The organism is Mycobacterium sp. NPDC050441 (assembly GCF_040655355.1).
Classification (GTDB): Bacteria; Actinomycetota; Actinomycetes; order Mycobacteriales; family Mycobacteriaceae; genus Mycobacterium.
Window position 1 is genome coordinate 168483 of the sequence record NZ_JBFAJS010000001.1, and the last position, 228238, is coordinate 396720.

The 228238-nt window shown below is 66.1% G+C and carries 218 protein-coding genes, 2 pseudogenes and 2 riboswitches (2 of these 222 only partly in view); of the genes and pseudogenes, 105 read left to right on the plus strand and 115 right to left on the minus strand.

The genetic code is table 11. The features are described from left to right. The 10 genes from thiC to AB0I14_RS00935 form a co-directional block, all read left to right on the plus strand. Window positions 1-1074, plus strand: partial view of a phosphomethylpyrimidine synthase ThiC gene (gene thiC, locus AB0I14_RS00890; protein ID WP_358014513.1) — the 3' portion only. It extends 558 nt beyond the left edge of the window; 1074 of the gene's 1632 nt are visible here — the last part of the coding sequence; its start codon lies off the left edge, out of view; the stop codon is at window positions 1072-1074. A 7-nt stretch (window positions 1075-1081) separates the two neighbouring features. After that, window positions 1082-1927 carry a bifunctional hydroxymethylpyrimidine kinase/phosphomethylpyrimidine kinase gene (gene thiD, locus AB0I14_RS00895; protein WP_358014516.1) on the plus strand — a complete coding sequence of 282 codons (846 nt, stop codon included), beginning with the start codon at window positions 1082-1084 and terminating at the stop codon, window positions 1925-1927. Next, window positions 1924-2562 carry an alpha/beta family hydrolase gene (locus AB0I14_RS00900; protein ID WP_358014519.1) on the plus strand — a complete coding sequence of 213 codons (639 nt, stop codon included), beginning with the start codon at window positions 1924-1926 and terminating at the stop codon, window positions 2560-2562. Before thiD ends, AB0I14_RS00900 begins: the two co-directional genes overlap by 4 nt. Next, window positions 2559-3113 (plus strand): septum formation family protein, encoded by a 555-nt coding sequence (locus tag AB0I14_RS00905; protein ID WP_358014522.1) that lies wholly within the window; start codon window positions 2559-2561, stop codon window positions 3111-3113. Before AB0I14_RS00900 ends, AB0I14_RS00905 begins: the two co-directional genes overlap by 4 nt. A gap of 46 nt (window positions 3114-3159) precedes the next feature. Continuing rightward, a complete protein-coding gene (locus AB0I14_RS00910) occupies window positions 3160-4539 on the plus strand; it encodes a cytochrome P450 (protein ID WP_358014525.1) in 1380 nt (459 codons plus the stop codon). Beyond that, window positions 4536-4805, plus strand: coding sequence for a DUF3303 family protein (locus AB0I14_RS00915; RefSeq protein ID WP_358014528.1), 270 nt, complete (start codon window positions 4536-4538; stop codon window positions 4803-4805). The genes AB0I14_RS00910 and AB0I14_RS00915 overlap by 4 nt, the downstream gene beginning before the upstream one ends. A 112-nt stretch (window positions 4806-4917) precedes the next feature. After that, on the plus strand, window positions 4918-5841 hold the full coding sequence (locus tag AB0I14_RS00920; protein ID WP_358014531.1) for a DUF5996 family protein: 924 nt from the start codon (window positions 4918-4920) through the stop codon (window positions 5839-5841). Between the two features lie 29 nt (window positions 5842-5870). Next, window positions 5871-6167: a hypothetical protein gene (locus AB0I14_RS00925; RefSeq protein WP_358014534.1), complete on the plus strand. Its 297-nt coding sequence runs from the start codon at window positions 5871-5873 to the stop codon at window positions 6165-6167. A gap of 58 nt (window positions 6168-6225) precedes the next feature. Then, window positions 6226-7707: an NAD(P)/FAD-dependent oxidoreductase gene (locus AB0I14_RS00930; RefSeq protein ID WP_358014536.1), complete on the plus strand. Its 1482-nt coding sequence runs from the start codon at window positions 6226-6228 to the stop codon at window positions 7705-7707. A gap of 16 nt (window positions 7708-7723) precedes the next feature. Further along, on the plus strand, window positions 7724-7993 hold the full coding sequence (locus AB0I14_RS00935) for a hypothetical protein (RefSeq protein ID WP_358014538.1): 270 nt from the start codon (window positions 7724-7726) through the stop codon (window positions 7991-7993). On the opposite strand, the gene AB0I14_RS00940 is transcribed toward AB0I14_RS00935, so the two are convergent. After that, complete coding sequence (locus tag AB0I14_RS00940) at window positions 7960-9207, minus strand: helix-turn-helix domain-containing protein (protein WP_358014541.1); 1248 nt, start codon at window positions 9205-9207, stop codon at window positions 7960-7962. The genes AB0I14_RS00935 and AB0I14_RS00940 overlap by 34 nt on opposite strands. Before the next feature lie 96 nt (window positions 9208-9303). On the opposite strand from AB0I14_RS00940, the gene AB0I14_RS00945 reads away from it, so the two are divergent. The 3 genes from AB0I14_RS00945 to AB0I14_RS00955 are packed head-to-tail and all read left to right on the plus strand — an operon-like array spanning window position 9304 to window position 11632. Further along, entirely contained in the window at window positions 9304-9528 is a 225-nt protein-coding gene (locus AB0I14_RS00945) for a hypothetical protein (RefSeq protein ID WP_358014544.1), read from the plus strand. A 10-nt stretch (window positions 9529-9538) separates the two neighbouring features. Continuing rightward, on the plus strand, window positions 9539-9865 hold the full coding sequence (locus AB0I14_RS00950) for a hypothetical protein (RefSeq protein ID WP_358014547.1): 327 nt from the start codon (window positions 9539-9541) through the stop codon (window positions 9863-9865). A gap of 30 nt (window positions 9866-9895) precedes the next feature. Beyond that, a complete protein-coding gene (locus AB0I14_RS00955; protein ID WP_358014550.1) occupies window positions 9896-11632 on the plus strand; it encodes a DUF222 domain-containing protein in 1737 nt (578 codons plus the stop codon). Window positions 11633-11769: 137 nt separating this feature from the next. Here the strand turns inward: AB0I14_RS00955 and AB0I14_RS00960 are convergent, their stop codons facing one another. From AB0I14_RS00960 to AB0I14_RS00975, 4 genes are all read right to left on the minus strand, one after another. After that, window positions 11770-12384 (minus strand): twin-arginine translocation pathway signal, encoded by a 615-nt coding sequence (locus tag AB0I14_RS00960; protein ID WP_358014553.1) that lies wholly within the window; start codon window positions 12382-12384, stop codon window positions 11770-11772. After that, window positions 12381-13127 carry a hypothetical protein gene (locus AB0I14_RS00965; protein WP_358014555.1) on the minus strand — a complete coding sequence of 249 codons (747 nt, stop codon included), beginning with the start codon at window positions 13125-13127 and terminating at the stop codon, window positions 12381-12383. The genes AB0I14_RS00960 and AB0I14_RS00965 overlap by 4 nt, the downstream gene beginning before the upstream one ends. A 159-nt stretch (window positions 13128-13286) precedes the next feature. Next, window positions 13287-13652, minus strand: coding sequence for a hypothetical protein (locus AB0I14_RS00970; protein WP_358016665.1), 366 nt, complete (start codon window positions 13650-13652; stop codon window positions 13287-13289). 82 nt (window positions 13653-13734) lie between these two features. Then, window positions 13735-14067 carry a hypothetical protein gene (locus AB0I14_RS00975; RefSeq protein WP_358016668.1) on the minus strand — a complete coding sequence of 111 codons (333 nt, stop codon included), beginning with the start codon at window positions 14065-14067 and terminating at the stop codon, window positions 13735-13737. Between the two features lie 190 nt (window positions 14068-14257). Between AB0I14_RS00975 and AB0I14_RS00980 the strand changes: the two genes are divergently transcribed. After that, entirely contained in the window at window positions 14258-14770 is a 513-nt protein-coding gene (locus AB0I14_RS00980) for a hypothetical protein (protein ID WP_358014558.1), read from the plus strand. A 76-nt stretch (window positions 14771-14846) separates the two neighbouring features. Here AB0I14_RS00980 and AB0I14_RS00985 read toward each other — a convergent pair whose 3' ends face one another. The 8 genes from AB0I14_RS00985 to AB0I14_RS01020 are packed head-to-tail and all read right to left on the minus strand — an operon-like array spanning window position 14847 to window position 24119. Beyond that, a complete protein-coding gene (locus tag AB0I14_RS00985; protein WP_358014561.1) occupies window positions 14847-16430 on the minus strand; it encodes an MlaD family protein in 1584 nt (527 codons plus the stop codon). Continuing rightward, a complete protein-coding gene (locus AB0I14_RS00990) occupies window positions 16430-17731 on the minus strand; it encodes an MCE family protein (protein WP_358014564.1) in 1302 nt (433 codons plus the stop codon). Before AB0I14_RS00990 ends, AB0I14_RS00985 begins: the two co-directional genes overlap by 1 nt. Continuing rightward, on the minus strand, window positions 17728-19185 hold the full coding sequence (locus AB0I14_RS00995; RefSeq protein WP_358014566.1) for an MCE family protein: 1458 nt from the start codon (window positions 19183-19185) through the stop codon (window positions 17728-17730). The genes AB0I14_RS00990 and AB0I14_RS00995 overlap by 4 nt, the downstream gene beginning before the upstream one ends. Further along, entirely contained in the window at window positions 19182-20264 is a 1083-nt protein-coding gene (locus AB0I14_RS01000; RefSeq protein ID WP_358014569.1) for an MCE family protein, read from the minus strand. The genes AB0I14_RS00995 and AB0I14_RS01000 overlap by 4 nt, the downstream gene beginning before the upstream one ends. After that, window positions 20264-21295 (minus strand): MCE family protein, encoded by a 1032-nt coding sequence (locus AB0I14_RS01005; RefSeq protein WP_358014571.1) that lies wholly within the window; start codon window positions 21293-21295, stop codon window positions 20264-20266. The genes AB0I14_RS01000 and AB0I14_RS01005 overlap by 1 nt, the downstream gene beginning before the upstream one ends. Then, on the minus strand, window positions 21292-22479 hold the full coding sequence (locus AB0I14_RS01010) for an MCE family protein (RefSeq protein ID WP_358014573.1): 1188 nt from the start codon (window positions 22477-22479) through the stop codon (window positions 21292-21294). The genes AB0I14_RS01005 and AB0I14_RS01010 overlap by 4 nt, the downstream gene beginning before the upstream one ends. A gap of 12 nt (window positions 22480-22491) precedes the next feature. Next, a complete protein-coding gene (locus AB0I14_RS01015; protein WP_358014575.1) occupies window positions 22492-23352 on the minus strand; it encodes an ABC transporter permease in 861 nt (286 codons plus the stop codon). After that, complete coding sequence (locus AB0I14_RS01020; RefSeq protein WP_055110583.1) at window positions 23349-24119, minus strand: ABC transporter permease; 771 nt, start codon at window positions 24117-24119, stop codon at window positions 23349-23351. The genes AB0I14_RS01015 and AB0I14_RS01020 overlap by 4 nt, the downstream gene beginning before the upstream one ends. A gap of 235 nt (window positions 24120-24354) precedes the next feature. Between AB0I14_RS01020 and AB0I14_RS01025 the strand changes: the two genes are divergently transcribed. Next, window positions 24355-25233, plus strand: a complete 879-nt coding sequence (locus tag AB0I14_RS01025; protein WP_358014578.1) for an alpha/beta fold hydrolase — start codon at window positions 24355-24357, stop codon at window positions 25231-25233. On the opposite strand, the gene AB0I14_RS01030 is transcribed toward AB0I14_RS01025, so the two are convergent. Then, window positions 25230-25871: a TetR/AcrR family transcriptional regulator gene (locus AB0I14_RS01030; RefSeq protein WP_358014581.1), complete on the minus strand. Its 642-nt coding sequence runs from the start codon at window positions 25869-25871 to the stop codon at window positions 25230-25232. The two genes, AB0I14_RS01025 and AB0I14_RS01030, sit on opposite strands and share 4 nt — an antisense overlap. A 202-nt stretch (window positions 25872-26073) precedes the next feature. On the opposite strand from AB0I14_RS01030, the gene AB0I14_RS01035 reads away from it, so the two are divergent. Then, window positions 26074-26895 (plus strand): IclR family transcriptional regulator, encoded by an 822-nt coding sequence (locus AB0I14_RS01035; RefSeq protein ID WP_358014584.1) that lies wholly within the window; start codon window positions 26074-26076, stop codon window positions 26893-26895. A gap of 4 nt (window positions 26896-26899) precedes the next feature. Here AB0I14_RS01035 and AB0I14_RS01040 read toward each other — a convergent pair whose 3' ends face one another. From AB0I14_RS01040 to AB0I14_RS01065, 6 genes and pseudogenes are all read right to left on the minus strand, one after another. Then, entirely contained in the window at window positions 26900-27742 is an 843-nt protein-coding gene (locus AB0I14_RS01040) for an SDR family oxidoreductase (RefSeq protein ID WP_358016671.1), read from the minus strand. A gap of 2 nt (window positions 27743-27744) precedes the next feature. Beyond that, window positions 27745-28521 (minus strand): hypothetical protein, encoded by a 777-nt coding sequence (locus tag AB0I14_RS01045; RefSeq protein ID WP_358014587.1) that lies wholly within the window; start codon window positions 28519-28521, stop codon window positions 27745-27747. 9 nt (window positions 28522-28530) lie between these two features. After that, window positions 28531-29025 (minus strand): nuclear transport factor 2 family protein, encoded by a 495-nt coding sequence (locus AB0I14_RS01050; RefSeq protein WP_358014590.1) that lies wholly within the window; start codon window positions 29023-29025, stop codon window positions 28531-28533. A gap of 124 nt (window positions 29026-29149) precedes the next feature. Then, window positions 29150-29272: pseudogene (locus AB0I14_RS01055) on the minus strand (short-chain dehydrogenase); the annotation flags it as partial. 56 nt (window positions 29273-29328) lie between these two features. Next, the gene (locus AB0I14_RS01060; protein WP_358014593.1) at window positions 29329-30132 is read right to left on the minus strand and encodes a mycofactocin-coupled SDR family oxidoreductase; all 804 of its coding nucleotides are present in this window, start codon (window positions 30130-30132) and stop codon (window positions 29329-29331) included. Further along, complete coding sequence (locus AB0I14_RS01065) at window positions 30132-31745, minus strand: NAD(P)/FAD-dependent oxidoreductase (protein WP_358014596.1); 1614 nt, start codon at window positions 31743-31745, stop codon at window positions 30132-30134. Before AB0I14_RS01065 ends, AB0I14_RS01060 begins: the two co-directional genes overlap by 1 nt. A 132-nt stretch (window positions 31746-31877) precedes the next feature. Here AB0I14_RS01065 and AB0I14_RS01070 point away from each other — a divergent pair, with 132 nt between their 5' ends. The 4 genes from AB0I14_RS01070 to AB0I14_RS01085 all read left to right on the plus strand — a co-directional run bounded on the left by AB0I14_RS01070 (window position 31878) and on the right by AB0I14_RS01085 (window position 36608). Then, entirely contained in the window at window positions 31878-32942 is a 1065-nt protein-coding gene (locus AB0I14_RS01070) for a ferredoxin--NADP reductase (protein ID WP_358014599.1), read from the plus strand. Between the two features lie 101 nt (window positions 32943-33043). Continuing rightward, window positions 33044-34225 (plus strand): acyl-CoA dehydrogenase family protein, encoded by a 1182-nt coding sequence (locus tag AB0I14_RS01075; RefSeq protein ID WP_358014602.1) that lies wholly within the window; start codon window positions 33044-33046, stop codon window positions 34223-34225. A gap of 11 nt (window positions 34226-34236) precedes the next feature. Next, window positions 34237-35145 carry a biphenyl-2,3-diol 1,2-dioxygenase gene (gene bphC, locus AB0I14_RS01080; RefSeq protein WP_358014604.1) on the plus strand — a complete coding sequence of 303 codons (909 nt, stop codon included), beginning with the start codon at window positions 34237-34239 and terminating at the stop codon, window positions 35143-35145. Continuing rightward, window positions 35142-36608, plus strand: coding sequence for an FAD-dependent oxidoreductase (locus tag AB0I14_RS01085; RefSeq protein ID WP_358014607.1), 1467 nt, complete (start codon window positions 35142-35144; stop codon window positions 36606-36608). Before bphC ends, AB0I14_RS01085 begins: the two co-directional genes overlap by 4 nt. 92 nt (window positions 36609-36700) lie before the next feature. On the opposite strand, the gene AB0I14_RS01090 is transcribed toward AB0I14_RS01085, so the two are convergent. The 5 genes from AB0I14_RS01090 to AB0I14_RS01110 are packed head-to-tail and all read right to left on the minus strand — an operon-like array spanning window position 36701 to window position 41376. Next, the gene (locus AB0I14_RS01090; RefSeq protein ID WP_358014609.1) at window positions 36701-37084 is read right to left on the minus strand and encodes a nuclear transport factor 2 family protein; all 384 of its coding nucleotides are present in this window, start codon (window positions 37082-37084) and stop codon (window positions 36701-36703) included. Continuing rightward, window positions 37084-38100, minus strand: a complete 1017-nt coding sequence (locus AB0I14_RS01095) for a zinc-binding dehydrogenase (protein WP_358014612.1) — start codon at window positions 38098-38100, stop codon at window positions 37084-37086. Before AB0I14_RS01095 ends, AB0I14_RS01090 begins: the two co-directional genes overlap by 1 nt. Window positions 38101-38135: 35 nt before the next feature. Then, a complete protein-coding gene (locus AB0I14_RS01100) occupies window positions 38136-38885 on the minus strand; it encodes an SDR family oxidoreductase (RefSeq protein ID WP_358014615.1) in 750 nt (249 codons plus the stop codon). Beyond that, entirely contained in the window at window positions 38882-40126 is a 1245-nt protein-coding gene (locus tag AB0I14_RS01105; RefSeq protein ID WP_358014617.1) for an alkyl sulfatase dimerization domain-containing protein, read from the minus strand. Before AB0I14_RS01105 ends, AB0I14_RS01100 begins: the two co-directional genes overlap by 4 nt. Beyond that, window positions 40123-41376: a sulfotransferase gene (locus AB0I14_RS01110; protein WP_358014619.1), complete on the minus strand. Its 1254-nt coding sequence runs from the start codon at window positions 41374-41376 to the stop codon at window positions 40123-40125. The genes AB0I14_RS01105 and AB0I14_RS01110 overlap by 4 nt, the downstream gene beginning before the upstream one ends. Before the next feature lie 58 nt (window positions 41377-41434). Here AB0I14_RS01110 and AB0I14_RS01115 point away from each other — a divergent pair, with 58 nt between their 5' ends. The 3 genes from AB0I14_RS01115 to AB0I14_RS01125 all read left to right on the plus strand — a co-directional run bounded on the left by AB0I14_RS01115 (window position 41435) and on the right by AB0I14_RS01125 (window position 44331). Continuing rightward, the gene (locus tag AB0I14_RS01115; RefSeq protein ID WP_358014621.1) at window positions 41435-42379 is read left to right on the plus strand and encodes a helix-turn-helix domain-containing protein; all 945 of its coding nucleotides are present in this window, start codon (window positions 41435-41437) and stop codon (window positions 42377-42379) included. A 168-nt stretch (window positions 42380-42547) separates the two neighbouring features. Next, entirely contained in the window at window positions 42548-43411 is an 864-nt protein-coding gene (locus AB0I14_RS01120; protein ID WP_358014623.1) for an IclR family transcriptional regulator, read from the plus strand. Continuing rightward, complete coding sequence (locus tag AB0I14_RS01125; RefSeq protein ID WP_358014625.1) at window positions 43408-44331, plus strand: alpha/beta hydrolase; 924 nt, start codon at window positions 43408-43410, stop codon at window positions 44329-44331. The genes AB0I14_RS01120 and AB0I14_RS01125 overlap by 4 nt, the downstream gene beginning before the upstream one ends. On the opposite strand, the gene AB0I14_RS01130 is transcribed toward AB0I14_RS01125, so the two are convergent. Then, on the minus strand, window positions 44308-45513 hold the full coding sequence (locus AB0I14_RS01130; protein WP_358014627.1) for an NADH:flavin oxidoreductase: 1206 nt from the start codon (window positions 45511-45513) through the stop codon (window positions 44308-44310). The two genes, AB0I14_RS01125 and AB0I14_RS01130, sit on opposite strands and share 24 nt — an antisense overlap. Window positions 45514-45613: 100 nt before the next feature. Between AB0I14_RS01130 and AB0I14_RS01135 the strand changes: the two are divergent. Both AB0I14_RS01135 and AB0I14_RS01140 read left to right on the plus strand, forming a co-directional pair. After that, window positions 45614-45937, plus strand: a pseudogene (locus AB0I14_RS01135) (Dabb family protein); the annotation flags it as partial. A 330-nt stretch (window positions 45938-46267) separates the two neighbouring features. Then, the gene (locus tag AB0I14_RS01140) at window positions 46268-46600 is read left to right on the plus strand and encodes a Dabb family protein (protein ID WP_358016674.1); all 333 of its coding nucleotides are present in this window, start codon (window positions 46268-46270) and stop codon (window positions 46598-46600) included. 9 nt (window positions 46601-46609) lie between these two features. Here AB0I14_RS01140 and AB0I14_RS01145 read toward each other — a convergent pair whose 3' ends face one another. Then, window positions 46610-47497, minus strand: coding sequence for an SDR family NAD(P)-dependent oxidoreductase (locus AB0I14_RS01145; protein WP_358014630.1), 888 nt, complete (start codon window positions 47495-47497; stop codon window positions 46610-46612). Next, window positions 47494-49419, minus strand: a complete 1926-nt coding sequence (locus AB0I14_RS01150; protein ID WP_358014634.1) for an NAD(P)/FAD-dependent oxidoreductase — start codon at window positions 49417-49419, stop codon at window positions 47494-47496. The genes AB0I14_RS01145 and AB0I14_RS01150 overlap by 4 nt, the downstream gene beginning before the upstream one ends. Before the next feature lie 103 nt (window positions 49420-49522). Here AB0I14_RS01150 and AB0I14_RS01155 point away from each other — a divergent pair, with 103 nt between their 5' ends. From AB0I14_RS01155 to AB0I14_RS01190, 8 genes are all read left to right on the plus strand, one after another. Next, a complete protein-coding gene (locus tag AB0I14_RS01155; protein ID WP_358014637.1) occupies window positions 49523-51109 on the plus strand; it encodes an acyl-CoA synthetase in 1587 nt (528 codons plus the stop codon). A gap of 12 nt (window positions 51110-51121) precedes the next feature. Next, window positions 51122-52240 (plus strand): zinc-binding dehydrogenase, encoded by a 1119-nt coding sequence (locus AB0I14_RS01160; protein ID WP_358014640.1) that lies wholly within the window; start codon window positions 51122-51124, stop codon window positions 52238-52240. 12 nt (window positions 52241-52252) lie between these two features. Continuing rightward, window positions 52253-53683: an aldehyde dehydrogenase family protein gene (locus tag AB0I14_RS01165; protein WP_358014643.1), complete on the plus strand. Its 1431-nt coding sequence runs from the start codon at window positions 52253-52255 to the stop codon at window positions 53681-53683. Then, window positions 53680-54456, plus strand: a complete 777-nt coding sequence (locus AB0I14_RS01170) for a crotonase/enoyl-CoA hydratase family protein (RefSeq protein WP_358014646.1) — start codon at window positions 53680-53682, stop codon at window positions 54454-54456. The genes AB0I14_RS01165 and AB0I14_RS01170 overlap by 4 nt, the downstream gene beginning before the upstream one ends. Beyond that, window positions 54453-55571 (plus strand): acyl-CoA dehydrogenase family protein, encoded by a 1119-nt coding sequence (locus AB0I14_RS01175; RefSeq protein WP_358014648.1) that lies wholly within the window; start codon window positions 54453-54455, stop codon window positions 55569-55571. The genes AB0I14_RS01170 and AB0I14_RS01175 overlap by 4 nt, the downstream gene beginning before the upstream one ends. Beyond that, window positions 55568-56602, plus strand: a complete 1035-nt coding sequence (locus AB0I14_RS01180) for an acyl-CoA dehydrogenase (RefSeq protein WP_358014651.1) — start codon at window positions 55568-55570, stop codon at window positions 56600-56602. Before AB0I14_RS01175 ends, AB0I14_RS01180 begins: the two co-directional genes overlap by 4 nt. A gap of 147 nt (window positions 56603-56749) precedes the next feature. After that, on the plus strand, window positions 56750-56884 hold the full coding sequence (locus AB0I14_RS01185; protein WP_358014653.1) for a hypothetical protein: 135 nt from the start codon (window positions 56750-56752) through the stop codon (window positions 56882-56884). Further along, window positions 56877-57698, plus strand: a complete 822-nt coding sequence (locus AB0I14_RS01190) for an SDR family NAD(P)-dependent oxidoreductase (protein ID WP_358014656.1) — start codon at window positions 56877-56879, stop codon at window positions 57696-57698. The genes AB0I14_RS01185 and AB0I14_RS01190 overlap by 8 nt, the downstream gene beginning before the upstream one ends. 116 nt (window positions 57699-57814) lie before the next feature. Here the strand turns inward: AB0I14_RS01190 and AB0I14_RS01195 are convergent, their stop codons facing one another. The 4 genes from AB0I14_RS01195 to AB0I14_RS01210 form a co-directional block, all read right to left on the minus strand. Further along, complete coding sequence (locus AB0I14_RS01195; RefSeq protein ID WP_358014658.1) at window positions 57815-58960, minus strand: sulfotransferase; 1146 nt, start codon at window positions 58958-58960, stop codon at window positions 57815-57817. Beyond that, window positions 58957-59739, minus strand: coding sequence for an SDR family oxidoreductase (locus AB0I14_RS01200; protein ID WP_358014661.1), 783 nt, complete (start codon window positions 59737-59739; stop codon window positions 58957-58959). The genes AB0I14_RS01195 and AB0I14_RS01200 overlap by 4 nt, the downstream gene beginning before the upstream one ends. 2 nt (window positions 59740-59741) lie before the next feature. Then, a complete protein-coding gene (locus AB0I14_RS01205) occupies window positions 59742-60869 on the minus strand; it encodes a hypothetical protein (protein WP_358014664.1) in 1128 nt (375 codons plus the stop codon). A 190-nt stretch (window positions 60870-61059) separates the two neighbouring features. After that, window positions 61060-61563 carry an SRPBCC domain-containing protein gene (locus AB0I14_RS01210; RefSeq protein ID WP_358014668.1) on the minus strand — a complete coding sequence of 168 codons (504 nt, stop codon included), beginning with the start codon at window positions 61561-61563 and terminating at the stop codon, window positions 61060-61062. Between the two features lie 293 nt (window positions 61564-61856). On the opposite strand from AB0I14_RS01210, the gene AB0I14_RS01215 reads away from it, so the two are divergent. The 3 genes from AB0I14_RS01215 to AB0I14_RS01225 are packed head-to-tail and all read left to right on the plus strand — an operon-like array spanning window position 61857 to window position 64142. Further along, window positions 61857-62342, plus strand: a complete 486-nt coding sequence (locus tag AB0I14_RS01215) for a polyketide cyclase (protein WP_358014671.1) — start codon at window positions 61857-61859, stop codon at window positions 62340-62342. Then, a complete protein-coding gene (locus AB0I14_RS01220; RefSeq protein WP_358014674.1) occupies window positions 62339-63202 on the plus strand; it encodes an SDR family NAD(P)-dependent oxidoreductase in 864 nt (287 codons plus the stop codon). Before AB0I14_RS01215 ends, AB0I14_RS01220 begins: the two co-directional genes overlap by 4 nt. A 1-nt stretch (window position 63203) precedes the next feature. Continuing rightward, on the plus strand, window positions 63204-64142 hold the full coding sequence (locus AB0I14_RS01225) for an alpha/beta hydrolase (protein WP_358014677.1): 939 nt from the start codon (window positions 63204-63206) through the stop codon (window positions 64140-64142). Between the two features lie 6 nt (window positions 64143-64148). Here the strand turns inward: AB0I14_RS01225 and AB0I14_RS01230 are convergent, their stop codons facing one another. After that, window positions 64149-65039 (minus strand): LLM class flavin-dependent oxidoreductase, encoded by an 891-nt coding sequence (locus AB0I14_RS01230; protein ID WP_358014680.1) that lies wholly within the window; start codon window positions 65037-65039, stop codon window positions 64149-64151. Between the two features lie 168 nt (window positions 65040-65207). Here AB0I14_RS01230 and AB0I14_RS01235 point away from each other — a divergent pair, with 168 nt between their 5' ends. The 4 genes from AB0I14_RS01235 (at window position 65208) to AB0I14_RS01250 (ending at window position 68278) form a co-directional block, all read left to right on the plus strand. Further along, window positions 65208-65828 (plus strand): TetR/AcrR family transcriptional regulator C-terminal ligand-binding domain-containing protein, encoded by a 621-nt coding sequence (locus AB0I14_RS01235; protein WP_358014683.1) that lies wholly within the window; start codon window positions 65208-65210, stop codon window positions 65826-65828. Between the two features lie 115 nt (window positions 65829-65943). Then, entirely contained in the window at window positions 65944-67020 is a 1077-nt protein-coding gene (locus tag AB0I14_RS01240) for a hypothetical protein (protein WP_358014686.1), read from the plus strand. A gap of 18 nt (window positions 67021-67038) precedes the next feature. Next, window positions 67039-67821, plus strand: a complete 783-nt coding sequence (locus tag AB0I14_RS01245) for an SDR family oxidoreductase (protein WP_358014690.1) — start codon at window positions 67039-67041, stop codon at window positions 67819-67821. A 28-nt stretch (window positions 67822-67849) separates the two neighbouring features. Continuing rightward, window positions 67850-68278, plus strand: a complete 429-nt coding sequence (locus AB0I14_RS01250; RefSeq protein WP_358016677.1) for a nuclear transport factor 2 family protein — start codon at window positions 67850-67852, stop codon at window positions 68276-68278. A 25-nt stretch (window positions 68279-68303) separates the two neighbouring features. Here the strand turns inward: AB0I14_RS01250 and AB0I14_RS01255 are convergent, their stop codons facing one another. Next, window positions 68304-68918 (minus strand): helix-turn-helix domain-containing protein, encoded by a 615-nt coding sequence (locus tag AB0I14_RS01255; protein WP_358014692.1) that lies wholly within the window; start codon window positions 68916-68918, stop codon window positions 68304-68306. Between the two features lie 199 nt (window positions 68919-69117). Between AB0I14_RS01255 and AB0I14_RS01260 the strand changes: the two genes are divergently transcribed. Together AB0I14_RS01260 and AB0I14_RS01265 are read left to right on the plus strand one after the other, a co-directional pair. Beyond that, window positions 69118-70047: a hypothetical protein gene (locus AB0I14_RS01260; RefSeq protein WP_358014694.1), complete on the plus strand. Its 930-nt coding sequence runs from the start codon at window positions 69118-69120 to the stop codon at window positions 70045-70047. A gap of 218 nt (window positions 70048-70265) precedes the next feature. Continuing rightward, entirely contained in the window at window positions 70266-70832 is a 567-nt protein-coding gene (locus tag AB0I14_RS01265; protein ID WP_358014696.1) for a TetR family transcriptional regulator, read from the plus strand. 17 nt (window positions 70833-70849) lie between these two features. Here the strand turns inward: AB0I14_RS01265 and AB0I14_RS01270 are convergent, their stop codons facing one another. After that, complete coding sequence (locus tag AB0I14_RS01270) at window positions 70850-71128, minus strand: ferredoxin (RefSeq protein ID WP_358014699.1); 279 nt, start codon at window positions 71126-71128, stop codon at window positions 70850-70852. Window positions 71129-71130: 2 nt separating this feature from the next. Next, entirely contained in the window at window positions 71131-72276 is a 1146-nt protein-coding gene (locus AB0I14_RS01275; RefSeq protein WP_358014702.1) for a Rieske 2Fe-2S domain-containing protein, read from the minus strand. Between the two features lie 144 nt (window positions 72277-72420). Between AB0I14_RS01275 and AB0I14_RS01280 the strand changes: the two genes are divergently transcribed. Further along, the gene (locus tag AB0I14_RS01280; protein WP_358014705.1) at window positions 72421-74124 is read left to right on the plus strand and encodes a 3-ketosteroid-delta-1-dehydrogenase; all 1704 of its coding nucleotides are present in this window, start codon (window positions 72421-72423) and stop codon (window positions 74122-74124) included. 33 nt (window positions 74125-74157) lie between these two features. On the opposite strand, the gene AB0I14_RS01285 is transcribed toward AB0I14_RS01280, so the two are convergent. Next, window positions 74158-74823, minus strand: a complete 666-nt coding sequence (locus AB0I14_RS01285) for a PadR family transcriptional regulator (protein ID WP_358014708.1) — start codon at window positions 74821-74823, stop codon at window positions 74158-74160. Window positions 74824-75008: 185 nt separating this feature from the next. Between AB0I14_RS01285 and AB0I14_RS01290 the strand changes: the two genes are divergently transcribed. The 3 genes from AB0I14_RS01290 (at window position 75009) to AB0I14_RS01300 (ending at window position 77374) form a co-directional block, all read left to right on the plus strand. Then, the gene (locus AB0I14_RS01290) at window positions 75009-75485 is read left to right on the plus strand and encodes a flavin reductase family protein (RefSeq protein WP_358014711.1); all 477 of its coding nucleotides are present in this window, start codon (window positions 75009-75011) and stop codon (window positions 75483-75485) included. 4 nt (window positions 75486-75489) lie between these two features. After that, on the plus strand, window positions 75490-76092 hold the full coding sequence (locus tag AB0I14_RS01295; RefSeq protein WP_358014713.1) for a PaaI family thioesterase: 603 nt from the start codon (window positions 75490-75492) through the stop codon (window positions 76090-76092). Window positions 76093-76207: 115 nt separating this feature from the next. After that, window positions 76208-77374 carry an APC family permease gene (locus AB0I14_RS01300; RefSeq protein ID WP_358016680.1) on the plus strand — a complete coding sequence of 389 codons (1167 nt, stop codon included), beginning with the start codon at window positions 76208-76210 and terminating at the stop codon, window positions 77372-77374. Here AB0I14_RS01300 and AB0I14_RS01305 read toward each other — a convergent pair. Beyond that, window positions 77350-78021, minus strand: a complete 672-nt coding sequence (locus AB0I14_RS01305; protein WP_358014716.1) for a hypothetical protein — start codon at window positions 78019-78021, stop codon at window positions 77350-77352. The genes AB0I14_RS01300 and AB0I14_RS01305 overlap by 25 nt on opposite strands. A gap of 39 nt (window positions 78022-78060) precedes the next feature. After that, a complete protein-coding gene (locus tag AB0I14_RS01310) occupies window positions 78061-78534 on the minus strand; it encodes a nuclear transport factor 2 family protein (RefSeq protein WP_358014719.1) in 474 nt (157 codons plus the stop codon). 107 nt (window positions 78535-78641) lie between these two features. Here AB0I14_RS01310 and AB0I14_RS01315 point away from each other — a divergent pair, with 107 nt between their 5' ends. Beyond that, window positions 78642-79244 (plus strand): TetR family transcriptional regulator, encoded by a 603-nt coding sequence (locus AB0I14_RS01315; protein WP_358014722.1) that lies wholly within the window; start codon window positions 78642-78644, stop codon window positions 79242-79244. Between the two features lie 28 nt (window positions 79245-79272). Here AB0I14_RS01315 and sulP read toward each other — a convergent pair whose 3' ends face one another. Then, entirely contained in the window at window positions 79273-80967 is a 1695-nt protein-coding gene (gene sulP, locus AB0I14_RS01320; RefSeq protein WP_358014725.1) for a sulfate permease, read from the minus strand. 63 nt (window positions 80968-81030) lie between these two features. Here sulP and AB0I14_RS01325 point away from each other — a divergent pair, with 63 nt between their 5' ends. Then, entirely contained in the window at window positions 81031-82305 is a 1275-nt protein-coding gene (locus AB0I14_RS01325) for a solute carrier family 23 protein (RefSeq protein ID WP_358014727.1), read from the plus strand. Here the strand turns inward: AB0I14_RS01325 and AB0I14_RS01330 are convergent. From AB0I14_RS01330 to AB0I14_RS01350, 5 genes are all read right to left on the minus strand, one after another. Next, window positions 82286-83302: an NAD(P)/FAD-dependent oxidoreductase gene (locus tag AB0I14_RS01330; RefSeq protein WP_358014730.1), complete on the minus strand. Its 1017-nt coding sequence runs from the start codon at window positions 83300-83302 to the stop codon at window positions 82286-82288. The two genes, AB0I14_RS01325 and AB0I14_RS01330, sit on opposite strands and share 20 nt — an antisense overlap. Beyond that, entirely contained in the window at window positions 83299-83808 is a 510-nt protein-coding gene (locus AB0I14_RS01335) for an isoprenylcysteine carboxylmethyltransferase family protein (protein ID WP_358014733.1), read from the minus strand. Before AB0I14_RS01335 ends, AB0I14_RS01330 begins: the two co-directional genes overlap by 4 nt. Continuing rightward, entirely contained in the window at window positions 83808-84875 is a 1068-nt protein-coding gene (locus AB0I14_RS01340) for a 3-oxoacyl-[acyl-carrier-protein] synthase III C-terminal domain-containing protein (protein WP_358014736.1), read from the minus strand. Before AB0I14_RS01340 ends, AB0I14_RS01335 begins: the two co-directional genes overlap by 1 nt. 78 nt (window positions 84876-84953) lie before the next feature. Next, the gene (locus AB0I14_RS01345; RefSeq protein ID WP_358014739.1) at window positions 84954-86390 is read right to left on the minus strand and encodes a M28 family metallopeptidase; all 1437 of its coding nucleotides are present in this window, start codon (window positions 86388-86390) and stop codon (window positions 84954-84956) included. Beyond that, window positions 86387-87892 (minus strand): M28 family metallopeptidase, encoded by a 1506-nt coding sequence (locus tag AB0I14_RS01350; protein WP_358014742.1) that lies wholly within the window; start codon window positions 87890-87892, stop codon window positions 86387-86389. The genes AB0I14_RS01345 and AB0I14_RS01350 overlap by 4 nt, the downstream gene beginning before the upstream one ends. A 337-nt stretch (window positions 87893-88229) precedes the next feature. On the opposite strand from AB0I14_RS01350, the gene AB0I14_RS01355 reads away from it, so the two are divergent. Further along, window positions 88230-88934, plus strand: a complete 705-nt coding sequence (locus tag AB0I14_RS01355) for a slipin family protein (RefSeq protein ID WP_358014745.1) — start codon at window positions 88230-88232, stop codon at window positions 88932-88934. A 7-nt stretch (window positions 88935-88941) separates the two neighbouring features. Here the strand turns inward: AB0I14_RS01355 and AB0I14_RS01360 are convergent, their stop codons facing one another. From AB0I14_RS01360 to thiO, 8 genes are all read right to left on the minus strand, one after another. Further along, on the minus strand, window positions 88942-89700 hold the full coding sequence (locus tag AB0I14_RS01360) for an ABC transporter permease subunit (protein ID WP_358014748.1): 759 nt from the start codon (window positions 89698-89700) through the stop codon (window positions 88942-88944). Further along, window positions 89697-90608 (minus strand): ABC transporter ATP-binding protein, encoded by a 912-nt coding sequence (locus AB0I14_RS01365; protein WP_358014751.1) that lies wholly within the window; start codon window positions 90606-90608, stop codon window positions 89697-89699. Before AB0I14_RS01365 ends, AB0I14_RS01360 begins: the two co-directional genes overlap by 4 nt. Before the next feature lie 47 nt (window positions 90609-90655). Further along, window positions 90656-90946: a WXG100 family type VII secretion target gene (locus AB0I14_RS01370; protein ID WP_358014754.1), complete on the minus strand. Its 291-nt coding sequence runs from the start codon at window positions 90944-90946 to the stop codon at window positions 90656-90658. A 16-nt stretch (window positions 90947-90962) separates the two neighbouring features. Beyond that, window positions 90963-91262, minus strand: coding sequence for a WXG100 family type VII secretion target (locus tag AB0I14_RS01375; RefSeq protein WP_358014757.1), 300 nt, complete (start codon window positions 91260-91262; stop codon window positions 90963-90965). A gap of 87 nt (window positions 91263-91349) precedes the next feature. Then, window positions 91350-92120 carry an SGNH/GDSL hydrolase family protein gene (locus AB0I14_RS01380; RefSeq protein WP_358014760.1) on the minus strand — a complete coding sequence of 257 codons (771 nt, stop codon included), beginning with the start codon at window positions 92118-92120 and terminating at the stop codon, window positions 91350-91352. A 102-nt stretch (window positions 92121-92222) separates the two neighbouring features. Continuing rightward, window positions 92223-92981, minus strand: a complete 759-nt coding sequence (locus tag AB0I14_RS01385) for a thiazole synthase (protein WP_358014763.1) — start codon at window positions 92979-92981, stop codon at window positions 92223-92225. Then, window positions 92974-93174 (minus strand): sulfur carrier protein ThiS, encoded by a 201-nt coding sequence (gene thiS / locus AB0I14_RS01390; RefSeq protein WP_358014766.1) that lies wholly within the window; start codon window positions 93172-93174, stop codon window positions 92974-92976. The genes AB0I14_RS01385 and thiS overlap by 8 nt, the downstream gene beginning before the upstream one ends. Then, window positions 93171-94175, minus strand: a complete 1005-nt coding sequence (gene thiO / locus AB0I14_RS01395) for a glycine oxidase ThiO (RefSeq protein ID WP_358014769.1) — start codon at window positions 94173-94175, stop codon at window positions 93171-93173. The genes thiS and thiO overlap by 4 nt, the downstream gene beginning before the upstream one ends. Further along, window positions 94165-94280, minus strand: a riboswitch (TPP riboswitch). Its footprint overlaps the gene before it by 11 nt. A gap of 35 nt (window positions 94281-94315) precedes the next feature. Between thiO and thiE the strand changes: the two genes are divergently transcribed. Further along, window positions 94316-94987, plus strand: a complete 672-nt coding sequence (gene thiE, locus AB0I14_RS01400; protein ID WP_358014772.1) for a thiamine phosphate synthase — start codon at window positions 94316-94318, stop codon at window positions 94985-94987. On the opposite strand, the gene AB0I14_RS01405 is transcribed toward thiE, so the two are convergent. Further along, window positions 94971-95477: an NUDIX hydrolase gene (locus tag AB0I14_RS01405; RefSeq protein WP_358014775.1), complete on the minus strand. Its 507-nt coding sequence runs from the start codon at window positions 95475-95477 to the stop codon at window positions 94971-94973. The genes thiE and AB0I14_RS01405 overlap by 17 nt on opposite strands. 134 nt (window positions 95478-95611) lie before the next feature. Here AB0I14_RS01405 and glnX point away from each other — a divergent pair, with 134 nt between their 5' ends. The 5 genes from glnX to AB0I14_RS01430 all read left to right on the plus strand — a co-directional run bounded on the left by glnX (window position 95612) and on the right by AB0I14_RS01430 (window position 102949). Then, a complete protein-coding gene (gene glnX / locus AB0I14_RS01410; protein WP_358014778.1) occupies window positions 95612-96931 on the plus strand; it encodes a protein kinase G-activating protein GlnX in 1320 nt (439 codons plus the stop codon). Further along, a complete protein-coding gene (locus tag AB0I14_RS01415; RefSeq protein WP_358014781.1) occupies window positions 96931-97932 on the plus strand; it encodes a glutamate ABC transporter substrate-binding protein in 1002 nt (333 codons plus the stop codon). Before glnX ends, AB0I14_RS01415 begins: the two co-directional genes overlap by 1 nt. Beyond that, window positions 97932-100220: a serine/threonine-protein kinase PknG gene (locus tag AB0I14_RS01420; protein WP_358014784.1), complete on the plus strand. Its 2289-nt coding sequence runs from the start codon at window positions 97932-97934 to the stop codon at window positions 100218-100220. Before AB0I14_RS01415 ends, AB0I14_RS01420 begins: the two co-directional genes overlap by 1 nt. 1141 nt (window positions 100221-101361) lie before the next feature. After that, entirely contained in the window at window positions 101362-101685 is a 324-nt protein-coding gene (locus AB0I14_RS01425; protein WP_358014787.1) for a hypothetical protein, read from the plus strand. Between the two features lie 433 nt (window positions 101686-102118). After that, window positions 102119-102949, plus strand: coding sequence for an alpha/beta hydrolase (locus tag AB0I14_RS01430; protein WP_358014790.1), 831 nt, complete (start codon window positions 102119-102121; stop codon window positions 102947-102949). Between the two features lie 8 nt (window positions 102950-102957). On the opposite strand, the gene AB0I14_RS01435 is transcribed toward AB0I14_RS01430, so the two are convergent. The 4 genes from AB0I14_RS01435 to AB0I14_RS01450 are packed head-to-tail and all read right to left on the minus strand — an operon-like array spanning window position 102958 to window position 109089. Continuing rightward, the gene (locus AB0I14_RS01435; protein ID WP_358014793.1) at window positions 102958-104088 is read right to left on the minus strand and encodes an acetate kinase; all 1131 of its coding nucleotides are present in this window, start codon (window positions 104086-104088) and stop codon (window positions 102958-102960) included. Next, window positions 104085-106163 (minus strand): phosphate acetyltransferase, encoded by a 2079-nt coding sequence (gene pta, locus AB0I14_RS01440; protein ID WP_358014796.1) that lies wholly within the window; start codon window positions 106161-106163, stop codon window positions 104085-104087. Before pta ends, AB0I14_RS01435 begins: the two co-directional genes overlap by 4 nt. Window positions 106164-106182: 19 nt before the next feature. Beyond that, window positions 106183-107502, minus strand: coding sequence for an aspartate aminotransferase family protein (locus tag AB0I14_RS01445; RefSeq protein ID WP_358014799.1), 1320 nt, complete (start codon window positions 107500-107502; stop codon window positions 106183-106185). A gap of 30 nt (window positions 107503-107532) precedes the next feature. After that, complete coding sequence (locus tag AB0I14_RS01450; protein WP_358014802.1) at window positions 107533-109089, minus strand: APC family permease; 1557 nt, start codon at window positions 109087-109089, stop codon at window positions 107533-107535. Window positions 109090-109302: 213 nt separating this feature from the next. Between AB0I14_RS01450 and AB0I14_RS01455 the strand changes: the two genes are divergently transcribed. Further along, window positions 109303-110064: a GntR family transcriptional regulator gene (locus AB0I14_RS01455; RefSeq protein WP_358014805.1), complete on the plus strand. Its 762-nt coding sequence runs from the start codon at window positions 109303-109305 to the stop codon at window positions 110062-110064. A gap of 2 nt (window positions 110065-110066) precedes the next feature. On the opposite strand, the gene AB0I14_RS01460 is transcribed toward AB0I14_RS01455, so the two are convergent. After that, window positions 110067-111029, minus strand: coding sequence for an endonuclease/exonuclease/phosphatase family protein (locus AB0I14_RS01460; RefSeq protein WP_358014808.1), 963 nt, complete (start codon window positions 111027-111029; stop codon window positions 110067-110069). 1 nt (window position 111030) lies between these two features. Then, a complete protein-coding gene (gene fgd, locus AB0I14_RS01465) occupies window positions 111031-112041 on the minus strand; it encodes a glucose-6-phosphate dehydrogenase (coenzyme-F420) (protein WP_358014811.1) in 1011 nt (336 codons plus the stop codon). 34 nt (window positions 112042-112075) lie between these two features. Here fgd and AB0I14_RS01470 point away from each other — a divergent pair, with 34 nt between their 5' ends. Beyond that, the gene (locus AB0I14_RS01470; protein ID WP_358014814.1) at window positions 112076-112816 is read left to right on the plus strand and encodes an MBL fold metallo-hydrolase; all 741 of its coding nucleotides are present in this window, start codon (window positions 112076-112078) and stop codon (window positions 112814-112816) included. Here the strand turns inward: AB0I14_RS01470 and AB0I14_RS01475 are convergent. The 4 genes from AB0I14_RS01475 to AB0I14_RS01490 form a co-directional block, all read right to left on the minus strand. Then, the gene (locus AB0I14_RS01475) at window positions 112813-113094 is read right to left on the minus strand and encodes a hypothetical protein (RefSeq protein ID WP_358014816.1); all 282 of its coding nucleotides are present in this window, start codon (window positions 113092-113094) and stop codon (window positions 112813-112815) included. The two genes, AB0I14_RS01470 and AB0I14_RS01475, sit on opposite strands and share 4 nt — an antisense overlap. A gap of 65 nt (window positions 113095-113159) precedes the next feature. Then, complete coding sequence (locus AB0I14_RS01480) at window positions 113160-114257, minus strand: LLM class flavin-dependent oxidoreductase (protein WP_358014819.1); 1098 nt, start codon at window positions 114255-114257, stop codon at window positions 113160-113162. Beyond that, window positions 114254-114745, minus strand: coding sequence for a GNAT family N-acetyltransferase (locus tag AB0I14_RS01485; RefSeq protein ID WP_358014823.1), 492 nt, complete (start codon window positions 114743-114745; stop codon window positions 114254-114256). The genes AB0I14_RS01480 and AB0I14_RS01485 overlap by 4 nt, the downstream gene beginning before the upstream one ends. A gap of 105 nt (window positions 114746-114850) precedes the next feature. Continuing rightward, window positions 114851-115930 (minus strand): class I SAM-dependent methyltransferase, encoded by a 1080-nt coding sequence (locus AB0I14_RS01490; protein ID WP_358014826.1) that lies wholly within the window; start codon window positions 115928-115930, stop codon window positions 114851-114853. Between the two features lie 73 nt (window positions 115931-116003). On the opposite strand from AB0I14_RS01490, the gene AB0I14_RS01495 reads away from it, so the two are divergent. After that, window positions 116004-116855, plus strand: coding sequence for an SDR family oxidoreductase (locus AB0I14_RS01495; protein ID WP_358014829.1), 852 nt, complete (start codon window positions 116004-116006; stop codon window positions 116853-116855). On the opposite strand, the gene AB0I14_RS01500 is transcribed toward AB0I14_RS01495, so the two are convergent. From AB0I14_RS01500 to AB0I14_RS01525, 6 genes are read right to left on the minus strand one after another with little or no spacing between them, the layout of a single operon-like run. Next, complete coding sequence (locus AB0I14_RS01500) at window positions 116852-117271, minus strand: hypothetical protein (protein ID WP_358014832.1); 420 nt, start codon at window positions 117269-117271, stop codon at window positions 116852-116854. The genes AB0I14_RS01495 and AB0I14_RS01500 overlap by 4 nt on opposite strands. A gap of 13 nt (window positions 117272-117284) precedes the next feature. Next, a complete protein-coding gene (locus AB0I14_RS01505) occupies window positions 117285-118508 on the minus strand; it encodes an O-succinylhomoserine sulfhydrylase (RefSeq protein WP_358014835.1) in 1224 nt (407 codons plus the stop codon). A gap of 21 nt (window positions 118509-118529) precedes the next feature. After that, a complete protein-coding gene (locus tag AB0I14_RS01510; protein WP_358016683.1) occupies window positions 118530-118943 on the minus strand; it encodes a rhodanese-like domain-containing protein in 414 nt (137 codons plus the stop codon). After that, window positions 118940-119404 carry a lumazine-binding protein gene (locus AB0I14_RS01515; protein WP_358014837.1) on the minus strand — a complete coding sequence of 155 codons (465 nt, stop codon included), beginning with the start codon at window positions 119402-119404 and terminating at the stop codon, window positions 118940-118942. Before AB0I14_RS01515 ends, AB0I14_RS01510 begins: the two co-directional genes overlap by 4 nt. Before the next feature lie 5 nt (window positions 119405-119409). Then, on the minus strand, window positions 119410-120684 hold the full coding sequence (gene purT, locus AB0I14_RS01520) for a formate-dependent phosphoribosylglycinamide formyltransferase (RefSeq protein ID WP_358014840.1): 1275 nt from the start codon (window positions 120682-120684) through the stop codon (window positions 119410-119412). 24 nt (window positions 120685-120708) lie between these two features. Further along, window positions 120709-121011 carry a UBP-type zinc finger domain-containing protein gene (locus tag AB0I14_RS01525; protein WP_358014843.1) on the minus strand — a complete coding sequence of 101 codons (303 nt, stop codon included), beginning with the start codon at window positions 121009-121011 and terminating at the stop codon, window positions 120709-120711. 43 nt (window positions 121012-121054) lie between these two features. Here AB0I14_RS01525 and AB0I14_RS01530 point away from each other — a divergent pair, with 43 nt between their 5' ends. The 5 genes from AB0I14_RS01530 to AB0I14_RS01550 are packed head-to-tail and all read left to right on the plus strand — an operon-like array spanning window position 121055 to window position 126875. Continuing rightward, a complete protein-coding gene (locus AB0I14_RS01530; protein ID WP_358014846.1) occupies window positions 121055-122644 on the plus strand; it encodes a Na+/H+ antiporter in 1590 nt (529 codons plus the stop codon). Then, window positions 122637-124643 (plus strand): MMPL family transporter, encoded by a 2007-nt coding sequence (locus AB0I14_RS01535; protein ID WP_358014849.1) that lies wholly within the window; start codon window positions 122637-122639, stop codon window positions 124641-124643. Before AB0I14_RS01530 ends, AB0I14_RS01535 begins: the two co-directional genes overlap by 8 nt. Before the next feature lie 10 nt (window positions 124644-124653). Beyond that, complete coding sequence (locus AB0I14_RS01540) at window positions 124654-125460, plus strand: alpha/beta fold hydrolase (RefSeq protein ID WP_358014852.1); 807 nt, start codon at window positions 124654-124656, stop codon at window positions 125458-125460. Window positions 125461-125469: 9 nt separating this feature from the next. Further along, complete coding sequence (locus AB0I14_RS01545; protein WP_358014855.1) at window positions 125470-126675, plus strand: cytochrome P450; 1206 nt, start codon at window positions 125470-125472, stop codon at window positions 126673-126675. A 5-nt stretch (window positions 126676-126680) separates the two neighbouring features. Next, window positions 126681-126875 (plus strand): ferredoxin, encoded by a 195-nt coding sequence (locus AB0I14_RS01550; RefSeq protein ID WP_358014858.1) that lies wholly within the window; start codon window positions 126681-126683, stop codon window positions 126873-126875. Between the two features lie 11 nt (window positions 126876-126886). Here AB0I14_RS01550 and AB0I14_RS01555 read toward each other — a convergent pair whose 3' ends face one another. From AB0I14_RS01555 to AB0I14_RS01570, 4 genes are all read right to left on the minus strand, one after another. Next, on the minus strand, window positions 126887-128386 hold the full coding sequence (locus tag AB0I14_RS01555; RefSeq protein WP_358014861.1) for an HNH endonuclease signature motif containing protein: 1500 nt from the start codon (window positions 128384-128386) through the stop codon (window positions 126887-126889). A gap of 52 nt (window positions 128387-128438) precedes the next feature. Next, window positions 128439-129095 carry a hypothetical protein gene (locus AB0I14_RS01560; protein ID WP_358016685.1) on the minus strand — a complete coding sequence of 219 codons (657 nt, stop codon included), beginning with the start codon at window positions 129093-129095 and terminating at the stop codon, window positions 128439-128441. Between the two features lie 96 nt (window positions 129096-129191). Continuing rightward, a complete protein-coding gene (locus tag AB0I14_RS01565; RefSeq protein ID WP_358014864.1) occupies window positions 129192-129818 on the minus strand; it encodes a PaaI family thioesterase in 627 nt (208 codons plus the stop codon). After that, window positions 129815-131110: an adenylosuccinate synthase gene (locus tag AB0I14_RS01570; RefSeq protein ID WP_358014867.1), complete on the minus strand. Its 1296-nt coding sequence runs from the start codon at window positions 131108-131110 to the stop codon at window positions 129815-129817. The genes AB0I14_RS01565 and AB0I14_RS01570 overlap by 4 nt, the downstream gene beginning before the upstream one ends. A gap of 106 nt (window positions 131111-131216) precedes the next feature. Between AB0I14_RS01570 and AB0I14_RS01575 the strand changes: the two genes are divergently transcribed. The 3 genes from AB0I14_RS01575 (at window position 131217) to AB0I14_RS01585 (ending at window position 133569) form a co-directional block, all read left to right on the plus strand. Beyond that, entirely contained in the window at window positions 131217-131798 is a 582-nt protein-coding gene (locus AB0I14_RS01575; RefSeq protein WP_358014870.1) for a hypothetical protein, read from the plus strand. Window positions 131799-131827: 29 nt separating this feature from the next. Beyond that, window positions 131828-132607, plus strand: coding sequence for a site-2 protease family protein (locus tag AB0I14_RS01580; RefSeq protein ID WP_358014872.1), 780 nt, complete (start codon window positions 131828-131830; stop codon window positions 132605-132607). 65 nt (window positions 132608-132672) lie between these two features. Beyond that, complete coding sequence (locus AB0I14_RS01585; RefSeq protein WP_358016688.1) at window positions 132673-133569, plus strand: cation diffusion facilitator family transporter; 897 nt, start codon at window positions 132673-132675, stop codon at window positions 133567-133569. On the opposite strand, the gene AB0I14_RS01590 is transcribed toward AB0I14_RS01585, so the two are convergent. Continuing rightward, the gene (locus tag AB0I14_RS01590; protein ID WP_358014875.1) at window positions 133566-133982 is read right to left on the minus strand and encodes a DUF3151 domain-containing protein; all 417 of its coding nucleotides are present in this window, start codon (window positions 133980-133982) and stop codon (window positions 133566-133568) included. The genes AB0I14_RS01585 and AB0I14_RS01590 overlap by 4 nt on opposite strands. Window positions 133983-134046: 64 nt before the next feature. On the opposite strand from AB0I14_RS01590, the gene AB0I14_RS01595 reads away from it, so the two are divergent. Further along, on the plus strand, window positions 134047-134847 hold the full coding sequence (locus tag AB0I14_RS01595; protein ID WP_358014877.1) for a DUF4878 domain-containing protein: 801 nt from the start codon (window positions 134047-134049) through the stop codon (window positions 134845-134847). A 9-nt stretch (window positions 134848-134856) separates the two neighbouring features. Then, window positions 134857-135444: a CHAP domain-containing protein gene (locus AB0I14_RS01600; protein ID WP_358014880.1), complete on the plus strand. Its 588-nt coding sequence runs from the start codon at window positions 134857-134859 to the stop codon at window positions 135442-135444. On the opposite strand, the gene fbaA is transcribed toward AB0I14_RS01600, so the two are convergent. Then, on the minus strand, window positions 135441-136478 hold the full coding sequence (gene fbaA / locus AB0I14_RS01605; RefSeq protein ID WP_358014883.1) for a class II fructose-bisphosphate aldolase: 1038 nt from the start codon (window positions 136476-136478) through the stop codon (window positions 135441-135443). The genes AB0I14_RS01600 and fbaA overlap by 4 nt on opposite strands. Window positions 136479-136597: 119 nt before the next feature. Here fbaA and AB0I14_RS01610 point away from each other — a divergent pair, with 119 nt between their 5' ends. Beyond that, window positions 136598-137257, plus strand: a complete 660-nt coding sequence (locus AB0I14_RS01610; RefSeq protein WP_358016691.1) for a VTT domain-containing protein — start codon at window positions 136598-136600, stop codon at window positions 137255-137257. Here the strand turns inward: AB0I14_RS01610 and AB0I14_RS01615 are convergent. The 6 genes from AB0I14_RS01615 to AB0I14_RS01640 form a co-directional block, all read right to left on the minus strand. Then, window positions 137254-138153 carry an LLM class F420-dependent oxidoreductase gene (locus tag AB0I14_RS01615; protein WP_358014886.1) on the minus strand — a complete coding sequence of 300 codons (900 nt, stop codon included), beginning with the start codon at window positions 138151-138153 and terminating at the stop codon, window positions 137254-137256. The two genes, AB0I14_RS01610 and AB0I14_RS01615, sit on opposite strands and share 4 nt — an antisense overlap. After that, window positions 138150-139316 (minus strand): XdhC/CoxI family protein, encoded by a 1167-nt coding sequence (locus AB0I14_RS01620; RefSeq protein WP_358014889.1) that lies wholly within the window; start codon window positions 139314-139316, stop codon window positions 138150-138152. The genes AB0I14_RS01615 and AB0I14_RS01620 overlap by 4 nt, the downstream gene beginning before the upstream one ends. A gap of 75 nt (window positions 139317-139391) precedes the next feature. Then, window positions 139392-140075, minus strand: coding sequence for a FadR/GntR family transcriptional regulator (locus tag AB0I14_RS01625; protein WP_358014892.1), 684 nt, complete (start codon window positions 140073-140075; stop codon window positions 139392-139394). Between the two features lie 92 nt (window positions 140076-140167). Next, complete coding sequence (locus AB0I14_RS01630; RefSeq protein WP_358014895.1) at window positions 140168-141268, minus strand: glycoside hydrolase family 76 protein; 1101 nt, start codon at window positions 141266-141268, stop codon at window positions 140168-140170. A 70-nt stretch (window positions 141269-141338) separates the two neighbouring features. Continuing rightward, the gene (locus AB0I14_RS01635) at window positions 141339-141692 is read right to left on the minus strand and encodes an amidohydrolase family protein (protein ID WP_358014898.1); all 354 of its coding nucleotides are present in this window, start codon (window positions 141690-141692) and stop codon (window positions 141339-141341) included. An 83-nt stretch (window positions 141693-141775) separates the two neighbouring features. Continuing rightward, entirely contained in the window at window positions 141776-142234 is a 459-nt protein-coding gene (locus tag AB0I14_RS01640) for a DoxX family protein (RefSeq protein WP_358014901.1), read from the minus strand. A gap of 335 nt (window positions 142235-142569) precedes the next feature. Here AB0I14_RS01640 and cynR point away from each other — a divergent pair, with 335 nt between their 5' ends. The 3 genes from cynR (at window position 142570) to cynS (ending at window position 144684) form a co-directional block, all read left to right on the plus strand. After that, window positions 142570-143469, plus strand: a complete 900-nt coding sequence (gene cynR / locus AB0I14_RS01645) for a transcriptional regulator CynR (RefSeq protein WP_358014904.1) — start codon at window positions 142570-142572, stop codon at window positions 143467-143469. Between the two features lie 116 nt (window positions 143470-143585). Then, the gene (locus AB0I14_RS01650; protein WP_358014907.1) at window positions 143586-144161 is read left to right on the plus strand and encodes a carbonic anhydrase; all 576 of its coding nucleotides are present in this window, start codon (window positions 143586-143588) and stop codon (window positions 144159-144161) included. Window positions 144162-144213: 52 nt separating this feature from the next. After that, window positions 144214-144684 carry a cyanase gene (gene cynS, locus AB0I14_RS01655; RefSeq protein WP_358014910.1) on the plus strand — a complete coding sequence of 157 codons (471 nt, stop codon included), beginning with the start codon at window positions 144214-144216 and terminating at the stop codon, window positions 144682-144684. Between the two features lies 1 nt (window position 144685). On the opposite strand, the gene AB0I14_RS01660 is transcribed toward cynS, so the two are convergent. Genes AB0I14_RS01660 through AB0I14_RS01680 form a run of 5 tightly spaced genes read right to left on the minus strand, consistent with a single transcriptional unit; the run spans window position 144686 to window position 148623 of the window. Continuing rightward, window positions 144686-145339: an RNA methyltransferase gene (locus AB0I14_RS01660; protein ID WP_358014912.1), complete on the minus strand. Its 654-nt coding sequence runs from the start codon at window positions 145337-145339 to the stop codon at window positions 144686-144688. Beyond that, window positions 145332-146222: a hypothetical protein gene (locus tag AB0I14_RS01665; RefSeq protein WP_358016694.1), complete on the minus strand. Its 891-nt coding sequence runs from the start codon at window positions 146220-146222 to the stop codon at window positions 145332-145334. The genes AB0I14_RS01660 and AB0I14_RS01665 overlap by 8 nt, the downstream gene beginning before the upstream one ends. An 18-nt stretch (window positions 146223-146240) precedes the next feature. Continuing rightward, window positions 146241-147017, minus strand: coding sequence for an SDR family oxidoreductase (locus tag AB0I14_RS01670; protein WP_358014915.1), 777 nt, complete (start codon window positions 147015-147017; stop codon window positions 146241-146243). Between the two features lie 35 nt (window positions 147018-147052). Next, window positions 147053-147919 carry a trehalose monomycolate transport factor TtfA gene (gene ttfA / locus AB0I14_RS01675; protein WP_358014918.1) on the minus strand — a complete coding sequence of 289 codons (867 nt, stop codon included), beginning with the start codon at window positions 147917-147919 and terminating at the stop codon, window positions 147053-147055. A gap of 59 nt (window positions 147920-147978) precedes the next feature. Then, the gene (locus AB0I14_RS01680; protein WP_358014921.1) at window positions 147979-148623 is read right to left on the minus strand and encodes a TetR/AcrR family transcriptional regulator; all 645 of its coding nucleotides are present in this window, start codon (window positions 148621-148623) and stop codon (window positions 147979-147981) included. A gap of 70 nt (window positions 148624-148693) precedes the next feature. On the opposite strand from AB0I14_RS01680, the gene AB0I14_RS01685 reads away from it, so the two are divergent. Together AB0I14_RS01685 and AB0I14_RS01690 are read left to right on the plus strand one after the other, a co-directional pair. Further along, the gene (locus AB0I14_RS01685; protein ID WP_358014924.1) at window positions 148694-149719 is read left to right on the plus strand and encodes a Rieske 2Fe-2S domain-containing protein; all 1026 of its coding nucleotides are present in this window, start codon (window positions 148694-148696) and stop codon (window positions 149717-149719) included. A 6-nt stretch (window positions 149720-149725) separates the two neighbouring features. Further along, window positions 149726-150814 (plus strand): dihydrodipicolinate reductase, encoded by a 1089-nt coding sequence (locus tag AB0I14_RS01690; RefSeq protein ID WP_358014927.1) that lies wholly within the window; start codon window positions 149726-149728, stop codon window positions 150812-150814. Window positions 150815-150865: 51 nt separating this feature from the next. Here the strand turns inward: AB0I14_RS01690 and AB0I14_RS01695 are convergent, their stop codons facing one another. Both AB0I14_RS01695 and clpB read right to left on the minus strand, forming a co-directional pair. Continuing rightward, window positions 150866-151504, minus strand: coding sequence for an HD domain-containing protein (locus AB0I14_RS01695; protein ID WP_358014930.1), 639 nt, complete (start codon window positions 151502-151504; stop codon window positions 150866-150868). Window positions 151505-151667: 163 nt separating this feature from the next. Then, window positions 151668-154214, minus strand: a complete 2547-nt coding sequence (clpB, locus tag AB0I14_RS01700; RefSeq protein WP_358014933.1) for an ATP-dependent chaperone ClpB — start codon at window positions 154212-154214, stop codon at window positions 151668-151670. Between the two features lie 109 nt (window positions 154215-154323). Between clpB and AB0I14_RS01705 the strand changes: the two genes are divergently transcribed. From AB0I14_RS01705 to AB0I14_RS01715, 3 genes are all read left to right on the plus strand, one after another. Beyond that, on the plus strand, window positions 154324-155496 hold the full coding sequence (locus tag AB0I14_RS01705; RefSeq protein WP_358014935.1) for a macrolide family glycosyltransferase: 1173 nt from the start codon (window positions 154324-154326) through the stop codon (window positions 155494-155496). Window positions 155497-155563: 67 nt separating this feature from the next. Continuing rightward, window positions 155564-156232, plus strand: coding sequence for a GAP family protein (locus AB0I14_RS01710; protein WP_358014938.1), 669 nt, complete (start codon window positions 155564-155566; stop codon window positions 156230-156232). A 38-nt stretch (window positions 156233-156270) separates the two neighbouring features. Further along, window positions 156271-156894 carry a hypothetical protein gene (locus tag AB0I14_RS01715; RefSeq protein ID WP_358014941.1) on the plus strand — a complete coding sequence of 208 codons (624 nt, stop codon included), beginning with the start codon at window positions 156271-156273 and terminating at the stop codon, window positions 156892-156894. Between the two features lie 4 nt (window positions 156895-156898). On the opposite strand, the gene AB0I14_RS01720 is transcribed toward AB0I14_RS01715, so the two are convergent. Further along, a complete protein-coding gene (locus tag AB0I14_RS01720; RefSeq protein WP_358014944.1) occupies window positions 156899-157528 on the minus strand; it encodes a TetR family transcriptional regulator in 630 nt (209 codons plus the stop codon). A gap of 100 nt (window positions 157529-157628) precedes the next feature. Here AB0I14_RS01720 and AB0I14_RS01725 point away from each other — a divergent pair, with 100 nt between their 5' ends. Genes AB0I14_RS01725 through AB0I14_RS01735 form a run of 3 tightly spaced genes read left to right on the plus strand, consistent with a single transcriptional unit; the run spans window position 157629 to window position 160734 of the window. Then, entirely contained in the window at window positions 157629-158660 is a 1032-nt protein-coding gene (locus tag AB0I14_RS01725) for an ABC transporter permease (protein WP_358014947.1), read from the plus strand. Beyond that, window positions 158647-159813, plus strand: a complete 1167-nt coding sequence (locus AB0I14_RS01730; RefSeq protein WP_358014950.1) for an FAD-binding oxidoreductase — start codon at window positions 158647-158649, stop codon at window positions 159811-159813. The genes AB0I14_RS01725 and AB0I14_RS01730 overlap by 14 nt, the downstream gene beginning before the upstream one ends. Window positions 159814-159831: 18 nt before the next feature. After that, a complete protein-coding gene (locus AB0I14_RS01735; RefSeq protein ID WP_358014953.1) occupies window positions 159832-160734 on the plus strand; it encodes an aldose 1-epimerase in 903 nt (300 codons plus the stop codon). Here the strand turns inward: AB0I14_RS01735 and AB0I14_RS01740 are convergent. From AB0I14_RS01740 to AB0I14_RS01780, 9 genes are all read right to left on the minus strand, one after another. After that, the gene (locus tag AB0I14_RS01740; RefSeq protein WP_358014957.1) at window positions 160731-161108 is read right to left on the minus strand and encodes a helix-turn-helix transcriptional regulator; all 378 of its coding nucleotides are present in this window, start codon (window positions 161106-161108) and stop codon (window positions 160731-160733) included. The genes AB0I14_RS01735 and AB0I14_RS01740 overlap by 4 nt on opposite strands. Then, window positions 161105-162271 (minus strand): molecular chaperone DnaJ, encoded by a 1167-nt coding sequence (gene dnaJ, locus AB0I14_RS01745; protein WP_358014960.1) that lies wholly within the window; start codon window positions 162269-162271, stop codon window positions 161105-161107. Before dnaJ ends, AB0I14_RS01740 begins: the two co-directional genes overlap by 4 nt. A gap of 37 nt (window positions 162272-162308) precedes the next feature. Then, the gene (gene grpE, locus AB0I14_RS01750; RefSeq protein ID WP_358014963.1) at window positions 162309-162935 is read right to left on the minus strand and encodes a nucleotide exchange factor GrpE; all 627 of its coding nucleotides are present in this window, start codon (window positions 162933-162935) and stop codon (window positions 162309-162311) included. Further along, window positions 162932-164791 (minus strand): molecular chaperone DnaK, encoded by a 1860-nt coding sequence (dnaK, locus tag AB0I14_RS01755; RefSeq protein ID WP_358014966.1) that lies wholly within the window; start codon window positions 164789-164791, stop codon window positions 162932-162934. Before dnaK ends, grpE begins: the two co-directional genes overlap by 4 nt. Window positions 164792-164962: 171 nt before the next feature. Further along, window positions 164963-166465: a PucR family transcriptional regulator gene (locus AB0I14_RS01760; protein ID WP_358014969.1), complete on the minus strand. Its 1503-nt coding sequence runs from the start codon at window positions 166463-166465 to the stop codon at window positions 164963-164965. Window positions 166466-166505: 40 nt separating this feature from the next. Then, window positions 166506-167891: a cytosine permease gene (locus AB0I14_RS01765; RefSeq protein ID WP_358014972.1), complete on the minus strand. Its 1386-nt coding sequence runs from the start codon at window positions 167889-167891 to the stop codon at window positions 166506-166508. A gap of 93 nt (window positions 167892-167984) precedes the next feature. After that, window positions 167985-168377, minus strand: a complete 393-nt coding sequence (locus AB0I14_RS01770; RefSeq protein ID WP_358014975.1) for a gluconate 2-dehydrogenase subunit 3 family protein — start codon at window positions 168375-168377, stop codon at window positions 167985-167987. 7 nt (window positions 168378-168384) lie between these two features. Then, a complete protein-coding gene (locus AB0I14_RS01775; protein WP_358014978.1) occupies window positions 168385-170010 on the minus strand; it encodes a GMC family oxidoreductase in 1626 nt (541 codons plus the stop codon). A gap of 112 nt (window positions 170011-170122) precedes the next feature. Next, complete coding sequence (locus tag AB0I14_RS01780; protein WP_358014981.1) at window positions 170123-171634, minus strand: PucR family transcriptional regulator ligand-binding domain-containing protein; 1512 nt, start codon at window positions 171632-171634, stop codon at window positions 170123-170125. A gap of 184 nt (window positions 171635-171818) precedes the next feature. Here AB0I14_RS01780 and AB0I14_RS01785 point away from each other — a divergent pair, with 184 nt between their 5' ends. The 3 genes from AB0I14_RS01785 to AB0I14_RS01795 are packed head-to-tail and all read left to right on the plus strand — an operon-like array spanning window position 171819 to window position 174370. Beyond that, window positions 171819-172736 carry an NAD-dependent epimerase/dehydratase family protein gene (locus AB0I14_RS01785; RefSeq protein ID WP_358014984.1) on the plus strand — a complete coding sequence of 306 codons (918 nt, stop codon included), beginning with the start codon at window positions 171819-171821 and terminating at the stop codon, window positions 172734-172736. Between the two features lie 26 nt (window positions 172737-172762). Continuing rightward, window positions 172763-173563: an SDR family NAD(P)-dependent oxidoreductase gene (locus AB0I14_RS01790; protein WP_358014987.1), complete on the plus strand. Its 801-nt coding sequence runs from the start codon at window positions 172763-172765 to the stop codon at window positions 173561-173563. An 18-nt stretch (window positions 173564-173581) separates the two neighbouring features. Continuing rightward, window positions 173582-174370, plus strand: coding sequence for a creatininase (locus AB0I14_RS01795; RefSeq protein WP_358014990.1), 789 nt, complete (start codon window positions 173582-173584; stop codon window positions 174368-174370). Between the two features lie 27 nt (window positions 174371-174397). Here the strand turns inward: AB0I14_RS01795 and lpdA are convergent, their stop codons facing one another. The 8 genes from lpdA to speB all read right to left on the minus strand — a co-directional run bounded on the left by lpdA (window position 174398) and on the right by speB (window position 185055). Then, on the minus strand, window positions 174398-175768 hold the full coding sequence (lpdA, locus tag AB0I14_RS01800) for a dihydrolipoyl dehydrogenase (RefSeq protein ID WP_358014993.1): 1371 nt from the start codon (window positions 175766-175768) through the stop codon (window positions 174398-174400). Continuing rightward, window positions 175765-176706 carry a lipoyl synthase gene (lipA, locus tag AB0I14_RS01805; RefSeq protein ID WP_358014995.1) on the minus strand — a complete coding sequence of 314 codons (942 nt, stop codon included), beginning with the start codon at window positions 176704-176706 and terminating at the stop codon, window positions 175765-175767. The genes lpdA and lipA overlap by 4 nt, the downstream gene beginning before the upstream one ends. A gap of 4 nt (window positions 176707-176710) precedes the next feature. Continuing rightward, window positions 176711-178096 (minus strand): L-serine ammonia-lyase, encoded by a 1386-nt coding sequence (locus tag AB0I14_RS01810; protein WP_358014998.1) that lies wholly within the window; start codon window positions 178094-178096, stop codon window positions 176711-176713. Window positions 178097-178098: 2 nt separating this feature from the next. Then, window positions 178099-179367 (minus strand): serine hydroxymethyltransferase, encoded by a 1269-nt coding sequence (glyA, locus tag AB0I14_RS01815; protein ID WP_358015001.1) that lies wholly within the window; start codon window positions 179365-179367, stop codon window positions 178099-178101. A gap of 2 nt (window positions 179368-179369) precedes the next feature. Beyond that, window positions 179370-179768, minus strand: a complete 399-nt coding sequence (gcvH, locus tag AB0I14_RS01820) for a glycine cleavage system protein GcvH (protein ID WP_358015003.1) — start codon at window positions 179766-179768, stop codon at window positions 179370-179372. An 11-nt stretch (window positions 179769-179779) separates the two neighbouring features. Further along, a complete protein-coding gene (gene gcvT / locus AB0I14_RS01825; RefSeq protein ID WP_358015006.1) occupies window positions 179780-180892 on the minus strand; it encodes a glycine cleavage system aminomethyltransferase GcvT in 1113 nt (370 codons plus the stop codon). Beyond that, window positions 180889-183777, minus strand: a complete 2889-nt coding sequence (gene gcvP / locus AB0I14_RS01830; protein ID WP_358015009.1) for an aminomethyl-transferring glycine dehydrogenase — start codon at window positions 183775-183777, stop codon at window positions 180889-180891. Before gcvP ends, gcvT begins: the two co-directional genes overlap by 4 nt. A gap of 151 nt (window positions 183778-183928) precedes the next feature. Further along, a riboswitch (glycine riboswitch) is annotated at window positions 183929-184018 on the minus strand. 35 nt (window positions 184019-184053) lie between these two features. Next, a complete protein-coding gene (speB, locus tag AB0I14_RS01835) occupies window positions 184054-185055 on the minus strand; it encodes an agmatinase (protein ID WP_358015012.1) in 1002 nt (333 codons plus the stop codon). Window positions 185056-185323: 268 nt separating this feature from the next. On the opposite strand from speB, the gene AB0I14_RS01840 reads away from it, so the two are divergent. Beyond that, window positions 185324-186154, plus strand: a complete 831-nt coding sequence (locus tag AB0I14_RS01840; RefSeq protein ID WP_358015015.1) for an Abi-alpha family protein — start codon at window positions 185324-185326, stop codon at window positions 186152-186154. Window positions 186155-186291: 137 nt separating this feature from the next. Beyond that, the gene (locus AB0I14_RS01845) at window positions 186292-187614 is read left to right on the plus strand and encodes a DUF445 domain-containing protein (RefSeq protein ID WP_358015018.1); all 1323 of its coding nucleotides are present in this window, start codon (window positions 186292-186294) and stop codon (window positions 187612-187614) included. An 11-nt stretch (window positions 187615-187625) separates the two neighbouring features. Here AB0I14_RS01845 and AB0I14_RS01850 read toward each other — a convergent pair whose 3' ends face one another. Next, window positions 187626-188648, minus strand: a complete 1023-nt coding sequence (locus tag AB0I14_RS01850; protein ID WP_358015021.1) for a LacI family DNA-binding transcriptional regulator — start codon at window positions 188646-188648, stop codon at window positions 187626-187628. A gap of 157 nt (window positions 188649-188805) precedes the next feature. Here AB0I14_RS01850 and AB0I14_RS01855 point away from each other — a divergent pair, with 157 nt between their 5' ends. From AB0I14_RS01855 to AB0I14_RS01870, 4 genes are read left to right on the plus strand one after another with little or no spacing between them, the layout of a single operon-like run. Next, window positions 188806-190131 (plus strand): aryl-sulfate sulfotransferase, encoded by a 1326-nt coding sequence (locus AB0I14_RS01855; RefSeq protein ID WP_358015024.1) that lies wholly within the window; start codon window positions 188806-188808, stop codon window positions 190129-190131. Then, window positions 190128-190967, plus strand: coding sequence for an ABC transporter permease (locus AB0I14_RS01860; RefSeq protein ID WP_358015027.1), 840 nt, complete (start codon window positions 190128-190130; stop codon window positions 190965-190967). Before AB0I14_RS01855 ends, AB0I14_RS01860 begins: the two co-directional genes overlap by 4 nt. Window position 190968: 1 nt before the next feature. Next, window positions 190969-191727 (plus strand): ABC transporter ATP-binding protein, encoded by a 759-nt coding sequence (locus AB0I14_RS01865; protein ID WP_358015030.1) that lies wholly within the window; start codon window positions 190969-190971, stop codon window positions 191725-191727. A gap of 28 nt (window positions 191728-191755) precedes the next feature. Continuing rightward, window positions 191756-192727 carry an ABC transporter substrate-binding protein gene (locus AB0I14_RS01870; RefSeq protein ID WP_358015033.1) on the plus strand — a complete coding sequence of 324 codons (972 nt, stop codon included), beginning with the start codon at window positions 191756-191758 and terminating at the stop codon, window positions 192725-192727. A 3-nt stretch (window positions 192728-192730) separates the two neighbouring features. On the opposite strand, the gene AB0I14_RS01875 is transcribed toward AB0I14_RS01870, so the two are convergent. Further along, window positions 192731-193510 carry a hypothetical protein gene (locus AB0I14_RS01875; RefSeq protein WP_358015036.1) on the minus strand — a complete coding sequence of 260 codons (780 nt, stop codon included), beginning with the start codon at window positions 193508-193510 and terminating at the stop codon, window positions 192731-192733. 122 nt (window positions 193511-193632) lie between these two features. Between AB0I14_RS01875 and AB0I14_RS01880 the strand changes: the two genes are divergently transcribed. The 3 genes from AB0I14_RS01880 (at window position 193633) to AB0I14_RS01890 (ending at window position 196312) form a co-directional block, all read left to right on the plus strand. Then, the gene (locus tag AB0I14_RS01880) at window positions 193633-194559 is read left to right on the plus strand and encodes an alpha/beta hydrolase (protein WP_358015039.1); all 927 of its coding nucleotides are present in this window, start codon (window positions 193633-193635) and stop codon (window positions 194557-194559) included. Window positions 194560-194652: 93 nt separating this feature from the next. Further along, window positions 194653-195501, plus strand: coding sequence for an SDR family NAD(P)-dependent oxidoreductase (locus tag AB0I14_RS01885; protein WP_358015042.1), 849 nt, complete (start codon window positions 194653-194655; stop codon window positions 195499-195501). A 22-nt stretch (window positions 195502-195523) separates the two neighbouring features. Continuing rightward, window positions 195524-196312: an SDR family NAD(P)-dependent oxidoreductase gene (locus AB0I14_RS01890; protein WP_358015044.1), complete on the plus strand. Its 789-nt coding sequence runs from the start codon at window positions 195524-195526 to the stop codon at window positions 196310-196312. A 25-nt stretch (window positions 196313-196337) separates the two neighbouring features. Here AB0I14_RS01890 and AB0I14_RS01895 read toward each other — a convergent pair whose 3' ends face one another. Then, window positions 196338-197663 (minus strand): helix-turn-helix domain-containing protein, encoded by a 1326-nt coding sequence (locus AB0I14_RS01895; RefSeq protein WP_358015047.1) that lies wholly within the window; start codon window positions 197661-197663, stop codon window positions 196338-196340. Window positions 197664-197778: 115 nt separating this feature from the next. Here AB0I14_RS01895 and AB0I14_RS01900 point away from each other — a divergent pair, with 115 nt between their 5' ends. The 10 genes from AB0I14_RS01900 to AB0I14_RS01945 all read left to right on the plus strand — a co-directional run bounded on the left by AB0I14_RS01900 (window position 197779) and on the right by AB0I14_RS01945 (window position 215069). After that, the gene (locus AB0I14_RS01900; protein WP_358015049.1) at window positions 197779-199263 is read left to right on the plus strand and encodes a wax ester/triacylglycerol synthase family O-acyltransferase; all 1485 of its coding nucleotides are present in this window, start codon (window positions 197779-197781) and stop codon (window positions 199261-199263) included. Continuing rightward, window positions 199260-200876, plus strand: a complete 1617-nt coding sequence (locus AB0I14_RS01905) for a long-chain fatty acid--CoA ligase (RefSeq protein ID WP_358015052.1) — start codon at window positions 199260-199262, stop codon at window positions 200874-200876. The genes AB0I14_RS01900 and AB0I14_RS01905 overlap by 4 nt, the downstream gene beginning before the upstream one ends. Window positions 200877-200890: 14 nt before the next feature. Beyond that, on the plus strand, window positions 200891-201487 hold the full coding sequence (locus AB0I14_RS01910) for a hypothetical protein (protein WP_358015055.1): 597 nt from the start codon (window positions 200891-200893) through the stop codon (window positions 201485-201487). Between the two features lie 67 nt (window positions 201488-201554). After that, on the plus strand, window positions 201555-202274 hold the full coding sequence (locus tag AB0I14_RS01915; protein ID WP_358016697.1) for an MBL fold metallo-hydrolase: 720 nt from the start codon (window positions 201555-201557) through the stop codon (window positions 202272-202274). A gap of 37 nt (window positions 202275-202311) precedes the next feature. Then, complete coding sequence (locus tag AB0I14_RS01920; protein WP_358015058.1) at window positions 202312-202860, plus strand: hypothetical protein; 549 nt, start codon at window positions 202312-202314, stop codon at window positions 202858-202860. A gap of 10 nt (window positions 202861-202870) precedes the next feature. After that, on the plus strand, window positions 202871-203494 hold the full coding sequence (locus AB0I14_RS01925) for a TIGR03085 family metal-binding protein (RefSeq protein ID WP_358015061.1): 624 nt from the start codon (window positions 202871-202873) through the stop codon (window positions 203492-203494). 123 nt (window positions 203495-203617) lie between these two features. Beyond that, the gene (locus AB0I14_RS01930) at window positions 203618-213118 is read left to right on the plus strand and encodes a BTAD domain-containing putative transcriptional regulator (protein ID WP_358016700.1); all 9501 of its coding nucleotides are present in this window, start codon (window positions 203618-203620) and stop codon (window positions 213116-213118) included. A gap of 22 nt (window positions 213119-213140) precedes the next feature. After that, window positions 213141-214070: an LLM class F420-dependent oxidoreductase gene (locus AB0I14_RS01935; protein ID WP_358015064.1), complete on the plus strand. Its 930-nt coding sequence runs from the start codon at window positions 213141-213143 to the stop codon at window positions 214068-214070. A gap of 39 nt (window positions 214071-214109) precedes the next feature. Next, window positions 214110-214586, plus strand: coding sequence for a hypothetical protein (locus AB0I14_RS01940; protein ID WP_358015066.1), 477 nt, complete (start codon window positions 214110-214112; stop codon window positions 214584-214586). A gap of 21 nt (window positions 214587-214607) precedes the next feature. Next, window positions 214608-215069 (plus strand): hypothetical protein, encoded by a 462-nt coding sequence (locus AB0I14_RS01945; RefSeq protein ID WP_358015069.1) that lies wholly within the window; start codon window positions 214608-214610, stop codon window positions 215067-215069. Window positions 215070-215533: 464 nt separating this feature from the next. On the opposite strand, the gene AB0I14_RS01950 is transcribed toward AB0I14_RS01945, so the two are convergent. The 5 genes from AB0I14_RS01950 to AB0I14_RS01970 form a co-directional block, all read right to left on the minus strand. Continuing rightward, on the minus strand, window positions 215534-217429 hold the full coding sequence (locus AB0I14_RS01950) for an Hsp70 family protein (protein ID WP_358015072.1): 1896 nt from the start codon (window positions 217427-217429) through the stop codon (window positions 215534-215536). A gap of 53 nt (window positions 217430-217482) precedes the next feature. Continuing rightward, window positions 217483-218976, minus strand: a complete 1494-nt coding sequence (locus AB0I14_RS01955; RefSeq protein WP_358015075.1) for a dynamin-like GTPase family protein — start codon at window positions 218974-218976, stop codon at window positions 217483-217485. A 42-nt stretch (window positions 218977-219018) separates the two neighbouring features. Then, window positions 219019-220899, minus strand: a complete 1881-nt coding sequence (gene iniA / locus AB0I14_RS01960; protein ID WP_358015078.1) for an isoniazid-induced dynamin-like GTPase IniA — start codon at window positions 220897-220899, stop codon at window positions 219019-219021. Window positions 220900-220991: 92 nt separating this feature from the next. Further along, window positions 220992-222101, minus strand: coding sequence for an IniB N-terminal domain-containing protein (locus AB0I14_RS01965; RefSeq protein ID WP_358015080.1), 1110 nt, complete (start codon window positions 222099-222101; stop codon window positions 220992-220994). Window positions 222102-222383: 282 nt separating this feature from the next. Continuing rightward, window positions 222384-222932 carry an Rv0340 family IniB-related protein gene (locus tag AB0I14_RS01970; RefSeq protein ID WP_358015083.1) on the minus strand — a complete coding sequence of 183 codons (549 nt, stop codon included), beginning with the start codon at window positions 222930-222932 and terminating at the stop codon, window positions 222384-222386. 196 nt (window positions 222933-223128) lie between these two features. On the opposite strand from AB0I14_RS01970, the gene AB0I14_RS01975 reads away from it, so the two are divergent. The 3 genes from AB0I14_RS01975 to AB0I14_RS01985 all read left to right on the plus strand — a co-directional run. Beyond that, the gene (locus tag AB0I14_RS01975) at window positions 223129-224916 is read left to right on the plus strand and encodes an Hsp70 family protein (protein ID WP_358015086.1); all 1788 of its coding nucleotides are present in this window, start codon (window positions 223129-223131) and stop codon (window positions 224914-224916) included. A gap of 9 nt (window positions 224917-224925) precedes the next feature. After that, window positions 224926-227415 carry an isoniazid response ATPase/transcriptional regulator IniR gene (gene iniR / locus AB0I14_RS01980; RefSeq protein ID WP_358015089.1) on the plus strand — a complete coding sequence of 830 codons (2490 nt, stop codon included), beginning with the start codon at window positions 224926-224928 and terminating at the stop codon, window positions 227413-227415. 148 nt (window positions 227416-227563) lie between these two features. Beyond that, window positions 227564-228238, plus strand: the beginning of a protein-coding gene (locus AB0I14_RS01985) for a heterodisulfide reductase-related iron-sulfur binding cluster (RefSeq protein ID WP_358015092.1). It continues 2340 nt past the right edge of the window; only the first 675 of its 3015 coding nucleotides appear in the window; it begins with the start codon at window positions 227564-227566; its stop codon lies off the right edge, out of view.

Below are 228238 nucleotides of genomic sequence, written 5' to 3' on the forward strand. Positions count from 1 at the left end.
GAGTGGATCCTGCGCAACTCCCCGGTTCCGGTCGGCACCGTCCCGATCTACCAGGCACTGGAGAAGGTCAACGGCGATCCCACCAAGCTGACCTGGGAGATGTACCGCGACACCGTGATTGAGCAGTGTGAACAGGGTGTCGACTATATGACGGTGCACGCCGGGGTGAAGCTGGCTTACATCCCGCTGACGGTCAACCGGGTCACCGGCATCGTGTCCCGGGGTGGGTCGATCATGGCGGCGTGGTGCCTGGCGCATCACACCGAGTCGTTCCTCTACACCCACTTCGAAGAACTGTGCGAGATCCTGGCCCGCTACGACGTGACGTTCTCGCTGGGCGACGGGTTGCGGCCCGGGTCCATCGCCGACGCCAACGACGAGGCCCAGTTCGCCGAGCTGCGCACCCTGGGTGAGCTCACCAAGATCGCCAAATCCCATGGGGTGCAGGTGATGATCGAGGGACCGGGCCATGTCCCGATGCACAAGATCGTCGAGAACGTGCGTCTGGAGGAGGAATGGTGCGAGGAGGCGCCGTTCTACACTCTCGGCCCGCTGGCCACCGATATCGCCCCGGCGTATGACCACATTACTTCGGCGATCGGCGCGGCCATCATCGCCCAGGCCGGCACCGCGATGCTGTGTTACGTCACCCCCAAGGAACACCTGGGTCTGCCGGACCGTAAGGACGTCAAGGACGGCGTGATCGCCTACAAGATCGCCGCGCACGCCGGCGATCTGGCCAAGGGGCACCCCCGGGCACAGCAGCGCGACGACGCACTCTCCAAGGCGCGGTTCGAGTTCCGTTGGCACGATCAGTTCGCGTTGTCACTGGATCCCGACACCGCCCGCGAGTTCCACGACGAGACGCTGCCCGCCGAACCGGCCAAGACCGCGCACTTCTGCTCGATGTGTGGCCCCAAGTTCTGCTCGATGCGCATCTCGCAGGACATCCGGGACGCCTATCCGGACGGCACGGCACCCGAGTCCGCGGACGAGATTGCGCGGGGAATGGCCGAGAAATCCCAGGAGTTCGCCGACCACGGAAACCGTGTTTACCTACCCTTGACCACGTGAGGCCGAAGTGAACTTCTTGCCATTGGTGCCCGCGGGTGACACCCCGCTTCGGGTGATGACCATCGCCGGGTCCGATTCCGGCGGTGGCGCCGGAATCCAGGCGGACATGCGAACCTTCGCCATGCTCGGCCTGCACGGCTGCGTCGCGGTCACCGCGGTTACGGTGCAGAATTCGGTCGGCGTCAAGGGTTTTCACGAGATCCCGCTCGACGTCGTCGCGGGTCAGATCTCGGCGGTCACCTCCGATATCGGGATCCAGGCCGCCAAGACCGGCATGTTGGCCTCCTCGGAGATCATCACCACGATCGCCGAGACCTGGCGCATGGAGGGACTCGGGGGGCCTTCGGCCCCTGTCCCGCTGGTCGTCGATCCGGTGTGCGCCTCGATGCACGGCGATCCGCTGCTGCACCACAGCGCCCTGGACGCGCTGCGCACCGAGTTGTTCCCGCTGGCCACGCTGGTCACCCCGAACCTCGACGAGGTCCGGTTGCTGGTCGACATCGAGGTCGTCGACGAGGCCTCGCAACGGGACGCGGCGCGCGCGCTGCACGCGCTGGGGCCGCAGTGGGCGCTGGTCAAGGGTGGGCACCTGCGTTCGTCGCCGGACAGCCCGGACCTGCTGTTCGACGGCACCGAATTCCATGAGTTCGCCGCGCCGCGGATCGATACCGGCAACGACCACGGGGCCGGCGACACCCTCGCGGCGGCAACGGCTTGCGCACTGGCACACGGCTATTCGGTTCCCCGAGCGGTGGAGTTCGGCAAGGCCTGGGTAACCGAGTGCATCCGATCCGCCTATCCACTGGGCCACGGCCACGGCCCGGTGAACGCCCTGTTCCGGTTGCAGTCGTGAACCTCGACGCGATCGCGGGCGTCGCCCACGAACCCGAGACCACCCCGGCCGGCGTCGTGGTGCTCACCCACGGCGCGGGCGGTAACCGAGACTCGGCGATGCTGGTCAAGATCTGCGACGAATGGGCGTCACGCGGCTGGCTGGCCGTCCGCTACAACCTGCCCTACCGCCGTCGCAGACCCAAGGGACCGCCGTCGGGATCGGCAGCAGGTGACCAGGAAGGCATCGCCGAGGCGATCGCACTGGCCCGCAGCCTCACCGACGGCCCCGTGATCGCGGGTGGGCATTCCTACGGCGGGCGGATGACCTCGATGGTCGCCAGCGAAGGAAACGAGCCGGGGGCGGCCATTGATGTCCTTACGCTCTTCTCCTACCCGCTGCATCCGCCGGGCAAGCCGGAACGCGCCCGCACCGAGCATCTGCCCGGCATCACGGTGCCCACTGTGTTCACCCACGGCACCTCCGATCCGTTCGGCACGATCGACGAACTCACGGCGGCTGCGGCATTGGTGAGCGGACCGACCGAGCTGGTGGTCATCGACGGTGCCCGCCACGACCTCGGATCCAAGCGCCTGGACGTGCCCGCCCTTGCGGTGGATGCGGCGCTACGGGCAGTCGATATCGTCGAACCATGACCTTCTCTCCCGGTCCGCCCGGCCCCACCGGCCCGCAGGGCCACAACTACCCGCCACCGCCTCCGCAGCCGTATTCCACCGGCCCCGACCAGTTCTCGGCACCACCGAAGAAGTCCTGGGCGCCCAAGTGGGTGCTGCTGGGTGTGGTCGTACTGGCGGCGATCACGGTCGCGGCGGGCGCGGCGTTCTACCTCGCCCGGGACCGCGGCGCCACCGAAGCCAGCCAGGTCCGCTCGGGTGATTGCCTGACCGAGATCCCCGACAGCAGCCGCGTGCTGTACGTCAAGACGGTGAGTTGCGACCAGCCGCACAAGGGTGAAGTGTTCGCGGTACTGCCGCTGCCCGACGGGGATTTCCCCGGCGACGCCGCGGTGGTCAAGTACGCCGACAAGTGTGCGCCGGCGCTCGACGAGTATGCCCCCGACGCCAACGCGGAATCCGGGATCCAGCTGTTCGTCCTGTACCCGACCGCGGACTCCTGGCAACGTGGGGACCGCACCGTCACGTGCATCGCTACCAGCAAAAATCCCCGCACCGACAAAATAGGGTAACGCACTACTCTAGGCCGCCGAGACCGCGCGATCAGACACTCGATGCATGGTCGAGATCGATACGCGGACTGCCGCAGCCACCCTGCCGCTCGCCCCGCGCAATCCCCTGCCCTACCGACAAACGATCAAGGCGATGCGGTCCTTCATCGACGGGCATCAACGGCTCCGCGACACCGGAGGGCCCGTCAGCCGGATGGTGCTGGGCCCGCGGTGGCTGATTCCCCCGGTCTTGTTGGTCACGTCTCCGCAGGGAGCGCGCGACGTCCTGGGGCGCCGCGATTCGGTCGCCGATCGCGGCAGCGCCCTCAACATGGTCGAACTGCGCCGGCTGATGGGCGGCAACCTGCTGAACCTGCCGCACGAGCGGTGGCTGCCGCGCCGCCGAACGCTGCAGCCGATGTTCACCAAGCGCAACGTCCCGCGGTATGCGGGGCACATGGCCGCCGCAGCGCAGTCGATCGTGGACGGCTGGCGCAACGGTGAGACCGTCGATCTGGACGTCGCGTGCCGGGCGCTCACGCTGCGGGCGCTGGGCCGGTCGGTGTTCGGACTGGATCTCGACGAGCGGGCCGATGACGTGGGCCCGTCACTGCGTACCGCGTTGTCCTGGATCTCCGATCGGTCGGTACGGCCGGTGAACTTCCCGCAGTGGGTGCCCACCGGCGGCCAACGCAGGGCCAAGGCGGCCAACGCCCGCCTGCATCGGTTGGCCGCCGAGATCCTCGCCGGGGTGCGCACCGATCCCGATCGGGACGCACCGCTGGTGCGCGCGCTCATCGAGGCCCGTGACCCGGATACCGGCCGAGCGCTGACCGACGACGAAATCTGCGATGAATTGGTGCTTTTCATGCTCGCCGGGCACGACACGACCTCGACCACATTGTGTTACTCGCTGTGGGCGCTGGGCCGTAATCCCGACATCGAGGCCCGCGTGTACGACGAAGTCGCGGCGCTGGGCGAGCGCACGCTGACGCCCGAGGATGTACCGCACCTCGAACACACCGTGCGGGTGCTGCACGAGGCATTGCGGCTGTGTCCGCCCGGCGCCGGCACGCCGCGGATGCTCAACGAGGAGATGACCGTGGATGGCTACCGCGCCGAGGCCGGCACGATGGCGATGGTCAATTTCTACGTCATGCACCGTGATCCGGCTCTGTGGGACGATCCGCTGACCTTCGACCCGGACCGGTTCACTCCCGAGCGTGCGTCGGGTCGAAACCGTTGGCAGTACCTGCCTTTCGGCGGTGGCCCGCGGTCCTGCGTCGGTGATCACTTCGCCATGCTGGAGGCCACCCTGGCGCTGGCGACCATCGTGCGCGAGGTCGGTGTGACCTCGCTGCGCGACGACTTCCCGGTGGAGACCCCCTTCACCGTCATCGCCGCCGAGCCGATCCCGGCCCGCATCACCAGGAGGAGTACGCCATGAAGTTCATCGTGCACTGGACTCAGTCGCAGGCGAACTACCGAGATGCGATCGAGAAGTTCAAGCAGACCGGCGGCCAGGTTCCGGAAGGGGCGACGATGCTTCACCGTTGGTGGGGCATGAACGGGCAGGGTTTCGCCATCGTGGAGACCGACGACGCCAAGGCCATGTTCGAGTCGGTGGCGGAGTGGGGCGAGTTCCTCACCTTCGACATCACGCCCGCAATCGAGGACGCCGAGGCCGGCGAGGTGATCGCCAAGCTGTTCTGATCCCGGCACGGTGCCGTCGTTCCACCTCTAACCTCGGTGACACGCAGCTAGGCTGGCGTCACCGAGGTTGGAGATCCACGAGTCGTCAGCGGCGGAAGGTGGCACCTGTCTCATGAACGCTCGCCCGGGCAACCCTTGGCCGGCACTGCGGGTATCGGATTGGGAGCCCACCCGCGACACCCTGCACATGTGGACGCAGATCGTGGGGAAGATCCGCCTGACGCATTCGCCACTGCTCAACCACTGGTGGCAGGTGACCTTCTACGTGAGTCCGCGCGGTCTGACCACGGGGTCGATCCCGTATCGAAACCGGTTGTTCGACATGGAGTTCGACTTCATCGACCACGTGCTTGCGATCCGCACCAGCGACGGTGCAATACGCACCGTGGCATTGGCGCCGAAATCGGTTGCCGAGTTCTATGCCGAGACCTTCGCCGCACTCGAACAACTGGATATCGAAACGCGAATCTCGGCGAGCCCCAACGAGGTTGACCCCGCCATACCGTTTGCCGACGATCACCAGCACGCCTCCTACGACCCCGAGGCCGCGAACTTGTTCTGGCGCCAGCTGGTCCAGACGCACCGGGTGATCAGCGACTTCCGCGCGTATTTCATCGGCAAGGTGAGCCCCGCGCACTTCTTCTGGGGTTCGTTCGACATGGCCTGCACCAGATTCTCCGGCCGCCCAGCTCCCGAGCACCCCGGCGGTGCACCCAACTGCGCGGATTGGGTGATGGTGGAGGGGTATTCGCACGAGTTGAGCAGTTGCGGTTTCTGGCCGGGTGGCGGCGAGGAGGGTGCGTTCTACGCCTACGCCTATCCCGAGCCGGAAGGTTTCGCCGACTATCCCGTCGGCCCGGACGCAGCGTTCTACAGCCCGGACTTCAGGCAGTTCCTACTCCCCTACGAAGCGGTGCGGACGTCCGCCGATCCGGACCGTGCCCTGATGGATTTCCTGCAATCGACCTATGCGGCCGCCGCCGATCTGGCCGGCTGGGACCGGGCAAGTCTGGAATGCGATCCGCAGCGCTGGTGACACCCACACGAATAGGACGGGAGAACCCCATGAAGCTCAGCATCGTCGGCGGCGTAGCTGTCGCACTGATGGCCGGCGGGTTGATCGCCTCGGCACCACCGGCCGCCGCGGGCTGCCAATACGGCGGGCCGGTGATCAGCAAGTGCGACGGGCCTGTCCAACCCGACGGCACCTGGCAGCGGTGCATGGGAACTTGGGGCTATGTGCCCAGCGGCTTCAGCTCCCACCTGGTGCCGGTCAAGCGCTGCGATGTGATGGGTCCTGGCCACGAGATCGCTCCGTGGGATCTCCCGTTCGCCGACCCGCCGACGCGTATCGACGACTGAACCCCGGGGCAATTGAGCCCTCGACAAAGTACCCGATACCTGCGGTACTGTCTGCAGCATGAGCCCGGGATACGAGGCAGTCATCGTCGGCGCGGGATTCGCCGGCATCGGCGCCGCCATCCAGCTCAAACGGCTGGGCATCGAGAACTTCGTGATCCTGGATCGCGAGGACGACCTGGGCGGCACCTGGTACGTCAACCACTACCCCGGCCTGGCCGTCGACGTGCCCACCACGACCTACTCGTACTTCTTCGAGCCGAATCCGAACTGGTCGAGGCTGTTCTCCACCGGCACCGAGATCAAGCAGTACGCCGACGATGTCGCCGACAAGTACGACGTGCGCCGCCACATCCGGTTCAACACGACCGTCGAGGGTGCCCACTGGGATGACGAGGCCGCACTCTGGCGGGTCACCGTAGCCGGTGGCGAAACGCTGAGCGCACGTTTCCTGATCACCGCCACCGGCTTCCTGTCCCAGCCGCACACCCCCGACATCACCGGCATCGCCGACTTCACCGGCAAGGTCATCCACACCACCGACTGGGACGACGGCTACCGGCCCGACGGCCGCCGGATCGCGATCATCGGCACCGGCGCCACCGCGGTGCAGCTCATCCCCGAACTGGCCCGCAGGGCTGCGGACCTGACGGTCTACCAGCGCACCCCGATCTGGGTCGTCCCCAAGATCGACCTGCGGTTCTCCGAGCGGGTCAAGGCGCTCTTCGCCCGGATCCCGCTGACTCAGCGGGCCGTGCGTGCGGTCACCGACGCCATCTACGCATTCATGGTCGACACCGCTGTGCTCAAGCACCGGTACTTCCGGCGGTTCAACATCGCCGCGGCCGATTTGGCCAAGCTGCACCGGTTCGTCTCGATCCGCGATCCCGAACTGCGCCGCAAGCTGACCCCGGACTACGACTTCGGTTGCAAGCGCCCGACGTTCTCCAACGGGTACTACCGCACGTTCACCAAACCGCACGTGCACCTGCAGGCGGATGGCATCGAACGCGTCGACGCCGACGGCATCGTCAACTCAGACGGCACCCGGACCGACATCGACACCCTCGTGCTGGCGACGGGGTTCGATCTGTGGGAGGCCAACTTCCCGGCCATCGAGGTGATCGGACGTGACGGCCGCAACCTCGGAAAGTGGTGGCGGGAAACCCGGTTCCAGGCCTACCAGGGCGTCTCGATGCCGTACTTCCCGAACTACCTGAGCCTGGCCAGTCCATACGCCTTCCTGGGTCTGAACTTCTTCAACACCATGGAGTATCAGATGCACCTGATGGACCGGTTGTTCGGCGAACTCAAGCGCCGGAAGGCGACGACGTTCGAGGTCACCGAAGCGGCCAACTCCCGATATCTGGACCGGATGACCGAGGCGCTGGGCGATTCCCTGTTCACCCTCGGGAACTGCGCATCGGCACGGTCGTACTATTTCAATCCGAGCGGCGAGGCAACGCTGCTCAGGCCGATGACGACCCGCCGGGCCGTCGCGGAAGCTTCACAATTCCCGTTGAGCGACTACACATTTGCCTGATCAGAGAGGATCACACATGGCAGAGGGCAAGAACTCCAAGCTGGTCAAGCTCGTCGGCCTCAGCGTGGCCGGCGCCGGTGTCTCACATTTTGTGAAGCCGCAGCTGTTCGAGTCGATCACCAAGTCGGCGTTCCCCGAGAACACGCATAAGCACATCTACACCAACGGCGGTATCGAAACCACGATCGGCCTTGGCCTGCTGCTGCCCAAGACCCGCAAGCTGGCCGCCGTCGGCACGCTCGGCTATGTGGCCTACCTGGCCGGCAACGCCGTCCGTAACCGGTAACGGCCCAGCAGCGTCATATCGACCATGACCGCGACGACGGCTCGGGCCTGCTCCGAATTCTCGTAGTTCATGAGCCGGCCCAAGTCGATCACCAACGCCATCGCCGCATGAACGGCGAAGCGCGCCTGCCCCGCACTCCACCGCGGGCGTACCGGCATGACCACCTCCACCCACGATTCCACCGCCGCCCGCTGCAGGTCGCGCAGGATCTTCTGGTCGGCAGGCGTCATGTTGAGGCGTTCGGTGTAGTAGACGTAGTCGAGTTCGGGGCGGTCGAAGGAGCGGGCCACGTAGTCGTCGATGAGGGCGCCCAGTGCCTGCTCCGGGTCCGTCGCCGCGCCGAGCACCTCGGCCATGTCGGCCGACAACCGGTCGGCCGCGCGCCGGAACCCGGCCGCCAGGATGTCGGACTTGCCGGAGAAGTACCGGTAGATCCCCGAGGCGGGCATGCCCACCGCGGCGGCGATGTCCTCCATCGTGGTGTCGCGATAGCCGTTCTGATTGAACAGCCGCATCGATTCAGTCAGCAGCGCTTCGTATTTCGTCACGCTCACGACGGGTGGCGGCGTCACCACGGGGTCCGTCGTGCTGGAAAACTCCGGCAACTCGGCCGCCAGCACGGTGTCGCAGATATCGGCGAGCAGTGCGCGGACCTGACCGGCGGGCAGTTTGGACCGATGGTCGACGACGCTGCCGATCACGCCGAGCACCGCAGTCGACAGCGTCCAGCGGGCCCGCGAGCTCAGTTCGGGCCGCAATTCCATGAGCGGCCGGTGAATCCGCCGATGCACGGTCCGCACCTGCGCGTCGAGGGTGCTCTGGTCGTCGCCGCGCAGATAACGCGCCTCCCAGCGGTACAGCCCACCGGATTCGCGATTAACCAAAGCGGTGTCACTGAGCGCGGCGACGATGAGGCGCAACCGCTCGCGCGGGTCGCTGTCGGCCTCATCGGCGAACGCGGTCCCGTCGACGAGTTGCTGGCTGAGGTTGAGCACCGCGTCGCGAAACAATTCGTACTTGCTGGAATAGTGCCGGTACAACGCGGCCGCGGAGATCCCGACCCGCGACGCGATGGCCTCCATGCTCACGCCGTGATATCCGAGAGCGCTGAAAGACTCCGCCGAGGCCCGCGCTATCTGGGCCTTTCGGTCTTTGGGACGGCGTCGCACAACTCTGGCACCACTGTCGATCGACCGGGGCGAGATGCGCGCCATTCCGTCACACTAACGGACCGAACAGCGGGGTCAAAATGGTAGTTCGGCAGAGAATCGGCGTTAACATAGATGGCGTTGAGGCCAGATGGGGGTCGCATGTTTGCCAGGCTGCGGAGGTTGCTGGCCTACCGCGTCGCACTCGGCGAGCTGATCGTCGTAGCTGTGGTGCTGGGTGTGCCGTACCTGTTGGTCGGTACCGTCTGGTCCGGTACGCACACCGACCATCTGCAATCGATGGGCGGTCTCGACGCGGTGGTGTCCTTCCTGGGGGCGATCGTCTCGTGGCCGGTGTTGTTGTTCACCGACGTATGCATGACGTGAGGGGGGAACGGTGAGTTTTCGCGCCGTCTATATCGGAATCGCCGGGGCAGTGGTGCTCGCCATCGGGCTGTACCTGCTGAGCCTGCCGGTCTACCTTGACGACTTCGACCAGTTCGGTATGCAGATCCCCTGCGGTTCCGGGTACGGCGCACACCTCGTGCAGGCCACTGCCGCCGGCCAGGAGTACGCGGACAAGTGCGGGTCGGCCGTGATGACCCGCAGGTTGTGGACCATCCCGATTGTCGCAGTCGGGGCACTGGCCCTGATCGCGGTGCTGTTTCGCGCCGCAACGTCGTCAGCACACGAGACGCTGCTGCCCAACCGCGATACGCCCTGATTCAGAGCGGCCGTTCTTGTCGGTGGTCGAATGTATGTTCGAGTCATGCGGGCGGGTGCGGTCGAAGCGGTAGCCGGGTTGCGGGCGGCCTACGACGCGTTCGCCGCGTGTGACTTCGCCTCCCTGTCGCGGGCTGACCTGATCGCGGTGCTCGACGAGTACGAGACATTGACCTGTCAGGTGCCCTCGCTGTGGCATCGCATGCTCGCCCAGCTCCAAGCCGACACCACGCCGCAGGAGATGGGCGCCAAGTCGTGGAACGAGGTGCTGCGGGTCCGGTGGCGGTTGTCCACCCCTGAGGCAGGCCGCCGCCTGGGTGAAGCCGCCGAGTTGGGGCCACGCCGCGCGCTGACCGGCCAACCGCTACCCCCAGTTCTGCCCGTGGTCACCGCTGCCCAGTCGGGCGGGCTGATCACCGCCGATCACGTCAAGGTGCTGCGCGACGCCATCAACCGGCTACCCGGCTTCGTCGACCCGGCAACCCGCGAGCAGTTCGAAGCCGACCTGGTCCGGGTCGCTGTCGGTGTGGGCCCCAAGGAACTCAAGGAGACCGCGGAGCTGCGATTGTTCCTGCTCGATCAGGACGGACCCGAACCCGACGACACCGAACGCGCCCGCAAACGCGGCGCCTCGATGTCCAAGCAGGGGCGTGATGGCATGACGGCGCTGACGGTGAATCTGAACCCGGAAGCGGCCGCGGTGATGGAAGTGCTGTTCGCCAAGTTCGCGGCGCCGGGCATGTGCAATCCCGACGACGATCAACCGTGCGTGTTCGGCACCCCGACCCAGGCGCAGATCGGCAACGATCACCGCAGCCTGGCCCAACGTCAGCACGACGCGCTGCTGGTGATCGGGCGGATCGCGTTGATGAGCGGCGATCTGGGTCAGCTCAACGGGTTACCGGTGTCGATCATCATCCGCACCACCCTGCAAGACCTGGAGTCCCGCGCCGGGATCGGGGTCAGCGGCGGTGGCACCAAACTTCCGATCAGGGACGTCATCCGGATGGGGGCGCACGCGAATCATCATCTGGCGGTGTTCGATCGGGCGACCGGGTCGGCGTTGAACTATTTCCGGGCCCGGCGTATCGCCAGCCCGGCGCAGCGGGTCATGTTGATCGCCCGCGATGGGGGTTGTACGAAACCGTGCTGCACCGTGGGTGCTTATGGCTGCCAGGTGCATCACGCTGTCGCGGATTGGGCTGATGGGGGCAACACCAATGTCGATGAGATGGCGTTGGCGTGTGGGCCGGATAATCGTCTGGTCGACACCGACAGCGGCTACACCACCACCATCAATCCCCACGGTGAAGTGGAATGGCACCCGCCACCAGCACTGGAGCACGGCCAGAACCGCATCAACTACCACCACCGACCCGAACTCCTGCTCACCCCACCCGACAACGAACCAGACCCAGACCTAGAACCAGGCCGGGAACTCAAGCGCGAGTGGGTAGTACCGGAGCAGGAACTGCAGCACGATCCGGAGCCGGTACCGGAGCGGGAACTAGCGCGCGACCCCCAGCACGATCCGGAGCCGGCGCCGGAGTCGGACCTGACGCCGAATCCCGAGTGGGACCTGCAGTGGGACCTGGAGTGGTTCGCCGACTTCGACCGGCTCACCCCACCCAACGTGGAACACCTCTGGGACACACAGCCATTCGACCCGGGGCCCTCCACCCCAGAGCCAGTCGACCCGCGACTTCCACCCGGGTGGACCCTCCTCGACGACCATGCCCTCAGCGACAAGGCAGTACGCGGTCCCTAGCTAGGCATTACGTTCGGGTGCCATCGACTTCGCGTCTGGTCCGTTCAGTGAATCCCTGCCCACCGCAGCACTGTGCCCGTGGGCAAGTGCGCGTGACCAAGTGATGGAGCTCGCAGACCGCATCAACGGTTCGGCCGCTAGATCGGGGTGAACGACGAGATCAGCCAGTTGCCATCGATTTTCGTCAGTCCGACCTTCACGGCGCTGGCGGCCTGTGCCGGTTCGGGATTGTCGCGACTGGTTGTCGCCTGGTTCAAGTAGACCAGCACCTCCGCGGTGTCGGATTGCACGTCGACCGGAGCAGCGCGAACCACCGAAGCGGCGGCCTGGATGTCCTTCTGTTTGGCCGCCGGCGCGACGAACTTGTCGGCGAACTCGCTGTAGTAATCCAGGAAGTCACCGGTCAGTTTGGATTTCGCGCTGGCGAAGTCCTGATCCAAACTGTTTGGCGCATAGGACAACAACGCCACCGAACCTTCGGTGGCCGCGTCGATCACCGCTGTGGACGCTTGGGCAGCTTGCTGTTCGGCCCGATACGCGCCGAAATAGAGCGCCGCCGCCGAACCCGCCGAGGCGAGCAGTACGCACACGACCGCGATCGGTCGCCACCGCCGCGCAATACGACGGGTCCAGCGCTCCGGACGTTCAGGACCCTCGGGGCTCGCCTCGACTGCGGCGGCCTGTGGTTCCTCGGCGATTGATTCGGTGTCCGAAGGGGTTTCGACGTCAGGTTCTGCTGTGCCGGTACTCACGGGACGAACTCCACCTTCGACATCTTGATCTGTCCTCCGTCTTTGACCATCGTGACGCTCAGCCGCCAGTTGCGCGGCTGCTGATTGGCGCCGGCCGAGTTGCTCACCGTGGTTGCCGTGCTGACGAGGACGACTGCGGAGTCCGCCTCCATCGACTGAACAGCCGTGGCCTTTGCCGTAGCCTTCGTCGTCGCCTTCGAATCCTGCGCGGCTCTCACCAGGTCGTCGGCCGACGATTCGATGTCCTGTTTGAACTGCCCGGTGGAGTTGTCGACGATCTGCTTGACGTTCTCCTCCGCCTTGGCGCTGTCGATCGACATCAAGGTGACGGCGGCTTGCGACGCCGCCGCCGAGAATTCCGCGCGACGCTGCTGCTCACGGTCAACCTGCAGATGGAACCAGATCATGTATCCGCTTGCGGCCAGCAGAGCGACGCTGACGAGGAGGGCAACACCTGCGAGCACCGTCGCGAGCTTCGGACGCCATCTGCGCTTTTCGTCCGAGACGGCCGGTTCGGCGTCGGACGCGGTGTCGGTGCTGGGATTTGCGCTGTCGCCGTCGGCGATGTCGGCGTCGGTGTCGGTGTCGGTGTCGCCGTCGGTGTCGCCATCAGTGTCGCCATCAGTGTCGGCGTCAGTGTCGGCGTCAGTGTCGGCGTCAGTGTCGGCCTGGATCAGCGACTCAGGAGCCTCGTCGAGCACAGCTGTCTCAGTTTCCTGGTCGGAGCGGCTGAGTAACCGCATAGTGCACCTCCGGTTGGTCTCGGCCAGTCGCGGATGGCACCAGTTACTGCGGTCGCCTCATGGCCGATGTGACTGCTGCCGCACGGTAGTGCGGCAGCAGACCGCTTCGGCGCCGTTGTCCCACCCAGCGGACAAACCGGAGCCTGACGAACTCATGCGTCACCAGTTCCGCAGTGAGCACAACGCCCCTTTAGTGCCCGCAGCACGGTTGACGACGATGCCGTCGATGGCCAGTTCGCAGCGCAGGGTACGGGCTTCTTGCGGCGCCAGTCCGGCCGTGGTGACGGTGACCATGGCCCATTTCATGGGGTCGGCGAGCGTGGTCTCGCGGATCCAGGGCTTGCCCGGTTCCAGCGTGAGATCGTCCTTGGGGCTGAACTCGTACGGATTGTGGCTGTAGTCCGCCCACGTCGGCGGGTCGACGTCACGGTAATAGATGCCGACGTCCGTCGGCTGCTCGGCGGTCACCGTGTAGGTCACGCGGTGCGGCGTCTGACCCTCGTCCGCATGTGCCGCTGCCGCCATGGGGAGGCACGAACCGAAGGTGACGGCGACCAATGCGCTCACTGTGTACGTGTGCCGCCTCAGCACCCGACGATCCGATGCGTCACAGGTCGCCACGAAGCCACCTGCTCGCCCCGTCACTTGACACACAACTCAGGAAGAGCCCATCGGGCGCCTGGGCGACGGAATTCTCGAAACCAGTGCATGAGGTGTTCTCCTCGCGAATGCCTTTCAGCGGCGGTGACCGGAAATAGCGCGGCTCGTAACGGCGCGGCGACCCACAGAAGACCAACCGGCCCCACGAGGTGGTGCCGAAGACGTAGTACGCCGTATCCCCACAAGGAGCACCGAGCACGACGCCACCGGTGATCCCGGGTACGCACGAGGGTTCGCTACATCCAACGGGTTCTGCGCTCACTGGGGCTGGGGCGATCATCGTCGCCGCGACAAGCAGCCCTGCCATGGCTGCTACCGGTATCCGCACGTACGACACTGTGGCACGGCTGAATCCGGCTGCCAGCGTATGGCCCACTAGGTGGGACATTGTCTGCCAGAAAGCTGCAGAAGTTGCACAGTAAACACTGCCGCGGCAACCACCGGTGGCCGGCGTACAGAGGAGTTTGGTCATGCGGGTGTCGACGGCAGTCATTGGGGCAGGGGTGCTCACCGCCGCTGCGGTAGGCGGTTTGTGCAGCCCGGTCGCCGCGGCCTCCCCGAGTTGGGGCCTCAACGGGACCTACGTCGCCACGTCGAACGGCGAATGGGCGAAGACGAACGACATCTTCCACGACGAAGCCAGCATCCGTGGCACCTGGACGATCTCCACGACCTGCAGTTACCCCAGCGAGTGCACCGGCACGGTCGACACCGACTGGGGATGGAGCGCACCCATCTACAAGAAGAGCGGCGTCTGGTACGTCAAGAAGACGGTGGACAACTGGCAGCCCTGTGGCGACGGCACCGCCGGTCCGGGTCTGCAGGTGTACCGCTTCTTCCCCTCGAACAAGGACGCCACCGCAACCGATCCGGCGTCGACGACACTGCTGGGTGAGGATTCGACCACCGGCGTCAGCGGGTCGTGCGGCACCAGCAAGGTCGTGTTCATCACGATGCCGTTCAAGCTCGTGAAAACGGCCTGACCGGACGGCTTTTCAGCTGCCCGGTCAGTTCCGGCCCCCGACCCCCGCAATGGATTCCATTGCGGGGGTTTTCAGATCAGGTGGTGAAGAGGTCTTCCCACGTCTTGTCACCGGTGGGCGGCACGAGGTCGGTCTGCCGGTAGACCTTTCCGTCCGGAGTGGCGTACCGACCTGTCCGCGGATCGTAAGTGGCGACCGCAACCGAAGGTCCGCCGGATCCGTTGGGGGTGAACGCACTCGGGGCCATCGCCGGCGCCCCACCGTCGCTCGGCGGTGCTGCGCCCGCGGGTGCCTCTACGGCCGGCGGTGCCGCGGCGGGAGGCGCCTCACCTGCCGGCGCGGCCGGCGGCGGCATCGGGGTGCCCTCTATCGGGCCGTGGATGAAGGTGTCCCGATCGACGCGGGAGTCCGGCGCGATCCCCTGGGCGAGCAGGTTGGGGTCAATCGGGTAGGGGCCGAGGGCGTGCTGGCGCATCGCCAATGGCTCGTAGGGCTGGTCACTGTTGCAGATTTCGACTGTTGGAGCACGCTTTCCGGGCTTGCCCATGCACGGGTAGTTGCGCGCTCCGCGGACACCGATCGCCGAGTCCTGCGGGAGCTTGCAGTACAGCCCGTCGGGAGTGTCGATGTCGGTGGTGTCCTCCGGGGACCGCCACGACGACGGCGGCAGGAACCCGACTGTGCATGCCGGCGGGTCGCCCATCGTAAGAGTGAAGTCACCCAACGACATTCCGACTGGATTGTTCTTCGGCGCACCGTATGCCTGCGTGGAAGCTATGGACGGAGGCAGCAGCACCAGAAGTTGTTCCAGCGAAGGGTGATACGTCACCCCGACCTGGCCGAGGCTGGTCAGATTGGCGAGCAGCAGTGGCAGGGTGGGTTTGACCTGGTTGAACAGGCGTGATGCTTCGTCGGCGGTACCCGGTCCATCTTTGAGCAGGGTGCGTACGTGCTGGTCGTCGTCGGCGACCTGCTTGGTGATGCCGGCCATGCTGCGCGCCCACGTACGGATCGCATCGACCGATTCTGCCTGCCCGTCGAGGAGAGGCGCGCCGTCGTCGATGAGCGCACGGGACTGGTCGGAGGCGGCGTTCGCCTCGGCGATCAGTCGCGACGAGGAGTCCAGCAGCGTCCCCATGTCGTTTCCAGAACCGTTGAAGCCCTTGAAGGTTTCATCGAGCAGCGGGCTGATCTTGTCCTTGGGAATGCTGCCCATGAGTGAGGAGACCTGATCGAGCATCGGCCCCACGGCCTGAGGGATCGACGTGTTGGAGGCCGGGATCACCGAACCGTCGTGCAGATACGGCCCCGAGTCGTTGCGGGGTTGCAGGTCGACGTACTGCTCGCCCACTGCTGACACACTCAGCACGGCGGCGTGCAGGTCGGCCGGGACCTTGGGTGAGGTATTGAGCGACAGTGTGGCCACCGCGCCCTCGCGGGTAGGCCGCACCTCGGTGACCTTCCCCATCTGTACGCCACGATAGGTGACATTCGAGAACTGGTAGAGCCCACCGGTTCCGGGCAGTTCCAGGGTCACCGTCATGCGCCCGATGCCCAACAGCGTGGGGGCTTGCAGGTAGACGATGCCCATCAGGGCCATGCCGATCACCGAGGCCACCGCGAAGATGACCAGCTGGATTCGGACAAAACGGGTGAGCATCAGTTGCCACCTTCGTTCGGCGCTACAGGGTCAGAAGACGTTGGAACGACGGGCGACTCGGCCACCGGAGGCGCTGATTCCGCGGGGGCCAACTCGGCGGACTGCGCGACCGGAGCCGCTTGAGCGGACTGGCCGTCGCCGGGAGCCGGGTCGATCAGCGGCGGCATCGTGGCCACTGCGGCCGGTGGCTGCGGCGACAGCGGCATGCCCAGCGGGTCCTTCGTGTAGTTGCCAAACCAGGGGTCGCCCGGCGCCGGGGTCAGGGGAAGTCCCTCCTGGCCCCACCGGGTGCCCAGGAACAATCCCCGCTTCAGCCGCGGAATGGTGAAGTCGAAGGTGATGAACTGGTTGAGGTAGTCCCCGCGGATCGCCCGGTCGATGAAGTTCTGCGGGTAGGGATAGGTCGGCGCATACGCCAGCACGGTGCCCAGATTCGGTCCGACGTCGGCCAGTGCCTTTACCGTCGGCTCGAGGTTGCGCAGGTTGGTCAGCAGGTCCTCGCGCGTCGCGTGGACGAGATTGGTTGCGGTGTCGCTGAACTTGCCGAACTTCTCCAGCGCGGTGGTGATGCGGGGGCGCTCCTTGACCAGGATGTCCAGGGCCGGAGGTATCCGCTGGAGCGCCGTGGTGATCACCTCCTGCTGTCCTGCCAGCGTGCCTGCCAGCCGGTTCAGTGCCGTGATCGAAGCGTTGATGTCGTCTCGCTGATTGGCGAACATGCCGACGATGTCGTCGAGTCGGGTGAGTAGATCGCGGATCTTGTCCTCGCGACCGTTGAGCGCGGCGTTGAATTCGGTGACCAGGTCGCCAATCTTGCCCAGGCCTCCGCCGTTGACGAGCACCGACAGCGACGACAGGGTCTGTTCGGTCGACGGATAGGTCGAAGTCTGGTTGAGCTCGAGAGTGGCGCCCGGGGCCAGCCGCCCGGACGAAGACTGTCCCACCGGCGGATCGAGGGCGATGTGCATGGAGCCCAGGAGGCTGGTCTGCCCGACGGTGGCGACCGCGTTGGCCGGTACGACGACGTCGGGCTTGACCGAGACCTCCACGTCGGCGTGCCAGCCCTTCACCACCATGCGGGAGACACTGCCCACGATGACGTCACCGATCATCACGGGCGAATTAGATTCCAGGGTACCGATATTCGCGAGTTCGACGTGATACACCGTCGCGTCCGCCCCGCGCCCCACGGTGCCGGGCAGGGGCAGTGAATTGAGACCGTGGAACGCACAGCCGGTCAGCGTCGCCACCGAGCAGGCGGCTACCGCGGTCAGGCGGGTCAGCGACCGCCGAGCGATCATGGGGTGCCTCCTGGGGCCGGCGGTGCGGGGATCGGTGCGGCTTCAGCAGGAAGCAACATGTCCTGCAACGTCTTCGGCGCTTGCACCGGCGCTTCCGCGGGGATCGGCGAACCGGGGTACGCCGCGGGCGAGGTGTTCGCGGGGAATCCGTTGGGCGCGTATGCACCAGGTGGTCCCGGAGGCGCACCCCATCCGGCCGGCGGCGCCACGTCGCCGGCACCCGTGTAGGCCGACACGGCCGGCGGAAGATCTTCGTAGGGCTGCGGACGGCCGCCGGCCCCACCGGGTGCGAGGTTCGGATCGGTGTACGCCAGGTTCTCCGGGCTGGGCGACTTCTTCAGATAGGCGTTGAACGGCATCGGCATGTGGTTGAAATTGAGCAACGACAGGGCCGGTCCGAGGTACTGGGCGCACAGCTTGGACGATTCTGCTGCGGTGGCATTCTTCACCGCCCCGATCGCCGAGCACACCACCGACAACGGATCGGAGAAGTTCGCCAACGCGAATGCACCGACGGCGGTGCCGCTGTCGGGGTTGTAGATGTTGTAGCCGTTGGCGATCGCGTTGGGCGCAACGTGCAGAACGTTCTCGAGCTTGGTCTTGTTGTCCACCAGATTCTGGGTGACATTGTTCAACCTCGCCAGCTGTTCAGCGGTCTGGTCGCGACTCCCGGCGATGAATCGCCGAACGTTGCCGACGGCATCCGCCAGGTTCGTCAGTGCGCCGTCCAGATCGGAGCGGCTCCCGTCGACGACGTTGGTGACGCTGGCGAGATGGCCCTGGAACTCCACGATCTGGGCGTTGCTGTCACGCAGCGCCGTCACGAAGACCTGCAGGTTCTTGATGATGCCGACGACATCACCGCTCCCCTGGCCCAGAATCTTTGCGACACCGGACAACTGGCTGATCGCCTCGTGCAGTTTCTCGCCGTTGCCGTTCATGGCCGCGGCGGCACTGTCGACAAAGCGACTGAGCGAGGTGGCCGACGCTCCGTTGATCGGTCCCAGATCAGACGCCAACCGCATCAGCTGGTCCTTGACCTGGTCCCATTCGACGGGGACGGCGGTGCGCTCAACCCCGATCTGCGCACCGTCGGCCATTGTCGGGCCGGCGTCTTCATAGGCTGGGGTCAGCTGGACGTACCGCGCGGCAACCAGGTTCTGCGCCATGAGGATCGCCTTGGCATCGGCCGGGATCTTCACGTCGTGATCGACAGCGAGAGTGATCCGCGCCTGCCCGCCGGTCGGTTCGATGTTCTTGATGGTGCCGACCTTGACGCCGGCGACACGGACCTCGTCACCGGGGTAGATCGCGGTGGCGGAGGTGAAGTACGCGGTGATCGTGGTCGGCTTGAAGACGGTCTGCCGCACGATCAGCACGGTGCCTGCCACCGCCAGCACTGCGAGCAGGACCAGCACGGTGCGGCTGATCCGCTTCCGGTTACGGGCGATCATCGACTTCCTCCAGGAATGCCGTTGTGGGGCCAGGGGAATTCGGCGCGGGGGCCGGCATTGTCCGGTGGTTGTCCGGCATTGGTACCGCGCCGGAACCCGAATGCGTAGTCGAGGAAGGGCTGGATCGTCTGCGCCGGATTGAGGTTCGCGACAAAGGCGTTGTAGTAGAAGCCGTTGTTCACCGATTCACCCTGGGTGACTTGGTATTTGGCCAGACCAGCCAGTGCGCCGGCGATGTTGTCGCGGTTCTTCTCCAGCATCGCGGTCACCGAGTTGAGCTGCTTGAGGGTGGGTGCGAGCTCTTCTTCGTTGTCGTGGACGAGTCCGGAGAGCTGCTGGGACAGCGCCGAGGTATTGGCCAGCAGGTTGACGATGGCATACCGGCGCTGGTCGAGCACCCCGGTCAACGCGTTGGCGTCCAGCAGCAGCGTGTTGACCTGCTCGCTGCGCTTCGACAGGATTCCGGTCACGTCGGCAGCGCTCTTGAGCAGGTTCGACAACGACTCATTGCGACTGTTCAGCGTCTCCGACAACCGGGACAGACCCTCGAACGTCGGCCCCAGTTGTGGCGCCATCCGATCGATGGTGTCCGACAACGTATCCAGGGACTGTGTGAGCGCGGCGGTGTCGGTGCCGGCGGTGTTGTTCGTGAAGTCGCCGACGGCGTTGGTCAACGAATACGGCGACGCCGTCCTTGTGATCGGGATCGTGTCCGACGCATGCATTGTGCCCGCGCCGGCCGGTTCGAGGGTGAGCATCCGGGCACCGAGCATCGTCCCGGTCCGGATGTGCGCGGTGGTGTCGGACCCGAGGCGGACCTTGCTGTCGAGGGTGAAGGTCACCAGCGCCTTGCCGTGGCTCAGGCTGACATCGGTGACGAGGCCCTTGGTTACTCCGGAGATCTTGACGTCGTTACCGGTGGTGAGTCCGCCTGCCTCGGCGAACTGTGCCTGATATTTCACCGACGTGGCCCACGACCACAACGCTTGCGGCTGAAGTCCGACCGCGATGATCATCGCGATCAGCACGATGCCGATTAGTCCGCTCCGGATGAGGTGCGATCCACGGTATTTCAGCATCAGGGCTCCCCACAGCGTCCGGTGTTCTGCATGATCCACGGGAAGTACGCGGTGCGCCCCTGCAGGTCGGTGACCCGAACATTCATGCCGCACACGTACTGGTTGATGAAGCTGCCGTAAGCGCCCAACCGGACCAGCTTGCGGTAGTTCTTGGGCGCGTTCTGCAATGACAGATCCAACCGCGCCATGTCGTCCTCATTGGAGAGCAACGGCGCCATGCGCGTGAGTTGATCCACGGTGCCCGACAGGGGCGGTCGGGCCTGCGTCATCAGGTCGGTCAGCGATGCGGTGCCGTTGTCGAGGGCGGTGATGGCCTCCCCGATGGGATCGCGTTCCTGTGACAGGCCGGTGATGAGTTGTTGCAGTTGCTCGACGGCACCCGAGAATTTCTCACCGTCCTTGGCAACGGTTCCCACGGCGGTTTTCAGGTTGTCGATCAGTTGCTGCACGGCCTGTCCGTTGTCGGCGAGCGCCTGGGTGAACGAAGTCGTGTGCGACATCAGTGATTCCACGGTGCCGCCCTGGCCCTGCAGGATCTGGATCAGCGAGTTCGTCAGGGCGTTCACGTTCTGGGCGTTGAGACCCTGGATGACCGGCTTGAGCCCGCCGAGGAGAAGGTCGAGATCCAGCGCCGGCTCGGTGCGCTCGAGCGGGATCTGCGATCCCGCCGGCTGGATCTTGGTCGAGCCGGGCCCCTCCAGCAGCTCAAGGTAGCGGTTTCCGACCAGGTCCAGATACCGCACCGCGATCTTGGTGGCCATCGTCATGACAACTTCGCGGTCCGAGTCGAAGTGCACCAGCACCGTGTTGTCGGGTTGCAGCTCAACGTCATTGACCGTGCCGACACGGATACCGGCCACGCGCACCGAATCGCCGGCCTTCAGGCTGGATGCGTCGGTGAACACGGCCGAATAGCCGTTGGTCGAGCCGGTGCGGTACTGGCCCATGATCGCGAACAGCGCTCCGGTCAGGAGCAGCATCGTCACTCCGAACACGCCGAACTTGAGGGCGGTCCCGTGGCTGCGCATCATCCCGGTTGTCCTATCTGGGTGGTGTTGCGTGGCGGGCCGTCGAGCGGGCCGTACAGCGCTTGCTTGAGTGCGTCGGAGTTCAGCAGGATCCCCTGATTGCCGTACTGCGCAGGGTTGGCATCGATATCGGTCACCACGAACGGCGGGCGCTTCTCGAAACCGACCTCGGGCAGGCCCATGCACTGCGGACCGCCGCTGGCAGCCACCTTCGGCAGGTTGCCCGGGAAGCGGTATCGCTCGGTGCCCAGCAGGAACGAGTCCAGGAGCATGACGCCAGGTAGAGGCTGCGGCGGCCCCAAAGCCAGCGGCTCCATACCCTTGAGCGCACAGTTGAGTGCCGGGTTGTATTGGTTGAGCAGGTTCGTCGTCGGCACCAGCAGGCGCATGGCGTCGGTCACCGCAGCACTGTTGGTGGCGACCACTTCGTTGCCGACGTCGGCCAGCCCGATCGCGCTGATGAGCAACGCGTCCAGATCATTTCGGTGATCGACGAGCGTGTCGCTGAGTTGGGTCGCACTGCGAACGGTGTCCATCAAATGCGGTCCGGCATCGGCGTAGGCGTTGAACACCTGGGGCGCGACGGCCATCTCGTGGCTCAGCGTCGAAAGGCTCGGGGAGATCTTGGCCAGCATGGCGTCGAGGTCGACCATGGTCTGACCGAGTTTGTCGCCGCGGCCGTCGATCGCCTGGGCCATCGCGCCGAGTGTCTCGTTCAGCTTTTCCGGTTGGATCTGCGCCAGCACCGAAACCAACTGTTCAAACACCGTGTTGATCTCGACGGTCGTGTGCGACGCATCGAGGACCTGGCCCGCGTACATCGATTTCTGCGAGGGCTTCGGCGGCGGGACGAGTTGGACGAATTTGGCGCCGAACACGGTGCTCGATGCGATCTCCACACCGGTATTGGCCGGAATCAGTTGCAGGTCAGCAGGGTTCATCGCCAATCGGAGAGCAGCCTGCCCGTCCGGCAGCGTCTCGATGGAGACGACCTTGCCAACCTGCGCGCCGTGCAGTTTGACCTTGGCGTCGGGGTTCATCACCAGACCCGCCCGCGGGGAGATGACGGTCACCGACGCGGTGGGCGCGACCCCACCGCGGAACATCACGATGGAGCCGGTGATGATCGCGGCGATCACCACGACCGTGATCAGTCCGCTCAGTTGACGTTTAGCGTCACGCGACATCAGATGCCTTCTCTAGCCGGAGAGGTTGAAGTTGCCGTTGGAGCCGTAGACGGCCAGCGAGATCAGCAGGGTGATCGAGACGACGACGATCAGCGACGTCCGGACCGCGTTGCCGACCGCCACGCCGACGCCGGCCGGGCCGCCGGTGGCGAAGAACCCGTAATAGGTGTGGACCAACAGGATCGCCAACGCCATCAGCAGGGCCTGCAGGAACGACCAGAGCAGGTCGATCGGGTTGAGGAACGTACTGAAGTAGTGGCCGTAGAGGCCACCGGATTGCCCGAGCAGTACGACGGTGGTGAACTGCGACGCCAGGAACGACAGGATCACGGCGATCGAGTACAGCGGGGTGATCGCGATCATCCCGGCGACGATGCGGGTGGATACCAGATACTCGACGGGCCGGATGGCCATCGCTTCCAATGCGTCGACCTCTTCGTTGATCCGCATCGCGCCCAGCTGCGCGGTGACACCGGCGCCGAAGGTGGCGGCCAGGCCGATACCCGCGACGATGGGCGCCGAGATCCGGACGTTGATGAAGGCGGCCAGGAATCCGGTGAGTGCTTCGATGCCGATGTTGCCCAGCGAGCTGTAGCCCTGGATCGCCAGGACCCCGCCGGTGGCCAGGGTCAGGAACCCGACGATGACGACGGTTCCGCCGATCATCGCCAATGTTCCTGCACCCATGCTGATTTCGGCGATCAGCCGCACGACTTCCTTCCGGTAGTGCGCAGCGGCAAAGGGCACGCCCGCCAGCGCCCGGCCGTAGAACAGGACATGGTCACCGATGCTGCTCAGCACGGCTCCGGGCCGTCGCACGGCCCGGGACAGGCGCGGGTATGCCGACTGGAGTACTGCGGTGGCCCCCGTCATCGCGTGGTCATCTGGATGCCGATGGCGGTGACCACCACGTTGACCACGAACAACGCCATGAAGGCGTAGACCACGGTTTCGTTGACGGCGTTACCCACCGCTTTGGCACCTCCACCGGAGACCGTCAGACCGCGGTAACACGCGACCAGTCCGGCGATCAGGCCGAACAGTGCCGCCTTGACGCAGGAGATGATGACCTCCGGAATCCCGGTGAGCAGAGTGATACCTGCCGCGAACGCGCCGGGGTTGACGTCCTGGACGAACACCGAGAACAGGTATCCGCCAAGGATTCCGATGATCACCACGACGCTGTTGAGCAGGAGCGCCACCAGACCCGAGGCCAGCATCCGTGGGGTGACCAGACGTTGGATCGGGTTGATACCGAGCACCTCCATGGCGTCGATCTCTTCGCGGACGGTGCGCGACCCCAGATCGGCGCACATCGCGGTGGCCCCGGCGCCGGCCACGATCAACACCGTCACCATGGGGCCGACCTGGGTCACGGCACCGAAGGCCGCGCCCGCCCCGGAGAGGTCGGCCGCACCCAGTTCACGAAGGAGGATGTTCAAGGTGAACGAGACCAGAACGGTGAACGGGATCGCCACCAACAGCGTCGGCGCCATGGATACCCGTGCCACGAACCAGGATTGGTCAAGGAATTCGCGCCATTGGAATGGTCTGCGCACCGTGAATCTGGCGGCATCCACCGACATGGCGAACAACCCACCCACCCCCTCGAGTGGGCCGGCGAGTTGTCGCTGCAGCATCGGGTTCTCCTTTTCTGCGTGCGAGTCACCCGAGGGGCGGTATGACCTGGAACACGTCTCGACCGGGAACAATCGCAGTTCACAACCGACCGCACCATTGCGTGTCCCACCCACCGGGAATACCGCCCCGGCGCCGGTCGCAATCGCTAGTCACCGGTCAGCGGAACAAGCCATTGCCGGCCTTTGCGAGAGCGTGTGAGGCTGAGCGAAGGCTCAGCAACGAGAAAGAAGATGCATGTCAGATTCTGCTGCGATCATCAACGGCGCCGGTACGGCGGATGCGCTGCGTGAGGTCAGTACCCGTGCAGGAACGTTGCGGTACTACGACGTCGGTGAGGGTCCGACCGTGCTCTTTTTGCACGGCTCGGGTCCTGGCGTCACAGGATGGCGCAACTTCCGCGGCGTACTCCCGACGTTCGCTGAACGCTTCCGGTGCCTGGTCCTGGAGTTCCCCGGCTTCGGCGTCTCAGATGATTGGGGTGGGCACCCCATGGTCACCGCACAGGGCGCCGTGACCCCCTTCCTGGATGCCCTCGGTATCGAACGGGTGGACATCGTCGGCAACTCCATGGGCGGAGGCGTCGGGATAAACACGGCGATAAATGCGCCCGAACAGGTCGGCCGTCTCGTGACGATCGGCGGGATCGGCACCACGATCTTCTCGCCCGGCCCCAGCGAGGGAATCCGTCTGCTCCAGGAATTCACTGAAGACCCGACCCGGCAGCGCCTCATCGACTGGCTGCATTCCATGGTCTACGACCGGTCGTTGGTCACCGAGGAACTCATCGAGGAGCGCTGGACGCTGGCGACCGACCCCGAGACGTTGGCCGCCGCACGCCGGATGTACGGGAAGGCGGCGTTCGCGGCGATGATGGCATCGATGGCCGCTTCAGACCTGCCCATGCCGTGGGCACGGATGCACAAGGTGGCGGCGCCGACGCTGTTGACGTGGGGGCGCGATGATCGCGTGAGTCCGCTTGACATGGCATTGATTCCGATGCGGACCATTCCCAACGCAGAGCTTCACGTGTTCCCCAACTGCGGGCACTGGGCCATGATCGAGGCGAAGACCGCCTTCGAGTCTGTGGTCACGACGTTCCTGACGACGGCCTAGCGACTTGCGTGCAACTGCTGGAGTCCGGCCAGCACCATGCCAATTCCGGACCGGTGCGCTGCTACCAATTCGTCAAGCTCGTGCGGTTCTTTGGCGTCGGCCCACCAGATGTAGGCGTTGCTGCTGACGTGGACGATGAGCCTGCTCGGCAGAGAGCGGGTGAACACGTCGTCACCCAACTCGAAATGCCCCGCCAGGTACTCGGTGATGGCGTCGGCAAGGCTTGCGCTCCACTCCATCCAGCGCAAGCGGTACTGCGGGGTCTCGGCAACGAGCGACATCAGTTTCCGCGCGATCTCGACCGACTGCTGCTTGGCCTCGATCGCCTGCCGGCGCTGGACCTCGACTATGAACATGTCGACAAGGACATCCACGGGATCGGATTCCGCTGCAGCGCCCGCCAACAGGGCGCGCATGTTGTCCTCACTTCGCCGGAACAACGGTCCCAGGACGTCTTCCTTGACGGGAAAGTGGCGGTAGAACGTACGCGTCGCGATGCCGACTTCGGCGCAGATGCGCTCCACAGTCGCTGTGGTGTCGCCGTCGGCGATGAAGATATCGCGTGCCGTCTTGGCGATGCTGAGCCGTAATTCCTCTGCGCGACGCTCTGTGAGCGTCGGCCCCTTACCTCTGGGCATTCGATGATTGTCGTCGCAACGAGCTGTTCACGGCCAGTGGCCTGACACCAGGCCCCATGTGCGGGTGATCGGGTGGCACCTGGCCTCCTTTACTTCGCAGCCGTGTTGTGCCTAGACTCACACCTGTCATCTTGTGACACATATACATAGTATGACAGGTATGGAGGGTGTTGTGCCAACGTCACATGACGACGCAACTCCTATGGCGATGCTCGATCGGGTGGCTTCGCTTCTGGAGGTTTTCGGCGCACGACAAACGCTCACGCTGGCGGAGATCACGCGGCATTCGAACGTGCCCCGCTCATCGGCTCATCGGATTCTGCAGAGCCTCGTCCAGCTGGGTTGGATCGAACGTCAAGGCGCCGGATACGCGCTTGGTCTGAAGATGTTCGAACTCGGCTGCCAGGCAGTGCGGCAGCGTCGGGTCCCCGAGGCAGCGCTGCCGGTGATGGCCGACTTACATCGGCGCACCGGTCTGACGGCTCATCTGAGCGTCCTGGCGGATACACACGTGCTGCACATCGAACGCTTCGGGATGTGGCCCAGCGCCGGCAATCGTTGGCAGGTCGGTTTCAAGCAGCCCGTGGAACAGAGTGCCGCCGGCCGCGCGCTGCTGGCGCAGATCGATGAGTCAGCCTGGCCGGAGTTGCGGTACGGGGTCACGTCGCCGTATGGAATTCGCAACCGGGCGGAGTTGGATCGAAGCCTGGCCACCGTACGCGCCCGCGGCGGGGTCGCCGTCGATGCTGAGGGTTGCGAGCTGGGGGTTACCGTCGTGGCCGCCCCCATCGGCGTAGGCGAAGGCGGCAGCAGGTTCGCCCTGTCGCTGTGCGGGCCCGCCAGGTCAACGCGCGTAGAACCCGTCGTCGCCGCCGTTCACAGCGCGTCGTGGGCCATTTTCCACAGCCTGTCAGACGTGCCGCGCAACGGCGTCAGTCAGGCACGAGCAGCGCATCGCGCGGTGACACCGGCCATGATCCATCGGACCGGCGAGACCGCCGTGGCAGCCGTCGGCGGTAGATGACAACCTAGCGGCGCAAATACCTCAAGGCATATTGGGGAAGTCGAGATGTGGGCACCCGCCGAGGCCAATCGTCCGGCCGGAAATGGGCATCCGATCCACCGTCGACGAAGATGACGCTGCCGCATAGGAACTCAGCCGCATCAGAGAGCATGAAGACCATCCATTCCGCGAGATGATCGGGGTTGCCGAAGCTGCCGACTGGGACCGGGAAGGACTGCACCGCCCTGGCTTCTCGCGGAGAGGCCAGTTGCTTCTCCAGTAGTGGCGTCCGGATCGCCCCTGGGGCAATCGCATTGAGTCGGATACCGGCACCAACCCAACCGGGCAGGACTGCATTGCGGCGTACCCACCGTGAGACGGCGATCTTCGATCCGCCGTAGGCAAGCGACGGTGCAACCGAACGGTACCGGTGCAAGGTCTTGACTGCGCGTTCGAGATCGTCGCGCAGCAAGGCCCGCACCGCACCGAGCGGCACCATCGGCATCGTGCTGCTCGAATTGCTACCGACTACAACCACTTTTGAGTTGCCGCCGGCGGCCAGCGCCGGCCGCCACGTCTGCAGCAGGTCGACCACGCCGAAATAGTTGACCGACAGGATCAGCCGCACGGCGCTACGGTCCGGCAACGGGCCGACGCCGGCAGCCATCACCGCACCGTCGAGTCGCCCCTCGGCCAGCTCGAGCACTGCGGCAGCGGCCTCCGAACGACCCTGAGGTATCGAGAGATCCGCGATCACCTCCGCGTCACGCAGATCGACACCGATCACGCGATGCCCATCGGCCCGCAACCGCTCGGCCGCCGCGCGGCCCATCCCGGAGGCCGATCCCGTCACCGCATAGATACCCATGCTCACCAGTCCTGCCAGGGAATGATCGTGTTCAGTGGCGTTTCGATGACGCATTCTCCGGCCGCTGCCGCCCCAGAAGTGTTCAGTTTCAAGCATTCAGCGATACGTCCGGTGACACCGGCAGGTTCATCGTCCAGGTAGAGCAGCCGGATGCGCAGCCCACCGGGCGGATCTGCGGCCTCTAAAGTTCGGAGGCCGAGCCCATTGTGCTGGTGGCGGTCCAGCGCGAACGTCCACGCCCCGGCCACGCCGTCCAATTCCAGCAGGGCCGGAATCGCCACCCGGTCCTCCCATTGATGGTGGTGGTGGGCATCGGCTCCATGGGGCTCGGCGAACCGGGTCATCGTCAGGTACAGCCCACGGTTGGGCCGGTAGGGGATGACGCCCGGCGACACGAGCGCCGAGGCGGCCGCGTACCCCTTGACCGGCCGGAAGAATGCCAGCACCGTGCGGCGCACGCCGGGGATCATCGGTCCGCGGCCCCACTGGAATGAGTCTGCGCCGAGCTGCTCCCACTCTCGCACCGACTGCTCCACCGGAGAACGGAACCAGTACATCGCGACATAGTCGGTATCGACCAGCCCGGACTCGGCCATAGAGACCTCGCGGCACTCTGCCGGGCGGCTCCAACGGTCGCCCCAGGCGATTCCGGGTAGTGCGAGGTTTTCCGGCCGGTGATCCAGTTGATGCCATTCGTTGTAGCGCCGGTGTTCCTCGGCTCCCCCGCCGTCGAGTGCGACGAACGAGAAGAACACCAGCGGGCAATCGGCAGCGGACATGGCGACCTCTCAGATCTCTTCAGGGACAGTCGACCCGGCTATCCCGAGGTTGAGCAGAGTATGGGCATAGGGATTCCCGTTGAGCAGCCGGCTGGTGCGGGCAGTGATCTGCCATTGCCCTTGTAGACGGTCCAGAGCGAAATGATTGGCGGTGGCCCGCCACACCCGATAGCCGGACTCGCTGTCGCGCAGCAGCACCAGCGATTCGCACACGGCGACTGCAGAGTCTCCACTGACGGTGACCACGGCCGGGCCCAGAAAGTGACAACAGCCGGCCGCCACCAGATCCTGATGACTGGCCGAGCTGACCATCTGGTGCACGCCACGCCGGCCGGTCATCAGCCAGTCCTCGACGTCATAGGTGCCGTCGACAGACCACAGTGCAGCCGCATTGTCAGCATTGCCGGCATCCACTGAAGGACCGTATGAAGCAAGTAGTTTCGTGATGGCCAGTTCATCTTCGAGGCGTTGCAGCCGGGTCAGGACCTGCTGTTCGATAGTCATCGTCGCTCCTCGATATCACGTATCCGGGCAAGTTGGTCGCAGTAGTGGGATGCGTTGTCCGCGCGCACCGAGCACGTGATCGCGGTGGCCCCGGCATCGCGCAGGGTCAGCAGTCGCGCCTCGGTTTACGCGCGATGAGCACCAGGTTGAATCCGGTTTCGGCCAACTGGCGCGCGAACTCGGCGCCCACGCCTTCGGAACCCCCGGCGATGACAGCCCACGGCCCATACTTGTCCAGATCCGGCAAAGCTGCTCCTAGCGTTGTGTACTTCGATCCGCGGTCTTGTTCCTGCGCCGGCCCCGTCATGTCGTCTTCTGGGTGAGGCCGGCGTCGACCACGAGTTGTGCGCCGGTGATGTAGCGGGCGTGATCGGAGGCCAGGAAGATCGCGGCATTGGCCACATCGACGGGTTCGATCCACGGCACCGGCAACAGGTTTCGGGCGGTGAGGACTTCCATCGCGTCCGCTTCGGTGGGGTTGGTCAGGTCGGGACACAACCGCTTGTAGGTGTCGGGGTTGCGAACCATCGCGGTGGCGACCGCGCCGGGGTGAACGGTGTTGACCCGGATACGTTGTGGTCCCAGTTCATTGGCCAGTGTGCGGGCCAGTCCTACCGCGGCGTGCTTGCTGGCGGTGTAGTGCGCGGTCCCGGCGGTACCCCGTAAGCCGTTGGTGGAGCTGATGATCACCACCGAGCCTCCGTCAGGGCCGATGTGGGGAACACCCGCCTTGACGGTGTGCCATACGCCGGTCAGGTTGACGTCTAGATTGCGTTGCCATTCCTGGGTACTGATCATCCAGGTTGGCCTGTTCGGCGTGTGAATACCCGCATTGGCGACGATGACATCGAGACGGCCCAACGTCACCACACCCGCATCGATCGCGGATGTCATGGCAGCAAGATCGGTGACGTCGGCAAGGCCGGTGAAACAGCGCCGGCCACGCTGCTGCACTTGATCGGCCGTCTCACGCAGGTCCCCGGCGGCGTCGGCGCGGTCGAGAGCGATGACATCAGCCCCGGCGTCGGCAAAACGCTCGCAATGAACGCGTCCGGTACCACCGCCGGCTCCGGTGACCAGGACGACCTTGTCCGCCAGATCCGACACTATGGCGCCTTCAGAAGATCGAATCCCTTGTATCCGGCTGCCGCTGCCTCGTTGCAGATATCGAGGTATACCCCGAAGCCGCCGATGAACAGCATGAACATCCGAGGCTTGCCGGGCACGTTGGCGCCTAGGTACCAGGAGTTGGCCTTGGTGAACAGAGTTGCTTCGGCGCGCTGGGCGCAGTCGGCGATCCAGCTGTCCACGGCGTCAGTCGTGGGTTCGATTGCGGCATAACCATGAAGGCCGAGATAGTCGATGGCATCGGCGATCCAGTTCACGTGCGCTTCGGCATGCAACACCATGTTGGCCAGTACCGCCGGGGCCCCGGGCCCGGACACCAGGAACAGGTTGGGGAAGCCGTCGGTGCCCAACCCGAGATAGGTGCGCGGGCCCTCCGCCCAGTCATCAACCAACTTCTCGCCGCCACGGCCCACGATGTCGATCTTGGCCAGCGTGCCGGTCATCGCGTCGAATCCGGTTGCCAGAACCAACGCGTCGATGTCGTAGTGCGCGTCAGAGGTGTTGATGCCCGTTTCGTCGATCGACTCGATCGGAGTCTTGCGGACACTCACGAGTTCGACGTTGGGTCGGTTGTACGTCTGAAAGTATCTGGTGTCGGTGCAAATTCGCTTCGTCCCGATCGGGTGATCGTTGGGGATCAGAGTCTCGGCAACATCGGGATCGTCGATGGTGGCACGAATCTTGTTCTCGTAGAACTTGCGGGCTTCTTCATTTGCCTCCAGGGAGATCATCTGATCGCTGAAGGTCTTGGAGAACAGCACACCGCCCAGTTCCCAACGCTTTTCGAAAGCAACAAGGCGCTCTTCAGGCGTGGCTTCCATGGTCAGTTTCGGGTGTGCCACATGCGGTGAGCCGCCACCGCTGCGCCATGACATCTGGCGTCGCTCGGCGTAGTTCGCCTTGATATCGGCAACTTCGTCGGCGGTCAGCGGCCGGTTTCCGGCCGGGACGCTGTAATTGGGGGTTCGCTGGAACACATAGAGCTGTTGAGCCTGCTCGGCGATGATCGGAATAGACTGTATCCCTGACGATCCGGTGCCGATCACGGCGACGCGCTTGCCGGTGAAGTCGACATCCCCGTGCGGCCAGTGCGCGGTGTGGTAGACCTCCCCACCGAACGTATCAAAGCCCGGGAAGTCGGGAGTCATCGCCGCCGACAGCGGGCCCGTGGCCATCACCACAAACCGCGCCTCGACCGTCTCGTACGTATCGGTGGTGACGGTCCAACGCAGCGTCTGCTCATCGAGCACCGCCGAACTCACCCTGGTATCGAAGGTGATGTCGCGGCGCAGATCGAGCTTGTCGGCGACCCAGTTGATGTACTCGAGAATCTCAGCCTGCGTGGCGTATTTCTCGGTCCATGTCCACTCTTGCTGGAGCTCGTCGGAAAACGAGTAGCAGTAATCCACACTCTCGACATCGCAACGTGCGCCGGGGTAGCGATTGAAGTACCACGTTCCACCCACATTCGGCGCGGCTTCGAAGACCCGCACCGATAATCCCTGCGACCGGAACTTGTGCAGCGCGTACAGGCCGCCGAAGCCCGCACCCACCACGACGACATCCACCGCGCTCTTCGATCCACTGCTCACATCGCGAACGCTAGGCCGCCAGGACGCACCTGGCCGCCACCGTTCCCGGTCACCGGACGCCGAGACGCTGTGTCCCGGCCACCGGAAGTAGCGGGTTGGCGCCGTCGGCTTCTCACACCACAATGTCGGCCCATGACCGATGCGAGCATCCAGACCAGACGGGGCGTGCTGGTCACGGTTGCCGATGTCATCGACGAGAGTCCCGACGCCCGCTCGTTGGTTTTCACCATCCCCGAGCACGAGCGCGAGCGGTTCGCCTACCGACCCGGGCAGTTCCTGACGTTGCGGGTCCCCAGTGATCTGACCGGATCAGTGGCCCGGTGCTACTCGCTGGCCAGCTCGCCGCACACCGATCCCGCACCCAAGGTGACCGTCAAGCGGACCGTCGACGGGTACGGCTCGAATTGGTTGTGCGACAACGTCAAAGCCGGCGACATCATCGAGGTACTGCCACCGTCGGGATTGTTCACCCCGGCAAGCCTCGACGCCGACTTCCTGCTATGGGCAGCCGGCAGTGGCATCACGCCGGTGATCTCGATTCTGAAGTCGGTGTTGTCGGCGGGGAGCGGTCGAGTGGTCCTCTGCTACGCCAACCGCGACGAGCGCTCAGTGATCTTCTCCGGCGAACTACGCGAACTTGCCGCACGCTACGCGGGCCGGCTGACGGTGCTGCACTGGCTGGAATCGATCCAGGGCTTGCCGACCCGCGCCCAGTTGAGCGGGTTCGCCCAGACTGTTTTCGCCGGGTCGGCGGGCTTCGAGTCGTTTGTCTGCGGCCCCGCCCCCTTCATGGCGATGGTCAAGGAGACGCTCGCCGAGGCCGGGGTGCCCCGCGAACGGATCCACCTCGAAATATTCCAGTCGCTGTCCGGAGATCCCTTTACCGACGACGTTCCTTGGATCGCAACTGATTCCGACGACGGAGACGCCGCCGACCTTCATGTCGACCTGGACGGCACCAGTCACCGGCTGAGATGGCCGCGGCAGGCGACGCTGGTCGACGTGCTGATCCGCTCGGGTGTCGACGTGCCCTACTCCTGCAAAGAGGGCCAGTGCGGATCATGCGCAGCCACTGTGGTGTGCGGTGAGGTCGATATGGCCACCTGCGACATTCTTGAGCCCGAGGACATCGCCGATGGCGTGATCCTCGGTTGCCAGGCCAGGCCGGTCTCCGATGACATCCACATCGAGTTCTGAGCCAGTGCGCGCGGCACGTTTCCACTGACCGGGATTCGCCTCCACCACGCGGTTCAAAGCGGTACACCATCAATGCCAGCCCTCGACGATAGGACCAAATGATGACCGAGCGGGTAATCGACCGGGTGCACGGGATCGCCGAACAACTGCGTACCCAGGGCCCCGAAGCCGAAAAGATCGGCAAGCTCACCGACGAGACCGTCAAGCTGATGAAGTCAGCAGGCAACATCCGCCTGCTGCAACCCAAGGCCCACGCCGGCTTGGAAGTCCATCCGCGTGAATTCGCCGAGACCGTCATGGCCACAGCTGCGCTCGATCCGTCGGCCGGCTGGATCAACGGCGTGGTCGGCGTGCACCCCTATCAACTGGCCTACGCCGACCCACGGGTCGCCGCCGAGATCTGGGCCGATGACGTCGATACCTGGGTCGCTTCGCCCTACGCGCCCCAAGGCGTGGCCAAGCCCGTCGACGGCGGCTATATCTTCAACGGACGCTGGCAGTTCAGCTCAGGCACCGATCACTGCGACTGGATCTTCCTGGGCGCAATGCTGGGCGACGCCGAGGGCAAGCCGCTGATGCCCCCGCAGATGCTGCACATGATCCTGCCGCGCAAGGACTACGAGATCGTGGAGGACTCGTGGAACGTTGTGGGGCTGCGCGGAACCGGCTCCAAGGACGTCATCGTCAAGGACGCGTTCGTGCCGACATACCGGACGATGGACGCGATGAAGGTCATGGACGGCACCGCTCAGCGCGAAGCCGGGATGACCGAGACGTTGTACCTGATGCCTTGGTCGACGATGTTCCCGCTCGGCATCAGCTCTGCCACGATCGGCATCGCCGAGGGTGCGCTGGCAGCCGCACTCGACTACCAGCGCGAACGGGTGAACTCCAGCGGGGTGGCGATCAAGGACGATCCCTACGTCATGTATGCGATCGGTGAAGCGGCCGCGGACATCAACGCAGCGCGCCAAGAGCTGTTGGCCAACGCCGACCGCATCTACGACATCGTCGACTCAGGCAAAGAGGTCTCCTTCGAAGACCGAGCCGCGGGCCGGCGCACCCAGGTGCGGGCAGTGTGGCGCGCAGTCTCAGCGGTCGACGAGATCTTTGCCCGCTGTGGCGGCAACGCGGCGCGGATGGACAAACCACTGCAACGGTATTGGCGCGATGTGCACGTGGGCCAAGCGCACGCCATCCACGTCCCGGGAACGGTCTATCACGCGTCGGCCCTGAGTTCGCTGGGTGTGGATCCGCAGGGTCCGCTTCGGGCGATGATCTGAGCGGGCAGCACATGGGACTGATCAAGAGCCTCGGCTACGTCACGGTTGCCGCCTCGGACGTCGAGCGCTGGCGTCACTTCGCGTTCAACGTCCTCGGATTCGCTCAGGGCAAAGGCCCCGACGAGACCGTGCTATATCTGCGGATGGACGAACGCGCGGCGCGGATCATCGTGGTGCCCGGAGATGTCGACAAGATCATGACCGTCGGCTGGGAGGTGCGCGACCACGCCGACCTGGAGCAGGTGAAGGCTGCGCTGGATGCGGCCGGAGTCCCGTTCAAGCAGCTTTCGCTCGAAGAGACCGATGTCCGACGGGTCGAGGAAGCCATCGCATTCGAGGATCCGGCCGGCACCTCGCTGGAGGTGTTCCATGGCCCGGTCCTCGACCACTCTCCCGTCGTCACGCCGTTCGGCGCGAGGTTCGTCACCGGAGCGCAGGGTCTCGGGCATGTGGTGTTGCCCGCGCTCGACGTGAAGGGACTGTTCGAGTTCTACACCGAGATCCTGGGTTTCAAGTCTCGCGGTGCGTTCCGCGTTCCGGTACCGCCGGAGTTCGGCCCCGTCCGAGTCCGCTTCATGGGTGTCAACGAGCGCCATCACAGCCTGGCGATCTGTCCCGCACAGACGCTGCGCGATCCCGGGCTCATTCACCTCATGGTTGAAGTCGACACCCTTGACGCGGTCGGGCAGGCCCTGGACCGGGTGAACACCGAGGGCTTCCAGTTGTCGTCGACACTGGGCCGGCATACCAACGACAAGATGGTGTCGTTCTATGTGCGCGCCCCCGGCGACTGGGACATCGAGTTCGGCACCGAGGGCATGCGTGTCGACGAAACGTATTACACCGCAGAGGAAATCACCGCTGACAGTTACTGGGGGCACCAGTGGGTCAGCGATCTACCGAAGGCCATGCAACCGTGACGCTCACCGACGATATCCGGCCGATCCCGGTCAGCGCGATCGCCGAGTGGGCCGACGAAGCCGACGTGGTGATCGCCGGTTACGGAGTTGCCGGCGCGGCCGCTGCGGTGGAGGCGTCGCGCGCCGGGGCCGACGTCCTGGTACTGGAACGCACCGGTTCATGGGGCGGAGCTGCATCCATGGCCGGAGGTTTCATCTACCTCGGCGGTGGCACCGACATCCAAAAGGCATGCGGCTTCGAGGATTCGGTCGACAACATGGCCGCCTTTCTCAACGCGGCCATGGGTCCCGGCGCGGATGCCGCGCGCATCGCCGATTACTGCGAGGGAAGCGTCGCGCACTTCGAATGGCTCGTGGGCTGCGGGGTGCCGTTCAAAGCCGAGTTGTTCGGCGAGCCCGGTTGGGAGCCCATGGGCGACCAAGGACTCATGTACAGCGGTGGGGAGAACTCGTACCCGTTCAACACGATTGCCGCGCCGGCCCCGCGCGGGCATGTGCCGCAGATGCAGAACAAGAAGCAGGGCGAGTCCAGCGCGGGATTCATGCTGATGAAGGGCCTCGTCGACACTGCGACCGCGGCCGGGGCACGGTCGCTGTACGACGTGCGTGTGCAGTCTCTGATCGTCGAGTCGGACGGCCGCGTCGCCGGCATCCGGACCCGGCGCTACGGCACCACGATGGATATCCGGGCGCGGCGGGGGGTGGTCCTGGCCACCGGCAGTTTCGCCTACAACGAAGCCATGGTTGCCCAGTACGCGCCGCGCATTGCCGGGCGCCCGGCCGCCTCGATCGAGCAACACGACGGACAGTCCATCCGGATGGCTCAGGCGCTCGGTGCCGATCTGGCACACATGGACGCCACCGAGGTGGCATTGTTCATCGACCCCCAGCAGCTGGTGCGCGGGATTCTGGTGAACGAACGCGGCCAGCGCTATGTCGCCGAGGACACCTATCCCGGTCGAGTGGGTCAGCTGACGCTGTACCACCAGAACAACACCGCCTACCTGATCATCGACGGCGACGCTCAGGAAGAGGCGATGGCTTCGCTCTCACCTCAGCTGATGCTGCGGCCGCCGACCTGGGTGGCCGACACCGTCGCCGATCTGGAGGCGGAGATCGGACTCCCACAGAACTCGTTGCAGGCCACTGTCAATGACTACAACGATGGTGCGGCACGCGGCGAAGATCGACTGCTGCACAAGAAACCGCAGTGGCTCAAGCCGATCAAATCCCCCGTGGGGGCCATCGACCTCCGCGAGAGCACCGGCGGTTTCACCCTCGGCGGCCTGCACACCACGCTCGATGCCGAGGTGCTTCATGTCAGCGGCGACCCGATCCCCGGGCTCTTCGCTGCCGGGCGCTGCACCGCCGGCCTGGCGGCGTGGGGATATGCCAGCGGCGTGTCACTGGGCGACGGCAGCTTCTACGGTCGCCGCGCCGGGAGGGCCGCTGCCCGAGCCTGAACGCCGAATGTGAAGAAGATCGCGAGATTCTGGAGAATTCTCGCGATCTTCTTTCACATTCGTGCATGGGCCTGTGGTCGATAGGAAAGCCGCTATACCTCGGTAAGGTTCGTGGGCGCGAAATAACTTCGCACAGAGGTGATTTGGCCGTCGTCGTTGAACGTCATCGTATCGATCGGTTGCAGGCGCATCGGAGTGTCGCCGACATTGAAGGTGATGGTGAACGAGAACGCCGACTCGTTTCCGACGACACGGAGCAGGACCAGTTCCGTCTGGCGGTCCATTGACTCCAAGGTGGAGAAGAATTCACGGATCTCCCCCCGGCCGGTGCGAACAGCACTGCCGACCGGATCCTCCACTGTCGCGTGTTCGGCGAACAGTTCCAGGAGATCATCGGCGCTACCGGTCGCGAGCAGCGAGACGTAGCGGCGAACCACATCGGCAATATGATCATCGGTATTGGGCGACGGCATCATCAACCTTCATTCAACGTGATGACGACCTTGTCGGCCGCGCCCGGTGTGGCAACACACTGCAACGCCTCTTGGAGATCGTCGAAATCGAAAGTGTGGCTGATGATCACCTGATACTTCTCCCAGTTGTCGACGATGTCTTTCGTCACCTCGAAGATTTCACTCGGATAGCCCATCGACCCGACGATCGTCAGTTCATTGCTCATCACATTCATGAAGTCCACAGTGATGGGCTCTTTGTAGACGGCCACGACGCCGAGCTTGGCTCCCCGCTTGGCAGCACCCAGGGCCGCGTCGACGGCTGCCGGCACCCCGGCGGCATCCAGGAACACATCGGTGCCCGCTTTGTTCGGCCACATCGAATCCCCCGGGCCATGCAGCTCGATCAATCGCGCGACAACGTCCTCGTCCTTGGAGTTGATCACCGCGTCCGCGCCGACTTTCAGCGCTTTCTCCAGCCGGGCCGGCAGGATATCGGCCACCACAACGTGTTTGACCCCTCGCGATTTCAGGGCGATGGTGATGCCCAGGCCGATGGGGCCCGCCCCGAGCACCAGCACCTGGTCACTCTGCCGCGGCGCCACCTGGTTGACCGCGTGAACAGCCACGGCCATGGGCTCGTTGAGTGCCGCAACCTCGTATGGAATGTGATCTGGCACGACCTCGAGACTCCGGCCACGAACCGCGTCTTTGATCAGCAGGTAGTCGGCCAGCGCACCGGTCGAACCGCCGTTGCCGATGATGTCGTCGGCAACGGCCATCGGATTGACCACGACACGGTCACCGACCGCTATACCGCGCACGTCGTGACCGACCTCCACCACCTCACCGGCCGGCTCGTGACCGATCGGCATACTGCCGTGCCTCGGTGGCAAACCGCCGATGGATATGTAGAGCGAGTCGGAACCGCAGATTCCGCACGCTCGAATTCTCACCAGGACGTCATCAGGGCCCGCCGTGGGCGTTGGTACTTCTACGATCTCGGTCTTGCCGGGGGCGGTGATGATGGCTGCTCTCACTGTGGAGTTCCCTCTCGTCGATGTCGTTGAATCACTCAGACCACGCTGTAGCCACCGTCGACGACGAGCGCCGATCCGGTGCTGTATGAGGCATTGCCGGTGCACAGGTAGAGGATCGGACTGGCTATCTCGTCCGGTGTGGCGAACCGGCCGAGCGGAATGTGGTCGACTTGTTCCTGTTTGATCTCGGGCACGTAGTCCATCGGCGCGGTCATGCGGGTGGCGACGACTCCCGGGACGACTGCGTTGATCCGGATGCCGTCGGCGGCCCATTTCACGGCGAGGTTTCGGGTGAGTGCGAGCACTCCAGCCTTGGCCGATCCGTACCCGGGCACCACCGGTACCGATCGGATGGCCGCCATGGATGCGAGCATGACCACGCTGGCACCGCCGGGAGCATTCGAGGCCTTCAGCGCGCCGTGCAGACGTTCGGTCAACCTGAACGGCGCCAGCAGGTTGACCGCCACCGACGCGGTGAAACCCTCTGCGGTCGATTCGTCGAGGCCGCCCGGAAAGTTGGCCCCGGCGTTGTTGATGAGGATGTCCAAGTCGACGAACGAATCTGCCAGCTCCTCGATACCGTCCGGGTCGGTCAGCGCCAACTGCCGATACTGCAGTCCTGACAGATCGACGTCGTAATCCTCCGGCGCTGCTCTCGTGCCGGTGATCGTGACCCGCGCACCGCTGTCCTTCAACAGCAATGCGGTCGCGTGGCCGATACCGCTCGTACCTCCGGTGACCAGCGCGCTCGCACCGGCGAAGTCGAACAGCACACGGTTTGTCATGACAGCTCCTTGATTTTTTCGCGCAGCCAGGCTGCTTCCCAGAAATTGGTGCTGCCCTGCAGCAGATCCCTGTGGGCGGCGATCAACACCTGCTTGGCCTCCTTGTCGTCGGGTTCGGCGCGGTTCACGATCTCGGCCAACTGGATGGCGCGCACCGCTTCTCCGGCATCCAGCAGGGCACGCGCCCTCCCGAGAACCGCTGTCTTGCCGGCGAGTTCGAGCAAATCGGCCTCGGTTGCATCCGAGCCTTCGGCATAGAGTTCGGCCGTCGAGCGATGATGGAACCAGCCCGCATAGTTCTCCCAGATCGCGCGCACGTCCCACCGCACCATCCCGTAGCCCTGGCCGACCTCCAGTTCGGGCGGCAACACCACCTCGCGCATCAACGTGTGAACGTCCTTGCCGGCGTTCATCCCTGCGACAGTCTGATCGTGGAGGTAGCTCACCGCGTCGCGCAGTCGCGTCAGCTCACGTTCGATCCGGTCTTTACCGACGATCGGCCCGAAGTGTCCGGTGAGCAACGTTTCCGCCCCCAGCGCACGGACCCGGTCGATCGACTCCACCACCGTCTGCGCATCCCGATAGCGGTCGCCGCGCACCGTCACCAGATTCGGAATGTGACCGAACAGCGCACCGAAGACATTGCCGCACAGGCAGACACCTTCCTCCGGCAACCAGACCACCAAACTGTCTGTGGTCTCACCACCGGGTGTGGCGTAAAGCTCCAAGCGGCGGCCGCCAAGGTCGATGACGAGTTCGTCATCGACGACCATCGTCGGGGTCGGAACACTCTGCGGTGGCGGCGGGCCGAATCGCGGTGTGTTGCGCTCGATCGTGTCCATCACCTTGCCGACCCACGCGAACGCAGAGTTTCGGGCCCGGAATTCTGCCAGCAGTTCGTTGTCTCGCCGCCACGTCTCCCAGTTGGCCTGGGCGACGATCTCGCTGTCGGGGTCAGCGACTGCGTCGATGCCGCCGACGTGGTCGACATGCCCTTGGGTGAGGATGACGTAGCGGATCGGCGCGTTGTCAATGGCGTCATAATTGGACCGGTGCACCGGTCCCTCGAAGCCCATCCCGGTGTTCAGCACGATCCGGCCGGCATCGGTCGTCAACATGAACGAATTCGACAGACCCGGGGAAAGCCAAATGCCAGGGCTCACTTCCTCTGCCGGCGCACCCGCACCGACGATGTCGTCGGCCCCCGGTCGGCTCAAGTACGCGGGTTGATCGCTGGTCATGATTCCTCCCGTACGTCGAATCGGTCGAAGTAGAACCCGAAGCGCGATCGGACCTCGTCCGGTGACCGGCCAAAGTGGCGTTGGAGGTCATAGCGCATTCGGCCGTGTTTACCTCGCGGATTTTCGTCGAGGTAACCGCGGAACGCCGCTCGGGCACCCTCGGTCAACGCGGTGCCGTTGTAGCCGTACAACGTCTCGAGAATCGACATCTCGTTTCCGTTGAGCTGGTGGAAGCCGATGTCCACGCTTCGGTCGGAACCGACCAGATCCCGGTCGCGCACACACGCGCGCAGCAGCCGCTCGATCCGGTCGATCCAGTAGTCCACGAGGCCCTCGGGGTCGATCTCCTTGCGTCGCATGCGGTCTCCGTACGCCAGCATCGTGACTGCGGATTGGATGACGGCTACGGGATCACGGTGGGTGAACGCGACGGTGGCGTCTGGGAATGTTCGCATCAGCGGCCCGAGTTGCTCGCAGTGCTGGGGCGACTTGAGCACCCACCGGCGTGGGCCCCGTAAGAAGGTCAGGGCCTTGAGAACCGTGCGCAGATAGCCATAATGCTGGTCCTGGTTCAACCCGAGGTAGTAGTCGCGCCATTGCGGTACCCGGCCATGCCACTCCAGCACGTAGCTCGCGAAGTCGAGGTCGAGGATCTCGACTTCTTCCTCGATCGCCTGCGGAAATCGGTCGTGCATGTTCTGTATCAGCGGGGTCATGGCCATTGCCGACTCGTGCTCGGCGACACTGCGCGCAAACCTGGGGTCCACTCCGTTGACGTCGGGACCTTCACCATGAAGCGGGAAGGGCTCCTGGCTCTCCCAGTACGGCAGCGCACGTCGCCTCGTGTCGGAGGCGATCAGATTGACCAGATGCGTTGTCCCCGAACGCGGTAGACCGACGACGATGATCGGTCGCTCGATCTCGATTTCGTGGATCTCGGGATAGCGCCGCAGCAGATCCGTCAACAGCAAGCGTTGTGAGAGCAACCGAACTATGCGGTTGCGCAGGATGAGGCGATTGAGATTCGTGTTGCCACTGTCGGCATCGACAGCCGCGGCGTACGCGCCAAGCCGTGGATGAAAATCGGCGGGGCCGAAATCATCCAGCCCCGTCTTCTCCATCGCTTCACTGATCAGGGCTACTGGATTGAGGTCCACCGACAGGTTCTCCAGTTGTGCGAGAACCTGTCGTTGCTTCGGGTTGAGCACGGGGATCGTCAGATCCTCGATGCCCAGTGCAGTGTCCGGCACGCCGCTCCTTCACTGTGATGGCTTGCAATGACGAATATTCGTTGTAGTGTCCGAATATATGAACGCCAAGCTAGGTCAGTCCGATGAGCAGGGTCAAGACCCTTCACCGCCGACCCGTCGCGTCGTCGCCGTCATCGAATTGCTCGCCGACCGCGCAGATACACCCCTGACCCTTGCGGAAATCAGCCGCGAGCTGGGGATCAGCCGATCCACCGGGCATGCGATCCTGACCACGCTCTGCTCATGCGACTGGGTGCTGCGTGACCCACTGAGCGGGAGATACAGCCTGGGCGCGGGCCTTCCCGCCACGTCGCTGCCCGCGGCGCCGCTATCGCGAATGCTCCGGGAGCCACTGCGGATACTGTGCTCAGACATCGGCATGGCCGCATGTATTTCAGAGCTCAGAGACGGCTCCCTTGCGGTGATCGAGTCAGCCTCACCTGGCGCGACCCGCCCGCCCGTGCAGGCCGGCGTGCGACTGCCGTTCGTAGCGCCGTTCGGCCGAGAGTTCGTAGCGTGGGCACCGGCAGCGGTGGGCGATGAGTGGATGGCCGCCGCGGGCCCCGTCAACGACGTCTACCGAGCACGAATGCCCAAGGTCCTCGAAGAAATTCAGAAGCGTGGCTATGGCATCGAGCGGCTCAGCGACCCCCTCCTCAAGGTGTTCGCGGCACTCCTGGCCCTTGATGACGCCACCGCACCGGATCCAGTGGCGGCGCGACTGGCCGGCGCCGTCGCCGATCTGACGATCATCGACTTCCTGCCCGGCGAGCTGACCAAGATCGAGGGGTGCCCACTCGCAACGATCTCAGCGCCGATCTTCGACGCGCACGGCAACGTTGCGATGTCGGTGTCTGCACAGCCGTACAAGCAGCTCACCCATGAGGAGGTGCGAGACATCGGCGCGAGGGTTGTCGAGTTCGCCGAGCGAGCCAGCTCCCTCATCACCCAACACATGGCGCTCGACGCGCCCGTTACGTCGATCGGAATCACTGAGACATGACCACAGCGGGAGTCGATTCAGGCCGCAGTCGGCATGGCAACCGCTGTCCACGGGCCAAGTAGACATCGCACACCATTGGACAAGTTAGTGACAGCGGACACATAGTTGTGGTAGTCATATGACTATTAGTCATATGCGACTGGCAGTACCCGCAGCCCGGAGGACCCAATGACCGCGATCATCGAACAGCCCGCGACCACCTATAAGAAAGCGACCATCGAGACGCCGAACGCCGTCATCGACCGGGTTTCCCTGGTTCTCGATGTCTTCGACGGTTCCGCCCGCCTGACTCTGGCCGAGATCGTGCGCCGCACCGGCCTGCCGCGTTCGTCGGCCCACCGCATCCTCGAGCGCCTGGTTCATCTGCGCTGGCTTCGGCGCGACGGCCGTGACTATGAGTTGGGCATGCGACTCGTCGAATTGGGGTCGCTGGCGCTACACCAGGACCGCATACACCGAGCAGCGATTCCATTGCTGCGCGATCTGCACCGGGCCACCGGACTGGTGGTCCACCTGGCGGTTCTCGACGGATCCGACGTGGTCTACCTGGAGAAGATCGGCGGCCAGATGGTGACGGCCATCCCTACCCGTGTCGGGGGACGGCAGCCCGCGCACTGTACGGCCGTGGGCAAGGCGATCCTGGCCGACAATTCATCAGTTGAGGTCAACTTGGCCTCGCGGTTGACGCGGTTTTCGATCAGCACGGAGCGGCAGCTGGTAGCCGAGCTGGCAAAGGTCCGCACCCACGGCGTCGCGTTCGAACGGGAGGAATCGCTCGCCGGATTCGGTTGCGTGGCAGCGCCGATCGGTCCTGTCGGCGCAGCGGTTGCGGCGGTGTCTGTGTGTGGCCCGATGAGTCGGATGGCATTCGATCAGCGACTGACCGCTCCGGTGCGGATGACCGCAATGGGTATCTGGCGCAACGCCGAAGACGGGCCCCAACGAGTAGTGCCGACCCTGCAAAGCTTGCGGCCGCTCCGTGTCGGCAACCCCACCGCTCCTCGGGCCATGGCCACCCTGCTCCCGGCATGACCCTCGATCCTCAGATCGCCGGCTTGATCGAAACCCTCGATTCGGGCTTCCCGCCGGTGCACACGATGACCGGCGCACAAGCCCGCGCCGAGATCCGTGGCCGCTTCGTCGCCAACCCTCAACCTGAGCCTGTCGCCTCGGTTACCGACCACCAGGTGCCGATCGACAACGGATCCATCGACGTCCGCGTCTACCGTCCGAACTCGTCCGAACCCCTACCGATGCTGGTTTTCGCCCATGGTGGCGGATTCGTGTTCTGCGATCTCGACAGCCACGACGGGTTGTGCCGCAATCTGGCCAATCTCACTCCGGCTGTGGTCGTTTCGGTGGCGTACCGATTGGCACCCGAGTACCGCTGGCCGACGGCTGCCGAGGACTTCTACGCCGTGGTCTGCTGGGCAGCCGAACATGCCCCCGAGTTCGGCGCCGACCCGGCGCGCATCGCAGTGGGCGGTGACAGTGCAGGAGGCAATCTGGCCGCGGTGACCACGCTGATGGCCCGCGATCGCCGCGGGCCGGAGCTGGCGGCACAGCTTCTGCTGTATCCGGTGATTGCGGCAGATTTCGACACCGACTCATATCGGTTGTTCGGCAGAGGTTTCTACAATCCACGACCTGCGCTGCAATGGTATTGGGATCAGTACGTACCCGTGGTGAACGATCGGCGACACCCTTATGCGTCACCGTTGCACGGCGACCTCACTGGATTGCCGCCAGCCGTAGTCGTGCTCGCCGGCCATGATCCGCTGCGCGACGAAGGTATCGCCTATGCCGACGCCCTGGAGGCGGCTGGAGTGCCAATTGCCCGGTGTTCCTTCGAGGGTGGCATCCACGGATTCATGACGATGCCGATGCTCGATATCGCTCACCGGGCCCGGCGGGCGGCCAGTCAGGCGTTAGGTGATCTGCTCGGCCCGTAGCACGGCCCCGTAACGTTGGGCGGGATCGAGCACGCAATGCGTGCGGCCGAACACCGTCACCATGCACTTGTTGTTGTGGTTGCACCGGCTGCGCGAGGCCGGTTCGGCGATCATGGTGTTGACCCGGTCTGGCTCGCGTAGCAATGCCCGCCCCATCGCCAGAAAATCGAATCCTTCCCGCAGGCCGGTTTCCAGGTGCTCACGATCGGTGATCCCGCCCAGCAGAATGAGTTTCGTGTTGCGCATGATCGGTACGAACTGGCGTGCCGCCTCCAGCATGTACAGGTCCCGGTAGGGATAGACGCCCATCGTCTGCTTGCCGACCAGCCGTACGGCCGGCCGCAACGCCGGCGGCATCACCTTCGCAAACTCCTTGACCGGGACGTCGCCACGGAACAGGTACATCGGCTTGTACACCGACGACCCTTGGGTGAGTTCGATGGCATCGAGGGTCGCATCGGTATCGAGGAGTTGGGCAGTCCTCAGTGCCTCGTCGATCCAGATGCTGCCGGGAAGACCGTCGTCCATGTCCAGTTTGGCGATCACCGCGATCTGATCGCCCACCACCTCACGGACGCGCTCCGCGATCTCCCGTACGAACCGCGACCGATTGTCGATATCGCCGCCGTACTCGTCCTTGCGACGGTTGATCAGCGGGCTCAGAAACGAGCTGGGCAGGTAGAGGTGACCGAAATGCAGTTCGACGGCATCGAATCCGGCATCCACCGCGACCCGGGCTGCAGCCCCGAACTGGTCGATCACCATGTCGATTTCGCGGCGGGTGATCTCACGGCAATAGGCGAATGATGTCGGGTTGATGAATCGGCTCGGCGCCACGGCGGTGACACCGGTCAGCTTCTTCTGTGCCACCACCCCGGCATGACCGAGCTGCGCCGAGATGGCTGCGCCCGCACCGTGCACGGCGTCGGTAAGCCGGCGCAGGCCCGGCAACGCTTTGCTGTCCATGACGATCTGACCCGGCGCGCTGGCACCTTGGGGAGACACACAGCAGTAGGCGACGGTCGTCATGCCCACCCCGCCCTCAGCGAAGCTGCGATGGAAGTCGATGAGGTCATCGGTGACCAGCCCGTCGGGCGAGCGGCCTTCCGATGTGGCGGCCTTGATAACCCTGTTTCGCAGCGTGACTGGCCCCAGCTGGGCCGGGCTGAACGGATCGGTCATCCAACCACCATCGTCGTGCCGGCGGGGACGGTCAACGGTGGTTTCCCGATGGTCGGGATGGCAGTAATCCCGGGACCGCGCCTCGCCGTAATCTCGCGCCATGGCTGAGGTTTTCGTGATCGACAGGGTGATCACATCCCCCGGGTGTGCACAACGATTCATTGATGCCTACCTGTCCGGTTATGCCCCGGGCGCTCGTGCGCGCGGTATGACCTTGCAAGACGTCCTGCTGAGCCCGCCGATCTGGTTCGATGACCGGCCCAACGTAGTCACGATCACCTGGTCGTTGCCCAGCGCGCAGGCCTGGTGGGAGATGACGTGGCAGGGCCGGCCGGATCCGGCCGTAGGCCAGTGGTGGGACAGCATCACCGATCTGGTCGTTGAACGCAGCCGCAGTGTCGCCTCCCGCGCGGGTGACGTGGAAACCGCCGATTTTCCAGCCCAATCGACCGATGTATCAAGGGGTGCGGACGCGTTAGGGGTGACGCGGTTGCTCGACGTCTACGAGTCCGAACGCGACCGCGTGCTCAGCGTCCTACGCGACGCCGCCGACCGCAGCGGATCTCTCAGATCACTGGTTCAACCAACGCTACCGGGGTCGCGTAACGGTGGCGACATCCTCGTTCACCTGCGGTTCGAGGACCGAAACTCCTGGGAGAACAGCGGTTTCGACGACGTACTGACCGACCCGGCGATCACCCGGATCAACGGCGTGACCTACCACGGATCTCCGGCACGCGGCGGCAGCGGCAGCGTGTACCGCGCATTACTGCTGCGCGTACCCGCCGAGGTGGAGGCCGAGACCGTCGCGGCATTCGAACGTGAGCTCGCAATGATGCCGCGCTACGTCTCGACGATCGCCGCGTGGCAACTGAGCCGGGTCGACACAGCCATCGGGACCAGCGACTGGACCCACGTCTTCGAACAGGAATTCACCGACGTCGACGGTCTGATGGGCCCGTACCTCATGCACCCGATCCACTGGGCGGTGGTCGACCGCTGGTTCGACCCCGAGACCACCGACATGATCGTCCGCGACCGGGTGTGCCACAGCTTCTGCGAATTGCCCTACCCGGTAATCGATTAGCCCGAGCAGCTAGATGCCCCCGGGAAGGATGTTGGGGTTCGCCGACGCCGGCGGCTGTAGCGGCGGCAACACCGTCGCACCGTCGAGCGAGTGCACCGCCAACTTCTGTGACCACGGGTAGTGCAAACTGAACGCCACCAGACCGGTCCGCTCAGGGGCAGGCAGGTGACACATCGCCAGTACCGTTTCTGCCAGGTACTCAACGGGTTCCGTCGGAAAGCTGTCCGGGATCAGCGCTGCCGCACCGGGCGTGCGCACCGCGCTCGACGGACCGACGCAGTTCACCGCGATATTGGCGTCGAGCAGCTCGGCCGCCACACCTTGGGTGAACCGATGCAGCGCGGCTTTGCACGACGCGTAGATCACGTCGCCCGCGGTCTTGTTGTAATCCCGGTACGGCCGCATCGGGGCGACCCCGGTTACCGAGCCGATGTTGACGATCCACCCTGCTCCCTGTGCACGCATATGCGGCACAGCGGCTTTCGTCAACGCAAACGGCGTCTTCAGGTAGTGCTCCACCGTACGTTCGAACGTCTCCACCGGCATGTCCTCGACGACCGAGTAGTCGGCGTAACCGGCATTGTTCACCAGGATGTCGATCTGTCCGGTGCGCTCGACCACCGCCTCGATCAGGCCGTCGCGGGCGGCGCTGTCTTCGAGGTCGGCGGCCACTCCGAACGCCGTCCCGCCGGCCTGTTCGATGAGGGCGATGGTTTCCGCGATCGTGCCGGGGATCGCCTCGGTGACCCCGGCGCGCGTGGACGGCGTGGGTGTGTAGGCGCGTGCGGTCACCGCGACCGTGGCGCCTTCAGCCGCCAGCCGCTGCGCGATCGCCCGCCCGATCCCGCGGCTGCTTCCTGTCACCAACGCCGTTCTGCCGGCGAGCATCTTGCTCATCGGAGAACGAAGTCCTCTTCGATCGGGGCGCGGTGTTGCTGCCACAGATCCACCAGTCGGAACGGCGTGGAGACCACGACGCGACCGGATCCCGAGCGGTAGTAGGTGTGGGCGTTGGGCGTGTGGCACCAGACTGTGCGCTGCATCGCCTCATCGATGCCCGCGACGTAATCCTGGTACGCGCTTTGCGTGACTTCCATCGTTGATGCCCCGCACAACGCCATCAGTTGCAGACACTCCACGATGTAATGCGCCAGCACCTCCATCGAGAAGTTGGCGCCTGCCCCATGTCCGGGACTGTAGTTCGGCGCCGAGGTGATGAACAGATTCGGGAACCCCGCGACGGCGCCCCCTCGGTAGGCCCGCGGACTATCGCCCCATTCCTGGACCAGGGTCTTGCCATCGCGGCCGCGAATATCGATGGTGGACAGGAAATCCAGGTGGTAACCGGTGGCGTAGATGATGACATCGAGGTCGATCTGGCGGCCGTCAGCTGTGACGATGCCGCGCTCGTTGACCTGGGCTGGTTCACTGGCTTCGACGTCGACATGGTCGCGGGTCAACGCGGCGTAGTAGCCGCCGGGATCGCGGATGATCCGTTTGCCGTACGGAGCGAAATCCGGTGTCACCTTCTGCGCCAATTCAGTTCCGGCACCGAAAGTCCGGTCGATGTAGTCCAGGCACATCTGTAGAAGGACGTCGTTGGCCGGCGAGATCGAGAGGTGCGTCTTCGACCATTCGGGGTCCTGCAGGATGATGGGATAGTTGTTGTCCGCCGTGCCCCAGTACGACTTGAGCCGGTGCCACATCGCATAGAACGGCAGCGCCCGCCCCAGATAGCGGCGGTGCTCGGGGACCTCGTCGGTAAGGCGCTTGCGGGGAGCCACCCAGTGCGGTTGGCGTTGGAACACCGTCAGGTGCTCAACCTCGTCGACACACGCATCGACAATTTGCACCGCCGTGCAGCCGGCGCCGATGACCGCAACCTTCTTGCCCGCCAAGTCCAGCGAGGGGTCCCACCGCGCAGAGTGAATACTGGTGCCGGCGAAGGTATCTCGACCCTTGATGTCCGGGAATCGCGGACGATTCAAATAGCCGGCCGCGGTGACGACGATGCTGGCATGGTCGACGCTCTGGGTGCCATCGGCAGAGCGGGAGTGGATCTCCCACTGCCCCCGCTGCTCGTCCCACCACAACGCTTCCACTTCGGTGCCGAAGCGGATGTGACGACGCAGATCGTGCTTGTCGGCCAGCGAGACGAGATAGGCCTGGTACTCCGCGCCCTGCGGGTAGTAGTTCGACCAGTCGGGGTTCACCTCCCTGGACAGGGAGTAGTAGGCCGACGGAGTGTCTACACCGATGCCCGGATACGTGGTGGTCAGCCATGTGCCACCCACCTCATCGTTGCGGTCGAAGATCTCGAAGTGCACGCCCTCTTCGGCAGCGGCCAGCGCCACCGCGATACCTGCGATACCGGCACCGACGATCGCCACAGTGGTGGACGAGGGAATCGGCGTGGTGCGCGGCAACGTCGGCTGCGCCGGCCGGAAACCCCCTTGTTCGAGCAGCAGATCCACGTGTTCGTCATCGACCGCACCACCCAGCGCGATCGGCAACAGTTTGGCGAAGAACCCACGGTCGTCTGCAGGGAGCGCTCCTGCCGGGCGTGGGCGACCGAGCGCGGCGATGATCTCCTCGACCAGCGCCTCCGCAGTGCTGGGATCCGTCGTTCCGGCCCGCTCGGGCGGGTCGGGAACGTGGTCGATCTTGGCGGCGTACCGATCGATGACCGACGCATCGCCGGTCATCTGCGCCAGCACCGCAACCAGGACACCGGGGTCGGCCTCGAGCAGATGGCCGCGCAGGACGTCAGGGTCTGGGGCGCGATCCGCGAGTGACGAGGATTCAGTGGTAGCCGTCATGGGATCGAGTATCGAAGGAATCCGGCCCCGACCGCGCCCACCCTGTCTACTGAGCGGGAGGTGAACCACCGCACCGAGTGTTCGCACGCCTACCCTCCGGGTCATGCACTCTGACGACCTCGCCGCCGTCATCGCCCAGGCGCGTAGCCACAGCCTCGCCGATATCCCCCGCCGGTCCGCGCGCAAGCAGCCCGACAAGACCGCCATCATCGATGGCGACATCGTCCTCAGTTTCGCTGAATTCGATCACTTGGTGGACCGGGCGGCGGCCGCACTGCACGACAACGGTTTGTCACCCGGCGACCGGGTCGCGCTGTTGTCCCGCAACTGCTGGCAGTACGCAGTCTTGGCGTTCGCTACGGCCCGCGCGGGTGTTGTGCTCGTCCCCATCAATTTCATGCTGACCGCAGAAGAGATTTCCTACATCCTCGGTCACAGCCAGTCGGCCGGGTTCATCGTCGAGGCCGACCTGATCCCGGTGGCCGAACAGGCCATGACAACCGGGACGGCGGTTCGCACGAAGGCAGCGCTCGTCCCGACCGGTCAGTCCTGCCCCGACGGCTGGCCCGATTTCGCCCAATGGCTCACCACTACAGCGGATGTTCCCGACCACCGGCTCGACGACGACCAACTGTTGCGGGTGATGTACACCAGCGGCACCGAGTCCCGGCCCAAAGGTGTCATGCACAGCAGTCGCAGCTTGATGTGGCAGTACATCAGCACCATCGTGGCCGGTTCCATGTCCGGCGATGACGTCGAAATCCACTCCCTGCCCCTGTATCACTGTGCGCAGCTGGACAACTTCCTGGCCACCGACATCTACCTTGGTGCGACGAGCATCATCGTGCCTCGGCCGGACCCGGAATTGGTGCTGCGCATGATTGAGCGCCACGGCGTCACCAATTACTTTGCGCCACCGACTGTGTGGATCAGCCTGCTTCGCAGTCCGGTGTTCGACGAGGTGGATCTGTCGAGTTTGCGCAAGGGGTACTACGGCGCCTCACCGATGCCCACCGAGATCCTGCACGAGATGCGCAGGCGTCTGCCCAATCTGCGACTGTGGAACTTCTACGGCCAGACCGAGATGGCTCCGTTGGCTTCTGCCCTGGGACCTGCCGAACAGGACGCACATGCCGGGGCGGCGGGCCGGCCGGTGGTCAACGTCGAAACCGTGATTCTTGACGAGAATGACGTGCCGGTCACGGCTGGAACGGTCGGCGAAATCGCGCACCGCAGCCCGCATTTGATGCTTGGTTACCTCGATGACCATGACAAGACCGCCCAGGCCTTCACCGGCGGCTGGTTTCATTCCGGCGATCTGGGGTTCTACGACGAGCACGGGCTCCTACACGTCGTGGACCGCAAGAAGGACATGATCAAGACCGGCGGCGAGAACGTCGCCAGCCGCGAGGTCGAAGAAGTTCTCTACCGGCACAGCGGGATCGAGGAAGCCGCGGTGTTCGGGCTGGCTCACCCGGTGTGGGTGGAAGCAGTCGTCGCCGCAGTCGTGACTCGCGCAGGTGCCGATGTGACCGAAGACGAGGTCCTGCGGCACTGCCGTGACCATCTCGCCGGGTTCAAGACCCCCAAACAAGTTTTCTTTGTCGACTCCCTACCGAAGAACCCCAGCGGCAAACTGCTCAAGCGCGATCTGCGACAGCGGTTCAGCCTCGAATTCACCAGCAACTGAAGGAAACACACCGTGGCCAATGCTTCTCGAACTGGACGCATCGCACGCTTCGACGAACCCGGCAAACCGTTCCAGATCGAAACGGTCACCCTGCCCGAAGTCGGGCCCGGGGAGATCTTGATCCGCGTCCTGCGGGCGAACATCTGCGGATCAGATGTACACGCCTGGCACGGCACCTTCGCGACCCGAGGTTTGGGTGGACAGCTACCCACCGTGTTGGGCCACGAGATGGTCGGGGCCATAGAGGTGTTGGGGGACGGAGTGACCACCGACTCCAACGGCAAACCGTTGACCGAAGGCATCCGGGTGGTGTTCCCGTACTTCTACTGCTGCCACCGCTGCCGCAACTGCCTCGCCGGGCGACGCAACGCCTGCCTCAACCTGAAAATGGCGATGTTGGGCCGCGCCGACGAGCCGCCCTATTTCGTCGGCGGTTACGGCGACTACTACCTGCTCCCTGCCGGTGCGGTGGTCTACACCGTTCCCGACACCCTGAGCGACGACATCGCCGCAGGCGCGAATTGCGCGTTGTCACAGGTCATGTACGGCCTCGAACGTGTCGACCTGCAGCTCGGCGAGCACGTCGTGGTCCAGGGCGCCGGCGCCCTGGGCCTCTACGCGGTCGCGGTCGCCAAGGCGCGGGGTGCGGCCAACGTCATCGCGATCGACGGGGTACCCGAAAGGCTGGAACTGGCGACCGCATTCGGTGCCGACGCGGTGATCGACCTCAACGAGGTCACCACACCCAAGGACCGCGCAAAGGCTGTGCGGGCGCGCACCGACGGCCAGGGTGCCGATGTGGTGGTCGAGGTGGTCGGGCACCCGTCAGCCATCGACGAGGGCCTGCAGATGCTCGCCCAGTTCGGCCGCTACGTCGAGATCGGGAACATCAACATCGGCAAGACGTTCGCGTTCGACCCGTCACGTTTCGTCTTCACCAACAAGACCATGGTCGGGGTCTCCCTGTATGACCCGGCAGTCCTGTCCCGCGCGTTGACGTTCCTCGACCGTCATCAACACCATGTGCCGTTCGAGCGACTCACCGCGGCGTCGTACTCGCTCGACGACATCAACGAAGCTTTCACCGCAGCCGACGGCAAGCGCGACGTCCGCGCCAGCATCACACCATAAACCCAGGTAAGGATGACCGTGCCCACGTACGAACACACGTCATTGTTCATTGACGGCCACTGGACCGCGCCCGCCGGAAGCGGCGTGATCGACGTCGTCGACCCGGCGACCGAGGCGGTGATAGGCCACGTCCCCAACGGCGACTCCGGCGACGTCGACGCTGCGGTGGCCGCGGCTCGGCGGGCATTCGACCCACTGATCACCGTCGCCGAGCGCCGGGATCGGTTGCAGCGGGTCATCGCCGCGATGGAGAAACGCCTACCCGATATCGCCGATCTCATCACCGCCGAGATGGGCGCCCCTGTGCGCATCGCGCAGACCGTACAGACGCAGGTGCCGTTGGCGGTGGCCAAGGGTTTCGCCGATGTGCTGGAGACGTTCGAATTCGAAGAGCGCATTGGCAATTCGCTGGTATTGAGGGAGCCCTACGGTGTCGTCGGCGCCATCACGCCGTGGAACTATCCGCTCTACCAGGTGGTCGCCAAGGTGTTACCGGCGATCGCCGCGGGGTGTCCCGTCGTGCTCAAACCCAGTAACGAAGCCCCTCTTTCGGTGTTCGCTTTCGTCGAAGCCTGCGAAGAGGCGGGCCTGCCGCCCGGGACGATCAATCTGGTGTCGGGCCCGGGTCGGGTGATCGGCGAGCGTCTCGCGTCCCACCCTGACATCGACTTCGTCTCGTTCACCGGCTCCACCGGTGTGGGCGCGCGCGTCGGAGAACTCGCGGGCCAGTCGATCAAGAAGGTTGCCCTCGAACTGGGCGGTAAGTCGGCCAACGTGATCCTCGACGGCGCGGATCTGGCTACCGCGGTCAAGGTCGGGGTGGCCAATGCCTTCCTCAACGGAGGCCAGACCTGCATGGCGTGGACCAGGATGCTGGTGCCGCAGAGCCAATATGGTGAAGCGCTGGACCTGATCCAACCCGCCGTGGCCCGTTACACCGTGGGTGATCCGCGTGACCCGGCGACCCGTATCGGACCGTCGGCGTCGCGGGCGCAGTTCGACACGGTTCGTGGGTTCATCGAGCGTGCCCAGCGCGACGGCGCCCGGCTGCTGATCGGTGGCGCGGAGCCGATCCGTGACGTCGGCTTCTTCGTGGCACCAACGGTTTTCGCCGATGTGGATCCCGACTCTGAACTCGGCCAGGAAGAGGTGTTCGGTCCCGTGCTCGCGGTGATCCCCTTCACCGACTCCGACGACGCACTGCGTATCGCCAACGGCACCCCCTATGGGCTCTCGGGCGCGGTATGGGGCGCCACCGACGACGACGCCATCGCCTTCGCCCGTCAGGTGCAGACCGGCCAACTCGACATCAACGGCGGCGCCTACAACCCCGCCGCCCCGTTCGGCGGGTACAAGAAATCCGGGATCGGCCGTGAACTGGGCCGGTTCGGCTTCGAGGAATACCTCCAGACCAAATCCCTTCAGCTCAAGGAGCGTGCGTGACCTCACCGCTGGACGTCCACACCGACGGACCGGTGCAACTCTGGACGATCACCCTGCCCGACGTCGGCAATGCCATCACCGGCAAGGACGTCATCACCGCTTTCGAGGACAGTGTGGACGCGGTCAACGGTGACAACACCGTCGGTGCGGTCATCCTCACCGGTGCCGGCAAGATCTTCTCGGCCGGCGGCAATGTCAAGGAGATGGCCGACCGCCAGGGCATGTTCGGCCTGGCGGCCATCGACCAACGTCGCGCCTATATCGATGGCATCCAACGGATCCCACGGGCGTTGGGCCGGCTCGAAGTGCCGCTCATCGCAGCGGTCAACGGCGCCGCGATCGGCGCCGGGTGCGATCTGGCGATGATGTGCGACATCAGGATCGCCTCCGAGCGCGCCTCCTTCGCCGAGAGCTTCGTGCAGCTCGGTCTCATCCCGGGCGATGGCGGCACCTGGTTCCTACCTCGCGCCATCGGGTACGCCCGTGCTGCTGAGCTGACGTTCACCGGCGAACGGATCGACGCCGCAACGGCGTTGGAGTGGAGATTGGTCAGCCGGGTGGTGCCGCACGACGACCTCCTGCGTGAAGCGCGGGAATTGGCAGACAAGATCGCAGTCAATCCCCCGCACGCGTTGCGAATGGCCAAGCGGCTACTGCAGGAATCGACCACAGGCTCCCTGGAATCCACGCTTTCCATGGCAGCCGCGATGCAACCGCTGGCCCACCACGACGTTGAGCACCAACAGCGCATCGCGAAGTGGCGGACATCGTGACCGGCACACACCTGGATCAGCTACGCGAGGAGGTCCGTAGCTTCCTGGGCGACCAGTTGGCCGCCGGGGCATTCACGCCGTCGGTGGACGCCTGGCTGTGCGGATGGGACGAGAACTTCACCGCATCCCTGGCGAAGCGGGGCTGGCTGGGCATGACGGTTCCCGTGCACTACGGCGGTCATGGCCGCTCGTTTCAGGAACGGTTCGTGGTGACCGAAGAACTGCTGGCTGCGGGCGCCCCGGTTGCCGCCCACTGGATCGCCGACCGCCAGATCGTGCCGTCGCTTCTGAAATACGGGACAGAAGAGCAGAAGTCAGAGTTCTTACCCCGCATCGTGCGTGGTGAATGCTTCTTCGGAATCGGGATGAGCGAACCGGATTCCGGCTCGGATCTTGCGAGCGTCCGCACCCGTGCGGTGCGAGTCGACGGCGGGTGGTCGATCACCGGTACCAAGGTGTGGACCTCGGGAGCGCACCGCGCTCATGCCTTCATTGTGCTGGCCCGCACAGAACCGGTCGATCCGTCGCATCGGCATGCCGGGTTGAGCCAGTTCATCGTCGACCTGCACGCACCGGGGGTGAACGTCCGTCCCATCGTCTCGATGAACGGTGGGCATCATTTCAACGAGGTCGTGCTCGACGAGGTGTTCGTCCCCGATGCCATGGTTTTCGGCGAGATCGGCGAGGGCTGGGCACAGGTGACTTCGGAGCTGAGCTTCGAACGCAGCGGCCCCGAACGATTCCTGTCGACCTTCCCGCTGCTCACCCAGAGCATTGAACTCCTTGCCACCCAACAGGGATCGCCCGATGCCGAGCTCGGGCGCCTGGTAGCGCGGGTCGCCGGTCTGCATCACATGTCGACCGCAGTGGCCGGCGCACTGCAGCGCGGTGAGACTCCCGACGTGCCCGCGGCTGTCGTCAAGGTTCTCGGAACCACGGTCGAGGGGGACATCGCCGACTACGCCGATCGACAGACCGGAGACGATGCACCTCCGGAGGCAGAGTGGGCTCATCTGGTGTCCACCGCGGTGGACCAGCGCCCCGGCTTCACGCTGCGCGGCGGTACCAACGAAGTGCTGCGCGGTGTCATCGCGCGGGGATTGGGTTTGCGATGAACACGGTGGACCCGGACCTGGCCGCCATGATGGACGACGTCTTCGCCGACTACCGGCAGGATCGCCCACCCGGCGGCCCCGGCGAGCGCATCACCCATGACAGCAGACTCTGGCAACATCTGGACTCGCTCGGACTGGTTCGTCTCACCGGCACAGCGGAGTCCGGGGGCAGCGGCGCAGGCTGGTTCGAGGCCGCCGAGTTGCTCAGTGCCGCAGTTCGCCACGGCGTCCGTATTCCCCTGGCCGAACATGACTTGCTGGCGTGCTGGCTCATGGAGGCCGCCGGTCAAGCCATCGACGACGCTGTCCGCACCGTGTACCTGGCGCCCCGAAGCGGCCGGGCCACCGCGCCGGTGCCGTGGGCTTCCGACGCGGAACGGATCGTGGTGCTGGCGCCGAGCGGCGACGGCTTTCTCCTCACCGAGCTCGATGCGTCAGAGGCGGCCATCAGCACGGGGATGAACCTGATCGGTGAGCCCCGAGACGTGATCACCCTCGACACCGAGGCCCTCAGGGGACACCGGGTCTCCCCTGACTTGGTGACCCAGCTCGGCCGCAGATCGGCGATGGTACGGGCGATCCAGGTGTGTGCGGCCCTCGATCGTGCGGTCGCGCTGTCCATCGAACACGTGGCGTCACGTGTTCAGTTCGGACGTCCGCTGGCGAAGTTCCAGGCGATTCAGAATCTGATCTCGGATGCTGCGGCAGAGGCAGCGCTAGCCCGGGCCGCCACCGATGCTGCACTCGGTACTGCCATTGGAACTGACTGGAATTCAGCACATCTCGACTTCCAGATCGCGATGGCCCGGTCCTGCGCCGGCCATGCGGCCTCGGTCGTGACCCGCAACGCACACCAGGTACACGGCGCGATCGGTACGACGCACGAGCATCGATTGCACGAGTACACCCGTGCCGCCCTGGCCTGGCGCTCGGAGTTCGGCTCGGTGCGCTTCTGGGATGATCAGGTCGCCGCAGCAGCTGTTGCCGCAGGCGGACAACAGCTCTGGGCACTGATCGCCGACGGCGAGTAGATTCATGGTCCGCCCATTTGGTCTCTACCTGCGCGCGTCGGCGGGACTCGACCGTATTTCCGAGAAGCGTCTGCAGTCTTAGCTCACCAAGGCTGCCGCCCGGACCGGCGCGGCCAGGCCCACGACGCGAAGACGAAAGGACATCTGGTGCCGCAGACCACATTCCACACCCTCGGCGATTGCCACGACCAGCGGGAGCGTCGAGGTGCTCAATGGCGGCTCGTCAAGCGGATCAAAAACAATCGCGGCACCGTCGATTCATTGGAGCCATTCGATGGCTGACACCCCGGACCGACAGGCTACCGGTCTCACACGGTATGGGCCGTGGGCACTGATCACCGGCGGGTCCGAGGGGGTCGGCGCCGAGATTGCCGCCCAGCTGGCAACCGCCGGGATCAACCTGATCCTGGTCGCGCGCAAGCCGGAACCGCTCGCCGAAACCGCCCAGAGATGCCGCGCAGCCGGGGTCGAGGTAATCACCCTGGCCCTCGACCTCACGGCTGTCGATGCCGCCGACCAAATCGCGGCTGCCACTGAAGGTCTCGAGGTTGGTCTGCTCGCCCACAACGCCGGTGCCAACACCTGCAACGACGAATTCCTCGATGCCGAATCCAACAGCATTGACACGATCCTCGACCTGAACATCGCCGTGATGCTGGCACTGGTCCGCCAATTCGGGCGCCCGATGAGGCAACGCCGCCGCGGAGGAATCTTGCTGGTCGGGTCGATGTCGGGATACCTCGGGGCGAGCCGCCACACCATCTACGGCGCGGTGAAGGCATTTAGCCGGATCTTTGCCGAAAGCCTGTGGCTGGAGCTTCGTGAGCACGATGTCGATGTGCTGCACCTCGTCCTCGGACTCACGCGCACCCCGGCGATGCAGCGGGCCGGACTCAACTTCGATACCCCGGGCTTGGCTGTCAGTGACCCAGCCGATGTTGCGCGGGAAGGACTACAACAACTACCTCACGGACCCGTACACATCGTCGGCGGCAACGCTGAGGCGCTCGCACACAGCACCCGTCCCGATCGCGCCGCCGTGTTGTTGGAGACTCAGGAAATGATGCAGCAATTGCTTGGCCCACAGTCGAAATAGGTTGCATCTTCTTAGGATCGCGACCGGAACCACGAAGAGAAGCAAGCGGCGGCGATCGTTAACTGGCCGGCATCACCGATGGCCCGATCCGGCGGAGGTCAGGGTAGGTGGTGCAGTTACCGGGTCTCGAACCGCGCCTGGATCTCCTCCACGGTCAGGCCGTAGTCCGTCAGTGAGTATTGGTGCTTGGGCGCTCTGGGTCCGTGGCTGGCTTCGGCGTGCGCATTTTCCATCGCTGATACTGCCTGGTCGGTGAGCGGCAGATCGAAGTGCTGATAAACGTTGCGGGCGGTGCCGATTGGATCGGCGACGAAGTCGAAGTAGTCCACGTCGTAGAACTGGCGCGGACTATGGCCGGCGCGTGCGGTGTTGAACTGCTCGACGCCGCGGGACCAGGTGTCGAGTACGTCGCGGCCGATCTGTGCGCCGGTGAAGGTGGTCGACCATCCCTCGGTCGAGTGTTCGGCCAGCGAGCACATCGAAGCCAGCAGCGTTTCTGGGGGGCGGTGGCACTGGACGATCAGCGCGTCCGGGTAGGTTTGCAGTATCGCGTCCAGGGAAAATAGGTGGCTGGGATTCTTTAGTACCCACCGCTTTTCGACATCATTGAGGCCGATCAGCTGCAGGTTCCCGCGGTGCCGTCGGTATGACGGCGACCAGTCCTGTTTGGTCAGCCACTGGGCATAGCTGGGCACATGGGCCAGCGATTCGAAGGACACCGAATGTACGGACTGGCGCAGCAGCTGCCAACATTCTTCAAGGACGTTCTCGTCGATGTAATGCAGGCCGAGGAAGTCGGGATTGTCCTGGTGAGCTTTGGCGTAATAGGCCTTCAGTCGACGGTATTCGGGAAACGACTCCCACTCCGCCCGCGGCGGGCGGGGCTGAGGGTACTCCGCAAGCCACAGTTCGAGCCCTTGATGGGCCGGGTCGGCGCCCAAGAGACGGTGCAGGGCCGTGGTTCCCGTCCGGGGTAATCCCGTCACGAAGATGGGCCGTTCGATCGTGACGTCGGCGTGGCTGGGGTGGCGCTTCCAAGCAGCCTCACTCAGGAGCCGGGCCACCAGTCCGGCGCGCAGGTAGTGGCGCGTCACCGCGGCGCCCAGTGGCGTGAAGTTCGCTTCGCGCGCATAGGAGTCGAGCAGCACGCCGAGTGCTTCGCGGAAGTTGTCGTCGTCGGTGCCGAAGTCATCGTGTCCGGCCGTGTCGACGGCTTCGGCGCACAACTCATCGACAGTGCCGACATCGGTTCGTGTTGTCATGCCTTGTACTCCCCACAGTTGACATCGAGGGTTTGGCCGGTGATGCCGGCGGCCAGGTCGCTGAGCAGGAACACAATCGCCGAGGCAACGTCATCTTCGGTGACCAAGCGCTTCAGGTCTGACTGCGCCGCTGCGGCCTCATAGACCGCATCTACGGATACGCCCGATTCGTGTGCCTGGTGCTCGAAGTACTCTTGCAGGATCTCACCCCAAATGTAGCCTGGTGCTACCGAGTTCACTCGAATGCCGCGGCCGCCCAGCTCGCTGGACAGCGACTGCGACATCGCCAGCAATGCTGACTTGGCCAGCTTGTAGGGGCCGTAGAGCGGGTCAGAGTGTCTGATGACCATCGAGCTGAGGTTGACGATCGACCCGTTCGATTCGGCCAGTGCCGGCGTGAAAGCCTGTGTGGTGCGTAGCGCGCCGAGAACTGTCAGTTCGACGGAGTCACGGATGTGGGTGTAGGTGGTTTCGCCGAAGGGTTGCATCGAGGGATGCATGAACGCGTTGTTCACCAAGGCGTCAACCTTCCCGTATGCCGCTAGGGCGGTTCGAGCAAGTTCGCTGACGTCGCTGTCAACCGTGATGTCGGTGGCCACTGCCACGGCGCGTCTACCCATGTCGGTGATGGTTGTGGCGACGCTGTCAAGACGCGCGGCCGATCGTGCCGCCAGCACGAGGTCGGCGCCTTGTTCGGCACACCGACGGGCTAGTGTGGTGCCGAGGCCGGGCCCGACACCGCTGATGACGACGACTCTGTCCTGAAGCAGTCCGCTCATGCTCAGCCCAGCATTCTTTCTCCGATTTGGCTTTGCCGCAACGCTATTCGATCCTGCCAGTCCTGCTCGGAAATCTTGTTGTGCTCGTAGAACGGAAGCGCGGCCGCGATCGCGTCGAAGTCGACGAGCTCGGCGGTGGGGCCATCTGCCGAAGTCATCTCGCGCGACAACCGTTGCCAGCGGAATTGCAGATATCCGCGCCGATGCCCCAGGGTCTCAACCCAGTTCGTCACTCGGGGGTTCTGATCGGTGACAACGATTCGCACCTTGCCGTCCGGATCGACCTGCGTCTGAGCCCCATTCAGGGATGTCTGGTGATTGATGTAGTCCAAGGAGATGTACCACATGCTTCCCAACTGAAACCCTTGGTAGGGAGCGTCGCTCTCCGGCAACGTGATGATCAGTGCCTGGTCGGGCGCCAAGTCGAAATGCCCGGCCGACGAGTATTGGGTGGTCAGCCCGCCGGGGGTGCTGCGAGGCGCCACAAGTGTATTCACGGGTAGGTTCAGGTAGAACCACTGCGGGAACTGCAGCCAGGTCTTCACTCGGTTGATGAGCTCGCCTGCGGCAGTGGCGAATTGCTCTTCCGCCAGTTCGCGAATCGGTAATTCTGGCGCGGTGCCGACGGTGTCGCTGCGGTAGATCGCCAGCGACCCGCGCCGCTGCGACCAGTCGCCGTACACCTCGCGGATAACGAGTTGCCCAGAACGGCTAGGGGTGAATCGCCATTCGAAAGTCCCGTCCGCGGCGATGTCGAGTTCGCGATCATCGAAGGCCACTTCGCTGTCCGGTACGGAATCGTCGGTGTACTCGCCGGCCAAATACTGAAAGCTCAGGTCAGTGGTGGTGCCGCGCACACCGGTGACGACGTAGTCGAAGCCCGCGAGCAACCTGGCTCCAAAGTAGAGCGTGTCTGGGTTGTCCAGTCCCATCTTGGTGAATGGCCCCGTACCCGACAGTAGAAGCGGATGATCGGGATATTGGTGAAATGCCTGATGCGTACATCCGGCGATGCACCCGGCCAGGTACTGCAGCCCCTCGGCAAGGTCGGCGTCACCATCAATGTGCGGTGCTGCTGCTATGAGGTTTTCGGCTTCGGCGATCGCGCGCGTCAACGACTCGGAGTACATACCCGCTGACGCTAAACAGGACGCATCCGTTGCGAAACCAGGATTTCCGCTCAGCGGACCGCCCTGTGTGAATGAAGCCGGCCATCGCCCTGAGTCACGTGTAACGAACTGCCTGTTGAACAGATTGTGCGAAATCTCGTACAGATCAATGACTTCGGGTTGCCGCGCAGCCGGTTGAGCCGGCGAGAATCTAACGCTGCGGAAAGGCACGCAGGGCGGCACATTGTTCACTCCGCTTCTTCAGCGCGACTGCGGTGTCGTCGAATGCGCGTTTCACCCAGGCCCCGCACTCGGCCATGACCTGGTGCGCGTGATCACCGAGAAACGCATCCGTGGAGTAGTACCGGCAGCGGTGCTCTGCGATGGGTTCGATGACCTGGTCGCGGCGCGCGGGATATGGCGATTCGGGCGTCGCCGGCAACTCCCATGAGAGCAGCCGCTCTGGCACGAAGGCGCAGACGTACTCGGTGTTGGTGGACGTGCCCCCGGCACCGCTGTAGTCGGCAAGAACCATCTCCACTGCCGCGCCCATCTCCAGAGTCGATACAGCCGATATGCAGAACGGATTCCACTGCGGGTACTTGTCGAGGTCGGTCAGGACTTCCCACACGACACTGGCAGGTGCGTCGATCTCAACCGTGATGGAGCGCACGAGTGTGCTCGGGTCGTAGGCCGGAATGGACAGCTCAGACATCTGGACTCCTTGAGATGGTGTCGCCGAGCAGAATTCAATGAGTGCGCCTCGGCTGGAACGAACGCTGGCATGGGCTTGTCGGCCATGGAACCGGCCGTGCCGCTCAGCGGGAAAGGCGCCGTAGTCACGGCCCGCTGCCACTTTCGCCGATGTCGGTTTCACGCCCTTTAGTCGCGAAGGTCGGTGGCCGGCAGGCCATCACATTCCCGGACTACCCGCCTCGATAACGCGGCGTTCCGCTGACCGGTCACCGGTGCTGTTACCGGCGCCACAACCCGGGTTGACTGCCCGACATGAGCAACGAGATCACCCTGCCTGACGTCCAGGAATTCATCTCCGGGTTTTGGTTCCACTACGACCAGGGCCATTTCGAGGAGGTCGGTGCCCGCATCGGCGAGGAGATGGAATACCTGAGCCGTTCAGATTCGGGCAGTTGCCCGTTCGAGCATCTGCTGGCCGCCGAGCTTCATGGCGGTAGTGAGACGCTGGCGTGGCTGATCGAGCACCGCAACGAGAATCCGTACCCATGCCGGCATCACGCCACCAACGTGTACCGCACCGGGACCGACGGCGAGGTCACCAATGTCCGGTTCTATCTGTTCGTCAACCAGATCACCAACAATGTTCCGTTCGCGGTGTCCAGCGGTGTGGTGGATGCCGGCATCCGGCGTTCGGCAGACGGTCTGGTGTTCACCTCGATGAAGGTGGTTCTCGACGCCGAGGACTCGGTGCCGCTCGCCGAGCACACCGCCAAGGCTGCGGCTGCGCAATCCGCGTGAACGCCCGACAAATCTTCGGCGGCGGCGTCGCCGTCATCACCGGGGCCGGCGCCGGAATCGGCGCCGGCCTGGCCCGGTATGCCAGCCGGTTGGGTATGACGGTGGTGTTGGTCGACGTCAACGCCGAGGCCATCGCAAGCCTCCGCGATGAAATCAATGCCTCAGGCGGATCGGCGAGGGACGTGGTCTGCGATGTGCGCGATGCGGAGGCGGTGCAGAAGCTGGCCGACGAGGTCTGTCGCGACCTCGGGCCGGTGCGACTGTTGGTGAACAACGCCGGTATCGAGCAATTCGGGTATCTGTGGGACACCCCAGTTTCCAACTGGCAACGGGTTGTCGACATCAACATCAGCGGTGTCTTCCACGGCATCAGGGCGTTCCTACCGAAGATGATGGCCACCGACGCCCCGGCGTGGGTATGGAATCTGTCCTCGATCGGCGGTGTCGCCGTGGTTCCGTTGCAGGCGCCCTACATCATGAGCAAGCACGCCGTACTCGCCCTGACCGAATGCCTGAACCTGGAAGTGCAGTCCGCCGGCCATGACCACCATGTACACGTGCAGGCGGTGCTACCGGGTGCTGTGGTGTCGAGCATCTTCGAATCCGCGGGCGGGGTGGACTCGGGGGACACCGGGGCGGCCGAAGAACAACGCACCGCGATGCTCGACATCAAGGCCGAGGCGATGGATCCGCTGGCCGCGGCGGAGGTGGTGTTCGACCAGGCCGCCGAAGGCCGGTTCTACCTGCTCACGCAGCCCGACTACGTCGGGTCGGCCATGGCGGAACGGGCTCGCGTATTGAGCGCCCAAGAGGCACCCCGGCTGCGCACCGAGCGCCGTTTCGACCCGGCGAAGCACTGAAATGGCTTATCCACCACTCGATCCCGACGCTGCCACCCGGGTTGCATCGTTCGGCGAGATCGCTCCTATGCGGGCCCGTGGCCTCGCCGCCGTCCGCGAGGGGCTTGAATGCGCACCTCTTCCAGAGATGCCGGCCATGGCGGGCATCGAAGACCTGACGGCCACGGGCCCGGGCGGTCCGATACCGCTACGCCTCTATCGGCCCAGCCTCGAGCCCCGGCTGCCAGTACTCGTGTACCTGCATGGCGGCGGGCTCGTGATGGGTTCCAATCGTTCGTTCGAGCCGCTGGCGCGCGAACTGGCACACGCCAGCGGCGCCGCGGTGGCTGCGGTCGAGTACCGACTGGCACCCGAATCGCCGCCACCGGCTCAATTTGACGATGCCTACGCGGCCACCGAATGGGTTGCCGCCAACGCCGACGACCTCGGCCTCGACGCCTGCCGGCTGGGTGTCGTTGGCGACAGCGCCGGCGGATCAATCGCTGCTGCAGTGGCTTTGGCGGCCCGCGATCGCACCGGGCCCCGAATCTTCGCCCAGGTGTTGCTGTATCCCGGCCTGGATCGCGACATGGGTGCGGCATCCATCACCTCCATGCCCGACGCCCCACTGCTTCGGCATGAGGACATCGTCTACATGCACGAATTGGTCGACCGTGGCGGGGCTCCGCGGGACCCGTATCAGGTTCCGGCCTATGCCACCGACCTGAGCGGCCTGCCGGCGGCGATCGTCGTCACCGGGGCGTGCGACCCGATCCGGGATTGGGGCGAACGTTACGCCGACCGGCTGCGTGACGCCGGAGTTCAGACCACCGTCACACGTTATCCCGGTATGTACCACGGCTTTCTGATGCGTTCCGATGCCACCGCACGCGGACGGTTGGCCTTGGCCGAGACCGGCGCGCTGCTCCGGGCGAGGTTCGCGCATCCCATGTCGTTCTGACGCGGGTCAGATTCCGAGTACCTCACGCGCTCGATCGATCTCGTCGGGGTCGGCGGTCGTCGGGACGAGCCGCAGCTCATCGAGACCCGCTTCGCGCGCGCTGTTCACGGCGGCAAGCAGCCCGGCTGCTCCGCAGTTGAGCGTCCCAGCGTTCGGGGCGGTCAGGTATGAAGCCGCCGGTCCGGTGACGGCGACATCCTGGTCCCAGAAGTCCCGTACATGCTCGCGGAGTTGGTTCTCCGGCTCCGGACCGAGCGCGAACCAGACCGGTGCGGAGAAGTGCGGCTTTTCGGTCCGGCCGGCCGCCTGCCACGCCTGCGCGACGCGCTCGCGCTGCGCGGCCAGCGCCTCGGCGTCGAAGTGAAGCGAATGTGCCGGATCACTCACGCCGACAGCCCATTGCGCGGCTCGCGCGAGGGCTTTCGGGCCGACCACGCCGGCGACGAGCGGGACACCCCCGACCTGGACCGGCGCGGGACCTGCGGGATGGTGTCCTTCGACGGGGGGCTCCTGGGCCCACACTTTGCGCATCGCCAGTACGGCCTCGTCCATGCGTTGTCGCTTCCGGTCGAGCTCGGCGCCGACCGCGAGGTAGTCCTCGTCCCACGCGCCGATGCCGACGCCGAGCGTCAGGCGCCCTCCGGACAAGACGTCTATGGTCGCCAGATCCTTCGCGAACAGCACCGGGTTCCGCATCGGGAGTGCAACGACGTCGGTCCAGAGACGCACGCGCTCGGTCACCGCTGCCGCGGCGGCGAGCTGCGGGACTACCGACCAGCTGTCCGAATAGAGCACCCGTTCGTAGGTGACGAGGCCGTCCCACGGCCCTTCGTCGATCTTGCGATACCAAGCGAGCTCCGTCTCCCGCGCGTGGGGGAAGAGGGTAGGAAGACCCATGCTGATGTGCATTTGGGAGTACATCCCTTTCCGAGAGGTTCTGGCGATCGGCCGCGATAGTCGGCGCCAGCGGTGGCCGTATCCGGCCGACGGGGTTATTTGAGCAGAATGTCGCGTTAACGCCCTCCAGTTGGACCGCTCAGTGGGAGGCGGTGATTCTCAACCGACGTGCCGGAGTACACCGGTGGCATGGGCGTCTCGGATTCAGCAGCCAAGCCACGGGTCCGGCCCGGAGGGCGGAGCGAGCGGGTCCGCGAATCGGTGATGCGCGCTTGCCTGGAACTGTTGACCGAAGGCAAGGTCGAACTCCCGGTCGCCGAGGTTGCGGATCGGTCCGGCGTCAACCGCGGCACCATCTATCGCTGGTGGCCTACCTCAACCGAGCTGCTCAACGACGCCCTTGCATTCCACGCCCGGCATCGCACCGATGCGCTGGACACCGGAGCGTGGGAGAGCGACGTCCGCTCCCTGATCACCGAGCTCGCCTCCCTTGCAGCCGATCCCGTCGAGCGCGGGATCATGGCCACGATGATCTCGGATCGATACCCGTCACTGAACGACGCGATGATGGGTTGGTACCGAAACGACCTCCCACATTGGTTCGCGATGATCGGAAGAGCCATCGGCCGTGGCGAAGTGAGCCCTGACGTGGATCCCGCCATCGTGCTCCAGATGATGCTGGCGCCGGCCGTGTCCGTCTCGCTCTTCGAAGGCCGAGCGCTGACACACGAGGAGATCGACTCCCTTGTGACATTGGTCTGCCGCGCCACGGCGTCTCCACGCAGCTGAGAAGGCCGGGCGCCTCCAATTGATGTCCCGATCAGCGGTCACCGCCACGTTCGAAAATTCGCAGTGCCGCCAGACTCGACCGAGCGAGACCGCTGAAAGCCTTTAGGAGACACAAATGCTGACCGACGAACGGCGCCTTGAGCTGTCCGACATCCTGCGTCCCGCTGCCCCGCCGCGCGAGATCACCGACGTCTACACCGAGGACCAGAAGCGGAGACTCCTCGACGTCGCACACACCCAGGGCCCCTGGAAACTCATCATCGCGCAGCACTTCGCGTCGGCAGACGAGTTGATGGCCACCATGAGCGGCGCCTTCCCCGAAGGATTCACGCCGTCACTGGACTTGTTCCTCACCCCGACGTTCCGCGGCTACCTGGCCAACTACGGCACCGTTCTCTACCCCGAACTGCACGACTGCTTCTACAACGAGGCATTCATCGACCAGGCGAAAAGCTACTGGAACGCCGCGTACGCCAAGCCGGAGATGATGCTGTTCAACATCAACGGTCCGTGCGCCAACCGGGACCCCGGCCACCTGGACTCCCCCAGCTTCCGCGGCGTACGCCACGAGAACGCCCCAACCTGGTTGTGCAGCGTGATGGGCAAGTCCGGGCTGTTCACCGACTACCTGATCAAGATGGCACAGGTCATCACCTGGTTCTCCCTCGATGAGAACTCTGGCTTCACCTATTGGCCCGAAGGTCCGCTCAAGCCTCCCGGCCGGGTACTCCCCCCGATCAACAATCGCGGCGTCGTCGTCCAGAACGAGATGATGGTCCACCGCGGGGAAGCCAACGGCCCCTTGGACCAACAGGTTCCGGCCGGACTGGCTTTCGACACCGTGTTCACCGGGGATCCCGCAGACCGCAATCAGTGGCTGCTGAAGAACGGGGAAGATGTCATCGCCCGCCACCACACCGACGAGTTGCGATTCCTCGTCCACTGGTCTGCTGAGGTCTTCTCCGACTACGAGGAACTCAAGAAGAACATGGACGGTTCGGACGACATCACGATCGAACGGGCGATCGGCATGATGGTCGACGATCTCAAGGGCAAGGGCATCAAGCTGGACGTGCCGAGCGAACCGCTCCACGACCCGGCGTTCATCGGTGCGCTGAATGCCGCCTACGACCTCGGGGGCCCCAGCAGCTACCCGGACGAAGCTCCGATCTCCGCCTTTCAATTCGCCTGAGTCCGAAGGGAATATCTGATGGACCGCTTCTCAGATCGTCGTGTCATCGTCACCGGAGCAGGCTCGGGTATCGGCGCGGCCACGGTGGCACGCCTGCTCGATGAGGGCGCCACGGTGGTGGCCTACGACATTTCTGCCGACGGTCTGGCCGCGACGACGGCCGCCGCAGAACTTGCCGGTACCGCCAAGAGTCTCACCACCGCCATCCTCGACATTTCCCGCGAGGAGGACGTCATCGCCGCGGTGGACGCTGCCGTGGCCGAGTTGGGCGGCCTTGAGGTACTCGTCAATGTGGCTGCCGTGCAGACCTGTTCGCACACCCACGAAACGACCCTCGAGGAGTGGAACCGCACCCTGGCGGTCAACTTGACCGGCACCTTCCTCATGACCCGCCAAGCGCTCCCTGCCCTCCTGAGGTCTGGGCGAGGTGTCGTGGTGAACTTCACCTCCACCGCTGCGACATTCGCCCATCCCTACATGGCGGCATATGCGGCCAGTAAGGGCGGCATCCTCAGCTTCACCCATTCGTTGGCGCTGGAGTATTCGAAGCAAGGCCTGCGCGCAGTCAACATCCAACCGGGTGGGGTGTCGACGGCCCTGGCCAACAGCACCCTCGACAAGATGCCCGAGGGCTATGACCTCGGGCTGTGGGCCAAGCAGACCCCGTTGCTGCACGGCACCGACAGCGAAATCCTCGGCGATCCCAGCGCCGTAGCATCAGTCATCGCCATGGCCGCTTCCGATGACGGTGCGTTCATCACCGGCACCGAGATTCGTGTCGATGGTGGCGCGCACGCCTGAGCAAGCTAGGAAGGTGGGCATGGATCTTCTGAGGGTCTTGCACGATGAGCGAGACATCGAACGCGCTCTGAATCTCTTCGCCCGGGCGATGGACGAGCGTGACTGGGCCACGATGGCCGAGATTCTCACCGACGATGCCGAGGGAGACTTCGGGACCGGACGCCTGGCGGGAAGCTCGGCGATCATCGGCATGATTCGTGGATTCCTCGACAGCTGTGGCCCCACTCAGCATCTACTGGGCAACATCATCATCGACGTCGTCGACGACACTGCGACCAGCCGGGCCTACATCCGCGACGTTCATCTCAATTCAGCCGGCGACCCGTCGACGCGCTTCTACACGCTGGGCGACTACCACGACACCTGGCGTCGGGACGGCGATGGTCGATGGCGCATCACCGAACGGATCAAGGCCAACCGTGCGCATGTGGGGCCACTGGAAATCTTTGGTAGCTAGACGATTCCGTCTCTACCGACTGCGATCAGCCCTGTCGCGACAGAATCGGCAGGGCACCGATGATCATCGTCATCCCAACCCGCAACGCGGCCCGCAGGCTGTCGAAATCGCCGTCTGCGACCCAGTGCAGGTATGCATGCCGGCATACCTGAATTACCAACTGTGCCGGTAATTCTCGCGTACATGAGTTGCTCCCGAGATCAAACCGGGACGACAGAAACTCAGATATCGGGCCGATGAGATCCTGCCCCCAATCCAGCCAACGCAGCCGGTACTGGGGGTCGTTGACGACCAGCGCCAGGAACGTGCGATCGAATTCGACGGTGCCCCGTTTGGGGACTTCGGTACTGAATGCCTCAACCAAGACCTCGACGGCCTCATCCTGCGGTTCTGCGTCTGCAAGCACCTCGATGCTCAGGGTGCCGAAACGGCGCAGCAACGGCAGCACCACATCCTCCTTCACCGGGAAGTGTCGGTGAAACGTCCGCGGAGCCACCCCCGCCGCCGCGCAGATCCGCTCTACGGTGACCGAAGTCGAACCCGCGGCGAGGAAGAGATCGCGCGCGGCCATCGCGATATCCAATCGAAGCTCCTCCGCGCGCCGCTCAGCCAGCGTCGCCGGCTTGTCAGCCTTCCGCATCCGATTCCTCCCTTCTGACCAGCGAATTCGATTCTATGGCCGGCGAGCACCTGCCAGGTCTCATAGCTCGACGCACCTCCCGATGACCGGGAATCGGCCGACGAGCTTTGGCTGTCCGCCATTAGTTTCAGCTTGTCAGATTCTGCCACATGAGCAGATTCTGACACCCAGTTGGCATCGCAACCATTTAGGAGTAACCGTGACAACGGAAACCGAGGAAACCGCCGTTGACGGCGAGGAGCTGAACTACGACGACTACACCCATGACTTCATGGGCAAGGTCGGAAACATCCGAGACTTCTCGCGTGACTTCCTTCTCGGCTTGGCCAGGGTGTTCGAAGACGTCCTGAATTTCGTCCCCTACGCCCACGTGAAGATCTACTCGGAGAAGGTCGGGATCAACGCCGCCATGGATGTTGCCGCCGACGTCTCCCGGGCCGGGCTGCGGCAGGTGATGCCGATGGGGCGTTTCATCGCACCCCCGGGCTGGGACTGGAAGAACGCCCAGTACCAGGCCATCCCCTTCGACGTTCAGACCGAAGACCTGACGAAGCCGGCATTGATCCGCCTGATCCAGACCTACTGGGACCAATACCTCAAGGGCCACAACTACTTCATCGACCAGTGGACCAAGATCATCCCCGAAGAAGAGGTCTGGCTCGGCTTGCCCGACATGTACCAGCTGATCATCGACTACCAGTATCCGAAGCTTGCGAAGGTGTTCAAGATCGAGCCCGTGCAAGTCGTCGATTTCCTCAAACTTGCCGTGTTGAGCATCGACGGCACTCTGGGCTACGGCGGCGAGTACATCGTGCACAACCCCGATCACGTGGTCCTGAACATGCGCCGCTGCGAGGTGCTTCAGAAGTACACCGATGAAGGTCTCTACCCACCTGCGCGGGCGTGGATGAACTGCACCTTCGAGCAACGCATCTCAGCCCCGTTCTTTCCGGGCTGCAATCTCGCCATCAACCTGCCGCCCAAAGACTTCAAGTTCGCCGACGGTGAGCCCTTCTGCGTGTGGACCTATACCCGAGGAGAAGACAACCACGCCGCTGCAGCCGCAGCCCCCGATCCGCGCGCGAGCGCGATGAAGAAGATTCCGATCATGCCGGTGTCGTCCAGCTAGACGGACCGGGACCGACCCAGTCACCGGAAGCGGCCCGGTGACTGGGTCATGACCTTGTGACGCAACGACTGACAGGTGACTAATCCTGATCCGGAATGCCCGGTGAGCGAGACCACGGGTACTCAATCGGCGGAACCGAACCTAGTGTTCTCGCTGTGAGGACATCTGAGTTGAGGGTCGCGACGGAGTCATTTCGACTCGACGCTACCGAATCGCACTTGGGTACACCAGAACTCAAGCCCCGCGGATTGGACCGCCGCGACCGTATCGTCAATGCCGCCATGCAACTGGCGGCCGGCGGCTACGACAACTGCCAGATCCGTTCAGTCGCCACCGTGGCGGGCGTGGCGTCCGGCACTGTGTACCAATATTTCCCGTCCAAGGATGACCTGCTGCTAGCGTGTTTTCACGAGTGGCTGTGGGATTTCGAGACGGAGTTTCGCTGCGTCACCAATGAGCCGGATCCTTTTCAGCGCTTACTGCAGGTGGCCCTGACACTCACCGACAGGCTGTCCTCATCGCCCGATCTCGCCGAGGCGATGATTCGCCCTTACCTGTACGCCGACGGCACCGCTGCGGCTCAGGCGGACATGGTGCGCAGGCAGATAGTCCGGATCTTCATCGGGTCCGTCGGAGACGGTCAATCGACCCCACGCCAAATCGGCGCTGCCGAAATTCTCTCCGATGTCTGGATGACCAACATCGCCGCATTCACCCAGCAGCGCATCGCGCTGGGGGAACTGTCACGGCGGCTTACCCGTACCGTCGGTCTCCTGAAGGGGTAGCCGACGGTTTCACACCGTCACCATCTCTCGTCGACGACCGGCAGCGCTCCGGAGCGTACTGCGTCGGCGATGGAACCGCTGAGCGCCGAGCATGCCAGGAACAGACCCCCGGTTGCCGGACCGGCCAACTGAGTTGCAGTGCAACGCTCCTCACACCGGCTCAACGAAGCGCCGGTCCACTGAACGCTGGTCTGCTGCCAACTGCTCTTGCGTACCTGAACGCAGGCACCGCAGCTCCCACACGTCACCGGCATCATCGGCGCGTCGTCGAGGCGATTGTCCGGGCGGACCGTCATCGTCAACCCACCGACTGGGACGCGGCAGTGCGGGCCGCCAGATTGGCTTCCACTTCCTTCATCCAGGCCTCGTACGGCTGCGTGGTATCCAGCTCAAATTCGAAGCGGTCCACCATGTCTGATGTCACGTCAGCCGAGTCGACATAGAACTGCTCGTACCAGCGCCGCAGCTGATACACCGGTCCATCCTCTTCCACCAGAAGCGGATTGTCGATCCGGGTCTTGTTGCGCCAGATCTCGACGTCCTGCTCGAAACCCATCTTGACGAAGTCGCCGAGCGCGACTGCCGTCTGCACCGCGAGTTCCTCGGGCATCGCCGCGTTCTTTTGCACCACGATCCCGTACTGCAGCACAAAAGAATTGGCGTCGATCGGGTAGTGGCAGTTGATCAGCACCGTCCGCTGGTCGAAGTCCTCGTAATGGTAGGTCAAATCGTCAACCATGAACGAGGGCCCGTGGTATGAGGCCAACGAGGTGGTACCGAAAAGCTTGGAGCCCTCGGGGTCTCCGATATCGGGGCGGCCGGCACTCTTCATGTACTGGGTGGCGACATGGCCTTCGAAGATGTTCTTGAAGTGTGTCGGAAGCGAGCCGTGGATGTAGAAGAAGTGCGCCATGTCGACGACGTTGTCGATGATCTCCCGGCAGTTGGTGTTGACCACCGTGGTGTACCAGTGCCAATCGGTCCAAGCATCGCTGGTGGCGCCTTCGATCCGAGGAATCGTGACATCCGCCGGCGGCGCCTTGCGTTCAGGGTCATTCCACACGAACAGCATGCCGTCCTGCTCCAGCGTGGGCCACGCGGCGGTGCGGGCCAATCGCGGTGTGCGCTTGCTGTACGGCACCATCTTGCACCGGCCGTCTCCTCCCCAGCGCCAGTCATGGAACGGGCAGGCGATCTCATTGCCCTTCACAGTCCCCTGGGACAGGTCTCCGCCCATGTGCCGGCAGTATCCGTCGAGCACGTTGATGGCGCCGTCCTCACCGCGAAATACGACCAGCTTCTGGCCGAAAGCGTTGACCTGGTGCGGTTCTCCATCGCCGAAATCGCGAATCAGCCCCAAGCAATGCCAACCACGGGCAAACCTGATGGGTACCGAACCGGCCTCGATCAACCGAATCTCGTCGGTATCTGAGTGCGTCGTCATGTTTGCGGCCCGTCCTTTGATCACTGGATTTCCTTGGCTGGTGTGCCCATTGAACTGCGACTACGGGGCGACGGGAAGGTCAGTGTTCCGCTCAAAGGGAGGCGAGAATCAATATTGTCGCCCGCAGCCCTATCGTCGACGACCGTGACCGCCACCAGCCACAAGACCATCCCTGCCGGACTGACCGTTGACGCCACCGAGGTAGACCTTCTCGTCGTCGGGTCGGGTACCGGACTCAGTGCGGCTCTGGCGGCCCACGAGCAGGGGCTGTCGGTGCTCGTCATCGAAAAGTCTTCCTACGTAGGCGGTTCGACCGCCCGATCTGGAGGCGCCCTCTGGCTGCCGTCGAGCCCGGTGATCGAGGAATGCGGCGGCACCGACCCCGTGCAGCGCGCCCGCACATACCTGGATGCCATCGTCGCGGATTCGGCACCTCAGGAGCGTTCCGCCGCCTACCTTGACAGCCTGCCCGCGACTGTTGAGATGTTGCGCCGCACCACGCCGATGAAACTGTTCTGGGCCAAGGAGTACTCGGACTACCACCCCGAAGCTCCGGGTGGATCGGCGGCGGGACGCACGTGCGAATGCCGCCCGCTCAACACGGCCATACTTGGCGAATACCTGACTGACCTGCGGCCCGGCGTCATGGAAGTCAAAATTCCAATGCCGACCACCGGTGCCGACTACCGCTGGTTGAACCTGATGAGCCGGGTGCCACGAAAGGGACTTCCCACCATCATCAAGCGGCTCGCGCAGGGTGTTGGCGGCCTGGCACTCGGGAGGCGCTACGCCGCCGGTGGCCAGGCCTTGGCTGCCGGATTGTTCGCCGGAGCGATTCGGGCCGGGATCCCGATCTGGCTCGACACGTCACTGACCGAACTGGTCACCGACGGTGACCGAGTCACCGCGGCTGTCGTCGAGCGTGGCGGCAAGAGCTTCACCGTCACCGCCCGGCGCGGTGTGGTGCTCGCGGCCGGCGGTTTCGATCACCACATGGACATGCGTTGGAAGTTCCAATCCGAGTCCCTCGGCCGCAATCTCAGCCTTGGTGCGGAGTCCAACACCGGCGATGCCATTCGGGTCGGGCAGGATGTCGGCGCGGATATTGCCCTGATGGATCAATCGTGGTGGTTCCCCGCCGTAGCGCCTCTTCCGGGGGCAGCTCCTGCGGTGATGCTCGCGGAGCGGTCGCTGCCGGGATCGTTCATCGTCGACCAGGACGGTCAGCGATTCGCGAATGAATCGGCCGATTACATGAGCTTCGGGCAACGCGTCCTGCATCTCGAAGAAGCAGGTACACCGGTGGAAAGCATGTGGATCGTCTTCGACCAGCAGTACCGAAACAGCTACGTCTTCGCCGCCGAACTGTTTCCCCGTATGCCGATCCCACAGACTTGGTATGACGCCGGAATCGCCGTCAGAGCAGACAATTTCATCGAACTCGCAGCCAAAATGCGGGTGCCTGAAGCGAACTTCTCTGCGACCGTAACGCGCTTCAACGAGAACGCTTTCGCCGGTGAGGATCCCGACTTCGAACGGGGCCGCAGTGCCTATGACCGTTACTACGGCGATCCCACGATCACTCCGAACCCGAACCTGCGCCCGCTGGTCAAAGGTCCGTTCTATGCGGTCAAGATGGTGCTCAGCGACCTGGGTACGTGCGGCGGCCTCCGTGCTGACGATCACGCCCGAGTGCTCCGCGAAGACGGCAGCGCGATCGACGGGCTGTATGCGATCGGCAACACCGCTGCCAACGCATTCGGAAGCGTTTATCCTGGCGCCGGCGCGACCATCGCGCAGGGCCTGGTCTACGGCTACATCGCCGCCCTCCACGCCGCACGCAAATGAGCTGCGGCGCAGCGAAACACGAATAAAGGAAGGTCAGTCGACGTCTTCGGCGTCGGCTTTCCTTTCGATTTCATACCAGTAGGCGGGGTCCGGCCACGGAATCTTCGCGCCTTCACCGGCTTTCGGAAAGTTCGCCTCAGCCTCGTCGAGATCCTTGATCAGTTTCAAGGTGAGTTCCCGCTCGGACTCGTAATAGCGTTCCGCCCAGTCCAACGCGATCTTGGCGTACGCCCATGACGGATCAGCCCCGGCCCACCGTGCCTCTTTGGCCGCATCACGTTGCATCTCATCGACGTAAGCGATGTGCTCCTGCAGGATCTTCTTGAGTGCCGCGGGATCACTGAGATGTCCCATGGTCACCCGCAGTACTGCCGGATGCTTCAGCGTCGGGGGATCCACCGGTGCATCCCGCGCCCAGCGGGTGACAGCGTCCAGACCTTTTTCGGTGATCTTGTAGAGGCGACGATTGCGCGTGCCGGTGCCGTCGACCCGAGAAGTGAGCAAGCCCATCTTCTCCAGCTTCTTCAGCTCGGAGTAGATCTGGCTGAAGGCCGGACTGCCGAGGTAAAAACGCATGCTCCAGTGGATCCACTTGCGGATGTCGTAGCCCGATAATTCGGTCTCATACGACATCATCCCGAGCAGCGCCCAGCTGGTCGCGGCTAGCGCTGGCTTGGCTGTCGGCTCAGGGTCTTCCACGGAACCAGGGTAACAATCCAGGTCACGGCGTTACTTGGCATCACCCGCTGGTCGGGAGACGCTGTTGCTCCTCGTACTCGTCACGACGAATCTAGGTCATGAGACCACACGAGGGACGGAGACCAATGGGACTCGAGAACGCCGCGATACTCGGCACGGCACCTCCGCGACCAAGACCCCAAGACATGCGCGCCGTACTGGGGCACTTCTGTACCGGTATCGCGGTCATCACCGGTCACGACGGGCTACGGCCGGTGGGATTTACCTGCCAGTCAGTCACCTCGGTGTCGCTGGACCCGCCATACGTCTCGTTCTGCCCGTCCCGGAACTCCTCAAGTTGGCCACTGATTCGCGCGAGCGGTCGGATGTGCATCAACGTCCTCGCCGCCGACCAGGAATCAGTGTGCGCACAGTTCGCCCGCAGCAGCGACGACAAGTTCGCCGGCCTCCCCTGGAGCCCGGCGGCCAATGGAGCCCCGCGACTGCACGGAACTTTGGCCACCATCGAAGCCGACCTGGAGTTCGAACACGGCGCCGGTGACCACACCATTGCCGTCGTCCACGTCACGGCCCTGGAAGCCCACGCCGGCCAACCGTTGCTGTTCTACCGAGGCGATTACGGCGGCTTCGCCGACCGGCCGGCCGATCCTATACCGGGGTGAAGACGTGTCACTGAACAGCGAAACCGTCGTCCCGGAAGCGCTTTACGCGTCCCTCACCGAATCCGTGCGTCGGCTGGTCGATGCCACCATCCGCAGCCGGGCCGACTTCGACAGCATCACCTCCGCCAAGGCGAAGATCGACGCAGCGGCCGACGAACTCAGTCAGTCGCTGATCCCAGGTTCCTTCGGTGTCCAACACGCCCCGGACGGGCAATCCCTCGCGTGGGGGAACGCAGTCATCGGACTGCGCAATGCCTTGGCGCCCCCGTTGGCGGTTCACCACGAATCCGACGGGCGAGTGTGGGCCGAGGTAACACTCGGTGCCGCCTACGAGGGACCTGCCGGCCATGTGCACGGCGGAATCTGTGCCCTTCTCCTCGACCATGTCCTCGGCGCAACCGCACACAAGCCAGGCCGGCCCGCGGTAACCGGAACACTGACGGTCCGCTACGAAGCCGGCACTCGGCTCGGCCCGGTTCGTGCCGAGGCACACATCGACCGCGTTGAAGGCGCGAAGACCTTCGCTGTCGGACACCTCGCCACCTCAGACGGCGTCACGGTCCGCGCAGAAGGTGTCTTCTTCCACCCGCGCGCAGCCACGCGATAGCCGCACCCGCAATGCGCAGAGCGGGCGTGCGCCCTAATATCGCGGGGTGACCACGCCCGGCGGGCTGCAACGCAGACTCGGGACCACCGATGCCGTCGTGATCGGCCTGGGATCGATGGTGGGCGCGGGCATTTTCGCCGCGCTGGCCCCGGCTGCCGGTGCGGCCGGAAGCGGACTGCTCATCGGCCTCGCCGTCGCCGCCGTCGTCGCCTACTGCAATGCGTCGTCCTCGGCGCGACTGGCCGCGCGCTACCCGCAATCCGGCGGCACCTACGTCTACGGGCGCGAACGGCTCGGCGAGTTCTGGGGTTACACGGCCGGGTGGAGTTTCATCGTCGGCAAGACCGCCTCCTGTGCGGCGATGGCGCTGACCGTCGGGGTGTACGTCTGGCCGCAGGGGGCGCATGCCGTGGCGGTGGCCGCGGTGGTGGCGTTGACGGCGGTGAACTACGCCGGAATCCAGAAGTCGGCACTGCTGACCCGGATCATCGTCGCGAGCGTGCTGGCGGTGCTGGCCGCGGTGGTGGTGATCATCGCCGGTTCCGGCGCCACGGACCTCGCCCGCCTGGAGATCGGTGACGACGTCGGTGCCGGTGGCGTACTGCAGGCCGCCGGCCTGTTGTTCTTCGCGTTCGCCGGTTACGCCCGGATCGCCACCCTGGGGGAAGAAGTCCGTGACCCGGCGCGCACCATTCCGCGCGCGATTCCGATCGCGCTGGGTATCGCGCTGGTGATCTACGCGGGCGTGGCGGTCGCGGTGCTCTCGGTCCTCGGTGGCTCGGGCCTGGCGTCGGCGCCCGCTCCGCTGGCCGATGCGGTGGTCGCGGCGGGCGCCCCGCACTGGCAACCGGTGGTGCGGGCCGGGGCCGCGGCGGCAGCACTGGGCTCACTGCTGGCCCTGATCCTCGGGGTGTCGCGCACGACGCTGGCGATGGCCCGTGACCATCACCTGCCGCATGGGCTGGCCGCCGTGCATCCGCGGTTCGCCGTCCCGCACCGGGCCGAGGTGGTGGTCGGCATCGTGGTGGCGATACTGGCCGCGGTGGTGGATCTTCGCGGCGCGATAGGGTTTTCGTCGTTCGCGGTGCTGCTGTACTACGCGATCGCGAATGTGTCGGCATGGACCCTCGAGCCGAAAAACTGGTGGCACCGCATCATCGCGGCGCTCGGCCTCATCGGCTGCCTGGTGCTGGCCTTCTCGCTACCACTGACCTCGGTACTCGCCGGGCTCGCCGTGGTAGCGGTGGGTGCCGCGATCTACGGTGCGAGGTCGTACACGTAACGGCTGGTCGGCACCGAGTCGAGGTTCTGGTGTGCCCCGAACCGCGTCACACTCTCGATCATCAACGTGAGACGACGCCGGAGTTCGGCGTCGTCGCCACCGCTGCCGTAGAAGGCGTGCATATCGGTCATGGCCGCCATCGGGAACAGTTCCTCGACCACGGCATCGACGCGGTCGCTGCCGAGAACCGTTCGTAGGACCCGGTTCTGGACGTAGCCGAAGGTCGACTGGGTCTCGATGGCCACGTCGGTGTGCAGCCCCTGCCACCGGCGCAGCCACTCGGCGGCGTCCAACTCCTCCGGGATTCGCAGGAATCCGATCTGGGCCAGCGCCGGGGCACGGACGCCATCGGCCGTATCCGGCGGAACCAACGGCGTCCGCTCCTCCACTTCCCAGCCCACGCAACGCTCGGCGGGCCCGGACAGCAGCGCCGCGACGTCGTCGGGTTCGGTCTCGGTCCAGACCGTCACCACGGCACGCACGGGGACGTCGAAGGTGGTGATGCGCAGTGTTGCCGGCGCGACGTCGTCATCGTCCAGGTTGACCTGCAGCCTGCTCACTCCGGCCGCACGCATCTCCGCGCGGAACTCCGGGGTTCGCAGGGCGGTGTCGAGCCCCGGTCCCCACAGGGCATAGATGAACTTCATGCTGCCTCCCGCCTTGAACCGATCAAACTAGAGTGAATTTCAGACGTGCTTCATGGCTGGCGGCTCACTCAGCATGACTCCACCGGCCTTCAACCAAGCACCGACCGCGCGAGGTGCGTCCCGGTTGGGGTTGTAGATGTCCTCCTCGCTGGAGAACAGGTTGCCCCCGGCGTAGACGAGGCGGGTGATGTTGGGAAAGCCGAACTCCCGCCCCGGCTCGCTCGGGTGATCGAGGACATTGAGGATTTCCATGACGATCGCCCCGTTCTCCTCGTCAAAGGCCACCCAGGTGTGCGGAAAACGCATATGCGGGAAGGGCATCATCGTGGCCGTGATCCACCGCCTGACCGCCTCGCGACCTTCGAAGACGCCGTAGGCGTGCTCGATGTAGGTGACGTCCTCGGTGAAGAGGTCCGCAAACGGAGCCCATTCGCCGGTCTTGGAGCAGACCTCGACGGTCCTGGTGTAGTGATCGAGCGCGCCGGACAACTCTTCACGGGTGAATTTCGCCATGACGAACCTCTCTTCGATGACTAGAATGAATTTCAGTTGTGAGCGAGGTTACAGGGCGAACGGATCGTGTTCTAGGGTGAGTTCGCCGTCGACAGGGGGAAGTAGCGTTGCCGAGGATCGGGGAACCACGTCCCGCCGCTGAGCCCAATTCGGAGGATCAGCAGGAGCGGCGCGAGGCGATCCTGCGCGCGGCCGGTGTACTGGGCGCGCTGCGGCCCATCGAGCAGGTGCAGATGCAGGAGGTCGCGAAATCGGCCGGGGTGGCCCTGGGCACGCTGTACCGGTACTTCCCCTCCAAGACCCACCTGTTCCTCGCCGTGATGGCCGACCGGGTCGAAGGGATGCAGGACGGCGTCCATCGCCGGTCCACCCCATCGGGGACAGCGGCCGACCGGGTTTTCGACGTACTGGCGCGGGCTACCCGCACGATGCTGCGCCAACCCCACCTGAGCGCCGCCATGCTCAACTCACTCAACGCCGCCGATGGCGCAGTGGTCGCCGAGGTGGGCCGGATCGATCAGCTGGTACGCACCATGCTGCTGGATGCCTCCGGTGTGAAACAACCAAATCCACAACAGATCTCGTTGGTGCGCCTGGTCCAACAAGCCTGGCACGGGATCCTGCAGTCCAGTCTGAACGGGCGCATGTCCGCCGCCGAGGCGCAGGACAGCCTCAAGACGGCCTGCACGCTCCTGCTTGCGTCCTTGTGAGCGGTGCTCCTGACTGCCGGCTCAGCGCTCAGCCCTGAGCGCTGTCCGCGCGATTGCGGAACGCCTCGACGGCCGTCGGCAGGGTGGGAAAGATCCGGTCGGTGCCGACGCGGTCGAGAAAGCCCGCTGCCACCAGGTCGTCGCGCAGATCGGCCTTGACCCGGGCCATCGCGAACACGATGCCCTGCGCGGTCAGCTCACGGCGCAGCTGTTCCAGCGCATCGACAGCCGTCAGGTCGGGGTCGACGTTGGCCTCGGCGTTGTAGACGAACCATTCGACCTTCTCCGGGGCGTCCGCGACCGCGGCCAACGCGCGTTCCCGGAAATCCTCGGCGTTGGCGAAGAACAGCGGGGCGTCGTAGCGGTACACCACCAGCCCCGGAACCACAGCGGCGTCCGGATAGTCATCGACGTCGTGCATCCCCGCGACGCCGGGGACATAGCCGAGCACACTGTCGTGTGGGCGGGCGATCCGCCGCAGCGCGTCCATGAGGGACAGGGCAATCGCCACCAACACGCCGTAGAGCACACCGAAGCCCAGCACCGCGACCGTGGTGGCCACCGCCAGAAGCAGCTCGCTGCGCCGGAAGCGTGCCAGCCGCCGGAACTCTGCGACGTCGATCAGCCGCAACGCGGCGTAGACCACGAGGGCACCCAACGCGGCCATCGGGAAATGCTCCAGCAGGTCACGCCCAACCAGCATGACCAACAAGACCGTCGCCAGCATCACCAACGAGTACAGCTGCGTGCGGCTTCCCACGGTGTCACCCAGCGCAGTACGGCTTCCGCTGGAACTCACCGGAAAACCCTGCGTGACACCGGTTGTCAGGTTGCAGATACCCAGCGCTCGCAGCTCGGCGTTGGAGTCGATGGTCTCCCCCTTGCGCGCCGCGAAGGTGCGCGCCGTCAGGGCGTTGTCGGAGAACGCGACAACCGCAATACCGACCGCCGGGATCATCAGACCCAACAGCTCCGTCATCGGCACCGGCGGAAGCGCGGGTTTCGGCAATCCGGCCGGGATTCCGCCGACCACCCGGATTCCCTTGTCATCCAAGGAAAACAGCCACACCACCGCGGTGGCTGCCAGCACCGCGACCAGCGGGCCCGGGAACCGCGGCGAGATCCGGTACAACACGAGCAACAGCGCCAGCACCGCGGCCGACAAAGCCAGGGTCAGCGTGTGCAGCGACCCGATACCGGTGGCGAACGAGCGAATCTGGTCGATGAACTCGTCCCCGGTGACCTCTATGCCGGTGATCTTGCCTAGTTGGCCGCTGATCATGATGACGGCCACCCCGGTCATGTAGCCGATCAGAACGGGGCGGGACAGCAGGTCGGCCAGGAACCCCAGTCCACACAGCCCGGCCACCAGGCAGATGGCACCCACCAACAGCGCCAGGACCGCCGAAAACGCGGCGTAACGCGCCGGATCGCCGATGACCAGCGGAGCCAGCGCCGTGGCCGTCATCAACGCCGTGGTGGACTCCGGGCCGACCGACAGTTGTCGCGACGAACCCAGCAGCGCGTACACGGCCATCGGCACCAACGCCGCCCACAGCCCCGCCACCGGTGGCAGGCCCGCCACGGTCGCATAGGCCATCACCTGCGGCACCAGGTAGGCCGCGACCGTCACCCCGGCCAGGACGTCACCACGCAACCAGGACCGTTGATAGCCGGTGAACTGCGCCAGTCCCGGGACCACGCGCGCCAGGTTCGGTTTCATCACGGTTGATTCTCGCCGCAGTCCGCGTGCACGGCAGCCGATCATGGTGTGTAGTCGACAATCGTGATCCCGCTGAGTTGGAAATACGTCGAGACCCGCACCGACGACGACTTCGTCGTCGCTCCCGGGGAACGGCTCGATTGGGCCAGCACCATCGGCATCGGTGCCCAGCACGTGGTGGCCATGTTCGGCGCCACGTTCCTGGTTCCGGTGCTCACCGGCTTTCCGCCGGCCACCACTCTGCTGTTCTCCGGTGTCGGGACCATTCTGTTCCTGCTCATCACCGGCAACCGGTTGCCGAGCTATCTGGGGTCGAGTTTCTCGGTGATCGCCCCGGTGACCGCGGCGGTGGCCGCCCACGGAACCGGAAGTGCGCTGGGCGGTTTGATCGCCGTCGGGCTGCTGCTGATCCTCATCGGCGCGGTGGTGCACCTGATCGGAACCCGGTGGATCGACCTGACCCTGCCGCCGGTGGTGACCGGGGCGATCGTCGCGCTGATCGGCTTCAACCTGGCCCCGGCGGCCAAGGCCAACTTCGAGAAGGGCCCGCTGGTCGGGTTGGTGACGCTGGTGTTGCTGGTCGCGACGCTGGCCTTCTTCAAGGGGTTGATCGGCAGGCTGGCGATCTTCGGCGCGGTCGTGATCGGGTATCTGCTGGCGCTGGTCCTCGGCGACGTGGACACCGCGGCGATCGCGGCGGCGCCGTGGCTGGGCCTGCCCGAGTTCCACACCCCCACGTTCAGTCTGGCGGTTCTACCGCTGTTCCTGCCCGCGGTGATCGCACTGGTCGCCGAGAACATCGGGCACGTCAAGTCGGTGGGACAGATGACCGGCACCGACCTCGATCCGATGATCGGCCGGGCTCTGGCGGCCGACGGGGTGGCCACCGTGCTGGCCGGCGCCGGCGGCGGTTCGGCCACCACCACCTACGCCGAGAACATCGGGGTGATGGCGGCCACCCGGGTCTACTCGACCGCGGCCTACTGGGTGGCCGCTGCGGTGGCGATCACATTGTCGTTGTGCCCCAAGGTCGGAGCGACGATCTCGGCGATCCCGCCGGGTGTGCTGGGCGGCGCGACCATTGTGCTCTACGGCCTGGTCGGCATCCTGGGCGTGCGGATCTGGCTGACCAACCACGTGGACTTCTCCAAGCCCGTCAACCAGATGACCGCGGCCATCCCGCTGATCATCGGGATCGCCGACTTCACCTGGCAACTGGGTTCTCTGACGTTCACCGGGATCGCGCTGGGCTCCATCGCCGCGCTACTGGTGTTCCACGGCATGCGGTTGTTGGAGTACCTCGGCAATCTGGCGCAACCTAGGAGCCAAGAGCGTTGACCACCCGGGTGAACACCCACGGCAGCGCCGCCGATGCCGGGGTGATGCAGGCCCGCACCGGACCAAAACCGCTGCCGTGCAACAGGGCTGCGGTCAGCAACCGGTAGCGACGGGTCAGCGCGCGCCACTGCCGGTCGTAGTCACCGGGCCGCTCGGCCCGGACACACCCCACCAGAAGTTCGGCGGCACCGAAGGCCAGGCCCATCCCCTCACCGGTCAGCGCATCCACGTAGCCTGCCGCGTCACCCACCAACAACACCCGCCCCGCGCTGCGGTTGCGGACCTTCTGCCGCAGCGGCCCGGCGGCCCGGTCCTGGCCGTGCTCAAGGCCGTTGATCCGCTCGACCAGCATCGGGAATGCCGCCAGGTGCTGATCGAACCCGCCGCGCTCCGAGGTCAGGATCGCTATCCCGACACAGTTGTCGCCGACCGGCGTCACATACGCCTCGGCATCGGGCCCCCAGTAGACCTCGACGCAATCCGACCACGGGGCGATCTGGACATGACGCCGGATCCCCCAGCGGCGTCGCCTGCCCTCACCGCCGCTGAGCCCCAGCGAGCGGCGGATCGGCGAATGCAGACCGTCGGCGGCCGCCAGGTAGCGGGCCCGAAAACCGGCCGCGCTCACCGATGTCGAGTCCTGGGTCACCAGCCCCACCTCACCGTGGACCACTCGGACCCCGGCCGCCGAGGCCGCCTCCGACAGTGCGGCGTGCAGCACCGTGCGACGCACCCCGTAACCGGACCCGTCGCGGAACCTGGCCTCGGCGGTGCGCCGCCCGTCCAGGTAACGAATACCCCGAAATGCCCGTCCGTCTATCTCGGCGCCCAGGCGCTGCAACTGCCGGACCGAGTGCGGCATCAGGCCCTCACCGCAGGCCTTGTCGATCGGGCCGCTGCGGCGCTCCACCACCACGGCCTCAAGCCCGGCGCGCGCGGCGTGCACCGCGGTGGCCAGCCCGGCCGGGCCGCCACCTGCAACGAGCAAATCAATCACGACAAACCTTGCAACGCTTCATTTTCCACGCGGATTCTGGTCCGCAGCAACGCAGCGTTGGCCACGGTGAACACCAACGCCGTGATCCAGGCGCCGCCGGCCAGCGGCAACGCGGCCCCCTCGGTGACCACTGCCACATAGTTCGGGTGCGGAATCAACCGGTATGGACCGCCGACGACGCGCGCGGCGCCGGGCACCACGACGACCCTGGTGTTCCACTGTCTGCCCAGGGTGGTGATGCACCACCAGCGCAACGCCTGGGCGGCCAGTACCACCGCGAGCATCGCGCGGCCGAGTATGGGCGACGACCTGCGCCTGCGGGCCTCCAGCACCGAGCCGATCAGCAGCCCGCTGTGCAGCGCCACCATCACCGGATAGTGGCCGGCCCCGAATTCCCTGCCACCCTGGGCGGTGCTCCACTGCAGGTTCCGTTTGGACACCACCAGCTCGAGGACCCGCTCGGCGGCAACAAGGACGATCAGCGCGGTGAATCTCTTGGCCGTCATCAGCGCCAGCGCAGCAGGACGAGTTCCGAGCAGAAACCCGGACCCATGGCCATCATCACCCCGGGCGTATCCGACTCCGGCCGTTTGCAGATGGTGTCGCGCAGTACGTGCAGCACCGAGGACGACGACAGATTCCCGACTTCGGCGAGCGACTGCCAGGTGAGATCCAGTGCATCCTCAGGCAATCCGAGGGTTTCGATGATCGCCTCGATCACCTTCGGCCCACCCGGATGGCTGACCCAGGCGGACACATCGTCAACGGAAAGCCCGTGATCGCCGAGGAATCCGGCGACGTCATCACCCAGGTAGCGCCCCACGAAGCCCGGGACTTCGGCGCTGAGCACGATCTCGAAGCCTTCGGAACCGATGTCCCAGCCCATGGCGTGCAACGAATCCGGGTAGAGATGGCTGCGTGAGTCCAGCACATCGGGTCCGGTCGGGTTGAGCTGACGGGCCCGTTGCTCGCCGACCGCCACCACCGCGGCGGCACCGTCACCGAACAGCGCACCGGCCACCAGCGTCGGCATGGAGGGATTGTGTTTGCGCGTCAGCGAACACAGTTCCACCGACACCAGGACCGCCACCTTGTCGGGCGCACCGCGCAGATAGTCGTTGAGCCGGGCGATACCGGCGGCACCGGCCACACAACCCAGCCCGAAGATCGGGATGCGGCGCACGTCCGGCCGCAGGCCGAGGCGCCCGGCGATCCGGGCGTCCAGCGACGGGACCGCGGCGCCGGTGACGGTCGTGGTGACGATCAGGTCCACATCCTGCGGACGCAGACCCGCCTCATCCAACGCCCCGGACAGAGCGGCGCAGCCCAGTTCGGTTGCATGCTCGATGAACAGGCTGTTGCTCTTGCCGAAATCATCGAGCAGGGCGTATTCCTCGAGCGGCAGGACCAGATATCTGCTGTTCACTTTCGCGCTTTTGTGCAGCGCTCGCATCACGTCCTCGGACTCGGCGTATCCGGGCAGGTCCAGCAGGGCGCTGGTGACCTCATCCTGGGTGTACCGATGAGGGGGCAGTACCGCATGGACGCCGGCAATGGTGCTGTGGCTGGGCATTCTCGCGACGTTAATTCCCATACCTGTACAACGGGGGCCTACGCTCGCCGGTTCAACGCTCCTTCGATCAATCCGGGCTCAACCACGGTGACGCTTGTCACGTACCGGCACGCCGTTGGGGCCCTCGATCGACCGGGCGTACGTACCGACGGTGAACGCGATCGCCGATCCCATGATCCCGAGCGCGCGCGCATCGATGTTGTCGATGGTGTCGCGGCGGGTGTGATAGTTGGGATCGAAGGCCGCCCCGGCCCGTCCGCCCCACAACCGGGCCTGCACCTCGGTCTTGCGCTGCGACGACCCGGTGGTCGCGCCCCCGATCGGCACCCCGGCCTGCAGGAGTGGGTGGTAGTCCGAGTTGATGCCGATCGGCATGTCCGCCGGCCGCACCCCGGCAAGGTTGAGATAACCCGCCATGGTCCGTTCGATACCGGCCGAGCCCTCGGGTATCGGCTTGGGATCGGTGGCCTGACCGGACTGGTCCCCGTCGTAGGTGAAGAACCCGGCGTTGGGTGAGCCGACCATGTCGAAGTTCAGGTACAGCGCGAGATCGTCGAGTTGATCCAGCGGCAGGTTGCGCACGTACTGCGTCGACCCTTCCAGCCCCATCTCCTCGGCACCCCAGAACGCGAACCGCACCGCATTGGTGGCCTTCGGCGAACTGCCCAGCTGCAGCGCGGTTTCCAGCACGGCCGCCACGCCCGAACCGTTGTCGTTGATGCCGGGCCCGCCACCCACACTGTCCAGGTGTGCGCCGACGAGCACCACATCCGAGGCCGAACCGGTCTTCGTCTGCGCAGTCACGTTGCGGGATCTGACCATCTCGGCTTTGCCGTCGAGGGTCAGCCGGACCGGGGCGCTGGTGCGTAGCAACGCCGCATCCGCAGTCTCGTCGATGACACCTACCGGGACGGTGAGCTGACGGTAGTAGCCGGTGGTGAACAAACCGCCCGGAGCGGGCTGCCGCCCGCGGTTGACCACCAGCAACCCCACCGCACCCTTGTCCAATGCGGTGTTCTGTTTTGCCACAACGGAACACCCGGTGTCGTCGACGACCGCGATAGCGCCCGAGATGTTGACCGAACCGTAGTCGGCGGCCGCGCATCCGGACGGTTTGACCGGATGCAACGTGGGTGCGTTGAGCCCGCCCGGCGCCGTCATCACCAGCATCGAGGCCTGATCCACTTCGAAAGTGCGCCCGGACACGTTCAGCGTCGGGTTGCCTCCCCGCATCGATCCCATGCGCTCGAACTCAGGCGTCTGTACGTCGAAACCCTTGTCCCGCAGCAGTTGTGCCACATAGTCGACACTGGCGTCGTATCCGGAACTGCCGACCGCCCGGTTGCCGTCATGGCTATCGGCGATCTCCTGGAGCTTGCGCAGGTGGGTGAACATGGCGTCGACGGTGATCTTGGCCGCCAGTTCCTGTGGCTCGACAGCCTTCGGCGCTGGCTGCGCCGAGCAGCCCGCCAGTGCGGCACCGAGCAATATCGCAGCGAGTCCGCGCGCCCTCACTGCGCGTTGATCTGGTGGCGGGTGCGGTCCGAACGGACCGGTAAACCGTTGCGGCCCCGCTGATCTTGGGCATACAGCCCGACGGCGTATGCGACTCCCTCACCATGTATCTGCAATGCATCCCGGTTCACGTGGTCAAGGGTATCGGTGCTCTTGTGGTAGTTGGGATCGAACGGTTGATCCGCCCGACCGGCCCACAATTTCGCCTCTTCGGCGTTCATCTTGTCCTCGGCGCCCGAGAACAACCCACCGGCGGGAACCCCGGCCATGGTGAACCCGTCGTAGTCGGATCGACCGTCAAAACTGGTGTCGCGCGGGGTCTTTCCGGCGTCTTCCAGATACGTCGCCAGGGTGCGCTCGATTCCCGCCGAGCCCTCGGGGACGCGCGGGCGCCCCTGCTCGTCCAGCGGCGCGGACTGGTCGCCGTCGTAGGTGAAGTAACCCGCGTTGGGCGAGCCCAGCATGTCGAAGTTCAGGTACATGGCGATGTCCTTGAGCGCTTCGGTGTCCAGGGATTCGACATAGTTGGTCGAGCCGAGCAAACCCTCCTCCTCGGCTCCCCAGAAGCCGAACCGCACGGCGTTGGCCACCTGCGGTGAATCACCCAGCTGCAGAGCGGTTTCCAGCACGGCAGCAACCCCGGAACCGTTGTCGTTGATACCGGGGCCTTCGGGAACGCTGTCGAGGTGTGCCCCGACCATGACCACGTCCGAGGTCGATCCGGTCTTGGTCTGGGCGATGACATTGCGAGTGTGCTCGACGCGCACCCCGGCGACGAGCTTGATCGTGGTGGGACCGGGCGCGTTGCGCAGCCTGGTGCCCTCGTCCTTGGTCACACTGACCACCGGGATCTTGACGTCGGTGTTGCGGCCCAGCGTGCCGCCCATCTTCTCGTCGTTGTCGGTGTTGACGACGATCATCGCGACGGCGCCGCGTTCGGCGGCCGCGGCCTGCTTGTCGGCGAAGGGGCAGGAGCCACGGTCGACCAGCACCACAGCACCGGCAACGGGCAGTCCGTCGTAGTCGGCGGCCTGGCACCCGGGCGTGTCCTCCACCTTGGCGGGCACCAGCGGTGCGGACACCCCTTCCTGCGCGGTGCCGATGGTGAACTCCAGCGGCTTGGCGGTGACGGGCTGGCCACCGACGGTCACCTGGGGGTCCTCGGCGAACGGAATTTTCACCTCGAACTCCGGGGTATCCACGTCAAACCCCTTATCGCGCAGCGCGTTGGCCACGTAGTCCACGCTCGCGTCGAACCCCGGGCTGCCCAGCGCGCGGTTGCCGTTGTTGGCGTTGGCAATGTCCTGCAGCTTGCCCAGATGCCCCATCATCGCGTCGGTCGACACCCGTTCACGGAGCTGGTCGGCGAACTGCACCGCCGCCGATGTGGACTCCCGGGACTGCTGCCCGTCGGTCTGCAGTTCGGTCTTTGCATCACAGCCGGCCAGCCCCACGGTCAGCGCCAGTGCGCCCAGAACCGCCCCCGTCGAAGTACGTCGCATTGCACCCACGGTAGCTGCTGCCTCGATCTGTCAGACCGATAAATCGGTTGCCTGGCGATTTGCTGTGATGGCATCGTGTTTCCCGACGCCGACAGGGAAGCAGACCGAGCGGGGTACCGCAACGTTTCTGCATGTTGCCGGCGGCGTCATGGCACAGGTAAAGGGCCTGAGGTTCGAATCCTCTCCTACAAATCCCGATACCGTCGCCGGGTTCACGCGATCAGCGACCTTGTGGCCCGCACCCGCCGGTACGGGGGTGCGACGCCCCGTCACCGATCACGTCCGGCGGCGGTATCCCTTTGCCGCACAGACACATACACCGGAAGGAGGACACGACATGGGTATCTTCACATTCAACCGAATCACCGTTTCCGCAGGCCAGTGCGCACTGGAGTACCGCGACGGCACGCTGGGTCGTGTCCTGCCCCCGGGCCGTCACCGCATTGATGTGGCGGCCTCGGTGGTGCGTGTCGAGATGCGTGAGCAGGTGCTCACGCTGGCTCCGCAGGAGGTGCTCACCTCGGATGCAGTGACGCTGCGGATCACCGTCGCACTGCAGTTCAAGGTCAGCGACGCCGTGGCCTACGTGGAGGCCGCGGCCGATCCGATGGCCGCGGTGTACCTGGCCGCGCAGATCGCCCTGCGTGACCTCGTCGCCGCGGTAACCGCCGACGAGGTCATGCAGCGCGGCAACCGCATCGATGCCGGCGCGATCGCTGCGGCGGCACGGGCGGCCGGTGCCCGCACCGGGGTCGAGGTGATCGAGGCGTTCGTCAAGGACGTGATCATCCCCGCCGAGATCCGTGCCGCGGCGATGCAGCTGGCGACGGCCAAGGCCACCGGCGCGGCGAAGCTGGAAGCGGCCCGCGCCGAGACCGCGGCCCTGCGCGCGCTGGCCAACGCCGGCAAGCTGCTGGACGCCCACCCGGCCCTGGCTCAGCTGCAGCTGATCCAGCGCGTGCCGTACGGGTCGAAGGTGGTGCTCGCCCTGGGTGGCACCGATGCGGTTTCAAACAGTGTGGTGGCGTCTGACCCGGGGTGATTCCGGGTCAGGCGTCACGCCTGTTCAGCACCACCGCGGCGGCGACGAACGCCACCGCCACCCAGACCATGAAGTAGAACAGCGAGCCCAGCTCACCCCATGACGTGAAATAGGTCGGGAACAACCACTCGACGTGCAGGAACGTGAACATGTTGGCGAACGGCAGCCACGGTCCGACCTTGGGGCCGCTGTTGGGCATGTTGCCCAGCAGGGGCTCGACCACCAGCGGCCACAGCAGCAGGACCGCCACCGCGCCGGCCGCGAACCGCACCAGCGCCCCGACGGCGACACCGAGCACCGCGGCCAGCGCGGCGTACAGCGCGAACCCGCCGGCCACCCGCCAGGTCGCGGGATTGGCCATCGAGAGTTGGGTGCCGACCACCGGATCGGCGACCATCCTGGCCACCAGTACCGAGGCCAGCACCATGACCACCGCACACACCGAGGAGAACGCCGCGCACACCACCGCTTTCGCCGTCAGCACCTGTGTGCGGTTCGGTGTGGCCAGCAACGTGGTGCGGATCAGCCCGCTGCGATACTCGCCGGTCATCGTCATCGAGGACAGCACCATCAGCACCGGAACCCCGAACACCGCGACGCCCAACGCGGCCTTGGACGGGGACAGCCCGCTGTAATGGTTCACCGTCATGCCCTGCATGGCGGCCAACCCCAGGCTGAGCACCGCGACGCCGACCACCGACCACAGTGGGGAGCGGGTGGTGGACAGCTTGATGCGCTCGGCGTCGAGCGCGGCCAGCGCGCTCATTTCTGTGCCGCCCGGTAATCGACGGCGTCATCGGTGAGTTTCAGATACGCCTCCTCCAGCGAGGCCTCACGCCGGCTCAATTCGTGCAGGGCGATCGCGTTGCGCGCGGCCAGGTCGCCGATCACCTCGATGGCCGCGCCGTGCACCGCCAGCGCGTCGCCGTCGGCGGCGGCCTCCACCTCGAACCCCGCGCCCGTGAGAACCTCACGCAGCGTTTCCAACTGGGGGCTGCGAACCCGCACGGTGTCGGCAGACGTACCGCTGACGAACTCGCTCACGGTGGTCGAGGCGATCAACTTGCCCTGCCCGATCAACACCAACCGATCGGCGGTGTTGGCCATCTCGGCCAGCAGATGGCTGGACACGAACACCGTGCGCCCCTCGGCGGCCAGGTTGCGCATCAGGGTGCGCACCCAGTGGATGCCCTCGGGGTCCAGGCCGTTGACCGGTTCGTCGAACAGCAGCACCGGCGGATCGCCCAGCAGCGCGGCGGCGATGCCCAACCGCTGGCTCATGCCCAGCGACAACGTCCCGGCGTTGCGGTCCCCTGCCGACGTCAGCCCGACCGTCTCGAGCACCTCGTCCACCCGGGTCGACGGAATCCGGTTGGCCGCGGCGATCCAGCGCAGGTGGTTGCGGGCCGAGCGGTTCGGATGGGCCTGCCGCGCATCGAGCAGGGCGCCCACCGTACGCAGCGGGTCACGCAGTTCCCGATAGTGCTTGCCATCGATGGTCGCGGTCCCGGCACTGGGATGGTCCAGTCCGAGGATCAGCCGCATCGTGGTGGTCTTGCCTGCGCCGTTGGGCCCGAGGAAGCCGGTGACCACGCCCGGTTCGACGGTGCACGTCAGATCGTCGACAGCGCGGTGAGTGCCGTAGAGCTTTGTCAGCCCGGTCAGTTCGATCATCACCGCCATCATTGCAGGCGGTGTCGTTCTTACTGCTCAGGTTGCGATCAGCTGAACATTCCCGTCACATCGGACTCGGTGGTGTTGAGCGTGTCGATGCCCGCGTGAACCGCGGCGCACAGCTGGTCCAGCGCCTGAGCCTCTTCGTCGGCTTCCTTGTTCCACTCGCTGTACTGCTGATTGAACTGTTCGGAGGCCGTGCCACTCCACATCCCCCCGATGTCGGCCATCAGCGCGGTCTCTTCTTCCAGGATCTGTTTGACCTTGGCGGCCTCGGCATCGAGCTCGGCGGCCAGCTGCCGCGACCGCTCGAACTGGACGGCGATATCGGTGCTCATTCGGAAACCTTCTGTTTCAAATGTTCATGGACTGGGCCAGCGAGCCGGCAGCATCACGGTCGGTCCCCTCGTATGCCGCAATCGCTTCGCTGAGGAGGTGCGACATGTCGAGCTCTTCGCGACGGACATCTGACGCCTGCGTGAGGTAGTTCGAGAGTGCCGACTGGACCGCCGAGCCCGACGTTCCCGTCCAGGTCGCGGCGAGCTCACCGGCGATCTCGGCCACCCGGCGCTCGTGCTCGGCGCGTTCGGCTGCGAATTTCGACAGTTGGGCAGACTTCTTCCGAAGCTCGTCGCCATTCAACCCGAGGGCCATGGCACCTCCCTCAATTCAAGCCAGAAGCGGCGGTCATCTCCGTTGAGACGATTGTTACACGCGACCATCAGCCCTGATGTCACGAATTCAGGCGTCGACGCCGGCCTGCGCCACCACCAGATCGGCGACCGCCCGCATGCCCGCGGCGTTCGGGTGCAGCGGCGCGGGCCGGCTTGGCCAGAGGAATCCGGGCCGTGTGGTCCATGGCTGGGCCGACCAGGCGTGGTGCGTCAGGCTGGCCTGTGCAGCGCGCACCCATCCGCAGTCGGTCTGTGCGGCCGCCTCTCCGGTGAGTCGTTCCAGCGTGGCCGCGACGTGCCGTCCGAGCGCGACGTCGGCGTCCGACAGTGGCGGCGACGCGACGCCTTCCGGCGACAGCAGAGTCAGGTAGTCCACGAACAGCACCTGGGCCCGCGGAGCGCGTCGCCGGATCTCACTGCCCACCGTCACCAGGGCATCGGCCACCTCGGTCAACGCCGCCGCACGCGCGTCGGGATCGAGCAGGTCGCGCAGCCGTCGCCCGAGCAGCGGCAGGGACCGGGTGAATCGCGGCAACGCGGCCGCCATCAGCTGGGGCACGTAACCGGCGTCGTTGCCGCCGATCGTGACGGTGACGAGGGCCTCGGAACCGTCGAGCGCATCGATCTGCGGTGGCGCACCGTTCTGATGCTCACGCAGTATGTGCGCGGTGGTGGCCCCGGAGTAGGTCACGTCTACCAGGTCGAGCCCGAGTTGGGCGGCCGCCAGATGCGGGTAATTGCGGGCCGAGCGGCCCGCCTGCCACGGTGCACCCTCGGCCGACGGCTTGATGCCCGGCCCGGCAGCCATCGAACTGCCCAGGGCAACATAGCGTTTCATAAGGCCGCTCCCCTGCGTCGAGCCTGCGCCCAGATCGCAATTTTGTTCATTTTCACGATCTCACCGCAGGCTCGGCGCACTCAACGCAGCCTCGGCGCGAAATCACAGCGCGGGGCTCGACGCCTGGGCCCAGAACCGCTTCGGGATACGGCCGGCCCGACGTGCCAGATACCCGGCGGTGACGGCCGCGGACATCGCCGCAGCCATGGTGGGAGGATCGGATGCCCGGGTGACGGCGGTGGCCAACAGCACCGCGTCACAACCCAATTCCATCGCCAGTGCGGCATCCGACGCCGTGCCGATCCCGGCGTCCAGCACCACGGGCACCCCGGCCTGCTCGACGATCATCTCGATGTTGTGCGGGTTGGAGATGCCCAGGCCCGTTCCGATCGGCGAGCCCAGCGGCATGACCGCGGCACAGCCGGTGTCCTCCAGCCGGCGCGCCAACACCGGGTCGTCGTTGGTGTAGGGCAGCACGATGAACCCGTCGTCGACCAATTGTTCTGCGGCCTTGACCAATTCGATCGCGTCGGGCAACAGTGTGCGCTCATCGGCGATGACTTCGAGTTTGACCATGTCGGTGCCCAGCGCCTCACGGGCCAACTGTGCGGTGAGCACCGCCTCGGCCGCGCCTCGACAGCCTGCGGTGTTGGGCAGCGCGGCGATATTCAGGCGGTTGAGCAGATCGAGCACTCCGGTGCCGGCCTCGGCGTCCACCCGTCGCATCGCCACGGTCGTCAACTCTGTCCCCGAGGCGACCAGAGCCTCCTCCAGCACAGCCAGATTGGGCGCGCCACCGGTGCCCATGATCAGCCGGGAGCCGAACTCCCGGCCGCCGATCGTGAGCATGGAATCACCCACCCTGCACCGCCGTCACAACCTCCACCCGGGCACCGTCGGCCAGCGTCCGGTCCCATTCCGACCGGGGCAGCACCGTCCAGTCCAGCGCGACGGCGATGCCCTTGTCCGGGAAGCCCCGGGTCTCCAGCAGTCCTCCGACGGTGGTCTGCTCGTCCACCTCGAGGGTTTCGTTGTTGACCGTGATGGTGATCATTTCGCTCCCACGCCCACCTCGAGTTCAGCCGCGATCCGCTCAGCGGTCCACGGCGCCAACAGAAATCCGTTCCGGCCGTGCCCGACGGCCACCAGGGTCCGCTCGTCAACCCGCTCGACGATGGGCAGCCCGTCCGGCGTCATCGGCCGCAGCCCGGCTGCCGTCTCGGCCAGCTCATACTCACCGAGCGCAGGCACCACCGCGCAGGCGTCCTCCAACAGGTCGCGCACCCCGCTGACCACCGGCGCGGTGTCGCGCCCGTGCTCGTACTGGGTGGCGCCGACCACCACGCCGTCGGCACGCGGCACCAGGTACACCGGCCGTCCGTGCACTCGGGCCCGAATCACGCGCTGCGGCACCGGCATACAACCCTTACGCCACCGCAGCCGCAGCACCTCGCCCTTGACCGGGCGTACCGGCAGGCCGGGCCACAGCTTCGGGGAGTCGATCCCGTTGGCGATCACCCGGACGTCCGCCTCGACATCGGCCAGGTCAGTGACCGGCCCGGCCCACCGCACGGCCAGTCGCTCGCAGTGCGCGGCCAGCCCGTCGACCACGGCGCGGTTGTCCACGGCGAGTTCGGTGGTGGCCCGGAATCCGTGCCGGATGCCCTGGGCCAGCAGGGGTTCCACCTCACGGGCGGCCGTGGTCAGCTCGACCGGCTGTCCTTGGGCGGACAGCCATTCGGCGACGGTACGCAGATCGGCCACATCGGCCCGGTCGACGGCGACCACCAGCGACTCACGGGCGGTGACCACCTCGGGAGCCAGCCCGTCGAGAAACCCCGAGTGCCACAACTTCAGCGACTCCAGGCCGATCTGCAAGATCTGCTCTTCGCCCGGCCAGCCTTCGCTGTGCGGGGCCAGCATGCCGCCGGCCACCCACGAGGCTCCGCGTTCGGTGGTGCAGTGCAGGCGCACGGTCCAGCCGTCGAGTGCAGCCCGGCGTGCGACAGACAGCCCGATGACACCGCCGCCGATGACGGCGAGTGTTCGCGCCATGTCCGCTCCCTTCGCCGGCATGACCCGGATCAGGTGTGACGGTCAGGGCCGGTCCGTATGCCCACTCTCAGCCCCACGTCCCTCGGGGCTCCCGTATTGCCAGTCCAGGGTACTCGGGCGGTACCGGCTACCGTCGCGGTGTGGAATCACCCGCCGGCCGTTTGCAGCGCGCCACCCTGTACCTGTGCACCGATGCCCGCCGGGAGCGTGGTGACCTGGCCGAATTCGCCGATGCGGCGCTGGCCGGTGGGGTGGATCTGATCCAGCTGCGGGACAAGGGTTCGGCCGGGGAGAAGCAGTTCGGCCCGCTGGAGGCCCGGCAGGAACTGGAGGCTCTGGAGATCCTGGCCGACGCCGCCCGCCGCCACGGCGCGTTGCTGGCGGTCAACGACCGCGCCGACATCGCCCTGGCCGCCGGGGCCGACATCCTGCACCTGGGCCAGGACGACCTGCCGCTGGACGTCGCCCGCGGCATCATCGGCGAGCGCGCGGTGATCGGCCGCTCCACTCATGACGCCGGGCAGGCTGCCGCGGCCATCGCCGAACCCGTCGATTACTTCTGTGTCGGGCCGTGCTGGCCCACCCCGACCAAGCCGGGCCGAACCGCGCCGGGATTGGATCTGGTGCGCTCGACGGCGGCGCTGAACCCGGCCAAGCCGTGGTTCGCGATCGGCGGGATCGACCAGCAGCGGCTGCCCGAGGTGCTGGCCGCCGGGGCCCGGCGCGTCGTGGTGGTCCGCGCGATCACCGCCGCCGAGGATCCCCGCGCTGCGGCCGCCGAACTCAAGTCTGCGATTACTCCGGAGAGTTGAGCACCAGCGGGAGCGTCGCCGTCACCGCCCGCAGCTGCTCCCAACTGGCGGCGAACCCGGGATGCAGCGGCAGCGCGGCGACTTCGTCCTCGGCCACCCAGCGCAACTCTGAACTCTCCCGGTTGGGGATGGTCTCCAGCGGCGCCGGCACATCCGCGATCACCGTGGTGTAGCTCCAGTGCGTGCCGCCGATACCGGCCACCTCGGCGGTCACCACCGTGGTCCGCACGGTGAGCTGATCGGCCGTCACCCCGGCTTCCTCGTGAGCTTCCCGGACCGCGGCCTGTTCGGCGGTCTCGTGACTGTCACGGGCACCGCCGGGCAGCGCCCAAGTTCCGCCCTGATGGCTCCACGGGGCGCGGTGTTGCAGCAGCACGGCCGCCGATCCGCCCGGCCACGGGGCCCGCAGCAGCAGGCCGGCCGCACCGTGACGCCCCCAGTACCGGGCGCCGTTGTCGGAGAACACCCAGCCGTCACCGTCGCCATGCACCCGTACAGGATAAGGAACGCAGCCAGTTTCGGCGGGCCCCAATTTCTCCGCGAGCCTAAGCACGGCCCTCTTAGAATTTTTTTATAGTGTGGGTACAGCCGTAAGCACCGAAACTAAATGAGGTCCGTGCGCAGGTGACTGTGGAGTTGGCACATCCCTCGACCGAACCGCTCGCGTCCCGGTCGCCGACCACTCCTGCCCACCCGCGGTGGTGGTTTCTGTGGACCACCCCGGGACGCATCCTGACGATCGGAGTGACGCTCGCCGGGCTGGTTATAGCCAGTGCGTTCGCCACATCCACCACGATCAACGACCGCCAACAGGCGCTGACCACGGTGCTCGATCACACCGAACCCTTGGCGTTCGCGGCGGGCCAGCTCTACACCACACTGTCGGTCGCCGACGCCGCCGCGGCCACGGCCTTCATCGCCGGGGCCGAACCCCGTGACGTGCGGCAGCGCTACGAGCAGGCCATCACCGATGCCTCGGTGGCGGTGACGCGCGCTTCGAGCGGGCTGACCGACGAAGAGCTGGTGCAGCTGCTCGGCCGGATCAATGCACGGCTGGCGGTCTATACGGGCCTGGTGGAAACGGCGCGCACCAACAACCGCGCCGGTAACCCGGTGGGTTCGTCGTACCTGTCGGAAGCCTCGGCGATGATGCAGTCGCAGATCCTGCCCGACGCGCAACGCCTCTATGAAGAGACCTCGGCGCGGGTGGATGCCGAGACGACGGCCTCCACCCGGATCCCGGGCGCGGTGATGTTGGTGGTGCTGGCCACGTTGATGTTCGGCGCGTTCGCCAACCGCTGGCTGGCCCGACGCACCAGGCGCCGAGTCAACATCGGTTTCGTGGCCGGCGGGATGGCCGTGCTGATCATGCTGATCTGGGTGACGACGGCACTGGTGATCTCGACGTCGGACAGCCGCAGCGCCAAGGACACCGCCGCCGAATCCCTGAAGACCGTGACCAACCTGGCCATCACCGCCCAGCAGGCCCGGGCCGACGAGACGCTGGCCCTGATCCGGCGTGGCGACGAGAACCTGCGTAAACAGTCCTACTACCAGCGCATCGAGGCTATGCAGCAGCAGCTCGCCCAATATCTCGCCCGCGACACCCGCATCGACAAGAGCGATCTGACGGGTGCCGAAGATCTGCTCACCAAATGGCGTGCGGCCGATGACCGGATCAACGCGTATATCGCGGTGGGCAACTACCAGGCCGCGACACAGGTGGCGCTGGGCACCGGCGAGAACGATTCCACGTCGGCCTTCGACAAGCTCGACGACGCGTTGTCCAAGGGCATCGAACAGAGTCGCAGCCAGTTGCGCAACGACATCGCCAATGCCCGCCGGGTGCTCTCCGGGGCGACCGTGGGTGCCGCCCTGCTGAGTGTGGCCGCGGCGCTGGCAGTGGCGTTGGGTCTGTGGCCCCGACTGAGTGAGTACCGCTGATGAGCGCTTGCGCGAAGAAGAAACAACAGCTGATGAGAAAGATGCGAAAGATGCTGGCCGCGCTCACCGCGGCCGTGGCGGTGGCCGGGTGCAGCCAGAGTGCACCGGCGTTGACCGTGCCGACGATGACGCTGGCGCCGCCGAGCCCCGCGGGTATGCAGGAACTTGCCCCGCAGCCGGTGCGGGTGCCGACGTTCGACACCGACGAGTGCAACCGCACCGCCAGCCTGCGACCGTTCAGCAACAAGGCCGACGCCGACGCGGCAGTGGCCAAGATCCGCGACCGCGGACGGTTGGTCGTCGGGCTGGACATCGGTAGCAATCTGTTCTCGTTCCGGGATCCGATCACCGGTCAGATCAACGGTTTCGATGTCGACATCGCCGGGGAGGTCGCCCGCGACATCTTCGGCACCCCGTCACAGGTCGAGTACCGCATCCTGTCCTCGGCCGACCGCATCACCGCACTGCAGAACAATCAGGTCGACATCGTGGTCAAGACCATGACGATCACCTGTGAGCGCCGCAAAGAGGTGAACTTCTCCACGGTGTATTTCATGGCCCACCAACGCATCCTGGCCGCGCGCGATTCCAACATCTCGCAGGCCTCCGACCTCTCGGGCAAGCGGGTGTGCGTCGTGGACGGCACCACCTCACTCAAGCGGATCCAGCAGATCAGCCCGGCACCGATCATCGTCTCGGTGGTGACCTGGGCCGACTGCCTGGTGGCACTCCAGCAACGCCAGGCCGACGCGGTCAGCACCGACGATTCGATCCTGGCCGGGCTGGTGGCCCAGGACCCGTATCTGCACATCGTCGGCCCCAGCCTCAACGAGGAGCCCTACGGCATCGGGCTGAACCTGGAGAACACCGGGCTGGTCCGGGTCGTCAACGCGACGCTGGAACGCATCCGCCGCGACGGCACCTGGAACACGTTGTACCGCAAGTGGTTGACCGTCCTTGGTCCGGCACCGTCTCCCCCGGTCGCGAGGTATGTCGACTGATGAAACAGCCCGACGACACCGGACGCCCAGCCTCCGGGGCCACCGATCCCGACACCGAGGGGGGCCCCGGGACGCAGCCCGCGAGCCTGGAAGACCTCGACATGGATTCGCGGTCGACCATGCGGCCGATGGCCACCCAGGCGGTGTTCCGTCCGGAGTTCGACGATTCCGACGAGGGGCCGTTCGGCGGCGGCGACACCGAACCGCAGAACCTTGCCACGATCGCGACCCGGATGCTCTCGCCGATCCGCAGACTGGGCGGCGGACTGGTCGAGATCGCGCGGGTGCCCGAGCGCGATCCGTTGGCAGCGCTGATGACCAACCCGGTGGTGGCCGAACAGAAACGGTTCTGCTGGAACTGCGGCAAGCCGGTCGGTCGATCCTCATCGGACGGGCATGCCCTGTCGGAGGGTTGGTGCCCGCACTGCGGCAGCGCTTATTCGTTCCTGCCGCAGCTGTCCCCGGGCGAGATCGTTGCCGACCAGTACGAGATCAAGGGCTGTATCGCCCACGGTGGGTTGGGCTGGGTGTATCTGGCCTTCGACCACAACGTGAACGAGCGTCCCGTCGTGCTCAAAGGCCTGGTGCATTCCGGCGACGCCGAGGCCCAGGTGATCGCCATGGCCGAACGCCAGTTCCTGGCCGAGGTGACGCACCCGGGAATCGTGAAGATCTACAACTTCGTCGAACACGATGACAAGCACGGCAATCCGGTCGGCTACATCGTGATGGAGTACGTCGGCGGAACATCGCTCAAACAGGCCAGGGGAACCCGGCTTCCGGTGGCCGAGGCGATCGGCTACATGCTGGAGATCCTACCCGCGCTGGGCTATCTGCATTCGATCGGGCTGGCCTACAACGACCTGAAGCCCGAGAACATCATGATCACCGAGGAACAGCTCAAGCTGATCGACCTCGGTGCGGTATCGAAGCTCAACTCGTACGGATACCTTTATGGCACACCGGGATTCCAGGCTCCCGAGATTGTGCGCACCGGGCCGACGGTGGCGACCGACATCTACACCGTGGGACGCACGCTGGCCGCGCTCACCCTGAATCTGCGGACCCGGCGGGGTCGCTATGTCGACGGGCTGCCGTCCGAAGACCCGGTGCTCGACACCTACGATTCCTTCGGCCGGTTCCTGCGCCGCGCCATCGATCCGGATCCGCGGCGCAGGTTCAGCAGTGCCGAGGAGATGTCGTCCCAGTTGCTCGGTGTGCTGCGCGAGGTGGTGGCCACCGACACCGGAATCCACCGCCCCGGTCTGTCGACGGTGTTCAGCCCGTCCCGATCCACGTTCGGGGTCGATCTGCTGGTGGCGCACACCGACGTTTACGTCGACGGGCAGGTCCATTCGGAGAAGCTGACCGCACAGGAGATCGTGCGGGCGCTGCCGGTGCCGCTGGTGGACCGGACCGACGTCGGAGCCCCGCTGCTGGTGGCCAGCGTGCTCAGCCAGCCCGTGCACACCCTGGACCAGTTACGCGCAGCACGCCACGGCGCGATCGACGCCGAAGGCGTGGACGTGTCCGAATCGGTCGAACTGCCGTTGATGGAGGCACGCGCGCTGCTCGATCTGGGTGATGTCGCCAAGGCCACCCGTAAGCTCGACGACCTGGCCGTCTGGGCCGGGTGGCGCTGGCGGCTGGTCTGGTTCCGCGCCGTGGCCGAGATGCTCTCAGCCGATTACGACTCGGCCACAAAGCATTTCACCGAGGTCCTGGACACGTTGCCCGGGGAGCTGGCCCCCAAACTGGCGTTGGCCGCGACGGCCGAGCTGGCCGGTACCGCCGACGAGCTGAAGTTCTACAACACCGTGTGGAGCACCGACAACGGTGTGATCTCGGCCGGCTTCGGGTTGGCCCGCGCCGAGTCCGTTGCCGGGTCGCGGGACAAGGCGGTCCAGACCCTGGACCAAGTTCCGCCCACCTCAAGACATTTCACCACGGCCAGGCTGACGAGTGCAGTCACCCTGCTGTCGGGGCGGTCCACCGGTGAGATCACCGAGCAGAACATCCGCGACGCGGCGCGGCGGGTGGAGGCGCTGCCCGATTCGGAGCCGCGGGTGCTGCAGATCCGGGCACTCGTGTTGGGCACCGCGATGGACTGGCTGGCCGACAACACGGCGAGCAGCAATCACATTCTCGGATTCCCGTTCACCGAACACGGTCTCAAGCTCGGTGTCGAGGCGTCGTTGCGGGCGCTGGCCCGTGTCGCCCCCACCCAGTCGCACCGCTACGCCCTGATCGACCTGGCCAACAGTGTGCGGCCGATGTCGACGTTCTGACGAACAGAAGAGTCACCTGGCCTCACCTTGGGGTGGTTGCTGAATAGTCGTTGTGTCAGTAGGGAACCGAGCTCATCACAACACCGCAGACCTCGATGCGCCCTTCGGCCACCCCGCCGATGTCACGAACCGATCCATGGCAGTAGCGGTGGTCCACCGCCAGGTCCGTGGTGGTTGTCAGGGCCCGATGCAGGGGGTGCAGGTACGTGGATCTGGGCGTGCCCCGGCGAGGTGCACGCATGAACTCCCGGCGACGGCTCCGCGCATTCCTGTGGCTGCGCCCCGGCCGGCGGAATGTTGATCGCGATTGTTGCGCCCAGTGCGGCTGCCGTCGCTACAACGGCCCCCAACAGATGGCGACTGTGAGTTCGCATTGCAGTTCCTTCCGATTGGCGAGTTAACCGGGCATCCGGCTACCTCTATCCATGCCGCCGCCGTCGGATCGGTGCAAGTTCCGCCGACTTTCTTCAATGAATCTTTATCCGAGCCATAACGGATCTGCGGCTTCTCCACTCAGGATGAGGTTGGGAGGAAAGCACATGGGCACGGGATGCGCTTCAGCGATGCACTCGCACGTACCGGCGAGATTGCGCGTACCCGGTTCGCCTCCACCACATCACAAGCAGCATCGTGGCCTTGCGGGCCAGGCGCGGCGACGACGACGGCGGCGGTCCGTCGCAGTGGTGGTGCTGGCGTTTGGCCTACTGGCGGCCTGCGCAGTAATCGGCGGGGGACCGGTGGCTGCCGCCGATGCCCGTGTCGCCGTTGCCGTGCACAGCGCAAATCACACCAGTCCTGTTGCACACACCCATGCCAGTACTCCAGTCGACGCCAAGGTATGTCACGCACCTGACGGGGCAACTGCCGACAGACTGACGCTGACGAAGCCGCGTACTGCGCTTGTCGTGATCATGCTCGGCCTCACGCCTGCCGACTCTTCAGTTGTGCGGCTCTCGGCAATGCGGCGAGGCCCTCCCTCACCGCATCCATCAGCCACCCGGTCCGGTCGCGAGCTACTGCATCACCTCTGCGTGATCCGTCGGTGAGGTGGCTTGCGCGTTCTTTGCCGTCCTGGTGAAGAACTGCGTACACCGCCATCATCCGATGCCGCTCATCTGCGGCTTTCACGTAAGGAAAATCCATGTCACGCAAGCAAATTCTCCATGTCGCGAGGATCGTCACACCGGTAGTGGTGGGGGTTTCCGCCGCTCTGACCAACCCCTCTTCTGCGGGCGCGAACCCCGGTGGCGTCGGCGACGCGACCCAGATCATCGCGGAAATCGAAGCACGCGGCGACCGTGTCATCGTCTCCAAGACCGGCAACAAACAACTCTCGCAGTGCACGGTGACAGGTGTCCGCCAGGGGCCGGCCATCTACCGGTCGGCGCCCGGATCGCCATTCGGCACGAACTCGCCCGTGCGTAACGTGGCCTACCGCATCTTCTTCGTGGACGTGAAATGTTGAGTGCGGCGGTCATCGGTAGGTCGCAATCTGCCAGCGGCCTTGAGCAGGAGCGTCGGCGCGTCACACCTCAGCTAGGGAGTTTCGCCAAATCGATGTCAACGATGAGCTGGCGTAGCCGGAAGAGGCGTGGCGCGCCGACGCGGGCAGGACCGTTCAGATCGGACACCTGGCGGTCCGCTTCACGGTCCGGAGCCCAACCCGAGACTAGCACCATCTACTATTCATCTCAGTAGTTCGCGAAAATTTCCGAACCGGAACCCCCGCGCCTGACAGCGCTCATGCGGTGTCATCACAACCACGTGCAGTCGTCACTGTGATTGCACTGCAACGTATTTCGGGATGGATCCGGCTGGCCAACACAACGCCGATTCGGTGCGCTAACCTGCCGACGAGGACATATACCCTCCCCGGGTACAGTATGAAAAGAGGTGCAATGACTACCGATGCGTTCTACACCGCCCCAGACGGGGCCACCATCGCCTATGAACTGGGTGGCCACGGCCGCACGATCGGATACGCCCACGGCGTGTTGTTGAGCCGGGCCGCGGTACGTGGCTTGGATCTCGTCGATATCGATGCCATCGCGGCGCACCGCCAGTTGCTGACTTACGACCAACGCGGACACGGACACTCCAGCGGGCGCGCGGTGATCGACGACTTCAGCTTCGAGCAAGCAGCAGACGATCTGTTGGGGATCCTCGGCGCCGCGGCCGTCGAGGAACCGGTCGACTTCGCTGGCTCGTCCTGGGGTGCCGCCGCTGTGCTGTATGCCGCATTGTCTGCGCCGCACCGTTTCCGGCGACTGGCCCTGCTGATCCCACCGGCATCGTGGGGGACGCGCGCGCAGGAGGGCCGACGCTGGTATGACGAAACGGCTGATCGCATCGAGCGCATCGGCCCGGCGGCGTGGCGAGACGAGTGGGCGAACGCCGCGCCGCTACCTGTCTTCGCCGACCACCCGGGTGCAACGTTCGTGCCCGATGTAGCCGATCATGTACTTGCCGCCGTGCTGCGCGGGGTCGGGCGGTCAGAACTTCCGGACCCGACGGCCATCGCGGGCCTCCGGCATCCGACACTGATTTTGACGTGGCCGTCCGACCCACTCCACGCGGTGACGACCGCGGCCCACCTCCATGTGCTCATTCCGAATTCGAGCCTCGTCGTTGCTCGTTCAGTCGCCGACATCCAGGCGTGGACACACGTGATCGCCGACTTCTTCAACAGTCGCGATGACGACCTGGCCGCAGCCGGTATCCGAGCGTGATATCGGCATCAGGCCAGGGCCGCGCAGGCCTTCGCGATCGCCAATTCCTCGTTGGTCGGCACCACCAGCACCGCCACCGCCGAGTCGGGTGTCGAGATCCGTCGGGCCTCGTGCGACCGCGCCGCGTTGAGCTCTTCGTCGATCTCGATCCCCAGCGCGGTCAGGCCGGCCAGCGCATCGCGGCGCACCGAGGCGTCGTTCTCCCCGACCCCCGCGGTGAAGCTGATGACGTCGGTGCGGCCCAGCACCGCCATATACGCCCCGACATATTTGCGTAGCCGGTGGATGTAGACGTCGTACGCCAATTGCGCATTCTCATCACCGGATTCGATGCGCGCATGCAACTTCCGGAAGTCGTTCTCCCCACCGAGGCCGCGCACACCCGACTGGCGGTTGAGCATCGTGTCGATGTCCTCGACATCCATGCCCGCCGCACGGCGCAGGTACAAGATGATGCCGGGGTCGAGGTCGCCGCTGCGGGTGCCCATCACCAGGCCCTCCATCGGCGTCAACCCCATCGAGGTGTCCACGGGCCGGCCGCCGGTGATCGCTGACGCCGACGCACCGTTACCCAGGTGCAGCACAATCTGATTCAGCGACTCGTAGGGCCGGTCCAGGAACGCTGCGGCCTGCTGGCTGACGTACTGGTGCGAGGTGCCGTGGAAGCCGTACCGCCGGATACCCCAGCGCTCGGCCACCTCGCGATCGATGGCATAGGTGGCCGCCGCTGCGGGCAGGTTGTGGAAGAACGCGGTGTCGAACACTGCCACATGAGGCAGATCGGGCAGCAGCTTGCGGGCCACCTCGATACCGAGGATGGCCGGCGGATTGTGCAGCGGGGCCAGTGGTGACAGCTCTTCGAGCTTGGCGATCAGATCGCCATCGATCAGGGTGGGCCGGTAGAACGTCTGGCCGCCGTGCACCACCCGGTGCCCCACTGCCACCAGGCCCAGGGTGTCCAGGTGCAGACCCTGACCCGCCAACTCATCGAATGCGGCCCGCAGCGCGGCATCATGGTCGGGTACCTGCGCCGAGCCGATCTGCTCGATGATGCCATCGGCCAGGAATTCTCCCGAATTCGGTTTCACCACGGCATATTTCAGCGACGAGGATCCGGAGTTGACCACCAGAACCGTCATGACTGCTCCTGCGCCTGGATCGCCGTGATCGCCACGGTGTTGACGATGTCCTCCACCAGGGCGCCCCGGGACAGATCGTTGACGGGCTTGTTCAGGCCCTGCAGCACCGGTCCGATGGCGATGGCACCGGCGCTGCGCTGCACCGCCTTGTAGGTGTTGTTACCGGTGTTGAGGTCGGGGAAGATCAGCACGGTGGCCCGCCCCGCCACCGACGAGTCGGGCATCTTGGTGGCCGCCACCGACGGCTCCACCGCCGCGTCGTACTGAATCGGCCCCTCCACCAACAGATCCGGTTCGCGTTGACGCACCAGTTCGGTTGCCGCCCGAACCTTGTCGACGTCGGCCCCGGTACCCGAGGTTCCCGTCGAATACGACAGCATGGCGACCCGCGGGTCGATGCCGAACTGCGCGGCGGTGCGCGCCGAGGAGATCGCGATGTCGGCAAGCTGTTCCGAGGTCGGATCCGGAACGATCGCGCAGTCGCCGTAGGCCAGTACCCGGTCGGCGAGACACATCAGGAAGATGCTCGACACCGTCGAGATTCCCGGCGCGGTGCGGATGATCTCGAAGGCCGGCCGCACGGTGTGCGCGGTCGTGTGCGCGGCACCCGACACCATGCCGTCCACCATCTCGTTGTGCACCAGCATCGTGCCGAAATACGAGACGTCGTGGATGATCTCGCGGGCCTGCTCGAAGGTCACACCCTTCTTGCGGCGCAGCTCGGCGTACTGCTCGGCGAACCGGTCGCACAATTCGCTGGTGCGCGGGTCGAGAACGACGGCGGCATCGAGGTTCACCCCGAGTTCTGCTGCCCGGGAACGAATCTGGCTCTCTTCGCCGAGGATGGTGAGCTCGGCCACTTCGTGCTGCAGCAACCGGCCCGCGGCCTTGAGGATGCGGTCGTCGGTCCCCTCCGGCAGCACGATGCGCCTGCGGTCGGAGCGGGCCTGGTCGAGCAGTTGGTAGGTGAACATCTGCGGCGTGGTGACCGCGGGGATCGGAATGCTGAGCTGCGCAATCAGGTCGTTGACGTCGACGTGCTTGTCCATCAGCGCCAGCGCGGTGTCGATCTTTCGCTGCGATTTCGCCGTGACCCGACCGCGGGCACCGGCGACCCGGCTTGCGGTCTCGAAGGTTCCGTACTTCGTGGCCACGATGGGCAGCCGCAGACCCAGCCCCTCCACCAGCGACGCCACCGCGGGGTGCAATTCGAGCCCACCGTTGAGGATGATGCAGGACAGTGACGGAAAGCCTTCTGCGGCATGGGCACTCACCACGGCCAGCACCACATCGGACCGGTCACCCGGGGTCACCACCGCGATACCCTCGGTCAGCCGCTCCAGCACATGCTCGGCCGTCATCCCCGCCACGAGCACGCCCATCGCCTCGCGCGACAGCAGCGCGGGATCCCCGGCGATCACCGTGCCGTCGACCGCCACCTGTAATTCGGCCACCGACGGGGCGATGAGCAACGGCTCCTCGGGCAGCACATAGGCGGGCGGGCCGAGCGGTTTGAGGGCCTCGGCCACCTCGTCCAACTGCGCCGGGTCACACCGGTTGGCGACCACCGCCGCGGCGTGGGCATGCTGATGATTCAGCTCGGCCAGGCACACCTCGACCACATGAGCGACCTCTTCGGGCGTGCGGTCGGCGGCCTTGACCGCGAGCACGACGGGCGCGCCGAGGTTGACCGCGATGCGCGCGTTCATGCTGAGCTCGCTGGGGGTGGCGACGTCGGTGTAGTCGCTGCCGACGATCAGCACGGCGTCGCACCGCTCGGCCACCCGATGGAACCGGTCGACGATATCGGCGATCGCGACGTCGGGATCCTCGTGCACCTGCTGGTAGCTGACCCCGACACATTCGTCGTAACTCAACCCGGCCGTGGCACTGGCCAGCAACAGTTCGAGGATGTAATCCCGATTCTCGCCGAGGCGTGTGATCGGACGGAACACCCCCACCCTCGGCACCGTCGCAGCAAGTCGATGCAGGATGCCCAGCGCAATCGTCGACTTGCCGGTGTCACCTTCGGGTGAGGCTACGTAGATCGCGGTCGCGATGTCTCCATCCGGCACCGCTCCAGCATTCCCTAGATCAACCCAGCGCCGCCACCGCCCCCGCAAATTCCGTACAGAACCAGTCCACGTCGCTGTCCGAGAACACCAACGGTGGACGCACCTTGAGGACGTTGCCGTGGGTGCCGCACACCGAGATCAGCACCTTGCGGTCGCGCATCGCGTTGACCAGGTCGTGGGCACCGGTGCGGTCGGGGGTCTTGAGGTCGGGGTCGGTGACCATCTCGACGCCGGCGTACAGCCCCGCCCCTCGGACATCCCCGATGCGCGGATTCTCGGCGGCCACCCGGGTGAGCTCGTCGCGCAGGGCGGTGCCGACCCGCGCCGCGTTGGCCATCAGCCCTTCATCCTCGATGACGTCGAGCACCGCGCCCGCCGCGGCCATCGACACCGGATTGCCGCCGAAGGTGTTGAAGTACGGCACCTCGCGGGCGAACGCCTCGAGCACCTCGCTGCGGGCGGCCATCGCCGCCACCGGCAACCCGTTGGCCATCGGCTTGCCCATGGTGACCAGGTCGGGCACGACGCCGTGGCGGGTGAAGCCCCACATCGACTCCCCGGTGCGGCCGAAACCGGGCTGCACCTCGTCGGCGAGGAACACCCCGCCGGCCGCGCGTACCGCCGCCACCGCGGGCGCCAGCACCGAGGGGTCGGGGTAGATACCGTCGGAGGAGAAGAAGGTGTCCACGATCAGGGCGCTCAGGCCATGGCCGGCCGCCTTCAGCTCGCCGATCGCTGCCTCCACATCGGCCAGGAACCGGTCTGCCACATCGGCGCCCGAGCGGTAGCTGTCCGGAGCGGCCACGGCGCGCACATGCGGCCCCATGGCGGTGGCTCCACCGATCGACGGTGAAATCGCCGTCACCGCTTCGGTATTGCCGTGGTAGGCGTCGCGAGTGACGATCACACCGCGTGCCCCGGTGTACATCTGGGCGACCCGCAGGGCCAGGTCGTTGGCCTCCGAGCCGGTGCAGGCGTACATCACCTGGTCGACTTCGCCTGGGAGCGTGGCCAACAGCCGCTGCGAGTACTCCACGATGCCGTCGTGCAGGTAGCGGGTATGGGTATTGAGTGTCTCGGCCTGGCGGGCGATGGCGGCCACCACGTGCGGGTGGCAGTGCCCGACGCTGACGACGTTGTTGTACGCGTCGAGGTAGCGCGCGCCGTCTGCGTCGAACAGGTGGCTGCCGCGGCCGCGGACCAGGTGCACCGGCCGTTCGTAGAACAGCCGGTACGCCGGTCCCAGTAGGTGGGTGCGGGCCTCGATCAGCTTTTCGGTGTCAGGATCGGTCGAAAGGCCGCTGTAGCTGTTCGAATCCATGATGTTGGAAAAACCCATGGCATCCCTTTCGCGACTTGCGGCCACCCGCTAACGTTCGTGCGCTTCCTCCAACACTGTGCGCCCGAGATCGGAATAACGTTCCGGATCCTTGAATTTCAGGAACAGTGCCCACAGCACACCGCCGATCCCGGCGATGCCGACAACATACGGGATCGATGTGAAGATCCAGTCGGAAGCGGCCGTACCCGCGGCAAACGACGCGTTCTTGGCCAACAGGTAGATGACGTAGAGCATGCCGGTTCCGCCCAGCAACGGCGCCAGGAAGGTGGTGAACCAGTTCGCGGTTTCCGGGTGGCGCTTCTGCACGTGGAAGTAGGAGATCACCGAGAACGCCGCCAGGGCCTGGACGATCATGATGGCCGTGGTGCCCAGCAACGCCATCAGGCCGTAGAGCCCGGTGTAGGAGTCACGTCCGGTGATGTCGAAGAACAGCACGACCACGGTCGCGAAACCGGTCTGCACGAATCCGGCGATGTGCGGCGAACCGTGTACCGGATGGGTGGAGCCGATGGTCTGGCGCATTCCGGGCACGACGTTCTCGCGCCCGAGCGCATACAGGTAGCGGGCAGCGCAGTTGTGGAACGCCATGCCGCAGGCGAAGGAACCGGACATCAGCAGAATCTTGAAGAGGTCGACGGCCCACTGTCCGAGGTGTTCGTGCACCGGGGTGAAGAAGATGTCACCGGCAGTGGTCGAATCCTGTGCCAGCGCAATCGCATTCTGCGGGCCGGTGCCGACGATCGCCAGCCACGAAACCAGTACGTAGAACACGCCGATACCGACCACCGAGCTGATCACCGCGATCGGGATGATCTTCTTGGGGTTGCGCGACTCCTCGCCGTACATGGCGCTGGACTCGAAGCCCACCCACGACCAGAACGCGAAGAACAAACCGACTCCGGCCGATCCGGCAACGGTGATCATGCTGCCGTCGGCACCGGCCACCTCGCCGGAGAGACTCTGAAAACCGTTGAGCGGGTTGAGCGATCCCAGTGACCAGCCCTGTGGTCCCCCACCGGTGAAGACCACCGACAGCGCCATCATGGCCAGCATGATGATCTCGGTGATCAGGAACACCGCGAGCACCTTGGCGGCCAGGTTGATGTCGAAGTAGGTCAGGACCGCGTTCACGGCCAGCATCACCACCGCGAAGAGAAGCCAGGGCACGTCGATGTTGAAGAACGACTTGAACAGATCATTGCCGAAGAACGAGAAGATGCCGATCAGCGAGGCCTCGAACACCATGTAGGCCAATGCGGTCAGGAATCCCGCACCGAGACCGACGACACGCCCCAGGCCGTGCGAGATGTATCCGTAGAAGGCACCGGTAGCGGTGATGTGCTTGCTCATCGCCGCGTAGCCGATGGCGAACAGGGTCAGCACGATGGTGGCGACGAAGTATCCGGCGGGCGCGTAGACGCCGTTGCCGAAGCCGACCGCGATCGGCACGTTGCCGACCATGGCGGTGATGGGGGCGGCCGTGGCGACCGCCATGAACAGCACGCCGACCAACCCGACGGCGTTGGGTTTGAGGCGTTGGATGGGGGCGCCGGACGGGGCCGGCGGATCGATGATCTCGCTCATTGCGGGTCCTAACTGAGGACGGCTTCTGGACCACTATTTGGTCTGATTGTTTGGCGTCGCCGACGGCATTGTGATGCGACGAAGCACATTGTTAGCCCGTAGAGGTGGCAGCGGCAACTCGAAACTTATTGCAGTTCAGGCCATTTATTGCCGTCATGTAAACCGGTCGGTTTTGGTCTGCTGCGTCCGGTCGATTTGGTTCATACTCGGGCGATGTCCCCGACATCCGGCGGCCCCGTCGCCGAGGACGTGCGCCGGCGCATCCTGTCCATGTTGGCCGCGGGCGCCCTGCGGCCCGGCTCGCGGCTGGGCACCGAACGTGAGATGGCGGCGGACTTCGCGGTGTCGCGGTCCACGCTGCGCAGCGCACTGCTGCCGTTGAGCCAGGCCGGCGTGCTGGAGCGCCGCACCGGGCGCAACGGCGGCACCTTCGTACGCGCCGATGTGGTCGAACGCAACGCCGCCGAGCTGGCCGGGCTACCGGACCGGTTGCGCAGCGGCGGCCACACCAGCGCCACCCGGGTACTGGCGACCGACCGCAGACCGGCCACCCCGGTGGAGTCGCAGGCCCTCGAAATCAACGACGGTGCAGACATATTCACGATCCGGCGGCTGCGGTACGCCGACGGTGCGCCGTTGTCGGTGGACCTTTCCTGCTTCGCCGCCGAGCGCATGGACGATCTGCTGGAACAGCCGCTCGGCGGTTCGCTCTACGAGTTGGTGCGGGTGCGGTACGGCCTGACCCCGGCTGCCACCACCGAGACCATCGAAGTGGTCAGCGCCAGCCCCCGCGAAGCACAATGGCTCGATATCGCCCAGCGCAAACCGCTCTTGGCCATCACGCGCGTCACCCGCGACAGCGACGGCCGGCCGTTCGAGTACGCCAATGACCTGTTCCGAGCCGACCGGGTACGGCTCACTGCCACCAGCCAGGGCAGCGTCGGTGCGGTGCAACGCTCGGTGAGCAGTGCTTGAGATCAGACACCTTGTGGGACAACGATATCCGTGATCAGTGCCATGTGGTCGGCACCCGGCACCAACTCTGTTCGCACCGCCGTGGCGTCGGCATTGCGCAACAGCACATGGTCGATGCCGACGGCCGGTACCCGCCGGGGGCCGACCGGGAAGGTGCGGATCATGCCGCCGCCGGCCTGCTCCGCGGCGTCGCGGTAGCCGGTGGCGAGCAATTCACGGAACGGCAGCATGTCGTGGGTGGCATTGAAGTCCCCGGCCACGATCACCGGGCCCGGTCCGGCCTCGTCGGCGAGCTCGCGCAGCATCGTCGGGAACTTCTCCATGTCCGTGCGCCACGACTCGATCGGCTGCGGCCACGGCGCGGCGAAATGGATGCCGACCAGGATCGGGGCCACCGCGACGTCGGGGACGTGCAACCGCGCTCGCAGCATCACCATCGAGTACCCGGGAACGTGAGCGCCCTCGGTCAGCGGGAACCGGCTCCATATCCCGAGGCCGCCGGCCATCGGCTCCGGGTCGAAGATCCGGTGGCCGAAGGTGTTCTCCAGCCCCGCCGCGATCAGCCCGTCGGCAGCCTCCTGCGTGAGCTCCTGCAACACAACGACATCGGCGGTCCGCTCGGCAGCGGCCACCACGGCGGCGGGATCACCGCGCCCCATACCCAGATTCGAACTGAACACCCGCACCGGTGCCGACTGCGCCGTCACCGCCTCCGGACCGAGGTACTGCGGCACCTGGATCACCGCGGCCGCCAGCGTCAGCACCAGGGCCAACGCCGTCAGCACCCACCGCCGACCGAGTACCAGCAGCAGCACTGCCACCGGGGCCGCCAGGGTCAGGTACGGCGATGCCGTCGCCAACAGCACCGTGCCGTGGCGGCCCAGCGGTACGTAGCGCACCGCCAGGCCCACCGCGGCGACACCCGCCGCGACCACCCCGAAGAGGGTCGCGAGAATTCGGATCAACTCAGCCGAGCTTGCGCAGCCGCGGTTCCAGATCCTTCTTGAACAGGTCGAGGAAACGACGCTGGTCGTGACCGGGGGCGTGGAACACCAGATGGTTCAGGCCCCACTTGATGTACTGGCCGACCTTCTCGACCGCCTCATCGGGATCCGAGGCGACGATCCAGCGCTTGGCGACCTGCTCGATGGGCAGTGCGTCGGCAGCCTTCTCCATCTCGATCGGATCCTCGATCGAGTGCTTCTGCTCGGGGGTCAGCGACAGCGGCGCCCAGAACCGGGTGTTCTCCAACGCCAGCTTCGGGTCGGGATCGTAGGAGATCTTGATCTCGATCATCCGGTCGATGTCCTCGGCGTTGCGGCCGGCAGCCTCGGCGCCCTCCTTCACGGCGGGGATGAGCTTGTCCTTGTACAGCTCCTCCCCCTTGCCGGAGGTGCAGATGAAGCCGTCACCCGCACGGCCCGCGTACTTGGCCACCACCGGACCGCCCGCGGCGATGTAGACCGGGATGCCACCCTCGGGGACGTCGTAGATCGAGGCGCCCTTGAGCTTGTAGTACTCGCCGTCGAAATCGACGCGGTCGCCCACCCACAGCTCGCGCATGAGCTTGACCGACTCGCGCAGCCGGGCGAAGCGCTCCTTGAACTCGGGCCATTCCCCGCTGTAGCCGGTGGCGATCTCGTTGAGCGCCTCGCCGGTGCCCACCCCGAGGAAGATGCGGCCCGGGTACAGACAGCCCATGGTCGCGAACGCCTGAGCGATCACCGCGGGGTTGTACCGGAAGGTCGGCGTCAGCACCGAGGTGCCCAGCACGAGCCGCTCGGTACGCTCGCCCACCGCCGTCATCCAGGCCAGCGAGAACGGCGCATGCCCACCTTCGTGTCGCCACGGCTGGAAATGGTCGCTGACCGTCGCGCTGTCCATACCCGCCGCTTCGGCCAGCACTGCCAGCTCGACGAGTTCCCGGGGCGCGAACTGCTCCGCCGACGCCTTATAACCAAGTTTGAGTTCAGCCACGGTTCGTTTCTACTCCTGTGCCTAAACTCGCGACATGGCAGCAGTGCTGAGCGCGATCACCGAGCATGTGCACTTCGCACAAACCGACCTGGTCAACTGGACGCTGGTGACCGACGGGGATCGGGTCATGCTGATCGACGCCGGCTTCCCGGGGCAGCGCCAGGACGTCATCGGGTCGGTGAACCAACTCGGGTACTCCATCGACGACATCGCCGCCGTGCTGCTGACCCACGCTCACATCGACCACTTCGGCACCGCGATCTGGTTCGCGAAAACCCATGGCATACCGGTGTTCTGCCACGAGACCGAACTCGGTCACGCCAAGCGTGAATATCTCGAGCAGGCCGCACCCGCCGATGTGGTGCGCAACATCTGGCAGCCCCGCTGGCTGAAGTGGGCGGCCACCATCACCGCCAAGGGCGGCATGAATCACGCCGGCATCCCCACCGCGCAGGCGCTGACGGCCGAGATCGCCGCCGGGCTACCTGGGGCGCCCGTAGCCGTGCCCACGCCGGGTCACACCGGCGGACACTGCTCGTTCATCGTCGGCGGTGCCCTGGTCAGTGGCGACGCACTGGTGACGGGGCACCCGCTGTTGCGGCGCACCGGCCCCACTCTGCTTCCGGCGTTGTTCAACCACGACGAGGACGGCTGTCTGCGCAGCCTCGAGACGCTCGGGGTGCTGGGTACCGACATCATGCTTCCCGGACACGGGCCGATGTGGCGCGGATCGATCGCCGACGCCGCCGCGGCGGCGGCCGCCGTCCACGCCTAGTGCTGCAGGATCCGGTACCCCAGCAGGAAGAACCCGGTCAAGCACAAACCGCAGGCCAGCACGATCGTCGGCATCAGGACCATCTGGTCGAGTTCGTCGGGATCGAACACCTCGTCGTCGTACACCGACCCGAACAGCACTCGGGCAAACTTGGTCCGGCGAAATGCGTGCATCCGCCGTCGCGATTCCGCCGATTCGGCCCGGCGACCGATGAACAGCCGCAAAGCCACCCCGGTCGCGAACACCACCGCAGCCGCTGCCAGTAGCAGCGATCCCACGATTACCTGCAGACTCGGCAAATACACCCCTAGCGGTGACGACAGCTTCGGGGCCAGCCTAGCCGCTAATTGCCCCACCGCTCGGCGATCAGCTGGTGGGAGCGCAGCCGGTCGGAGTGCCGGTGCGTCACCGAGGTGATGACGAGTTCGTCCGCCCCGCTGACCCGCGCCAGCGCCTCCAGCCGCGTGGCGACCTGATCGGGGTCGCCGACGAATTGTGTTGCGACACGGTCCCGGACCACCTCCAGCTGCTCGTCGGACAGCGGACCGCAGTCGGCCGGATCCGGGTACGGCACCGCGCCGCCGCCGGCCCGGATCGAATAAACCCAGTGGCCGTAGCTCGATGCCAACTTTCGTGCGGTGGCTTCGTCGTCGGCCACGACCACGTCGGCCGACACCGCCACGTACGGCTCGGACAGGCTCTCCGACGGTGTGAATCCGTTGCGGTACACCTCGATTGCCTCCAGCGCGGTGGCCGGGGTGATGTGATAGCTGGCCACGAACGGCAGCCCGCGCGCGGCAGCGACGCGCGCACTCTGTCCCTTGCTGCTGCCGAACACCCACGGTGTCAGGCCGGCGCCCGCACCGGGAACCGCAGTGCCCACCTCATAGCGGCCGGCGAGCATGGCCAGGATGTCATCCACCTGGCCGGCGAAATCCGGTGTGAGCGCTTCGGGTTGCTGCAACACCGCCATCCGCGACTGCAGCCGCGGGTCCCGCATCAGCGCGCTGATGTCGTAGGGCGCCGGGATCACCACACCGTCGATCTCGTGCCACTGGCGCGGCGGTCTGGGCTCACGCGGCTTGTCCCGTACCGCTTCGGCGCGTTTCTGACCCGAGCGGCCCACCCCCAGATCGATGCGGCCGGGATGGAACGCAGCCAGTGTGCCGAAGCTCTCGACCACGGCGACCGCCGTGGTGTGGCCGAGTTGCACGGCCGCGGTCCCGACCCTGATCCGTTCGGTGGCCGCGGCGATCTGCCCCACCAGGACCGCGGGCGAGGAGCTGGCCACCGATACGAAGTGGTGCTCGGCGACCCAATACCGTTGGTAGCCCCACTGTTCGGCGTGACGGGCCAGATCGACAGTGTTATGCAGCGCAGTCTGCGCATCGCTGCCCGCACTGATCGGTGCCAGGTCGAGGATCGAGAGTGGCACTGTCACGTCGACGTCAGCTCCTTCTCGAACGCGATCGGGAAGACCGTCCCCTCCCCTTCAGGAGGCATCGGGGCAATGAGCCGGGTGTAGCCCGCCGAGTCGTAGAGCGCCTCGGCCTCCGGCTGCAGATGGCCCGTCGTCAGATAAACCCTCCGATATCCGCGCGCGGCGATCTCGCGTTCGAGGTGGGCGAGCAGCACCCTGCCGTATCCACGCTTGCGATAGCGACTGTCGGTCCAGATACGTTTGAGTTCGGCGGTCTCGGCGTCGAATCGGGTGAATGCGCCACCGGTAACCGGCACGCCGTCGAGCACGCCGATGTACAGGCCGCCGCCGGGCGGGGCGAACTCGTCGCCCGACTTCCCGCGCAGCCAGCCCATCATCAGTTCGGGCGTGCCGCCGTACCGTCCCGAGTACTCCACCGACAACTCGGCCAGCAGCGGCGTGGCCAGTGGATCATCCAGGCCGACCGCGACAAACCGCACATCACTCACGGGGGCTGACTTAACCACCGTTTCGATACCCACGGCAGCTTCAACGCGCAGCCATGGTCGGGATATGCCCACCGGCTCAGCCTGATTAAAAGGCGGCCGAGCTGCTCATTTCCTGGCGAGGTAGTAGTAGTTCGACGGGTCCTGCTCGACCTCGGCGACTTCCACATCGGCGAATCCGGCGTCGGCCAGCATCGACACGGCCAACTGCCGGCCCCACATCGTGCCCAGCCCGGCGCCTCCCAGACCGAGCGAGACCGACATGCAATGCGTCAGGGAGACGGCGTAGCGATACGTGCTCATCGCGGCGCCGATGTTGTCCTCCAGCCGACTGGAAGCCTTGATGTCGGCCATCACCAGCACTCCACCCGGCCGCAGCGCGCGGTAGATGTTCTCCAGTACCCGGGCCGGCTGCGCCTGGTCATGAATCGCATCGAATGCGGTGATGACGTCGTACGACGCGGTCCGGTCCAGGTCCGCCAAGTCGGCAGCCAGGAACGAGACATTGGTCAAACCACGTTGCGCCGCCTGGGCGGCCCCGGTGGCGATGGCTTCCGGCGAGAAGTCGATACCGGTGAATCGGCTGGCCGGATAGGCCCGGGCCATCAGGCCGAGCGCGTACCCGCTGCCACAACCGAAATCGGCGACGTCGATTCCGCTCTCGAGCCGTCGAGGAAGGCCATCGACCAATGGCAGCACGGCACTGATCAGGGCGGCGTCGAACACCTCTCCACTCCGCTCGGCCATCACGGTGTGGAAGCGCGGATAGTCGTCGTAGCTCAGGCCGCCGCCATCGCGGAAGCAGCCGAGGATCTTCTGTTCGACTTCGCACATCAGCGGGACGTACTGGGCCAGGCGCGCCAGATTGCCCAGGCCGGAGTCGCGTGTGAGCGCAGCGGCGCGGTGGCCGGGCAACCGATACGTCGAGGACTCCGCGTCGTAGTCGACCACCCGCCCCGCGGCCATCCCGCCGAGCCATTCACGGACGTAGCGTTCGTCGAGGCCGGCTGCGTCGGCGATCTCGGCGCTGGTTGCCGACGGCAGCTTCGCCATCGCGTCGAACAGCCCGGTCTGGTGGCCGATGCTCAACAGGAGGGTCAACCCTGCACTGTCGATCGCCGAGGTGATCCGTTCGGAGAAGTCTTCAGCCGTCTCGGTAACTGTCTGCTGGTCAGTGCCATTCGCCATCACGCCCGCCCAGACTACGCCGCCTCGGCCACCCCCTTCCGGAGAAAACTTGACACGTGTAAAGTTCGCCGCCATGGACAACATCAGGGGCAAGACCATCGCGATCACCGGCGCCGCCCGCGGCATCGGTTACGCCACCGCCAAGGCCCTGCTGGCCAAGGGCGCCCGCGTCGTCATCGGCGACCGTGACGTCGCCCTTCAGGAGTCGGCCGTCGTCGAGCTGACCAAGCTCGGCCAGGTGTCCGGCTACCCGCTCGACGTCACCGACCGCGAATCGTTCGCGACCTTCCTGGACAAGGCCCGCACCGACGGCGGCGGGCACATCGACGTGCTGATCAACAACGCCGGTGTCATGCCGGTCGGGCCGTTCCTGGAACAGTCCGAGCAGTCGATCCGGTCCAACATCGAGGTGAACGTGTACGGCGTGCTCACCGGCTGCCAGCTGGCGCTGCCCGAGATGGTGAAGCGCCGTAGCGGCCACGTCATCAACATCGCCTCGCTGTCGGGCCTGATCCCGCTGCCGGGCCAGGTGGTCTACGTCGGCTCCAAGTACGCAGTCGTCGGGCTGTCCACCGCGCTGGCCGACGAGATGGCGCCGCACGGGGTCGACGTGTCGGTGGTCATGCCGCCGTTCACCAACACCGACCTGATCTCGGGCACCAAGTCCGGTGGAGCCATCAAGCCGGTCGAGCCCGAAGAAATTGCAGCAGCCATCGTCAAAACTTTGAACAAGCCCAAGACCCACGTGTCAGTGCCGCCACCCCTGCGTTTCACCGCACAGGCCGCACAGATGCTGCCCCCCAAAGGCCGCCGCTGGATGAACAAGAAACTGGGCCTGGACAGCGTGTTCCTGGAATTCGACGCGGCCAAGCGCAAGAGCTACGAGGATCGGGCCCAGGCAGCCCAGGGCGTCATCGAGAGCTAGTCAACGGCGAACGTCGGCAGCTCGGCGCCGTGGCGGTAGCCCTCGATCACCTCGAGGGCACCGCCGAGCAATTCCTCGTGGGTGAACTCGTAGCGCTCGACGCTGCCGACGAACACCACCCGCACGATCTCGCCGTCCTCGGCCGCGTCCAGCCACAGTGAGGTAACCGGGAGGCCGTCGGACACCTCGGCGCCGGACGGCTCGTAGAACCACACCGCATAGTCGTCGCTGGACTCATCTTCGTCAAAAGTCCAGCCGCGCGCGGTGATTCGCTCGTCGAACTCGGCCAGATCGGCGACGACGGCATCCGGGATGTCGGCCAACTGATCGACCATCTCGTGGGGCACCAGGTGCGTGTCACGAGTGGCCTGCCGCTTTTTGCGGCGGGCCTTCTTGGCGTCGGAGCCCTTGGACACGACCTGCCCTCGCCTAGCTCAGCGCCTGGTCGAGATCGGCGATCAGGTCCTCGGTGCCTTCCAGGCCGATCGAGATGCGCACGACGCCGTCGCCCAGCCCGATCGCGGCGCGACCCTCCGGCCCCATGGCCCGGTGCGTGGTGGTGGCCGGGTGCGTGATCAGCGTCTTGGCGTCGCCCAGGTTGTTCGAGATGTCGATGACGCGCAGCTTGTCGAGCACCTCGAACGCGCGGTCCTTCGCAGATCCATTCTTGCCAGCGGCAAGTTCGAACGTGACGACGGTGCCGCCGCCGCGCATCTGACGCTTGGCCAGGTCGTATTGCGGATGCGATTCCAGGAACGGGTACTTGACCCAATTCACGCCAGCCTTGGCCTCCAGGAACTCGGCGATCCGCTGCGCCGAGCGATTCGAATAATCCACCCGGACCGCAAGCGTCTCAAGGCCTTTCAGCAGCGTCCAGGCATTGAACGCGCTGATCGCCGGGCCGGTGTGGCGCATGAGCTTCTGCACCGGGCCGTCGATGTACTCCTTGTCGCCCAGGATCGCCCCGCCGAGCACGCGGCCCTGCCCGTCGATGTGCTTGGTGCCCGAATACACCACCACATCCGCGCCGAGCGGCATACCCTGCTGCAGCAGCGGCGTCGCGAAGACGTTGTCCAGCACCACCTTTGCTCCGGCGGCATGGGCCAGCTCGGACACCGCGGCGATATCCACCAGGGACTGCATCGGGTTGGACGGCGTCTCGAAGAACACCGCCGTCGTTGGCACCGACAGCGCCTCTTCCCACTGCGCGAGGTCTTCGCCGTCGACGAACACCGTCTCCACACCCCAGCGCGGCAGGATCTCGTTACACACCACGAAACACGACCCGAACAGGCTCCGGGCGGCCACCAGGCGGTCACCCGCGCCCAGAAGTGCACCAAGCGCGGTGAACACCGCCGCCATGCCGGTGGCGGTCGCAAAACATGCGGGCGCATCTTCGATGAGCCGCAGCCGCTCCTCGAACATCGAGATGGTCGGGTTGCCGTAGCGGGAGTAGACGAAGCGGTCGATCTCGCCGGTGAACGCCTGCTCGGCCGCGGACGCGGATTCGTAGACGTACCCCGAGGTCAGGTACATCGCCTCGGCAGTTTCCTCGAACTCCGACCGCAGCAGACCGCCGCGCACACCGATGGTGGCCTGGCTGACGCCGTCGGGCAGGGCAGCCGGGATCCGGACAGATGGGATGTCAGTCATATTTGTTTTCGACTCTGCTACTCAACTTTGTTTCCAAGGCAGACCGACGGCTTTCCAACCGGTACCACCACGGTGGCGGTGCTGGTCGAGATTGCCCTCGAATCCGTCGAGGATGTTGTACGACGGCGCGATGCCAGCCGCGGTGGCGGCCTCGGCAGCGCCGATCGAACGGTTGCCGGAGCGACACAGGAAGACCACCGGCCGCTCGCCCGGCGTCACGCCAGACGCCTGAAGATCGTCGACGAACGCATCATTGTGGCCGCCGTCGGTACGGTTCCACTCCACGTAGATCACGTCACGCTCGAGGGTGGACAGATCCGGCACGCCGACAAAGCGCCACTCGGCGTCGGTACGACAGTCCACCAGCACGGCCTCGGAATTCTCACTCAGAAGCTTCCAGGCCTCCTCAGGCGTGATGTCTCCTGCATAGCTCACGGGCGTGAGTCTCCCATACTCGAACAGACGCGCCATTGGCCGTCCTCGCGCACAAAGGCCGTCTCGGTGTTCACCTTGGCGTCCGGGGTGTTGCCGAAGTGGTAAACCACGGTTGCCGTGGCCCGATCACCCTCGACATGCACCGCGGTGACGTCGTCGACATACCTGGCACCCTGCTTGGCCACCGAATCACGCTGCCGGGCAATGAAATCTACCTCGGTGCCGCGTTGCGCGGTGCAGGTGTGATCCGAGAATTCGCCGAAGTTCTCCCTCTGCAGAGCGTCATTCTGGCCGACCGCCGCGAGGCTGACCTTCTGGTCCTCGCTCCGCCCGTCGCTGCCGAAGACGTTGAGCAGAACCACAACGATCACCACGAGCACAATGACGGCCAGTGCGCCGAGGAAGGGCGCCATCGTGGGCCGATCCTCGGTGTCGTCGGTGTCGTCGGTGCTGTCAGCCATCCCGGCTACCACAGCTTGCGCAGCGCAGAGCCGACCCGGCGGGCACGGTCACGGGCAATGATCACATCAGGCGCGGTGGCCAGTGCGACCCCGAGGCGCCGCGGGGCCTCGGATTCACCCGGCCGGCCGAACAACCGCACATCGCTTTCCGACGTGGCCAGCGCCTCGGACAACACACCGCTGATGTCGGCCGACAGCTCGCCGGCATCGGCCCCGCCGTAGCTGATCTCGGCGGCTGCCGGGGAGATCATGATGGTGTCCACCGCCAGGCCCAGAATCGCCCTGGCATGCAGCTCGAACTCCGACAACCGCTGCGACCGCAGCGTCACCAGCCCGCTGTCGTGCGGCCGGATCCGGACATCGGAGAAATACACGTCGTCGCCCTGAACCAGCAGCTCGACCCCGAACACCCCACGTCCACCCAACGAGTTGACGATCCGTGCGGAGATGGACTTCGCGGCGTCCAGGGCGGCCGGCGACAGCGGCTGAGGCTGCCACGACTCCAGCACGTCCGCACCGACCTGACGATGCCCGATCGGCTCGCAGAACTGCACACCGGGACCCGACGGCCCGGCCGTGCGCACGGTCAACATCGTGATCTCGTATTCGACCTCGACCACGGACTCGGCCAGCACGCGATTCTGCGCGATGTGTCCGGCGGTGGTCGCACGCTGCCAGGCCGGTTCGATGTCGTCGGGCCGCAGCAGCACCGACTCACCGTCGCGTTGCGCGCCCACGACCGGCTTGACCACCAACGGGAAGCCGGCATGCTCGGCCACTGCGGTCAGCTCCTCGACCGAACCGGCGAACCAGAACGGCACCGTGGGCAGGCCCAGCTCGTCCGACGCCAGCCGGCGCAGGCCTTCGCGGTCCTGGCTGAGCCGGATGCTGCGCGGGGCAGGCAGAACCTCGGTACCGCCCCGCTCGGCCACCGCCACCAGGGCGTCGGCGGCGATGACGCCGGACTCGGCCACCACGTAACGCGGCTTCTCCCGCTCGATGAGCGCGGCGAGTTCCTCGGCGTCATTCGTCTTGATCACCGCCGAGCGGTCCGCGACGCCGTGCGCAGGTGCGTAGTACCGGTCCGCGGCCACCACGACGCCGCCGAGCCGCTGGAACGCCAGCGCGAGCTCCCGGCTCAACTCACCCGAGCCCAGCAGCAGCACCGTCGCAGCGGGGTCGGTGGGCTTGTCGGCGGGCTTGTCGGCGCCCTCTTCGGCGCCGTCGACCTGATCGTCGGTCAGGTCATCGGTCTGCGCGTCCTCAATCGATTCACTCATCGCACACACCAGCCTGCCAGATCGTCACCCGACCCGATGGTCGATATAGCACCAACGCCAACTCTCGCCGGGTTCCGCCGAGCGCATCACCGGATGACCGCTTTGCTGAAAGTGCTTGGTGGCATGCTGATGCGGGCTCGAGTCACAGCAACCGACATGACCGCACGTCATACACATCCGTAGATGCGCCCAGCTGTTCTCGCCGTCTTCCTCGCATTCCTGGCACTGTCCGGGAGTCAACGGTTGCGGCTCGGGGACCTCGGCGTCGAGATGTTCACAGGTGCGAGGCGTGGGACTGTGCTCACGCCGACGTGATCTCCTCAACATGTTGATCAAGGATAGGCACGGCACACGAAGGAGGAACGACAACGTGGGTGCCTCACTCCTGGCGGCGCTGGTCGCCGCAATCCTGCTGGCCGCCGTCGCCCGCCGCTTCGACGTCTCGGCGCCGTTGGCGCTGGTGGTGGCCGGACTCGCCGGCAGCGCACTACCCGGCTTCGACGATGTCCACCTGGATCCCGAACTGGTGCTCTTCGTGATCCTGCCGCCGCTGCTGTGGTCGGCGGGACTGGAGAGCAGCTATGTGGCGCTGCGCCGCAACATCCGGCCGATCGGGCTGCTCGCCGTCGGGTTACCGCTGGCCACGACGTTCGCTGTCGGCATCGTCGCGTTTCACACCGTGCCCGAACTCACCATCGCCGCGGCCCTGACCCTCGGAGCCATCGTGGCCCCGCCCGACGCGGTCTCGGCCACCGCGGTCGGCCGCCGGCTCGGTCTGCCCCGGCGCACCATGACCCTGCTGGGTGGGGAAAGCCTGCTCAACGACGCCACCGCACTGACCGCCTACAAGGTGGCACTCGGAGCCGCCATCGGCACGGCCGCCAGCTGGGGCACCGGCCTGGCCACCTTCGGGTTGGCCGCAGCCGGCGGCGTCGTGGTCGGTGGCGTTATCGGCATGGTGGTGCACTTCATCCGCACCCGCCTCGACGATCCGCTGGTCGAGAGCGCCATCGGCCTGATCGCGCCGTTCTTCACGTACCTGCTGGCCGAGGAGATCCACGGCTCGGGCGTGATCGCCGTGGTGGTGGCGGCGTTGATCCTGGGCCAGCGGGAGACACAGGCCGGCTACGCGACCCGCCTGCAGGACAAAGCGGTGTGGAAGGCCCTGCAGCTGATCCTCGAATCGTTCGCATTCCTGCTGATCGGCCTGCAGCTGCCGAAGGTGATCAGTGAACTTGCCGGCATCTCGGCGGCCACGCTGGCGATCTCGTCGGCGGCGGTGCTCACCACGGTGATCGGGGTGCGCATCGTGTGGGTGTACGTCTCGACCTATCTGCCCCGGCTGCTGTCCAAGAAGATCTGCTCCCGCGAGCCCGCGCCGCCGAGCGGGCAGGTGTTCGTCGTCGCCTGGGCGGGCATGCGCGGCGTGGTGTCGTTGGCCGCGGCGTTCGGTGTCCCGGCCACCACGCTGGCCGGTGATCAGTTCCCCGGCCGCCCGCAGTTGGTGTTCCTCACCTTTGTGGTCGTCGTCGGCACGCTTTTGCTGCACGGCCTGACGTTGCCGTGGTTCATCCGAGTGCTCGGGGCCCAGGGGGACGAGGCGCACAGCGACGCCGTCGCCACTGCCGCGGCGCAGGACAAGGCGGCGCGGGCCGCAGCTGAACGGCTCGACGCCCTGATGTCCGAACAATCGGCCACCGATGTGCCCGAACGTGCCGCCGACGTGCTGCGGGCGTGGAACACCCGGCGCCGCAATGCCGCCTGGGAACGTTTGGGCCGCGACGACGCCGACATCGGCGAGAGCCCGACGTCGGCATTCCGCCGGCTACGCCTCGAAATGCTTGCCGCCGAACGGGACACGTTCATCGCCGAGCGCGATGCGGGACACATCGACGACGAAGTTCTGCGTACTGTGCTGCATGGGCTCGACTTGGAAGAGGCGACACTGAATCGTGATTAGGCGTCTGGCGTGGCTCGCGGTGTTGGTCGTGATCGTCTCGGGCGCGCTACTGGGCCTGCTCAGCGACAGTGACGCCGCCTCGCAGTCGCCGGTCGCCGTTCCGTCCAATGCCGAGTCGGCACGGGCTGACGCACTGCGGGCCGATTTTCCCGGCGGAGATCAGGTTCCGGCGATCCTGGTGGTGACCCGCACGGACGGCGGTGAACTCACCACGGCCGATATCGACGCCACCGCCGATGCGCGGAACCGGATGACCGATGCGCCCGGCCCGCCCGTGGTGGTCGCCGACGACCGCAAAGCCGCCGTGGCAACCGTGCCGTTGAAGGCCGACCTGTCGGGCTTCGGGCTGAACGACGCCGTGAAGGATCTGCGCGCCACCGCGGCCAACGGGCTACCGGCCGGGTTGCGGGCACAGATCACCGGCGGTCCCGCGTTCGGTGCCGACATCGCCAATTCGTTTGCCGGAGCGAACATCACGCTGCTCGCGGTGACGGCGGCGGTCGTGGCCCTGCTGCTCATCGTCACCTACCGCTCGCCGGTGCTGTGGTTGGTGCCACTGCTCGTGATCGCCTTCGCCGACCGCGTCGGCGCCGTCGTCGGCACCGCGGTGGCCTCGGGACTCGGGCTGAGCCCGGACGGTTCCACCTCGGGCATCACCAGCGTGCTGGTATTCGGCGCGGGCACCAACTATGCGCTGCTGTTGATTTCGCGGTATCGCGAGGAACTGGGGCGCACCCAGCAACACCGTGAGGCTCTGGTGACGGCGGTGCGCGCCGCCGCCCCCGCGATCGTGGCCAGTAACGCCACCGTGGTGCTGGCCCTGCTGACACTGCTGTTCGCCTCCGCACCCAGCAACCGCAGCCTCGGCGTGCAGGCCGCATCGGGTCTGGTGGTCGCCGCGATCTTCGTCCTGGTCGTACTGCCGCCGTTTCTCGCGCTGTGCGGCAAGCGACTGTTCTGGCCGTTCATTCCGCAGGTCGGAGCGACGCCACTGACCGAAAGCGGTGTCTGGCACCGGATTGCCGACTCGGTGGCCCGCAAACCGGCCCGCGTGGCGGTGGCCTCGCTGGGCGGCCTGGCCGTCCTGTGCACCGCTCTGTTGTCCACTCCGATCGGGCTGACCCAGACCGAGCAGTTCCGGGTGCACGCCGAATCGGTGACCGGCTATCAGACACTGGCCGCCCATTTCCCGAGCGGTCTGACCGACCCCACCCGCGTCATCGCCTCCACCGCCAAGGCCGGCGCGGTGCAGCGGGCGATCACCGACACCCCCGGCGTCATCTCCGCCTCCCCCGCAGGCGAGTCGCCGACCGGGCTGAGCCAGTGGTCGGTCGTGCTCAAGGCCGAACCCGCCTCCGACGAGGCCTTCGAAACCATTGACACCCTGCGTGATTCAGTACATTCGGCGGACCGCACCGCGTTGGTGGGCGGGTCCGACGCGCAGGCCAGAGACATCGCCACAGCGGCGCAGCGCGACCGACTCGTGGTGATCCCGGCAATCCTCGCGGTAGTGCTGGCCGTGCTCTACCTGCTGCTGCGGTCGGTCTTCGCGCCGCTGGTACTGGTCGGGGTCACGGTGCTCAGCGCGCTGGCCGCACTCGGACTGGGCGGTTGGGCCAGCGTGCACATATTCGGATTCCCGGCCCTGGACAACAGCACCCCGCTGTTCGCCTTCCTGTTCCTGGTGGCTCTCGGCGTGGACTACACGATCTTCCTGGTGACCCGGGCCCGCGAAGAGACACCGGAGTACGGAACCCGCCAGGGCATCGTGCGTGCGGTGTCGGCCACCGGAGCGGTGATCACCAGTGCCGGTGTGGTGCTGGCGGCAGTGTTCTGCGTGCTGGGCGTGCTGCCGCTGATCGTGCTGACGCAGCTGGGCATCATCGTTGGGCTCGGCATCCTGCTGGACACCTTCGTGGTCCGCACAGTGATCATTCCTGCCCTGTTCACGTCGATCGGCCCCCGCATCTGGTGGCCGGGACTACGTGCCGAGCGCTAGCTTGGCAGCTGTGCAGGAATTGCGAGTGCCGACGAAACTCGGCCGCATCCGCGTCCAGGTCCGCGGCGACGGCGATGCCGTGTTGTTCTGGCCGAGCCTGCTGATGACCGGCGACATGTGGGCCGGACAGGTGCAGGAGTTCGAGCGCGATCACCGAGTCATCCTCGTTGACCCGCCCGGCCACGGCGGTAGCGAAAAGCTGACCGCCCCTTTCAGTTTCACCGACTGCGCCGACACCGTCGCCGACATCCTCGACGGCGTGGGCGTCGAGCGCACGCACTTCGTCGGCAACTCGTGGGGCGGGATGATCGGTGGGACGTTCGCCGCGTTGTACCCGGGCCGCATCGGCCGTGCCGTGTTGATGAACTGCACGGCGTCGCCCGCCGGGCGAGGGCAGAAGTTGGAATACGGCTTGCTGCTGCGGATGGCCAAAGCCCTCGGGGGACTCCGCGGTCCCCTCACCCGACCGGTGCTCACGGCGTTCCTGGGCCCGACGACGTTTCAGACACGTCCCGAGGTGGTCGCCTTCGTACGGGATGCAGCGCACCGCGTCGACGTCGATTCCGCCGCGTGGGCGGTGCAGAGCGTGGTGCCGCGCCGCCCGGATCAGCGCACGTTGCTCTCGCGAGTGACGGCACCGGTGCTCGTGGTCGCCGGCGCCGAAGACGCGACCTTCCCGCTGAGGGAGACCATCGCGATGGCCGACGCCATTCCGGGGGCCGACGTGACGGTGCTCGACGGCGTCGCGCACCTGGCCGCGCTGGAGAATCCCCGCCTCGTCAACACGTTGATCAGGGACTTCCTGGCACGCGGGTAGCGTCGTGGCATGACTGGGCCGACGACACTGCCGCCATTGCACATGCGGCGCAATGCCTTCGACCCGACGCCGGACCTGCGCGAGATCCGTGAGACCGACGGGGTGCGCAAGGTCGTCAGTGCGCTCGGCAATCCCGTGTACCTGATCACCCGCCACGAGGACGTCAAGGCGGTGTTGGGTGATCACGAACGGTTCTCCAACAGCAGACCACCCGGTTTCACCCTGCCCGGAGCGCCCGAAATGTCCGACGAGGAGCTGGCCAGCGCACGCGCAGGCAACCTGTTGGGGCTCGACCCGCCCGAACACCAGCGGCTGCGCCGCATGCTCACCGCGGAGTTCACCATCCGCCGGATGAAACGTCTGGAACCTCGGATCGGCGAGATCGTCGACTCCCGGCTCGATGCGATGGCAGCGGCCGGCCCGCCCTCGGATCTGGTGGCCGACTTTGCGCTTCCCATCCCCTCGCTGGTGATCTGCGAACTGCTCGGCGTGCCCTACGAGGATCGCGACGATTTCCAGCAACGCTCGGCACACCAGCTCGACCTGTCCCTGCCCATCGCGGAACGTCTTGCGCTGCAACAGCAGAGCCGGGACTACATGCGCGGCCTCGTTGCCCGGGCCCGCCGCGATCCGGGCGAGGACATCCTCGGCATGCTGGTCCGCGACCACGGGGGCGAGCTGTCCGACGACGAACTCGTCGGCATCGCCGGGCTGCTGCTGCTCGCCGGGCATGAAACCACGTCGAACATGCTGGGCCTGGGCGTCCTGGCATTGCTGCGCCACCCCGACCAGCTGGCCGCGGTGCGCGACGATCCGGATGCCGTCGGCCCCGCCGTCGAGGAACTGCTGCGCTGGCTGTCCATCGTGCAGAATGCCATCCCCCGCTTCACCACCACCGAGGTCGAAGTTGCCGGCGTGCGGATTCCCCCGGGAGAGTTGGTCTTTGCCTCACTTCCGGCGGGCAACCGGGACCCCGGTTTCATCCAGATGCCCGACGCGCTCGACATCAGCCGCGGCGCACCCGGCCATCTGGCCTTCGGCCACGGCGTGCACCACTGCCTCGGCGCTCCGCTCGCCCGCATGGAGATGCGGATCGCCTTCCCGGCCCTGCTGCAACGGTTCCCGAACCTCGCGCTGGCCGAGCCGTTCGAGGATGTCGCCTACCGGTCTTTCCACTTCATCTACGGGCTGAAAACGTTGGCGGTAACGTGGTGAGCGCCATGAAAGTAGAAGCAGATCAGGACGCTTGCATCGCATCGGGCAACTGCGTGATGGTCTCCGACGTCATCTTCGATCAGGACGACGACGGTGTGGTCGAAGTCCTCGTCGATGAGGTGCCCGACGATGAGATCGCGCACGCACGCGAAGCCGTCAAGCTGTGCCCGGCAAGCGCATTGAAGCTCACCGGGGGCTGACGCCCTGCCACTCAGAAGGGTGGGGGCGGCCCGTACTCTTCTGCGAGCCAGGCTTGGTATTGGTGTTCGTATTCGATGTCGGCGTTGAGTTCGGTACGGAAGCGTCGTTCCTCGGCGATGCGGTCTTGACGGTCTTGTTCCCGGGTTCGTGTGCGTTTGGGCATCTTCGCGCCGCGATCGGGGTGCGGGGCTTGCGGTTCGGGGAGGTTCAGTTCCCCGGTGGGTTGGGCCAGGGTGGGGAACATCCCGGCGCCGTGAGGTTCGGTGCCGTACGTGTGTCCGGTGGGTGAGCTGAATTCAACAGTGCCATCGGGGAGTTGGTGGTCGGTCCAGCCGGGGCAGAACGTTTTCACCAAATGGTGTGCCCGGCAATACAGTTTGGTGTTCGACGGATGCGTGGGACCCGTGGGCCAGGGTGCGGTGTGGTCGATATCGCAACGTTCGGCGGGGGCGTCACAGCCCGGGAACCGGCACGTCAGATCCCGCCACCGGATGAACTCCGACAGTGCCACCGACGGGCGGTACCCCGGCTCAGAATTGGCCGAATCAGAGGCGGCCGGCGGGGCCAGGTCGCCGGGATCGCCCGACTCAGCAGGCTCGCTGGGTTCGGTCGGCTCGGTGGGCACCACCACCGGCTTGATCTTGCCCATAGCGGCCAGGTCCCGCACCGACTCGGCGGGCAAGATCCCATGGCCGGCCAGATACCCCGGATCATCAGAGGTGCCGTCCACGGTGGCCTGGCCGGCCAGCACGTGGACCAACGCAGCATCGGCGGCGGCCCGTTTCTGTGTGGCCGGGCAATCCTCACGACCACACAGGCACGGCAACTGCGATTCTAACCGGGCCACCGGCCCGACCGCATCAGCGCGGCGCTGCTCACGGGTCCGGGGATCGTGCTCACACACGGTGTCGGCCACCGCATCCAGACGCTGACTCAGCGCGACCCCATCGGCGGCGTGGACATTGGCCCACACCGAGGTCATGCCCGGGCTGCTCGGTTCGATCTGCACGAACCGCTCGTCGTCCACAGTGGGTGGGACCCGCACCCCGTTCGGGTCGAGTTTGGCGATCCACTGATCCACCCGATCCCGCAACTGCCGTTCGGAAAACCGCATCCACCGGTGCGCGCGGGTGGCCAGCTCTGCATCCAACCCAGACCACACCGCCGGGTCCACGATGCCGGTGCGGGCGATGATCATCCGCACCACCCGATAGTCGATATCCCCGACAGCGAACCGCGCCGCCACCAACGGCAACTTGTCGCGCAGCACCCGGGCGTGATGAATCTGCGTACCGGCCCGGCCCCTGCTGATCCGCAGTGCCGCCGATATTTCGGCGGCGACCGCCTCGAACGGATCGGTGGTCCAGAAGATGGTTTCGGCCAGCTCTTGTTCGCGGAGAGTATCCAATTCCCCGATCACGGCCAGACGCCCTGCGATCGCCGCGGATTCCGCGCGGGCCGACGCACTGATCCTGTCGATCAGCTCCGCGCCGAAATGTTCTTCGAACACGTGTTCGATTATGCCACGCCGCACCGACACGCGTGCGCGAAACTACCGCTGACTAGGCAGAATGCTCGTGCTCACCGGGTAGGTCGATCACGCCCGCCCGGACCAGGAACAACAGGCTGACCACCAGCACCCAGGTCGGGAACGCCAGCGCCAACCACATACTCAGATCGCCCGCGATCAGGAGTGTCGCCGCGAGAAGGTATGTCGTGAACGCCAACAGGCGGGGCATCAGACCGGTCTTCAACCAGATCGTGGCCAGCGAGATCATGAACACTGCGGCCATGCGGATCCCGTAGGTCTTACTCAGCGCCAGCAGCAACATCTGTCCGAACGTGGCGACGTCGGAATGGGCCGCCGCGTCGACCATCCCGGCCTTGCTGGCGATCAAGGCGGCACCGACGGCCGAGGACACGAACATCATGGCCAGGAACAGGATCCCGCTACCGAGGAACACCGACGAGAAGAACCGGTCCTCGTAGCGCCCGAAGCCGTCGCGCACCACGCCGATGAACCACAGGAACGCGATACCCGCGAACGGCATCAAGATCGACGCCACCCGCAGTCGGGTACTCGCTCCGTCGATCCACTGCGAGCCCGGCTCGGCACCTTCGGGCAGCGCGGTGCGGATCAAGACCAGCGAGACCCCGAACAGTACGGCGAACAACACTCCCGCGATCGCCGCGGCACGCGGCGTCGACAAACGGTGCATAGGTTGTTGATCCACGGCGCCATAGTGACACCCCGAGTCCCAAACTGCGGGGAGATCTTGAAGCGACGTGCAATCGAGTCCGACCGGTCGCCCGCCCTACGGCTGGCCCGGCAGCAACCTCAGCATCAGGCCGTTGGCCTCGGCCAGCAGATTCTCGTCGGGGTCACGCAGTTCGGCGTTCACAAATGCCTTGCGCCCCTCAGACTCACGCACCCAACCGCGGGCGGTCAGCACCGTGTCGATCGGCGTCACCTTGCGGTAGTCCACATGCAGGAAAGCCGTACGGCTGATCGGCCGGCCGGCAGCGTGGATCACCATGCCGAACACCGAGTCGAACAACAGCGGCAACACACCGCCGTGCACCGCATAGTTGCCGCCGACGTGGAATCTGCTGAACTCGACCTTCAATTCGACGCCCTCGGGCTCGAACTTCGCCACGGTGAACGGCGGCATCAGCAGACTGCCCACACCGGGCAGGGACGGCACCCGATTGGCCGGCCCGACACCCTCGGCAGCCTCATACGGGCCGAGCAGCTTGACGAGTTCTTCAGCCCGATCGGCCGCGTCGTCCCAGGTGTCGCTGTCCGGATTGGCCGAGACCGCCAGGTCCTGCGCCCGGCGCATCGCGGTGAGAAACCGCGCGAATCCCGGCCCGGGATCGGCCGATTCGAATACCGGGAATCCGCCGTGCTGTTCGAAGACCGATGGGCGCTCGTCGGTCACTTGGCGGCCAGGATGTCACGCCGCACGATCGTCTGCTCACGGCCGGGACCAACGCCGATGCACGAAACATGCGCGCCGGCAAGCTCTTCCAGCCGCAGCACGTAGTCCTGAGCCTTGGCGGGCAGATCGGAGAACTCACGCGCGTCGGAGATGTCCTCCCACCAACCGGGCAGCTCTTCATAGATCGGCTCGGCCCGGTGGATGTCCGACTGCGTCATGGGCATCTCGTTGGTGCGCTTGCCGTCGACCTTGTATCCGACGCACACGGGCACGGTCTCCAGGCTGGACAGCACGTCGAGCTTGGTCAGGAAGTAGTCGGTGATGCCGTTGACCCGGGTGGCGTACCGCGCGATCACGGCGTCGAACCAGCCGCAGCGCCGGGCCCGGCCGGTGGTCACGCCGACCTCGCCGCCGGTCTTGGCCAGGTAGGCACCGTGCTCGTCGAACAGCTCGGTCGGGAACGGACCCGACCCGACGCGGGTGGTGTAGGCCTTGAGGATTCCCAGCACCGTGGTGATCTGCGTCGGCCCGATCCCGGAACCGACGGCGGCGCCGCCGGCCGTCGGATTCGACGAGGTGACGAACGGGTAGGTGCCGTGGTCGACGTCGAGCAGGGTGCCCTGCGACCCCTCCAGCAGCACGGTCTCGCCCTTTTCCAGCGCCTGGTTCAGCAGCAGGCGGGCATCGGCGATGCGGTGCTTGAAGCCTTCGGCCTGGGTGAGCAGGTTCTCCAGGACCTCGCCCGTTTCGAGCGCCTTGCGGTTGTAGATCTTGACCAGCACCTGGTTCTTGAATTCCAGTGCCGCCTCGATCTTTTCGGCCAGCAGCTGCTCGTCGAGCACATCGGCGACCCGGATGCCGATGCGGGCGATCTTGTCCTGGTAGCAGGGACCGATGCCGCGGCCGGTGGTGCCGATCTTCTTGCTGCCGGCGTACCGCTCCACCACCTTGTCGATGGCGACGTGATACGGCATCAGCAGATGCGCGTCGGCCGAGATCAGCAGGCCCGAGGTGTCGACGCCGCGATCTTCCAGGCCCTGGAGCTCGGTGAGCAACACACCCGGATCCACCACCACGCCGTTACCGATGACGTTGGTGACCCCTGGCGTCAGGATGCCCGAGGGGATCAGATGCAGTGCGAAGTTCTCCCCGGTGGGCAGGACGACGGTATGCCCGGCGTTGTTGCCCCCCTGGTAGCGAACAACCCATTGCACACGACCACCGAGCAGATCGGTGGCTTTACCTTTGCCCTCGTCGCCCCATTGGGCGCCGATGAGGACGATTGCCGGCATGGCGTAGTCTCCCGCTCAATCTTCCGCACTAGTGTGGTGCAGCCGGTAGGTCACCTTATCCCAGCACACGCTGCGAACCACATTTTCTCGACCGCGAGGAGCAGTTTTGTCCGCCTCACCCGGCGTCGCGTTGGTCGGCACAGGCCGTGTTCCGCGCCCGCTCCGCGACCTGCCGAGGGTCGGTGTCGATGAGCTCGGGGCGCACCGCAGGGTGGTCGTGACCGGCGGCGAAGCCGAACTTTCCGCCGTACTCACCGCGTTGCTGCGCGCCGATCGGCTCGATGTCGAGGTCGCGGTGGCGTCCGGCAGCTGGTCGGCCCGGCGCGCGCTGCGCGCCCCGGCCCGGCGTGTCCCGCTGATCCGCGATGAGACGGGAACAGTGCTGGTCGGCGCGGCGCACTGGCACGGAGCCGACGGTTCGCCGCTACAGGGCGAGGCCATCGTCGACGACTGCGTGCTGTTCGACGGCGAGGCGCCCGGTGTCCGGGTCGAGCCGACGGCGGACATGCCGGGACTGCGTGCGAGCGTGCTCTCGGACCGTGGCCGCCCACGCCGCTGGGTCGTCGGCCGCGCCGCGCAGCTCGGCACCTCGGGTGCCCAGGTGATCCGCGACGGTGTGCCCGCGCCGCGGACGGTACGGCGCTCAACGTTCTACCGGCACACCGAAGGCTGGCTGCGCGTCGGCTGAACTGCGGCCACAGCCGGTAGCGTCGAATCGTGAACATCCGCCCGCTGCATCAGTCGGTACGGCCCAGCCCGGTCTTCTTGGCCGTTGTCGCGATCACTGTGGCCGGCGGAGTGATCGCCTGGCTGTCCGCCGACAACGTGAAGCCGCTGTCCTATGTGGGCGTCTTCATCCTGGTGATCGCCGGCTGGCTGGTGTCGCTGTGCCTCCATGAATTCGGCCATGCGTTCACCGCGTGGCGGTTCGGTGACCACGACGTGGCGGTGCGCGGCTATCTGACGCTCAATCCGCTCAAGTACTCCCATCCCCTGCTGTCGCTGGGGTTGCCGGTGTTGTTCATCGCCCTCGGCGGCATCGGCCTGCCCGGCGGGGCCGTCTACGTCCGCACCTCGTGGATGACGGCGCGGCAGAAGACCCTGGTCAGCCTGGCCGGCCCGGCCGCCAACCTGGTGTTGGGGGTGCTGCTGCTGGGCATCACCCGGATCTTCTTCGATCCGGCACACGGGGTGTTCTGGTCCGGGCTGGCCTTCCTGGGGTTCCTGCAGATCACTGCGGTACTGCTGAACCTGCTGCCGATTCCCGGGCTGGACGGGTACGGCGCACTGGAACCGCACCTGAGCCCCGCCACCCAGCGAGCACTGGAGCCGGCCAAGCAGTGGGGTTTCTTCATCCTGTTGATCCTGCTGATCACGCCCACGCTCAACCGCTGGTTCTTCTCGGTGGTCTTCTGGTTCGTCGACCTCTCCGGAGTGCCGAGCCAACTCGTGTCCATCGGCAGCCAGCTGACCCGGTTCTGGTCCGCCTGGCTCTGACACGTCGTGGCCGGTGACGGTCGCGACACTTGCGACATATGCGTACTTCCGCATATATTTCGGGCATGGGTGCCGGTCACGATCACAGTCACAGCAGCGATACCCGCGTCAGCAGGATGCTCATCGCCGCGGCGATCCTCAGCGCGTTCTTCGTCCTTGAGCTGGTCACCGCGCTGCTGATCAACTCGATCGCACTGCTCGCCGACGCCGGCCACATGCTCACCGACCTGGTCGCCATGTTCATGGGTTTGACCGCGGTGTTGCTGGCCAAGCGCGGCAGTTCCTCCCCGGCCCGCACCTACGGCTGGCACCGGGCCGAGGTCTTCACCGCCGTGGCCAACGCCGCCCTGCTCCTGGGCGTGGCGGGGTTCATCCTCTACGAGGCCTTCGAACGCCTCGGCAATGCTCCCGACGTCCCCGGCATGCCCATGATCGTCGTGGCCCTGGCCGGCCTGGCCGCCAACGCCGTCGTCGTGATGATGCTCCGGTCGCACTCCAAGGACAGCCTGGCCGTCAAAGGTGCCTACATGGAGGTTGTGGCCGACACCGTCGGCAGTATCGGCGTCCTGGTTGCCGGCATCGTCACCGTCACCACCGGCTGGCCCTACGCCGACGTCGTGGTCGCCGTCCTGGTCGCACTCTGGGTCCTGCCTCGCGCCATCGCGCTGGCCCGGGCAGCACTGCGGATCCTGAGCGAATCCTCCCCGCAGCACATCGACGTCGAGGAGCTGCGTACCGCGCTCGGGGCGGTGGATGGCGTGACGGGCGTGCACGATCTGCACGTGTGGACGCTGGTACCCGGCAAGGACATGGTCACCGCGCACCTGACCAGCAATGCCGACACCGCCCGAGTGCTCGACGATGCGCGAGCGGTGCTGAACGCCCGGGGCCTGGCCCACGCCACCGTGCAGGTGGAGCCGCCCGAATCAGCCGACGACTGCTCCTGCGAGGCGAAGGACTAGGCCAGGCCGAGCTCGGCGCGCGCCGACGGATCGCAGTCGTCGAGCAGATCGAGGCACCGCTGGAACTCGTCGGTCTCACCGATGTCGTCGGCCGCCCGGGCCAGCGAGGCCACACACCGCAGGAATCCCTGGTTCGGCTCATGGGCGAACGGCACCGGGCCGAAACCCTTCCAGCCGTTACGCCGCAACTGATCCAACCCGCGGTGATAGCCGGTGCGGGCATACGCATATGCGGTCACGGCCTTGTCGTCGGCGAGCGCCCTCTCGGCCAGCACCGCCCACGCGATCGACGCCGACGGGTGGGCAGCGGCCACGACGGCAGCCTTTTCACCCGCGGCCAACTCGTCCTCGGCCTCAGGGTCCCCGGGAAGGAAGACCGGCTCCGGCCCCAACAAATCACCCATCCGTGTCATGGGCCTATTGTGCACCGACCGATAAGCTCCACCGGTACCGACGTACGGGAGGACCGCAGCAGGGATGTCGAACCCAACGGGACCTGACGAAGACCGCGCCCACCAGAGCGACACACCTACCGAGAAGGTCGAGTTGCCTTCCAAGGCCGAGCTGTCCGCCCTCTCCGAGCCGGCCACCGAGATCATCGGCTCAGCCGATGAGGTCACCGAGGCGGTGGCCCGCAGCGAAGAACGACGCTTCACCGCACCGTCCGGGTTCGACGGATCCACCCAGAAGATCGACACCCCACCCGACCCGGAGACCGAGGTGTTCGCACCGCCGGCCGAGGGTGACACCGTCACCGAGGAAGTACCGAAAGGCGCTGCCCCGCAAGTTATTCCACCGCGCGAAGAATCGGATCAGCCGCCGGCGCCTGCCACCCGCCGCAGCTGGGGATGGGTGGTGGCGGTCGTACTGGTGATCGCGGCCCTGGTGGCGGTCGCGGTACTCGGGACCGTCCTGCTGACCCGCAAATCGTCGTCCACGTCCTCCCAGGAAGACGACGTCCGCACGACGATCCAGGACTTCGACGCGGCCATCCAGCGTGGCGACCTGGCCGCCCTGCGATCGATGACGTGCGGCACCACCCGCGAGAACTACGTCAAGTACGACCAGAAGGCCTGGGACGAAACCCACGCCCGGGTGGAGGACGCCAAGCAGTACCCAGTGGTGGCCAGCATCGACCAGGTGGTCGTCAGCGGCGACCACGCCGAGGCCAACGTCACCAGCTTCATGGCATTCGCCCCGCAAACCCGGTCCACCCGCAGCTTCGACCTCCAGTTCCGCGACAGTCAGTGGAAGATCTGCCAGGCGCCTACCGGCTAATCTGGTGCGGTGACCCTGCGCGGACGCAAGCTCTGGCTGACACTGTGCGCGCTCGGCGCGGTCATCGTGGTCGGTCTGGCCACCCTGTTGGTCCGGTTTCCCGGCGCAATCGACCTCCTGCCCGGCAAACCCGTCGCCTTCCCCCAGATCGACCGCACCGCACTCGATCCGGCCCAGGCGCGCATCGTCGATGTGCTGCAGTCGCAGTACGACGCCCAGCCCGGCGGCAGCCACTTTTCCGAAGGAGTCGAGGAGCCGTGGTGCGCCGACTTCGTCAGCTGGGTGCTCAACGAGGCGGGTCGGCCGCTGTCCAACCCGAACTCGGGGAGCTGGCGGATCCCGGGCGTGTACACGCTGCAGGAGTACTACCAGGCCGCGGGCCGGTTCACCGATCCGCAGGGATACCGGCCGCACACCGGTGACGTGGTGATGTACGCCGATGGCAGCCCGCTCGGGTTGCACACGAATTTCGTTGCGACCGTGGATGACAACGCGATCACCACAATCGGCGGCAATGAGGAGGGCGGCATCCGGGTGCACACCCTCGATGACGCCGAGATCGCCGGGATCCTCGGTTACGGCCGGTTGGCCGCCTAACCGGCGGTGACGCTGCGCCCGGCGCTGTGCAGGTCGTTGCAGGCCTCGATCACGCGCTCGCTCATCGACGCCTCGGCCTTCTTCAGATAGCTGCGCGGGTCGTAGACCTTCTTGTTACCCACTTCGCCGTCGATCTTGAGCACACCGTCGTAGTTGGTGAACATGTGCGCGGCCAGCGGGCGGGTGAAAGCGTACTGCGTGTCGGTGTCGACGTTCATCTTCACCACGCCGTACTTGAGGGAATCTTCTATCTCGGACTTCAGCGAACCCGACCCGCCGTGGAAGACGAAATCGAAAGGCTTTGCATCATCGGACAATCCGAGCTTGGCGGCGGCCACCCGCTGCCCCTCGGCCAGCACCTCGGGCTTGAGCACCACATTGCCGGGCTTGTAAACGCCGTGCACGTTTCCGAACGTGGCGGCCAGTAGGTAGGCCCCGTGCTCGCCGGCGCCCAGGGCGTCGATGGTCTTCTCGAAGTCGTCCGAGGAGGTGTAGAGCTTTTCGTTGATCTCCGCCTCGACACCGTCCTCTTCACCGCCGACGACACCGATCTCGACCTCGAGGACGATCTTGGCCGCAGCGGCAAGCTTCAGGAGTTCCTGGGCGATCGCGAGGTTCTCGTCGATCGGGACGGCCGAGCCGTCCCACATGTGCGACTGGAACAGCGGATTTCGGCCGGCGGCGACCCGCTCGGCAGAGATGGCGAGCAGCGGACGCACGTACGTGTCCAGCTTGTCCTTCGGACAGTGGTCGGTGTGCAGGGCCACCGTGATCGGGTACTTCTCGGCGATCACATGGGCGAACTCGGCCAGTGCGACAGCACCGGTCACCATGTCCTTGACCCCGAGCCCCGAAGCGAACTCGGCCCCGCCGGTGGAGAACTGGATGATGCCGTCACTGCCCGCGTCGGCGAAACCCTTGATGGCCGCGTTGAGGCTCTCCGAGCCGACACAGTTGATGGCCGGGAACGCGAAGGAATGCTCCTTGGCCCGGCCGAGCATCTCGGCGTAGACCTCAGGCGTGGCGATCGGCATGGCATGTCCTTCCATCTGGACGTGAGTTATCGCAGGTGAAGACCGCTGGTGGGGCCCAGGTACCCTTGGGAGTCGTGATCGACACCGCCCTCCCTGAGGCTACGACCAATCTGGCGCTCATGCCGGATTTCATGGATCCACTGCACCTCATCGGATCCTTCGGCACCTGGGCCCTGGTGGGCATTCTCGTCGTCGTGTTCGTCGAGTCAGGCGTGCTGTTCCCCGTCCTGCCGGGCGACTCGTTGCTGTTCGTCGCAGGCATGCTCGCCGCGGGTACCGCCGCCCAGGGAACGGCAGTGAACGCAAACTTCGAACTCTGGCAGTTGCTGGTGTTCATCCCCGTCGCGGCGATCCTCGGCGGACAGGTCGGCTACCTCATCGGCCGGTTCATCGGTGTCGAGATGTTCAAACCCGACGCCCGGATCCTGAAGCAGAAATACCTCGACGAGGCCCACGCATTCTTCGAGCAGCGTGGCCCGTTCGCGATCGTCATCGCCCGCTTCGTGCCGATCGTGCGGACGCTGGCGCCCATCGTGGCCGGCGCCGCCAAGATGCGCTACGCGGTGTTCACGACGTTCAACGTCCTGGGCGCGATCGTGTGGGGAGTGGGCCTGGTACTGCTCGGCTACTGGCTGGGCCAATTCGAGATCATCCAGAAGCTGCTCGAACCGATCTTCATCCTGATCGTCGTGGCCTCCGTCGCGCCGATGTTCCTCGAATGGCTCAGGCGTCGCCGCGCCGCCAAGAAGGCTGCCGAGCAGATTCAGCCGAACCTCTAACCGAGACCCAGCGCGACCGCGAGTTCGCGTAGCGCCGGGCGCGGGTCGGCTGTCGGGTTCTCGCCCAATGCCTGGACGACGACGTGATCGGCCCCGGCATCCAGGTGCGCGGTGATCACCGCGGCCGCCTGATCCGCCGAGCCCATGCCGACGAGGCCGCGCGCCAGCCGGTCCGATCCGCCGCGAACCAGGTCGGTGTCGTCGAAACCCTGCCGCAGCCATGAGTTCCGGTAGTTCGGCAGCCCGCTGTAGACCTCGAGATGGTGGTGCGCGCGCGCCAGTTGGTCGGCATCGTCACCGCCGACGGCCACGGCCTGCTCGGACACCACCCAGCGGTCCGGGCCGAGGATCTTGCGCGTCGCCGCGGTGTGCTCGGGCGTGACGAGGTAGGGGTGTGCACCGTCGGCGTGCGTACCGGACAGCTCGATCATCTTCGGGCCGAGTGCAGCCAGCAGCCGGGGCGGGCGTCCGACGCCGGGTTCGATCTGCTCGGGCACCGCGGCCATCCGCTCGAGGTAGGTGCGCATCGTGGCCAGCGGCTTGGCGTAGGTGCCGCCCAGTCCATGCTCGACGAGCGGTCCGTGGCTGACGCCCAGCCCCAGTACGAACCGGCCCGGGTAGAGGGCCGTGAGGGTGCGGGCTCCCGATTCAGCGGCTGACGGCACCCGGACGTGAATGTTGGCGATGCCGGTACCCACCACGAGGCGCTCGGTGGCGGCCAGGAACGCCGCCGACTGGGTGAGCGCCTCCTTGCCGACCACTTCAGGTAGGAACAACGAGCCGAAGCCGAGGGCTTCGATCTCCCGCGCGACCTGCTGCGCCTCGGGCATGGACCAGGTGTCGCTGGCCCACCACACGCCGATCCGGCTGGGGAAATCGATCCTGGCTCGGGTCACTGACCACTCCTCAATTCACTCGGTTCGTTGTGTTCGTGATGACTGTGTTCGTGATGAATGCGGCCGCCGGTGCCGGTCAGCGGCTTACCGGTGCCGTCCCAGCGTTGCGCGATGATCTCGGCCGCGATCGACACCGCGGTCTCTTCGGGCGTCCTGGCGCCGAGGTCCAATCCGATAGGGCTGGACAGCCTCGCGAGTTCTTCGTCGGTCAGGCCGACCTCGCGTAGCCGGGCCATCCGGTCGTCGTGGGTGCGCCGCGAACCCATCGCACCGATGTAGCCGATCTCAGGTAGCCGCAGCGCCACCTCGAGCAGTGGCACGTCGAACTTCGGATCGTGGGTGAGCAGGCAGATGACCGTGCGGCCGTCGATCGCGCCGGCAGCAGCCTGTGCGGCCAGGTACCGGTTGGGCCAGTCGACGACGACCTCGTCAGCGGTCGGGAAGCGGGCCGCGGTGGCGAAGACCGGGCGCGCGTCGCACACCGTGACGCGGTAGCCGAGCAGTGAGCCCTGGCGGGCGACGGCGGCCGCGAAGTCGATGGCTCCGAACACCAGCATCCGCGGGGGTGGCGCGAAGCTCGCGACGAACACCTCCATGCCCTCACCGCGGCGCTCACCGTCGGGTCCGAACGTCAGGACCCCGCTGCGGCCGGTGTCGAGCAGACCGCGGGCATCATCGGTGACGGCGCTGTCGGCGCGGGTCGAGCCGAGTGTGCCGGTCACCTCGTCGGTGCGGATGACCAGTCGCCGGCCCACCCAGGCTGGGTCAGGGTGCGCGATGACGGTGGCCGTCGCAGCGGGCCGGTGCCGTTCGATGTCGTCGACCAGAGCTGCCAGTTCCGGGAACGTCCGCATCGACACGGGTTCGACGAACACATCGAGGATGCCGCCACAGGTCAGCCCCACGGCAAAGGCGTCGTCGTCACTGACTCCGTAACGCTGCAGCACCGGTGTGCCCCCGGCAACGACGTCGCCGGCCAGCTCGTACACCGCTCCTTCGACGCAGCCTCCGGAGACCGAACCCGTCACGGTGCCGTCGGGCGCGACCACCATCGAGGCCCCGGCAGGCCGCGGTGCGGAACGGAACGTGCGCACCACCGTCGCGAGGCCCACGGTGCCCCCGGCACGCCAGACCGACAGTGCATCGGCGAGCACGTCTCTCACGGTGACCAACGTAGCCCGCGCTGGGCACATGCTCAGTTTTGGGTCACCCGACCTCGGCAGGAGGCCTCTTTTTTGTCAGCTACCGACCGCGTGCAGATGGCGCTCGTGGACGTCGAGCCCGTAGATCGCGGCGCGGGTCGCCGCACCGTGGTCGCCTCGCTGGATCGCGTGAAACAGATCGTTGTGGAAATCCCGGTGTGGATCCTCGGGAGCGCCCATGCAGAACGCGCCGTGGGCGGGGTCGCGCATGGCATTTTCGAAAGAGCTGTAGAAATCGAGCAGCAGCGTGTTGTGCGAGGCGCGGGCCACACCGATGTGGAAGGCGACATCATGGTCGATGAACGCGTCCAGGTCAGCTTTGGCCTTCGCGGAGCGACGTCCCTGAAGTGCGACGCGGAGCGTATCGATATCGGCGGTCGAGCGGTGGGTCGCAGCTTCACGAGCGGCGAGCACCTCGAGCGTGTGACGCACCAACTGCGCCTCGTCTCGATCCGCGGCGTCGACCACGCGTTGCAGAGCGACTGTCGTCTCGTCCTCGGCGACCACGTAGGTGCCGTCGCCCTGTCGCGACTCGAGCAAGCCGAGCTGAACCAGTGACCGCACCGCCTCACGGACCGACGGTCGGCTGACACCAAGTGCCTCAACGAGTTTCGCCTCGGTGGGGATCTTTGTGCCGACTGGCCAGCTGCCTTGTTTGATCGCGTCCCGCAATCTGGCGACGACGACATCGACCAACGAGGTCCGGGCGACCCTTTCCATTCACGACCTACTTCACAAATACGTCAGATACCAACACACCCACTGTCGCCTGACAAATTCGGCTGCGGGGTCACAGATCTTGCTGATCGGGATTACCCGGCCAGGGTATGCGCAGCCTCCATGAGCATCCAACCCGATACCTGAACCGACAGGTCACGTTCGGGGATCGCCGACGCGTTGACCGCACCGTCGACGAACTCGGCTTGTTTTCCTTCGGCAGCGGGCACCTCGGCGGTCCGGTCCCAGAACGCCGCAAACAGCGGCAACCCGTCCACGGTCTGGCGGCCATTCCACGCCGACTCGGCGGACTTGAGCACGATCGACCGGGCCGACTCACGCGCGGCCTCATCTTGCGCGCTGTCCCCCGGCAACGTGGTGACCACCAGCGCCAGGTACCGCGCCAGGATGCCGTTGAACAACCCGCCGTCACCGCCGCCGGCGCCCTTGATGACGCCGTCGGTGGTCATCTCCTTGTCCACCGCGGCCACCAGACTGCGGACCCGTTCGGCGTGCCGGGCGTCGCCGGTCCGCACCGCGAGTTCGACCTCCAGACCGAGCACCACGCCCTGGCAGTAGGTGTACTGCGCCCGCACCATCGAGCCGGCCTTGATGCCGTCGAACACCAGGTGCGTTTCCGGATCGATGAGGGTGTCGTCGATCCAGTCGGCCATCTGCTGGGCCCGGCGCAACCGGTCGTCATAGCGCGCCAGGAAGATTCCGGCCGGGCCGTTGGCCGGCGCGTTGAAGAACTGGTCCTGCTTGCGCCACGGGATGCCGCCGCCGTCCTCGGGCACCCAGGCGTCGACGAACTGCTTGCACAGCTTCCTGAGCGCGTGGGCTTTTTCCACGCCGACCACGCGCCCGGCCCGCTCGAGGGCAAGTGCCAGCCAGGCCATGTCGTCGTAGTAGTTGTTGGTCCAGGACAGGTTGTTGCGCATCCAGTGTCCACGGATCTGCTGCTCGATCTGAGTTCTCCGCTGCGGCTGCGGATTACGCACCTGCGCGTCGACCAGACAGTCCAGCAGGTGCGCCTGCCACCAGTAATGCCAGGTTCCGAACTTGCGGTACTTCTTGGTCGCCGGCCAAGCCACCACACCGAGCTGAGTACCCGGCAGACCCCAGAGTTTTGTCAGGTGACGTTGGGTTATCGCAGCTTCGGCGCTGGCCGCACGGTTAGCCCATAGCTGATCCATGGTGTCGATCCTGCCCTACCAGGCCGCCGAATTGGCGGCATGTCGGGCAGTTTCCGCCCTCGTCGTCAGGTCAGGATGGATGGTCGGCGGTGCGCACCGCCCGGCCGTCATGCAGGACCAGCAGCCGCTCTGGATGGCCGGCCGCCGCCTCGGCCGGGTTTGACGCCGCGATGACCACCAGGTCAGCTCGGTTGCCGGGTTGTAACCCGTAATCGGCGAGCCCGAGTGCGGTGGCTGCCGTGTCGGTGACCGGTGACGCCGCGTACCCGAGTTCCTGGTCGGTCAGCAGGCCGCCTTCAAGGCCGATGATCGTGGCGCGTTCGAGCATGTCGCCGGTGCCGTACGACCACCAGGCGTCGCGGATGTTGTCCGATCCGGCGAACACCAGCACGCCGTGTTCACGCAGCCGTAGAACCGGCGGCATGGTCCCGGCGGGGCCGCCGTCGGGTCGATGTCACGCTCCGTCGGGCAGCACCACGTCGACGAGCGCGTCGAGCACCGGGCCGGTCATGACAGCTCCGAAGTGAGCGGTTGCGATTGGTTCGCGAAAATGCCCCGGTTCCACGGTAACCGGGCACCGAGCAGGTCATCGATGCTCAACCGGCCCGGCCCGGTGGCGAGCAGCAGCAGCATCGAGGCGCCCAGTGCGAGCACCAGCTCGAATCCGCCCTTGGCGACGAACAACCCGTGCCCCGTGTGGGCGATCAGGTATGCACCGGCCATGGTGGCGAACAACAACGCCGCCCACACCGGGGTGGCCAGCCCGATGATCAACCCGATACCACCGGCGAATTCGATGGTGGCCGTGACCACCGCAGACAGCGCGGGGGCCGGGGCGCCCATCGACGCGAAGCCCTGTTGTGTCGCGCCGATCCCGTTGGTGACGAACTTCTGCCACCCGTGCGCGAGGAAGATGGCGCCCAGCCCCACGCGCGCCAACAGGATCAGCACGTTGCGGATCATCATCTAAAAGTGCTCCATTTCTTGAGGTTTCGTCGCCAAGGTCTTCAACGGGCGTGTGAGCGCAGTATGGCAGCGACCGCGAGTTGGTTCAGCGGGCGCCGGTGTCGTGGTCGCGGTGCCGGTTGTGGCGTCCGCGGTCTCGGCGGCGCGGTCCCCGCACCCCGCGGTGGTGGCGGCGATCAGCGCGAATGCCGCCGTTGTTCGGATGAAATTGCCGGGGACGGGCATGCCGGAGTCCTACTTTCAGACGGGGTTGGTTCCACCCTGCCGACGCTCCGTCATAGTGTCCAAGACGCATATGTCATTGGCGCGATAGCCACTGCCTATACATTGGGTCGATGGAGCTGCGACATCTCCGCTACCTGCTCGCCGTCGCCGATCATGGCAACTTCACCCGGGCCGCCGAGGCCCTGCATGTGTCGCAGCCCACCCTGTCTCAGCAGATCAAACAGCTGGAACGTGAGGTGGGCGCCACGCTGCTCGATCGCTCCGGCCGTACGGTTCGGCTCACCGACGCCGGTGAGGCGTATGCCCGGCACGGGCGGCTGGCCATCCAGGGCATCGACGCCGCCCAGCGAGCCGTCCACGATGTCCAGGATCTGACCCGCGGGCACCTTCGGATCGCGATGACGCCCACCATCACCGCCTACCTGATCGGTCCGCTGGTTCGGCAGTTTCACGCCCAGCACCCGGGCGTCACCCTCACGGTCATCGAGACCACCCAGGACCTCATCGAAGCGGACCTGCTCGCCGATCGCATCGATCTGGGCATCGCGTTCGCCGGGCAGCACACCGCCGGCGTATCCGCGTCCGCGCTCTTCACCGAGACCCTCAGCCTGGTCGTGGGCACTACCCACAACCACTATCCGAATGTCGAGACGTTCGCCATCGAGGAACTGTCCGCCCAACCGCTCGCCCTGCTGAGCCGAGAGTTCGCCACCCGCAACTACATCGACACGTACTTCGCCGCACACGGGATCACACCCCGCATCGTGATCGAGGCGAACTCCATCAGCGCACTGCTCGAGTTCGTTCGCCTCGGCACGCTGGCCACTGTGCTGCCCGACGCCATCACCCAAGCCCAGACCGGCCTGCACCCGATCCTTCCCGACCCCCCGCTGCCGTCACGCGAGGTCGTGCTCCTGCACCGGTCGGCGGGATATCAGTCGGCCGCCGCGCGGGCTTTCAGCACGATTGCTGCGCAGTACTCCCCGCAATCTGAACCGCGGTTACCATAGACACAAACTATAGGTTCAATGGATATTAAGTATTGGACGCTATAGCAACTGGCGCGCACAGTGGTTGACAACCGCCGGTCGCCCCAAGTCCGGCTCCCATCGAAGGGAGTGAACCCATGTACGACCTCGCCGAGGGCGTCGCGCAGTTCCAACGCGACACCTTTCCCGCCAAGTCCGACCTGTTCGCACACCTCGCCACCACGCACCGTCCGCACACGCTGTTCATCGGATGCTCCGACGCCCGCGTGGTCCCGGAGTTGATCACCGGCAGTGAGCCCGGCGAGTTGTTCGTCGTGCGCACCGCAGGCAACCTCGTCCCCGCCTACAGCCCGGGCGGCGACGGCATCGCCGCCAGCGTCGAATATGCCGTGTCGGCATTAGGGGTGTCCCGCATCGTCGTGTGCGGACATTCCGGCTGCGGCGCCATGACAGCGCTTGCCGAGAACCACGATCTGAGCGCCATGCCGACCACAGCCGAATGGCTCCGCCGGGCCGGCACCGATCGACCACATACACCCGATGAGGTTGATACAGACAAGGTTTCGCATCTTGTGCGCGAGAACGTGCGAGCGCAGTTGGCGAACCTGGCCACCCATCCCGCCGTTGCCCGAGCACTGGCCGCCGGTGCCGTCACCCTGCACGGCTGGGTCTTCGACATCGGCAGCGGCGCAGTCAGCGCCATCGACAGATAGATCCCCCGCTGCCGCGCCCGCGCAGCGTCATCACAAGGAAAGGACACCGAACATGGTGCACGCCCAATTTGATCCGACCGCCCGCCAGGCCTTGGCCGTCGCCGCGGTCGAGGCCAAGACCCGTAAGGATCTCACCTGGCAGCAGATCGCCGACGCCGCCGAACTCTCACCGGCATTCGTGACCGCCGCCGTGCTCGGCCAGCACGCGCTGCCGGCTCAGTCGGCCGTGGCGGTTGCCGCGCTGCTCGGCCTCGACGACGACGCCGCGCTTCTACTGCAGACCATCCCGACCCGCGGCTCGATCCCCGGCGGTGTTCCCACCGATCCGACGATCTACCGGTTCTACGAGATGCTGCAGGTCTATGGCACGACGCTTAAGGCGTTGGTCCACGAGCAGTTCGGTGACGGCATCATCAGCGCGATCAACTTCAAGCTCGATGTGCGTAAGGTCGCCGATCCGGAAGGCGGCGAACGCGCCGTCATCACCTTGGACGGCAAATACCTTCCGACGGTGCCCTTCTGAGCTACCAGGCCGCAGAGAAGTCCGCGTGGCGAGTGATCCACGCGTGCATGGCAATTCCGGCCGCGACGCCGGCGTTGATGCTGCGGGTCGACCCGAACTGCGCGATGGATACGGTCACCGCCGCTCCGGCCTGCGCCTCCGGTGTGATGCCCGGGCCTTCCTGGCCGAAGATCAGCAGGCAGTCGCGGGGTAGTTCGGTCTGTTCCAGACGCACGGCGCCGGGCACGTTGTCCACCGCGACGACGGTCAGCCCGGCGCCGGCGGCGAAGGTCAGCAGTTCGGCGGTGGTGTCGTGGTGGCACAACCGCTGATAGCGGTCGGTCACCATGGCGCCCCGCCGATTCCAGCGGCGCTTCCCTACGATGTGCACGGTGTCCACGGCGAAGGCGTTGGCGGTACGCACCACCGCACCGATGTTGGCGTCGTTGCCGAAGTTCTCGATCGCGATGTGCAGCCGATGCCGCCGCCGGTCGATGTCGGCGATGATCGCCTCCCGGGTCCAATACCGGTAGGCGTCAACGACATTGCGGGTATCGCCGTCGCGCAACAGCTCGGGGTCATACCGCGCGACGTCATCGGCGGAGGGCGGTGGCCCCTCCCAGGGCCCCACGCCCGGGCTCTCGCCCCACTCGGTCGGTCCGACTGCCTCAACCACTGGTGGTCCACAGGGCAGCGTGCGTGCCGATCACCGAAACCGACGCGTACAGCAGCGCCGCATTCATCTCCCCCTGCGTGCACAGCGAGGCCCGCACGTTGACCGCCCCACGCGAGGCCTCCGGCAGGATCAGCACCGACGAGCCGTACACCGAGCAGGCGTGGCTGAGACCCGGGGGTGGCAGCGTCGGCCCGGCCACCACCATCAGCGGACCGCCGCGGTTCGCCGCATCATCTGCGTAACGCGTTGCCGCGCCGTCGATTTCGAGGCCCAGCAACATGTATCCCTTGCCGTTGAAGGCAGTGGGGTCCCCCATCGCGGCCGGCGAAAGTTGCCCGCCGTCGGCGCTGAAGGCGTCGACGCTGCTGGACTTCACGGTGACCCCGGTGTCGTTGACATCGGTGGGCAGCACCCCCACCGGGAAGGCCGCCGGATAGGCGACGGTGGTACCGGCGATGCGCTCGCGCGGCGAGTACACGTACACCCCGCGCACCTGGCTCTGATCCCGCAACGGTCCCAAGCAGACTGTGCCACTGAGTTTGTCGGGCGCCGGCGCCGACAGCGGACGGATTCCCAGGTTGGTCAGGTCATCGCAGCCGTGCAGTCCGTCGGCCTCCATCGGATGCGCCAGCGCGCCGTACAACCCGAACCGGATGTCCTCGGGTTTGGCGTGGGCGTCACCCGAGGCCGAGCCCTCCACATCGATCAGCACGTGTTCGGAGTCGAACCGTAGATCCGACACCTTCAGGTGCCAACCCAGAATGTCCAACGAGTCCCCGAGCGCGCCGGTCGATGCTTCATAGGTGCGTCCCGGCTGATCGGATGTGCAGCCCGCGGTGACGACGAGAAGTACCGCCATCACCGCCGCGATCAGCGCCCGCACTGCCACGTCAGTTCTGTCCTAAGTTCTCCCACGACCTTTTCCCACTGCTTTTGTTATGGCGCGCACCAGGTTTCGCGGAGCCATCCGGCCCCCGGTGGTGAGCACCTTGTATTGCAGGCCGGGCACGATGACCACCTTGCCTGCGGCCACGTCGGCCAGGCAGTCGCGCACCACGTCCTCGACCTGCAGCCACAGGAACGACGGCGTACCCGCCATGTCGATGCCCGCGCGGGCATGGAACTCGGTGTGGACGAATCCCGGGCACAGCGCGTGCACCCCGACCCCGGTGCCACCCAGCCCGTTGGCCAACCCTTCGGTGAACGAGACGACCCAGGCCTTGGAAGCCGAATAGGTCGATCCGCGTCCGGGCACCAGCCCGGCGACGCTGGCCACGTTGATGACGGTGCCGCTGCCTGCTTCGATCATCGACGGCAGCGCGGCGTGCGTCAGTTCCATCACCGCGGTGACGTTCACATCGAGTTGGGCCTGTAACTGGGCGAGGTCGGCGGTCCAGAATTCACCCGAAGTGCCGAATCCGGCGTTGTTCACCAACACCTGCACCCCGGCGCGCAGTCGGTCGGCGACCTTGGCCCGGTCGAGGGCGGACGCCAGGTCCGCGGGCAGTATTTCGACGTCTACACCGACCTCGTCGTGCAGTTCGGCGGCAAGTTGTTCCAACCGTGCAGCATCGCGCGCCACGAGGACCAGGTCATAACCATCACGCGCGTAGCGGCGGGCGAACCCGGCGCCGAGCCCCGAGGTCGGTCCGGTGATCAGCGCGAGGGGACGAGGCACGACCTAGAGGGTACTTAACTGCTCTGCTGTGCCGGCTACCGCTGGTAATGCGGTGCGTGACGCCCGTTGCGGGCCGGCGGCGGGGTGCGACGGACCGCATCCGGGCGACCCGGCTCCTGGCGCGGCTGGGTGTAACGACTCACATCACCACGTCCGGGTGCCGCATCGGCCCGGCCCGGTGGCAGCTCGCGACGCCCGGCAGGGGTCGGCGCCAACGGGCGGCTGGGCGAGCTTGCGCGACGGGCCAGCGCAGCCTGGCTGCCCTGACCGGACTGGGGCGCCACGCCGTTCTGCGGAACCGGGGGCAGTACCCGCAGCAGGTCGTTGAACTGACGCACGGTGCGCAGCCCCTCGTCCCACTGGGCGCGGGTGCTGGTGACCGGCATGCTGACGAGCGTCCAGTTCTGCTCGTTCCACATGATCTCGGCACAATCGGGGGCGGTGTGGGCGAAGGTGACCATCCGGCGGTCGCACGCGCGGCGAGCGGCATCGAGGTTGGTGGAGTACACCATCCGCGGACCGATCGCGCCGAGCAGCCAGATGTCGCTCTCCCGAGGCTCCTTGATGCCCTTGAGCCGCAGGTCGACGACGACGTTCGTGCCGACCTTGCGGTGCAGCGCGATCACTGTCGCCACCTCTTCGATGTCAAAGATGAACACCGCCTCGCCACGAATCTGGCCGAGGACGACGTTCTTGGCCGTGACGTCACCGACGGTCGACATCACCCCGCGCTTCCAGCGCTTGAGGATCTCGTGCGACTCGTGCTCGTAGTCGAAGCCATGCGACTTCGCCCACGACTTGCGGCGCCGTCCCAACCCACGCCGACGGTCGATGTCGACGTACAGCAATACGGCCGCACCCACGAAACAGAGTGCGGACAGCGTGAACCAGAGCGGGACCATCGGGCCTAGCCTACTTGTTGACGGCGGAAATGCCCCCACGTTGTGAGGTCACAACCCGGTTACTGGTGATCAGAGCGCTGCATCCGGGACTCTTCGAGGTATGTGACGATCGCGTTCGTCAGGCCCCGCCGGGCCACGTCGAGATCGGTATAGGTGCCGAGTTGACGCTCGGAGGTGATACCGCGCATCGCGCCCGGGATGAACGACGCGACCTCGCGGACCCGCTCGGGGTCCACGTCGAGATCGGAGAAGGCCTGCTGACAGGTTTGCAGCCAACCCTGCCCCCACGACGAGAGTTCGGCCGCGGTCTTCGGGTAGAGCCGTTCCAGTTCGGCGCGGTCCCGTGGCAGCGCGGCGCGCAGATTCTCGATCGCCCGCGAATCGCTGGCTGTCAGCCCGTCATAGAGCAGGTCGATGATGCCGGCGACGCGCTGACGTAGCGGCGCCCCGTCGTCGCGGTGGCTCAGCATGCCCGCGCGACGTTCGGCGGTGCGCTGCAGGACTGCCGCCCAGAATCCGTCGATGTCGCCGAACTGGTATTTCACCGCACCCCAGGTGGCACCGATCTCTTTGGCGATCCGGTTGGCCGACACCGCTCCCGGGTCGCCGGTGGCCAGCGCCTTGCGCGCGGCTTCCAGCATGCTCTCCCGGGTGGCGAGGCCGCGTCGGTTGGTCCGCCGCGCGCCCGCCTCGGTCTCGGTCATCTCCGAGAGATTACCCCGTTTTCACAGAACCCTCTTCCAAAGTTTCACAGAACCTCCTACGATTCGCGTCATGGCAAAACCACCGTTGTCGATGAAACCGACGGGATGGTTCCAGGTCGCCTGGTCCGACCAGGTCGACGTGGGCGCTGTGCACGCCATGAAGTACTTCGGCGAGGAGATGGTCGCCTGGCGCTCGGAATCCGGGCAGGTGACCGTGATGAACGCCTACTGCGAGCACCTCGGAGCCCACCTCGGGTTCGGTGGCCACGTTGTCGGCGAGGCCATCCAGTGCCCGTTCCACGGCTGGCAGTGGAATACCGAGGGCCGCAACGTCTGTATCCCGTATCAGGACCGGCCCAACCGCGGCCGCCGGATGCGCACCTACCCCGTCGTCGAGCGCAACGAGGTCATCTACATCTGGCACGACATCGAAGGCCGTGAGCCCTTTTTCGACGCGCCGGACGTGTTCGCCTCCTTCGGCGACGGCAGCAGTGCGGCCGACTACTACCCGCAGCAGCGGTTGTTCCGCGCCGAGCTCGAACTACATCCGCAGTACGTGCTGGAGAACGGCGTCGACTTCGCGCACTTCAAGTTCGTGCACCAGACCCCGATCGTGCCGGTGTTCACCCGCCACGACTTCGCCGCACCGATCTCCTACGTCGACTTCACCATCACGTTCGAAGGCGACGATCAACAGTCGATCGACGATGTGCGCAGCGGTGTGGAGGCGATCAACGGCGGTCTGGGCATCGCGGTGACCAAGAGCTGGGGCATGATCGACAACCGCACCATCTCGGCAGTCACCCCCATCGACGAGTCCACCTCCGACGTGCGGTTCATGGTCTACATCGGCCGGACCCCGGGTAAGGATTCTCAACGCGCGGCTGCCAGGGCCGCCGAGTTCGGCGACGAGGTGATCCGCCAGTTCACCCAGGACATCCACATCTGGTCACACCAGCGCTATTCCGATCCACCGGCGCTGGCCACCGCCGAGTACGAGGGCTTCACCGCTATCCGTAAGTGGGCCATGCAGTTCTATCCCGACGGTCGCGGCGGTAGTGCCGCCGATCTGGCCACCTCCCACCAGAAGGGCTGAACCACTTTGTCTTCCACGAACTCCAGAATCCGCGTTTTCCAGGTGGCGACCGGCAATGTCGGCACCGAGATGATCAAACGCATCGGCAAGCGCCCCGACCTCGAACTGGTCGGATTGCATTGCTACTCACCGGAAAAGGTCGGCCGCGATGCCGGTGAGATCGCCGGCATCGATCCGATCGGGGTGATCGCCACGGGTTCGATCGATGAGATCATCGCCGCCAAGCCCGATGTGCTGACCTTCCACGGCGTGTTCCCCGACGAGGATCTGTACGTGAAAGTCCTTGAGGCCGGGATCAATATCGTCACCACCGCGGACTGGATCACGGGCTGGCACCGCGACACCAACCACCCGCACCCGTCGGGGAGACCGGTCACCCAGGTCCTGGCAGAAGCGGCCGCACGTGGTGGTTCTACGTTCTACGGCACCGGCATGAACCCCGGCGTGAATCAGATCCTGGGCGTGGTGTGTTCGGCCGATGTCGCCGAGATCGAGAACGTCACCACCATCGAATCCGTCGACGTGTCATGCCATCACAGCAAGGACACCTGGATCGAGGTCGGCTACGGCATGCCCGTCGACGACCCGTCGATCCCCGGCAAGCTGGAGAAATACACCCGCGTCTTCGCCGACAGCGTGCTGATGATGGCCGACTGCTTCGGGCTGGAGCTCGACGAGGTCAAGTTCACCTACGAACTCGGTGCCTGCACAAAGGATGTCGACCTCGGCTGGTACACGCTGCCCAAGGGATCGCTCGGCGGCAACTACATCAAATACCAGGGCATGGTCGACGGCGTGCCACGCGTCGAAACCCATCTGGAATGGCAGATGACCCCGCACACCGATCCGAGCTGGGATATCAAGGGCTGCTATATCACTCAGATCAAGGGCGATCCGTGTGTCTACAACAAGCACATGATCTTCCCGAAGCCCGGTGTGGACCTGTCTGATCCGACCTCGTTCGCCTCCATCGGCATGACGGTGACCGGGCTGCCCGCGCTCAACGCGATCGCGTCGGTGGTCGCGGCATCGCCTGGATTGTTGACGAGCGCCGACGTGCCGTTGCGCGGCTTCGCCGGCCGCTTCAACATCTAGCGTTCAGTCCAGGTGGCGGGCCGGTCGAGTTCACCGACACCGGCGTCACCGTCAGGTCGGCCAGGGTGATCCGATGATTCGCTCTACGCTGGTGACGCGCTGGAAATCAGGCATGAAGTGCTCCAGAACGTCGGAGTTCACGGTTCCGTTGGTGGTCTCCGGACGATTCTTGAACCCGTCGAAGTAGGCGCGCAGGAATTCATTCTTGAAATCGCCACGGGGATGAACCGCGAGGATCTCATCGACCTGGTCGGGGTGCAGTCCATCAAGGCCGAAACCGACCACGTCGGTCAGTACCCCGAGATGCGTCGTGGCGATTTCCGGGCCCATTCGCCCTGGAATGCCAGGTGTCGTGTGGAGCGCAATGGCCGTCCAGACAGTGTCGGCTGCCGCGGTCGAAAATCCGTGCTGGATCAGGAACTTGCGCCCGTGATCGGCCCCATCGACCTCAAACCGCTGCTCGATCTCGGAGAAGGGCGTCAGCAGCCCGGCGTCGTGGAATATGGCGGCCAGGTACAACAGCTCAGGATCCGGTTCCACGCCGAGCAGTTGCGCATGGATCCGGCCGAAGAGGTAAACCCTCCGGGAGTGGTGGTAGATGAGCGGCGTGGTCGTTTCCCGGATCAGGCGACTCGCCTCGGCAACCGCTGCCGTCTCCGGAATCTCGATGCCCGCAATGATTTCTGACATGAGAGGCTGTGCCTTCTGCTCTTGGTTGTCGGACTACGTCTGACATCCATGCTGGCGGCACAAAGCCGTCTGCGCCGCTCTCCTCCGGCCAGAAATCCCACAAATGCGGACATGCAGAAAGCCCCGCCACACCTTGGGTGTGACGGGGCTTTTCGCTACCAGGTCAGCCCAGCACCAGGCCTTCACCGTCGGGGGTGACGTTGACGGGGACCACGTCACCGTCGTGCACCTCGCCGGCCAGCAGCATCTTGGCCAACTGGTCGCCGATCGCCTGCTGCACCAGCCGGCGCAGCGGGCGGGCACCGTAGAGCGGGTCGAAACCGCGCTCGGCCAACCACGTCTTGGCGGGCAGCGACACCTCGAGGGTGAGCCGGCGCTGCGCCAGCCGTTTCTGCAGCTGCTGCAACTGGATGTCAACGATGGACACGAGCTGCTCCGGATCGAGTGCATCGAACAGGATCACGTCGTCGAGCCGGTTGATGAACTCCGGCTTGAACGCCGCCCGCACCGCCGCCATCACCTGCTCCTCGGTACCACCGGCACCGAGGTTGGAGGTCAGGATCAGGATCGTGTTGCGGAAGTCGACCGTCCGGCCCTGGCCGTCGGTCAACCGGCCCTCGTCGAGCACCTGCAAAAGCACGTCGAACACGTCCGGGTGGGCCTTCTCGATCTCGTCGAACAGCACCACCGTGTACGGGCGCCGCCGCACCGCCTCGGTCAGCTGACCACCCTGGTCATAGCCGATGTAGCCGGGAGGCGCACCGACCAGCCGAGCCACCGAGTGTTTCTCGCCGTACTCGCTCATATCGATGCGGACCATGGCGCGCTCGTCGTCGAACAGGAACTCCGCCAACGCTTTTGCCAGCTCGGTCTTACCGACACCGGTCGGGCCCAGGAACATGAACGAACCCGTCGGCCGGTTGGGATCGGCCACCCCGGCCCGGGTGCGGCGCACCGCATCCGACACCGCGGTCACCGCGGCCTTCTGACCGATGACGCGCTTGCCCAGCTCCTCCTCCATGCGCAGCAGCTTGGCGCTCTCGCCTTCGAGCATCCGGCCGGCCGGAATGCCGGTCCACGCCTCGACCACCTCGGCGATGTCGTCGGGACCGACCTCTTCCTTGAGCATCACGTTCTCGCGAGCCTCGGCCACCGGCAGTGCGGCGTCGAGCTTCTTCTCGACCTCCGGGATACGCCCGTAGCGCAGCTCGGCGGCCTTGGCCAGGTCACCGTCACGCTCGGCCCGGTCGGCCTCACCACGCAATGTGTCCAGCTGCTCCTTGAGCTCGCGGACGATGTCGATGGCGCCCTTCTCGTTCTGCCAACGAGTGGTCAGCTCGGCCAGCTTCTCCTTGTAATCGGCCAGCTCGCCGCGCAGCTTCTCCAGCCGTTCCTTGGAGGCGTCGTCCTCTTCCTTCTCCAGCGCCATCTCCTCGATCTCGAGGCGACGGACGAGCCGCTCGACCTCGTCGATCTCGACGGGCCGGGAGTCGATCTCCATGCGCAGCCGCGATCCGGCCTCGTCGACCAGGTCGATGGCCTTGTCCGGCAGGAACCGCGAGGTGATGTAGCGGTCGGAAAGGGTTGCAGCAGCGACCAACGCGGAGTCGGTGATGCGCACACCATGGTGCACCTCGTAGCGGTCCTTGAGACCGCGCAGGATGCCGATGGTGTCCTCGACGGACGGTTCGCCGACCAGCACCTGCTGGAAGCGGCGTTCCAGGGCAGCGTCCTTCTCGATGTACTTGCGGTACTCGTCGAGCGTGGTGGCGCCGACCAACCGCAGTTCACCGCGGGCCAGCATGGGCTTGATCATGTTGCCCGCGTCCATCGCGGATTCACCGGTGGCACCGGCGCCGACGATGGTGTGCAGCTCGTCGATGAACGTGATGACCTGCCCGGCCGACTCTTTGATGTCGTCGAGGACGGCCTTGAGCCGCTCCTCGAACTCACCGCGGTACTTCGCACCGGCCACCATGGACCCGAGGTCCAGCGAGATGACGGTCTTGTCCCGCAAGCTTTCCGGAACGTCGCCGGCCACGATGCGCTGCGCCAGGCCCTCGACGATCGCGGTCTTTCCGACGCCGGGCTCACCGATGAGCACGGGGTTGTTCTTGGTACGACGGCTCAGCACCTGTACGACGCGACGAATCTCGTTGTCGCGCCCGATGACCGGGTCGAGCTTGCCTTCGCGGGCGGCGGCGGTCAGGTCGGTGGAGTACTTCTCCAGCGCCTGGTAGCTGCCCTCCGGATCGGCACTGGTGACGCGGGCACTACCGCGCACCTTGGTGAAGGCCTCGCGAAGTGCCTCGGGCGAGGCACCGTGTCCGGTCAGCAGCTTGGCCACTTCGGAGTCGCCGGTGGCCAGGCCGACCATCAGATGTTCGGTGGAGACGTACTCGTCGTCCATCTCGGTGGCCAGGCTCTGGGCCGTGGTGATCGCGGCGAGCGATTCCCGGCTCAGTTGGGGTTGGCTGCTGGCGCCACTGGCGCTGGGCAGTTGGTCGAGCAGTCGTTGCGCCCCCGCGCGAATCGTCGCGGGGTCCACGCCGACGGCCTCGAGCAGGGGTGCGGCAATGCCCTCATTCTGAGTGAGCAGTGCCATCAAAAGATGGGCGGGCCGAATCTCCGGGTTGCCTGCGGAGCTGGCCGCCTGCAACGCTGAGGTCAGCGCCGCCTGAGTCTTGGTCGTCGGGTTGAACGAGTCCACGACACCTCCCTTTTCCGATAGAGAAAATGCTTGTCGTGATGTACAACGTAGTCAAGGTTGAGTCTGTTCCGCTCAACTTTGAAAATTTTCGGCGGGCAGACTCGGTGCCGTGCACATCGCCGTCGTCGCCGCATCCGTCCCCAGCCATATGTACCCGCATTTGGCGGTGGTTCACGAGCTGGCGCGCCGCGGCCATCGGGTGAGTTACCTGGTCGGAAGTCATTTGGCCCGCCTGGTCACCCCAACCGGAGCCGACGTCATCTCCTGCACCTCGGTGCTGCCGGGGGCACCGGGCGCACCTCGGTCCTTCGACGAGGCCGATCCGGTCGCCGGCATGCGGTTGTTCTTCGACGAGGCGGTGCATGTCCTGCCTCAGGTCCATGCCGCCCTCGATGACGACCGGCCCGACCTGGTGCTCTACGACATCGGCGGCATGGCCGGCCCGGTGGCAGCCGACCACTGGGGCGTCCCCGCGGCACAACTGTCCCCGAGCGAGGTGGCCTGGGAGGGCTATCACGACGACATGGCCGAGATTCTCGGTCCGATCCTGGGCAGTCCCAGTGGCCTGGCCTACCGCCAGGCGTTCGATGACTGGCTTTCGGGCGCGCGATCGGGCCTGACGTTCGACGACGTGACCGGCGCTCCCAGGCGCTGCCTGGCGTTGATCCCGCGGGTCATGCAACGGAACGCCGAGCGGGTCGGCGAGCGCTACCGGTTCGTCGGCCCATGCATCGACCCGCGACGTGCGGATCCGGGCGACTGGTCCCCACCAGGTGGCGACGGTCCACTGGCCCTGCTGGCCTTCGGCACGGCCTACACCGACCGAGCCGACGTGTACCGCAACGCGGTCGAGGCACTCGACGGGCAGGGTTGGCGCCTGGTGCTGGCCACCGGCGGTGCCGACGTGGGTCCCGCGCCCTCGTGGGTTCAACTGCGCGACACGGTTCCCCAACCGGCAGTCCTGCAACAGGCCGACGGCTTCGTCACCCACGCCGGCATGGGCTCGTGCACCGAGGGTTTGTGGTTCGGGGTACCGATGGTGGCGATTCCGCAGGCCGTCGATCAGCCCGCCAATGCGGCCCGTCTGGCGACCATCGGCGTCGGCCGTCACCTCGCAGACCATCTCCCCAGCGCCGCTGAGATCCGCGATGCGGTGATCGGTGTCGCCGCCGATCAGCAGATCCGAACGAACCTCGACGCGATTCGCGACGAGATCCGTGCCCACGGCGGTCCGGGACACGCCGCCGACGCCGCCGAAGACGTTGCGACCGGCCGTTGGTGAGCACTCACCTCCAGCGCGACCAGATGCTTGCTAGGTTTTGCTCGGGAACTGCATCGAGAGGGCGGCCATGACGGAAAGCTGGGGTTCGGTTCTTACCGAACTCATCCCGCTCGCATTGGTGGTGGCTCTGTCACCGCTGTCGATCATTCCGGCTGTGCTGGTGCTGCACACCCCTCACCCCCGACCGGCCGGCCTGGCCTTCCTCACTGGATGGCTCGTCGGCCTGGCCGCGCTGACCGCGATCTTCGTCGGCGTCTCCAGCATGCTCGGCGGGCTCAACGCTGCCCCGACGTGGGCATCATGGTTACGCATCGTGGTGGGTGCCGCCCTCATCGTCTTCGGCGTCTACCGCTTTCTCACCCGGGCAAAATCGGAGCACATGCCCGGCTGGATGGCCAGCCTCAGCAAGCTCACACCCGTAAAGGCCGGAGCTGCCGGCGCAGTGCTCACCGTCGTGAACCCCAAGGTGCTGTTCATCTGTGCGGCAGCAGGATTGGCCATCGGTAGCGCCGGCCTCGGCCAGCCCGGGGTGTGGGCAGCAGGGCTCTACTACGTGGTCGCGGCCGGATCGACCGTCGCCCTGCCGATACTCGCGTATGCGGTGTCCGGCGAGCGCCTGGATCCCGCACTGGCCCGGCTCAAAGACTGGATGGAGCGCCAGCATGCCGTGCTGGTTGCAGCAATTCTCGTCGTAATCGGCCTTCTCGTGCTCTACAAGGGAATTCACGCCCTGTAGCAGTGCCGTTTTATTGTCAATCGGGCTACGGTGTGCGCATGTCCGAATCCGGTTTCGGTGATTTCGAATTCGAGCGGAAGTTCTTTGTCCGCGAATTGCCCGCAGTGGCAGCATCGGATCCCGCACCAGCGCTGATCGTCCAGGCATATCTGTTCGCAGCCGATGGATACGCGGTCCGAGTCCGCGTTCAGGGTCCCGCCCCGGCAGAATTGGGCAGCACGCCCGCCGAACTTGCCGAGGCACTGGGCGATGAGTCGCTCGGGACCATGACCGCCAAAGGTCCCGCCGTCGGGGGCACCCGATACGAGGCCGAACGTGAGCTCGATCCTCTGATCGCGGCGCAGATCGTGCGCCGGTCCGAATTCGTGATTGCCAAGGTTCGCTATTCGATGTGGCTCGGCGAGGACGGCTGGATCATCGATCAGTTCCTCGGCCGGAACGCACCGCTACTGCTCTCCGAAGTTGAGCGCGGCGGACCCGTGGTAGATCTGGCAATTCCGTCATTCTGCGTTTCCGAGGTTTCCGAGGACGACCGGTTCCGCAACGAATACCTGGCGCACAAGCCATTCGGCACCTGGGCCGACGAATACCGGGCTGAACTCGACCGCCTCGGCCCATCCTTCGTGGATACCTTGGGCCAGAATCAATTCGAGGGCAGTTGAGGGCCTATAGCTCCGGTAACCCCAGCTCCGACGCATCCGCGGTGAGATAGCGGGTCACCGTCGGTGCGAGCAGCCGCACCACGTCTTCGCCGTCGAGCGTCGCCAACGGCGGTACCGCCATCACATAGCGCAGCATCGCGGTACCGACCAGGCTCGACGCGGCGAGCATGGCGCGCAGTCGGGCCTGCTCGCCGCCACCCAGCACGCCTGACACCGCGGCGAGCACGTAATCCTGCATGAACGTTCGAAATGCCACGTGCGCATCGGAATTCGATGTCGCGGACTGCAACATGACCCGCATGCTGGCTGCAGTCTCAGGGCCCTCCCACATCTTCAGATAAACGCGCACCATGCGTTCGCCGATCGCTTCGACAGGCCCCTCCAGGGCGGCCACCAGCACGTCGGGGTCGAGGATCAGCCGCAGGGACTCCCGGAACAGGTCGGCCTTCGACCCGAACAGGTAGAGCACCATCGACGCGTCGACGTTCGCGTCCGACGCGATCCCACGCAGTGTCGTCTTCTCGTAGCCCTCGGCCGCGAAGCGCAGTTTGGCTGCCGCCAGCACGGCGTCGCGAGACACCGGATCACCCTGGCGGCGCCCCCGGCGCGTGGCAGTTTTCCCAGGTGAAGCCATACGTCGACATTATCATTTCAACGACTATTGAAATCTGAGCCCTGCAGGACTTACTCTCACATCAACCGATTAATTCAACAGCGGATGAAAAGAGGGAATGATGCTCTCGACACAGACACCCACGCCCCACCACGCGGCACCCGAACACGCGCCACCGGCAGCACTGCGCGCCATGGGTATCGTCGCCGTACTGACCATCGCGATCGCGATCGTGGCCATCGCCTTCGCCCTGCCTGCGTCACGTTCCAAGCCCCACGCCATCCCAATCGGCGCCGCCGGGCCGCAAGCGGCCACCAGTCAGATCGCCGAACGTCTCGAACAGCAGGCCCCCGGCGCGTTCAAGCTCACCTACTACCCCGGCGAGAACACCCTGCGTGAGGCGATCCTCAACCGAAACGTCTACGGCGGCATCGCCTTCGGACCCGAGGGCCCGACCCTGCTGACCGCCACCGGCGGCAGCCCGGCCGTCGCGCAACTGCTCACCCAGATCGGTAGCGGCATCGCGGCGCACTCGGGCATGGTCCTGCACACCGAGGACCTGGCCCCGCCCACCAGCCAGGATCCGCGCGGGACCGGGTTGGCCGCCTCTGCCCTGCCGATCACACTGGCCGGGATGCTGCCTGCCGCGGCCCTGACCCTGATGTTGCGGCGTGAGGTGTGGACCCGCTTGACCGCCACCATCGTGTTCTCCGCAGTTGCCGGCATCACGGTCGCGGCCCTGCTCCGGTACGTGTTCGGCTCGATCGACTCGAATCTCTGGGGAGTGGCGGCAGGACTGACACTGGGAATCGCGGCGGCCGGCCTGGTCATACTCGGCCTGGGCGCACTGTTCGGCAAGGTCGGCTTGGCGGTCGGCGCGGCGCTGGCCCTGCTGCTGGGCAACCCGCTGTCCGGGCTGACGAGCGCACCCGAGATGCTGCCTGCGGGCTGGGGCCGGCTCGGCCAGCTGCTGCCGCAGGGCGCCGCCGCCACACTGCTGCGGTCCACCGCCTACTTCGGCGGTAACGGCGCCGACACGGCGATCATCGTGCTCAGTTGCTGGGCGATCGTCGGGCTGATGTTGGTGATCAGCGCCGCTTTGCGGCGCCCCGGGCGTACCGCGCCTAAGATGCAGCTCCGTGGGACTCGATGACCGTGACGCGCTGCAGACACTGCAGAACGCCGTCGACCCCGAGCAGGGCGCGGCGCCCCTGATCCGCGATTTCTACACCCGGTGGTTCGCCACCGACCTCTCGGCCCGCGATCTGTTCCCCCCCGACATGGACCACCAGCGCGATGTCTTCGCGCGGGCCCTGACCTGGCTGTTCGGGGAGTTGATCGCCCAGCGCGCCGAGGAGCCGGTGGCGTTCCTGGCCCAGCTCGGCAGAGACCACCGCAAATACGGTGTGACGCAGAGTCATTACGACTCCATGCAGGATGCGCTGTACAACGCGCTGCATGACCACCTCAAGTCCGAATGGGATGACAGCCTGGCCGAGGCCACCCGCGATGCCGTGGCCCTGATCATCGGGGTGATGCGCGGGGCGGCCGACGCCGAGGAATCCCCGGCCTACTGCGACGGCACCGTCATCGAGCACCACCGGGTCACCCGCGACGTCTCGGTGATCCGGCTGCAGCTCGACGAGGCGCTGTTCTACCACCCCGGCCAGTACGTCACCGTCCAGGTTCCCCAGTGGCCGCGCCGGTGGCGCTACCTGAGTCCGGCCATTCCCTCCGACCGATCCGGAGCCATCGAGTTCCACATCCGGTCCGTCCCGGGTGGCATGGTGAGCACCGCCGTCGTCGCCGAGACCAAGGTCGGGGACCGCTGGCGGCTGTCCAGCCCGCACGGCGGGTTGCATGTCGATCGCGACGGCGAAGACGTGCTGATGGTGGCCGGCAGCACGGGCCTGGCCCCGCTGCGCAACATCATCATGGACATGACGTTGCACGGCGAGAACCCCCGCGTGCATCTGTTCTTCGGTGGCCGCTATCCGTGCGACCTGTACGACCTGAAAACGCTGTGGCACATCGCCTCGACAAACCCCTGGCTGTCGGTGACCCCGGTGTCGGAGTACAGCACCGATCCCCCCTGGGCCGGCCAGTATCCCGACGTCCGGCCGCCGCGTGGGCTACACGTGCGCCAGACCGGCACGCTGGCCGAAGTGGTGACGAAATTCGGCAATTGGGGCGACCGGCAGATCCTCATCTGCGGCGGACCGGACATGGTCACCGCGACCAAGGCGGCCCTGGTCGAGCGGGGCGCACCGGCCGACCGCATCCAGCACGACCCGCTGACGCGCTGAGGGTGCCAGACTGGCGCCATGGCCGAGGTTCAACCAGTCACCTTGTCTGACCCGTCGTCTTCACTGACGGCCACCTATGTTCCGGGCGCGGGGATGGTCTGTACGTCGTTGGCCGACGGCGGCGTCGAATACCTCGGCCAGCGGCGCGGTCTGCACGCCTATATCGCCGACGGCAAGACGATGGGCATCCCGATCCTCTATCCGTGGGCAAACCGCTTGAGCGCCAACGAATACCGGGTCGGGGACACGGTGGTGGACGTGGCCCCCGGGGTGAACGGGGTTCGTGGCGACGCGCACGGGGCGCCGATCCACGGTGTGCTCGCCGCCAATCCGGACTGGCAGGTGAGCGACCAGTCCGAGAACACGCTCGTGGCATCCCTGGACTGGGATACCGACCCACGGCTGCTCGCGACGTTCCCGTTCCCCCACCGCCTCACGATGGCGGTGACGCTCGCCGGCCGGACCCTCGCTGTGGCCACCACCGTGACAGCAACCTCCCGACAACGCGTCCCGCTGTGCTACGGCTATCACCCCTACGTGACGATTCCCGGTGTGCCGCGCGAGGATTGGCAGTTACAGACCCCCGCCATGCGGCAGCTGCTCGTGAATGACCGGGGACTTCCCTCGGGCGAAACCCACCAGTGGCCGGCGGGGGCGAAGCGCCTGGGCAGCACCGAGCTGGATGACGGATTCGACGACGTCGACGAGGGTGCGGTGTTCGCGCTGACCGGCGGAAACCACCGGGTGGAGGTCACCTTCGACCGGGGCTACGGCGCTGCGCAACTCTTCGCTCCGCTCAGCGACAGCGTGGTGGGCATCGAGCCGATGGCCGCACCGACCGACGCGTTGCGCCGCGGAAATTACAAAATGGCCGCCCCCGGAAGTCCGGAGACGGCCACCTTTTCGATCAAAATCGGCTAACGCGCGCCCCTGCGCGGCTGCCACAGCACCACCGCTTTGGACGCCACCGACACTTCATGACGCTGGTTGACACCGAGTTGTTCGACCTGTTGGGTCAACTCGGATACCCGGGTACGCAGTGCATCAACCTGATTGGTGAGTTCGATGATGCGCTTGATGCCGGCCAGGTTGACGCCCTCGTCCTGTGACAGCCGCTGCACCTCACGGAGCAGATCGACGTCACGCTCGGAGTAACGGCGCCCGCCGCCGGAACTGCGCTGCGGGCTGACCAGGCCGAGCCGGTCGTATGTGCGCAGGGTCTGCGCGTGCATACCGGCCAGCTCGGCCGCCACCGAGATCAGAAACGTGCGGGCTTCCTCTTTCCGCTGGCTCATATGTTGCCTGCCCATCCGGCCCGCGGATCGAAACCACTGGCCCGTTCGGCTTTCGCATAAGCCTCCAGCGCCTCTGCCGCTTCACCTTCCAGGTTCGGCGGCACCGCGACCTTCACCGTGACCAGCAGGTCACCATGGCCGCCGGAGCGTTTGGGCACCCCACGCCCGCGCACCCGCAGGATCCGGCCGTCGGAGGTGCCCTTGGGCACCCGCACACCGACCTTGCCATCCAGCGTGGGTACGGAAAGCGTTGTCCCCAGCGCCAATTCGTGGAAGCTGACCGGAACGCTGACGGTCAGGTCGTCGCCTTCACGCCCGAACACCTTGTCGGGACGAACGTGCACGGTGACATAGAGGTCGCCCGAGGGCGCACCCCGTAGCCCGGCCTCACCCTGGCCGGCCAGCCGAATTCGCTGACCGTCCTCGACACCCGGAGGGATCCGCACGTTGATCGTGCGGGTCCGGGTGGTGACGCCGGTGCCCTGACATTCGGCACACGGGTGCTCGATGATCGAACCACTGCCCCGGCATTCGGTGCAGGGCTCGGAGAACCCGAACGCCCCCTGGTTGCGGTTGACCACACCGGAGCCGTTGCAGTTCGGGCACACCTTGGGGCTGGTGCCCGGTCGCGCACCGCTGCCGTGGCAGTTGGTGCACGGCGCCGGACTGGTCAGCCGCAGCGGCATGGCCACGCCCTTGGTGGCTTCCAAGAAGGACAGCTCGGTTTCGGTTTCCAGGTCGTTGCCGCGGCGGGGCCGGCTCGGACGCGGTTGCGCACCGCGCCCGAACAGCCCGCCGAAGAGGTCACCGATGTTGGCGCCGCCGCTCTGGCCGGCGGCGTCGAACAGGTCTCCCAGGTTGAATTCGGCTCCGTCGGAACCGAATCCACCACTGAAGTTCCCGCCCGGGTTGAACCGACGGCCACCGCCGGCGAACAACCGACGGGTCTCGTCATACTCCTTGCGCTTCGCGGGGTCCGACAGAACACTGTTCGCCTCGGAAACCGCCTTGAACCGCTCGGCCGCTCCCGCATCGGGATTGCGGTCAGGATGCAGTTCGGAGGCCAGTTTCCGGTAGGCCTTCTTGATCTCGTCGGCGCTGGCGTCAGAGGAGACGCCGAGCTCCTTATAGAAGTCCTTCTCGACCCACTCACGTTGGGCCATGCGCCACCTCCTTACCTCTTCTCTCTAGTTGGTTGGACTAATTGTCTGATTCTGCGGCCTGATCGCCGGCGGCGTCAGCGTTATCTGCTGCCTCGCCACCAGCTTCGGCCTCGGGCACAGTGTCGACCACACCGACGAGGGCGTGTCTGACCACCTGGTCACCGATCCGGTAGCCCCGGCGCATCACGGTCCCGACAACGGGATGGGTACCCTCGCCCTCGTGCTGCACAGCCTCGTGCAGAGACGGGTCGAACTCGTCACCCTCCGCGCCGAACCCGGAAAGGCCCTGCCCTTCAAGGGCACCGACGAGCTTGTCGGCAACCGACTTGAGCGGACCGGATTCCAGGTCACCGTGGCTGCGGGCCCGGTCCAGGTCGTCGAGCACACCCAGCAACTGGGTGATCACGGTGGCCTTGGCCCGGTCGGCGGTGACCTGCTGATCGCGCAGTGCCCGCTTGCGGTAGTTGTCGTATTCGGCCTTCACGCGTTGCAGCGTGGCCTTGAGCTCGGAAACCTCGTCGCTGTCGCTCGCCGACTCCGAAGCGGAGGCGGCGGGCGCCGGCCCACCAGGGGCCGGCGCCTGCTCACGAACCTCACCGGTGTCGGGATCGATGCGCCGTTTGTCGGTGATGGTCACCGGCTCGTGCGAATCGTTCTCGGTCACTTGGTCTCCTGATCGTCGTCCACAACCTCGGCGTCCACCACGTTGTCGTCGGCGGCACTCGAGGAGGCACCAGCTTCGGCTCCCGAAGCCTGCTCAGCCTGGGCGGCCTCGTAGATCGCCTGACCCAGACCCTGCGACTCGACGCCGAGCTTCTCCATGGCGTCCTTGATCGCGGAGATATCGGAGCCTTCCAGCGCCGACTTGGCCGCGGCGATCGCGCCGTCGACCTTGGTCAAGGTGTCCTCGGGAACCTTCGACCCGCCCTCGGCCTCACGCTGCTCCTTGACGAACTTCTCCGTCTGGTAGACCAGCGACTCTGCCTGGTTGCGGACGTCGGCCTCCTCGCGGCGCTTCTTGTCCTCGTCGGCGTGCGCCTCGGCGTCCTTGATCATCCGGTCGATCTCCTCCTTGGACAGGCCGGAGCCTTCCTGGATCTTGATCGTGTTTTCCTTGCCGGTGCCCTTGTCCTTGGCGGTGACGTGCACGATGCCGTTGGCGTCGATGTCGAAAGTGACCTCGATCTGCGGCACGCCGCGGGGGGCCGGCGGGATACCGGTCAGCTCGAAGGAGCCGAGCAGCTTGTTGTGCGAAGCGATTTCGCGCTCACCCTGGAAGACCTGGATCTGCACCGACGGCTGGTTGTCGTCAGCGGTGGTGAAGGTCTCCGACCGCTTGGTCGGGATCGTGGTGTTGCGCTCGATCAGCTTGGTCATCACGCCGCCCTTGGTTTCGATACCGAGGGACAGCGGGGTGACGTCAAGCAGCAGAACGTCTTTCACCTCGCCCTTGAGCACGCCGGCCTGCAGCGCGGCGCCCACTGCGACAACCTCGTCCGGGTTGACGCCCTTGTTGGGCTCCTTGCCGCCGGTGAGCTCCTTGACCAGGTCGGTGACTGCGGGCATACGGGTGGAACCACCCACCAGCACCACGTGGTCGATTTCGCCGACCGAGATGCCGGCGTCCTTGATCACCGACTGGAACGGCTGACGGGTGCGGTCCAGCAGATCCTGAGTGATCTTCTGGAACTCGGCGCGGGTCAGCTGCTCGTCGAGGAACAGCGGGTTCTTGTCGGCGTCGACGGTGATGTAGGGCAGGTTGATCGAGGTGCTCTGCGAGCTCGAGAGTTCGATCTTGGCCTTCTCGGCGGCTTCACGCAGCCGCTGCATGGCCATCTTGTCCTTGGTCAGGTCGATGCCACTGGTGGCCTTGAACTTGTCGACCAGCCACTCGACGATCCGGTCGTCCCAGTCGTCGCCACCGAGGTGGTTGTCGCCGGAGGTGGCACGCACCTCGACGACACCGTCGCCGATCTCCAGCAGCGAAACGTCGAACGTGCCGCCACCGAGGTCGAAGACCAGGATGGTCTGTTCCTTGCTGCCCTTGTCCAGTCCGTAGGCCAGGGCGGCCGCGGTGGGCTCGTTGACGATGCGCAGCACGTTCATGCCGGCGATCTGCCCGGCTTCTTTGGTGGCCTGGCGCTGAGCGTCGTTGAAGTACGCCGGCACGGTGATGACCGCGTCGGTGATGTCCTCACCGAGGTAGGCCTCCGCGTCGCGCTTGAGCTTCATCAGCACACGCGCGCTGATCTCCTGCGCCGTGTAGTGCTTGCCGTCGATCTCGACGGACCAATCGGTGCCCATGTGACGCTTGACCGAACGGATGGTCCGGTCGACGTTGGTCACCGCCTGGTTCTTGGCGGGCTGACCGACCAGCACCTCGCCGTTGCGCGCGAATGCGACGACAGACGGGGTGGTCCGGGAGCCCTCGGAGTTTGCGACGACGACGGGGTCGCCGCCTTCCAGGACCGCCACGCATGAGTTGGTGGTCCCGAGGTCGATACCGACCGCACGAGCCATGGTGTTGCCTCCTGATAGAGATATAGGGGTCTGAGCGGACTGCGCTCAAGCTTGCTCTGGGCGAGCATAGATTGTCAACCCAGACTTGAGTCACAGTCACTCAACTTGCTGTCGATGAGGTCAACGGGGGTTTCGCGGGATTTGTTCCCGGTATTCCAAGAAAATTCCCGGCTACTTGCCGCCGGCCAGCAGGTCGCGGGACTGCAGAGCCAGCCAGAGCTGGGCGATGTCCGCGGTGTCGGACAGGCGGGCACCGGTGAGCTCCTCCACCTTGTGCACGCGGTAGAGCACGGTTTGGCGATGGACGTTCATCGCGGCCGCGGTGCGCTGCCAGGACCGCTGGTTGGCCAGGAACGCCTCCAGGGTCTCGACCAGCCCGGTCCGATGCTGGGCGTCATGCTCGATGAGCGGACCGAGCCAGCGCTCCACCATGGCCCGGGCGTCTTCGACACCGCCCATGCCGACCCACGATGTGGCGGTGCCGTAGCGCACCACGGGATCCCCGGTCCGCTGCGCGGTGCCCAGCGCCCAGGTGGCCTCGCGGGCGGATTCCGCCGACCGCGCCACGGTTTTCATCACCTGGCCGGCGCCCACCTTGGCCGTCGGTCCGAGCGAGGCGGCGATCGCCTCGACCGCTTCGTCGGTTCCCGGCACCACCGCGTGGGCGACTCCCGACCGGAACGCCGACACATGGGGAATCCGGCGACGCCACAACGCCACGTGCAGGTCCCGCACCCGCCGTTCGTCAGTACACGTGGCCGAGACGAACATCGACGTCGCCGGGTCCAGCCCCGAGGACAGCAGCTGACGGCGCCCGAGCCGTTGGTCCATCCGCCCGTCGATGAGCTGTGCGGTCAGCTCGGCGCCCGAGCGCCGGGTGTGTTCCAGGGCCAGATGGGTCTGGGACAACTCCAGGGCGACGACGGTCGCGGCGTGCTGGATCAGCACACCGTCGAGCGCCGCGCCGCCTTCGCGGATGACGGCGAGCACCGCGTTGTCATGCGTGGGCACCTCTCCGACCAACACTTCAACCCCGCCGGGGGTTAGGACCGACCGTGCCCCTGCGGCCAGCGTGCCCTGCGATGCCGTCCGCACCGTCTCCTTGACGTCGTCTGACGGGTGCGGCCCATCGGGGTGATAGGCCTCTCCGGTGACCCGGTCGCAGACGAACACCGCGCATCGCAGTTCCTTCGTCAGCGCGTCGGCGATGCGGGACCGCGCCGGGTCGCCTGCCGTGGAGTGGCGCAGCGCGTCGTAGATGCGTGCCGTTTGCATCAGCCGCTGGGACTGCTCGAGCAGGGTCGCTTCGGCGACCGCGCGCGAGATCGCCACGAACGGCATCGGATAACGAATCCACAGCACCGGCAACTCGAGACGCTCGCTGGCGCGGGTGAACCGTTGGGTGAGCCGCGGACAGAACATGTCCTCGCCGATCGCCAGTCCGCTGGCCCCCACGCGATGCAATTCCTCGAGCAGCTGTTCCTGGTCGGCCGCCGCCAACGGGAACGACATGCCGTTGGTCATCAGCAGTTCCCCGGCGCTGACCCATTGCCACGGCTCCGGCAGATCCGAGGTGTGCGTCCAGGTCACCTGCCGATCCAGACCGGCCTTGCCGGAGTGCAGTCGCAGCTGCAGGTGCGGCATGTCCAGCAATTCGCGCACCGTGATACTCACATGCCAACCGTATCGACTCGGCACGATCAGGCGCCTGGAATCAGCGTGCACTCTCGGTGGCGAGCGAAGACTGCATCTCTTCGACCTGGCGTACCCGCCACAACTTGATCAGACCCAGGTAGATGAAGAACGTCGCGACCGTCCCCACGATCCACGCCGTATCGATGCCGCCGATCTTGCCGGCCACCGCGCCCTGATAGAACGCCGTTGACATGAAAGGGATCTGCACGACGAAGCCGAGGAAGTAGCTGAGCACAGCCGGGACATTGAATGCGCCGTAGCCGCTCTTCGGGTCACTGAACGATGCCGGGTCGTAATGCCCCTTCTTCACCACGTAGTAGTCGATGAGGTTGACGATGCTCCACGGGATCAGCAGGTAGATCAGGATGCTGATGAAGTTGGAATACCGCACGAGGAAGTCGTCCGAAAATGCGATGGCGGCGACGAACACGACCGCCGCGATCACCGCCGCCGCGATGTTCCTGGCCGAGGACTTCGGCGACCACTTCAGTTTGAAGGCCTGAATACAGGTCAGGGTGCACAGCGACGATCCGTACATGTTGATGACGCCGGCGTCGATCGCACCGAAGAAGAACACGAGCATCACGAAGGTGAACAGTGGGCCGGGCATGATGTGGGACAAGCTCGCCAGCGAGGCATCGGAGCCCAGGCCCGCGACGAGGAGGGCGCCGACGATCATGGCTCCGACGGCGCCGAGGAGAGTGCCGAAGTACGTGTACCAGAACGCGGAACGAGGCGTCGTCGAGGACGGCAGATAGCGCGAGTAGTCCGAGACATACGGGGCGTACGAGAGCTGCCAGATGCCGGCGACCGAAGCCATGCCCAGGAAGCCGATCCAGTTGAAGGAGCCACCAGCGCTGCCGGCTCCTCCGTCACCGCCGCCGGCGGCGATCGAGGTATAGACGAGTGTGAGCACCAGGGCGAGACCCGAGAGCCAGACCATCACCCGGTTCATCCGGAGGATGAGCTGATAGCCGACCACGACGGTGACCAGGGTGAGGAAGGTGCTAAAGGCAAGCGCCACAGTGGTGTTCAGCGATGGAAAGACGGCGCACAAAGTCTGCTGCGCCAATACCATGAGGGACACGATCCAGCCGACGTACGCAAGAATGACGACGACGATCACCAGCAGTGAACCGTACATCCCGAACTGTGCGCGCGCCTGGATCATCTGCGGCACACCGAGTCCCGACCCCTGCACCGAGTGCAACGCCATGAACACGGCGCCCACGACACTACCGAGAATGATGGCGATGACCGTGGATGTGACATCCAGTTTGTAGATCGTCGGCCCGAGGAGACCCGTGACCACAGCCAGCGGGATGATCTGGACGGTGAACCAGAACGAGAAAAGGTGTCGCACCTTTCCCGTGCGCTGAGATTCCGGCACCGGCTGAATGGTCAAATGCTCGACCCTAGAGCCACTGTCATGCGGCATGAGACACGTCCTTACACGTCGGCGTGGCGATGATTTCAGGTCCTTTGGTGGATGGCCGGATCAGCGGATCGTGAAGCCGCGGTCGACGACGTTCTCGAGCATGTCCACATAGCCGTCCATGTCGTCGCGCGCCGGGCGCGGCGCCGCGTCGTAGGGCATGGCGGCCTTCACGGCCGGGCTGAGGAAGTAGGCCCCTGCGGCCAGGACGGTGAGCGCTTCGAACTGGTCCGGTTGCTCTGCCGAGAGGCTGTCCAGCGCGGCTTCCGGGTCCTTCCCTGCGCTGGAGTCAAGCGCCGCGGTGAGCGCGTCGACGAGGTCGGGCCGGTAACCCAGGACCTGGTCCAGCAGGACCCCGGACACTTCCGCAGTGGTGGCCGACGGCATGCTGTCGGCGGCCGGGATCAGGGTATCGGCCAGGGCGGCAAACACTTGGCGCTGTTCGGAATTGAGCATGTGGTCCTCAGAATGCAGTCGGGATGCTGGAGCGGTTTTCCGCGAGATGCCGCATGGAGCGCAGCGCGACAGCCATGATCGTGGCGGTGGGATTCATGCCGGTCGAGGTCACCATGGTGCTGCCGTCCACGATGAACAGGTTCGGGACGTCATGCGTCCGGCACCATTCGTCGACGACGGAGGAGGCCGGGTCGGAGCCCATCTTGGTGGTGCCCAGCAGGTGCCAGGCGCTGTGCCTGACCACCGGAATCGGGTGCACCTCAACGGCTCCGGCGGCCTCGTGCGCCTCGACGGCCCGTGCGACGTTGAACTCGAGCATCCGCCGGCAGTTCTCGCCGATCTTGTAGTGGATCTTGGCCGCCGGGATCCCGTCGGAGTCGGTGACGTTGGGATCCAGTGTCACGGTGTTGGATTCGTCGGGCAGGTCCTCGGTGGTGATACCCCACTCGGTGTAGCGGCCGAAAGTCCGCTTCAGCCGCGGATGGAAGTTGGCGCCGAAGCCGTCGCGCCAGTTGTCCCCGGGCTCCCACAGGGTCTGGGCCAACGGGCCGCCGGTGGGCATGAGGTTCCACTTCGCGCCGCGGACGAATCCGCGGTCCGTGTCGGTCTCGTAGAACTGCAGCGACTGCAGCGCCTGTCCGGCCGGACCGAGCCAGGTTTCCATGTCTTCGTCGTAGGCGCCGTAGACCGAGGCGTACGGGTGGGTCATCAGCCGCTTGCCGACCAGGCCCGAGGAGTTGGCCAGGCCGTCCGGGGCAGAGTTCAGCAGTAGGCGGGGCGTGCCGATTCCGTTGGCCGCCAACACCGTCACCCGCGCGGCCTGATGTTGCAGCGTGCCGTCGCGGTCGATGTACTCGGCGCCGGTCACCAGGCCACCGTCGTTCAGCGTCAGTCGGCTGACCCTGGCCCCGGTGACCAGCTGCACCCCGAGCTTGATCGCGTCACGCCAATGGGTGATGTCGGTGCTGGCCTTCGCGCCGACGGGGCAGCCGGATTCACAGGCGCCGTAGCGCTGGCAGGCTTCCTGATTCTTGTACTTGCGCGAGGCGATCGCGTTGGGCGCGGGCCACCAGTGCCAGCCCAGCTTGTCCATGCCTTTGGCGGCGACCAGACCGTACTTGCCGATCGGCAGCGGTGGCAGCGGGAAGGTGTGCGGGTCCGGGTAAGCCGGATCGCCCTCGAGCCCGGACGCCCCGATGTGGTGGGTCACCTCGTCGTAGAACGGCCTCAGGTCCTCGTAGGTGAAGGGCCAGTCCTCGGCGACGCCGTCGAGCGTCTTGACCCGGAAGTCCGACGGCATCGCGCGCACCCAGTGCCCGGAGAACATGATGGTGCTGCCGCCGACACCGTTGAACATCAACGGTTCGACCGGGCTGTCGGTGCTGTCGATCGGATAGTCGGCGGAGTTCTGCCGCACGTTGGGGCTGGAGTTCCACTGTTTGAGGCGCGTGAGCTCCCACTCCGGCTTGCCTGCGGTGAAGTCGTCGGGCAGGTTCCAATCGCCCTGTTCCAGACAGACGACCTTCAGTCCGTGGCGGGCCAGTTCGAGGGCCGCCACCCCGCCGGAGGCTCCGGCCCCCACGATCAGGACGTCGGGTTCGGCATGGATTTCTCGGGTGTTCACGCGTCGCACTCCAGGTCAGATGGGCTGCTGTGCGATCAATGATGCGTGCGTCACACCTTCCGGCGCGATATTTGATCCGCACAAAGCGCAAGACCCGCCTTGTGCGTGCGCACAAACGCTGTCAACGTCCTGTCAGTTCGGCCGAGGAAACCCGCCGGGCCGCAATCGCGACCGCCAAGGTGGTCAGCTGCCCGGGTTCGTCGAGGGTCACCTCGAGCAGTCGGGCCACCTGCTCGAGCCGGTAGTACAGGGACTGCCTGCGGATGTGCAGGCGTTTGGCGGCCTCCGCCTTGCTGCCCGCGCACGCGATCAGCACTTCCAGCGTGCGGACCAGCTCGCTCCCCTTGGCCGCGTCAGTCCGTTCCAGCACGCCGATCTGATCGTCGATGAACTGGCGCACGGCATCGGCATCGCCGTGGCGGGCCAACAGCCGCTCCAGCACGAGCGCCTGCACACCGATCACCGGGCCCGCCTCACCCAGCCCCTGACCGAGCCGCAGTGTCTCGCGCGCCTCCGCCATGGCCTTGGGCAGCAGGCCGATCTCGCCGACAGCGCGACTGGCCGTGGCGCACAGATGGTTCCGTGGCAGCCGGGCAATCCGGGCGGCCTCGCGCACCGCATCGACGACGTCGGTGGACGGCACCCCCGCCGGCATCACCAGCACGCCGCACAGCAGACTGTCGACGAGCCCGAAGATGCCCTGGCCGACCTGACGCATCAGGGCGTCGGCCACCGAGGCGACCGACTCGACGCGCTGCGGGTCGATCGCGACGCATACATAGCGTTGACCCGCCGTCGCGATGCCCGCCGCCCGCAGCCGCGATTCGAGCGCGCTGTGTTCGACAGGCTGATTCGCCACGAGCTGATCGAGTACCAACTGCTGTGCCCGCAGCGTGCCGGCGATGCCGGTCTGTTCTCGCATCAGACACAGGCCCAGCACGGTCGGCGCGCGGTCGAGCACGGCGGCACAGAGCAATTCGGGCACGCCCTCCGGGTCCACCGACAGCCGGCCCCACGCCGTGCCGTCGACCATCACCGGCACCTCGGAGCGCCCGGTACCGATGCGGTCACCGGGCCCGGACTCGACCATGACGCGTCCCGCATAGTCGCTGAGCCGCGCCGACGTCCCGAGCATCGCGGCGACCTGATCGATCAGTTCATTCAGGGTCGCGCCGCGGGCCAGGGCTTCCGACAGCGCGCGAGACGTTTCGTCGGCATGGCGCAATCGCGAGACCGACCGGTCGATGAGCTCACTGTTCACCGCCTCGGCCACTTCGGTGAACCGCAGTGTGGGCGCCAGCTCGACCACGGGGAACCCCAGCGGGAGCGCCTCCTCGACCATCTCCGGCGGCACCTGTGCGAACGTCCTGCCCACCTCGAAGAACAACCCGGCCACGCCCCGCTCGGCCAACCGCCGGATGTACAGTCGGCGGCCGGCCTCGCCCACGTCGATGAGGCCGACGCCGTTGGTCAGCAGAACTTCGTCGCCGCGCAGCAGTCCCGCGATGTCGTAGAGATCGGTGGAATGGACCCAGCGCACCGGGTGATCGAGATGGTCATGACCGCTCAGCACGGCGGGGCTCGCCGACTGCAACGACGGGTGAGCCAGCACGTCTCCGACGGTCAAGGACATACGACAGTATGACTCACGTCACCCCACAAACATATGACAGTACGTCCGTTGTCGTCCGGGAAGTACCGGGGCATTGTGGTTCACATAGGAGCGAGGAGCGCACATGACAGTCAGATCGGTGCCGACCCCTCCCATCAAACATGTTGCAGCACAGGACAATTACCACCAATAGGGGAAGATTGCCATGACCACACTCGTCACCGGCGGCCGCGGCTTCGTCGGCCGCCACGTGGTGGACCAGTTGATAGCCGACGGCGAACGCGTCGTCATGTACAACCGCGACTACTCCGTCGACCCCCGGGACGGAGTAGTCGCGGTTCTCGGCGAACTGTTCGACATCCCGCGCCTGACGGATACCCTTCGCACCTACGACGTGGACCGCATCATCCACACCGCCGGGCAGAGCCATCCGGCGATCTCGATCGAACTGCCGGTCACCACTTTCGCCGCCAACGCCGATGGCACGCTTGCGGTTTACGAAGCAGCTCGGATGACCGGCGTGCGCCGCATCGTGTTCTTCTCCTCGGAATGCGCGCTGGGCAACATCACCGAGACCGGACCCGTCACGGAGGACGTCAAACCGGCCCCCACCACGGTCTACGGCGTGACCAAGGTGGCCGGCGAACTGCTGGGCAGCGCGTACAACTCGCTGTATGGCATGGAAATCGTGTCGCTGCGCATCACCGAGGTGTACGGGCCGGGCCTGTGGATGCCCAGCCTGCTGGGCGACATGATCCGGGCCGGCCTGCGCGGCGAGACGTTCACCCTCGAATCCGGCGGTGACCACGGGTTCCAGTTCGTCTACGTCGACGATGTCGCCAACGCTGCCCGACTGGCCGCCACCACCACCAACCTGACCCAGCAGGCCTACTTCGTCTCGGGCGGCGATCGAATGACCGTCTTCGAAACCGCCGACCTGCTGAAGAAGTTGCTGCCCGATGCCCGCTTCGACATCGGCCCGGGTTACCTGCCCGCCTGGGACCGGCAGGTCCAGTTCGATCTGAGCCGGTCTGAGCGCGACCTCGGCTATGTGCCGCAATGGGCGCTGGAGAAGGGCCTGGAGAAACAGATCGAGTGGATCCGGGCCACCGAGAAGCTGTGACGAACCGCGACGAAAAGGACACGCACATGGGTGAGATGACGAACCGCATTGCCCTGGTCAGCGGAGCCTCCTCGGGTATCGGGCTGGCCACCGCCGCGACCCTGGCCCGTGAAGGTGCCGACGTCGCGCTGCTGGCCCGGCCGCAGGACGACCTGTCCGAGGTCGTGCGACTTGTCGAGGAGCAGGGCAGGCGCGCCCTGCCGGTCAGTGTCGACGTGCGGGATTCGGCCGCGGTGCGCGCCGCGTTCGAACGGGTCGAAGCCGAGTTGGGCCCCATCGACGCGGTGCTCAACAACGCCGGAATATCCCGCGTCGCACCGCTTGTCGAGACCACCGATGAGATCCTCGACGATCTGATGTCGATCAACGTGGCCGGCTCGTTCTACGTGCTGCGTGAGGCGGCCCGTGTCATGCAGCCCCGGGGCGCGGGCTCGATCGTCAACACCGGCTCCGAGCTCGCCCTCATGGGCCAGCCCGGATTCGTCGCCTACACCGCCACCAAGGGCGCCATCGTGGCGATGACCCGCAGTGCTGCAGCGGAATTGATCTCCTGGGGCATCCGGGTGAACTCGGTGTGCCCCGGCACCACCCGGACTCCGCTGCTCATGGTCGAGTTCGAGGACAGCGCCGACCCAGAGGCCGAGATCGCCGAAATCGCGTCCAGCGTGGCCGCCGGACGGTTCGGCGAGCCGCAGGAGATCGCCGAGGCCGTGGTGTTCCTGCTGTCCGACCGGGCCAGCTACGCCGTCGGCACACACCTCGTCGTCGACGGCGGACGGTCGACCTGCATCCCCGCCGGCAACATCGGCGTCTCCCACAACGACTGATCTACAAGGAGTTTCGTAATGACCGAGAACCAACCCCGGCTGTACCGGGATATGACCTGGTCGGAGATCGCCGAGGCGGCCCGCGCCGACGTCCCGATCGCCATCCCGATCGGCTCCACCGAGCAGCACGGCCATCACCTGCCGGTCTGCACCGACTGGCTCATCCCCGAGAAGCTGCTGGCGGAAGCCAGCCGTCAGACCGACCTCATCGTCGGCCAGTTCGTGCCCTTCGGCTACCGCAGCCGTCCGGGCAGCGGTGGCGGACAGCATATTCCGGGCACCCTGTCACTGCGCGCCACCACCTATATCGCGCTGCTCGAAGACATCCTCAGCGAGCTGAAGCGGGCCGGGTTCCGCAACATCGTGCTGTACAACTGGCACTACGAGAACAGCGGCTTCATCTACGAGCCCGCGTTCCTGATCTCCGAGAAGCACCCGGAACTGAAAATCCTGGTGATGGAGGACGCCAACCCCGATTTCACCGTGGACCGCCAACAGGCCATCTGGCCCGAGGGCTTCCCCGGACTGGCGCTCGAGCATGCCGCCGTGATCGAGACCTCGCTGCTGCTGCACCACGCACCGCATTTGGTGCGCACCGAGCACATCGTGGCCGACGCTCCCGAACGGGTCGTCAATCACGATGTGCTGCCCATCGACACCCGGATGTCCACGGCCAGCGGGGTCTTGTCGTCGCCCGAGGCCGCCACTGCCGAGAAGGGCAAAATGCTCACCGAGTGGATGGTCGACCGGCTGGTGGCGATCCTCGACGAGGAGTTCGGCGACCGCCGCGGTGCCCGAAACGTCTAGCTCGCGGCCTCCGAGCGGGCGTCCGCCTCAGCCGTGCAGGTGAAGCGGCGCGCCGGACACTGCCATCAGCGCCTCTCCCAATGCTTCGTTCTGCGTCGGGTGGGCGTGCACGAACCGGGCGGCCTCGTCGGCCTTGACGCCCAGGTTGTACAGCATTTGGGCCTCACCGATCAGCTCCGAGACCCCGTGGCCGATCATGTGCACGCCCGCGACCGCGCCGGCCGGGTCAACGACGAGCTTGATCGCCCCGGAGGCCTTGAGGATCTGGCTGCGGCCGTTGCCCGCCAGGTCATAGGTGACGGTTTCCACGCCGTCGCCGTAGCGTTCCCGAGCCGCTTCCTCGGTGAGCCCCACCGAAGCGATCTCGGGATTGCAGTACGTGACCCGCGGGATACCGAGGTCAGCGACGGCCTCGGGGTTGCGTCCGGCGATCTGCTCGGCGACGAAGATGCCCTGCTGAAATGCCCGGTGCGCCAACTGGAGTCCTCCGACGATGTCGCCGATCGCGTACACGGTCGGCACGCTGGTGCGCAGCGCGTCGTCGGTCACCACGAATCCACGGTCGAGTGTCACACCGGCCTCGGCCAGACCCAGGTCGGCGGTACGCGGGGCCCGGCCGACGGCGACCAACAGCACGTCGGCGGACAACTCATCACCGGATTCGAGGGATACCCGCACGTCGTCGCGATCGGTGGCGACCGCGGTGACGCGGGCTCCGGTCTTGGCGGTGATGCGGCGGCGACGGAACAACCGTTCCAGATAGGTGGAGATGGCGGCGTCTTCGTTGGGCACCAGCCGTGGCAGCGCTTCGACGATGGTCACCTTGGTGCCGAACGAGGCCCAGAGACTCGCGAATTCGACGCCGATCACGCCACCGCCGAGGATGATCGCCGATTCGGGGATGGTGTCCAGCTCCAGGGCCTGATCGCTGGTGAGCACCCGATCGGAGGTCGCGATGAGTCCGGGGAGCTTCGGTGCCGACCCGGTGGCCAGCACGATCGACTTTCCGGTGATGGTGGTGCCGTCGACCTCGACGGTGGTCGGCCCGGTGAGCCGACCGCGGCCGTTGACGACGGTGATGCCGAGGGCGTCGATCAGTCCGGACAATCCCTTGTGCAGGCGCGACACCACGGTGTTCTTGAAGCCGTGCAGCTTCTCCGGGTCAACGCCCTCGAAGGTCGCTTTGATCCCGAATTGTGCTGCGGTGCGCGCGGAGTCGGCGACCTCGGCCGCGTGCAGCAGCGCCTTGGTCGGGATGCACCCACGATGCAGGCAGGTGCCGCCCACCTGGGCCTCGTCGATCAGGGCGACGGACAATCCGAGTTGCGACGCGCGGATCGCGGCGGCGTACCCGCCCGGGCCGCCGCCGAGGATGACGACATCTGCGGTGTTGGTCATGCGTGACTCCTTGAAAGTTTGATGGCGGTGCGGGCCTGGGTGTAGAGCCAGCCGGCCCGGTAGGACGAGCGCACGAGCGGCCCGGACATCACCCCGAGAAAGCCGATCTCTCGGGCAACGTCATCGAGTTCGGCGAATTCGTCTGGGGTGACCCAGCGTTCGATGGGGTGATGGCGCGGGGTGGGCCGCAGGTACTGGGTGATGGTGATCAGTTGGCAGCCGGCAGCGTGCAGGTCTCGCAGGGCCGCCACGATCTCCTCGGTGGTCTCCCCCATCCCGAGGATCAGGTTCGACTTCGTGATGAGGTCCTGGCTGCGGGCACGTTCGATCACTTCGAGCGAACGCTCGTAGTCGAAGCCCGGCCGGATCCGGCGGAAGATGCGCGGCACCGTTTCCAAGTTGTGTGCCAGTACTTCTGGTGTGGCATCGAATACTTCGTCGAGTTGTGCGGGGGTTCCGGTGAAGTCCGGGATCAGCAGTTCGACGCCGGTGCCCGGGCAGGCCGCGTGGATCTGGCGAACGGTCTCGGCGTACAACCAGGCACCGCCGTCGGGCAGGTCGTCGCGCGCGACCCCGGTGACGGTGGCGTAGCGCAGCTGCATGTGGGCCACGGATTCGGCCACGCGCCGCGGTTCATCCCGGTCCAGCGGCTCGGGCCGGCCGGTGGCGATCTGGCAGAAATCGCAGCGCCGCGTGCACTGGTCACCGCCGATCAGGAAAGTTGCCTCCCGGGCTTCCCAGCATTCGAAGATGTTGGGGCAGCCCGCTTCCTGACACACCGTGTGCAGATCGTTGCGCTGCACGAGCGAGGCCAGCTCACGGTATTCAGGCCCGGTCCGCAGCTGCGCCTTCATCCAGGCCGGCTTGCGTTCGACCGGGATCTGCGCGTTGCGGACCTCCAGGCGCAGCAACCGGCGACCTTCCGGGGTAACGGTCATATCCTCAGCATTCGACGACGTTGACGGAGACGTTGACCGCCAGGCCACCCATGGATGTCTCCTTGTATTTGGCGCTCATGTCCATTCCGGTGGCACGCATCGTCTCGATGACCTGATCCAGGCTCACCCGGTGCGTACCGTCGCCGCGCAGTGCCATGCGGGCCGCGTTGATCGCCTTGCCCGCCGAGATGGCATTGCGTTCGATGCACGGGATCTGCACCAGCCCGCCGATCGGATCGCACGTGAGACCGAGGCTGTGCTCCATGGCGATCTCGGCGGCGTTCTCCACCTGTTGCGGTGTGCCACCGAGGATCTCGGCCAAACCTCCGGCAGCCATGGACGCCGCGGAGCCGACCTCACCCTGGCAACCCACCTCCGCACCCGAAATCGAGGCCCGCTCCTTGTACAGCGAACCGATCGCTCCGGCGGTGAGCAGGAAACGGACGGTGGTGTCGTCCGGGTCGGCGATTCCGGCCGGGGTGTAGCGCAGCGCGTAGTGCAGGACCGCCGGGATGATCCCGGCCGCACCGTTGGTCGGTGCGGTCACGATTCGGCCGCCCGACGCGTTCTCCTCGTTGACCGCGAGTGCCACCAGGTTCACCCAATCCTCGGCGAAGGCCGGATCACGCTGCGGGTCTTCAGCATCGAGCCGAACGAACCAGTCTCTGGCGCGACGCCGGACCTGCAGGTTGCCGGGCAGATAGCCGTCCCGGGACATCCCGTTGCCCTGGCACGCGACCATGACCTCACGGATGTGCAGAAGACGTTCCCGCACCTCGGCTTCGCTTCGAGACACGCACTCCTGCCGCATCATCGTCTGGCTCACCGACAGTCCGTCCCGCTCGGTCAGCTCCAGCAGCTCGGCAGCTGACCGGAAGGAGCCGCTGGCATCGGCGCCCGCGGTCTCCTGCCGGGCCGGCCCGGTTTCGGTGACGACGAAACCGCCGCCCACCGAGAAGTACGTCTCGCGGTAGACCACGTCACCACCGGCCGAAAACGCGGTCAGCGTCATGGCATTCGGATGCTGTTCGAGCCGGCGACCCGGTTGCAGATGCATGTCGGATTCGGTCAGTGCGATGACGCTCCGGCCGGCGAACAGGATCTTCCCGTCGGCGCGGATGGTAGCCAATCGCCGTTCCATCTCGTCGGTCTCGATCGTCTCGGGCCGGTAGCCCTCGAGACCGAGCAGGATGGCGGGCATGGTGCCGTGTCCGGCACCCGTCGCCGCCAGCGAGCCGAACAGGTCCACGCTGACCTCGGCGACGTGATCGACCATGTCGCGACCGACGAGGTCGTCGACGAACATGCCCGCTGCCCGCATCGGGCCGACGGTGTGTGAGCTCGACGGGCCGATCCCCACCGAGAACAGGTCGAACACGCTGACCGCCATGACTACAGCTCCGGATAGAGTGGGAACTGCTCGGCCAGCGTACGCACCTGTGCCGCAAGGTTTTCGGTGTCAGCGTCCGGGTCGGCGATCAGCGCGGCGGCGATGACGTCGGCGACGCGGGCGAACTCGTCGTCGCCGAACCCGCGGGCGGCCAGTGCCGGGGTGCCGATGCGTAGCCCCGAGGTGACCATCGGCGGCCTGGGATCGAACGGCACCGCGTTGCGGTTGACGGTGATACCGACCGCGTCGAGCCGATCCTCGGCCTGTTGCCCGTCGATGGCCGCATTACGCAGATCCACCAGCACCAGGTGCACATCGGTGCCGCCGGTGAGGACCGTGATGCCCGCCGCCTGCACGTCGGGCTGGTTCAGCCGCTCGGCCAGGATCCGTGCGCCCCGCAGGACCCGCTGTTGGCGCTCGGCGAATTCCGGCTGGGCGGCCATCTTGAATCCGACGGCCTTCGCCGCGATGACGTGCTCGAGCGGTCCGCCCTGTTGGCCGGGGAACACCGCCGAGTTGATCTTCTTGGCGATGTCGGCCTCGTTGGTGAGGATGACGCCGCCGCGGGGGCCGCCCAGCGTCTTGTGGGTCGTGGAGGTCACGACGTGGGCGTGTGGCACCGGGGAGGGATGCAGACCGGCGGCGACCAGGCCCGCGAAGTGCGCCATGTCGACCATCAGGTATGCCCCGACCTCGTCGGCGATCTCACGGAACCGGGCGAAGTCCAGCTGGCGCGGGTAGGCCGACCAGCCGGCGATGATCAGCTGCGGCCGGTGTTCGCGGGCCGCCTCGGCAACGGCGTCCATGTCGATGAGGAAGTCCTCCTTGGACACCCCGTACGCGGCGACGTTGTAGAGCTTGCCGGAGAAGTTCAGCCGCATGCCGTGGGTCAGGTGCCCACCGCAGTCCAGCGACAGGCCGAGAATGGTATCGCCCGGTTTGATCAGCGCGTGCATGACGGCGGCATTGGCCTGTGCACCCGAATGTGGTTGCACATTGGCGAATTCCGCTCCGAACAACGACTTGACGCGGTCGATGGCGAGCCGTTCGACCACGTCGATGTGTTCGCAGCCGCCGTAGTAGCGACGGCCCGGATACCCTTCGGCGTACTTGTTGGTCAGCACCGAGCCCTGGGCCTGCATGACAGCGAGTGGCGCGTGGTTCTCCGATGCGATCATCTCCAGGCCCAGCCGCTGCCGGCGCAGCTCGTCGCCTATCGCCGAGAAGATTTCGGGGTCGAAGTCGGCGAGACGTTCATCAAGGATGCTCATGTCTAGGCCTCGCTCTTCTGCGCGTATTCGGCTGCGGTCAACAGGTTTCCCGCGGCGGTCGCCTGCACCTCGAACAGCCAGCCCTCCCCGTAGGGGTCGGACGTGACCAGGGCGGGGTCGTCGACGGCAGCCGTGTTGACGGCCGTGACGGTGCCGCTGACGGGCGGGTACAGCTCGGACACGGTCTTGGTGGATTCCACCTCACCGCAGGTCTCGCCGGCGACGATGTCGGACCCGACCTCGGGGAGGTCGAGGAACACCAGGTCACCGAGCGCCGCTGCCGCGACCGAGGTGATCCCGACCCGTACCGGGGTGTCCGACAGCGCGGCGCCGGGCGCGATCAGCACCCATTCATGTTCCTCGGTGTAGCTACGGTCGTCGGGGATTGTCTGAGTGGTCATATCGGGTCCTTTCAGCTGCGGCGGTAGAACGGCGCCGGGGTGATTTCGAACTGTTCTTTCTTGCCGCGGATGTCGACCTGCACCACGGTTCCGGGTTCGGCCAGACCCGTGTCGAGGTAGGCCAGTGCGATCGGGTAGCCAAGAGTCGGCGACAACGCGCCTGACGTCACCATTCCCACCGCGGCCCCGTCGGTGTTCTCGACGGCGTAACCGGCCCGGGCCGCGCGGCGGGTTGCGCCCTTCAGCCCGACCAGGACGCGGGAGACCGGCAGCTCGGAAAGTCCTTGCAGCGCATCGCGTCCAACGAACTCCTTACCCAGGCGGACGACTTTGCCCAGGCCGGCCGCATACGGGTTGAGCTCGCGGGTGAGCTCGTGCCCGTAGAGCGCCATTCCGGCCTCGAGTCGCAAGGTGTCGCGGCAGGCCAGGCCCGCAGGCAACCCATCGACCTCGGTGGTGGCCGCCAGCAAGGACCGCCATAACTCCACCGCCTGGGCGTTGGGCACGTAGAGCTCGAAGCCGTCCTCGCCGGTGTAGCCGGTACGCGCCAACAGCACATCGATACCGGCGACCTGTGCCGCGGTCACCGCGTAGTACTTGAGATGCGCGACCAGTTCCAGCTGCTCGTCGGGCACCAGTGAGCTGACGATGCCTTCCGCCGCGGGCCCCTGAACGGCGATCAGCGCGGTACTGGTGGACTGGTCGTCGACGTCGGCCTCGAATTGTGCGGCCCGGCTCGACAGTTCGCGTGCCACCGTCGGAGCGTTCGCGGCATTGGCGACGACCAGGAAGCGGTCGCCGGCGAGCCGGTACACCACCAGATCGTCGATCACCCCGCCGTCGACGTCGCACATGAGCGAGTATTTGGCCCGCCCGACGACGATCTTGGACGCCTCGCCGACCAACGCAAAGTCCAGTGCCTCAGCGGCTTGCGAGCCGGTGATCGAGATCTCGCCCATGTGGGACAGATCGAACAGCCCCGCGGACTCACGGACCGCTCGGTGCTCTGCCAGTTCACTGCCGTACTTCAGCGGCATCGCCCATCCGGCGAAGTCGGTGAATGTGGCGCCCAATCCGCGATGTTCGTCGAGCAGCGGTGACGCCGGGGTGTGGTTGTCGGTCATGCAAAAACCTCCTGAAGGCTCTCGACGGTGTCGGTCTGGAACGCCTCGGGTGCGGGGCACGAGCAGGCGAGATTGCGGTCGCCGTGCACGCCGTCGATGCGGCGGACCGGCGGCCAGTACTTGTTGAGCCGCAGCGAGGCAACGGGATAGGCCGCGTACTGCCTGCTGTACGGCAGTGCCCACTCGGCATTGGTGACCTGTTCGGCGGTGTGCGGGGCCTGGCGCAGCGGGCTGAGTTCGAGCTCCCACTCCCCCGAGCCGACGCGGCTGATCTCGTCATGGATGTTGATCATCGCCGCGATGAACCGGTCCAGCTCGGCCAGATCCTCCGATTCGGTGGGCTCCACCATGAGCGTTCCGCTGACCGGGAACGACAGGGTCGGGGCGTGGAAACCGTAGTCGATCAACCGCTTTGCGACATCTTCCGCGGTGACGCCGGTGCGTTTGGTGATCTCCCGGAGGTCGAGGATGCATTCGTGTGCCACCAGCCCGCTCTCCCCGGTGTAGAGCACCGGGTAGTGCCCGGCCAATGACGTCGCGAGGTAGTTGGCGCCCAACACCGCGGCCTTCGTGGCCGCCGTCAACCCGTCCGGGCCCATGAGCGCCAGGTAGGCCCAGGTGATCGGCAGAATGCCTGCGGACCCGTAGTTGGCCGCCGACACCGGCGCCGGTCCGTCCTGCAGCGGGTCACCGGGCAGGAACGGCGCCAGGTGTGCGCGGACCGCCACGGGCCCGACCCCCGGACCGCCGCCGCCGTGCGGGATGCAGAACGTCTTGTGCAGGTTGAGATGTGAGACGTCGCCGCCGAACTCGCCGGGTTTGGCAAGCCCCACAAGGGCGTTCAGGTTGGCGCCGTCGACGTAGACCTGCCCGCCGGCGCGGTGGACGAGATCGCACACAGTGCGGACATCGGTTTCGTACACGCCGTGGGTCGACGGGTAGGTGAGCATGATCGCGGCGACCTGCCCGTTGTGGGCGGCGAGCTTGGCTTCGAGGTCGTCGTGGTCGATGTTGCCGTTGGCCGCCGTCTTCACCACGACCACCCGCATCCCGGCCAGGACCGCCGACGCCGCATTGGTGCCGTGTGCCGACTGCGGGATGAGGCAGACGTCGCGGTGATCGTCGCCGCGTGACCGGTGGTAGGCGTTGATGGCCAGCAGGCCCGCAAGCTCACCCTGGGATCCGGCATTGGGCTGCAACGAAACCCGGTCATAGCCGGTGATCTCGGACAGCCAGCTTTCCAGATTGCCGATCAGCTCGAGGTAACCCGCGGTCTGTTCGGCCGGCGCGTACGGGTGGATCCCGGCGAACCCGGGCCAGCTGATCGGCTCCATCTCGGCAGCGGCGTTGAGCTTCATGGTGCAGGATCCGAGCGGAATCATGGTGCGGTCCAGCGCCAGATCCCGGTCGGAGAGCTCCCGCAGGAACCGCAGCATCGCCGTCTCGGACCGGTGCGAATGAAACACGGGGTGCTGCAGATACTCCGACGTGCGGAGCAGATCAGCCGGCAGCGCGAACGGATGACCGGCGGCCGCGGTCGACGCCCCGAAAACCCCGAGCACGCGACCGACCACGTCGTCGGTGGTGCACTCGTCGCACGACATGCCGACATGATCGGCGTCGACCAGGCGCAGGTTGATCCCGGCACGGTCGGCGGCCGCCACGATCTGCTCGGCCCCGCCGGGCACCCGCACCGTCACGGTGTCGAAGAACCGGTCGTGCACGATCTCGCAGCCCACGGATCGCAGGCCGGCGGCCAGCGCGGCGGCATGGCGGTGGATGCGGGTTGCGATGGCGCGCAACCCTTCCGGACCGTGATACACGGCGTACATGGCGGCCACGTTGGCCAGCAACGCCTGCGCGGTGCAGATGTTGCTGGTCGCCTTGTCGCGGCGGATGTGTTGTTCGCGGGTCTGCAGCGCAAGGCGGTAGGCAGGCTTGCCGTCCACATCGACCGAGACACCGACCAGCCGGCCGGGCAGCATCCGCTCCAGTCCGGACCGCACGGCCATGTACCCGGCATGGGGACCGCCGAAGAACAACGGGACACCGAACCGCTGCGCCGAGCCCACCGCGATATCGGCGCCCTGCTCGCCGGGGGCCGTGATCAGGGTCAGCGACAGCAGGTCGGCCGCAACCGTGGTGAGCATGCCGCGGTCGCGTGCCGCGGCGACCAGTGGAGCCAGGTCGCGCACCACACCGCTGGCGCCCGGGGACTGGAAGACCACGCCGAAGGCGTCACCGTCCGGCAATGCCTCGGTCAGGTCGGCGACCACGACCTCGACGCCGACGGCTTCGGCCCGCCCGCGCACCACCGCGAGCGTCTGCGGCAGGCAATCGGCGTCCAGCACCACCCGGTTGGATGACCCGGCCTTGTTGGCCCGCCGCATCAACAGCACCGCCTCCGTCACCGCGGTGGCCTCGTCCAGCAGCGATGCACCGGCGACCGGCAGCGCGGTGAGGTCCTCGATGAGCGTCTGGAAGGTGAGCAGCGCCTCCAGCCTGCCCTGCGAGATCTCGGGCTGGTACGGCGTGTAGGCGGTGTACCAGGCCGGCGACTCCAGCATGTTGCGGCGCAGGACCGCGGGAGTGATCGTGTCGTGGTAGCCGAGGCCGATCATCTGAATCCGCGACTGGTTGCGGTCGGCCAGGTCGCGCAGCGCCGCGAGCACCTCTTGTTCCGATCGCGCGGCGGGCAGTCGCAGGCCATCGGTGCAACGGATCTGCTGGGGCACCGCGCTGTCGATCAGCTCATCGGTGGTTGCGAATCCGAGAATGTCGAGCATGCGCCGCTCGCCGGTCTGGTCCGGGCCGATATGGCGGTCGCGAAAGCCCTGATGGTCAAAGCCATTGGCGTCGTTGACAATTGCGGTGCACTCAGGCATGAGGTGACTCCGGTTTCGGGCATCGCGGTTACGCGATGCGTCGTTTGGTGACACCTCCCCGCTCTGTCCTGAAACCTGAGAGTTTTAGCGCGTTGCGCCTTTCCCCTTCGGTAAGCGCGATCCATGCGATCGCACTGTTCTCCAGAGTTGTCTCGACACTGCGGTATTGGGCCTGAGAGATTCCCGGGGAGGAGTTGCTCCTACGGCGCCTCCGAATCGGAGGTTCTCCCGCAATGCGTCATCGACGTATTCAGTTATGTGACGGATGCTACTCGATTACGTGGCTGTGGCAGCAACTTCACCGTTGACGGGCAGATTGGACACCCGTCCGGCGACCATCAGCGACACGATGTCGAAGACCACCGTCGCGGCCGCCACGCAGGTGATTTCCGCGTGGTCGTAGGCGGGGGCCACCTCGACGACGTCGGCGCCGACGATGTTCAGCCCGGTCATCTTGCGCAGCATCTTGAGCAGTTCGCGTGAGGTCAGACCACCGGATTCGGGGGTGCCGGTGCCCGGGGCGAACGCCGGGTCGAGCACGTCGATGTCGATGGACAGGTAGACCGGGAGGTCGTCGACCCGGCGGCGCACCACGTCGACGGCCGCGTCGATGCCGATCACGTCGAGGTCACCGGCCCGGATGATCTTGAACCCCATGCGGGCGTCGTCGTCGAGGTCCATCTGGTCGTAGATCGGGCCGCGGATGCCGACGTGGATCGAGTGATCCTCGATCAACAAGCCCTCTTCGAACGCGCGCCGGAAGATCGTGCCGTGCGTGACCGGGGCGTTGAAGTAGGTGTCCCAGGTGTCCAGGTGGGCATCGAAGTGGACCAGCGCGACTGGGCCGTGCTTGGCATGCAGCGCACGCAGATTCGGCAGCGCGATCGTGTGGTCACCGCCGATCGACACGATGCGGCGGTCGCCGCCGGCGAGGATGTCGGAGGCGTGATCCTGGATCTGCTGGCAGGCCTCGGCGATGTTGTACGGCGTGACCGCGACGTCGCCGGCGTCGACCACCTGGACATGCTCCAGCGGCGCGACCCCGAGCTCTACGTGATAGCCGGGGCGCAGCGTGCGCGCGGCCTGACGGACGGCCATCGGGCCGAACCGGGCACCGGGCCGGTAGGAGGTGCCGCCGTCGAAGGGCACGCCGAGGATCGCGATGTCGTAGTCGGACACCTCATGGATGTCGGCGATACGGGCGAATGTGCCCTTCCCGGCATAGCGGGGGACCTTGGTGGCGGGCAGTGCGCCGATGATGCCGTTACGCGTGCTCATCTGTGGTTTCCAGCCTTTCGAATCGCCGGTTGTTCGACTGCCAGCATCACTCCCGGTGCACGCCTGTAGCGAGCAGATAATGCCCAAACACCGACGAGTGCCTTTGAGCAATCGCACAATCGCGTTGTCCTCATCCACCGGAAGGGACACCGCCTGCTGGCTCACAAACCCCCGTCAACCACCTGCGACTTCGGCACCTCACCAGGTGACCGGGTACGGTGCCCACAGCTCGGGGACAGCAGGTAGGTGGGGAGGCGATCGATCAGTGATGTCAGAGGAACTGTCGAAGAGGGGTCCGGACGACACGGTGTCCGATGACGCTCCGGTGCGCCGCAAGAACACGCAGCGGCGGGCGTTCAGGTTCGCCACGCCCGTCGGCGAAATCGCCATCGCGATCCGCACCCCGCGCAACGAGCGCCCACTGCTGCCGAAGCGGTACGACCCTTTCGGCATCGCCGATCGCGCGCTCGACGCCGCCAAGACGAGTATGAAGCTGGCGGCCTGGGGTGAGGAACAACTGGCCACGCTGGTGAAGAACCGGCTGGAGGCCATCGATTCGGCGGCACCCCGACCGGTGACAATCGCCACGCCGGAGGAGCCGACGCCCGAATCGCTCAATACCAAGATGGACCGCCTGCTGGACCGGGCTCTGGATCAGAGCACGGCGGGCAGCCAGGTGGAGTTGTACCACCGGCTGCTCGACCAGCTGGTCGCCGACGAAGCGCGGATCCTCGGCGCGCTCTCCGAAGGCGACGCGTCGCCGCTGGTCAACATCCACACCTGGACCCGATCGCGCACCCCCGGCCAGGCGGTGTTGGAGAACGCCTGCTTGATCGGCCGCACCGCCAATGTGGCGTTGCCCGGCATGGTCCCGCAGTACGTCGGTCATCTGATGTCGCTGGGTCTGGTCGAGACCGGTCCCGAGGACCCTTCCCAGAAGGCCGAGTACGAGGTGCTCCTGGCCGAGCCGATGGTGTTGCAGGCGATCAAGAACGGCTCCCGCGGGCCGCTGGCCGCACGGGTGGAGAAGCTGACCCTGTCGCTGTCGGGCCTGGGGCGCGGTTTGTGGGAGTCCGCGGTGCTGCGGGACGGTTCGTGACCCCCAAGCGAGAAGCCGAAGGCGGATCGCGCATGAACTGCAGCGAGAAGCCGAAGGCGGATCGCGCATGAACTGCAGCGAGAAGCCGAAGGCGGACCGCGCATGAGCACCAGCGAGAAGCCGAAGGCGGATCGCGCATGAATACGGCCGAGACGATTCTCGCGGTCCAGACGTGGCAGGAGATCAAGGCCGATTTCAGCGTCAACTGGCTGATCTACCTGTCCATGCCGTTCGTCGCTGCGTTCGTCGGATGGAGCACCAAGATCGTCGCGCTGGAGATGATCTACCGGCCGATGGAGTTCAAGGGAATCGGGCCGTTCGGCTGGCAGGGCATCGTGCCACGCCGGGCGGGCAAGGTGGGCTCGAAGACCATCGAGCTACTCACCCAGAACCTCCTCAAACCGGAGGAACTGCTCGAGAAGGTCGACGCGAAGGAAGCCGTCAACGCGCTGCGCGAGCCGCTGACCCAGGTGGTCGACGAGATCTCCCGCGATATCGCCGAGCAGATCCGACCCGGACTGTGGGACTCGTTGCCCGATGCGGCGCGCAACGCGATTCAGGCCCGCATTCACGACCAGACCCCCAAGGTCGTGGAGAAGATGCTCAACGAGATGCGGGCGGACCTCAACCGGTTCGTCGACATCCAGTACCTGGCCGTCACGACGCTCGTCCGCAACAAGGACAAGCTGAACAAGCTGATGCGCGGGCTCGGCGACAACGCCATGGCATTCGTCCGGCGCAGCGGCATCTACTTCGGGTTGGGTATCGGGCTCGTCCAGGTGGTGGCATGGGCGTTGTTCCAGAACCCGTGGATCATGCCGGCATTCGGCTTCGGCGTCGGCTTCATCAGCGATTACATCGCGCTCAACATGTTGTTCCGGCCTGTCCGCCCGACTAAGTACCTCGGCTTCATCCAGTTCCAGGGGCTGCTGCACGCTCAGCGCGACATCATCACCAAGGACTATGCGCGGATCCTGGCCGAAGACCTGTTCTCCCCCGAGATCCTGTTCGACGGTGTGCTGCGCGGTCCGGGTGCCGACAAATTGTTCTCGCTAGTCGGCAAAGAGGTCGAAGCGGCCATCGACGCGCAGACCGGCATCGCCACCCCGCTGGTCAAGTTCGCGGTCGGCACGCAGCGCTACAACGCGTTCAAGGACAACCTGGTGCAGATGGTGCTCGAGCGGCTCCCCACCACCTTGGTCGACGCACAGGACTACGCCATGGGCGCCCTCGACCTGGAGCAGACCATCATCGACAAGATGGGTCAGCTCACCAATGAGGAATACGAGTCGATCCTGCGCCCGGTGTTCAAGGATGACGAGCCGACCATGATCGCGGTCGGTGCCGTTCTCGGCGGTGTCGTCGGCGAGATCCAGGTGCAGGTCATCGAACATTTCGGGCACGACCCCGAGTCGGCCAACGCGCTGCCGGAACTCATGCGGACGGTGCTGCACCACTGAAACGCAGGGCCTCAGCCGGGCGGCGGGGAACCCGCACAACCGCACGTCTCCCCCACCCTCAGCGCCGGCACGAAACCGTCCTCGGCGCCCGGTGAATCGCCCAGTAGCCGGCCGAGCGCACGGCGGGCCAGTGCATCGACCGGCTGTTGCACGGTGGTGAGCCGCAGCCGTCCGTAATCGGCCGCGGCGCCGTCGAAGCCGACTACGCGGATGTCCTCGGGGATACGCAGACCCGCGTCGGCGACCGCGCGGATCGTGGCCGCCGTCTGCCCGTAGGTCCCGACCACGAACGCGTGCGGCGAAGCGCCTCCGCGCAGAAACTCCGCGACCGCACCGTAGGCGCCGGACGGGGTGAGATCGGTGCGGACGTGCGGGAGGCTCTGGCCGACGACGGAGGCGACGCCCTCGAATCGCTGCCGCACGGTTTCCCGGTCGCCGTGACGGACATCGTCCGCAGTGACACCGCCGACGAACGCGATGTCGCGACAGTCGTGGACGTCGAGCAGATGTCGGGCGATGAGTTCGCCGGCCTGGACGTGATCCACCCCGATGATGTCCGCTTCGACCGCGCCGCGGATGTTGTGCATCCACACCACGGGAATGCGTTCCCGCCGACAGAGATTCCCCGTGTGCGTGGCGTTCGCCGCCCCGACCACCAGCAGCCCGTCGACACCGACCTCGGCGAACGCGGTGGCGAACTCGAGCTCCCGCTCGGGGTCGTATCCGGTGTTGCCGATCAGGGTCAGGTGGTCGCGTGCCCGCGCTTCCACTTCGATCCGCCCCACGAACTCACCGAACAGGGGCAGCGTGAGATCGGGAACCAGCAGTCCGATCTGCCGCCAGCGCCGCGGCCGACGCAACGCCCTGGCGCGGCCGTCCGGCCGGTAGTTCAGATCGTCGATTGCACGGATCACCTTGGCCCGCAATAACTCTGATACTGGGCGCGGCCCGTTGTTGAGCACGTAGCTCACCACCGCCGTGGAGGTGCCGGCGCGGTTGGCCACATCGGCCAGTGTCGGACGTTTACCACTCACAACGGCTGGACCCTCCGCTCGTAGGCGATCACTCGAAAGAGTTTGAATCACCTCGATTGTGACGGTTCCGTCCACGATTCGCCCGCCTACGCTAATCGATTAGATTCGTAACGAGGAGGACCCATGGTGGTAACCGGGCATTGGTGGAGTGACTGACATGGCATTCGTACGACTCACCGGAGTCACCTACCTCGACCCTGAACTCGCCTACGACAGCTACGTCCTGTTCACCGGCGCCGACGGCACTACCCGACTGATCGACCTCAGCGGCACCGTTGTGCATGAGTGGCCGTATGCCGGTGTGCCACCACGCATCCTCGACCCCGCCCTCAACGGCGCGCGTATCGGCGACGTCGGGGTGCAACTGTCCGACAGCGACGACGCTCGCGGCGGCATCTACGCCAACGGGACCATCGGCCAACTCGACTGGGACGCGAACATCGTCTGGGAGTGGGGTGCTCAGGCACCTGGCGGGGCGGCGCGCCAAAACCACGACTGGGAGCTGCTGCCCAACGGCAATCGCCTGGTCCTGACCACCGTTCCCCGTGTGGTGCCCGGTCTCGGTGACCATACCGTCGGGGACCAGGGGCTCTACGAGGTGACGCCGGAAGGCGAGGTCGTCTGGCAGTGGCTGGCCGGTGATCATCTCGACGAGTTCGGATTCTCCGATGCCGGTTGGAATGCCCTGCGGCAGGCCGTCGCTCGCGACCCCGGCGATCCATGGGGCTATCTGGAGATGAACAGCGCCAAAACCCTCGGACCCAACCGGTGGCATGTCGAGGATCCTTCCTCCCCCTTCCACCCCGACAACATCCTGATCAGCTTCCGCAAGGCCAACATCATCGCGTTGATCGACAAGTCATCGGGAGCGATCGCCTGGAAGCTGGGGCCCTACTACGACGCCGAGTTCGGCGCCCAGCATCAGCGCATCAATGTGCACAAGGTGCCACGTCCGGTCGATCAGACATCGGGCCAGCACAACCCGCACATGATCGCCGCGGGCCTTCCCGGCGCGGGCAACATCCTGGTGTTCGACAACCAGGGCGGGGCCGGGTACCCGGCCGCCCCGCTGGGCATCTACGCCGGATCCCGGGTGCTCGAAATCGACCCTGCCACCAAGGAAATCGTGTGGCAGTACACCGCCGAAGACTCCGGTCTGCCGTCGTGGACCTTCTTCAGTTCGTTCGTCAGCAATGCGCAGCGTCTGCCCAACGGCAACACCTTGATCACCGAGGGGATGCAGGGTCGGCTGTTCCAGGTCACCCCGGACGGCGATGTGGTGTGGGAGTATCACAGCCCCTACCAGGGTTACGGCGTGGCCGGTGAGCCCGAGGTCAAACAGACCAGGGTGCCCGGGGTCGACCGGCTCACCCGCACCGCGCTGGTGTACCGGTCGCAGGCCGTCCCCTTCGACTGGGTACCCGAAGGCACGTTGCGCTCTCCGCTGAACGCCGTGGGACTTGAGCCGGGAATACTTCCGTGACAGCCGGTTTGGCGGTCCCCAGCACGACGTCGAGCCCGCCACAGCACCCGGCCCCGGCCCGGCTGCGGTCGGCGTTCGCCCGGCTGGGTGTCCTCGGTTGGACGCTCGCCGGGTTGGGGATCACCGCGGCCCTGTGGTCTCTGATCGTGACAACCGGGCGGTTCCCGCGGCAGCTGTTCCCGAGCGTGCCCGAGATCCTCACCGCCGGGCACACCCTCTGGACCGACGGCCTGCTGGCCGACGACATCCTCGCCAGTTTGCGCAGAGCGGCAGTCGGTTTCGCGATCGGCGCAGCCGTCGGGATCGTCGTCGCGGTACTCACCGCGACCACCGCGACCGGGCGCAACCTGCTGCAGCCCGTGCTGCGGGTGTTCTCGCCCATCCCGACGATCGGCCTCGTGCCGTTGGCGATCCTGTGGTTCGGACTGGGTGAGAACAGCAAGATCCTGGTCATAGCGCTCGGGGTATTCGTCCCGGTGTGGATCAACAGCCACTCCGGGTTGGCGAGCACTCCGATCGACTATCTGAAGGCCGCCCGCTGCCTGGGGGCCGGTCGTTGGCAGACCCTGTCGAGAGTGGTGCTGCCCGAGGCGGCCCCCGACATCGCGTCAGGTCTGCGGGTGGGTGCCGCGATGGCGTTCGTGCTCATCGTCGTGGCCGAGATGACCGGCACCACAGCGGGTATCGGGTATCGGATCTCCCAGGCACAGCTGTTCTCCCAGGCCGACCGACTGATCTTCTGCCTGATCATCCTGGGCATCATCGGCGCCCTGTGTGACCTGCTGGTCGCCTCGGCGACGTCCCCATTTACCCGCTGGGCCCAGGAGGAGCGCTGAAATGGCCATCCAGACCCACGATCTCGTGGTGAGGTTCCCCGGCAAGCCGGAGCCGGCCCTCAAGGGCATCTCCCTGACCATTCCCGACGGATCCTTCTCCGTCCTCGTCGGCGCCTCGGGCAGCGGCAAATCGACTCTGCTGCACTGCCTTGCCGGTCTCATCACGGCCACCGCAGGCTCGGTGACCGACAACGGCGAGGCGGTCACCACGCCGCATCCGCGCCGGGGCGTCGCCTTCCAGCGCGATGTGCTGTTCCCATGGATGACAGTCGCCGACAACATCGACTTCGCCCTGGCTGCCCGGCGGCTGTCAAAACGCGAGCGCCGGGCCATGATTCACGAACTGCTCGATCTGGTCGGCCTGCGTGACGAGGTGGCCGCGCAACGCCCCGGCGAGCTGTCCGGCGGTATGCGGCAACGTGTCAGCATCGCCCGCGTGCTCGCCGGCGAGCCGACGGTGATGCTGATGGACGAACCGTTCGCGGCCCTCGACGCGCTGACCCGCCTGCGCATGCAGGATCTGCTGATCGATCTGTGGACGCGGCTGAACCGCACGATCGTGTTCGTCACGCACGACATCGACGAGGCGATCCGGCTCGGCGACACCGTCAGCGTGTTGCGTGACGGGCAGATCGTCGACCAGATCACCAACCCGCTGAGCCGTCCCCGACCGGCGGATGCGCTGGCAGATCAGCCCGGCTACAGCGAGATCCGCAAGACCCTGCACCACCAGCTCGGCGTCGACCACGTCGTGCACTGACCCTCCACCCCCACAAAGGAACCCATCCGTGAAGACCCCCGTTCGGCGCATCGTCGCCGCAGCAGTTGCCGCCGCCGCGCTCTCCGTGGCAGGCACCGCCTGCAGCGACTCGGGCACCGCGAATGCCGATCAGCTCACCGTCGGGTTCGTCGTCGACCCGTCCTGGGCGCAGGTCCCCGTCGCCGCCGACACCGGCCTGTTCGGCAAGCACAACGTGAACGTCAAGGTGGTGAACTTCCAGTCCGGTGTCGAGGCTCTGCAGGCCGCGGCAGCCGGTCAGGTCGACATCACCACCGCCGCCGACGTGCCGACCTCCGCCGCGCTGACCCGTACCCCCACCCTGCGGGTGATCGCCGACGGATCTCGCTGGGAGGGCTCGCGTATCGTCGCCCGCCGCAGCGCCGGCATCAACACCGTCGCGGATCTGGCGGGCAAGTCGATCGGCACTCCGCTGGGCACCAGCGCCGCCTACTACGTGTCGAATGCTCTGGCACAGAACAACATCAAGGCCGAGCTGGTGCAGGTCGCGCCGTCGGCAATCGTTACCGCCGCCACGCAGCGCAACGTCGACGCGGTGTCGATCTTCCAGCCCTACCAGGCGCAGACCATCAAGGCCCTCGGCGACGACGCAGTGGCGCTGACTGGCGGAACCTACAACCAGCACAGCCTGTTCGTCGCCACCGAATCGGCCGTCGCCACCAAGGGCAAGGCGATCACCGCCTTCCTCAGCGCCCTCGGTGACGCCGGTGCCGCCCTGTCCGGGCACGACAATGCCGCCACCGACGCCGTCGCCAAGGCCACCCAGCTGGACCCCGAGCTTCTGCGCACCGTGCTCACCGAGTTCGACTTCACCATCCAGCTGAATCCGGACCTGGCCGACAAGCTGGCCGAACTCGGGGCGTGGGCCAAGACCCAGAAGTCCATCGACCCGGGCACACAACTGCCCGACTACGCAAAGCTCCTCGACAACCAGTTCCTGCCGGAGCCGGGCAAGTCCTGACAACTACGTGGCCCGCGCCCGCAGGTCGCGCCGTCGCAACAGGGCAGTCCCGAACGCGCCGACAACCACCAGGTCAGCAGCCACCCCGCTGCTGACCGTCGCCAGCAGCCAGCCTGCGACACCGGTGGCCAGCACGAACGGTGGCAGCCACTCGAACACCCGCGACCATGACGGCACCGGATGCAGCGCGTGCGCCGCAGCCTTGGCGCGGGCGTACTCGGGATAGAACTCGGTGACGGCCACCGCGAAGAACAGCGCGCCCAGCTGCAGAATCCACCCGGTCCAGAAGTTGTCGGTGCTGCCGTAAATCACGTCCCCGAGGAAGCCGACCGACGCCGAGAAACCGAATGCGGCGGCCCACACCGCGGTGACCACCATGTTGGTGCGCTTGAACAGCGGCGTGTCCCAACGGTCCAGCGCGATGACGTCGCGCGCATACGCCGTCGTGTACGGCCGGCCGATCAACACGCTGACCAGTGCAAACAAGGCGAGCGAGGCATTGGTTACCTCCCCTGACCACATCTCCAGCCACGCCTTCTGACCGCTGGAGGCCACCAGCCCGATCGCAGCCAGCACCACGAAGAAGGCCACTCCGAGCCCCTCCAACACGTGCACCGGAATGTTGCGGCGCCGGTCCAACGCCAGCACCAGCAGCGAGAAACCGAGCGCGCCCCACACCGCGATCTCATACCGACCGGGACCGGCCAGAATCGCCATCAGCGCCCAGGGCACGATTCCGGACAACGGCGAGTCCAGGAACGCATCAAGGGCCTTGGCGAGCACGCGACGACTGTAGGGAACACAGCTGGGAAAACCCCAAGACGGCAAAACCCACAACGACACCCGCGCTTTTCAGCCTTTTGCGACAAGCCGGTGCCGAGCTAACTTGGCTACCGTTCCGCCGGGTGAACACAGCTACGTCTACCAGGACGCGACGAGCAGGCACTCGGATCGCAGCCCACCTCACGCAACGCCTGCTGCCGTTGGTACCAACCCCGCGCAGTTTCAGTTCCGCCACACGGCAGGTCGCCCCGCCCGAGATCGTCGACGTGGCGACGCGCCACGGCGCTGTCCGGTGCCACATCTATTCGCCGCACCCCGACGGTCCACTCGCCAAGTCCGGCGCGGACGGGCCGCCGGTCAACCTGCACCTGCACGGCGGAGCCTTCATCGTGCGCAACCCACGGCAGGAGGAGTACATCGCGCACTACATCGCGGCGGAGGTCGGTGCGGTGGTCATCTTGGCCGACTACGCCACGGCCCCGCAGGTTCGATATCCGGTAGCCGAACAACAATGCTTCGATGTCGCGTTGTGGGTACACAGCGAAGCCGGCCGCCGCGGCTGGGATGCGGCCCGAATGTCGGTGACGGGCGCGAGTGCCGGCGCGAAGCTCGCCGTCAACGTGTGCCAGCAGGCGTACCGCACAGGCCAAATCAGTTTGCGGGCAGCGGCGTTGGCCTTCCCCGTCATCGACCTCAGCCGCGCCGACCGCACCTCGGGCAAGGCACGTCCGCGCATATCGCGACGGATCCAACGACTCGTGATCGACGCCTATCTCGTGGACACGAGCCGCTCACGAGAGCCGCTGGCCTCCCCCCGCTTCGATGACGAGCTGGCGGCCGCGATGCCGCCGACACTGATTCTGACCGGCGAACTCGACACCCTCGGCCCCGAGGGCGACGAGCTGGCGGCACGATTGTCCGCCGCGGGTATCCCGACCACTCACCATCGCTTTCCGGGCATCGACCACGGCTTCACCAAGTCAGAAGCGGCCATAGCTCATGACGCCACGAAACGCATTGCCGCCCATCTCCTCCAGCATCTGCGTTGAATACCGGCGATTGGCGCATCGCGACAATCGACCGCGCACACGTTGGCTCATCCGCACGAGCGGGCAGCCTCGCCGCATCCTTAGCGTCAATGCATGCCCATAACTGGATCCCGACTCAAGACCGCCGACCTCACCGATCGGGTTGTGGTTGTCACCGGCGCCGGCAGCGGTATCGGCCGCGAAGTGGCGCTGTTGTGCGCCCGACGGCACGCCCGCCTGGCCCTGTGCGACGTGGACGAAGCCGGCTTGGCCGACACCGCTGACGCGGCCCGAGCCCAGAATGCGGAGGTGCTGACTTCGTGGGTGGACGTGTCCGAGACCGAGTCGATGACACGCTTCGCGTACGCCACCGTCGAACGGTTCGGCCGGGTGGACCTGTTGGTCAACAACGCCGGAGTCGGCCTGGTGGGCGGCTTCTTGGACACCAACATCAAGGATTGGCAATGGCTGATCGACGTCAACCTGATGGGTGTGGTGCACGGCTGCGAGGCCTTCCTGCCCACCATGATCGACTCGGGTCGCGGCGGCCACATCGTCAATCTGTCGTCGGCGGCCGGCCTCCTGGCCAACCCCCAGCTGACCGCCTACAGCGCAACGAAGTTCGCGGTACTCGGGTTGTCCGAAGCACTGCGCATGGAACTGCGGCCCCATGGCATCGGTGTCACCGCGGTGTGTCCCGGCATCATCAACACGGCCATCACGCAGAACAGCCCGATCCGCGGTGGCGGGGACGTTGACGAACGGCGCAGGCACCTCGAGTCGGCGTACCGGAAGCGCGGGTACACCCCTGAGCGTGTGGCCAAGAACATCCTGCGCGCAGTCGGCCGCAACCGCGCGGTGGCGCCGGTCGCCGCCGAAGCGCACCTGATGTATGTGCTCTCGCGCGCTGTCCCGCCGCTGGCCCGGTGGCTCGCGGCACGTATGGCCGAATTATCCAAGTAGAGAATATATTTGAGGACGTGACATGGAACTGAAAGGCCGCAGCGCGCTGGTCACCGGAGCGACGGGTGGCATCGGCCGGGCCATCGCACGCGAACTTGCCGGGCACGGGTGCGCACTGACCGTGACAGGCCGGCGCGAGCTGGAGCTCAAGAAACTGATCGGTGAGCTCGGACCGCCCGCCCGCGCGTTGACCGCAGATCTGACCGACCTCGGTGAGGTGCGGGATCTCATGGACCGTGCGGGCGATGTGGACATCCTCATCGCCAACGCAGGCGTCGGCATCCCACAGGATCTCGCGATGCTGAGCGACAGCGAGATCGAAGAAGCGGTACGCATCAACCTGCTGGCCCCGACCGCGCTCGCCCGGGCAGCGGTGATATCGATGAAGCACCGCCGCCGGGGTCACATCGTCTTCATCTCATCGGGAGCCGGACTCGTTGCGACACCCGGGAACGGCGCGGTGTACACGGCCACCAAATGGGGCTTGCGCGGCCTCGGGCTTGCCTTACGTCAGGAGCTGCACGGTACCGGCATCGGCGTATCCACGATCTTTCCCGGCCCGATCCGTGACGCAGGGATGTTGGCGAACACCGGTGTCGCTCTTCCGCGAGGGTTCGGTACGAGTTCACCGGAGGATGTTGCGCGAGCGGTGGCCAAGGCGATCGAGCGCGACACACCGGAGACCACGGTCGCGTCGGCCGGCGTGCGACTGCTGGCCGGAATCGGTTCCGTCGCACCGGTTCTGATCGGCGAACTCGCGCGCCTGGCCGGGGTCGGGCGGGTTCGCGAGGCGATGCTCGGCCGGGTGTGACCCGACGCCGGTACGAGCACGCAGCTCAGTTGGCCCGCCTCAGCGAATCCGCTTGCGCGGGAGCCGCTGCTGTTGAATCGGCGGTTTCGGCGACGACATCGGCCAGGGCCAGCGCGACACGCAACTCGAGGGTGCGCCGCTCCAACGACCTTCCCAACAGTTCCTCTGCCTGACGGATCCGGTAGGCGACGGTGTTGTCGTGGACGTGAAGCCGCTTGGCTGTTCGTCCGCGGCTGCAGTTCTCGTCGAGATAGGCGCGCACCGTGGCGGCGAGCCGCCGGGTGGTTTCGTCCATCTCGCCGAGCGGCCCGAGTTCGCGTCGCACGAAGTCACGCGCCTGGTCGATGTTGGCGGTCGCGATGGCACGCAGCGCAACATTGTCGTAGCGGGTGACGCTACCGGCCGCCCGGCCGGCGAGGCGTGCGACTCGTTGCGCTTCAACCGCTTCCACATAGCTGGACCGAAAGCCTCCGATGCCGGGGGCCGGCTCGCCGATTGCGACGCGCACGCCCGGCGCATTCGCCGTCCGAAACCGTAACTCGTCCAACACTTTCGACGGGATGGGGCTGTGCGAGCTGATCCAGGCGGCGGTCGACAGTATTCCGAGCGGATGCACGAGGGGCTTCTGATTGCCGATGGCGGAGGCGATGTCGCGGATCGCCGCTTCGAGGACGGCCTGCGTGTTGCGTCCTTCTTCGTGAGATTCGAGCCAGGCGATCGCAGCGACGTGGACCCGGCGGACATCGTGACGGAGACGCCGGGTGGCCACGTCGATGTCGATCGGTTCACCGGCCAGGATGGTGGCGATGGTTTCGGCTTGGCTGGCAGCGGCGCTGCGCAACCATCGGTCGCGTTCGGTGGTGTACACCTCCTCCACCAGGCACAGCGCGGCGTCGACGTAGGCGAACATCCACGCCGACCCCAGCTCCGAGGCAAGGTGCAGTTCTTCGGCATTGCCCGCGTGGTTCTGCAGAATCGCGTTGAACTGAGTCGCGGTTGCGGCGTGCGCGAGGCGATAACTGCGCATGAGCGTGGTGAGCGGGATGCCGTGTTGCGCACCGTCCCGTGCATAGTCGAGCGTCGGCGACTGCAGCTGCACTGCCGCCAGCGGATCATCGCCCGCCGACAACACCTGCGCGAAGTCGAGAATGCTGGCCTCCGTACTCGCCCGATTGACCTCGAGAGCCTGCTCGTCGACCAGCAGGTCGCTCAGACGAGCGCGGGTGTAATCGTTCACCGCCGCTGAGATTTCGCGGGCCCGCTCGATGAGCTCGGCGGCGGCCGGCCGCAACACCGCCGACCACACGCGCCGCTGCTCATCATCCTGTGCGCCTGCCCAGGCCGGCTCCATGCACTGCACGGTAGCGCCGCCCCCGGCCGACGGTAGGCAAATTGAACAACCACCGGGCGCAGTGTTGGCGCACGCAGACAAGAGAATGCCGACCCCGCCGACGGACGATCTTCACATGCGACAACTGACCAGCCTCGACGCGCAGTTCCTGGCCATGGAGAACGATCGTGTCCAGGGGCACGTCAGTGTTCTCGGCATCTACGACTCCCACACCGCATCGGGCGAACCCCTCGATGCCGCCCTCGTTCGCGGAGTCATCAGCGAACGCCTGCACCTGCTGCCCACCTTCCGCTGGCGGCTGGCCCAGGTGCCCTTCTCCCTCGACTACCCGTACTGGGTCGACGACGGTTCGTTCGACATCGAGTACCACGTCCGCGAGCTGGCCCTGCCCGCACCCGGCGACCAGCGCCAGCTCGCCGAGCAGGTGGCCCGGATCATCGGACGCCAACTCGACCGGGCACGCCCGCTGTGGGAGGTGTACGTCATCCACGGACTCGACGACGGCGGCGTCGCGGTGCTGACGAAGATGCACCACGCCGCGGTCGACGGAGTGTCCGGCGCCGAGGTCATGAGCATCCTCCTCGATGACGCCACCGGGCGTGAGCCGGAAGCTGCACCCACGATCGCCGCGGAGAAGTACCCGTCAGAGGTCGAGATGCTGGGTCGCGGCCTGGTCGGGCTGGCGAGCCAGCCCCTGCGGGTTCTGCGCGCCGGCCCCACCGCTCTGCCGCACCTCGACGACGTTCCGACCATCCGGCATCTCCCTGGGGTGAAGGCGATCGCGCGCAGCAGCCGGCTGGTCAAGCGAGCCCTGAAAGCCGGCAGCCCCGTGGCCGCGCTGCGGGGCAGCGACGTCACCGCTCCCCGGACCCGGTTCCAGGCGCGGGTATCCCCGCACCGCCGCGTCGCGTTCGGCTCGATGCCGCTGGCCGAGGTCAAGGCGATCAAGAACGCCCTCGGCTGCACCGTCAACGACGTCGTCCTGGCGATCTGCACGTCGGGCCTGCGGTCCTGGCTCGACAAGCAGGGTGAGCTGCCCGCCGAACCCCTCGCGAGTTTCATCCCCATGTCGGTGCGCACTCCCGAGCAGCAGGGCACCTTCGGCAACCGGGTGTCGGTGATGCTCACCCAACTGCCCACCGATGTGTCCGATCCCGTTGAGCGCGTGCGCCGGATCAACGAGGCGATGAACACCGCCAAGGAACGGCAGCGCGCGCTGCCTGCCTCGCTGCTGCAGGACGCCAATCACTTCATCCCGCCCGCCTTGTTTGCGCAGGCGGCCCGGTCCCTGTCCCGGCTGGCCGGCGTGCGCGGGCTCAATCAGCCGGCGAACGTCATGATCTCGAATGTCCCCGGACCGGCTACACCCCTGTACCTCGGCGGCGCAAAACAACGCGCCCAGTTCCCGGTCTCCGGGGTGCTCGACGGGATCGGCATCAACATCACCGTGATGAGCTATCAGGATTCCCTCGAGTTCGGCATCGTCGTCGACCGCGAGTTGGTCGACGACCCATGGCCCATCCTCGCCGCGCTCGGCGACGGCCTGGACGAACTGCAGAACGCCACCCGGACCGTGAGCCGGATGAAGGCGAAGTCATGACCGCAAACATGTTGGGCAGCAACAGCATGGACGACTATCCGCTCACCCTGACGAGCATCGTCGAGCGCGCCGAACGATTCCATTCCGACGTGGACGTGGTGTCGCGCCGGCCTTCCGGTGCAGTCACGCGCACCACCTTCGGCGAATCCGCGGCCCGCGCGCGGCGTCTTGCGAGCGCCTTGAGCGCCTTGGGTGTCCGTGAGGGCGACCCGGTGGCCACGCTGTTGTGGAACCAGAGCGAACACCTGGAGGCGTACTTCGCGGTGCCCGCCATGGGTGCGGTCATCCACACCCTCAACCCCCGACTGTTCCCCGACGAGTTGGCGTTCATCGTCGACGACGCCGACGACAGGGTGATCATCGTCGACGAGTCCCTGCTGGGGGTATTCGAAACCTTCCGCGCCCGGCACGATTTCCGGCACGTCATCGTCGTCACCCACGACACGACAGCCCCAGCGGGAACGCTCGATTACGAAACCCTGATTGCCGCCACTGAACCTGCCGAGTGGCCCTTGATCGACGAACATCGCGCCGCGGCCATGTGTTACACCTCGGGCACCACCGGCCGCCCCAAAGGGGTCGTGTACTCGCACCGAGCGCTGGCCCTGCACTCACTTGTCGCCGCCCTGCCTGACCAACTTTCCGTATCGTCCAGGGACACAGTCCTTCCCGTCGTACCCATGTTCCACGCCAACGCGTGGGGCCTGCCGTACGCCGCCGCACTGGCCGGGGCTCGCCTGGTCCTTCCGGGCCCGCGCCTGGACCCGGAAGGTGTCCTCGACTTGTGCGCCCGCGAGCGGGTCACCATGACGGCGGGTGTTCCGACGGTGTGGATGGGCATGCTCGCCGCACTCGATGCCGAACCGGGCAAGTGGGACTTGTCGGAGCTCGACCGGCTGGTCGTGGGAGGCGCGGCGGTGCCGCGGTCGATGTTCGAAGGATTCGACCGCCACGGACTCACTGTCGTGCAGGCCTGGGGAATGACCGAGACCGCTCCCCTGGGCGCGGTCTGCCGCGCGCCGGCGCACCTCGACCAGGGTGAGCGGGACGAGCAGTACGACTACCGCATGCGGCAGGGTGTCGCGAGCCCATTCTTCGACATCCGGGGCCGTGACGAGAACGGCGACCTCATCGCGTGGGACGACGCCGCCATGGGCGAACTCGAGGTGCGCGGCCCCTGGGTGGCGGGCAACTACCACGGCGGCCGGGGGACGGACAGTTTCACCGCAGACGGCTGGTTCCGGACCGGCGATGTGGTGCGCATCGACCCCCATGGCTGCATCCGGATCTGCGACCGGTCAAAGGATTTGGTGAAGTCCGGCGGCGAGTGGATCTCCTCGGTGGACCTGGAGAACCAGCTGATGTCGCATCCCGCCGTCGCACAGGCCGCCGTGATCGCCGTGCCCGATGAGCGCTGGGGCGAACGGCCCCTGGCCGTGGTGGTGCTTGCGGACGGTGGCGACGCCTCCGCCCAGGCCCTGCGCGAGCACCTCGCGCAGGACTTCGCCAAGTGGCAGTTGCCGGACCGCTTCGAATTCGTCGAGGCGCTTCCCTGCACTGCCACCGGCAAATTCAAGAAATCCGAACTCCGAACCATGTTTCTCACAGCCTGAAAGGAAACGAAAAGATGAGTCGCTACGACATCACCCAGACCAACCGAGCCGTGGAACGCTTGATCGAGACGACGGACAACCCGCGTCACCTCTACCTGCTGCACGCCTACAACCGGCACCGCTATCTGGAAATGGCCGGGCGCTACGAGGAGATCTTCGCCCCGGACATGACCGTCGAGAAGCCCGTGTACCACTTCAACATGCTCGGCAAGAGCGTCACCGTAGAGGGCACCGAGGCGGTCAAGGGGCTCTACCACGCGTGGAAGGACACCGCCCAGTGCATCTTCTACGCCGACGACGAGAAGCTGGCCATCAGCGACGACATGATCGTGTCGACGTCGTACATCTACCAGCAGACGCCGGGCGTCATTCTCGCCGCCGAAGGGATGGCCGCGGACCCGGACGCCACCTATCTGGTGAAGACCGCCGAGCACATGATCTGGCCCTACGACAACGGCCGGCTGGTCGGTGAAGATGTCTGGGAGTACGACGAAACCGCGCGGGAATTCATCCAGCTCGACCCGGCCGACGTCCTCACCGTCGAACAGTCGGCGAAGCTGCTCGACCCCTTGATCAAGCCGCTGCCGGAGCACAACCCGTTCCTCGCCTGACCGGATATCCGCTGAAACCCGCTCAGCCGGGTTTCTCCGGGCGGACCATGGAGTCATGGCCTCCGACCTGGAAACCCGCGTCGACGAGATCGCCCCGGACATCTACCGGCTGTCCACCTGGATACCCGGGATCACCGAGCGCGGGTTCACGTTCAACCAGTTCCTGCTGACCGGTGACGAGCCGTTCCTGTTCCACACCGGTCAGCGGTTCCTGTTTCCGCAGGTGTCGGCGGCCATCGAACGGGTGCTGCCGCGGAGCCGGCTGCGCTGGATCGCGTTCGGGCACCTGGAAGCCGACGAGTGCGGGGCGGTCAACCAGTTCCTGGCGGCCGCACCGCACGCCGAGGTGATCCACGGTCCGCTGGCCATCATGTTGTCGCTGACCGACATGTGCGACCGGCCGCCGGTCGCCGCGCCCGCGGACGGACCGCACGATATCGGTGGGCACCGCCTGCGGTTCATCGCCACCCCGCACGTGCCTCACAACTGGGAAGCTGGGCTGTGGTTCGACGAGACCACGTCGACGCTGCTGGCCGGCGATCTGTTCACGCATACCGGCCAGTGCCCGGCGCTCACCGAATCCGATTGTGTGGCACCTGCATTGGACGCCGAGGCGCTGTTCCACGCCACCGGGCTGACGACCAACCTGATTCCCACCCTGACCCAACTGGCCGAGCTGAACCCCACCACCCTGGCCCTGATGCACGGCGCATCGTTCCGGGGTGACGGCGCCGCGCAACTGCGCGCGCTCTCCGACGGATACGCGGGGTTGTTCGGCGCGTCATGACCCGCCGTGACCATGCGTGATGCGTAGCCTTGGCGCGGTGAAGGCGTGGCAATCGCTGGGCGCCCTGCTGGCTGTGGGTGCGCTGTTGTCCGGCTGCCAATCGAGCATCGAAGGCACTCCGGCCACCAGCCCGCAATCACCGACCGAGCCCAGTATCCCGACCGCGCGTCCCACCCGGTCCAGCCCGGCGCCCGCGCCGGGCACCACCGCTCCGCCGAGAACCTCTGGAGCCGCCCCACCCGCCGGCGCCGCGCCGCTGCAGCCGCGGAACGGGTACGTCTACATCGAGACCAAGTCCGGCCGGACCCGCTGCCAGCTGTCGAAGCAGGACGTCGGGTGCGAGTCCGACTTCGAAGACTCACCGGTGATCGACGGTGAGCACGCGAACGGCGTCCGGCTCACGCCGGACGGCCAGATCAAGTGGGTCGTGGGCAACCTCGGTGACATTCCGGTGGTCACGCTCGACTACCGCAAGTACAGCGCGGTGGGTTGGACCATAGACGCCGGCGAAGACGGCACCCGGATCAGCAATGACAACACTGGGCACGGGATGACGATCGCGGTCGAGGGCGTGAAAACCTTCTAGAGTTGGCGTCATGAGCGTCGCCCAGCGGGAACGTGCCGCACTCGTCGAGTCCATGCGCACCGCCGGCCCTGATGCGCCCACCCTGTGCGAGGGCTGGACCGCCCGTGACCTGGCCGCCCATCTCGTGGTGCGGGAGCGTCGCCTCGATGCCGCCCCCGGCATTCTGGTGCCTCAGCTCGCGGGCTACACCGAGCGCGTGCAGCAGAAGGTCACCGAAAGCACCGAATGGGCCGACCTGGTGGATCAGATCGCCGCGGGCCCGCCGCTGTACTCCCCGTTCAAGCTGCTGGACCCGCTGGTCAACGTGGCCGAGATGTTCATTCACAACGAGGATGTGCGCCGGGCCCAACCCGATTGGGAGCCAAGGGATCTCGATGATGCCACGGTCTCCGCGCTGTCCCGCGGGATCGGTGCGATGGCCCGGATGACGATGGGCAAATCCCCGGCCCGGGTGGCCTTGACCACGCCGGCGGGCAAAACGCTGGCCACTGTCGGCGCCGGTCCGGAAGTGACGGTGACCGGGGAGCCGGGCGAGCTGCTGTTGTTCGCCGCCGGCCGCGAACCGGCCCGGGTGACGTTCTCCGGTGACGACGACGCAGTCGCCACCCTGCGCGCCGCCCGTCGCGGTCTGTAAAACGCGAGGTCGTCCCCAGCTTTACTGGTTCTTGACCGGGCGCTGAATCGCCCCACCGACGATCAATGCGTGAGTACGCTTTCATCGGTGGAACTGGGGGTTTTGGGACCTCTTCAGGTCCGAATGGACGGTGCGCCCGTCGTAATACCGGGCGCGAAGCCGCGCGCCATTCTCACGATGCTCGGTTTGCACGGCGGTTCGGTGGTACCGGCCGACGTGCTCATGGAATTGCTCTGGGGCGACGATCCGCCACGCACTGCCGCCAAAGCCCTGCAGACCCACATCTCCTCACTGCGTCACGCCCTCGGCGACGGCTTCGTGTTGACCGAGGGGATCGGGTGGCGCCTGAACACGGCCGAGACCGACGCCTCGCGTTATCAGGGACTCGCCAAATCCGGCCGGGACGCATTCGGCGCGGGCGACACCAGCGGTGCTGTGGCCCGGTTCGACGAGGCAGTAACCCTGTGGCGGGGAATCCCGGAACTGCCCGACTGCCGGCGAGGAGCGTCCGAGAAGACCAGGTGGGTCGAAGGCCACGCCGCGCTGGTCGAGGACCGGGCCGATGCGCTCCTGGCGACTGGCCGCGCCGCGGAGATCGTCGGCGACCTCGAGGCCGCCGTCGGCGACGCGCCGCTGCGCGAACGACGTTGGGGCCAGCTGATGCTTGCCCTCTACCGCGCGGGCAGGCAAGGCGAGGCCTTGGGCGCCTTCAAACGCGTGCAAGCGGTACTGGCCAACGAGTTGGGCGTAGACCCGGGGCCGGACCTACGCAGACTCGAAGCGGCGATCGTCGCACAGGATTCCGCCCTGGACGTCCCTGCTGTACAGCAGGTTCCATCGTCAATTCAGGCAGTGACCTTCCTGTTGACCGATATCGAAGGTTCGACCGCCGCGTGGGAAGCAGATGCCGACGCGATGGCCATCGCCCTCGCCCGCCACGACGAGCTCGTCGAGCAGGTCGTCACGTCCCGCGGCGGACGGCTGATCAAGACGCGCGGTGAGGGTGATGCGACGTTCTCGGTCTTCGAACGTCCGTCGGCAGCCGCCGCGGCCGCCCTCGAGCTGCAGGACGCGATACTTCACGAGCCGTGGGCGCTGCAGGCGCCCATGCGAATTCGCGTCGCCCTGCATACCGGCGAGGCAGAGCTCCGGGACGGCGACTACTTCGGCCGGGCGGTCAATCGGGCGGCCCGGTTGCGGTCACTTGCCGCCGGCGGCCAGATCCTGTGCTCGGGTGCGACCGCGGAACTGGTCGTCGACTCATTGCGCGACGACGTTGTCCTTGCCGATCTGGGTATGCGCGAATTGCGCAATCTGGCACGCCCCGAGCATGTCTTCGAGCTTCGCTTCGAGACCGAGGACCGTCCCGAGCCAACCGCAAGTGCCGGGGCCGCCGAGCGGCCTGATCTGCCTGCGGTGCTTGCCGGCCCGGGCCCGTTCGTCGGACGCAGCCACGAGCTGGCACAGCTCTCGGCGTCCTGGCAGGTCGCCCTCGACGGCGGCGCCCGCGCGGCACTGATCGCCGGCGAACCAGGAGTCGGCAAGACACGTCTGGCCGGCGAGTGGTCGCGGCTGGCCTACGCACAAGGCGCGGTGGTGCTTTACGGCCGGTCCGACGAGGACCTCGGTGCGCCGTACCAGCCGTTCGCGGAAGCCCTGCGCGCGCTCGTGCCCTGTGTGGGCACAGGCCACCTGCGTGGCATGCGGGGCATTGAAGCATTGCTCCCGCTGGTTCCCGGGTTGATCGATGTCCTCCCCGATCTCGCCGCGCCGCCCCGCGCCGACCCGGACACCGAACGCTACGCACTGTTCGACGCAGTCGTGGCAATGCTGGGCGTCGCCTCGGCCGATGTGCCCATCGTCCTCGTACTGGACGACCTGCACTGGGCGGCCAAGCCGACATTGCTGCTGCTGCGCCATCTCCTGCGCTTCGGCGAGCACGCCCGGGTTCAGGTCGTCGGCACGTACCGCAGCACCGACCTCGACCGTTCCCACCCACTGGCGGCGATGCTCGCCGACCTTCATCGCGACGGCAGCGCCGACCGCATTGCTCTCACCGGCCTCGATGAGGCCGACGTGAGCACGTATGTCGCCCAGGCCGGATACGACGACGAGGAACTGGCCCGCGCGCTGTCTGCGGTCACCGGTGGCAATCCGTTCTTCCTCATCGAGGCCCTGCGCCACGTGGAGGAAAGCGGTGGCCACTGGGACCCTGGCACCCTCCCGCAGGGCGTCCGGGAAGCCGTGAGCCGCAGACTGTCCCGGCTTCCGGAGGAGACGAACAAGGCATTGGCGGCCGCCGCGGTGGTCGGCAGCCGGTTCGCCCTCGAGCTGGTCGAGAAGGTGGTCGATCAAGATCTGGTCGACGCATTCGACGGGGCACGCCAGGCCGGCATCGTGATCGAAGAGCCCGGTGGCCAGTACCGGTTCAACCATGCGATCGTCCGCCAGTCGCTGTTGGCCGAGCTGGCGTCGGTGCGGCGCATGCGCCTGCACCAGCGCATCGCGACGACGCTGGAGGGCGAAACCGGTGCCGATGATGAACTGCTGGGCGACCTGGCACACCATTACTTCGAATGTGCCTGGGCGGGAAACGCTCTCAAAGCGGTCGAGTACTGTCGGCGCGCCGCCGACCAGGCGATGGCCCGACTGGCCTACGAAGGTGCCGCCGACCTGTACGACCACGCCCTGCACGCGTTGGAAGAGCTTGACGACGAGCTACCCGACCTCGACGACCAGCGAGTTGAACTACTGGTCGCCCGCTGTGAGGCGCTGCTGGCCGCGGGCGATGTGACATCGGCGGCGGGCGCCGTCTCGCAATTGCAGGCGGGCACGCGTGATTCGGCCCGCCTGGCGGCATGGGCGACATGCTTTGACGGGCAACTCTCGATGCTCGTCGATCCCGAACGCCTGGACGAGATCGAATCCGCGGTGGGCACGGCGGCCTCGGTGCTGGCCGAATTGGATGACGCCGCAGGGGAAGCGAAGGCCCACACTGTTCGAGCCGGCTGTCTGGCACGCCTCGGGCGTATCGGCGACTGTGAAGTCGCGTTGGACAACGCCCTCACCGCAGCGCGACGCGCAGGCGAGCATCGCAGGGTGAACGCGGTTCTGGCGGGAGCTCCACTGGCAGCGTTGTGGGGACCCAACCCCGTTCCGCGCGCAGGAGGGCGGTGCCTGGACGTGGTTCGGCTACTGCGGATCACGACTGATTCGCCCGCGGTCGAGGCGACCTCGACGCGGTGCCAGGCTGTCCTCGAGGCGTTTCGCGGACGCGCCGCCGCGGCCCGGCGGATGATCGACTCCGCCAGACGCACCGTCAACGAGCTGGGCTTGCGGCACGCGCTGCTTGAGGTAGAGCACTTCGCGGGCATCGTCGAGTTGGTCGTCGACGATCCCGCTGCGGCCGAGCCACATCTGCGGCTGGCCTACAACGGCTTTCGTCGCATGCGCCTGGATGCCGACGCCGCGGAGATCGCTGCACTGTTGGCTCGTGCGTGCCTCTTGCTCGACCGCGACAGCGAAGCCGAAGAATTGTGCGGGGAAAGTGAGCGGCTCGCCGGCCACGCATTGAGGGCGTCGATCGCCTGGCGCACGGTTCGGGCACAGCTGCTGGCGCGTGGCGGCTCCTACGACGAGGCACAGCGGGTGGCCGAGGAAGCCGTCGCCCTTGCGGAGCGCACCGATGCGTTGGTCGACCATGGCGATGCGTGCCTGGCACTGGCGACTGTGTTGGCGACTGCTGGCGATGCCGCCCGGGCGAGAGCCGCCGCCGAACGAGCTGTCGAGCTGTACGAGCGGAAAGGGGCTGTGGCGCTTGCGGAAAAGGCGCGAGGTCTTGTCGGCGAGCGGGATCTCCCGACCCCGCCAGCTGACCCCGAAGTGCCGGTTGCCGAGTTCGACAATGCGTGCGTGCGGGCGATCCGCCGGCTGAGTTCCGCTGTCGACCGGCAGGCCTGGGCCGAGTACGAGGAGATGCTGGCGTCCAACGTCACCGTCGAGAGTCACCGGAAGATCGTCGGCTTTCCCCGCGCAGTCTTCTCGTCGACGGAATGGACACAGCAGGTGGCGCACCTCCCGGGCATCGGCGCGGTACGGCACGACATTACGTTTGTCGCAACGAGAGGCGACCGCCTGGCTCTCTCCCGGCTGGTGATCGCCACTGCTGATCAAAGCCCAGGAGCGCCAGAGGAAGAGTGGCTCCAGCTTCAAGGGCTCGACGAAGAAGGTCGAATCGAACTGGCCATGTGGTTCGACCTAGAAGACATCGACGCCGCGATCGCCGAATTGGACTCCCTACAAGCGCGATTCGAAGCGCCGGTCGAGATGCGCACGGCAGCCGTCGAAGCGTACGAACGTGCTGCGGCGGCGATCGATGCCGGGACGTGGGACGAATTTGAGCTGATGTTTGCTCCCGAAGGCTTTATCGAGAGTCGGCGGAAGCTCGTCGGTTTCAAGCGGACAGAATTCTCACCACACGACGTGATGCACCAGACCAGGTGCGATCTCGAGAACGGGATCATGCGGGCGAACCATGCCATTGTCGCCGCACGAGGAGAGCGGTTCGCCCTCGCACGGGTGAGCATAGGAACTGCCGATGAAAGCCCCGGCGCGCCGCAGGACGAACTTCTCCAGGTGTACGGCATCGATGAGGCCGGCCGAATCGCGTTGCAAATCTGGTTCGACGTCGACGACATCGACGCCGCTATGGCCGAACTCGACGCGCAGCAGGCGCGGTTCGAGCAAGAGCATCCGCGAGCGCACCTGGAGAACGCAGCGAGTAGAGCCGACGACCGGTTAGTCGCTTTCCTCGGCAACGATCGCTTGGATGAGATCGGCACGCTATTCACCGATGATGCCCAGCTTGATGACAGGCGGCAAGGTGTTCGCTGTCAGAGCAACGGCCGCGCGATGGTGGTCGACTGCATTCGTGCAATTCCGACGTTGGGTGCCACCACCGCGAAATCTACGCTCGCCTTGAGGGGTGATCGCCTGTGTCTCAACCAGATTCGGTTCGAGGATCGCGCAACTCAACCCGCCGCGTTCTGCGTTGACGCGGTGGAGGTCACCGAGGTCGACACTCACGGGTTGATGCTTGCCAAGGTCGTGTTCGACCTCGACGATTTCGAGTCGGCCATCGAGGAGCTCGACACCCGATACCTCGCCGGTGAAGCGGCCCCGTATACCCAACCGTGGTCGGCGGTGGCATGCGCTTTCGCCGCAGTGGTTCGGCACGAATTTCCCTCGACAACAACAGGCTTCAAGGACATCGACCATCGAGCGCTCACAGCGATGGGGGCAGGTGACCTCAAGTCGTACCTCCGTGTCGCGTTCGCCGAGATGGCTGACAATAACTTCTACGTCGAAACTGTTCATCGTCTGACCGAATTGGGCGCGGTCGTCACTCACATGGCCAAAGGGGCAACACGGGAAGACTTCAACGTTGAGTGGCGGGTAGTCGACATCCTGCTGACCGACGGTGGGCTGTTGAGCCGCTGCGAGATGTTCGATCCGTCAGACCTCGACGCCGCATTGACCCGATTCGATGAACTCAGCCATCGTGCGTCGCGACTGGAGAACGCAGCAAGCCGAGCCGACGATCAATTGATCGCGCTATTTGGTGGTGACCGCCTCGACGAGATCGGTGCGCTGTTTACCGAGGACACCCGGCTTGACGACAGGCGGCAAGGTTTTCGCTGCGAGAGCACTGATCGCGAGACAGCGGTCGCCAATATTCGTGCAATCGCCGCGTTCGGAGCCACTGTCACGAAGTCGACTCTCGCCCTGCGAGGCGATCGCCTCTGCCTCAGCCGCATTCGGTTCGAGAATCCCGCCACCTTTTGTGTCGAAGCGCTAGAGATCACCGAGGTCGACACCCAAGGGTTGATGGTTGCCAAGGTTGATTTCGATGCCGACGATATCGACGCTGCATTCGACGAACTCGACGCGAGATACCTTGCCGGAGAGGCCGCACCGCATGCGCAAACATGGTCCGCAATCGTGCGGGCGTATGCAGGGTTCAACCGTCGCGAGCTCGCTGCGACGACGCCTGACTGGGTGAACGTGGACCACCGGCGCGGAGCAGCTTTCGCATCCGGTGACATGATCGCGTACATCCAAGCCGCATGGGTCGACTCGCCGGACACTCGAATCCATATTGCGGCGGTGCACCGTCTGAGCGACCTCGGGGCGGTCGTCACCCATGTTGCGCAAGGGATCTCACACGATGGATTCGAGGCCGAGTGGCGAGACACCCACGTCCTGATGACCGACGGCGATATGGTCTGCCGTTCTGAGTTGTTCGACGAGGCGGACCTCGCTGGTGCGCTGGCGAAGTTCGACGAACTCAGCCGGCCGGCACGGCGGCTGGAAAACGCGGCAAGTCAAGCGACCGATCGCTTCGCAGAGCGATTTGCCGCCCGCGACTGGGACGCGATGGGGAAAGCGGTGACCGACGACATCAGCTTCGACGACCGCCGCCGGGTGATCAGCGCCGGCCTGCAAACCGGCCGGAATTCCTTTATCGAAAACTTCCAGATAGCGGCTGATCTCGGTGCTACTCAATCGCCAAACGCCGTAGCGACCCGTGGGGAACGCGTCGTCCTCGCTCGAGCCCGATTCGCGCTCGGGAGTGGGGCACCCGAGGAGTTCGGCCTCGAACTCCTGCACGTGATCAAGGTCGACGCCGACAACAGGATTGCAGCGACGGTCACCTTCGACCACAACGATTTCGACGCTGCGATCGACCAACTCGACGCTTGGTACCTCGCAGGCGAAGCCGCCGACCACGCCCACACTTGGTCCGTCGTCGCACAGGCTTTTGCCGCAACCAACCGGCGCCAAATGCCCGAGTTCGCACTGGACTTGGCGAGTATCGATCACCGGCGAGCGCGAGGGTTCGCGCCCGGAGAATTGGGCGCATACATACGCGCAACCTGGGACCTCACGCCGGACGTCACCAGCTACCCCGAGTCCGTGCATCAGCTGAGCAACGGTGGAGCCGTCCTCACCCAGGCGGTCAGCGGGACCTCCCGAGGGGGCTTCGACGCCGAATGGCGGGAGATCGTTGTGGTGACTGTCGAGGACGACCTGATCGACCGCATCGAGCTGTTCGACGAGGCCGATCTTGACGCTGCGCTGGCCCGTTTCGAAGAACTGCGCCCGACGCCCGGGCGCCTCCGGAACACTGCAAGCCGCACGTATGAGCGCCTCCAGAAGTGTCTGGCAGAACGTGATCCGGATGCGATGGCAACCATGCTGGCCGACAATTTCTGCGGCGACGACCGTCGTCACGTCGTAAGCTCCGCAGTCCGACATGGTCGGGATGCCGCTCTCGAAGATGCCCGCGCAGTCATCGATCTCAATGCCAGGAACATAGCGACAACGGTCATCGCGACGCGCGGTGAGTGCCTCGCACTCAGGCGCTCCCGATACACGGTCGGCGGGGAACCGGTCGAGGCGTTTCACGTCGACCTCCTCGACATCACCGTCGTGGATACCGACGGGCGGATCGCCGCATTGATCACCTTCGACCCCGACGACATCGACGCCGCGTTCGAGGAACTCGATACCCGCTATCTCTCGGGCGAGGCGGCCGCTCATGCGCACGCCTGGTCGGTCATCGCGAATGCCTACGCCGCCTTCAACAGGCGGGAAACGCCGCCGACAACGCCGGACTGGGTGAACATCGACCACCGACGCGCGAATGCTTTCGCGCCCGGGGATCTCGTCGCGATCACCCGTGCCGCTTGGGACGACGCGCCGAATGTCAGGGCTCATCTCGAAGCAGTACATCGGCTGAGCCCGTTGGGAGCCGTCGTCACCCAGGTGGCGGACGGGACCTCGCAAGACGGCTTCGACGCCGAGTGGCGGCAGGTCCACCTCCTGACAGTCGACTGCGACCTGCTGGCGCGCTGCGAGGTATTCGACGAAGCCGACGTCGATGCCGCGCTTGCCCGCTTCGACGAACTCAGCGCCCGATTCGAGGTGCGCCCGCCTCGGTCGCGGCTCGTGAACGCCGCGACTCAAACCACTGACCGAACGAACACTCTCTTTGCTGATGGCAGATTCGACGAGATCGGCGCGTTGTTCGCCGACCAGCTCTGGGTCGATGACCGGCGACGGGGGCTGCGCCGAGAAAGCACCGACCGCGCAACCGAGGTCGCCAATATTCGCGCTGTTGCCGAGTTGGGCATCGTGAACATCTCGACCACGCCACTCGCCGTGAGAGGTAATCGGCTGTGTCTCAATCACGTAATTCTCCGTGGACGGGAGGCGTTCGGCGCTGAAGCGCTGGTGGTCACCGAAGTGGACGAGGACGAGTCCATCACGACCCTGATCTCGTTCGATCCAGACGATATCGACGCCGCCTTCGAAGAACTCGATACCCGTTATGCCGCAGGCGAGGCGGCCCCGCATGCTCACGCTTGGTCGGTCGTCAAGGCTGCCTATGCCGTGCTCAACCGTCGTGGACATTCCGGAACGCAACCGAACTGGATTGATATCGATTACCTCGATCACCGACGACTCGTCGGGATCATGGCAGATGACCTGGGCCCATCTCTCCGCGCAATTTGGGACATCACGCCAGACGCCACGATCTATGTCGAGGCCGTGAATCAGCTCAGTGATGCCGGGGTCGTAGTAACCCATGCAGCGACTGCGACCTCACGAGACGGGTTCGAGGCCGAATGGCGGGACGTGTGCCTTCTGCTGGTCGACGGCGATGTAGTCAGCCGCGGTGAGCTGTTTGACGAGTCGGACCTCGACGCTGCACTGGCCCGGTTCGACGAGCTCAGCCGCGCCGTTCCCCGACTCGAGAACGCCGCCACTGCGGCGTGGACATGCTTAATCGAGGCATTCAACCGCCATGACGTTGACGGCCTCCTGGCCTGTATTACCGCTGATGGCCGACTGGACGACCGGAGAAAAGGGCTGCGCGCTGTGATGGAGGGCGCGGAGCGGCAGAGGGCGTTCCGCGAGCTGTTCACGGCACCTAGTAGCTGGCAGTTGGAGGTGGAGCCCATCGCCCTCAGGGGGTCTCGGCTGTCGCTGACGCACGAAATAGGCTGCGATACAAGCGATGTCGACCACCCGGTCACGATCGAACTATTGACTGTCGTGGAACTCGGCGAGGGCGACTTGGTGCGCGACACCGCGAGCTTCGACCCCGACGACCTCGACGCCGCCTTCGCCGAACTCGACGCCCGCTACCTTGCCGGTGAAGCCGCCGCTCATGCGCGGACGTGGACAGCAATTACGCAGGCCTACGATGCAGTCAACAAGCGACGGCTGCCGAGCATCAAGCGTGATTTTGTGAGCATCGACCACCGGCGAGCAGTGGCGTTTGCACCCGGTGAAATGACCGCGTTCGTTCAGGCCACCTGGGAGAGCATCCCCGATGTCAGCATTTACATCGAGACCGTCCACCGGCTGAGCAACCTCGGAGTCGTCGTCACCCATACGGCACACGGGACCTCGAACGAGGGCTTCGAGGCCGAATGGCGGGAGGTCAGCCTTGCGGTCGTGGGCGGTGAGATCACCCGCTGCGAACTCTTTGACGAAGCCGACCTCGACGCCGCGCTCGCGAGGTTCGACGAGCTCAGCCAACCGCCGGTCACTTGAGATCGCCGATAGGCTGGCATCCGTGGACTTCCGTGTGTTCGTCGAACCCCAGCAAGGTGCCAGCTACTCCGATCAGCTCGCGGTGGCCCGCGCCGCCGAAGCCCTCGGCTATTCGGCGTTCTTCAGATCCGACCACTACCTGGCGATGAGCGGTGACGGCCTGCCCGGGCCGACCGACTCGTGGGTGACGCTGGCCGGCATCGCACGCGAAACTTCGACGATCCGCCTGGGCACGATGGTCACCTCCGCGACCTTCCGCCATCCCGGACCGTTGGCCATCTCGGTGGCGCAGGTCGACGAGATGAGCGGTGGCCGTGTCGAATTGGGCCTCGGCGCCGGCTGGTTCGAGGCTGAGCACCAGGCCTACGCCATCCCGTTCCCGCCACTGGGCGAACGTTTCGACCGGCTCGAGGAACAACTCCGGATCCTCACCGGATTGTGGAACACGCCTGTTGGCGAGACCTTCGACTTCACCGGCAAGCACTACACCGTCGTCGACTCACCGGCACTGCCCAAGCCCACGCAGTCGCCCGTGCCGATCGTCATCGGCGGTATGGGAGCCAAGCGCACACCGGCACTCGCCGCCGAGTTCGCCTCGGAATTCAACGTGCCGTTCGTGCCGCTGGACATGCTCAAGACCCAGTTCGCGCGGGTGGCCGACGCGGTGGGCACGGCGGGACGAGCCGCGGACTCCCTGACCTACTCGGCGGCCTTCGTACTCTGCGCGGGCCGCGACGAAGCGCAGATCACCAGGCGGGCCGCAGCGATCAACCGCGAGGTGGACGAACTGCGCAGCAATTCCCCGCTGGTCGGCACGACCGCCGAGATCGTCGACAAGCTGGGCCCGTTCCTGGAGGCCGGCGTGCAGCGGGTCTACCTGCAGATGCTGGACCAGTCAGATCTGGATCACCTCGAGCTCTTCGCCGGTGATGTCATCCGTCAGCTGAGCTGACCGAAGCCCGCTCCGAGGTCGGGCATAGTATCGGTGCCCGTGACCGGTGACGACGACGACCAGGGGCAGCCCGAGGCGCCCTGGCATCACTCGACGCCGGCGGTAGCGGGGGCCAGCGCGGCCGCCCTCGCCGTGATCGGCCTGGTGCTGTGGGCGGCGATCTCGCTGACCAGCTCCGGAGGGCCCGAAGACGCCCCCATCGACTTCGTCCCGCCCGCCTATACGTCGACCTCGACGAAGACGACGAAGTCCACCACGACGCGGACCACCACCCAGAGCATCCCGGTGACCACCGAGTTCGGCGGGCCGTCGGACACTTCGACGACGTTGCCCTCGGACACCACGACCACGACGACGTCCGAGACTTCGCCCACGACGACTACGACCACCACCACAACGACGACCACGCCGTCGTACACCCAGCCTGGCTATGGCGAGTATCCGACTACGCACTACCGGCCGCGCACCAACGTGACACGCACGCTGTATCCGCCACCTCCGGCACCTGGCGGCTGATCCCGCCTACCATCGGAGCGCGTGTCGAACTATTACGACGACGACAACGAGCCGACGCAGTACGCGCCCAGCTACGGCGAGTACTCCGAGCCACCCGCGCCGCCCACCCCTGAGCCTGTTCCCTGGTACCGCAAGCCCGCCGCACTGATCGGCATGGGCGCGGTGGGCGCGGTCATCGCGGCGCTGGTCATCTATGCCCTGGTGCAGTTGTTCTCGTCGGACTCCCCCTCGACGACCACAACCACCACGACGACCACACCGACCACCACCACATCAGTCGTCACCTCGGCCCCGGTGGTCCCGGCGCCGACGCACACCGTCACCGAGACGGTCGCACCGACCACCACCGTCGAGGAAACCACCGCCACGACCACTGAAACCACTACGACGACCGAAACCACGACCACCACAACTGCGCCGCCGACAACTACGACGACGGCCCCGCCGACAACGACGACTGCGCCGCCTGCCGGCAATCCCTGACCTGGCTCGGCGCAGTCGGTTATCCACAGGCCCTCGAAATGCTTCTGGTCGCCGTCGCGGCTGTCCACGAGTATCGAGTTGGTGGATGTTGACCATGTGCTTCGCCAACAGGACGGGGTGATCTCGCGACGGCAGGCAGTACGGCGAACGGCTCATCGTCGAGCTCGACGGCCGGGTCTATCACGATTCGGCGACCAGGCGTGATGCGGACTTTGAGCGTGATCTCGACGCCGCCGTCGACGGCCGTTCGACAGTCAGGCTCTCCTACGGGCAGGTCTTCGACCGGCCGTGTCAGACCGCGAGCAAGATCGCTCAAGTGTTGCAGCGGCACGGGATCGCGGCGGCCGGCCACCCGTGTGGGCCGCGGTGCCAGTTCATTCGACTCGATAGCGCCGCATAACCATCAAGGTGGCGGATTGCAGTCACTATCAGGCAGTAATCCGCCACCTAAACAACGCGCAGCGTCAGGGTGACGGCGCCGCTGAAGTGGGCGTGGGCGCTTGCGTCGGCTCAGGTGCACGCGTCGGCTCAGGCGTTGGCTCTGCGGTATGTGTCGGTTGAGGCGTCACAGTCGGCTCAGGAGTCGGAGTCGCAGTCGGCTTCGGAGTCGGGCTGGGCTCCACAGTCGGCTCCGGCGTGGGAGACGGCGTAGGCGAAGGACTGGGAGACGGCGAAGGCACCGGGGGCTTGAATGTCGGGATCGGCAATTGCGGTATCGGCAATTGTGGGATCGGCACGGGTGGAAATGCCAACGGCGGCACCGGGATCGGCGGGATCGCTGCCGGCGGCGGAGGCAGAGGCGCGGGAGCGGCCGGCTGCGGGAGGGGTGCCTGCGGCGCCGGGGCCACCCGCTGCGGGGCGGGAGCAAGTGGTGCGCTCTGACGACTCTGCACCAACCACGGCGCAGCGGCCGGCCGAGGCGCAGAACCTGCCGACGCCGCGGGCCCCGGCCAGGACGGATCACGCACCACCACGGTCCGGGTCGGCGGTGCGGGCGCGGCTTGGGCCAACGGAGACTCGGCCGGAACGGTTTGCGGCGCCATCGACCCGGTCACGGCGGCGTCGAGCCGATCGGCCCGTGCCGACAACACCATGCCGACGGTGCCTACAACGGCCAGGAACACCGCCGCATAGGCCACCACGCCGCCGCGCCGGTACCAGGCAACGCGCGCCGGAGCGGGCGGTAACGGCGGCTCGGAGAACACGAATTCGGGCCGGGCCGAGTCGTCGGCGACCGATTCGGGAATGAACTCGGCGACCTCAGCCACCGAGTCTTCGGCCGACCAGGCCAACGCGGACGCGGCCACCGTGCCGGTCGCCGAAGCAAAAGCAGATGCCGAAGCAGACGCCGAAACAGGAGAGGCACAGGCCACCTGCGTGGCGGTCTCGTCGACCCCGCGTCGGGCCAGCAGTCCGGCTCCGACCGCGGCGATCACCTGAGCTTGCGGCACGGTGGTGACGGGAAGGCGGAATGCCGATGAAAGCCGTTGCGTGACAAGGGGTATCCGCGCACCGCCGCCGACGGTGACCAACGCCGCCAGCTGTGCCGGGTGAATACCGTTGCGGCGCAGCAGGTCCAGCATTGCCTCGATAACCCCACCGAGCGGCTGGTCCATCACCGCGTCCAGCTCGGCACGGGTGAGCCTGATCGCGCTGCCAACTCCGGTCAGGCTGGTCGCACTCTGGTCGCTCAACTGTTCCTTGGCGGTCCGGCACTGATCCCGCAGTCGGGTCAGTGCGGTCACCGCTGCGGTGCCGGCCGGTTCGGCATCGAGATTGTTCAGGACGCCTCGCAGCAATTCCTGGTCGATCAGGTCACCGGAGAACTCGTCGTAGCGGATGGTCCGGCCGATGGTCGCGAATCCCGCGGCAGCGTCGGCCAGGGTCAGGCTGGTGCCGGTCCCGCCGAAATCGCACAGGGCGACGACACCGCGGGCCGGCAGCCCCGGGTACGACTGGATGGCCGTCAACGCCGCGACAGAGTCGGGCGCCACCCGGACGCCGGGCAACGCGGCACGCACTGAATCGAATGCCGCCGAGCTCCAATGCGCGGGCACCGCCAGCACCGTCGTGTCCGGACGATGCGCGGGACTGACCTCACGCGTCAGCGCCTCGACCGCGCCCGCCAACAATTGATCCGCGCGATGCGTCGAGCCGTCGGCGGCGACCAACGGCACCGGGTCACCGACCCGTCCCACGAAGTCGGTGAACACCAGCCCGCCATCGGGCGAAGACGGCACACCGACCACCGGCCCGCGATGCCCGGACACGGCGAGCACCGCCCGCCGCACCAGCGGCGTGTGGTCGGCGATCGCCACCAGATTGGTCGCCCCCACGGACAACCCCAGGCACTCACGCATACCTGTATGTCGACGGAGGGGCTCATTTCGTTAAGTCCCCTGCAATACGAGCTTCAGTACTGCCGCGACGAGTACTCGGCGACCAATGCCTCGGCACTGCGCACCGCGGCCCGGCAGGCCCGCGTAGTGAATGGATCGTTGAGCGGATGGTCGGCACGTCGCCGCCAGCGCTGTGCCGCCGCGAACGCCGAGCGGGGGCCGTCGAACGGCGCGTCGGGTTGTAGCCCGAGCCGGCTGGCCGCGTCGGTTCCCGAGCCGCCGATGATGCGGCGCAGCGACGCCATCTCGTCCTCGTTCAGCGTGGTGGGACGGGAACGCAGCAGGCTGAGCAGCCGCAGCTCCTCGAAGGCGTGCGTGTCGGCGAGCAACGGGTCGATGTCGGCGAGGATGTAGGGGGTCGCGTAGATCGGGTTGTGCTGCACGAACTGCCGCAATGACAGCAGCGCCGTATGCGCCTTGAGCAGCTCCGACCGTTGCGCGAACTGCTGGTCGATCACATCGCGCAAGGCGATCAGGCCGCTGCGTTCCAGCAGTTCGTCGGCCAGGGCGACGGAGTCGGACACGCCCGCGTGCATCACCGCGATCGAGATTCGGATGCCGAACATGCCGAACCGGTCCAGCAGCGCCGCACGTGTAGCCGCGTCCACCGGCAGCGAGCTGTCCTCGCGGACGAAGCGGTCCACCGAGAGCATGGCCTTCGTCAATTGGGCCGGCTCGATGCCGGCGAGCTTCTGAAGCGCGACGAACTCGCTCTGGCGCAGGGTGCGGGCGGTCAGGGCGAGGAGCCCGGATACCGGGACAACGGCCTGACAGATCCCGGTCTTGTCCATCTCTTCGGTGAACCGCTTGGCGACATCCTTCGCCGACATCATCGCGTCGATACGCCCGGCACCGATCTCATCGGCCCGCGAGGCCACCCCGATGACCCCGAGTGCGCCCGAGGCCCCGCCGACGAGCTCACCGATCTGCTTGAGGAGGGCGATGTCGGCGGCGTTGAGGGTGCGCAACAGGAACACCACCGCGTCGACGCGAGGGACGCCGTCGTCGGGGACCAGCAGCCGGTGGGTTCGCTGGGAGACGTCCCGCGACAGCGACGAGGTTCCCGGGGTGTCGATGATCGTGGTGTCGACGAGCTCGGCGGCCGGCCACTCGACGTCGAGGTCCACGACATCCTCGGGGTTCAGCCCGGCGAAGCTGAACGTGAGACCCCGGTCGTGCGGATCCCGCGCGATCGGCACATTGGCACGCCGCCCGCCACGGTGGTTGGCGGTCACCTTGGGGGTGGGCCCGTGCCGGAACCAGGTGACGATGCGGGTCGCCTCGGTGGCGTCGGTGGGCGCAATGTCCTCCCCGACCAGCGCGTTGACGAGCGTCGACTTGCCCGCCTTGAGCGTGCCGGCCAGCGCGATGCGGATCGGCTGGTTGAGCCGGCGGCCGATCCGGTCGAGCTCGTTGTGCACGTCAGGCCGATTGCGGTAGGCCGGGTCCCCCCGGTACGCCTTGATGGTGCCGCCCAGAATCGAGCGCACCTGATCGGCCGTGCTCACGCTGCGGAGTCCAACCCTTCCAACCCGAAAACCACATCGAAACTAACTGTTGGAGCCTAGTGGGGCCTCGCTGGCTAAATTCTGTGCGTGCTGGACCACTTGGGTGAGGATGTTCTGCTGGCGCTCCAGCTCCATGACCCGGGCGTTGCGCTCGTTCTCCTCAACCTTGGCCGCCATCAGGGTGGCCTGCAGCGACTCGTTGAGTGAGCGGGTGGTCTGGTTGGCGATCCCCCGATAGTGGTCGCGCAGTTGCCGTTGAATGCCCTTGAGCCGATCCCGCGATTCCTTGCCGACGACGAAGGCGACGTCGTCGACGAACTTGCGCGTATTGGTCTTGGCCTCCCCGCGCACCCGCAACATGCGGTTCTCCATGTCCTCCTTGTAGGCCTTGCGGCCCAGCACCAGGCCGGCGCCCAGCGACAGCGGGTTGAACATGCCCAGCCCGGCGAACGAGGTGAGCATGCCGAACATCAGCACACCGCCGTAAGAGCCGCGCATGCCGGTGATGACCTTGTGCCCGGCCTTGATCGGCTTGGCTTCGAGCCGGGCCAGCGATTTCATCTCGCCGAATCCGGCGCCCATGTCCCTGGCATCGATCTGCGGCAACTGCACCGCCTCGAGGCCCGCCTCGGTGAAGGTTCGGGCCACTTCGCCCGCCAGCGCCTCGGCCCGTTGGTATGCCCAGACGAAGTTGTCACCGACCGCGGTGGCCACCGCTTCTTCCAGTTCGGTGCCGATCTCCGCCCAGTGCAGGGTGGGGTCGCCGGAGTCGATGACCTTCTCGGTGTGTGCGGTGATGTTGCGGAACCGATGGCGCAGGTCGTGATCGACGTCGGCGGTCAGATCGGCGATTCCGTCGTTGAGCACCTGCTGCCACAAGGCGGTCTGCTGCAACGCTTCCTGGGCTTCCTCCTTGCGGCGTTCCAGGTCCGCGGTCAGCCGCTCGCGTTCACCCGGATCGTTGAAGGCCGACAGCTCGGAGTCCACCGCGAGCAGCAGATGTTCTGCAGCCGATTGAACCTCGGCGACCACCTCATCGCGTACGCGATCGTTCTCCCGGGACAGCACTCGATCGGACAGGAACTTCACGATGGCCGGGAAGTTCGATTCCTCGTTGAGTTCCTTGTCGTTGAGCTGGATCGCGTGGCTGCGGAGCACGGAAGAAACCGGAGTGATCGGAATGTTCACGCCGGCTCGTTGCAGGTGGCCGACATTGGCGCCGACGATTTCCCGCCAATGCGGGTACAGGTCGGTCTTGGTCGCCACAATCGTTGCCAGCGGGCAGATTTCGACCGCCTGGCGGATGAAGATCATCTCCGGCTCGGTGAATTCCTGACTCGTGTCGCTGACCATCAGCAGCGCGTCGGCGTCAGGCAGCAGGCCGAGGGTCGATGACAGGTGCGGCTGTCCGTGCCCGCCCACTCCCGGGGTGTCGATGAATGCCAGACCGCCTTTGAGCAGCGGGCTGGGTGCGGTCACCTCGACACGCAATACCTCGCGACCACCCGCTTCGGGTGCCCGGCGCAGGTCCTTGGTCAGGTCCGAGGGGGCGATGGGGATCAGTTCGGGTTCGGCGCCGTCGGGCCTCGCCACCACCAGGCGAGCGGTGGGCTGGTCTCCGTAGGAGACCACGGTGGCCAGAACCGTGCTTTCATCGTCGCCGACCCGCGCTACCGGAACGTTGAGCAGCGAGTTGAGCAGCTGGCTCTTGCCCTGCTTGAGCTGACCGGCGATGACCACCCGGATCTGCGGATCGTTGATCCGCACATTGGCCACCCGCAGGCGTTCCACGAGGTCACCGCGGTCCCGAGCAGCGGCGATCCTGCTCGCATGGTCGATGAGCTCGACGATCACCGCGACTGGTCTGGCCGGCCCGCCGGCCGCGACCTTGCGTGGGTCACTCGGTTGCGTCGGTTGAGTCATGAACGTTCCCTCCTGCAGGTCTCACCGTAGGCGCACGAACGGGGCGGGGACCCCCGGTGTGGAGGTCCCCGCCCGTTGCGGTGTGGTGCGGATCAGAACCCGTGGAAGCCGACGTCGTTGTGCGACGCGGTGTCCACATGGGTGTTGGTGTGGGTGTCCGGCGCGAAGTTGCTGTTCAATCCACCGACCTGGTGCACCGAGTCGTCGGTGACCGAGCTGTGCACGGAGCTGGTGTTTTGCACCGAGCTGTCTTCGTGGATCGAGCTGTCGGTCACCGAGTGATCGGACAGCGAGGTGTTGGCGGAGCTCGTGGTCGAGGTCGAGCTGTGCACCGACGAATCGATCACGCTGCTGTTGCCGCTGCCCACGTCGTGACCGGCGGTGGTCTGGTTGCCGCCCACCGCGTGGTTCGACTTGTCGCTGATCACGATGCTGCCGGCGTTGCCTCCGTCGCCACCGCTGGCGTGTCCGCCGCCGATGCCGAGCAGGCCGCCGCCACCGCTGGCGCTGGCGCCACCGCCGTGGCCACCGCTCATGTCGACATCACTGATCACCGGGCCGTCGTTGCCGGAGATGACATTGCCGCCGGCATGCTGCGAGCTGTCCTGGATCGCGTTGCCCTCACCAACGTTGACGTGCGAACCCGAGCCGGCCCAGACGTCACCGTTGTTGACGGTGTTGCCGTGGCCCAGGACCGCGCCGTCACCGGTGACGATGGGACCGTCGGCATGGCCGGTGTTCACCACGGCACCGTTGGTGGCGGTGTTCGAGGTCTTGTCACCGAGCGTGATGTCGCCGAAGCCCAGGTTGAACGCACCCTGCTGGGCGTTGGCGCCCGCGTCCTGGTTGGGGCTCATGATCGGGGTGTTGTTGTGGCTGGCCAGGTCCGTGGAGTTGCCGCTCATGAAATCGGTGTTGGTCTGCGGAGCGAAGGTCGGCTGCGAGGTGAAGGCCGTCTGCGGGGAGAACGGGGAGCCGATGCTGTGGTAGTCGGCCACCGCCCGCTGCAGTCCGTAAACCGGGTCGCCGTTGCCCAGCGCGATGCCGGCCGGGGCGGCCGTTGCCGCGACTGAGGCCAGCTGGGCGGCCGACACGTTCGGCAGCCCGGCGTCGCGCAGTGCGCCCTCGGGGTTGGCAACGTAGGCCGCCGCGGCGGCCGGGCTGCGGAAGAGCTCGAGGATGAAGTCGATCAGAGAGGTCATTTCTCCAACCTTTCGAATGTTTCTGGGAGTCTCTGGTGAGTCCCCCGCCGGGCTCTCCGGCGATCTGGAGACAACGTTATGGGTGCGCCGCGGCACCGGAAACGGGGTCGATTCCCCTCCCCGCATCTCCCCCACCCGGGGTGCATGGGGTTGCCCCAATAGGGGCATAGGGGATACGTAGGGGCATGGGTGGGCACCCCCAGATCTATTGACGTTTCCGCAGGTAAACGCAATAAGCGCGCGACCACGTGGGTCGCGCGCTTACGGGAAAGCTCGGTAGCTTCAGTCGAAGATGTCGAATCCGCCGCCACCATCGGTGTGGTGCTGGTCGTCGACGATCGGATGGGCCCAATCGGGCTCCTGGGTCGGGTCGACGATCGGCGCATCGTCGATGACGGGCTCGTTGAGCTGCAGTGATATGTCGTCGAGCGGCTGTTGAAGCGCCCCGATGTCGCCGATGGCCGGCCCGGTGGACACGGAATGGTCCAGAACGCCGGACTCGTCGATGACCTGGCTCGCCGTCGAACCCCAAGCATGGTTGGGGGCATCGACCGGCACATGATCACCGAAGGCGTCGAATGCCGCAGTCGCCGCGCCACTGGCCCAGACGTTGCCGCCCGGATCGGCGGCACCGAGGTCACCGAACGAGCCGCCGGGGCCGGCCGTCGACAACGACTCCGACACGACCGGAATCAGATTGTTTACGTCCGCGCTGGTCACATCGGTCAAATGCGCATCCGCGATGGCCTGCGCCGGGTCGGCGGCATAGTGGGCAGCGGCGTCGGGGTCGCGTACCAGCGACATCACAAAGTCCAGCAATGTGTTCGCCATGCTCCACCTCCTCGAAGTTCGCTTCAAATGCTAGCCAGCTGTGAGGGAGCTGGGATCGGTGCCGAACCCACCCCCGCGCGCCCGCCATTAGGGGGGTGACCATTAGGGGATTGACGCCACTAGGGGAACAATGCCGGGCCTTCGACGCCCCAGCAGTTAGGGTGAGGGTCGGCCGAGACAACAGGAGTGACGCCTGATGACCGACTCACTGGGGTTGTCGATCGGGATGACCAACCTGGTGGCAGCCCGCGAAGGCCGCCAACCGGTGATCCGCCGATCGATCTTCACGCTGCACAACGACCGCGCGCCGGACGTGGGCGAGTACACCGGCAGCGGTTTGCCGTTGACCGGCTTCGTGGAGCGCGTGGGCGACCCGGTACCTCTCGTCGCCGCCGATGGCTCCCGGCACCGCGGTGAACTGGTGCTGGCCGAGGCGCTGGACGTGATGGCCCGCGCCGTCGGCGGCGGTGCCCCCGTGGTGATCGCGGTACCGGCACACTGGGGCCCGAGCACCGTCGGCGCGTTGCGCGGTGCACTGCGCAACAAGCCCGCGCTGTCGCCCGACGGCGTTCCACCGGGCCTCGTGCCCGACTCGTTGACCGCGCTGGCGGCGCTGCAGGCCGATCCCGGGTTACCCGCCGACGGCGTCGTGGTGTTGTGCGATTTCGGTGGCAGCGGGACGAGCGTGACGCTGGCCGACGCCGGTGCCGATTTCGCCACCATCGGACCGACTGTTCGTTATCCCGACTTCTCCGGCGATCAGATCGACCAGGCGTTGCTCAACCATGTGCTCAGCGGGGTCGCGACGGCCAACGATGCCGACCCGGCGGGCACCGCGGCGGTCGGTTCGCTGGCGAAGCTGCGGGCCGAATGCCGGCAGGCCAAGGAGCGGTTGTCGGCCGACACCGCGACGGCGATTCCCACCGAACTGCCGGGGTTCAACGCCGATGTCAGGGTGACCCGTCCGGAACTAGAGCAGCTCGTGTCCGCGCCGCTGGCGGGCCTTCTTGATGCTGTCGAAGACATGTTGCAGCGCAACAACATTGCGCTGTCGAGCGTGAACGCGGTCGCCACTGTCGGCGGCGGAGCCGCGATTCCCCTGGTGACCCAGCGGCTGTCCGAGCGGTTGCGAGCCCCGGTGGTGACGACCCAACGACCCCAGCTCGATGGGGCTCTGGGGGCCGCTCTCGTCGCCGAACGAGTCGTCGACGCCGGTGCAGCGACCGGCATGGCCCCCGAGGTGGCGGCCGCCGACGCTCCGACCGGGATGGCCCCGACCAGCCTCGGTCCGGCGGCCTGGGCGGCGGGTGCCACTGCGGCGCAGCCGTCGGCCAACGGCGCCGATGGGGCGAATGTCGGCGCACTGGCCTGGTCGCAGGACGATGCTCCCGGAAACGAACCGGTGCCCTACGCGGGCGGCGAATACGAAACCGCGCCGGGCACGACCGCGGCGCGGCCACCCGTCGAGTTCAGCCACGAAGAAGAGATGTTCGACGCCGGCCCGGCGCCGCTGCCCTGGTACAAGCGCCCGGGGATCCTGTTCGGGGCGGCGGCCGCGGCCGTGCTGCTGGCCGCGGGCGGCCTCGCGGTGACGTTGACCAGCTCCGAGGGAGATTCCACCCCGGTCACCGAGACCAGCACCACGGTTTCGATGGGTCCGTCCCCGGAGGGGCCGCCGCCTGAGCCGGTCACCACCGTGACCGAGGGTCCCGACGGGGTCAAGACCACCACCGTCGTCGTCCCGCCACCGCCGCCTCCGGAGACGACCACGTCCGCGCCGGAAACCACCACGACGACAAGCCCGACCACAACCACCACGACAACGACGACGACCACAACGACAACGACGCCGCCGACGACCACGACCACGACGCAACCGCCGACGACGACCACGCAGCCCCCGACGACAACGAAGCCGCCGACCACCACCCAACCGCCGGCTACCACCACTGCGGCAGCCGAGGCGCCCGGCGGCGGCGCCTAGGGGGCGCCGATGACCGCCCCGGCGCCGGAGTCCGTTCCGGAGATTCCCGTGGCTGCCCGATCGGCGATCGGTGCGGTGCTGGCCAATCCGGCCGCCCCGGTCAAGCTGCTGCTGTCCGGCGGCATCGGAACCGGGAAGAGCACGGTGCTCACCGAGATCCGCAGCACCTTGCGTGAGGCCGGCCGTACCGTGCTGACCCGTGCACCTCGACCGGGCGATGCAGCCGAGGCGGCGTTCGTCGTCGACGACGCAGACCAGCTGGACGACACCGAAATCGACTGTCTTGCAGAGAAAGTCGCGGATCCTTCGGCGACTGTGGTGGTGGCCTGTGAGCCGTTGACCCACCGCCTGCCGTTGCAGGCGTTGGCGACCGCACTGGAGCGGGAGAACTCGGTGCTGCGAGTCGGGCCCATGGCCCCAGCCGAGGTGGGCCGGGTGCTGACCACGGCGCTGGGGTCTCCGGCCACCGTGGAAACCGTGAGATCGGTGCTCGCCGCAACCGCGGGCCTGCCGTTTCTGTTGCGGGCGGCGGCGGACGCGGTCGAGGCGCCGGCCGACGCGGCACGGTTCGCACTGCTGCACCGGTTGCGCCGGGTTGACGACGCCACCCGCGATGCGCTGCTGATCCTCTCGCTGAGCCACGATCTCGGCCCCGACGACGTCGCGGCGGCACTGCGACTGACCGGCGCCGAGGCGGCAGCGTTGGTGGATCGGGCCCGCGCCGGCGGATTGGTGGAGCCGTCCCATGACCGGCGGTTCGTGCGGCTGGTGCACGAATCGCTCGCCCAGATCGCCGGCGCCGCCCGCCATCACGAGATCGAAACTTCCCTGCTCACTTCGCAACTCGAGCTGTCGACCTTGTCTGCCGACCTCGCGGTGCGCCTGGCCGAGCACGGACTGCGCGATGACCGGCTGGCCGAGGCGCTGGCCGAGCACGCCGCCCACAATCGCGCCCGGCCGGCGCGGGCGGCCCGGCTCTACCGCGCCGCGGTCACGGCCGGGGCCGCCGCGGTGAGCACCCGCCTGGCCGACGCATTGGCGCTTGCCGGGGACTGCACCACCGCGGCGCGCATGGCCGATGAGTTGCTCGGCTCCGAGGACCCGTCCGAACGGGCCACCGCGGTGCGCGTCGCGGCCAGCGTCGCCATGCACGACGGCGGCGCAGCCCAGGCTGCGGACCTGTTCCGTTGGCTCGGTCCGTATCCGGACACCTTGATCAGCTCAGCCGCCGCGACCGCCTTTCTCGCCGCCGGTGACGCCGATGCGGCGCGGGCGTCGTCGAGCTCCGAGGTGGCCGGACCACCCACCTCGACGGCGCGGGCGGCACGCAGTCTGGCCGAAGGTCTGGTGCTGTCGTTGGATCAGCCGTTCGCGGTGACGGTGGCCCGGCTGAGTCACGCCGTCACCGGATACCAGGCGGGTGGTGTCGCCCCCGACACCCCGGCGGCGCTGGTGACTCTGGCCGCCCTGCACGGCGGCGACTCGGTGCGGGCACGCAGTGTGATCAGCCGCGCGGTGCGGGCCGGAAGCGCGGGTGAGGAGGCGTTCAGCGCGGCGCGCCACCGCCTGCTGTTGGGCTGGGTGAAGATGCAGGACGGCCAGCTCGGCGCAGCCGGCGCGGATGCTGCCGCCGCCGAAGCGGGCGAGGATCTGCACCGGAGAGACGCGTTGTGGGCCGCGGCGCTGCGTACCGCGATCGCCCGCCGCAGCGGGGACAGCGGCGCCGTCCAGAAGCACTGGTATGCCGCAGTCGAGGTGCTCGCCGAGTATTCGATCGACCTGTTCTCGCTGCTGCCGCTGGGTGAGTTGTGGGTGGCCGGCGCCAGGATGCGTCAGGTCGACCGCCTGGAACACACGCTGTCCGAGGCGTGGAGTCTGCTTGCGGGGCTGGGCAATCCTGTCTTGTGGTCGGTGCCGCTGCACTGGGCCGGAGTGCACGCCGGGATCCTGGCCAACTCACCCGGAGCCGTCGCCCCGCACGGACAGGCACTGACCGCCGCAGCCGGTGAGAGCGCCTTCGCCCGGGCGCTGGCCAATGCCGGGCGTACCTGGCTGCGGGTGCTGGCCAATCACGTCGACACCGATGAGGTCACCACTGCGGCCCGGGCCCTGTCGCAGTTCGGCCTGACCTGGGACGGCACCCGGTTGGCCAGCCAGGCCGCACTGCAGACCCCGGATGCCCGGGTGTCCCAGGCGATGTTGCAACTGGCCCGCGACCTCAAGCAGACCAGCGCGATCGAGGAGGTGGAGGCCGGGCCGGCGTCTGCTCCTGCGACTGGCGCCGCACCCCAGGCGCCGGCTCCGTCGTCCACCAAGTTGTCCGACCGCGAGCGGGAGGTGGCCGAACTGCTGCTGCTCGGGATGCCCTACCGGGACATCGGCAGCCAGTTGTTCATCTCGGCCAAAACCGTCGAGCACCATGTGGCCCGGATTCGGCGGCGCCTGGGCGCTGAGTCGCGCACCGAGATGTTGTCGATGTTGCGGGCGATGCTGGCGTGAGATCCATACCACAGCGTTCTCAAAGTTAGGTAAGCCTCGGTAGCGGCAAGAAACACCTAAATGTCACTATGAGCTGAAGGAAGCTAAGTTACTGACGGGTAACTATGCCCAAGTTACTCACGGGTAACATCCGAATGGAGGCGTTTCTGTGGAGAGTCTCGAACACACGTTGGTTGTGTCGCGACTGATTCTCGGTGTGCTCGCAACACTCGTCGTGCTGGTGTTCGCCGGCAAGCGCGTGCTGTGGCTGACCAAGCTGATCAGCTCGGGACAGAAGGTCGGTGACGAGCGCGGCCGCAAGGACCATCTCGTCCAGCGTTTCCTGAACCAGAACAAGGAAGTCTTCGCTCAGTCGAAGCTGCTGAAGTGGTCGATCCCCGGCATCGCGCACTTCTTCACCATGTGGGGCTTCTTCGTCCTGGCCACGGTGTACCTCGAGGCCTACGGGGTGCTGTTCAACCCCGAGTTCCACATCCCGTTCGTCGGCCGCTGGGCGGTGCTGGGCTTCCTTCAGGACTTCTTCGCCGTCGCCGTGCTGGCCGGCATCATCGTCTTCGCGATCATCCGTATCCGTAAGAATCCCGAGCAGCTGGGCCGCGAGTCCCGGTTCTACGGCTCACACAACGGCGGTGCCTGGACGATCCTGATCATGATCTTCCTGGTCATCGCGACCTATGCGGTGTTCCGCGGTGCGGCCGTCAACGTGCTCGGCGAGAACTTCCCCTACCAGTCCGGCGCCTTCTTCTCCGACGGCATGGCCGCGCTGCTGGCCCCCCTCGGCCACACCGCCAACGTGTGGCTGGAGTCCCTGGCGCTGATGGCC

What these genes read in the sequence shown, in the direction of transcription:
- AB0I14_RS01245 (WP_358014690.1), top strand. Translation starts at nt 67,039, where the DNA reads ATGGACCGCTTCTCAGATCGTCGTGTCATCGTCACCGGAGCAGGCTCG.
- AB0I14_RS01340 (WP_358014736.1), bottom strand. Translation starts at nt 84,875, where the DNA reads ATGCCCAGCCACAGCACCATTGCCGGCGTCCATGCGGTACTGCCCCCT.
- AB0I14_RS01290 (WP_358014711.1), top strand. Translation starts at nt 75,009, where the DNA reads ATGCGCGCCGTACTGGGGCACTTCTGTACCGGTATCGCGGTCATCACC.
- AB0I14_RS01195 (WP_358014658.1), bottom strand. Translation starts at nt 58,960, where the DNA reads ATGACAACACGAACCGATGTCGGCACTGTCGATGAGTTGTGCGCCGAA.
- AB0I14_RS01270 (WP_358014699.1), bottom strand. Translation starts at nt 71,128, where the DNA reads ATGACGGTCCGCCCGGACAATCGCCTCGACGACGCGCCGATGATGCCG.
- AB0I14_RS01545 (WP_358014855.1), top strand. Translation starts at nt 125,470, where the DNA reads ATGACTGGGCCGACGACACTGCCGCCATTGCACATGCGGCGCAATGCC.
- thiO (WP_358014769.1), bottom strand. Translation starts at nt 94,175, where the DNA reads ATGGCGCGAACACTCGCCGTCATCGGCGGCGGTGTCATCGGGCTGTCT.
- AB0I14_RS01425 (WP_358014787.1), top strand. Translation starts at nt 101,362, where the DNA reads ATGTCACGCAAGCAAATTCTCCATGTCGCGAGGATCGTCACACCGGTA.
- AB0I14_RS01005 (WP_358014571.1), bottom strand. Translation starts at nt 21,295, where the DNA reads ATGATGCGCAGCCACGGGACCGCCCTCAAGTTCGGCGTGTTCGGAGTG.
- AB0I14_RS01215 (WP_358014671.1), top strand. Translation starts at nt 61,857, where the DNA reads ATGAGCAACGAGATCACCCTGCCTGACGTCCAGGAATTCATCTCCGGG.
- AB0I14_RS01230 (WP_358014680.1), bottom strand. Translation starts at nt 65,039, where the DNA reads ATGGGTCTTCCTACCCTCTTCCCCCACGCGCGGGAGACGGAGCTCGCT.
- AB0I14_RS01515 (WP_358014837.1), bottom strand. Translation starts at nt 119,404, where the DNA reads ATGGCTGACAGCACCGACGACACCGACGACACCGAGGATCGGCCCACG.
- AB0I14_RS01100 (WP_358014615.1), bottom strand. Translation starts at nt 38,885, where the DNA reads ATGACAAACCGTGTGCTGTTCGACTTCGCCGGTGCGAGCGCGCTGGTC.
- AB0I14_RS00910 (WP_358014525.1), top strand. Translation starts at nt 3,160, where the DNA reads ATGGTCGAGATCGATACGCGGACTGCCGCAGCCACCCTGCCGCTCGCC.
- AB0I14_RS01190 (WP_358014656.1), top strand. Translation starts at nt 56,877, where the DNA reads ATGGCTGACACCCCGGACCGACAGGCTACCGGTCTCACACGGTATGGG.
- AB0I14_RS00990 (WP_358014564.1), bottom strand. Translation starts at nt 17,731, where the DNA reads ATGATCGCTCGGCGGTCGCTGACCCGCCTGACCGCGGTAGCCGCCTGC.
- AB0I14_RS00975 (WP_358016668.1), bottom strand. Translation starts at nt 14,067, where the DNA reads ATGATCGCCCCAGCCCCAGTGAGCGCAGAACCCGTTGGATGTAGCGAA.
- AB0I14_RS01305 (WP_358014716.1), bottom strand. Translation starts at nt 78,021, where the DNA reads ATGAAGTTCATCTATGCCCTGTGGGGACCGGGGCTCGACACCGCCCTG.
- AB0I14_RS01845 (WP_358015018.1), top strand. Translation starts at nt 186,292, where the DNA reads ATGAATACGGCCGAGACGATTCTCGCGGTCCAGACGTGGCAGGAGATC.
- AB0I14_RS01355 (WP_358014745.1), top strand. Translation starts at nt 88,230, where the DNA reads ATGGGTATCTTCACATTCAACCGAATCACCGTTTCCGCAGGCCAGTGC.
- AB0I14_RS01450 (WP_358014802.1), bottom strand. Translation starts at nt 109,089, where the DNA reads ATGAGCGAGATCATCGATCCGCCGGCCCCGTCCGGCGCCCCCATCCAA.
- AB0I14_RS01790 (WP_358014987.1), top strand. Translation starts at nt 172,763, where the DNA reads ATGGGTGAGATGACGAACCGCATTGCCCTGGTCAGCGGAGCCTCCTCG.
- iniR (WP_358015089.1), top strand. Translation starts at nt 224,926, where the DNA reads ATGACCGCCCCGGCGCCGGAGTCCGTTCCGGAGATTCCCGTGGCTGCC.
- AB0I14_RS01780 (WP_358014981.1), bottom strand. Translation starts at nt 171,634, where the DNA reads ATGTCCTTGACCGTCGGAGACGTGCTGGCTCACCCGTCGTTGCAGTCG.
- AB0I14_RS01070 (WP_358014599.1), top strand. Translation starts at nt 31,878, where the DNA reads ATGACCGATGCGAGCATCCAGACCAGACGGGGCGTGCTGGTCACGGTT.
- AB0I14_RS01910 (WP_358015055.1), top strand. Translation starts at nt 200,891, where the DNA reads ATGAGTCGCTACGACATCACCCAGACCAACCGAGCCGTGGAACGCTTG.
- AB0I14_RS01930 (WP_358016700.1), top strand. Translation starts at nt 203,618, where the DNA reads ATGGACGGTGCGCCCGTCGTAATACCGGGCGCGAAGCCGCGCGCCATT.
- AB0I14_RS01335 (WP_358014733.1), bottom strand. Translation starts at nt 83,808, where the DNA reads ATGACGGCCAAGAGATTCACCGCGCTGATCGTCCTTGTTGCCGCCGAG.
- AB0I14_RS01770 (WP_358014975.1), bottom strand. Translation starts at nt 168,377, where the DNA reads ATGCTCAATTCCGAACAGCGCCAAGTGTTTGCCGCCCTGGCCGATACC.
- AB0I14_RS01015 (WP_358014575.1), bottom strand. Translation starts at nt 23,352, where the DNA reads ATGACGGGGGCCACCGCAGTACTCCAGTCGGCATACCCGCGCCTGTCC.
- AB0I14_RS01370 (WP_358014754.1), bottom strand. Translation starts at nt 90,946, where the DNA reads ATGAGCACCGATATCGCCGTCCAGTTCGAGCGGTCGCGGCAGCTGGCC.
- AB0I14_RS01045 (WP_358014587.1), bottom strand. Translation starts at nt 28,521, where the DNA reads ATGTCCGCTGCCGATTGCCCGCTGGTGTTCTTCTCGTTCGTCGCACTC.
- gcvT (WP_358015006.1), bottom strand. Translation starts at nt 180,892, where the DNA reads ATGACCGACAACCACACCCCGGCGTCACCGCTGCTCGACGAACATCGC.
- AB0I14_RS01125 (WP_358014625.1), top strand. Translation starts at nt 43,408, where the DNA reads ATGACCCTCGATCCTCAGATCGCCGGCTTGATCGAAACCCTCGATTCG.
- AB0I14_RS01490 (WP_358014826.1), bottom strand. Translation starts at nt 115,930, where the DNA reads ATGGCGAATGGCACTGACCAGCAGACAGTTACCGAGACGGCTGAAGAC.
- AB0I14_RS01455 (WP_358014805.1), top strand. Translation starts at nt 109,303, where the DNA reads ATGTCCCCGACATCCGGCGGCCCCGTCGCCGAGGACGTGCGCCGGCGC.
- AB0I14_RS01035 (WP_358014584.1), top strand. Translation starts at nt 26,074, where the DNA reads ATGGCGATGCTCGATCGGGTGGCTTCGCTTCTGGAGGTTTTCGGCGCA.
- AB0I14_RS01570 (WP_358014867.1), bottom strand. Translation starts at nt 131,110, where the DNA reads ATGCCGGCAATCGTCCTCATCGGCGCCCAATGGGGCGACGAGGGCAAA.
- AB0I14_RS01420 (WP_358014784.1), top strand. Translation starts at nt 97,932, where the DNA reads ATGAAACAGCCCGACGACACCGGACGCCCAGCCTCCGGGGCCACCGAT.
- AB0I14_RS01120 (WP_358014623.1), top strand. Translation starts at nt 42,548, where the DNA reads ATGACCGCGATCATCGAACAGCCCGCGACCACCTATAAGAAAGCGACC.
- AB0I14_RS00955 (WP_358014550.1), top strand. Translation starts at nt 9,896, where the DNA reads ATGTATGTTCGAGTCATGCGGGCGGGTGCGGTCGAAGCGGTAGCCGGG.
- AB0I14_RS01865 (WP_358015030.1), top strand. Translation starts at nt 190,969, where the DNA reads ATGGCCATCCAGACCCACGATCTCGTGGTGAGGTTCCCCGGCAAGCCG.
- AB0I14_RS01180 (WP_358014651.1), top strand. Translation starts at nt 55,568, where the DNA reads ATGAACACGGTGGACCCGGACCTGGCCGCCATGATGGACGACGTCTTC.
- AB0I14_RS01030 (WP_358014581.1), bottom strand. Translation starts at nt 25,871, where the DNA reads ATGCCCAGAGGTAAGGGGCCGACGCTCACAGAGCGTCGCGCAGAGGAA.
- AB0I14_RS01650 (WP_358014907.1), top strand. Translation starts at nt 143,586, where the DNA reads ATGTACGACCTCGCCGAGGGCGTCGCGCAGTTCCAACGCGACACCTTT.
- AB0I14_RS00905 (WP_358014522.1), top strand. Translation starts at nt 2,559, where the DNA reads ATGACCTTCTCTCCCGGTCCGCCCGGCCCCACCGGCCCGCAGGGCCAC.
- AB0I14_RS01115 (WP_358014621.1), top strand. Translation starts at nt 41,435, where the DNA reads ATGAACGCCAAGCTAGGTCAGTCCGATGAGCAGGGTCAAGACCCTTCA.
- bphC (WP_358014604.1), top strand. Translation starts at nt 34,237, where the DNA reads ATGGGACTGATCAAGAGCCTCGGCTACGTCACGGTTGCCGCCTCGGAC.
- AB0I14_RS01375 (WP_358014757.1), bottom strand. Translation starts at nt 91,262, where the DNA reads ATGGCCCTCGGGTTGAATGGCGACGAGCTTCGGAAGAAGTCTGCCCAA.
- dnaK (WP_358014966.1), bottom strand. Translation starts at nt 164,791, where the DNA reads ATGGCTCGTGCGGTCGGTATCGACCTCGGGACCACCAACTCATGCGTG.
- purT (WP_358014840.1), bottom strand. Translation starts at nt 120,684, where the DNA reads ATGAGTGAATCGATTGAGGACGCGCAGACCGATGACCTGACCGACGAT.
- AB0I14_RS01380 (WP_358014760.1), bottom strand. Translation starts at nt 92,120, where the DNA reads ATGAAACGCTATGTTGCCCTGGGCAGTTCGATGGCTGCCGGGCCGGGC.
- AB0I14_RS01710 (WP_358014938.1), top strand. Translation starts at nt 155,564, where the DNA reads ATGACGGAAAGCTGGGGTTCGGTTCTTACCGAACTCATCCCGCTCGCA.
- AB0I14_RS00930 (WP_358014536.1), top strand. Translation starts at nt 6,226, where the DNA reads ATGAGCCCGGGATACGAGGCAGTCATCGTCGGCGCGGGATTCGCCGGC.
- AB0I14_RS01585 (WP_358016688.1), top strand. Translation starts at nt 132,673, where the DNA reads ATGGGTGCCGGTCACGATCACAGTCACAGCAGCGATACCCGCGTCAGC.
- AB0I14_RS01020 (WP_055110583.1), bottom strand. Translation starts at nt 24,119, where the DNA reads ATGCTGCAGCGACAACTCGCCGGCCCACTCGAGGGGGTGGGTGGGTTG.
- iniA (WP_358015078.1), bottom strand. Translation starts at nt 220,899, where the DNA reads ATGACTCAACCGACGCAACCGAGTGACCCACGCAAGGTCGCGGCCGGC.
- AB0I14_RS01590 (WP_358014875.1), bottom strand. Translation starts at nt 133,982, where the DNA reads ATGACACGGATGGGTGATTTGTTGGGGCCGGAGCCGGTCTTCCTTCCC.
- AB0I14_RS00965 (WP_358014555.1), bottom strand. Translation starts at nt 13,127, where the DNA reads ATGCGGTTACTCAGCCGCTCCGACCAGGAAACTGAGACAGCTGTGCTC.
- AB0I14_RS01965 (WP_358015080.1), bottom strand. Translation starts at nt 222,101, where the DNA reads ATGACCTCTCTGATCGACTTCATCCTCGAGCTCTTCCGCAGCCCGGCC.
- AB0I14_RS01640 (WP_358014901.1), bottom strand. Translation starts at nt 142,234, where the DNA reads ATGATGATCCGCAACGTGCTGATCCTGTTGGCGCGCGTGGGGCTGGGC.
- AB0I14_RS01430 (WP_358014790.1), top strand. Translation starts at nt 102,119, where the DNA reads ATGACTACCGATGCGTTCTACACCGCCCCAGACGGGGCCACCATCGCC.
- AB0I14_RS00920 (WP_358014531.1), top strand. Translation starts at nt 4,918, where the DNA reads ATGAACGCTCGCCCGGGCAACCCTTGGCCGGCACTGCGGGTATCGGAT.
- AB0I14_RS01165 (WP_358014643.1), top strand. Translation starts at nt 52,253, where the DNA reads ATGACCGTGCCCACGTACGAACACACGTCATTGTTCATTGACGGCCAC.
- AB0I14_RS01795 (WP_358014990.1), top strand. Translation starts at nt 173,582, where the DNA reads ATGACCGAGAACCAACCCCGGCTGTACCGGGATATGACCTGGTCGGAG.
- AB0I14_RS01890 (WP_358015044.1), top strand. Translation starts at nt 195,524, where the DNA reads ATGGAACTGAAAGGCCGCAGCGCGCTGGTCACCGGAGCGACGGGTGGC.
- AB0I14_RS01505 (WP_358014835.1), bottom strand. Translation starts at nt 118,508, where the DNA reads ATGACTGACATCCCATCTGTCCGGATCCCGGCTGCCCTGCCCGACGGC.
- AB0I14_RS01225 (WP_358014677.1), top strand. Translation starts at nt 63,204, where the DNA reads ATGGCTTATCCACCACTCGATCCCGACGCTGCCACCCGGGTTGCATCG.
- AB0I14_RS00980 (WP_358014558.1), top strand. Translation starts at nt 14,258, where the DNA reads ATGCGGGTGTCGACGGCAGTCATTGGGGCAGGGGTGCTCACCGCCGCT.
- AB0I14_RS01550 (WP_358014858.1), top strand. Translation starts at nt 126,681, where the DNA reads ATGAAAGTAGAAGCAGATCAGGACGCTTGCATCGCATCGGGCAACTGC.
- AB0I14_RS01885 (WP_358015042.1), top strand. Translation starts at nt 194,653, where the DNA reads ATGCCCATAACTGGATCCCGACTCAAGACCGCCGACCTCACCGATCGG.
- AB0I14_RS01695 (WP_358014930.1), bottom strand. Translation starts at nt 151,504, where the DNA reads ATGTCAGAAATCATTGCGGGCATCGAGATTCCGGAGACGGCAGCGGTT.
- gcvP (WP_358015009.1), bottom strand. Translation starts at nt 183,777, where the DNA reads ATGCCTGAGTGCACCGCAATTGTCAACGACGCCAATGGCTTTGACCAT.
- AB0I14_RS01050 (WP_358014590.1), bottom strand. Translation starts at nt 29,025, where the DNA reads ATGACTATCGAACAGCAGGTCCTGACCCGGCTGCAACGCCTCGAAGAT.
- cynS (WP_358014910.1), top strand. Translation starts at nt 144,214, where the DNA reads ATGGTGCACGCCCAATTTGATCCGACCGCCCGCCAGGCCTTGGCCGTC.
- AB0I14_RS01150 (WP_358014634.1), bottom strand. Translation starts at nt 49,419, where the DNA reads ATGACGGCTACCACTGAATCCTCGTCACTCGCGGATCGCGCCCCAGAC.
- AB0I14_RS00925 (WP_358014534.1), top strand. Translation starts at nt 5,871, where the DNA reads ATGAAGCTCAGCATCGTCGGCGGCGTAGCTGTCGCACTGATGGCCGGC.
- AB0I14_RS01300 (WP_358016680.1), top strand. Translation starts at nt 76,208, where the DNA reads ATGGTGGGCGCGGGCATTTTCGCCGCGCTGGCCCCGGCTGCCGGTGCG.
- AB0I14_RS01595 (WP_358014877.1), top strand. Translation starts at nt 134,047, where the DNA reads ATGTCGAACCCAACGGGACCTGACGAAGACCGCGCCCACCAGAGCGAC.
- AB0I14_RS01130 (WP_358014627.1), bottom strand. Translation starts at nt 45,513, where the DNA reads ATGACCGATCCGTTCAGCCCGGCCCAGCTGGGGCCAGTCACGCTGCGA.
- lpdA (WP_358014993.1), bottom strand. Translation starts at nt 175,768, where the DNA reads ATGACCAACACCGCAGATGTCGTCATCCTCGGCGGCGGCCCGGGCGGG.
- AB0I14_RS00935 (WP_358014538.1), top strand. Translation starts at nt 7,724, where the DNA reads ATGGCAGAGGGCAAGAACTCCAAGCTGGTCAAGCTCGTCGGCCTCAGC.
- AB0I14_RS01470 (WP_358014814.1), top strand. Translation starts at nt 112,076, where the DNA reads ATGGCAGCAGTGCTGAGCGCGATCACCGAGCATGTGCACTTCGCACAA.
- AB0I14_RS01950 (WP_358015072.1), bottom strand. Translation starts at nt 217,429, where the DNA reads ATGCGTGAGTGCCTGGGGTTGTCCGTGGGGGCGACCAATCTGGTGGCG.
- AB0I14_RS01900 (WP_358015049.1), top strand. Translation starts at nt 197,779, where the DNA reads ATGCGACAACTGACCAGCCTCGACGCGCAGTTCCTGGCCATGGAGAAC.
- AB0I14_RS01810 (WP_358014998.1), bottom strand. Translation starts at nt 178,096, where the DNA reads ATGGCGGTCAGCGTGTTCGACCTGTTCTCGGTGGGGATCGGCCCGTCG.
- AB0I14_RS01000 (WP_358014569.1), bottom strand. Translation starts at nt 20,264, where the DNA reads ATGCTGAAATACCGTGGATCGCACCTCATCCGGAGCGGACTAATCGGC.
- AB0I14_RS01435 (WP_358014793.1), bottom strand. Translation starts at nt 104,088, where the DNA reads ATGACGGTTCTGGTGGTCAACTCCGGATCCTCGTCGCTGAAATATGCC.
- AB0I14_RS01735 (WP_358014953.1), top strand. Translation starts at nt 159,832, where the DNA reads ATGGCCGAGGTTCAACCAGTCACCTTGTCTGACCCGTCGTCTTCACTG.
- AB0I14_RS01610 (WP_358016691.1), top strand. Translation starts at nt 136,598, where the DNA reads ATGCCGGATTTCATGGATCCACTGCACCTCATCGGATCCTTCGGCACC.
- gcvH (WP_358015003.1), bottom strand. Translation starts at nt 179,768, where the DNA reads ATGACCACTCAGACAATCCCCGACGACCGTAGCTACACCGAGGAACAT.
- AB0I14_RS01275 (WP_358014702.1), bottom strand. Translation starts at nt 72,276, where the DNA reads ATGACGACGCACTCAGATACCGACGAGATTCGGTTGATCGAGGCCGGT.
- sulP (WP_358014725.1), bottom strand. Translation starts at nt 80,967, where the DNA reads ATGAAACCGAACCTGGCGCGCGTGGTCCCGGGACTGGCGCAGTTCACC.
- AB0I14_RS01895 (WP_358015047.1), bottom strand. Translation starts at nt 197,663, where the DNA reads ATGGAGCCGGCCTGGGCAGGCGCACAGGATGATGAGCAGCGGCGCGTG.
- AB0I14_RS01925 (WP_358015061.1), top strand. Translation starts at nt 202,871, where the DNA reads ATGAGCGTCGCCCAGCGGGAACGTGCCGCACTCGTCGAGTCCATGCGC.
- AB0I14_RS01145 (WP_358014630.1), bottom strand. Translation starts at nt 47,497, where the DNA reads ATGAGCAAGATGCTCGCCGGCAGAACGGCGTTGGTGACAGGAAGCAGC.
- AB0I14_RS01210 (WP_358014668.1), bottom strand. Translation starts at nt 61,563, where the DNA reads ATGTCTGAGCTGTCCATTCCGGCCTACGACCCGAGCACACTCGTGCGC.
- thiS (WP_358014766.1), bottom strand. Translation starts at nt 93,174, where the DNA reads ATGATCACCATCACGGTCAACAACGAAACCCTCGAGGTGGACGAGCAG.
- AB0I14_RS01560 (WP_358016685.1), bottom strand. Translation starts at nt 129,095, where the DNA reads ATGCACCGTTTGTCGACGCCGCGTGCCGCGGCGATCGCGGGAGTGTTG.
- AB0I14_RS01155 (WP_358014637.1), top strand. Translation starts at nt 49,523, where the DNA reads ATGCACTCTGACGACCTCGCCGCCGTCATCGCCCAGGCGCGTAGCCAC.
- AB0I14_RS00940 (WP_358014541.1), bottom strand. Translation starts at nt 9,207, where the DNA reads ATGGCGCGCATCTCGCCCCGGTCGATCGACAGTGGTGCCAGAGTTGTG.
- AB0I14_RS01840 (WP_358015015.1), top strand. Translation starts at nt 185,324, where the DNA reads ATGTCAGAGGAACTGTCGAAGAGGGGTCCGGACGACACGGTGTCCGAT.
- AB0I14_RS01495 (WP_358014829.1), top strand. Translation starts at nt 116,004, where the DNA reads ATGGACAACATCAGGGGCAAGACCATCGCGATCACCGGCGCCGCCCGC.
- AB0I14_RS01040 (WP_358016671.1), bottom strand. Translation starts at nt 27,742, where the DNA reads ATGGGTATCTATGCGGTGACGGGATCGGCCTCCGGGATGGGCCGCGCG.
- AB0I14_RS00985 (WP_358014561.1), bottom strand. Translation starts at nt 16,430, where the DNA reads ATGCTCACCCGTTTTGTCCGAATCCAGCTGGTCATCTTCGCGGTGGCC.
- lipA (WP_358014995.1), bottom strand. Translation starts at nt 176,706, where the DNA reads ATGACCGTTACCCCGGAAGGTCGCCGGTTGCTGCGCCTGGAGGTCCGC.
- AB0I14_RS01630 (WP_358014895.1), bottom strand. Translation starts at nt 141,268, where the DNA reads ATGGATCAGCTATGGGCTAACCGTGCGGCCAGCGCCGAAGCTGCGATA.
- AB0I14_RS00970 (WP_358016665.1), bottom strand. Translation starts at nt 13,652, where the DNA reads ATGGCGGCAGCGGCACATGCGGACGAGGGTCAGACGCCGCACCGCGTG.
- AB0I14_RS01365 (WP_358014751.1), bottom strand. Translation starts at nt 90,608, where the DNA reads ATGATCGAACTGACCGGGCTGACAAAGCTCTACGGCACTCACCGCGCT.
- AB0I14_RS00945 (WP_358014544.1), top strand. Translation starts at nt 9,304, where the DNA reads ATGTTTGCCAGGCTGCGGAGGTTGCTGGCCTACCGCGTCGCACTCGGC.
- AB0I14_RS01025 (WP_358014578.1), top strand. Translation starts at nt 24,355, where the DNA reads ATGTCAGATTCTGCTGCGATCATCAACGGCGCCGGTACGGCGGATGCG.
- AB0I14_RS00915 (WP_358014528.1), top strand. Translation starts at nt 4,536, where the DNA reads ATGAAGTTCATCGTGCACTGGACTCAGTCGCAGGCGAACTACCGAGAT.
- AB0I14_RS01525 (WP_358014843.1), bottom strand. Translation starts at nt 121,011, where the DNA reads ATGTTGAGGAGATCACGTCGGCGTGAGCACAGTCCCACGCCTCGCACC.
- AB0I14_RS01855 (WP_358015024.1), top strand. Translation starts at nt 188,806, where the DNA reads ATGGCATTCGTACGACTCACCGGAGTCACCTACCTCGACCCTGAACTC.
- AB0I14_RS01905 (WP_358015052.1), top strand. Translation starts at nt 199,260, where the DNA reads ATGACCGCAAACATGTTGGGCAGCAACAGCATGGACGACTATCCGCTC.
- AB0I14_RS01715 (WP_358014941.1), top strand. Translation starts at nt 156,271, where the DNA reads ATGTCCGAATCCGGTTTCGGTGATTTCGAATTCGAGCGGAAGTTCTTT.
- AB0I14_RS01680 (WP_358014921.1), bottom strand. Translation starts at nt 148,623, where the DNA reads ATGACCGAGACCGAGGCGGGCGCGCGGCGGACCAACCGACGCGGCCTC.
- AB0I14_RS01685 (WP_358014924.1), top strand. Translation starts at nt 148,694, where the DNA reads ATGGCAAAACCACCGTTGTCGATGAAACCGACGGGATGGTTCCAGGTC.
- AB0I14_RS01360 (WP_358014748.1), bottom strand. Translation starts at nt 89,700, where the DNA reads ATGAGCGCGCTGGCCGCGCTCGACGCCGAGCGCATCAAGCTGTCCACC.
- AB0I14_RS01310 (WP_358014719.1), bottom strand. Translation starts at nt 78,534, where the DNA reads ATGGCGAAATTCACCCGTGAAGAGTTGTCCGGCGCGCTCGATCACTAC.
- dnaJ (WP_358014960.1), bottom strand. Translation starts at nt 162,271, where the DNA reads ATGGCCCAACGTGAGTGGGTCGAGAAGGACTTCTATAAGGAGCTCGGC.
- speB (WP_358015012.1), bottom strand. Translation starts at nt 185,055, where the DNA reads ATGAGCACGCGTAACGGCATCATCGGCGCACTGCCCGCCACCAAGGTC.
- AB0I14_RS01075 (WP_358014602.1), top strand. Translation starts at nt 33,044, where the DNA reads ATGACCGAGCGGGTAATCGACCGGGTGCACGGGATCGCCGAACAACTG.
- AB0I14_RS01445 (WP_358014799.1), bottom strand. Translation starts at nt 107,502, where the DNA reads ATGGGTTTTTCCAACATCATGGATTCGAACAGCTACAGCGGCCTTTCG.
- AB0I14_RS01255 (WP_358014692.1), bottom strand. Translation starts at nt 68,918, where the DNA reads ATGCGGAAGGCTGACAAGCCGGCGACGCTGGCTGAGCGGCGCGCGGAG.
- AB0I14_RS01200 (WP_358014661.1), bottom strand. Translation starts at nt 59,739, where the DNA reads ATGAGCGGACTGCTTCAGGACAGAGTCGTCGTCATCAGCGGTGTCGGG.
- AB0I14_RS01970 (WP_358015083.1), bottom strand. Translation starts at nt 222,932, where the DNA reads ATGGCGAACACATTGCTGGACTTTGTGATGTCGCTGGTACGCGACCCC.
- AB0I14_RS01105 (WP_358014617.1), bottom strand. Translation starts at nt 40,126, where the DNA reads ATGACCAGCGATCAACCCGCGTACTTGAGCCGACCGGGGGCCGACGAC.
- AB0I14_RS01090 (WP_358014609.1), bottom strand. Translation starts at nt 37,084, where the DNA reads ATGATGCCGTCGCCCAATACCGATGATCATATTGCCGATGTGGTTCGC.
- AB0I14_RS01350 (WP_358014742.1), bottom strand. Translation starts at nt 87,892, where the DNA reads ATGCGACGTACTTCGACGGGGGCGGTTCTGGGCGCACTGGCGCTGACC.
- AB0I14_RS01740 (WP_358014957.1), bottom strand. Translation starts at nt 161,108, where the DNA reads ATGAGCCAGCGGAAAGAGGAAGCCCGCACGTTTCTGATCTCGGTGGCG.
- AB0I14_RS01635 (WP_358014898.1), bottom strand. Translation starts at nt 141,692, where the DNA reads ATGCCGCCGGTTCTACGGCTGCGTGAACACGGCGTGCTGGTGTTCGCC.
- glyA (WP_358015001.1), bottom strand. Translation starts at nt 179,367, where the DNA reads ATGAGCATCCTTGATGAACGTCTCGCCGACTTCGACCCCGAAATCTTC.
- fbaA (WP_358014883.1), bottom strand. Translation starts at nt 136,478, where the DNA reads ATGCCGATCGCCACGCCTGAGGTCTACGCCGAGATGCTCGGCCGGGCC.
- AB0I14_RS00995 (WP_358014566.1), bottom strand. Translation starts at nt 19,185, where the DNA reads ATGATCGCCCGTAACCGGAAGCGGATCAGCCGCACCGTGCTGGTCCTG.
- AB0I14_RS01240 (WP_358014686.1), top strand. Translation starts at nt 65,944, where the DNA reads ATGCTGACCGACGAACGGCGCCTTGAGCTGTCCGACATCCTGCGTCCC.
- cynR (WP_358014904.1), top strand. Translation starts at nt 142,570, where the DNA reads ATGGAGCTGCGACATCTCCGCTACCTGCTCGCCGTCGCCGATCATGGC.
- AB0I14_RS01785 (WP_358014984.1), top strand. Translation starts at nt 171,819, where the DNA reads ATGACCACACTCGTCACCGGCGGCCGCGGCTTCGTCGGCCGCCACGTG.
- AB0I14_RS01725 (WP_358014947.1), top strand. Translation starts at nt 157,629, where the DNA reads ATGCTCTCGACACAGACACCCACGCCCCACCACGCGGCACCCGAACAC.
- ttfA (WP_358014918.1), bottom strand. Translation starts at nt 147,919, where the DNA reads ATGGTCCCGCTCTGGTTCACGCTGTCCGCACTCTGTTTCGTGGGTGCG.
- AB0I14_RS01010 (WP_358014573.1), bottom strand. Translation starts at nt 22,479, where the DNA reads ATGTCGCGTGACGCTAAACGTCAACTGAGCGGACTGATCACGGTCGTG.
- AB0I14_RS01415 (WP_358014781.1), top strand. Translation starts at nt 96,931, where the DNA reads ATGAGCGCTTGCGCGAAGAAGAAACAACAGCTGATGAGAAAGATGCGA.
- AB0I14_RS01975 (WP_358015086.1), top strand. Translation starts at nt 223,129, where the DNA reads ATGACCGACTCACTGGGGTTGTCGATCGGGATGACCAACCTGGTGGCA.
- AB0I14_RS01625 (WP_358014892.1), bottom strand. Translation starts at nt 140,075, where the DNA reads ATGGAAAGGGTCGCCCGGACCTCGTTGGTCGATGTCGTCGTCGCCAGA.
- AB0I14_RS01205 (WP_358014664.1), bottom strand. Translation starts at nt 60,869, where the DNA reads ATGTACTCCGAGTCGTTGACGCGCGCGATCGCCGAAGCCGAAAACCTC.
- AB0I14_RS01720 (WP_358014944.1), bottom strand. Translation starts at nt 157,528, where the DNA reads ATGGCTTCACCTGGGAAAACTGCCACGCGCCGGGGGCGCCGCCAGGGT.